Consider the following 230,686-nt stretch of genomic DNA (forward strand, 5'->3'; position numbering starts at 1 on the left):
GGCAATTCACCCTCCAGACTGGACACGGACAAGCGTGTAATGGCCCCAATAATGAGCACACCAGATAGCTGGGCATCCTGCTTGGGCAGTTCTCCGTGCTGAATCCCCTGCTCAATAAATTCGACTAATGCATCCAGTGGCTGCCGGACATTCGAGCTTTGGCTTGCCTCTACATACAGCTCATGATGCTGTGATAATAGAAGCAGACCATACTGATCTTCATCGTGCATCACAAGCACCTCGTCCACCAGTTGATGAAAACGGCTAATAAAGCTCCCGCTCTGCTTGCGATAGAAGTCAATCAACGTAGTGTAGCTGTTGCAATACTGCCCGAATACTTCCAAGGCCATCGCATCTTTGCTCTTAAAATGCTTATAAATCGCGGCATCCGTCACACCGGCAGCCTCCCCGATTTCTTTGACAGAAATGCCGTCGATGCCTTTGGTTGCAAATAAGCGCATAGCTGCTTGCATAATATCCTTCTTCTTGCTATCTACATGTGTTTTCTTGTTCATAAGCATATAGTAAGTGATAACTAACTAAATTGCAAATGATATTTATGCAAGGCGAAAAAGGAAAATGGGGCTTCCTTCATTCACCCTATTATTAGTAAAAAGGTTCATATGCCGTTTCAAAAAGAGGTTCAAAATCATTTGTTGATTATGAACCTGCAAATGGTTCAATCAAACAGAAAGAAGTTGAAAACCATGCCAATAGTAAAACCTGTTATAACAGCGGTTTCTACAGCTCCAGTCGCAAGCGGTGGTGTCATAACAACTACTATCGCTCCAAGCACGACCCGTTTCTTCGCCGCGGTTACAGCTGGGGATATCGGAGCAACAGTAACAACTATTCTTGCAGGAGAATTCACAGATGACTCTGGAGCTCCGATCGTTGCTTTTCCGGCAGTAGCGGCTGCTGAAACTCTTAATGTGTATATTAACGGCGTACTTCAGCAAAGTTCCTTATCCACCCTAACAACTGCAAGTCTGGTTCTTGACACAACCGACATATCAGTAGGTGTTCCAGTTACCGTCGAAATAGCAAGTTTCAGCTCTACCACATCCACTATCACAACTCAACCTACTATCTCTGCTCCTACCGTCACTATTACTACTTGAGGATAGCTATACACTCCCCTTATTGACTCTAAAAGGCCGAACACAGATATTCATATCTGCGTCGGCCTTTCCTTGTTTATGATTAAGGCAAAATAGCAAAAGAACGCACCGGAGTGGGGTAGATGAGGAAGCTGCCGAGGCGGTCATAGCGGGGACGAGTTATATTGAGAACGTTAACATTTTCAGCTAATCCATGCTCTCCTCCATTGGCCTAGTGTAAGACCTATTGCTAGTGTTGTGGTTACCATGCTTAATTTGAAATAATTACTAATTTGGATTATAGTGTGGAGCTTGTTGGTTTCCCATTAATATTCCATGGAAATCGAGAATTCCGAATACGGTAAATAATGATTTTCTGAGTAAAAAATACAAAAACAATTCCATATATTCATATATACAATTTCCATTCCATGTGATTGTTAACGTTTTCATTAGTCTAATTACAATATTAATGAAAAAAAGTAGGGGTATGTTGTATTATATAAAATTTTCGACAAATATTTTAGTATGTAACTTTTATTATATTAACAAATACTGGAACACGAAGTATGATAGAAAAGTAGAAACCACAGGAGCACCCGGGACTCCCTTCGTTCGTCTACTCCAATAACCCAATATACGGAGGTAACTTTATGAAAAAGAGATTTTCACTCGGCATTGCAGCAGCTCTGCTGTTCACTACCCTTGCTCCTCTTGGCACACCCGCTCATGCGGCAGGCGATATTGGTAAGGAGGTGCTCGGCAGCAAGAACGGATGGGCAGCCTTTTCTACAGGCACAACAGGCGGATCTGCAGCCACAGCTTCCAATATTTTCACCGTAACCAATCGCAAACAACTTGTGGATGCTTTGGGTAAAAGCAGTAATACAACTCCTAAAATCATTTATGTCAAAGGCAAGATCAATGCCAACGTGGATGACAATAACAAGCCGTTGGGATTAAACGATTACAAGGACCCTAAATATGATTTCGACGCATACCTCAAAGCGTATGACCCGTCCACCTGGGGTAAAAAAGTCCCTTCCGGTACATTGGAAGACGCGCGTAAAGCTTCACAGAAAAATCAGGCCAGTCGTGTCGTCATTGATATTCCGTCTAATACAACGATTGTTGGTCTTGGTAGCGATGCCGTGATTAACGGTGCAAACTTCCAACTGAAAAAAGGGACAGACAACGTCATTATCCGTAATATTGAATTTCAGGATGCCTACGATTATTTCCCTCAGTGGGACCCAACGGACGGTAGTACAGGCAACTGGAATTCGGAATATGACACCATTACAGTTAATGGCGCCACACATGTATGGGTAGACCACAATACCTTCAATGATGGAACTCGTCCCGATAGCCAAAACGGTACCTTTTACGGTCAAGAATATCAGCATCATGATGGACTTCTCGATGTGATTAACCAAGGCGATCTGGTTACTGTTTCTTACAATCACTTTTACGATCATGATAAAACATCAATTATTGGCAACAGCGACAGCAAAACAGCAGATGAAGGGGCTTTACGTGTAACCCTGCATCACAATTATTATGAAAACACGGTACAACGCACCCCACGCGTGCGGTATGGCCAAGTCCATCTGTACAACAATTACTATACAGGTGATGTAAAACGCTCCGAATATCCTTCGCTGTATATTTGGGGCGCAGGTAAATCCTCCAAAATTTTTGCTGAAAACAATGTCATCGACGTTGCAGGTTTGTCCGCAGCTAAAATCGTAACTGTCTTTGGAGGCACCGCCCTGTCCGACACAGGCACTCTCCTGAATGGACAAGCCGTAAATGCAGGCTCCAGCGCGGGCCTTAGCTCCTCTGTAGGCTGGAAACCATCGCTGAACGATAAGATTTCTCCATCCGCCAGCGTGAAGGCAGAAGTCACTTCCCAAGCCGGTTCCGGCAAGCTGTAAAAAAACTGCCCCGCCAGCTCCAATAGCCCCAGGCTCTCACACCCTGGGGCTTCACACCAAAAAGGCTGTTCCCACCGTAGATTCCTCCACGGAGAGAACAGCCCTTCTTTTATTTTAACTCGGTTTATTTACAAACTATATTACACATTAACCGCCGTATTGTTCTACCAAAACCGGCTTTTCAAATGCATTATCCAGCTTGCGAAGCTTGGCTTTTACCGCTTCTGGCGGCTCAACCGCAGGCGCATCCGGATGCAGCAGCCATGATTTCACAAAATGTGTGTCGGATAATTGAAAGAGCGGAGGCTCTTTCTCAAAGTCAATCTTCATCGCATAAGCACTGCGGGCTGCAAAAGCATCCCCTACAGGCGGATGAAGCAAATCAGGAGGGGTACCCGGAATCGCTGCCAGCTTCTGACCGTGGCTGTCCAAGCTTGGCATGGAAGCGAGAAGTCCCCATGTATATGGATGTTTCGGGTTATAGAAAACTTCATTAACTGTACCCGTTTCTACAATTTGTCCGGCATACATAACCGCAACCCGATCCGCCATTTTCGCTACAACACCGAGGTCATGGGTAATAAAGATAATGGAAGTGTCGATCTTCTTCTGAAGATCCTTCATCAATTCCAAAATTTGAGCTTGAATCGTTACATCCAGTGCAGTCGTCGGTTCATCGGCAATCAGGAGCTTGGGATTGGCGGCCAATGCCATCGCGATAACGACACGTTGACGCATACCACCACTGAACTCATGCGGATATTGGTTAAATCGTTGCTCTGGATGTGGAATACCTACCAGATTAAGCAGCTCAATACCACGTTTGTGAGCAGCGTCCTTGGATATTTTTTCATGCTTGAAAAGCACTTCCGTGATCTGCTTGCCGACTTTCATCGTCGGATTAAGCGAGGTCATCGGGTCCTGAGAAATCAGTCCGATTTCCTTACCACGAATTTTCTGCATCTGCTTTTCCGTTTTATGAATCAGCTCTTGTCCATCAAAAATAATTTGACCCTTCTGATAAATACCGGGAGGGGTCGGAATCAGCTTCATTACAGCCTGTGAGGTTACACTTTTGCCTGAGCCGGATTCGCCCACGATCGCCAGCGTCTCTCCTTTATTAACATGAAAGTTTACGCCACGAATGGCCTGCACTAGTCCCTGGCGGGTCTTGAAAGATATCGTTAAGTCCTTCACTTCCAAAAGGCGGTTCATCTCATCACTCTTTCATTCATTATTAACCACTATTATTGACCACTATCTAAAAAAACGACGTTCAAGAGTCAAGGTATATACGATTAATTTTACTCAGTTTAGTACCCGCCAGTCAAGCTATATCTGCAATAATACCTAAAACCTATCATATTATGTTATATATACGGGATGTTTATCCAAAAAAACAATCATTTTTAACCATTTTTTGCACTCATTTATAACATGCGTTGTATATAACTGAACCGTGCTCCACCCAATGGCGAGCGTGTGCAGATCAGTTCTCCGTTCAGCCGGGAGGCAATTTGGCGGCAAATAGCTAATCCCAGACCTGTAACACCGTTTGAGCCGGTATAGAATCGTCCAAACACCTCCGCCGCCTCTTCTTCAGTTAAACCTTCTCCATCGTCATCCACATGGATTACCCATACGACCTCCGGTGTCGTTCCCGCCTCCAAATGGATGACAACCTCCGTAGAGGTATGTCGAACCGCATTTTGCAACAAATTCAGCATTATACGGAATAATTGCTCGGCCGGAACAGCCACATGCAGGCCCTCCCCCTCCACGCGAAGCGAGATCGAGCGTTCGGCAGCCACCGGCATCAACAAATGGACAGCGTCCTCTGCCATGCTTCTAAGATCAATCAGAGAGACAGGCCATTCCTCGTTCAACGCCTCCAGCCTCGATAGCTGAAGCAGTTTTTCCACCATATCAATTAATCGTTGGGACTGCACTTTAATGATACTAAGCCCCTCATCCTGGGGCACCACCTGATCTTGAATGGCGTAAACGTATCCTTGAATGGACATTAACGGTGTCTTTAGCTCGTGAGACACATTTTGCAAAAATTCAATTTGACCGTTGTGATGCTGTTGTATACGGGTGGACATGGAATGAAAGGTACCGATCAGCTCGCCAATCTCGCTTTTGTCCGCTTGCGGAAAATCACTATCCTGTGGTTGATTCGGCTCGTAGTTGCCTACAGCCTCCTTCAATCTCTTGAGAGGGCGTACTAGTCGTGAAACGACCATCAGCCCAATGACGAGAATCACCAAAAAGCTTGCCACGATCGACAGTATGGTGGTTTTCATTAATGGGACATACAGCGCTCTTAAAGAAGACAAAGGCGAGTATACAAAAATACGAAAAGGTTGTCCCGGCAATTCTTCATTTGTAAACAGTATCTTTTTACCCTGAAGCACAGCAACGCCTTCATGTACAGCAGCCAGATCATGGGCAGACGGATGAACGGATGCAAAAAACCCCTGGCGGATTAAAAGCATACGCTCGATCTTCTTGCCATCCATTCCAGAGATGCTGGAGTCGATGATGCGGTTATCCGTGCTTAAAATAAAATAATCGGCAGACAAAAGCACACCTTTGATAACATAGTTCAATTCAGCTTTATCCAGTCGGTCAAAGCCTCCGTCGCTCATAATATGGACGGCTTTGCGTGCCTGTTCATGAAGCTTGGATTTAGCCTGATTTACAAGAAGATCGTCGATAAGTCTGATGAACAAAATCACCGTAATACAGACGGTAATGAGCATTGCGACGGATAGAGACAGCAGTATTTTAGCTCTCATCGTTCGCATGGCTATTGCTCCTGAACCGTTGCTTTATATCCGAAGCCCCAAACGGTATTAATAACGAGTGTAGAGTGGTATTCCGCCAGCTTTTTACGAATCCGTTTGACCAGATCGTCCACGACCCTCACATCACCTATAAAATCATAGCTCCATACCTGCTGAATCAAATGCTCCCTGCCAAAAGGTCTTTCCAAATGATTCGAAAGAAACAGCAGCAGATCAAATTCACGTGAGGTCAAATTCAGCTCTTGTCCATCCACCGTGACCTTACGAAAATCTGAAAAAATACACAGATTGCCCGCACGGCATACTTCTGCGCTTCCTGCGGGTCTCTTATCATCCGATGCAGACATTCCGACCTTGCTCAATCGCAGCATCGCTTTGACCCTCCCAACCAACTCCCGTGGATTAAAGGGCTTGGTTAGAAAATCACTGCAGCCCAGCTCCAGCCCGTGAATACGATCACTTTCTTCACCTCGCGCGGAGATCATAATAATCGGCATTTCCGTAAATTCCCGCAATTGAGTCAACAGGGATAGCCCATCAATTCCGGGCATCATGATATCGAGAACGAGACAATCCGGATGATCGGTACGAATATGCTCTACCAGGGTCTTGCCGCTGGAGAAGGAGGTTACCTCGTAGGATTCTTTTTTTAAATACTCCGATATTAATTGCAAAATGAACACGTCGTCATCCACCACTACTATTTTTGTCATGACCATAACCCCTTGCCGTTGTTCTGGATGTTTGCATCCTCTCTATAAGCTTAACAGAAGCCTGGCGAAATAGACAAAAGACGGGTATACCGTTCCCGGTCCCGTCTTTTCTTATCATGAATCGCTGCTGTATATGCCAGGCGAGCTGAAAACTAACTACGTTTCAACCTTATTTCTTGGTTGTTACTGTTTTTGCCGCTGCTTTCGGAGCTGTTTTTACTGCTGTTTTTGGAGCTGTTTTTACTACAGCTTTTGCAGGAGCTTTGTGGGTTACTTTTTTAGCTACAACATGACGTGCAGCGGTTTTGTGGGCAGTTGCTTTTGTTTTTACAGCATGATGTTTTTTCACATGATGTTTAACGGTACGATGCTTCGCTTTTACTGCTTTTGCTTTGTGGGCTACTTTTTTGGAAACTGCTTTTTTGGCAGAAGCTTTCTTTGCTTTAGCAGGAGCTTTCTTTGCTTTAGTTGTTGCTTTATGAACTGTTGCAGATTTTTTAACAGGTGCTTTCACCACAGGTGTTTTTGTCACAGGTGCTTTTACAGCAGGTGCTTTAGTTGCCGGGGTTGCGACCGCCGATGCTTTCGCTGCTGGTGCAGTTGATGTGGCTGGAGTTGCTGTAGCGGCGAATGCACTGCTTGCTCCTCCCAATACGCTTACTACGGTCAATACGGCTGCTACATTTTTAGTCCATTTTTTCATGATTGTATCACCTCTCCTTTAAAGTATCTTTAGCTTATCAGGAGAATTCGGGATAATTGTGGAGCAAATATGTGAAAAGTATATGAAAAAGCGTGCAGCTCTGTATCTTGAAAACACACGAGCTACACGCTATAACAATCACCTTCACTAACCGATGGCGATCCAGGAAACAATGCCGTAATTATGCGAGGTTTCGTTCCACTTGGTTACGACGATCACAGCTCCATCCGGCGTTTGCGATTTCAGCGTCGCATGAAAGAGAGGATGGTTCGTCATCGCTACCAGCGTATAGTCTGGATTCATAAAAGGCTCTGCGAATACAATGGTAACCTCCGTCTCTCCTTCACTGCCCTTCAAAAGAAACGGCGCTCTGCCAAACTGTTGCAATGCCGACTGATTGGCACAGGTACGGACCGGGTTGATGCTCAAATGCTCCGGCTTCACGGCATTCAGCTCCAGCTCACGTGATCCTATGGAGCCTTCCACCAGATGATGCCCTTCGACACTTTGCTCCGCCAAGTGATGGCTTTGTACCGCAGCGACCTGTAAATGCTCTGGTCCCACAGCTTCGGGGCTCAGTATCTCACTATCGACAGCCTGTGCTTTCAGATGACTGCGGGATACACTCTCCGCCTGGAGTCTGTCGCCACTGATGCCTTCCTCTGGCAAAAGCCCCGAGAGGTGAATATCTGTGGATAGCTGAGCCAGTGTCACCGCCCCTGGCTTCAGGTGGGACGTATCAATAACTTCCTCCCCAATGTGTTGGCCTTCAATGGACTCCTCAGCCATATGCCAGGACTGTACCGCTCCATTCGCGATCTTACTGGACGTAACGGATCCTTCCTGCAAGGCATCCTCCGACACCGCCTGCCAGCCTACATGCTGTTGCTGGATGGCCCCTGCTTGCAGATGCTCCGACTGGACGGAATCCAGTCCGATATGCTTTGACTGAACCGCGCCCTCTGCCAGCGCAGATTCTTGTACCGCCCCATCAGCCAGATGTAGGGGGTGTACCGCTTGTTCCGTCAGATGTACGGAGCTTACGCTGGCTTCTGCCAGATTCGAAGCACGCACCGCCCGAAGTGCAAGCTTCTCTGCAGTCACGCACCCCGCCTGGAGCGCGTGAACGGACACACTCCCCGGCGCGATATGCCGGGTCAGCACTGCCGAAGCCTGCAAATGGGCAGAGGTGACAGCTTCAGGGGCCAAATGGTCCGAATGGATGACTTCCTCTGCCAGATGGTTTCCTTGCACCGCTTCGTCCGTAATGTGCCACGGCTGGATCGAGTGAGCGGACAGCTTGGTGGACGTCACGCTCTCATCTGCCAGTTTGTCGGACGTAACAGACTCATCCTGTAAGGCATGGGTTGATATCGCCTGTGATGCGATATGCACGCCCTGAATGGTTTCAATTTGCAAATGGTGCGGCTGGATGGACTCCGGTGCGATGTGCACGGACTTCACCGCCCCCTCTGCCAGCGCTCTGTCCTGCACCGCTCCGTCTGCCAGATGCTGGGGGTGTACTGCCTGCGCAGACAGATGCAGAGGACCTACGCTACCTTCTGCGAGGTTCATTCCTTGCACCGAGCGCGCCGCCAGCTTTTCCGAGGTGATGCTTTCCGCTTGAAGCGCACGACCGGATACGCTATCCGGGGCCAGGTGTCTCGTAAGCACAGCCGAAGCCTGCAAATGGGCAGAGGTGACGGCTTCTGGGGCTAAATGGCTCGACTGGATAGCCTCTTCTGCCAGATGGTTTCCTTGCACAGCTTCGTCCGTAATGTGCCACGGCTGGACCGAGTGGGCGGACAGCTTGGCGGCCGTCACGCTCTGATCTGCCAGTTTGTCGGATGTAACCGACTCATCCTGCAAGACATCGGTCGATATCGCCTGTGATGCGATATGCACGCCCTGAATGGTTTCAATTTGCAAATGGTGCGGCTGGATGGACTCCGGTGCGATGTGCACGGACTTCACCGCCCCCTCTGCCAGCGCTCTATCCTGTACCGCTCCAGCTGCCAGATGCTGGGGGTGTACTGCCTGCGCAGACAGATGTAGAGGACCTACGCTACCTTCTGCGAGGTTCATTCCTTGCACCGAACGCGCCGCCAGCTTTTCAGAGGTGATGCTTTCCGCTTGAAGCGCACGACTAGATACGCTATCCGGGGCCATATGGCTCGTAAGCACCGCTGAAGCCTGCAAATGGGCAGAGGTGACGGCTTCTGGGGCTAAATGGCTCGACTGGATAGCCTCTTCTGCCAGATGGTTTCCTTGCACCGCTTCGTCCGTAATGTGCCACGGCTGGACCGAGTGGGCGGACAGCTTGGCGGCCGTCACGCTCTGATCTGCCAGTTTGTCGGATGTAACCGACTCATCCTGCAAGACATCGGTCGATATCGCCTGTGATGCGATATGCACGCCCTGAATAGTTCCGAGATGCAGATGATGTGGCTGGATGGACTCCGGTGCGATATGCACGGACTTCACCGCCCCCTCTGCCAGCGCTCTGTCCTGCACCGCTCCGTCTGCCAGATGCCGGGTGTGTACTGCCTGCGCAGACAGATGCAGAGGACCTACGCTACCTTCTGCGAGGTTCATTCCTTGCACCGAGCGCGCCGCCAGCTTTTCAGAGGTGATGCTTTCCGCTTGAAGCGCACGACCGGATACGCTATCCGGGGCCAAGTGTCTCGTAAGCACAGCCGAAGCCTGCAAATGGGCAGAGGTGACGGCTTCGGGGGCCAAATGGCTCGATTGAATCGCTTCTTCTGACAAATGGTTTCCTTGCACCGCTTTGTCCGTAATGTGCCACGGCTGGACCGAGTGGGCGGACAGCTTGGCGGCCGTCACGCTCTGATCTGCCAGTTTGTCGGATGTAACCGACTCATCCTGCAAGACATCGGTCGATATCGCCTGTGATGCGATATGCACGCCCTGAATGGTTTCAATTTGCAGATGATGCGGCTGGATGGACTCCGGTGCGATATGCACGGACTTCACCGCCCCCTCTGCCAGCGCTCTGTCCTGCACCGCTCCGTCTGCCAGATGCCGGGGGTGTACCGCCTGCGCAGACAGATGTGGAGGGCCGACGCTGTCTTCCGCCAGATTCATTGCCTGCACCGAGCGTGCTGCCAGCTTTTCAGAGGTGATGCTTTCCGCTTGAAGCGCACGACCGGATACGCTATCCGGGGCCAGATGTCTCGTAAGCACCGTAGAAGCTTGCAGATGAACCGAGGTGACCGCTCCGGCTGCCAAATGCGCAGAATCCACAGCCGCTACTGCCAAATGGCTCCTTTGCACCGCTTCATCTGTTATGTGCCCAGACTGCACCGAATGGGCAGACAGCTTGGTGGAAGTAACACTCCCCTCTGCCAGTTTGGCAGAAGTGACCGCCTCATCTTGTAAGGCCGGGGTCGTCACAGCCTGCAATGCGATATGCTCCCCCTGAACGACCCCGTTTTGCAAGTGATCGGATTGGATGGATTCCGACGCAAGATGCCCTGACTTTACGGCATTCTGAGCCAGTGCGGTTTCTTGTACCGCTCCGGCTGCCAAATGGTGAGTGTGTACCGCTTGCACAGCCAAATGTGCAGGGCCGACGCTGTTTTCCGCCAGGTTGGGTGCTTGCACGGACCCAGCCGCCAGCTTCTCCGAGGTGACGCTTTCCGCCTGAAGTATATGACCGGATACGCTATCCGGGGCGAGATGCTTGGTCAGGACCGATGCAGACTGCAAATGGTTGGAGGTGACGGATTCAGGAGCGAGATGATTCGCTTCCACCGCTTCAACAGCCAGATGATTGCTCTGTACAGCTTTATCCGTGATATGCCACGGCTGCACGGAACGTCCGGACAGCTTGGAGGAGGTTACGCTGCCCTCTGCCAATTTAGGAGCTGTAATCGCCAGATCATTAATTTTATCCGTTGCTACACTCTCTGGCGACAGTTTCAGCGAAGTTACCGCATGATCCTGCAAATGATGGGAGTACACCGCTCCATTCGCCAGATGCCCTGTTTGAACAGCGCCTGCACCCAATATGTCTGCGGTAACAGATTGCCCTTGCAAGGCCGAGGTTCCAACACTTCCGTTCCCGATATGCTCACTCAGCACAGAACCCACGGCCAAATGCGCCGAACGAACGGACTCAGCCTGTAATGCCTTACCACCCACACTTTTGTCCGCCAGATGTTTTTCACGAATAGCCCCGGACGCAATGTGTACATCTGCAATTTCTTGAGGCGCAATTTTATTTCTGGTTACCGCCCCTGCGGCAATTTTGCTTTCCGTAATCGCTTCGTCAGCAATTTTGTCAGGCTTAATAGCGTTCGAAGCAATGTGATTTTCCTTGACCGCCTGATTCGCCACATGGTGATCCAGAACTGCGCCCTTCCCTAATTTCTCGCTCGTGACAGCCCCGGACTGTATATGATGCTCCGTAACCGCACCCGTTACAATATGATTTTCCCGAATAATTTCGGATTGAAGATGTATTGAAGATACCGCCTCTGGAGCAAGCTGAGGCCCTTGTATAGCCGCTGTAGCAATATGTCTGGTAAGTACCGCCTCATCGGCGATTTTGTGTGGTAAAATGCTTTGATCCGATATTTTGGATGAAGTCACGGATTGATCGACAATTTGCAGCGAGCCTACAGACTGATCTGCCAACTTATTGGACTGGATGCTCCGGTCCGCCAAATGACGAGCTAACACTTCTCCCGTTCCAAGCTGCTCTTCCCCAATAGAGCCAGGACTCAGATGCTTTCTTTCAATCGCTCCTGCCTGAATATGCGCACCGGTGACCGCCCCGAGCTCCAGATGACGCCCGCTGACCCCCCCTTCCTCCAGTTGCTCCCTGCCCACAATTCCGTCAGAAAGCTGCTGGCGGTTAATCGAACCGGGTGCCAGATGCCGGGCAGTGATGGCATGCTCCGTTAAATGAAAACCTTCAATGCTGCCAGCCTGAATCTTAGAGCCATCCACAGCCCCATCCCGCAGTTTGGACGTGGTCACAGACTGGTCCCCAAGCTTGGAGCTGTCGACAGCCTCATTGGCCAAATTAGTAGATTGTATTGTGCCGCTGCGAATTTTATCGGCAGTGATCGCCTGATCCTGCAGCATTTCCGAAGACACAATCCATTGCTTAAAGTGTCGGCTTTCAATCGAGCCGTTCGCGATATGATCGCTGCTGATAATCTTATCGGCCAGCTTTTCCGGGGTGATGCTGCCATCGCGAAGCTTCTCACCGCCGATGGAACGATCCTGCAACTTGCTGCCTGCCACCGATGCGTCCGACAGATGCTCCACCGTAATGGAATCCGGGGCAATTTTCGAAGAAGTTACTGCACCGTCAGCTATTTTAATGGTATGAACAGCATAATCCGCCAGAGTTTCCGTTTGGATGCTCTCTTGCTTCATCTTGCTGGCATCTATGGACGCGGGAGCGATCTTCTCACCGGTTACAGCCAGATCACTCAAATCGTCTGTATAGATGAAAGCATTGTTTACATGCGGTGCCTTTTTATTATTCAAAATTTCTTCGACGTCAATCGCTTCAGACGGTGGCTCAGACAGGGGCTCAGGCTCTTCGGGCACATCCATCAATACTTGAGTTTCCTCTGCTTCACCTTCAGCTTCAGCTTCACCTTCACCTTCACCTTCACCTTCACCTATAGCCTCGTACTCAATTGGAATTTCAGGCTCTGCAATGATCTGTTGCTCCGGCTCCTCTATCGTTGGGGGAGGCGGAGAAGCAACCTGATGAAGTGTCGCTTCTGTTTCCCTCTCCGCAGGCTGTGGCTTCAAGCGCTGTATCATACTTAATTCATTCATATCCGGGTCAATTACACGATAGAGCGGCTTTTTGCTTCTGGTGGTTTTTCGGCTCTTGTTCTTCAAGCAGCTCTCTCCCTTCTCATATTTATCGTTACGGCATCATATGCAGCCTCTTAGGCACTTGCCACCCTGCATACGGGATTCACTTTTGCCCAAATAAGGGTCTATAAAATCCACGTTTGAAAAAAAATTGTTAAAAGTTAAAATAGTAAGGGTGAAGATTGCTATAAGAAGAGAGGAATTACAATAATATGATTATCAAACCAAGAACACGCGGCTTTATCTGCACCACTGCTCATCCGGTGGGGTGTGCCCAACATGTTCAAGAGCAAATTAACTATGTACAAGCCCGTCCAGCTATCGAGGGACCTCGCAATGTGCTTGTGATCGGGGCATCTGCCGGATATGGCCTGGCTTCCCGCATTACGGCTGCATTTGGAGCGCGGGCCAATACCATCGGCGTATACCGTCCCAGTAATGCTACTGCTACACGGACAGCATCGGCAGGCTGGTACAATTCCGCAGCATTCGAAAAGGCTGCTCAAGAAGCAGGGCTTAAATCCTTTAGCGTGACAGGGGATGCCTTCTCGGATGAAATCAAAGCCAAAACGGTGGAGGTCATTCGCAAAGAGCTGGGGCAAGTCGATTTGGTCGTTTACAGCGTCGCCTCCGGTCGTCGCACGAATCCCCGTACAGGCGAAACGTTTAATTCCGTGCTCAAACCTATCGGCAAGCCATACACAAATAAAACAGTCAACTTCCACACTGGCGAAGTGAGCAGCGTTACACTGGAACCTGCAACAGAAGAAGAAGTACAGGCGACTGTAGAGGTTATGGGCGGCGAGGACTGGCAGTTGTGGATCGAAGCCTTGCGTGAGGGCGGTGTGCTGGCTGATTCAGCGACCACCTTCTCCTTTTCGTATATCGGTTCAGATATTACCCAGGCCGTCTATAGAGAAGGCACGATCGGAAGTGCAAAGGATCATCTGGAAGCCACAGCACAACAGCTGAACGATCAGTTGAAAGCCACTGGCGGACGCGCCTTCGTCGCAGTCACCAAAGGACTGGTCACCCAATCCAGCTCTGCGATCCCGGTCGTACCTCTGTATATTTCCGCTTTGTACAAGGTAATGAAGGAAAAAGGATTACATGAAGGCTGCGTGGAGCAAAGCTACCGTCTGTTCTCCGAGCGTCTATATGCCCCAGAAACTGCTGTGGATGAGGAAGGACGCATTCGCATTGATGATTGGGAGCTACGTGAAGACGTGCAGGCTGAGGTAGCGAAAATATGGAACGAGCTGACAACAGACAATATCTACGAGTTGTCCGATCTTGAGGGATATCGTAGCGAATTTTTCAAACTTTTCGGTTTTGAGTTCGAGGGTGTGGACTATGAGGCCGACATTGATCCGATCGTGGATATTTCTGCCGTTCGCTAAGTCGTTTTAGTATCGTTGTTGTTATTTTGTAAGAAAAGCAAAAAGCTGTTCTCCGACAGATGAGTATTCTGCTCTGCGTGGAGGACAGCAAAATGAAGCAAACATTGCAATTTTAAGATTCATTTGATATTGTACAAATAGGCATGGCAAAATCCCTCTTCGTAATAAGAGGGTAATCACAATTGGACAAGTCCTACCTTGCCAAACTGTATTTATTTGCTTAGCCTGCACATTCAACTCAAAAGGAGATGAACAACATGGCAAAAGACGTTATGTGTGAAGTGAACTCATGTACACACTGGGCTCAAGAAAATAAATGTAGCGCAAGCTCCATTTATATCGTAAGCAACAGACCTACAGACACTCACACGTCCGAAGAAACGGACTGCAAAACCTTTGAAGCAAAATAAGACAGGTCATTTCTGCAAAAAAATATTGGTTACCCTAAAGGAGCCCCTGATCGGGTTCCTTTTTCTTTTTACAGTTTAGCAAGAATGATAATTATTATCAAGTCCTTTTTTAATAATGAAGGACAAATATATTATGGAAAATAAAAAAGAAGCGTCGCTCTGAACGATTCGCTTCTTGTGCTTGATTCTTTGTAATTGTTCCTGCTTGGTTGGCTTCATTCGCACATGCTGCGATATCTCGCCATAATGACCATTTGTTTTGCGGCTCTGTGCAGAGCAGTAGTTTCCGGCGCGCTTTGCCTTTCTTAGCGCTTTTTGTGTTTGAGTACGTGCCATATGACCTTCACTCTCCTTGATTGGACTCCATCCATCATAGCATCCGGGACCCCAATCGTGAAGAGCGCAAGTGTATGGTGCTCACTCATATCATTAAATGTCGGAAAAAGGATTGGTCTCGCCACTTGCGGCTGCTATAACAAAAACAACGATTATGAAAATAATGATCAGTGCATAGATCAGCGTTCCGATAATGCTGCATACTAATCCGGCAATGGCCATACCTTTGCCCTGTTCGCCATGACGGTTAATTTCCTTCAGCGAAAGACTGGACAAAATAATACCAATGATTCCGATAATGAACCCCAGATAGGGAATGACAACAGCTAAAATACCCAGTACCATCGAAGCTACAGCTTTATTATTTGTAGGCGGAAGCTGTGGAGGCGGGTTAAATGGGGCGTTATAACCATTCGTCTCCTGAAAAGGATCGGACGATTGGGGGTCTTTGTATAAATTACTCATTTGTCTGATTCAGCTCCAATATGTAAAATAGCAATATATACGTTCTAGGGTACCACAATCTTACAAATCAGGACAGTACTTATTTCAAAAAATGATGGTTATCTTTTAAAGCCATATGCAATTCTGATTAAGTTCACAATACATTTCACCGCAATACGTCTGTACTTAATTGTTGAGATCATTGGCTTTATACAAAGGTGTCTCACGCTTATACTGAATTGCCTTTGCATATGACCTCCAGCCGCTTCCCATTCCCAAAACGTAATGCTATCCAATAGCTGCAGTAGGTTCAATCGAGGAAATAGATCCGTTTACCTTTCGACGGGGCGATCTATTTCTTTTTGTTTTGGTTCAATGCAATAACAAGCGTGACGATTAATCCGATTAGCGTAACTAGCAACGTACCGAACAAATTTATAGTCTTCCAAATGACAATGAATACGAAAGCCGTATTAGCACTGCTTTTCTAAATATCGAACCTATATTAAAAACATATGGTTTAATTGAGTACTCAAGGGTGAAGGGATCAGAGACATATGTATATCGCCCGAGTGAAAAAGGAAAATACTTCCTAAAACTCTTAAAGCAAAATAATGTTAATACGAAAGAAAGAAGACCTTAGCAATTTGGGTCTTCTTTTTATTTTTAACATACTTTTAACTTTAGTTTGTATTATAGAGACTAACCTCACGTACATAAACACTTTTCGAGGTGATCGGGCATATAGTATTTTACCTATTACTGATAAAATGCGCTCCATGAGAGCATCCTGCTAAGGAGGTCGGAGCTATGGTATATCGTGCAACATCCCGCAGAAGGGGTTCGCCTCACAAACGCTTAAATGCTGATATGCTCAGGAAAATATCTGCTGCCATGCTGCCATTTTACAAGGCCATTGCCACCCGTCGTGCTTTTGCCGTCCAATGGTCACGTGCTGTGGTGCATGGCAATTTGGATCGGATGAAGGTCCTTCTCTGCTCGGTAGCGCCATTTGCTGCCAAGCAAGGACTAGGCACGAACGGTATCGGCTATTTTATCTCCTTCTTGGCCCATCCACCAATGCTGTATTATACGAACGGAACGACGATTCCACCCGGTACAGTGCAGTTTACATTTGAGCCGAGGGTTCACCGCGCCATCGCCAGAGCCGTTTTTCCGCTATATCTCGAATTGGTACGCAATCGATGCTTTGCTTCTGCTTTAACCAAAGCCATCAACCAGAAAGACCAGCGTGCGGTTACTCTGATGATCCGCAGCTTGATTCCATCCACTGCACTGAAATCCGTACAAATCGAGGATCACGGCTTTGCGTTGCTTTTTAAGTATCCTTACAGTAAATATCCATACCGAAATCTGCTCACTCAGGAGTTTTCTTAAAAAGGTCGCTACAGTCGTTACAGACGTTTTTGCTTGAGTTGATCGATCAGCTCTTTACCCAATTGTATAGCCATGTTCGTCAACAATCGGATCTCGTCCTTCGTTACATGGTCCATATGCGCCCCGCAGCAAATTGCAAAGTTACCCGCAAACTCTTTTCGCAAACGAACGGCAATTTCTTCGGTAATATAAAATTCCTTGTGGGCTTGCAATTGAACGGTTTGGATCGGCTCCAGTCTGGCTCCTGCTGTAATCGTTCCCAGATGGGGCTGATCGCCGCCAGAAATAAGTACGACTATGTCCTCTCCCATAAAATAGGCATCCAGCACAAGGCGGATACGCCCGCTTTCTTTTTGCAAATGAATCATACGATTCTCTCCCACCTTAAAAAAATAATATTGTGAATAGATTCACTTTATATGTTTCTATTCATTCTATCTCTTCCAGACCTGTTCCACAATTCAAAAATGACCCACAGCAGACCTCCGTAAATGGTGGCTTGCTGTGGGTCTTCTGTTGTTATTTTAAAAGAAACATTCCATGCACCTTATTAACGGATCGTGATGGTATGCGCAGCTTTACCGCTTGCGCCATTATTATCTGTCACCGTCAACTCCACGGTATACGTTCCGGCTGTGGTAAATTTATGCTTTACCTTGGAACCGGACGCTGTATCGCCATCGCCGAAGTTCCAGCTATAGCTGACGATTTCGCCGTCTACATCACGTGAAGCTTTTCCGTTAAACTGAACGTTCTTGTTCTTCTTGGCTGAATCATTCGCCTGAATGATCGCAACTGGTTTCTCGTTAGAGGTTGGTGGATTCGGATCAGGATCCTGCCCTCCACCCTTCGTTACATACAATCTTCCAGGTGCTTCCCCCTCCACTTCATTTCCTGCTGCATCCCTTACCCGGATCACAATCACTCCGCCTTCCAAACTCAGAGAAGAGGAAGTGAAGTAAGTTCCTTCATAATGACCTGACGAAGTTTCGTTTAGTGGAATTTCGTTTCGGGCCAAGGTGGTCAGATTGAAAGGCAATTCCACACGGAAGGATGCTTCCAATCCAGACGCACTGTCGAAGGATACCTGCACCGGTTGCCCTGGAGTGATACGCACATCCTCAGCAGGACTGATATTTTCCAGCTTCGGCAAAGCTGTATCGACATACACTGAACGGGTAACCGTCGTTACGTTCTCCGCAAGATCTTTCGCAGTCACCGTAATCTGATTTTCTCCTTCATTGATGAGTAGACGTTTGTTAAAGCTGCCGTCGCTTCCAAATTCGGCTGGCTCCCCGTTAATCGTCAAGTCGGTGAGGAACTCGTCGTACACCGTACCTGTTACACTGACGACACCCGCGTTTGTACGGGCTCCTTCATCTGGAGAAGTCAAGATCAGACCCGGTTTAGTCTGGTCAAGTATGACGACCACAGGCTCGGAACGATCTGTTACTTTGCCGTATACCGCCGCCTGAACACTCAGTGGATTGGCACCCGGCTGAAGATCGACCGCCAGACTGAACTGGCGATCCTTCACCTTGGTTGTGCCAGCCAGTTCCTTACCGTTAAAGAGCTGGATGTCCGCCCCGTCTGCCGGGGAAGTACCTGTAACGGTAATTGTCTCTTCCTTCGTATACGTTGCCTTGGTCGGTGTTGTAATCGTTGGCGCATTAACCGGATATCTGACGATCGCCCGGATCATGTAATTGCCCTCAGCCTCCGGTGATTGGCTCCATGCGCCGCTTACACCTTGCCAGCTACGAAGCGCATTGGGTCCACTCTCGTCTGTAGCAAGACCCGGAGACTGCGTGCCTGCGCTTGGCTGCGTATAGACGATATAAAAGTCGCCTTGAACCGTTACGGGTTCAGGGAATTGTACCGTCGTCCACTGTGTTTCATCCCGAACGGCTGTGCCGTCAAATGGACCAGCCAGCAGACGTCCCGGTGCCCCTGCCGCACCAGAGGCATCATAGACGGAGTATTGGAACGCCGTTCCTCCCGGATTCGGGAAGGCCGAGTTCCAGAACAGAAGTGATGCGCCTGTCACTTGAGCCACTTCCGACTCAGGTGTCATTCGGACTGCCCAAGAGTTGCCTGCCGCGTTAAAAGCTCTGGCATTTTCTCCGGTACCGTCATCATAAGCGATGCCCCCCTGGAAGCCGATGAAAGGCTTCAATGTGACGTTCGCTTCCACACTGCCGTTCGGAGGTGCTGTGACCGTGACACTGTCGCTGTAATAATTTTCTGCTGCAATGGATAATGTATATGTCCCTTCCAGCACATCCAGCGTAAATTCTCCAGCCTCATTGGTTTCTACCGGAGCAATGCGTGCATCCTCCAGCACAAGCACTTTCGCTTTTCGGATCGGTTCACCGGATTGCTTATCGGTAATGACTCCGTGAATCGTACCATGAGGTACCGCTTGGAGACTAAAGTTCGCTCTGATTACTTTATTATTCTCAATCGTGACCTGCTTCGTTTGAGGCTCATAGCCATAGGCTTCAGCCTTCAGCGTATAATTGCCAGCTATGTGAATAAAGCTGTATTTACCTGTGGTCGGATCGGTTTTCACCGAACGTCCGGTTTCCAGTACGGTAACTGTGGCGCTGGCAGGAAGACTTTCGAGACCGACATGTCCACTGTCCACCGTTGCTTCCGTCGGCTTCACTTTTTCCTGGAATTCACTCTTTTCGGTGCTTGTAATTTTGTACAGCGGGAATTGTTCTTCCGCTTTTTCCAGTTTGATATTCGACTCAGGTACTACATCCTTGGTCACTGTCGAAGCTGGAATGCCCAGCACACGGAAATCGTCAATGTACCAGCCGTTTTTGTTCACACTGTTATCCGATTTCAAGCGGAAGCGAATTTGAATCTCATTGCCGGTATAGCTATCCAGATTGTAGTAAACCGGAGTCCATTTTTTCCCATTGGTGTTATGAGAGAATTTGCCCAGCTCGGTCCAGGTGTCGCCATTATTTTTGGACACTTCCACATAACCGAAGTCATAGCCGGACTCAATTTCAAACCAGTGGTTGAAGGTAAGTGTTGCATTCCGCACACCATTCAAATTTATTTTTGGAGAAACCAGCGAAAAGTCAGCTCCGCTCTCATAGTTACTATCGAGATCGGTTGCCCATACGTTTGGTCTGGATACTGCACTTTCTGGTCCCACTTCTTTGGGGATGCCACGTTCCCATTCATCCTTGGTACCAGAATGAGTCCAGCCGTTATCCGAGCTGCCGTCAAATGAATCGCTATACAGCGTATCTGGCACTTCTACTCTCAGTGAAGCCTCATTCGACTTGGCTCCCTCGTTACCACTGTAATCCTCGGCCGCCACTGCATAATGATAGGTCGAGCCGCTGACCGTGATCGTATCGGTGAAGGTCAGTCCAGAGGTTGTACCCAAGGAAGTGTAATTTTTGCCCGATTGGGTGGAGCGATACACTTTGTACTGCTTCACATCTTCATCGGAGGAAGCATTCCAGGCCAGCGAGACGTTGCCGACTGTATCCGCTTCGGCAGTCAGATTGCTTGGCGCGGCAGGTGCAACGGTATCCGGTTCCTGAATCGACAGATCGTCGATATACCAGCCATCTTTTACAATCGTATTATCACTTGTAAAGTTGAACAGAAGGTATACCTTCTGACCTGCAAATGCTCGCAGATCGAGATATTGTGTTTTCCAGCCGTTGCTGGTGCCTGTAAATGATAATACCTGCTCAAATGCATTCTGATTGTTGGTGGTGGCTACATATACTTTGCCGAAATCAGAATTGTTTTCGATATCGTACCAATGCTTGAAGCTGAGCAATGCCCCTTTGGGACTGTTGGTCAGATCAATCGGAGGAGCGAGGAAATAGCTGTTAGAGTTGGACGCATATTTGCCTTCGAGATTGGTCGCAAGGACCTTCGTTCCCGAATGTGCGCTTCCGGGGCCACTTACCGGGGTTCCCCATTTCCAAACACTACCCTGTCCACCGACATTGATACCAGCAATATCCTTTTCAAAATCCTGTGTATAGCCAGGTTTGACGCCTTTGGAGACATTAACCTTGTACACTTCGGTTTCAAAACCGTTATTGCCGTAATCATTCACGCGAATATAGTATTCCAGACCGACGCTATCCACCAAGAAAGTCGGGATGGACGCTTGATATGTACCGTCTTTGCTGTCGCCGGAGGTCCGTTCCAACGGAATATATACATAGTTTGACGTACCCGCTGTTTTGGCAAAGGCCTCAACTGCTGTCACCCCGACATTATCCGTTACATGAGCAGTCAGAGGTATGTCAATGCCCTCGAATGCCGCAGCAGACGGTGTATGCTCCAGAACAGGCGCTTCCAGATCATCTCCACCTGTTACAACTTTACCGGATACGGAGCCCAAGCCCTGGACGACAGAGCCGACTGCATCCAATGCATTAATGACACCATGTCCGTAGCCATTGTTCGGAGAGGTAGGATATGTGCTATCCGTGCGTGGTGTAGCTGTATTTTCCAGAATTTCTTCCAGTTGATCCACAGTAAGCGAATGATTCGCTTGCAGCAACAGAGCCGCAAGTCCCGCGACATGAGGGCCCGCCATGGAAGTTCCATTATATCCTCCTTTATAAGCACCGCCAGCAACGGATGATCGAATATTTACACCCGGTGCAGAAACTTCGGGCTTCACTTCGCCATATGGCGACGGTCCCAGCAGTGAGAAGCTGGCCAGCTTGTCATTAAGATCGGTTGCTCCAGTGGCAAAGGATTCCGGATAGTTAGCCGGATTCGCTACCGATCCAGGACCGCCCGGATTGGAAAGGGAAGTATTACCTGCGGAGAATTCAGGGAATATCTGTGCATCCCGCCATGCTTGAACCACAGGTCGGAACCATTCATCGAGGCCAGGTCCGCCGCCCCACGAATTGTTCACCACGTCCGGTGCAAGCTCGGGATGAAGATTGCCTTGGGCATCCCTTGGCGCAAGCAGCCATTGGCCGCCGTCGAGTATAATTGCATCCGTCGTTTCCGGATTAAAAATCCGAACGGCAATCCACTTCGCGCCAGGCGCAACGCCGACCCGGTTCGTTCCATTTTCCTCGGAGCCGACCATCGTTCCCATCGTATGCGTACCGTGGGAATCCGCTTCCTGATCGACCGGCAACGTCGCATGACTATGCGGATCGTACCAGCTCAGCTCGGGATTCACGACATTGCCTGCCGCGTCCAGACCGCGCCATTTGCGATGCAGGGCCGGATGAGTATAGTCTACGCCTGTATCGAGATTGGCCACAACGATTCCGGTTCCGTCGATTCCTTGTTCCCATACTTGGGGTGCATTAATATGTGATATATTCCATTCCACGGTAGATGGGTCTACAGCGTTCTTACCTGCATTGCCGGGCTTCGCCGATGTTTTACTATCGTCCTTTTCCAGCTCTACAGCTTTCTCTGCGGTTGCAGATTTTGCCGTGTCTACTGTCGCTGTTTCAGCAGTTTTGGCGGCTGTCCCCTCTGCCTGCTTGTCAACCGTCACCTTTTGCAGATAACGTGTTTCATTCGGCAAAATTTTGTCTACCTCAGGCAACTGCGAAATATGGTCCAGCACCTCTTTGGTACTTGTGACCGCCAGGGCATTGACAATAAAGTAACTTTTATATTCCTTCACTCCACCGCTCTCCGATTGCTTATCCAAATAATTTTCAAGCCCATATTGGGTTCTTGAAGCGGTTTCACGCAGAGAGCTGATCACATTGCTGCGGACAGCCATTTTGGCGGCAGAGGGTGTTATTTTCTCAAGCGAGGCCTTTTGGAGAGCATTTTTGGAAACCTTGTTTGTGTCTACCTGTTCTTTTAATTTGACCAGATAAGTTACATAGCTGTTCTCCTCAAACTGTTTGGTCAGTTTAGGGGATACCTTCGCGGTCGTTACCTTGTGGGAGCCTGATTTTAGCTCCAGCTTGGAGCCATCCGGTGTGTTATTCGCCAAAGCAGGTTGAACAAAAGAAAAGGCCATAAGCAAAGATAGTCCAATAGATAGTGGTTTTTTGAATCGTTTAGATTTAATCAATTACTTCTCCACTCCTTTTACTAGGTTTAATATTTCTGGTATAACCTGTACAAGAGTAAGACCTCATGCCTTGCACATCAAACCTACGGGCTGCACAGCATGATAGGGTTGGCAACCACCTCCTTCATAGAGTATAGAGGTCAGCATTTTACATCATTCGATCCCTAACGCTCGAAAGTACAATTTGAAATCGCTCTTGGGATTGTTGCAAAATGCTCATGTATAAAACGATTTGGATTTTCTTAGGTGAGTTTATTTCATAGGTGAGTTTGCGAATCCAAAAATAGCAAGCGGTGAAATTCAGCAGATACCAAGAAGAATAAGCAGGAGAATGTCGAAGAGAGAACATGTTATATCATTACATTTTATATTAAAAATTGATATAAAAACATATATTATGGATAGTATAAAGTTATCAAAACAGATATACAAGTGATTTTTTTGCAATTTCCTTGAAATTTATAATTTTTGTATTTTCTATGTACAAAAACCCCTTTGTAGCGGCTGCGTTAATGTTGCATTACACGGTTAGCAGGTGTATACAATCTCTGGATGAGCCGCTCAAAGGGATTTCCGAAGTCTTTCTAAAGCACAATCAGATCATTCTAGTTAAGTACCGAATTGACCGCAGCCAACGCGTCGATCAGGCCATATCCATAGCCGTTATTCGGTGAAGTTTTATATTGGCTGTCTGTCAGCGGCGTTGCTGTTTTCGAAATAACATCCTCCAGTTGATCCACTGTCAAGGATGGCTTGGCCTGGAGCAGCAATGCCGCTAATCCGGCTGTATGCGGGCCTGCCATGGATGTACCGTTCCAGCCCCCCTCATATACTCCGCCAGGAACAGAGGAACGGATGTTTACGCCAGGAGCCGATATTTCAGGCTTCACTTCGCCATATGGAGAAGGACCACGCAACGAGAAGCTCGCCAGCTTGTTGTTAACATCAGTCGCTCCTGTGGCATAGGCTTCCGGCAGATTCGCCGGATTAGCTACAGACCCAGGTCCGCCCGGATTTGATAGTGTCGTGTTGCCTGCGGAGAACTCAGGGAAAATCTGAGCCGCTCTCCACGCCTTGGTGACTGGACGATACCATTCATCCAGACCAGGTCCGCCGCCCCAAGAGTTATTCACCACATCCGGCGCAAGCTCAGGATGCTTCTTGCCATTTTTGTCTACTGGAGCCAGCAACCATTGGCCTCCGTCCAGCAGGATGGAGTCTGTCGTTGACGGGTTGAATACCCGTACGGCAATCCATTTAGCACCGGGAGCAACACCGATTTCATTCGTACCGTTACTGTCCGAGCCAACACTCGTCCCCATCGTATGTGTACCATGTCCATTTGAATCTGTTGGCAGTGATGCTCCGTTAACCGCATCATACCAGCTCAGCTCTGGATTAACGACTTGACCGGAAGCATCCAAACCGCGCCATTTTCTTTTCAGCGCCGGGTGAGTGTACTCTACGCCTGTATCGAGATTGGCAACGACAACCCCTTTGCCGTCAATGCCTTTGGCCCAAACCTGTGGTGCTTTGATTTTGGAAATATTCCATTCGGCTTTGCTCGGTGTTACAGCATCCTTATATACGGATTCCTCCACCGATTTTTGTACATTCTCTTCCGTTACAGTCGTGTCTACAGTAGCTTGTTCGGCTGTCACTTCCTCGACTGCTGGCTGGGCATCCTTATCTATTTCAACCTTTTGAAGCTCCCGCGTTTCATCCGGTAAAATTTTGTCTACCTCAGGAAGTGTGGCGAGATTATCCAATACGTCCTTGGTACTTGTTACCGCAAGCGCGTTCACGATAAAGTAGCTCTTGTACTTTTTGACGCCTCCGTTATTGACTTCCTTCTTTAAGTATTCTTCCACTGGCTGTTGAGATTTTTCAGCAGTATCTATGAGAGAGTTCACAACCGTTGTACGTACAGAAAGCTTAGCGGCAGCAGGGGATATCTGGTCTGCGGAAGCCTTTTGGAAAGCATGCTTGGCAACCGACTCTGTATCTACCTGATCTTTTAATTTAACCAGATAGGTGACGTACTCGCTGGCACTGAATTGCTGGTTCAGCTTGGCTGAAACCTTGGCGGAAATGGTCGAGGCTCCTGCCGCTGTAGTCGTACTCGCATCTCCGTACACCGGAGAAATCAGAGAAAAAGCAAGAATAGCAGTAAAACTAGCCGATAACGTCTTTTTGATATTTTTCGACTTAATCAATACTTTCCATCTCCCTTTACTTGGTTTTTTGATTCTCAAGAACAACCTGCCGACAGCCGCATGAAAAGCTCACAAAATAGCCCTTGGCCCTCACCTCCTTCAAAAAATATAGATTCTAGCATGGAATCCATAGGTCATGATTCTGTGGTGAACAACCAAAGGGGCAGGACCGAGAGAAACAGTACACTGTTTGGGACAAAGGTATCGCTGGCACTTGTACAGCACCATTCTACCTACTATGTCCGTCCCCATGTAAATTTTCAAAATTCAGCTTATATGGCTTTGGAAAAAGTAAGAGAAAACGTGAAGAAAAAAGTAGGATAGGAAGCCAGAAGTGATCGAGGAGTTTAAAATCTGCGCATTAAAATCCAAATTAAAACAAAAGAATGATACAAATGGTATCTTTTGAATCTAGTATAATGTCATAAAAACAGATATACAAGCATTTTTTTGAATTTTTTCCCTTTTTCTTTGAAAAAACAAAAAAACTCTTTCGTTTTTACGAGCAGGTGCTACTCTTGGGGGGTGCACTGCTAATCGTAAAAATAAAAGAGATTTTTCGGCAGTCGTTCTGCACTCCAATAGAAGAGTCCAGAGAGGGCTATCTGCCGCTGTTTACTGGTATGGGAACCGAAACGGCTCCATCCGAAATGGATGGCTTTGATAGTGCTTGCGATCTGCCGCATAGAGCAGCGCATTCCCGAAAAGCCATTTGGCTGCACCCGCGACATGTATCCCGATCCACCAGTGCAATGGCTGCTGTGAGGGCTTCTCCTGTATGCTCGAAAAAATGCTCGTGTCCGATCATGTCGTAGCATCCGGTTTTGTGAAGTAATGCCTGCGGCTGCGGCTGGAGGCCGGAAACAAGTACCGTTCCACCGGATTTACGATATTTCTGAATCAATTCGGTAAAGTTAGACTCTCCTGTCATATCCATAAAAGGAACCTTACCCATACGTAGCAGCAAAATTCCTTGCTGGCGGTTAGCCTGACCTCCCATCCCCGAATTTTCAAATGCCGAAGCGGCACCAAAAAATAGAGGGCCTTCCACACTATAGATCGCTACCTGCGGGCAATCATGCTGCTCTGTAACCATATGCGCGCGGACTTTTTCATGCTTGACAGAAGGATCGGGCAATACCTTATCCACTGAAAGTGCACTGCTCATACGCTTGACGAACAGCACAACGGCCAGAATCAGACCTACTTCAACAGCCGTGGTCAGCGTCGTAAATACCGTCAGCAAAAAGGTGACAACCAGTACGATAGAGTCTGCTGTCCGTGTCTTGAGAATGTGTGCAAAATGTTTGCGCTCGCTCATATTCCAGGCGACCACCATCAACACCGGAGCCATACTCGCCAACGGAATATTGGATGCATACGGAGCAAAAACCACCAGAATGAGCAGTACAACCAAGCCGTGTACAATACCCGACATGGGAGAAACGGCACCACTGCGGATATTTGTGGCTGTGCGCGCAATCGCCCCCGTCGCAGGAATGCCGCCAAACAGGGGTGTAAGCAAGTTGGCAACACCCTGTCCGACCAGCTCACGATTGCTGTTATGCCGGGCTCCTGTCATGCCGTCCGCAACCACCGCTGAAAGCAGGGATTCGATAGCTCCCAGCATTGCGATGACAAGTGCGGGCGGCAGCAGCTTCACAATCAGATCCCAGGTCACGCTTGGAACATGCAGCTCAGGCAGAGATGCCGGAATTGCCCCGTATGCGGAGCCGATCGTTGCCACCTGACCCGGAAAAAACCAGGCTGCCACCAGCGTGGATAAGAGCAGGCCAACGAGTGAACCGGGTACCTTGGGCCATTTTTTAGGCACCAGAATGAGGGCGGCAAGACAGATACCCGCCGTTAGAATACTGTACACATTCAGTGAAGGCAGGCGATGGATCAGCTCTGCCATAGAAGGCAGAAACGTTTCATGCCGCTCTACTCCGCGTAAGCCGAGAAAGTTAGCAATCTGGCCGCTGAAAATCGTCACGGCAATGCCCGCCGTAAAGCCAATCGTTACCGGCTTGGGGATGAACTTAATTAACGCGCCTAGCCTCAGCACGCCCATTAAGATGAGCATAATCCCCGCCATAAAACCGGCTATGAGCAAATTTTCATAACCGTACTGCATGACAATAGCCAGCAAAATAGGAATAAAAGCGCCCGTAGGTCCGCCAATCTGAAATTTGGACCCTCCTAACAGTGAAACCAAAACTCCTGCCACAATGGTCGTGTACAGCCCGTATTCCGGCTTTACTCCTGATGCAATGGCAAACGCCATGCCGAGCGGAATGGCCACAATTGCCACGATACTTCCGGAAATCAGGTCCTTTCGCAAAGCTCCTGCGTTATATCCCTCGAACCTTCCCATCCACTTCATCCTCTATAACCCTTCTTTTCTGTAGTAGCATTACTTCTCGTTCCGTATACCCTCCAGCAACGAGATCGCTTCGACCAGATGATTGTCAAAAATTTGCCGCGCCACCGCAAGCAGTTCCGTCAAGAGCGGGTCCCGCAACGAGTAAATGACCGTCGTGCCTTCCTTGATGCTGCTCACCAAATTTTTGGCGCGCAACACGGCCAACTGCTGCGATACGGCAGAGCCTTCGGAACCGAGCGCAGTCTGTAGCTCATTTACGTTCCGCTCCCCTTCACTCAACACCTCCAGAATGCGGATGCGCAGAGGGTGAGCCAATGCTTTAAAAAAGTCGGCCTTAAATTTCTGGAGATCGCCTTCCATGCTTGCTCCGTCCCCCTCACAAAAATTGTTCAGTAAACCATCAACAATCTCTGAATATTTGAATATTTAGACAGTAACAGGTTTGGGTCATTTGAACTATGATTTAACTCACACCTCACCATGATTAAAGTCACATCTTTCCATTCTCCCTCTTTTCAGGGTTGACAGCTTCCACAGGTTTCCATTAACATAGCAATTAACTTTAGGAAAAGGGGGCCGACAGACATGACTGAGCTTTACATGATGGTGACAGACAGGCAGCATGACAAAACCATATATATGAATTTTCGTCTCATCGGCCCCGTTCGGGCGACATGATGGGTGACATCGCGCTGTCTGACAGCGTGATTAACCAGGCTTTTTTCTGTATTTAATGCTATTGGAAGGACAGGTTATTTTACGTATGAATGATGTATAGATCATGGCGTGTAATGACACTTTCGGTGCAGGAAGCCGTAGACGACAAGTCTGCGGCTTTTTTTATTTTCTTTTTAAAGCTTAATTTGTATGTCATTTTTGATTTACATGAAGAAGGGAACTATCCAACGATATGAATATACAACACACAACAGACTCGTTCTTAGAAAAAGGACCTTACAGCCATCTTATGAAGCTTCCGGCTGGCGATTTGACCGTATATGCTTCTCAGCAGCTTTTCTCCTCACTGGATTACAAGGTGTTCGAGATGGCTAATAACAATTTACAAATTCCTGGTATCCGCTATATGGGCTATACTCCAGATGTACATGTAGGCATCGGAACCTGCATCGGTACGACTGCGGTATGGGGAATGGAGGACGGCTATGTATCTCCCTCCATCGTCGGCAGCGATATCGGCTGCGGCATGCGTGTACACCTGACGAATTTGCACAAGGATGCCTTGAAGGAAACCAAGCTGCGCCGCAAGCTGGTCAAGACCATTGATAAATATTTGCCAATGGAAGCCCACCAGCGGGGACATTATTCAGATATCCGGCTGGAGCATATTGTACGCAAGGGCCTGCATGGATTGCCCAATAAATATATTCCAGACAGCTACACGCCTAAAAAATCAACCTCACTCACCCATGTAGAGCACAGTAAATTCTCATTTGATGAAGAGGTACTTAATCTCGTCGAAGATCGCACGTGGCACCGGGCTCACCGACAGCTTGGCACGCTGGGTGGAGGCAATCATTTCGTTGAAATTCAGGCGATTGAGATTGCCGAGCACAACCGTGAAATAGCCGAAGCCTGGGGAATGTTCGACGGTCAGGTTGCCGTCATGGTCCACTCCGGATCACGTGCCTGGGGTGGAGCGGTCAGCCAAACCAGCTCGTCTGCCATTGCCAAAGCAATGGGTCGCCTTGGGCTTGGCACCTCTGATCCAAGGCTGGTATTTGCCCCTCTGGAGCATCCCGAAGCTGCGCATTACATCAATATGATGTACTCGGCGCTGAACTATGCGGTGGTAAACCGACATTTGATCGCTTTTTCCGTACGTGAAGCCTTCCGTGATGTCTTTGGCACAAAGTGCGAGTTGCGCACCTTGTACGATCTGATGCACAATTATGGTTGGGAGGAATCCCACCCGGATCACGGTAATGTGTTTGTGCATCGTAAAGGGGCTACCCGCGCTCTTCCAGCCGGACATCCCGACAATCCAAAACCTTACCGGGAAACAGGACATCCGGCCTTGATTCCCGGTTCTATGGGGACGTCCTCCTATATTATGGTCGGCCTGCCGGGCGGACAGGATAACTTCCACTCCATTTGCCATGGAGCGGGCCGTATCCGTTCACGCTCTGCGACCAAACGGCTCGTAAGTGTGGACGATTTTGCCGGAGCACTTGGTGTAGGGACAGACGACGAGATTGTGGTCAATCAGTCATCGCTGGAAAGCATTCTCGACGAATCTCCCCAAGCCTACAAAAATGTAGATGATATTATTGAAAGTGTCACCGGGGCAGGACTCGCAGCCGTTGTAGCCAAATGCAAGCCGCTGGCCGCCCTGAAAGGAGCCAAATAATTGAGTATAGACATCCCAGCTATTTACGAATTTGATGAACGTACGGATGGGCGTATTACCGGCTATGCCGCTTATGCCCGTCTGATCGACGGCATCAGTGAGGCCCTATATAACCGCTATGGCGTAAAATATGAGCTGTATGCCAGCGACGATCCCAATATTGAGTATTGGGACTTGCTGGAGGAGGACATTCGTTCAGGCAGCCCGGATCTGGAGCATGTGGCACGGGTCTTTGATCGCTTAGAGGAACGTACCATCCAATATGACGATGACGGGCCCACTCCAGAATACGGCGTGCACCTGTCGATGCGTAATAATGTATTCGCCTATCCCAAATGGGGCATCGCGCTGGCGCGGGTTCCCTTTTTCCGTGAGAATGGCGTATACAATGAAGATTACGTATTTGCGACAGGCGATCAGGAACTGCAAGGCTTCCTTGCAGGCGTACGCGGGCGTGAACGCAAGCAGAACATGAAACGGGTCACCGTCTTTACTGACACAAGCCGCGGATTATCCCGGCAGGCAGAGCCTATTACCCGTGCCATTACGCGGGATGACGTTATTTTGAAAGCGGAAATCAAGCGGGATATTTTCCGTTCACTCGATCAGTTTTTTGAAGCAGATCGTACCTTCTATCAGACTTATAATATTCCTTACAAACGCGGTATTCTGCTGTATGGCCATCCGGGCAACGGGAAAACAACGCTTGTTAAATCTATTGCGAGCAGCGTACCGGGTCCGGCCGCCTACTGGCAAATTACGGAGTATACAACCAGTGAATCGGTCAAAGAGGTATTCGAGGCGGCTACCCGTCTGGCTCCGATGGTGCTGGTCATTGAGGATATTGATTCCATGCCGCAGGAGGTTCGTTCCTTTTTCCTGAATACGCTTGATGGTGCTACTTCCAAGGAGGGTATCTTCCTGATCGGAACGACCAATTATCCCGAAAAAATTGATCCGGGTCTGATGAATCGGGCGGGTCGTTTCGATCGCGCCTATGAAATCAGTCTGCCGGACGAAGCACTGCGATTAGCGTATCTCAAGCTGCGTAACTTCCTTGTTTTTGCAGGAGAGACAGGTACACAGAAGGCGGCAGCGATGACTGACGGCTTCTCCCTGGCCCAGCTCGGAGAGCTGTATGTCAGCACTGCACTGGAATGGCATGAGAGTGGAAAAACAGATATTGAGCTGATTATTAAAGGTATGAGAGGCGAGCTAGATAAGAGCCGCAAGCAGGACTGGTTAAAAAATGTAGCCGAAGGACGCGTTGGATTCTTCTAAATCATCATAAAAACGAAAAACCTCTCATGCCCATAATGGCGCATTTAGAGGTTCTTCTTTTTTCCAGCTTCGTTTTTATTCTGTTTCCCCGCTCAACCGATTTAAAAACTGAATAGCTCGTGAACTGGTGGGCTGCTCCAGAACCTCATGTGGCGTCCCCTGTTCAACGATCACACCCTGATCCATCAAAATAACATGGTCAGCGACCTCGGCGGCAAACTTCATTTCATGGGTGACAATGACCATGGTCATGCCTTCGGCAGCCAGTTGCTTCATAACTTTAAGCACCTCGCCTACCAGCTCGGGATCAAGCGCAGAGGTCGGCTCGTCGAACAATAGCACCTCAGGCTCGACCGCCATTGCCCGGGCAATACCGACCCGCTGCTGCTGTCCGCCTGACAACTGATGTGGATAGGATTCCGCTTTGTCCGCCAGTCCCACCTTTTTAAGCAGCTCCAATCCGCGTTTGCGTGCCTCGTCCTTACTCTTCTTCTGAACGGTGACTTGGCCCTCCATTACATTTTGAACTGCTGTCATATGCGGGAACAGGTTGTAGGATTGAAACACCATACCCGTTCGCTTGCGCAGCGCCAAGACGCTTTCCTGCCGCAGCTTCGTTTCTTTGGCAAAATTCAGTGCAATATCCCCAACCTGAATCTCACCCTGATCGGGAACCTCCAGCAAATTCAGACAGCGCAAAAGCGTTGTTTTACCAGAGCCGGACGGGCCGATGATCACCAGCACCTTCCCTTTATCCAACGTCACATTAACACCCTTCAGCACCTCTAGCGAGCCGAACGATTTGTGTATATTCCGAATTTGGATCACCGGTACAATCTCCTTTATCTAACGGAAAAACGGCTCAGCCGCTTCTCCAGGTAATTTTGCAGCACGGTCAATACGGTGCTAAACAGCAGATAAATAACCCCCGCCTCGGTATACACCAATAACGGCTCATACGTGGTGGCTACAATCTGGTTAGCTGTTCTGAACATTTCCACATAGGTGATGGTCGCAGCTAGCGAAGTATCCTTGACCAAACTGATGAAAGAATTCGCTAACGGCGGTACGGACACACGGGCTGCTTGCGGAAGCACGATACGTCGCAGCACTTGCCAGCGTGTCATTCCCAAGGAATATCCCGCCTCCCACTGGCCTTCCTGAATGGATATAATTGCCGCACGCATAATTTCGGAGCCATAAGCCCCCACGCTGAGCGTAAAGCCGATCACTGAAGCTATAAATGGATCCAGCGTAATGCCAACTGAAGGCAAGCCGTAGAAAATAATATACAATTGCACCAGCAACGGTGTTCCACGAATCACCCACACATAGAAGCCGGAAATCAGCTTGAGTATTTTCCATTTGGACAGTCGAGCCAACGCCGTAACCAGCGCCAATATCAAGCCCAGAGCAAAAGAGATAAGTGTGAGCGGAATCGTAAAAGAAACCCCTGCTTTCAGCAGAGGCAGTAATGAATCGATAATAATTTGTATCTGGCGATCATCCATTGTGCAGACATCCTTTAAAAAGATAAATTTGCGAAAGTCCGGTTCGACATGGCGAGACTCCGGTTATTCGGGTGTTATTTGGATACGTCGGCTCCAAAATATTTCTCGGAAATTTTCAGGTACGTACCGTCAGCCTTCATGTCAGCCAGCGCTTTGTTAACTTCCTTGATCAAGTCTTCGCTACCTTTATTAAAAACAGCCGCGCTGTGTGAAGCATCTGGAGATTCATCTACCTTTTTGATGGGAGCGTCAGGCTTTTGCTTCTTCAAATCAAGATAGGACAAACCATCATTGACGGTCGCATCGACCCTTTTGGATGTCAGGAGACCAATCGCCTGATCGAATCCATCCGTTGCCACAATTTCCGCGCCATTGCTCTTCGCGATTTGAGTCAGGTTGCTGGTCAGGGATTGCCCGGCCTTTTTACCTTTCAGATCAGCAAACTTTTTGATGTCATTATTATCTTCGCTCACGATCAGCACTGCCTTGGAGACAATATATGGATCGGAGAAATCGTATTTTTGCTTGCGTTCATCTGTAATGGACACTTCATTGAACACCGTGTCAAACCGTTTGGAGTTCAATCCCGCGAATATACCATCCCATTGCGTTTCAATAAACTCCGGCTGTACGCCCAGACGCTTACTTACTTCAGTTGCAATATCAACGTCGAAGCCTGTCAGCTTACCAGCAGCATCATGGTAGGTAAATGGAGCATAGGTACCTTCCGTACCGATTCGCAGCTTGCCGCTCGCTTTTACAGATTCCAAAGTAGCTGTGGCGGTTGTATCTGCTTTTCCATTAGTAGACCCGGCTTCCCCGGTTGAAACATTATTTGAATTAGCACCTTTGTCGTTGTTGCCGCAGGCCGAAACCAGCAAAGCCATTACGATCAGTACGACTGGTAAAAATCTAAATTTTTTCATGTTAACCACACTCTTTTCCTTTTTCTTGATAACCCGGCACGTAGCTGGCTCATTGAATAGTACATCATTCATTTTTACACGTCAATGCTTTTATCCAATAATCCCTATGCAAAAGGTGAGCTATAAAATTTCTGGGCTCAAAGTTATCCTAGGTTGACTCATTCATAGACAGACTATTCATTTGATCTATCCTCACAGTAACTTTTTTCTGTACCTTTACGTCCAAGGTTTCGTATAATAGATTTCAATATGAAGATTAGTAATATTTACCTCGTCTTTGAATGAAAGGAAGGCATTATGGAAACCCAAAATTCAACCCTATCCTCTGCTTCACCCGAAGGAAGACGTTCAGCTTGGGCCACCTTCACTTCGCCTTTAAGGCAATCCAAAGCGTTCACTCTACTGTGGCTTGGACATTGGATCGCTATGCTGGGAACCTCGGTCACCACCGTCATTTTGCCACTGGTTATCTATTCCCTGACCGGCTCGACTACAATCATGGGTCTGGCGATGACTGTCTATATGCTGCCTAACGTGCTTATTCTGCCCTTTGCCGGGATGATCGTGGATCGGATTGACCGAATCCGTCTGCTTCTGTTCACCAACATTGCCCGCTTTGGGCTGATGTTCGCTGCGGCGGTGTTGATGTTTACCGACGGGATGAAACTGCCGTATCTGTTCGTTGGCCTTGCCTTATACGGATTGATGGACGGTATCTTTAATCCGGCTTATTCTGCCCTGCGCGCACAGGTATTTACGCCGGACATTCGCAATGCGGCTAACGCGCTCAGTCAGATTAGTATTCAAGCCGTCCGCCTTCTCGGCCCTCCACTGGGCGGCTTCATTGTATCCTTCACCTCACCAGGGGTCGGCTTTGGTCTGGATTCTGTCGCCTATCTGATATCTTTTGCCTGCTTCTGGATGCTGAGCAGTCATTTGGCCTCGATCATCGGTAAGCGCCAGGCAAATGCAGAACAACAGGATCAGGAAGGTCAGCATTTTCTCAAAGATTTTATTGCGGGCTTTACGATTCTTAAAAGTCATCCGTGGCTGTGGATTACGATTCTGGCTTTTTCCTTCATTAATATTTGTTACTCAGGCATTATTGCAGTACTCATTCCGTGGCTGTTCAAGGTTCATCATAGCTACAGTCCAGTCGTGTATGGCGTTGCGATGGCAAGCAGCGGCATCGGCGCTATGCTGGGTGCCTTTGTATACGGGTCGCGCAAGCACTGGAAGCATCGCGGCCTGCTCGCTTACCTTGGAGCTTTTATCAGCGGGCTTGCTTTATTATTGTTGTCTGTAGTCACCTGGATGCCGGGACTGATTATGAGCATGATGCTTGAAGGGTTCGGCATTATGATATTTGCAATCATTTGGGAAACAAGCCTTCAGGAAATGGTTCCCGCCGAATCCTTTGGCCGTGTAGCCAGTCTGGATCTAATGTTTTCCTTTGCCTTACTGCCTGTAGGCTATCTGGCTGTGGGTGCGATGGCGGACAAGCTTGGCGGCATTTTCACTATCGGTCTATTTTCAACCGTTGGCATGTGCATCGTGTTGGGTGTCTTATGTGTTCCACATATCAGACGGTTTCAATAAAAAAAGCTGCTCCTGCTGGTTCATTTGCGAACCTTGCGGGAAGCAGCTTCTTTTCATTTTGTAGCCTTATGCCCTATGAGGACTAGTGGAATCGATTATTTATGGTTTAGCCTCTGCTCCGTCCAACGGAACGGAAGATCAAGCTTACGATGACAACCAGTACAATCGCACCAATTAATGCAGGAACGATGTAGAACGATCCGATTACAGGACCCCAGTTTCCCAGAATCAAGCTTCCCAACCATCCACCGATAAAACCGGCGATGATATTGCCAATTACACCACCCGGAACATCACGACCTGCGATAATTCCTGCCACCCAACCAATAATACCTCCAACAATCAATGCCCATAACCAACTCATTTTACTTCACCTCGTTTAAGTTTTTTATCGTTGTGTTCTATTATTAACCACTCGAACTCCTTTTGAACATGTCGAGCACAAATGGTTAATATTACCTAATGAACAGAACAATGACTTAGGAGCTTGATACCATCCTACGTGCCTACCTGCCTATTTATAACCCTTGTGTGAAAAGAGTGTCTCAAATGGGGGTTATCCTTGTGTTCCTGCTTTCTTTGTGCCATTCTCACATTATGGCTTTGTTAAAGTCACTTCATGCATAATTCGCAAAAATAACTGATCTAAGGAGTGACCTCAACTGGAATGTCGTATCGGATGTGCCGCGTGTTGTATTGCTATTACAATTTCATCCCCTATTCCGGGCATGCCTGACGGAAAACCGGCTGGTGTCCCTTGCCCACAGCTCACTTTGGATAACCGTTGCCGATTGTTTGGCAAGCCTGAGCGTCCAGCCGTATGCAGTGGCTTTCATGCTGATGAAGATACGTGCGGAAGCACCAACGAAGAAGCATTTGAGCTGCTGAGAGAGCTGGAAAAGTCAACTCTACCGGGTAAAGCTTGAGTAGATACTCATTCTATATATGAAGGAGGATTTTTTCACTATGAATTTCATTGAAAAAAGAATTGCCGAATTGAAGCAGTATCAACCGGATCTGACCGCCCCGAAGGATATCGGGCAGTTCTGGGACAAAACACTGGAAGATGTACAGGCTAAACCCGTGCGTGCGTTCAAAACACCAGTGGTAACGCCGTATCCTCATATTCATGCCTCACGGGTTACCTTTGAAGGTGTAGATGATACGCCACTGCATGCTTGGTATATACGCCCCCAATTTGCCGGAAATCAAAAGCTGCCGTGTGTTGTCCTTTTCCATGGCTACACAGGTGGCAAGGGCTATCCTGAGGATTACTCGTCCTGGCTGATGCTTGGCTTTGCTGTATTTGCCGTAGATATACGCGGTCAGGGGGGTGAAACAGGAGACCGTCTGGATGAACCTCATGGTACGGTTAAAGGCTGGGTAACGAAAGGGATCCTTGATAAGGATACCTGCTACTACAAATCGATAACGACAGATGCCCTCAGAGCCGTAGATTGGTGGCAGAGCAGCCGGATGTGGATGCGAGCAAAATCGCAATCTCTGGGGCTAGCCAGGGCGGCGGACTTGCATTAATGGTAGCTGCGCTCAGCGATAAGCCTGCTATTACAGTGGCTGACATTCCTAATATGTGTCATATGGATTTTGGAATGATGAATTCTACCAGCTCGCTGACAGAAGCTGCCGAATTCGCAAACCGATTCCCGGAGCATTTGGAGCAGGTGCTACATACATTGAGTTATTTTGACGTCATGAATCTTGCTCATCGCATTCGTATTCCTGTCATGGTATCGGTAGGACTCAAGGATACCGTATGTATGCCAGAAACGATTTTTGCCGCATATAGTCGCATTGAATCGCCTAAAACAATTGAAGTTTATCCATTTACAGGACATTGGGTGGAAGGCTTTCAAAGACGCAAAACTGCTGAATTTTTGGTGAAATCTTTAACATTGAATTGAACTGGTTTCCGGTGCACAAAAAAAGAACACCACGCGTTAAACTGCGCAATGCTCTCTTCTCTTCTGCACCGGGGCTTAAGGAATAGCTCCTCAAATCTCACTCGACGTATACTAAAATATTACGATGCGGCTCGCTGCTCTGCTGCCGAATCCCCTGTCCATTTTCTCACCCAAACCCAATCCATAATGATCAGACCAAAAGGAATGAAGGACGCCAACATCATGAATAGAGGCCGCCGGAGGGACCAATTCAGTGCTGATTTGCCATAGATCAAAGCGACGAGGAGCAGCAAAAAGCTGATCCGGTATATGTTACCGATCACCATGACTGTCTGGGTCATGCCCGCAGCTTGCAGCGGCTGATGGGTGAATAGTATTGCCAAATACGCTATACCTTGAATCCAGAGCATGAGTCGGACACGCCCCAAAGGTGTTCTTAACACAAATTCGTTCCCCTTTCCCAAAGCCAGGATGTTTTTCATCCTACACTTCCTTCATTATAACGAAAAGGTTCCTAAACTCCAACCGATTCAACTTCAACTCTAAACCATCCAACTTCATGTTTTGACCAAATGAGTTGTGTCTGATACAGTTGTGTAAGAGGTGATTGCAAAATGCTTAAACTGGGAATACTGGACCAGTCTCATATTCCTGAAGGCGGTACTGCTCAGGATGCCTTGTCCCATACAACAGCGTTGGCGCGTGAAGCCGACAAGCTGGGGTATAGCCGTTATTGGGTGTCTGAGCATCATGCGTCGAAAATGCTTGCACACTCCAGTCCTGAGGTGCTGATCGCACATTTGGCTGCCAATACGTCACGTATTCGTGTCGGCTCAGGCGGTATTATGCTGCCACACTACAGCGCATATAAAGTCGCTGAGAATTTCCGGCTGCTAGAGGCGCTACATCCGGGCCGAATTGACCTGGGTCTGGGGCGTGCTCCCGGCGGTTTGCCGCTGGCAACACGTGCCTTGCAGGAAGGTAAGCACCAATCCGTCGAGCAATATCCACAACAGATTCTCGATTTAATTGATTATTTCCATGATTCTGTGCCTGCTGACCATCGGTTTGCCGGGCTTCATGCGGCACCGACGATTTCAACCATTCCTGAACTGTGGCTGCTCGGTTCCAGTGGAGAAAGCGCAAGATTAGCCGCGATGATGGGCGCATCCTATGCCTTTGCCCAATTTTTCGGCACACCAGGTGGGATAGAAGCTACCACACGTTACCACGATCAGTATCAGCCTTCCATCCTGGGCGATAAGCCCCGCTCCATGGCAGCAGTTACTGTGTCATGCGCCGAAACTACAGAAGAGGCCGAGCAGTTGGCTTCCAGCGCCAGCCTGTTTTTCCTGCTGCTTATGCAAGGCAAAGAATTGACTTCACTGCCATCGGTAAAAACAGCACTATCCTATCCGTACACGGAGTTTGATCGCGAGCGACTGCGTCAGTCAGCAGCATGGCGCGTTGTCGGTACACCCGATCAGTGTAAGGAGCAATTACTACGCTTGGCTGAGCAGTATCGTACCGATGAGCTGCTAGTTGTCTCATCCATTCATGACTTTGATAAGCGCGTTCAGTCCTATCGTCTGCTGGCCAAAGCTTTTGATTTGGCTTAAACACAGTTAACCTTTATTTTCGAATATTTATAAAACCCAAAACCCCCGCCTACCTGTAAGGGCAAAAAGCGGGGGTTCTTTGTTGAGGAATGATCCATTAGGACCAAACTCTATGTGCTATGGAAGTAGTTAAAGCACCACGAAAGTCGAATATCATATGGTACTTTAGTATTATGAATACCGGAACTAAAGTGCTGAATGTGTCCTCCTAAAGTTCCGATTCCCATATACCAAAGACGCATACTCTATAATCCAATATTGAAAAGTATGGACCCAAAAGTCCCATGTTCTTTACTCATTCCGGGCATGATCCCTGTTGTGCCTTAAGGCTCTATACCCCATGCCAGCTTGCCCTGTTGATAGACAGTTGCACGGTCCCAGTTTGCGAAGGCAGTTTGGCTGGCACTATACGAATAATCGTTGGTTTCATCAAAATGGCTCCAGTTCGCAGCATGGATACGGGGTTGGATTTCTCCGCTTTCCCCACCGGGCTGAATAGTACCCGTTCCATCAGCAAATGAAATTTCCACGTATTTATCAGCCTTGGCCTTCGGTTCTGGCAATGTTACAAAAGTTGCTTTTACCTTTTCATTTCCAACCTTGGCCCAGTCTACAAAAAATTGCTGACCCTGTTTGCTTTCATCTGTGTAATAGTAGCGAATTTTCAAATCACTCAGCTTGACCGCCGTTTTTCCTGTGTTTTTGATATTAAATTCAGGGCGGATTACGTTATCCTTGGCATTGGTGTCTCCGGAACGATATTGAAGCACAATCCCTTGATCGTCAGCACCTGGTGTATTTCCTCCGTTGCCATTATCACCGCCGTTATCTCCACCATTGTTTCCGCCTCCACCATTGGTACTGGAGCCTTCCAGAATTGCCTGCTTTACGAATTTGCCGGAAGCCGACAATTGAGAATCAGGCCATCCCCCTTTACGGTTTGCACCAGACAAGAGCGCAGCAGAGGTCTCATTTTTATCTGCCAGTGACCAGTTTGCCCAGCTAATTCCACGGCTGGCCAGAAAATCGGTCCACACCTTAGCTTCATTCAAGAACGGACCGCCATTACCCGAAGCATCGCTTGTTCCCCATTCGGTAGCAAATATGCCCACGCCCTTGTTCAGCGCGTAATCGACGCGATCCCGCAGGTATTGTCCGTGCGTACCGGCATAGAAATGCACGGTATACAGTGTATTTTTGTCTGGAAGCGGGTTATCTGCTGCATCGTGTACATCCTGGCTCCACGTGCCTGTACCCGCAATAATAATATTATCCGGGTCTTTGGCCCGAATGACCTGAGATACCTCCAACGCATAAGGACGGATTTGGTTGTTCCAGTTCACGTTTCCGTTCGGTTCGTTGGCAAGCTCATAGATCACGTTTGGTAAATGACCATACTGAGTTGCAAATTCATTAAAGAAAGCCTTGGCTTCATTTTTATGAATGTTCGGATCACCATCCGAGAGAATGTGCCAGTCAATAATAACGTATAATCCCAGCTTCTGTGCTGCCTCAATCGCTTCCTTCACTTTATTTTTTAATGAAGGATTGGCAATATAACCATCTTCCTCGGTGTATAGCGCAACCCGGAACACGGAAATGCCCCAGTCGTCCCGCAGCCATTTCATCGAGTCCTCATTCACCAGATCCCCAAACCATTGGACACCATGAGAGCTGATCCCTTTGAGCTGCACAGGCTTCCCGGTTTTATCCACCAGCCTACCATTCTTCACTGAAAGCTGTCCGTAACGCTCCACGGGAGTTGTCCCGGCAGCCTCTGCGGTCTGCGTATTCCAGTTAAATCCGTTCGTTAACGTCAACAGTAGCACCGCAGTTAACATCACCGCTACTCTTTTTGCGATCCTTGACAGGACCCATTGCCTATTCATCATTTACACATTCCTTCCTTTTTATAAAGTGGATAAGCTTATCAGTACGTTGTTCTCCGCCTTTTTGCTCCCCTCCTTTATACAGCAAGAGGATCAGGTCCAACATTAGGTGTCACTTACCTGTATATGGATGTTACTACTATTATAGTTAGTTCTATGTTACATTTCGACTTTATGGTGGAAAATGAACAGGAAGTCACGGTTTCGGGACAAAATACCCACCTGAAAATTTCGGAATTTGACAAATCTTCCCATTATTAAAGAAGATTCTAAAACTTCTATACAATATAAAAAAAGACTGCTACCCATGCCCTTCGGCCCGGTATAGCAGTCTTATACATGATCATGTATGTGAATCAAATAATGTCAAAAATATCGTATTAACGTATATTCTGCCTATTGCCCCTTAGCGGCTGCCTGAGATCCTGTAGTCGTCTGATCTTCCTTCATTTCGCCGCCATCCGTCAATTGACCTGTCAGTATAGTCTCAGATGAGTTGCCCATTACCTTGTCGATCAGTTGCAGCCAAGGCTCTTCACTTCCTCCACAGCTCTCAATATCACCAAGCAAGGAGTCCAACGTGGTTCCTTCTTCTGGCAAATCAATAACTAAACTGTCTTCGTCTACCTGGATGGTGCAGCAGGTTTTCATTGTAAATCCCTCGCTTAATTCTTATTTGAGCATGCACACGCAGGCTCAGATGGGATTAATTCCCATGGGTTCCAAGGATAAGCCCTTTGAATCCGTTTGATATTATAAACCTATTGTTTTGAAATTGCAATGAACAAATCTTGAACTTTTTTCAGAAATTAGCGAGGGACTACATAAAATTTTCAATAATGGCTAGATCCGAGTAACGATTTGATCCACCAAGCCATATGCTACTGCTTCCTCTGCCGTAAGGAAGTGATCTCTGTCGGTATCTTTTTCCACACGCTCCAGCGGTTGCCCGGTATGATCTGCCAAAATACGGTTCAACTGTTTCCTGCTCTTAATCAGACGCTCGGCATAAATCAACACATCTGAAGCTTGGCCCTTGGCTCCGCCCAACGGCTGGTGAATCATAATCTCACTGTTGGGCAACGCCATCCGCTTGCCCTTCGTGCCTCCGGTCAGCAAAATCGTACCAAAGCTCGCTGCCATGCCTGTGCATATAGTAGATATATCATTTTTCACAAATTGCATTGTATCATAAATAGCAAACCCTGCTGAAATGGACCCGCCCGGACTGTTAATATACATCTGTATGTCCTTCTCGGAGTCCTCGGCGGTAAGATGCAGCAGTTGCGCTACAATGACATTTGCCATATGATCCTCAATCTCGCCCGACACCATAATGATACGATCCTTTAATAGCCGGGAATAAATATCATAGCTTCGCTCTCCGCGACTTGTGTGCTCAATTACATAAGGAATGGTGCTCATTTGCCAAAACTCCCCTCTTGTTAAGCGGCCATCCTAGCCTGCATGTCATGGGAAGGATTAGAGTTCATTTGAGCGCCGGAAGAATAAAAGCTCTGATACAGCACAGATCCGGCAATCGCTATTGGCTCAGCCATATCGTTCAAGCCAAGCGCAATCCAGCGTTGTGCGTCTCCTGCACGAAAGGCCGCCAAATAAGCCTTAAACCATTCCCGCTCCACTTCATGCTCAGGTAGGGTTACAGACTCCAGCCCATTCCCCTCTTTGTACTTCTGGGCAAGCAAAGCGCGGGCACGGCTTAGAGCCGCTTTTACCGCGCCCTCCGTCGTATCCAACAGTTCTGCCGTTTCCGACGCCGTATAGCCCCATACATCCCGCAGCACCAAGATGGTCCGCTGCCATGGTGATACATGTGTCATTAAATATTGAAGCGCGAGTTCCAAATCTGGTGTGTAATTTTCTTCATAACACAGTGAAGGCTCATCATACTTTCGGGTATAATTTCCTTCGCTAGGCACAGATAGGCGCTTTTGAGCATTTTGCCTGCGAATATCATCAATCCACCGATTCCGCGCGGAACGGATTAAATAAGCCTCGCCATTTTCCAGGTCATGCAGTTTTTTCTCAGATTGCAGCATATGCAGAAAAGTCGCCTGCGCCAAATCCTCCGCATCCCATGTGGAGCCTGTCAACGAAAGACAGTAGCGATACAACGCAGGAAGTACTTTTTCATTCCCCTTAGCGTGGGAAGATTCATTATTCATCCGTTCGGATATCACAAAGGCCATATTTGGGGCCCCCCCTTTGTTCAGTCCATTTGAGTTTGAGTGTTTCATTGAGGTAGACGGAATTGTGTATCAAAAGGATACGGTCGTTTAATGGTTTTATTGTAACAAGTAAAATAAACAAAAAACAGCTGAAACCTCACATCTACCTCTGTCCAAATGAATGTCGATTTTTCGCAAATAAAGGAAGTTTCAATTCATCAAACGAGTGTCTATAGTCTCACTGACTTTATTCCTACTTCTGAACATATGTAAATTTTTATTTAAAAGAACAAATGGGGTTTACACACGATAATAATCCTAAACCCTACGAAAATAGCCCTCAGAGGTTAGAGTATCCTAGGTTCGGGATAATCCTGATGATGCCAAGTTAAAGCTTTTGGAGCTTTTCCTTCGCATTTAGACTAATCCACAATCATTCGTCCGGCTCCGCCACCTTGCCAACGCCCTGCTGTGCGTTTCCCCCGTCCAGCGCCTTCCATAATAAGAACTAACTGTCTGTGAAGCTGTACCTGGGAATAGTCTCTGTATTCCGCACCGCTTCGGTTTGCAATGTAATGCTGGATTGATTCTCTGTCCACGGCTTCCAGGTTCAGGCACATAAGCGCAAACATACAATCCATCGGATCGGTTGTGCCGCTTTTAAGCAGCTCCGATGCGAAGTAACGCATCGTCTCCGGACGCAATGTACTCTGCTTCACACCTGCAAAGGGAGCATGAATATCGCTCCATGTATTGAATTCGGTAGCCATGTCAGCAAAATCCTGATAGTCCGAGCGAAGCACGGCTCCATCTTTGAGCTTAAACCTGCCCAGCTCCAGCTCATCCAGACCCAGCTCTGGCTCATCCTCCAGCACAATATCCGCATGATGAACCGTGAAATCCGGTCGATCCGTTTGTTCCATAAATAGGAGCCTCAACACCGACAGCCGCCCCGTAGCCTTATATGGCACTTCCTGCTCTTGCTCCAGCAGGTACAGCCTGCCCTTGTGCTTTACAATGCCTCTGCCAATGGTCAGCGTGTGCTCCCCGACAGTGACGTTCATCCCGGTAATAATGCCATCCGAATAATCCTGATACCGGATATCCAGAAAACTGCGAGGATAATCTCGCAGATTTTCCAGCATCTCGGTTTTAAGAATACGGCCTTTCTCAAACTTCGGAACGATATGGGTTAACATGGTTGCCCTCCTTTCACAATTCTTCTTTATTCAGAGGAACAGACAGCCGATTCACACCGGGCGCAGGAGGCGGAACAGTAACTCCATCACCGGTGGGCTGAGCTTTACTTCCTCCGAGTAATCCAGTAAACAGACGAAAATTCTTTTCTAAAAATCTGCGTATATCCATCGTGCTCCCCCTGATTGAAAACTGTGATACATTAGAATTTTAAGATCTATTTATCTGCCTTACATCCCGGCTCCCCGCTCGGCCTGCTCACGCAGGATATGATTCAGCTCACGTTTGTCCACGACGTAGGTACGAGCGATCAGATCGTGAAGGGCTTGTTTTCTAGCTGTGAAGGCTGTCATGATAAAGCCGATGCACAGAATGATAGCGGATATAAACTTACTCCAATGGCGGGCACTGGCACGTCCAAAGCTGAGCCTCTGGTTAAACTCATCAACCACGATGATCCCGAGAGCCAGCTTGCCCACGGAGGCTTTGCATTTGGAAGATTCCATAATCGCATGATACAGCCACATTACACCCCAATTAAGCAAAGTCTGCCCAACCATCTTCATGGTGAAAATAGGGGGCGATCCGTCTGTGAGTAAAGAGGTTGCCGCCGAAGAAGACCCCCAGTCCCCAATGGCTTGAATCACAAACCAGATCAGACCCAGAATCATAAACACGAACCACATCAACAGATTGTCAATAATACTCGCCAAAACCCGTTTCCAAAAACCTGCGTATAACATATTACATCCTCCATATATTATATTTATATTCCACGATGTTTCATGGTATTTCGCACTTCATAGTGTCTTCGTATCGCGCTGTGTGCTGTCTCTGTTGGCCTGTCCTACTTCGTGCCGTCAAAAAAATCCAGCTCGGAGAGATCGTTTTCGAAGGCAAAAAAGCGTTTGGGCCCCAGATGCAGCAATTCATCCCGGCGGGTAATCGGCACCACGTAAAAGCCCCAACGGCTGTCACCTGCAAAAACAAAATATTTCGTCTCGCCGTTGCGAATAGAGTCGGTATCATCCTGCGGAATATCCCGGCCGTACAGCACGGCAATTTCCTCATACGGCATCGGCTCAAAGGCTTCTGGCCGACTGCGGTACACATGGCGCTGACGCAGCTTGCCACCATTCGCCGTCAGAAAAAATTCTACCTCAGCGGCATGGGACGGCCTGGAAATAGAGCCTCGCACGCGGTTGCTTTCCAAGCTCGCAATCAGCTCCTTCTCGCGCCCCGTATGCGTCCATGCGCTGACGGTATACGGAATGGCTGGAATATGATTGGTAATGACAGGCTCAATCGTGCCCATTTTTTTGGCGTTCAGATAACGGATAGCGCCGCGCAGACAGGCCATTTTCAGCTCAGGCACCCGACTCAGGTCCTCCGCCTTCTGACGGAACTCAATACTGCGCCCCGGCACAAATTCCTTGAGCGCCTCACGAAACACATCAATTCGGCAGGACTGCCCAGTCAGCTTGATAATCGAATAATCCTGCAAGCGCCCCTCCTGATAAAAATCATCCAGAAACTTGCGCACAATATTATAGATATCTGCCTTGAGAAGCTGCTGTATTTCACGGATATTGAACACTACATCAGGCAATCCATATTCATCACGAAAACGTCCATTTTCGATGACTGAAACCAGCCAACGATCCATCACGGCAATGTTCAGATCACTTTCAGATGAAAATACCTGCTCGGATTCAAAGCGGCTGCGCAGGATGCCTGTGCGTAAGAAAAATTCCTTTTTCATATTTTCCGCCGCGCTCCACAGCAGATGAAAATTGCTTAGCACCCGCTGATATTCATCCCGTGTGGCATGCTCGTACTGCTTGAATGCCGTAGGCAGGATGGCCTCTGCCTCTCGATAACGTTCCTCCAGTCCCGCATACACGGCATCTACGCCAAACTCATCCACATGGCGGTACAAATCCCCGGAAGGAATGCCAATCAAGGCATCAATATCGGTGTCAGGCAACCGCGTTTCCGCAGCATAATAGCCTGCAAACACAATTTTCATGAACTGCATAATCCGATACGTCAGATTGTTTCCACCAAAATTGGTATCCCCATTTTCATACGTGGTGTGAATATCCAGCTTATAGGCAATGCGTCCATCCTCAATGCGGAATCGGCAGGATGATAAATCCGTTGTACCTCCACCGCAATCAATGACAAGGGCCTGATATTCCTCTCCGTCCGCAAACGTTCCTCGTTCCATCTGGTCTGCCAGTGTATTGTATAGCACAGCCAGCCCTTCATCCAGCGCATCCTCTGCTTCAATCCGGTAATCCGGTAAAATATCGCTAAACATCTCGATAAACTGCGGCTGTAGCTTGACGGGTGCCGAAAAATGCAGGTTACGAAACCGGCACTTAAATTGCTGCTCGGCTGTCGCAATCACATAGCGGATAAAAGCCGCTAAAATTTCGCTGCGGGAAGCGGTCGCCGTATTTCCCTCGGAATCCATTAATTCCTCAGTTCGCTTATAGTCATTTACCCAGCGCTTGATGCCCCGCAGTACCGTCGCCCGGCTGCCCGCTACATCCGTTCCACGCAGTGCTTCCTCTCCGAATACGTATACAATATGCTCCGGGTTAGAGCAGTCCGCGACACGAATGGCGGTCGGCAGCACTTCGATCCAATCCCCCTCTGCTCCCTCCGGGCCGGGGAAGGACACATAGTTGATCGCGTTCAGCCGTACCGTGCTGCTCATGCCCGCATCCGGGGCAGTAACATAGGAACTATCCAGATATGCGCCTGCCGTGGTGTTCGAGGTGCCAAAATCAACCGCCAATACTGCATCTGTCGTTTCAGTACCGCGAATGATCAGCTCAGCCACCGGAATACGTTGACCTTGAAGCTTCAATGGCAGCATCGGCTTATCTCCATAGTAGAGGTTATAAAAATATTCCGATTCCTGTCTTCGCAAAAACAGCAGACTGTAATTATGGTTGGCCGTCTCCCGCAGTTCAGCGTCGAGATGGCGGGAAAGGTAATATACGCCTGTCCGTCCCTCGTCCTTCACCAAATTCAAAACACCGCATAGTTCGCCTACCGCATTCACTAGAAGCACATTAGACGCGTTCAGCCAAGGCAGGTCGGATTCAATCCGATAATTGTCCATACGACCTGTCCGCACACCCTGATACAGCGTGATTTTGGCGGGAACCCGGATACCGCCGCTCTCCTGCCGACGGTCATTCCAATTTCGCCGCAATGCCGATTCGATGCGCTCGAAGCCGCCGGGGTTGGGCCGGGTAATGAGCAGATGCTCCTCTGCACTCCGAAACCGCAAAATGACGCGAATCAACTCCTCACGTGCCAGACGATTAGCAAAGCCCTCGACCAGCCGCTCCTTATCGCATATCCCGCGTAGCTGAAAGGTCGTCATTTGCTCTAGCTCCGCCCGCGTGTATTTCGCCGTGAAGCGAATGCCTTTTCGATCGGTGAGCGGGTCAAGCAGCCTGTATGTATAGGATCCGTTCATCGTTCACATGTCCTTTCTCTGCCATTTGGCCTTAATAGAGGGCAATAGCGTCTATTTTCATCGTCGGGTCTGCCTCCAAAATACCGAAATGACGTGTCCAATACAGCTCAATCGTAAAACGCGCCGGAAGAAACAGGTCCAGAATTAAATCCGCTTTAATCCGTGACAACTGCGTTTCCTTCTGACCGATATAGATAAGCAATTCGTCCTTTTCCTCACAATTGGTGTAAATGATCGAGCGGTGGAAAACGCGGCGCATCGTTTCTTTTAGCAAATGTACAGCTTCCCCCGTCTCATACAGCCGCAGCAACCCTTCGGCAATCGCATCCTGCTCCTCACGGTTTAACTGCGCAAAGCTTTCCTTCACCTTCGGGCCAAAGATGCCATTTTCGATGTCACGCTGAACAAACTGAATATGGTACTCCCGCCGATTCATCCCTTGATACAGATCCGTTTCGGCCAGAAAATGCATCATAATATCGAACAGCGACTCTCTCAGCTCTAGGTACTCTTCAGCATCCGGCGGAAACAGGTCCCGAAAAATAGAATAAAAGCGGTAGTACGGATTGATTTCCACCACCTGCTCCAGCTCAGATGTATTCAGCTCGGTCAGACTCAGCTCCATATACGGGGAGTAGCTGACAGCGGGTACAAACCGGAAGCTGTTCACATCTAACTCCTGTTCCCTCGCGCGCATGAGCAAATCCCAGACGTAATTCACAGCCATTCTCCTTTACACTTGTACTCCGGGAAATACATCTGCACTTCCGACACCAGAAAGCTCAGTAAGTCAGATAAAATGTAGGCAGGAAATGTGGACGAAGCATCCGCAGAACCGTGTCTAAACGCCAATCGCATGATCTGCTTGCCTTCCTCCGTCCGTACGTTGTCACTGACAAACGGATTTAATGGATACGTCCGGGTTTTGGATAAAAGCTTGCTCACATCATTTCGGCCTGTGCCTCCCCAAATGTCCACACGCTCCAATTCCAATCCCTGTGCAGCTTCAAAAGAGTGTACAATGCGTGTAATTTCGGCTTTGGCCCTGACAATCACGGCCTGTTTCCCAGCATACCGTCCCAAAAAGCTGTCCTGCCGCCGATTGGACAACACTGGATAGGTCTGACGACTGAGCCTCGTTGAGACGGGCTTGGTAACCTTCAATACATTCCATTCGCCGGACTTATCACGTGGCGTGACAATCGTCAGTTCCTCTTCCGTACGCTTGATATACCGGATATCGCCTTCCACTCCGTCAATCAGGTAGCCGTGCTCAGGTCCTGTTTTACGTAGAGGAAGCACATGCTCATAATTCACATGATCTATAGCCGGTATGGGGAAACCACTGTTTTTCAAAGACAGTCGTTCAATGTTCCAAAGTGGAAAAACATCCACCTTCTTAAAACTGTCGAATTCCTCCAATGAGATCGTAATTTCGTGAATTTCCTCATCGGCGGAAGGCTGACCTTCTCCTCCAACCAGCACGCAATCGACAAATTTATAAGCGTACGGGTGATTAATCGTTTTCCATGGCATTCCATTTTGCATGAACATCAGATACAGCTTCTCAATCTCCAAAATATAAGAACGGTTGTGCTCCAGACGAAACCGAATCGGATAGCTTCCGGTTTCCGTTACAAGCGTTCCCTCGAAAACCCGTTTGCTGCGGACAAGCGCGGTGATCTGATCGGTCTCCATCTCCAGAAAAAGAGTAAAGAGCGGCAACGCCCCGCCTTCCCGAACGACCTCTGCCACGCGGCTGATGTCCATCACCTTGTCCTTGGTATCTGACGGCAACACCGGATATAAAAATTCATGAATCGGATCATAGTCCTCACGTGATGTCAATGACACGTACACGTCAAACTTCTCTTCCGTATTCTCAATTTCCTCAAATACCCGCCGTTCCAGCTGGCGGGTCATTTCTTCCTGATATTCGACGAGGTTCATAAACACCCCCGCCATCATATTTTTCAGCAAACGTCTCTGCTCCAGATCGTCCATCTTGCTCAAACGGTCCTGCACCAGCTCTTTCACGACGTCTCACTCCTTCCCGGCTCCAGCATTCATTGAACATGAAAACCTTAACTTCCGTTCGCAGTCGCCTGATTCTGACTGCCTGAATCAGATGCACCCTCTGCCTTGGAAGCAGAATCAGCAGTTCCTTGCTCCTTACTGGCGGGTGCCTTCGTCGAAGAGGCATTCCCATCACTCGTACTACCACTCTTCGTAGCTGAAGAAGCTTCCTTCTTCGCGGCTGCTGAGTCCGCTGATTTCATTGTTGCAGCGTTACCCGTAGCTGTTGCAGCCTTGGTTTGCGATGCTGTAGCAGGGGGCGCAGCAGCCGAAGCCGCGGCTTCGTCCGTTATGTCCCCCTCGCCCGTATCGTTCAGCGCTCCGTCAGATCCTGCCGCTCCAGCAGCAAGCTGACCATTTTTCTGCTGGTCCGCGCTCTGTTTCTCCTCTGCCTTCGCAATACTCCGCTCCAGTGCCAGCACACTTTCCAGCTTGCCGATTTCCTGATAAATCTCCTGTGCCCCGCTATAAGCGTCAATGGCTCCTTCATAATCCAGGTCCTTCATCAGCCGATCCCCTCTGGCTTGGAGCTTGCCAGCCTGAATTTCCTTGAGCTGCTGCTGGATGACCGTCATTTTATCATTAGTCTCGGTAATCTTTTTCTCCAGCTCTTTTTGCGCAGATGTATAACCGGATTCCATCGCAGCCTTATTCGCCTTCGTATACAGCTTGAGCGCACTCGCGTAATCTCCGCCCTGAAATTTCAAATCTCCGTCCTTCATCCAGCTTGCCGTCTCGGCATAAGTATCGAGTTGATCGATTTTTTTCTCAATATCCTTCACATTAAATGGCGGGTACAGACCGGCACTTTTCCGCGCTTTATCATAGCTGGCTTCGGCTTTGGCAAAGTCTGCTTTTTCCACATATCCGTCTCCGTCAACCATAAGTTGAGATACTTTCTGCTCTGCCGTATACAGTCGCTTGTGAATCTTATCGTTAATTTTAACTGCCGCGTTTTTCGCTTCACTGTAGGACTTGAGCGCCTTCGCATAATCTCCTGCCCTGGCATAATCATCCGCGGCCTGAGCCGATTCGACCATCGTTTCCAGCGCAGCGGCCTTGTTCGCAGCCATACGGGCCAGGGTAATCCACGCCCCTGTGCCTGTAATCGCGAGAACAAGCAACGTAATCAAAATCCGTTTGATCAGCTTGCGGCGATTCTTAGGCTTTTCCTGAAAAATTTTGTTCACATAGATGGCGGCAGCCGTATAATTGTTCACCGCCCGGCGCTGCTTGCTCAGCAGAACCTCTTCCAGCGTATCCGTCAGCATGACCGGGTCCTTTGCTTCCTCCAGCGCACCCAGCATTTCCGCCAGTTCAACATCTTCCCACATCCCGGATGTGGCGAGCAGCATGACATCTCCATCTGCAAGCTGCGTCTTTTTGGCATAATGAGCATGAACCCCATTCGGATTTCCCAGATACTCCAGCAGATTTCCTCGTTCCTCATGCGTGCTGGTCGCTTCGTCGGGAATACGTCCGTCATCCGCCAATGACTGAGCCAAGCTATGATCCTTACTGCGAAAATTAAGCCGTCCATTGCGAAAATGATACAGCCGCACATTTCCGCACGAAACGTATACCATTTTGTTGTAGTTGGTCACCACCATGAGCAGACTGGCCTTGAGCCGTACACGACGGCTTTCGAATTGCAGCCATTCCTGCGCTTCATGCAGGTCTCTCATCAGGCGCCGCCTGGACATGGAGGGCTTCTCCATGAAGTTTTCCAGTACCGTTTTGACAACCATTTCCGCGCTGCGCAGCTCCTGATCCGAATCCAGACCGTCTGCGAGAACATAACAGGCCATGTCGTCCGTCTCCATGAATGCAAAATAGTCCCGGTTGTCTATGTAAGAGCCCGCTTCCGACACAAAGGCGGTACTAAAATCGCTGTTGTCCTTGCGCATCGCTACCCCCGTCTTTCTGGTTTCATCCTATCGCCAGCATAACCACTGTCGCATTATCCTGACTTTTAAAGCCTTTATCATTAATCATATCAATCATTGCTTCCGCCATTTCCTGCGGTGCTCCACCCTTGCGCAGGATCTCTTCCAGCTCAATCTCCGTCAGTGCCTCCTGAATGCCATCGCTGCACAACAGCACATGATCGCCTGCGTACAGGCGAATCGGCGCAGCACCAAGCTCCATGCTCTCAAAGCCCTCATATCCCAAATAATTGACCAATTGATTGCGAACCGGGCTCGTTTTGGCCTCTTCCGAGGTCATCTGTCCAGCAAGCACCCGTTCCTCCAGCAAGGTTTCCGCCGTATGCTTGGAATTGACGCTCTGAAAATGACCATTACGATAAATTGTAATCAGGCTATCTCCCACCGCTCCGTAATACAACTGATAGCCGCAAATGATGACCGCCGCCAGCGTGGTTCCTCCGCCCTGCCCATTCAAATTTTGCAAAATACCGCGATTGCTCTGAGTTGCGGCTTCTGCAAAATAGCCGTTCAGGTTCGACGCGTCCTCCAGCTTGGCAAACGCCTTCGTAAAGGTCGTCACCGCCAAGGTACTGGACATGCGCCCATTAGCCAGTCCGCTGATCCCGTCTGCGACAACCGCCAGCGTACCGACAGGTGTCGTCATACTTGCAAAATAATCATCCTGCTCGCTTCGGCTCCCGATCGTTTGACCATTTCCAATCTCAATTCCACTCATGGTACGGCTGCCGGAGCTTCGTGTCAGCCGCATGCGGATCATGAGAAGAACAGCGAATAGCACCGCAGCTCCACATACAACAAAATAAGGCTGCATTTCGTTACCTCCCTGCACCATACCCACTTCCGTCCTAGTTTTCGTTGTCCCACTCAAAATGGGCGCCGCACAGCGGAATAAAGATAAACTTGCTGTGTCCCAGTTGAATCACGTCATAAGCAGCCAGTTCCGCTGGTGAATATACCGCCTCATTATTGTGATACGCCAAGCCTGACGAATCCCCTGGCAGCAAGTAGAAATTACGCTTCTTCGGATCATATACAATGACTGCATGATTTCTACGGGAAATCGTGTTGTCCCCAACAATACGGACATGCATTTCCTCGGCGCGTCCAATAAAGTTTTTCTCGGCCATAATGCGGTAGTCCTGGCCCACCTGTGCTCCTTCGATGCATACCAGCCATCCGGTTACCGGGTGGATTCCCACCGTCTCACCTAAATATGGCATCGTTTTGTCATCGTCTCCCGCACCGTTGGTTTTTGCCGTTGGTTCAACATTTTTGGGTGCGGCTACATTTACCACCGTATTACAATAAGGACACGTATTTCCGTGCTTTCGTGTACTGAACATGTGTCCGTTCGGGCATCTTGTCAAACTCATAATCGGTTCCTTCCCCCATTGTCATGATTGTCTTTTTCAGCTATTTAACGAGCAGTCTCGTATTGGCGATATATAATAAATCACCTGTGTAAATACGGTAGGGCTCACCGCTTTCCAGCTTCTTGGTTACACTTTCGTTTGCAGGTCGTAGTCCGGTACCGTTACCGGAATCCACATCCTCCACAAACCAGTCGCTGTTCACCCGGTTGAGCACCGCATGCTCTACGCTTACAAGAGATGCATAATCTGTACCTGCCAAATCAATATCCGCCTCAGAGCGAGCCGTTGTTTTGCCGATCAGGAGCGACGTTTCACCTTCGATATACCATTCTTTAATGGATTCGCCCTCTTCATCCATCAGTATCAGCTTGGCAATCCGTTTGCGCTGTGTCTGTGTCTGTGGCTTCGCCACACGTTCAACTGACACCAGATTACGCAGTATGTATACAAGCACGCCGATTCCGATACCTACCACGACCACGGTTTTCAAACCGCTGTAGCCTGTACGACTAAACATATAAAAGGCGATCGCCAGCATCAGCCCGAACATGGCAACATCTATGATGAAAACCCATCTGTTCTGCGCCGTTTTCACTGCTTGCTTCCCCCGTTTCTATCCTGAAATCATCACTTTTTACGAATACCGAAAAACTGGTTAAACATGGCTGAGGTATCCGTCGGATCACCGGATTTTTTCGTTTTTTTCCCTGGTGAGCCTTCCTTCGTTTTCGGATGAAAACCGAAAAATTGCTCAAAATCCGTTCCTATATCAGCCGGATTAAATCCTTTGGCTGCGGGGCGCGCACCGCCAGATGCCGCCCCTCTTCCTCTCTCTGGCTGCGGTCCGCCAGCTCCCTCTGTTTTCCGGATGAGCTCGGCATCGTATGCCTGCCGCAATGCTTCGTCACGCAAGGTATTATAAGCCTCGTGAATAAGCTTGAACTTGCGCGTTGCTTCCTCGCTTCCCTGGTTGGTATCAGGATGATACTTTTTGGCCAGTTTGCGGTAAGCCTGCTTAACCTCTGTTTCCGAAGCATCCCGGCTGACACCGAGTAGCTCATAATAATTGGTCATTGTGTGCTGATCCCCTCTCCGAAAAAAACAAATATTAAGAGACCCGAGGGCCTCTTAATATTGATCCACCCTACGCTTGCGCGTGGAGTGAGTGTGTGTTCAAGCTGCGCTTAACGTCAGGACGTCAAGCTTAAACCGGATATCCGCCGTCGATGGTAGCCAGCTCGGTTTTGTCTTTCTTTTGTTTAATGTAGAGTGTAAATGCACCTACACCTTCTGTGTCACCGAAGTGCTCGTTGTAATCTACAACGAATGCGTTCGGGAAGTGGATTTTACGCACAACTTGGTCAGCTGCGATAACTTCCAGTGTTACTTTACGGTAGCTGTCTGCTTTTTCAGCAGGAACCAAGGACCACAAAGCCAGTTTCAGCGTGTCGTCCGCGCTGTCGCCGTCTACGGCTGTGATAATTTTACCGCTGATGCGCAGTGTAGAGCCTACATCAGTGGAGCGTGCATTGGAGTCGTCCGGTGTATCGGTGTCATAAATAACCGTTTGGATATTATCCAAGCCCAGCTCGATTGTTTCTTGTCCTTCAACTTTCAGTCTGAATCCCATGTGTGTTGCCTCCTTGAAATTAGGTATTATGATGGCTGGAGAAGCAGGGCTTCTCCGCAATTTATGTATAAAGGCGGTTCTGGATAGAAACGCCTCTAACATCTTTCGTAGCGCTCGGATCATGATTTGACCGAGCTGGTTCCTTTAGTAATCATGACTTCCAGGTTCTTCACATTGCCGTTGAAGACCAGATCGATATGGCACATATTGCTTTTCTCATCAATAATGAAACTCATATCGTCTCCGTCCTGAATGATCGAGTTCACAGATCCTCTGCTGCCCAGCCACTTGCTCTTTTGGCTGCTCGGATTGTTACTGAAGAAACGGACGATATTTTCGTGCTTGAAGTCCCCTGTCTGGTAGCGCAAAATACGTTCAATGTACGTGCTGACTAGCGTCTTGTAGATGGAGTCAAAGCCGTCCTCGGACATCGCCATGCTTCTCGCCTTGTAGACGGTAATCCGGCGGATATCCTTATCCTGAATCTGAGCATTCTCGGACGAGAATACAAAGCCGAAGTTTTTACGGTTGATGGCATCCTTGATCGTGTTGGTGAACCCCGTGATTTCCTTGGCCATCGTCGTCACTGTGCGCAGACTGTTGTCTCCCGCTTCAATGTCGAAGCGTACGCCAGGGAAGTTTTTGTTGACCGTTTTGAACGTCTCACGCAGGTATTCAGGACACTGATAAGATGCGACCAAACCAGCAGCAACGTAGGCTGCACCCACATAAACGCCTTCGATCCACAGCTTGAGGATATCCTCTTTCTCCTTGGAGAGCTGCACACCGCTTTCGGTCTGTAGCATTTTGCTGTCGATAATGACACCCGATTTGTCCTTCGGAATAATCGTGAAGTTCGGTACGCAAGGAATCGCAAATTCGCTGTATTCTCTGCGAACGAGACTGGCGCATTTGTCGACATATTTGTCGATACCTGCTGTCGCCATACTGTTGAAAGTCGTTTCTTCACCGGATTCAAAATTAAAGAACATTTGAATTTTGTAATCCTTCACAACTTGCAACAGCATCGAGAGCGATTCCATCGAATTTCCGCCCTGCTTAACGACCTTCTCGTTGCCCTTAAAGCGTTCACGTGAAACCTTCACCTTACCGGCTGCTTCCAGCTCGACGGATGGAACGATACCGAACCAGATCGTGTCGCTGAATTCATTTTTGGCATTCACGGTGTTCAGGTATGTTTCCAGACGCGGGATATTGCTGCTTTTCACCAGCATGTCCAGCTTGTTATTGGCCACCAGCATGGTCGGCAACATACCTTTGCTCTTCGTTGCATATTGATCGAAGAACATTTTGACACCGAGGATTTTTTCCACAAGCGGCTTAACCGCCTTTACGAAATCATCCTTGGCATTTTTATAGAACTCCAGATATGTGTTGTAGTTCTGAACTTCAACTGCTGTATCAACCTTGGTCTGAACAGCCGGCAGCGGCACAAATGTGCGAACCACCAAATCCTTCACATAGTCGGAAGGCGTATCGGTAATCGAGTTGTAATCTTCCTCGAATACCTGTGACAAATCGCCCGTGCTGTTCTCGTCCAGCAGCATCAGCTCGGTGCTGTCACTCTTCGGTGCTTCAATAATTTTCAGCTCGCCGCTTTCCCCAATAGAAAGCATACCCACCTGGATCAGCTCACCGGAGTTTTCCTCCTGGGCGCCACCGAGCAAAAGGCGGGTTTTGATATCCTCAATCGCCAATGGCAGCATCGCCATAACGTTGTTATAGTTCTGGCTTGCTTCCTCGAACATTCCATTCAGCTTGTCGCCCATGTCGAGTTTCTTCGGATCGCCATCATCCAGCTTGTCATATTCACCATACATATAGTGAATTTCTTTGCGGACTTGGCGAATATCGTCCATAACCTTTTTCGGAGAAATCATATCCAGCAGATTTTCAAATTTGAAATCCACGTTTGTGATTCCTTGACTGCGCTTGGTGTCAATGAGCGTAAACAACATTTTCAAAAAATCATTACTTTGATTCACACGAATTTCAGAAATGCTGTCCTCATCAATCCCTTCCGGCTTTTTGAGGGTATAGACCACTTTTTGATTAGCCGCGTTAAAAAACGAATACACCGTCGGCGAAAATTTATCCAAAAATTCGTCGAAGCTACGCACCAGAAGGTGCTCGTTAATTTCCTTGATTTTCTCATCACTCAAGCTGTCAATACCCTTCACATCACCTACAATTGTGATCAGGTCCAGCTTTTCCGGGTTGATTTCTTCAAAAAGCATTGTTCGGTTTGTTTGATAAATGATTTCCATCACTGTCGGCAAACGAATTAAAGTATGAATATACGTCGAAAGCCCCATACACGGACACAGGATGTCCAATTTAGAGCAATCGGGTTTCCACGCTTAGTTCTTTTGCCTCCTCCCCCCTACATAACATTCAAATTGGCCAAAGGATTCGGCTCATACTGCTGTACGCAGTACGGGCATGTAACCTCGAAAATCAGTCCGAAGCGTTCATTTAACTTTTAATGGCAAAATTAAAACGGAGATATATCGTTCAGGTAACAAGGAAAGTTATGATTCTGTATATTCCGTGATCCTACTGTTATCCCAGTTTTTGCCGTTGATACGAGAGCTATCATACAAAGTACCCGTTAGTTTTGTCAATTTCTGTAGCCCCAGATTGAAATAGGGCAATTCGACTCATTTTATGCGTAAATACGTAATTTTTATGATATGTTAGACCTGTTTATTCAGGGAATTATTCACAAATGGAACTCAATTGCCGATAGAAATCCATTGGATATTTCTGTTAAGCGTAAAAGTATCAAATTCATGGCTAATGTGAGGGTTAACAGTCTGTTTTGATCCTTTATCCCTTATATACCAAGGATTAGGAGAGTGGGCGCGCCCGCATTGGCCTCGTCGATGGAGGAGCTTATGTTCAGAATGAGGAAATTGGGAATCATTGCTTTTATGACTTTTGTACTATTTTTTCAAATTGGCTCAAACGGGGTCATTTGGACTGTAAATCAGGCCAATGCCGCATCTTTGGGAACTGTTCCGGTCGAGGGTTATGATGCCGTTTTTGTATTGGATACCAGCTATTCCATGAGGGATACCGATCCCGAGGGCATTGCGGCCGAAGTTATCAATATGTTTATGGATTTGAGTGATGCAGACCGTACACGCGTCGGATTCGTCGCTTACAACCATCATGTAGTCGCCTCGAAGTCGCTGACTTCTATTGCAGTAGCAGCGCAAAAATCACAAATTCAGCAGGAAATCAGAACGCTGAACCGTTCCGGTTATACAGATTTGGGACTTGGATTGCGTAAAGGCTCGGAACTGCTTGCCGCAGGGACTTCCAAAGGACGTCAGCCTTTTATGATCCTGTTATCCGATGGAGAGACTGATTTTGGAGCCTCATCCGGTTCCCGATCCAAAGGGGACTCAAGTAATGATGTGTCCTCCGTCATTAAGTCTGCACAGACCAAAGGATACCCTGTGTATACGATTGGTCTGAATCATGACGGCACGGTGAACCGACAAGAACTGGAGCGAATCGCTTCGCAAACGGGAGGAGCTTCTTTTATAACGAGCAGCGCCGAGGATCTGCCAGAAATATTAAACCGTATTTTTGCCAGTCAGATTCGTTCCAAGCTCGTTCCAGTCGCCGCGATTACGACCACCGGCGAAATGCAAGAATTAACAGTAGATATACCGGACTCTAGTATGGAAGAAGCCAATCTGGTGCTTTTGTCGGAGCATCCTCTTCAGGAAACACAGCTCTATTCCAATTCAGAAAATGTCCGCAGGTACAAATCGAGTCGATATGCGATTTTAAAAATTGAGCATCCACAGGCAGGCAAAGTCAAGCTGAAACTGAGGGGCATACGCGGAGATTTGGTCAAAATCAATTTGCTTGGCAGCTATCGACTGGAAGCTGAGGCTACCATGACGGGAAATAAGGAAACACAAGCCAGTGGAAACAAACTCGTGCAGCTACTTAAAGGACAAGCCATACCGTTCAAGGCCCAGTTGTTGCTGCCGGACGGTCAAAAGCTTACAGACGAAGCCGTATACAAATCGCTTCAAGCCAATATCATCGTTACACCCGTAAAGGGCGGTACAAGTAAAAAGGTACCTATGACCTACAAGTCGGGATTTTTCCAGGCCGAATATGCGTTCCCTCTAACGGCGGATTATACCTGGCAGCTATCTTTGGACAGCCCGCAATGGTATCGCAAGGGAGCGGTCCATACCATCCATGCGGCGAATGCAGCACCGCAGGCTTTAAAGGACCTGACGATTCGTCTGGTGAAAGAAGACGGGGATGCCCGTCGGAGTTTAAGCGAATTTTTTACTGATCCGAATCATGATAAACTGACCTATAAGCTGGATTCAGGAGCCTCCGGGGATGCGGCAAATGCTGAGATTAACGGTACAGATTTGCTGTTATCCGGGCTTCACACGGGCGACTCCGAGCTGAAAATTACCGCTACCGATTCGGAAGGAGCATCCAGCAGCGCTACGCTGACTGTTTCTGTACAATCCCGATATACGGCCATCAAATGGACGGTAGCTATCAGTGTCGTAGTGGCGGCACTTCTGTACTGGTTCTTGCGGCCAAAGCCGCAGTTTGCGGGGAGAATCGAAGGATATTTCCTTGCGACAGCAAGTGGACAGGAGATTCCGGTAAAATCTTGGCCGCTCACCTCCTTTCCGGGCCGGAAGGTCAGCTTGCAGGCGTTGTTTCGTACGCTTGACGTTCACGAATCACTGCCAGAAGCGGAGCGGATTGTCTTTTCCGCAGGTAAAAAAGGAACACTTGTGGTCAAGCATGATACACGCTGCGCCTTGCAGCACGGGAAGGTCAGAATTGGCCGCAATAAAAAGGCCGTGCTGGAGTACAGCGACAAGCTGTACATTACGTTCGAGGACGGTGTAACTGAAATCGAGCTGCGGTACAAGGCGATCAAGCCCAATACCTCCGTGTACACCGATCATATTCAAGCTCCGACAGGATAATGGATAACATACGTCGGACACAAAAAAGGGAAACACCGTCTCTTACGATTAACGAACCGTAAGAGTGGGGCGCTTCCCTTTTTTTATCCAATATTCCGCACGCAGTGCGGCTTTAAACCATCGGAGCGAGCGACAACGCTTGTTGGCCTGTACCTCCAGGCCACGCCGAATTACATACGGCAGTAGAGAAAGACCTGCATTTTCGATCTGAATCCGGTCGGTCTGATCTGCAAACAGTCTGCCTGGCACATCCGGTGGAGGTGATCCTTTTCGGCAATAATACAGCGTGGCGGCCAGACTGTAGATATCTGACACAGGCCCCTGCTGTGACCGATTAGAGTAGAACTCCAGCGGAGAGTAGCCCGCTGTGGTGAAGATCGGATGCTCCTTGCCTTCAAAATGTACAGCCGATCCGAAATCAAGCAGCTTGACATTGCCATTCTCACCGATCATAATGTTGCCTGGCTTAATATCCCGATGAATAATGCCTTTGTCATGAATGTATTCCATGGCATCAATTAAAGGCAGCAGTGCATGGTACAAAAAAGCAGGATCGGACGTTGGCGCATCCTCTTCCTTCATCACCCTGTCCAGCGTCTTGCCGGCACAATATTCCATGACCAGATAAGCGGTTCCATTTTCTTCAAAGTGATCTATATAACCGACAATACCTGGATGGGTTAATTCCTTGAGCATTTGCCCTTCACGCAAAAAATAATGCATAAACTCCACATATTTGAATTGCATAGATGCACTGCAGGTCACCGTTTTTCGATCCGATCCCCGCAAAGCGAGCGCATTCGGAAAAAACTCCTTAACAATGACCTTTTCACGATTATCCAACAGCCTTGCCGTATACACGATGGCCAGCTCACTGCGGGACAAGGCGCTTCGAATTTGATATGTATTTCGCAGCTTCGTATTGCGGGCAAGCAGATTCCCGCTTGTATCCACGATCATGACTCGTCCTCCTGTCAGGTTCTTAGCTTATGTCTTTTGTATATATCGGCTTATCACATATCTTTTTATTATACCGTATAATCGAATAATGGAAAAACAAATAACCTGCCATAATCTCCCTCAGAGAAATGATGACAGGTCTTTTGGCATTCATCTGGTACTTTGTTCTCAATCCCTTTTAACCCAGCTTCGTTTCAGGCTTCATGCTGCGCATGCTGTTGGTATTTTTCTTCCGTTGGCTGCGCAAATTGCCTTGATCCGGGGTACGGATGGTGAGTGCAATCAAGAACGATACGACACACAGCACAGCAATCGTGGTAAAGGTCGGGATGAATCCGCCGAGCAAGGCTGCGATAAAGGATCCCGCCAGCGCACCGAGGCCAAAGCCCTGATACACGATACCGTAGTTTTTGCTTTGATTTTTTAGACCGAAGAAATCAGCTACGATGGCAGGAAAGACTGTAATGTTACCACCGAAGCAGAATGCAATCCCTGCTACACAGGCAAAGAACAAACCGTAATTCAGCGGCACCAGACTCAGCACTGCAACTGCGACCGCTGTTGTTAGCAGCGCACCTGCTACTACTTTCAGACGACCGACTTTATCCGACAGCGCACCTAATATGATCCGACCCGCCGTGTTGAAAATAGCGACCATAGCAACCGCATTAGCGGCTGTAGCTACATCCAGCCCCGCCATCCGTACGCCGATATCCTTTACAACTCCAATCAGATACAAGCCACTCATACAAGCTGTGAAGAACATAACGAATAACAGATAAGCCTGCTTGGTGCGCAGCATTTCTTTTACAGTGTAATCACGCTGCACAATTCCATTTTGTACCGAAGGCTTGTTCACGACTGCTGCTTCCCGTACCAGGAAGGAACCGCCCACAATCATGATCAGCACGATCATGCCCCAATACAGAAATGCCTGCGATACGCCAACGGACTGAATTAACGAACCATTGATATACTTAAATATAAGACTGCCTGTTCCGTATGCCCCAACCGAGATACCTGAAATGAGTCCTTTTCTCTCGGGGAACCATTTGATCAGATTCGACAGTGATGTAATATAAGCCGTACCATCCGCAAAACCTACGACAATACCCGCCAAAATGTACAACAGGGACAGAGAAGTTACCTGTGAGCTGAGCATAAGTCCTGCGCCCAACAAAACGCCAGCGCACAAAATCAGACGACGTAGTCCCCATTTATCCTGTAGCTTGCCTGCGAATAACGTAGCAAACGCCAGCGCAAAGCTGGTAATCGAAAATGTAATGGCGACCGAGCTGAGATTCCAGCCAAAGCGATCCACCAGCGGTTGATTAAATAAACTCCATGTGTAAATCGTTCCTAAACCCATTTGGACAATAATCGTTCCAAGCACGACCAGCCAACGGTTTCCGCTGTTTGTTTTCATATAAATCTCCTCTTTTCATTCCGGCTCTACCGCTTCAATTCGTTATCATGATAACCGGGAATCCAGTACGCTTTGCGTCTTGGGAGAAGCAAGTCTGTAAGGATTCTCTCTACATGGATCATTATAACGCTGCATCTTAGCCAGAAATCGTTTGAGGAATGAAATGCACCTATAGCGGAATGAAATGCCTTTATAGCCGCATAATTTGCCGAAATTCCTTGGCCTTGCTGCGGCTTACCGGAATCTCCGCGTCCAAACCGCGCAAGCGCAGGAGGTACGTATGATTGAACCAAGGTACAATTTCACGGATCTGCGACAGATTAACCGTGTAGGATCGGTGACAGCGAAAAAAGTCCTGCTGCGGCAGTCGGGCATGAAATTCCGAGATGCTCATCGGCATCGTATATTCCTCATGTCTAGTAAAGACAAGGGTGACCTTTTCCTGTGCGCACGCATAATAAATATCGTTGGCATCCGTTACGATGATTTTGTCGTTTTTCAGCAGATTGATACGGCCCGGGGCGCTAACGATGCTAGTTTCAGCAGGTCGGGGCTGCGCAGGCTGGGCAGTCTCCTGTACCTGAACGTCCCGCTGCTCGTATGCATTTTCCAGCTTGCGCAGCATGGCGGCGATCCGCTTTTCATCATACGGCTTGAGGATGTAATCAAATGCCTCCAGTTCGAAAGCCTGCGCCGCATGCTCTTTGTAGGCGGTCGTAAAAATAATATAAGGCTTTTTGGCAAATTTGCTAATGTTCTGCGCCAGCAGCATCCCGTCCAGAGAAGGAATGTTAATATCCAGAAAAATAGCGTCCGTCTCATGGTCCTGCAAAAAACGGAACACGTCCAGCCCGTCCTCAAAGCTGTCCGTCACTTCAATATGGCTGTGGGTCTGAATAAGATACTCCAGCTCTTCACGCGCCGGAATTTCATCTTCTACAATGATGGCCTTCATGACTGCTCCTTTGGTATGTCAAAATAAACTTCGGTGCCTTGCTCATGCTTGAGAATAATAACCCCTTCTCCATACATGAGCTTGAGTCGTCTATGCACATTATACAAGCCAATTTGTTTGGCCGGAACCCGATCATGATACAGGTTATCCACGACATCATCCCGTATGCCTACTCCTGTATCTGCCACAGAAATCCGCACCTTTTCTCCTCGATCCTTTACGGAAATGGTCACTGTACCCGGTCCCTTTTTCTTGAGAATTCCATGATTAATCGCATTCTCAACCAGCGGCTGAATGATAAGGCTTGGAATGCGCACGGACACCTCGTCCATCACATACTCCACCTGAAGCCGGTTCCCGAAGCGGGCTTTTTCAATTTCCACGTAATCAGACACCTGCTGAAGCTCCTTATGAATTTCGATCACATCATCATTCAGCTCCAAATTATAACGCAGATATCCCGACAAATTAATAATCAGCTCTCGTGCCTTATCCGGCTTGGTGCGCGTCGTAGAGGCAATGGCGTTCAGCGCGTTGAACAGAAAATGCGGATTGATTTTAGTCTGGAGCGCCTTCAACTCGGCTTTATTCGCCGCTTCCTTAATTTGCTCCACACGCGATACTTCCATTAACGTGGATATAATTTGGGACAAGCCAATCGCCATTGTTTGCAACGGGTACGTGATTTTATAAGCTTTGCGGTAGTAAATTTTCAGGGTTCCGGTAACCTCTCCCCGTTCCTCCAACGGGATAATGAGCAGAGACTGGATTTGGGGTGTTTTATCGTCGGCAATATGGTTGCGAATCGTGATTTTACCGCTGCGGATCGTCGATTTGGTCACATCGCTAATGATCTCGTCGCCGATATGATAACGTTCCTCTCCAAAACCAACGTAGGCCAATACATCCCTGGTATCCGTAATCGCCACCGCGTCCGCCTTGATATCCTCCTTAATGATCGAACAAATGGTATGCAGCGATTCGGCATTAATGGAGCGAAAATAAGGCAGCGTCTTGTTGGCAATATCTAGAGCCAGCTTGGCCTGTCTGGCCGCGATATTTTCCTTTTCCCCCTCGACACTCTGAATCAGCAGAACGATCAGACCGACGCTGACTTCCCCGATAATCATGGGCAGGCCAATTTTCGAAACGATATCCAAACCAAGCTCGTAGGGTTCTGCCATCATCAGAATGAGCAGCATCGTCAACGCTTCGCAGATCATCCCTGCGGCGATACCGACCAGCCATCTCTTGGAACGGTCAACCCGGCGGCCAATGTACCCCGACACCACACCTGCCAGAATACTCGTAATCAGACACGGAATTGAGGTCACTCCCCCGATATCAATCAGATAACGGTGGATACCCGATACAATACCTGTAATAATCCCGACCCACGGCCCAAACAAAATGCCACCCGCCATAATCGCAATAATCCGAACATTGACGAGCGACCCTTCGACTTCGATCCCGGTATAGGTGCCGAACAGCGCAAACATACAAAAAATCATCGTCAATAGCGTCAGCTCTGCCGGGGAATGGCTGTTCTTTTGCAAGGTTTCCTTAAACCGGGGAATACGGGTAATAAAAAATAGACAAATCAGCAACAACGCTGCGCGTTCAAATAGCTGCATCAGCATTTCCAAAAAGCCGTTCACATGCGTTCCTCCCAAATATAAACCCATCATCAAGCCTTCTCTACCCCACTCACTATTCACATATTTCAAGATCAATCATGCCATTCCGGGCACGAATACTCGCCTTCCCGCCAATCGGATATGTAAATTGCGGTGTGGTGTGTCCGAAATCCGCATCTGCGATCACCGGAATCGAGGCCAGTTCCTTTTTCGAGCTAATGATTTGCCGCAGCAATTTTCCCGTCATATGAGAAGCCTGCTGAAAACGCCCGATGATGATTCCTCTCACCTGATCGAAGCCCGGCTGGTGCAGCAGGGATTGCAAATCCCGATCAAACGTAGCAGGAGAGCTTTCATAATCATCCTCAACCAATAGAATCGTTCCTTCCAGACTCGGCATATACGGTGTTCCCTGCAACAAATTCAGGCTACACAGGTTTCCACCCACAATCGTACCCTGTGCTTCTCCTTCACGAATCGCATAAGGACCCGCATTGCGGTGAAAGATTCGTTGATCCTGATCCAGATACCAGGTATCGTCACTCCACTCAGGCGAGGACTGAATTTGGATACTCCCCTCCTCCAACATCATTTTCTGAAAATACGCTAATGTATATTCATTTCCTTGCAACATGCCGAACGTCAAAAAATGAGGTCCTGCATACGTGATAAGCCCTGTTTTTGCATATATGGCATGACTTAAAGCAGTAATATCCGAATAACCACATAACCGTTTAGGATGAGCGCCAATCAGTTCATAGTCAAGGTGGGCAAGGAGCTGATTAGCATTATACCCGCCAATGGCAGTCAAAATGCCCTTCACCTTCGGATCAGCAAAAGCTTCGTGCAAATCTGCTACTCTGGATTCTATTGAGGAAGATGTAAAATCATCACTTTCCAGCACATGCTGCGAAAAGCTTACCACAAATCCGAGCTGCTCCAGCTTTTGCTGGGCGATCAGGCGATTTTTCTCGGAAACGATAGACAAACTTCTGGACGGCGAAAGAATGCGTATCTCGTCTCCAGCCTTTAGTTTGGGCGCTTGCTTTCCGATGATCATGGTCATTTCCCCCTATATACGAAGCATTTAAAACTGCCACAAATTATACCATCAACTTCCATCAAATTATACCTTTTAGAAATACGCTCTCCATTAGCCCGATGATAAGCTATCAATATTCAAAATCGGCATAACCGCTGCGACAACAAAACCTACTCCATTAGACACACACATCGAGGGATTAGATAATGCCGGGACATATGTAAACGCAAAAAATCGCCCCCTGATCAGGGAGCGATTTTACATTTATCTTTGAATAGCCGTCTTTAGCAGGAAGGCACTCATCTATTCGATGACCTACAGCATCAGGCTTCCTTGTTTTCGGAAGCCTTTTCTGTACCTTCTGTTGCAGCTGCATCGCCTGCCACAGCAGCATTTTCCACCTCAACCGAACGCGGAACGATAATGGAAGCAAGCAGCTCTTCCTCAGGAACGTGCAACGTTACTCCTTTAGGAAGTTTCAGGTCGCTTGCGCTCAGCTTGTCACCAACATCCAGTGCGGATACATCCACCTCAAGGGTAGATGGCAGGTCAGCAGGAAGACCCTCAACTTCGACCTCGGTTTCCTGGATTTGCAGAATACCGCCCGTTTTTGTACCTACAGGTGTACCCTGATAATCAATAGAAACCCGTACGCGAAGGGGCTTATTTTTGGAAATTTTCAGAAAATCGGCATGCAACCAATGGTTGTCACGCTGCTGATAATCCTTAATGATGACCGGAATGGTTTCTCCCCCCTCTACTGTGAGGTTGAACACCTCGGAACGTCCGGTTCTGACTACTTTATTAAATTCTTTGGCATCAACATGTACAGGGGTTCCTTCAAGCTCAGAGCCGTAAACCACAGCTGGAATCCGTCCTTTTAACCTCAATCCACGAAGTGCCGAACCCTTCTTCTCTGTTCTCGGCTGGGCGGTCAGTTGAATACTTCCTCCATTAGAACTCATGATATACAACCTCCTTCAGGTTACCTTACAAATGATTATTCCTTAAGAATCTTGCCTGTTCACCAGTCGCACTACAAGGTATAAGCCAGCAAGCTGGCAAAACCAAACAAGTCCATAATTCTATATTACCCCTTTTTTCTGAAACTGACACACGTTTGCATAAAAAAATAGCATTTCTCGAAATCCTCGAAAAATGCTATTCAATGTACGAAAGACAACCACCCCTATAAAGCTATCCTGCCCGGTTGTCGTTGACCAGCAGCAAATATTCTTCTCTGCCACTATGAATCAATACCTGCATCACAGATCGGTTCAGGTCTACATCAATATACCGATCGGCCTCAATATCCTTGGCATCCCACTGATTGAGGCGGACGATGTAGCCGATACGCCGCACATGAGGAGCCACTTGAATACGCGCTACTGCGCGACCGTCATCCAATTCACTCAATTCTACATGTCCGTCCCGGCATCCGGTGCCCCATACCCACACATTCCAACCGGAATATTGTCGATCCGCACGCTCGTAAATCAACTCAATGGTGCGATACAATGCCGCTTCTTCGTAGTGACCTGCGATTTCTTGGTCTGTTCCCTCATCCGAACCTTCCAATCCGTTCTCCCCTAGCTCGGTCGTCTGATCCTGTAAAGTCAAAAGGGATGGCTGAGCGGGTTCCTCCTGATCATACAGTACCATCATCGACCAGCGCGAAACGGTCACACGATGGCCTGCTACTCCATACCGTATCTCATTTCCAGCCCCGTGAGCATCCACAACGACATGCCAGCGATCCGATTCCGCAGGCAGCAGTATTGTCTGCTCCGTATCCGAGCCGTTATAAATCACCACAATTTGATTCCAGGCATCGCCGTTAGCATGGTGCCTCAATGCAAAAGCTACCACATGCCCGCTGCTGTGCAGCACTTCCATATGCTGCTCCACCAACTCCCGGTGATCCATCCGGAATGCCGGATGACTGCGCCGTAAAGCGATTAACCCCTGATAGTAATCAAATACGGGACGAAATCTCGCCTTGTTCTCCCAGCGAATAGCATTCACCACATCCACACTACGGTAGCTATTATGGTCTCCATATTTGGAGCGCAACAGTTCATCACCTGCATGGATAAAGGGAATGCCCTGGGAGGTTAGCACCATGCCGTTTGCCAGTAAGGATTTGCGTACGGTTTCATTCTCCAGCAAGTCATGCTCATTCACTTCCCGGTAGGGGTCTGCATCCGTCACGGCTTGTTCGGCCGCCCTTCCATCCTGCGGCTGACCCTGCTCCCATTGAGGAAAACCGCAGCGTTCCCGCAAATGCTGTACCGTCAAAATTTTATCCCACAGATTGAGATTATCGTGAGCCGTGACATAATTGACCGTTTCCGAAGGTTGAGCCGTAAAATCATGAATAGCTCCAAAAACACCTTTAAGCACCAGTTCCTCCTGATCCCATGCCCCCGTGGCAAAGCCACTTGTGGTACCATCACTGTCACCCTTAATAGCAGAACGATAGTTGTCATTGAAGACGGCAAAGCCTTTGTCCCGTTGTGTTCCTTTTAACGTCAGCAGAGGCTGCGGGGATTCTCCCCCCGTCCAAGGCTCTCCATAGATAAGCAGATCGGGACGAACCTCAGAGCGAAGCTCCTGTGTAAGCTGCTCCACCGTCGGGGTATCTATCAGTCCCATCAGATCAAAACGGAAGCCATCTATATGATATTCCTCTGCCCAATAGCGCAGTGAATCCTTGATATACTTGCGAACCATCGGGCGTTCGCTTGCCACCTCATTACCCACACCCGAGCCGTTGGAGAGCTGCCCATGCTCATCCGTACGGTAATAGTAACCCGGTACAACGGGCTCAAACGGTCCTTTTTCCACCGAGAAGGTATGGTTGTATACGACGTCCATAATGACACCGATGCCAGCAGTATGCAGGGATTGCACCAGCAGCTTCAACTCCCGTATTCGTGCCTCCGGGTCAGCCGGATTCGAGGAATAAGATCCCTCAGGCACATTATAGTGCTGCGGATCATAGCCCCAGTTATATTCCGTGCCCTGCTCCGCAAAATCATTCACCGTATAGAAGTCAGCCACCGGAAGCAGATGAACATGTGTAATGCCCAGCTCCAGCAAATGATCCAGTCCGATGCTGTTGCCTGCCGTATCTTTTAGTCCCGTATACGTAAAGGCGGCAAACCGTCCTTGTGCGGCAGATAAGCCTTTTTCTCCAGTATTAAAATGTGTATCCATTGAAAAATCACGCACATGAAGCTCATATATAATGGCATCCGTAGCCCGAACAAGTGTGGGACCGGCATCCTCTTTCCATCCATCCGGATGGGTTTGAGCCAAATCAACAATGGCCGTACGCTGTCCATTGGCTGATACCGCTGTCGCATAAGGGTCGGCTGCATAATAAAGTGTGTCGTCTGCCCATTTCAGCCTGTACATGTAATAATACTTGTTCCAGTCGCCTTCCAGCTCTACGGACCATACACCACGCTCATCACGGCTCATCGGAAATTCCCGGCCGCCACTATGGTCCTGAACATTCCCCTCCTGGTCGTACAATCCAGCGTTGTCATACAGCGCTACATGGACCTGCTTCGCAGTCGGTGCCCATATTTTAAACATGCTTCCCGCAGGCGTATAAGTAAGACCCAAATCATGGCCTTCATATGTGGGATACGTTGTGTGCTCAAGCTCCTTGAGTTGATTGAAATCAGACATTCCTGTTCACCACCCATTTCTGTACATCGGCTTTCAGCCTCTGTTCATCCATCATTTATGATGTTTATGACTTGTCAATATACCTCAGGATTTTGCAAAATCCTCAACTACTAGGCTATCAAAATAAGACAAGCTTGAAAAGTCGGATGATTTCAAATACGGATGCTGCTTTCATTTCACACGCACACTCCATTTTATGACAAAACCATGAACAGGCTACAGCAGCAGCCCTCCAAGCACCATAAATAACTCCCTTTATCCCTTCACACACATATGTAAAAAAAAATCAGGACAGCCTGCGGTTATCCATCTGAAACATATCGTCCGCAATCCGCATGGTGGAGCTTCGGTGGGAAGCAAGGACAATCGTTTTATCCTGCTGCTGTTCCTTTAACGATTTTAAAATGATCGCTTCGTTCAGGCTGTCCAAATTGCTGGTAGGCTCATCGAGCAGCAGGAGCGGAGCATCATGAACAAAGGCTCTGGCCAGCCCCAGCCGCTGACGTTCACCACCGGACAGCCTGTCCCCCAATTCTCCGACACGGCTGTCATATCCTTGAGGCAAGGTCATAATAAAATCATGCACCGACGCCCTGCGGGCTGCTTCCACAACCTGCTCATGCGTAGCATCAGGTTTTCCAATTTTAATATTGGCCGCAATCGTATCATCAAACAGGAACGTATCCTGATCCACATAGCTTTGCAGACCTCTCAAATGCTTCGTTCCGATTTCTTTCAAATCATGTCCAGAGAACAATATCCCGCCCTGCTGTGGGTCCCTGAATCGCATCAACAGCTTGAGCAAAGTGGACTTGCCAGAGCCGCTTTTACCCTGAATACCTGTAATCCGCTTGTGCGGTATCGTAAGACTTACATCATCCAACACCGTCTGGCCCTCATATGCAAAAGTTACCTTGTCTACCTTCGCCCCGGAAAAGGCAACGCTCATTCCCCCGATATTTTCCTCGACCTCCGGGGTTTCCTCCAGCAGACTCAGTACGCGTTCCCCGCTCGCCAGCGTTTGCAGCAGATTGTTGGACAAATTGCTAAGCGCAACTACCGGGCCAAACGAGCTAAACAGGGCAATGACGGAAATAAGCATACCTGTAAAGCTGACTTGCCCCTTGGACATACCATACAATCCAGCCAGCAGCATCAGAAATGAAAATCCCACGACCGCCGCATCCGTTATCGCCCTTGTAATGCCTTCATGATGCTTCAAGCTCTTCTGCTTGGCATCCAATTGATCCGTGCGACGGTTAATCTCAGCCAGTCGCTGTTCTCCGCGCCCGTATTGCACAATTTCCTTCATACCACGCAGACTGTCCAGAAAATAACTGCTCAGCTTGCCGAAGCTGCTCCGGTATTCCATGCCCTGACGTCTGCCCATACGCGACGTTAGCAGAGGAATAAACAGGCCGACTGTGATGTAAGCAAGCGCAGCGAGCCAACCTAATACAGGTTCATAGGAGCCGATAAAAAATACCATCAACAGGGACGTGATGATTCCGATCATAACAGGCGCTATCGTATGCGCATAAAACACTTCCAGCAGCTCAATGTCACTCGTAATCAGCGAGATCAGATTCCCTTTGTCCTTGCCTTCAAGCTTGGCTGGCGCCAGTCTGCGCAGGGCTTGAAGCACCTTGTCACGCAGTACAGCCAGCAGCTTGAAGGCGAGGTAATGACCACTCATTTGCTCGCCATAACGGAACACGCCGCGCAGCACAGCACAAGCCACGATGAGCGTGAGCAGGAACGTCATGCTGTAGCCTGTCGTGATGCCCGTTGCTGTAAGCAGGGCAAGGGCTCCATAGACAATAATGCCAATCGCACAAGCAAATCCGAGCACTCCAGTCACGATTGTTATGAGCAGAACGGGTAAAAGAGGCCCCGCCAGCGCCATTAATCGGGCCATAATCCGTAATCCGTGTCTACGCATATACAGCACCTCCTTTTACAAACTGCTCTACCCGGTGTTGACTGAGATACATCTCCGCATAATGTCCCTGCTGGCTCAACAGCTCATGATGCGTTCCTGATTCTGCCACCAAGCCGTTTTGCAGCACATAAATACGGTCGGATTGGACAACATTTTTCAGTCTATGCGAGATGAGAATAATGGTTTTTCGGCCTGCCAACGCATGTATAACCTCCATAATACCTTCCTCGCTCTCACTGTCTATGTTAGAGGTAGCCTCGTCAAAAATGTACACGCTACTATCATGCAGCAGCGCTCTTGCCAGCGCTAGCCGTTGGCGTTGTCCCCCTGACAGGTTGGTTCCCTGCTCCTCCAGCTCTACTTCCAGCCCTCCCTGTGAGAGAACAAAGTCATACAGCTTCACCTGCCGCAACGCTTCCAGCATTTGTTCCTCATTCGCGTGCTCATTGCCCATTTTCAAATTAGCTCCGACCGTGCCCTTAAAAATATAGCTGTTGAAGCCGATCCAGGTCATATGCCGCATACGGCTTTCTTCTGAAATGGCGGCAAGCTCGGTTCCTCCAACGGTCAGACTTCCTTGATAACCCTCATGATGACCAACGATTAATCCGGCTACCGTGCTTTTACCAGAGCCTGATTCCCCGACAATGGAAATGAAGCTGCCTTGAGGAATATCCATAGATATATTTCGCAGGGTGTCCCTTTCGTCGTAGGCAAAATTCACCTGATCCAGTCGAATATCGGTAGTCTCGATGCTTTCTTTTCCTTGTATCAGTTCCTCTGTACTCAGAATTTGAAATATTTTGTCACTCGCTGCCATCCCGTTCATGGCGATATGAAAGTAAGAGCCCAGCAGGCGCAGCGGAATGAAGAACTCCGCCGACAGCAGCACAATGATCAGCGCTCCCGCCAAGCCGATATGACCAGCGGTATATTCGCTCACTGCGACCAGAACACCCGCAGCGGCACCGCCAAATGCAATAAGGTCCATGACTGCCACCGAATTAAGCTGCATGGTCAGTACTTTCATGGTCATTTTGCGAAAATCCTCGGCCGCCGTGTTCATTTCCTGGTGCTTCTGCTGGTCTGTTCCATATATTTTAAGCGTGGTCAGACCCTGTACATTTTCCAAAAAGCTGTGACCCAGATTGACATAGCTGCCCCAATATTTGCGAAACAGCTTTTTAGCCATCCTCATAATGACTATAATCGACACCGGAATCAGCGGAACGCAGATCAACAGAATAATGGCAGCCTTGAAGCTGACAAAGGATAGTGTGATGAACAACGTTACGGGTGCAAGCAGACTGTAAAATAGCTGGGGCATGTATCTGCCAAAATAGGTTTCAAGCTGCTCCACTCCTTCTACAGCAACCTGAATAACCCCCGACGTGGAGGTATGATCCGTATACGCCGGCCCCAGCTTTAGCAGCTTGCCGTAAATTTGCGAGCGCAGCGTTTTTTTGGCATTCACGGAGGCCCGATAGGACAGCATACTGGCTGCATAATTGCACAAGCATCGGACTGCAATCGCAGCAACGACAATGGCCGTCACAGATAGAATCAGCTTACGGGTAACTTGTCCCGTCCATGCCTGCTGCAAAACAAAGGACATGGACAAAATAGCGGCTATACTGCCTAAAAGACCGATCCACTGCACAAGCACACCCAGAACGATATACTTTCGGGAATGCTCCACCAGACCAAGCAGACGGCTATCGACCATTTTAGACCTTTTCTTCGTGGTATCAGCAAGTGCAGCTACAGATGGAGTTGGGGATGGAGTTTCCCCTGTAGTGCCTCTCACCGTTCCGACCCGGAATATAAAGTAATAATATTTGAAGAGGATGACCAACGCGATAATCACTTTGGCCCACACTGGGGGGGTTAAAATAAAGCCGGTAATGAGCATGGCTGACGCCAATCCCAGAGTCATTACTTTTGTGGACAGCTTCAACGATCTTGTTTGGACAAAGCTTTCCAGATGCTTATGGTACAAAGAGGTATTCGAAAACCAATGATGAAGCCGTTCAGACCCCCGCATAAAGAAAAAGGCTGCCAGCAGCAAAAACGGCGTAGTCGGCAGCAACGGTACCACCACGCCAATGACTCCAAGCGCCAAAAATAGAAACCCTAAGGTAACATAGATCGGTTTCACTGTAATCCTCCCTAAAAAGATATGATGATGACTCATTTGATGGATAATGATAATCATTATCAATATAAACAATTTAGACAGATTGTTATGTGATGTAAATCACGCATAAAAAATCCTCTTGAAGCACATCTCTACAGAACACGCTTTTGCGGGTGTTGGTGTAGATGTATTGACTTCAAGAGAATTATCGAAAATAACGCGCGATATTACGTTGTTTTATGAATTTATAATATCATATTGCTCCAATACCTGCCGATGTAGCGGGTGGTCTGCGGGTATGGATGTATAGCGTGTCAGCGCCACACCCAGTCCTTCGCTGCGGATCACCTGCTGAAGCTCGACTGCCTCAGGGTCCTCCGCAATATCAAATTTACAGGCAGCAGCCATTCCTAGCGCCAGATGATCCGTCAAGATGTCATACTCCTCCGCTTGCAGTGCCGGACGTACAAGACGGTCATTGGGAGACAGCTTCCGCAATGGTGAACGTCCAACCCGAGTGACCTCGTCTGTCAGATTAGGGTTGCGGAAGCGATCTAAAATTTTGGAGATGTACTTCTGATGCTCTCCCTGATCCAAACCGAAGCGCTTCACAAGCACCGCCCCTGTTTCCTCCAGTGCCCCTTGGATCGAATCCACCACCTTGTCATCCTTCATCGCTTCCTGAATGGTGGCATAACCCGTAGCATAACCAAGGTAGGCCGCCACGCAATGTCCCGTATTCACCGTGAACAGCTTGCGTTCAATGTAAGGCTCCAGATTCTGCACGTATAGGATACCTTCAATCTCTTCATGGTCAGGAGCCATTTGCGATCGATCCACTACCCACTCGTAAAAGGGCTCTACCTGCACATGCAACGGGTCCTCATGATGCTGGATCGGTACAATCCGGTCTACAGCAGCATTCGGAAAATACACCGCAGTCTCCGCCTTGGCACGAGTCGCCTCATCCAGTAGCGCAAAAACATGCTCCTTCAGTTGGGCGCTGCCTCCGATTGCATTTTCGCAGGCAATCACATGCAGCGGCGCTGCCCCGCGCTCTACCCGCCGCTTAATTCCCTCGGCAATGCCTGCTGCAATATGCTTGAGGATGCTGACACCCACTGCGGTCGTTACCAAATCAGCTTGGTCTACCGCATCTGCTACAGCCCCTGCATCTTTGCCGTCAATCGCGGTTACATTCGTGACCGTTTCTGTATCCTTGGTATCATTCGCCAACTCTACAGTGTATTGCTTGCGGCGGCGTAACTCGGATACAAGAGTGTCGTTAACATCCGAAAAAACAACCTCATAGCCTGCACGCGACAGAATCAACCCGATAAAGCCACGACCGATATTTCCTGCTCCAAAGTGGACGGCTCTCATAGCTCCATCTCACTTTCGAACAGATCGATAATTTCCTGAGGGGTTACCGCGTTGCGAAGTTTGTCCATGTTTTCTTCCTCGGCGCACACCACAGCGATACTCGTCAAAATCTCCATATGATCGCCGCCTTGTGCTGCGATGCCGATCACCATATATGCTTTTTCTTCCCCAAAATCTACACCTTGCGGGAACTGAATGATCGAGATACCTGTCGATTGAATGAACGTCTTGGATTCCTTCGTGCCGTGTGGAATAGCCAGCCCGTTCCCGATATAGGTGGACACGATCTCCTCGCGTTCCAGCATCTTGTCAATGTACTCACCTGTAATATGTCCCGCATCCAGCAGGATTTGTCCAGCCATACGAATCGCCTCATATTTATCTTTGGCGGTTGCGTTCATTTTTACTTTGTCTATCGTCATAATGCTCACGGTAGGTTCCTCCCTGTCCCTAATTTACTGTGAAAAAATTCAGCCAGTTCACTCGATATATAATTGGAGATATGCTCACGGCTACCGTGTTTCAGTAGCGTAACCATGTCTTCCCGAAGTAGTAATGCACTAATCTCGCTCAATACCTCCAGACTTTCTCTCGGCAGTTCACGAGGTCCCAGCATAAGCAGCACGCAATCTACCTGTTCGCCTGCATCCGCCAGCAGCGGCTCTGCCAGCTTATACAGGGTAAGCGAAGGCTGGCGAATATAGTGGCTACGCGTATGAAACAAAGCAATGGAGGTATCAAGGATCACCTGACTACCCTGGCGCTCTCTTTCCATAAGTTGTGCAGCAATGACAGAAGGCTCTGTAATATTCCCCCGCCCCGCCTCCAGCATGCAGATAGCCTGTACGGTAGCCTGCATATCCATCCCCTGATTTTCTAGCGTATATACTTGGAATTGCTGTACAATGTGTACAATTTCCTCAATACTTCTTCGCAGCCCAGTGAGCCATTCCATCCCCTGACCGGGCTGAACGGACTGTTCCTGCTGCTGATCATTGGGGTGCTTGAGTGTAATATGCTGGATAAAATGACGCAGGCGATCACTTTCCTCCTGCGTCAGCAGCGGGCTGATCTTGAGATAACGATCCGGTTCAAGCGGTAGCTCCACCGTCGAAATGATCAGATCATAATCCTCTTTCGGAATCCGCGCTGCCTCATACCATGAGGCCCTATCCACGATTTTGATCTGTGGCAGCTCCTTGGCGAGCCTTGTTGCCAGCAGCCTGGAGGATCCAATGCCGCTCGTACAGACGACGATGGCCCGCACCTCCCGCCGCAATTGTCGCAGCCGCTCCAGCGAAGCTCCGAAATGCATGACGAGAAATCCGATCTCTTCATCCGGCACTTCCATTTCTGTCATGTCCGCCGCAGCCTTCTTCACCGAGTCGAACAAGTTGCCGTAATCCTTGCGGATTTGCTGGAGCAGAGGATTGCGGATGGATCTGCCTTCCTTCAAACGTTTGAGTACAGGAGCCATATGGGCAATCAGTCCTTCACGCAGAACGCGATCCTCTGCCAATGGCGTATCTGTCTCTTCCTCCACACGACGAATCAACTCATGAACCGACTCCAGCAGTACGAGATCATCCAGCGGCAGCAGCCGGGTGGAATGATCCTCGGCATCACGGAACAACAATCTGAAATAAGATCGTTCCGGCTCCGGAAAATCAATATCCAGCGCCTCTGACAATTCAGTGCATATGCGTTCCACCATAGCTGTGCGCAGCATGATATTCTCATCCCAATCTGATTTGGAATACGAGGGACGGTGATCCACAACGTATCCAAGTCGCAGACGTGCCAGCGAAACGCAAATTTGGATCAACAGCTCCATATACTTGCTTTCCACCATGCTTTTCAGCCATTTCTCATGGGGCTGCCAGAGGGCATTTTCCACGGTCAGCAGGTTCTCTCTGCCAATCATCTCCAGCAACTTATCAGCGACACGTGTCACAGGACGAAGCTCCTCACGGCTGGAAAACAGATCCGATTCATCCAAATACTCTAGAGCCAGCTCGGAAATCGCCCGTCTTTTGTCCATCTCCCGGCCTGTAATCTCGACGCCGTACCCACGTCTGCGCACAAGCACAAGTCCCCGTTCCCCAATCCAGTCTTGCAATTCGTCCAGATCATGACTGACAGTAGTTACCGTGACCTTCAAATCAGCAGCCAGCGCCAGCAGCTTGATCGGATCCTGTGAATCCAGCAGCATACAGAGGACTACAATCTTTCTCTCCTCAGCCGAATATTCGTCCGACTTCGTATGCATCAATTGCTCCCGCAGACATACAAGCTGAGCCGGGTCGGCATCCACATAGATACCAATCCCTGATTTTTTCTCCAGCTTTACCTCATGAGCCGCTAGCCAATGCTCGACTGCGCTGAGTTCCCGGTGAACCGTCCTTGTGCTGACATTAATCTTCGTGGCAATTTCCCCAGCCGTTACCTCTTGGGACTGCTCCAGAAGGTATTCCACGATGTCACGTTGTCGTTTCGTAATATTCATAAGCGATACCGTTCCTTCCCAAGCTCATCCCTTCCGCAGAACACACGAACTGCATACAAGGCGGCCTGAATACTCCAGGGGATTAAGAATCGGATTTCAGACGTTCCACCAGCGCTTCGTATGCAGGACTCTTCAGGAAATTATCAATAGAAATATGCTCGGCATTTGGAGCCACCGTTTTAGCCCGGTCCGTCAACGTTTTTTGCGTAATAACAATATCCGCATCCTGCGGAATCTCACTGATTGCCGTGTTCGTTACCGTAACATCCACACCCGCCTGCTTCATTTTTTTGCGTAAAATCGAGGCGCCCATAGCGCTTGAGCCCATACCTGCATCACAGGAAAAGACGATCTTGTTCACATCTGATTTATCCTTGAGCGTTTGAACTTCGACAATCCCCGCAGCCCGATCAGCTTCGCGGTTATCTTCCGTTACAGTGGCATTTTCGCCTGCAGCCTTACTTTGAGTTTGAGTTTTCATATCCTTCATGCGGGAGGCCGCTTCCTCAAGACCCTCTTCTTTTTGCTTACCTGTCTTGAGTAACACAGCAGCAACAGCAAATGATACGACCGCAGCAGCAATCACACCGCTCAGCATTGGCAAATATCCGCCTTTTGGTGTCATCAGGAAATAAGCGATGATACTGCCCGGTGAAGGTGCTGCAACTAGTCCGGCACCTGTCAGCATGAAACAGAAGGTTCCCACCACGCCTCCTGCTATAGCAGCAAGAATCAGAATCGGCTTCATCAAAATATAAGGGAAATAAATTTCATGAATCCCGCCGAAAAAGTGAATGATGACCGCGCCGGGAGCCGACGACTTCGCAGAGCCTTTACCAAACAGGCAGTAGGCCAGCAAAATACCGAGCCCCGGTCCAGGGTTGGATTCAAGCATGAACAAAACGGATTTGCCTGTTCTTGAAGCTTCCTCCAGCGCAATCGGACTTAATACTCCGTGGTTCAATGCGTTGTTTAAAAATAATACTTTTCCGGGCTCAATAATGAGGTTGACGAGCGGCAAAAGCCCTGCGTTTACGAGGAACTGTACCCCTGCTGACAACACTTGACTGATAATTTGTACAAACGGTCCGATTGCCACATGGGCAAGCAGCGCTAAAATCGCCCCGATAATCCCTGCCGAGAAATTATTGACCAGCATTTCAAAGCCTGATTTAACTTTGCCGTCAATCGCCTTGTCGAACTTCTTCAATATCCATGCAGCCAACGGACCCGCTACCATCGCGCCGAGGAACATCGGAATGTCCGCCCCGACAATGACACCCATCGTCATAATGGCCCCGATCACACCTCCGCGCTGTCCGTGAATCATGGTGCCACCCGTATAACCGATCAGCAGCGGCAGCAAATAATTTTTCATCGGATCAACCAGTTGTGCAAAACCCTCATTTGGGAACCATCCGGTCGGAATAAAAAGTGCCGTGATCAATCCCCACGCGATAAAAGCTCCCATATTGGGCATAACCATACCACTGAGAAAACGACCAAAACGCTGTACGGCAACGCGTGCGCCTCCGTTTGAATTGGACTTTGCGTCCACTGTGCTCATATTCATATCCTCCTTATAGGTAAAAAGCATCACTACCTTTTCTTAAAATTCATACTAAATGACAACGCTATCTTCATCAACGAAATGAAAACGTACTTTCGTCATGAACGTTGATGACAACATTTAAATTTAAGATAAACAGGCGCGAAATCATTAGGCATAATTCCTCTTAATATGGCCTGTAACGTTAGAATTTAATCGAGAAACCATGCGTCATCTATACCATTTCTGTACAAGGAATAACCTCTAAGTAAGGAAAAAACACGTAATTACGCTTGCCAAAAAAGACAGCAAAAAATAGCCGCTATGCCCAATCATCGCGACTATTTTTATACAAAACCGAGCGGACAAACGCCACTCTTATTCAGTTATCCAACCTAATTTGCCCCATTATTACTCATTGGCAGTCAACTGCTCGTACTGATCCGCAGACAGCAGCTTGCTTAGTGCTTCCTCTACATCTTCTCCAATCTCCACTTCGATCATCCAGCCTTTTTCATAGGGAGACTCGTTTACCAGTTCAGGCGTGGTTTCCAGTTCTTCATTCACCTTCAACACCGTTCCCGTCACCGGAGCGAACAGGTCGGATACTGTCTTTACCGATTCAATAGTACCAATCTCTGCCCCCTGCTCAATCGTTGCTCCCTCCCCAGGCAGCTCCACGAAAACGATATCCCCCAGCTGATGCTGTGCAAAGTCCGTGATACCGATTCGTACCGTTCCATCCTCTGTGCGCTGAACCCACTCGTGTTCCTCCGTGTACCACAATTGCTGCTTCACTTCACTCATCCTGCTCCGCCTCGCTTCCATATGGATTACATTGTTTCGCCTACCCATCTATGACAGGTTAAGATTATGACAAGAAGAACTATTATGTCAATAATACTAACAAAAATATTTCATATCCCTCCATATGTTGTTTTAATTAAAAATACGACAGGATATAACAAACGCTTACATATCCTTATTTATGAATAAAATGTTTTTAATAATATTTTTCATGACATTTTTGTTGACATTTCGAATAAATTTGCGTATTAATGGGTTATAACAAGTGCTTTTGGAAATACCCGATAACTGTAAACGCGGATGAACGTGGAGGGAGAGACTGCCAAAAACTCGCATAGCTGCTGCCACTTGTGAAAACAAGGTAGCAAGCGAGTGGAATCAAGCTGTTACCGGCAGGACCGGATGGCATATAGCTGATCCAAGGGCAGCGCCGAAGGAGTAAACCTGCATCGCAGGTGAATCTCTCAGGCAAAAGGACCTCTGCCGGACGCATCTCTGGAGAGCATTCGCCATACAGGCGGATCACCCAAGGGGAAACCTGGTACGCACCGGGGTAACTCTCAGGTATCAAGGACAGAGCTGAAAAAAAGTGTGTGGACTGCCGTTCATACGTTTTTTTCGGCCTGTCTTTTTTGTTTAGCTGATCACACCGGATAGGAGTGGAAAAATGACTAACTTGCGAAAAACGCCGCTGTATTCGTCCTACGGCACGCTGCCGGGGGTTCGTTGCATTGATTTTGGCGGCTGGGAGCTGCCTGTACAGTTCAGTGGCATTCAAAAGGAGCATGAGGCCGTCCGACAACGTGCGGGATTGTTCGATGTATCGCATATGGGTGAATTCTTGGTCGAAGGCCAGGAAGCCGAAGCATTTCTGCAACAGGTAACGACGAACGATGTCAGTCAGTTGGAGCCAGGTCAGGCCCAATACTCGCTCCTGTGTTACCCGGATGGAGGTGTAGTAGACGACCTGCTTGTTTACTGTAAAGGGTCGGAGCGTTACATGCTCGTTGTGAATGCCTCCAATATCGACAAGGATTGGGATTGGCTGCTTCGCCATGCTCCTGCATCCGTTCATCTGGAAAACGTATCAGATGCGGTAGCACTGCTGGCATTGCAAGGACCTGAAGCTGCTCGTATTGCCGTAGCCGTGACAGACACGGACATTACGAAGCTGGCATCCTTCCGATTCAATGAGGATGTGCAGTTGTTCGGGGCAAAAGCGCTCGTCTCCCGCACCGGATACACGGGGGAAGACGGCTTTGAATTTTATGTGCCTGCGGTGGATGCACCGGCAGTGTGGGACGGATTGCTTCGCATCGGTGAACCGTATGGTCTGGTTCCCGCCGGACTTGGAGCCAGGGATACGCTGCGCTTCGAAGCGCGGCTACCGCTGTACGGGCAGGAGTTGTCCGCTACCATTTCCCCACTGGAAGCTGGTTTAGGCTTCTTCGTCAAGCTGAATAAGGGAGATTTTATCGGCAGAGAGGCCCTGCAACGTCAGAAAGAACAAGGTATTCCGCGCAAGCTGATCGGACTGGAAATGCTCGACCGCGGCATACCGCGTGCCCATTATCCCGTTTTTGCGGAAGGACAGCACATTGGCGAGGTCACAACGGGAACCCAGTCGCCCACCTTAAAGCGTAATCTGGGTTTGGCTCTGGTGGACTGCCGTTTCAGTTCCCTATCCACACCGCTGGGGGTCGAGATTCGTGGCAAGCGCCTGCGTGCCGAGGTGGTAGCAGCGCCCTTTTATAAACGTCCACGCTAATTTAAATGCTCGGCTTACTATAACTATCGTGATCCGTTACTAACGCTACCCCGTTCGCAATCGTTTATTAATCATTTGTTAATCGTTCTACGTTTTTACGATTTGTTGGTTGAAAGGAGCCAGACCCAATGAAACAACATCGTTACCTTCCCATGACTGAACAGGATCAAGCGGAAATGCTACGCGCGGTCGGCGCATCGTCTATCGACGATCTATTCAGCGATATTCCTGAGGCGATCCGGTATGAGGGGGAGCTTCCCCTGTCTTCTGGGCTAGACGAAAGAGCCTTAACCCGCCACTTATCCGGACTGGCCGGGCAAAATGCCAATACAGACACGCACGCCAGCTTTCTCGGCGCAGGGATTTACGATCATCATATTCCATCCGTCATCCAGCATATCACTTCGCGCTCGGAATTTTATACGGCCTACACTCCTTACCAGCCGGAGGTAAGCCAGGGCGAGCTGCAAGCCATCTTCGAATTCCAATCGTATATATGCGAATTAACAGGCATGGCTGTAGCCAATGCCAGTATGTATGATGGAGCGACTGCGCTGGCAGAAGCAGGCTCATTGGCCGCCGCTGCCACCCGCCGCAAGCAGCTTATCGTATCGCGGACCGTCCATCCAGAGGCACGCCAGGTGCTGGCTACTTATGCGCGCGGGCTGGATTTAGATATCGTGGAAATCGGCTGTGCAGACGGTGTAACCGACGTGAAAGCATTAGCGGTAGCCATATCGGAACAGACGGCGGCTGTTTTGGTCCAAAGCCCTAATTTTTTCGGGGCCGTGGAAAATCTGAAGCCGATGGCTGACCTGGTCCATGCCCACAAGGGCCTTATGGTCGTAAGCGCCAATCCGCTGGCGTTAGGCCTGCTGGAAGCACCCGGCAAGCAGGGTGCGGATATTGTCGTAGGAGACGCGCAGCCGCTTGGCATCTCCTCCTCCCTCGGCGGCCCGACCTGCGGCTACTTTGCCGTTTCACAGGCGCATATGCGCCGCATCCCTGGCCGTATTGTGGGCCAGACCACAGACCGCAACGGCAAACGCGGCTTCGTGCTGACCTTGCAGGCACGGGAGCAGCATATCCGCCGGGAGAAGGCCACCTCTAACATATGCTCCAATCAGGCGTTGCTCGCTTTATCTGCCTCTGTGTATTTGTCCGTCATGGGTAGACAGGGCATCGCGGAAGTAGCCGAGCTAAACCTGCACAAAAGCCGCTACGCACTGGAGCAATTACTCGGCTTGAAGGGCGTAACCGCCTCCTTTACCGCACCCACCTTTAACGAGTTTGCCCTTCGGTTGCCTGAGGGTACGGATATGAATAAACTGCAAGCCGGATTGCTTGCTGCTGGCTTTATCGGCGGCTACGATTTGGGCCGGAATTATGAGGAATATGCAGGTCACATCCTGATTGCCGTGACAGAGCAACGGACAAAGGAAGAGATCGATCAATTCGTACACATCTTGGGGGGATTGCTATGACGCATACTACAGGACAGGATCAGGGAACACCGAATCCAGAAGTCGAATCCAGTCAAAATCAGAAGAAAAAACATGAGCAGGCGCTCATTTTTGAATTGAGCAGACCGGGCCGTATCGCCTATTCCCTGCCTGAATGCGATGTTCCCCGTCGTCCAGTAGCAGAGCTTTTGCCGGATTATGCGCAGCGCAACGAGCCTGCGGCATTGCCCGAGGTATACGAAGTAGACGTTATTCGACATTATACCGCACTGTCACGGCGTAATTTTGGCGTGGACAACGGATTTTATCCACTCGGCTCCTGTACGATGAAATACAACCCCAAGGTGAACGAGGATGTCGCCCGTTATGCAGGCTTCGCCAAAATCCATCCGTACCAGCCGGAGGACAGCATCCAGGGCGCCATGGCGCTGCTCCATACGCTTCAAAACGATCTGGCCGCGTTAACTGGCATGGATGCCGTCACCCTTCAGCCCGCCGCGGGCGCCCATGGCGAATGGACCGGGCTGATGATGATTCGCTCCTACCACGAAGCGCGTGGTGAGCGGCGTACCAAGGTGCTCGTGCCGGATTCCTCGCATGGAACGAACCCCGCCAGCGCCACTGTGGCAGGCTTCGAAACGATAACCCTCCCCTCCACACCACAGGGGCTGGTGGATCTGGACGCGCTGCGTCAAGCCGTAGGCAACGACACCGCTGCGCTTATGCTGACCAACCCGAACACGCTCGGGCTGTTCGAAAAGCAAATCGCTGACATTGCCGCGATTGTGCATGAAGCGGGTGGCCTGCTCTACTATGACGGCGCGAACTCCAACGCCATTATGGGGATCACCCGCCCTGGGGATATGGGCTTTGACGTGGTGCATCTCAATTTGCACAAAACGATGAGTACCCCACATGGCGGAGGCGGGCCCGGCGCGGGACCTGTGGGGGTAAAGCAGCGGCTCATTCCGTATTTGCCCAAGCCGCTTGTCGTGCGTGATCCACAGGGCACGTACCGTTGGGACCGAGAACAGGGAGATTCTATCGGACGGGTCAAAGCCTTTTATGGCAACTTCGGTATTCTTGTCCGTGCCTATGCCTATATCCGCAGCTACGGTCCTGATGGCTTGAAGCGGGTATCCGAATGTGCCGTACTCAATGCCAATTATATGATGCACCGATTGGCTCCGCATTTTGACATCCCTTATCCGGGGTATTGCAAGCACGAATTTGTGATGTCTGGGCGCGGCTTAAAGAAATTCGGAGTGCGTACGCTTGATGTTGCCAAGCGATTGCTCGATTTCGGCTACCATCCACCTACAATATATTTCCCGCTGAATGTAGAGGAATGTATCATGATCGAGCCGACCGAAACGGAAAGCAAGGAGACGCTTGATGCCTTCATCGACACGATGATCCAAATTGCGCGGGAAGCGGAGGAAACGCCTGAATTGGTGCTGAATGCTCCGTATACCACTCCAGTCACGCGACTGGACGAAGCAACTGCAGCTCGCAAGCCTATATTGAATTGCTCATGCAGCTAAAAGCAAACTTAAATTTTGGGCATACAAAAAAGCCGGTATCTATTAGATACCGGCCGCTGTATGTAGACAGCACTTTTTGTTGGAAAAAGATATAACCTTTGAAAATGTGATACCCTTCCTTAGCCTTCAATGCTTTGAACCAATTCAACAACCTGCTCGGCTGTTTGCATGTCCAAAGCTTTTGCAGCCAGTTTCTCCATATCCGCGCGGGACAATTTCGAAATTTGACTGCGTGCTGGCAGAATGGAAGTGGCACTCATGCTGAACTCATCGAGTCCCAGACCCAGCAGCAATGGAATTGCTGTTGTATCCCCTGCCATTTCGCCGCACATACCAACCCAACGTCCTTCACGGTGAGCGGCATCAATAACCATTTTCACCAGACGCAGAATGGATGGGTTATATGGTTGATACAGGTAAGAAACCCGCTCGTTCATGCGATCCGCTGCCATTGTGTATTGAATCAGATCGTTCGTACCGATACTGAAGAAATCAACTTCTTTTGCGAATTGGTCAGCCAATACCGCTGTAGAAGGAATTTCTACCATGATGCCCAACTGAATTTCTTCAGATACAGCTACACCCGCTGCTACCAACTTTTCCTTTTCCTCCAGCAACACAGCTTTGGATTCACGGAATTCGTTCAGTGTAGCAATCATTGGGAACATGATCCGCAGGTTACCGTGTACACTTGCCCGCAGCAAAGCACGCAATTGAGTACGGAAAATGTCCTGACGGTCCAGACACAGACGAATAGCACGGAATCCGAGGAACGGATTCATTTCCTTCGGTAGATCCAAATAAGGAAGCTCTTTGTCGCCACCAATGTCCAACGTACGGACTACAACTGGTTTGCCTTCCATTCTTTCCAGAACGGTTTTGTATGCTGTGTACTGTACTTCTTCGGATGGAAGCTTGTCGCGTCCCATGTACAAGAATTCAGTACGATACAGGCCGACGCCTTCGCCACCGTTATCCAGTACACCAGCTACATCGTTAGGCGTACCGATATTGGCTGCCAGTTCGACGTGCACACCATCGACGGAAACCGTAGCTTCGCCGCGCAGCTTGCGCCACTCTTCGCGTTGCTTGTCGTATGCCACTTGTTTAGCCTTGTACTCCGCAACGATCTCTTCGGAAGGGTTCACGAATACGTGACCATCCAGACCGTCGACGATAATCAAATCGCCGCTTTTAGCTTGGGACAGTATATTTTTAGTTCCAACAACCGCAGGAATTTCAAGAGAACGAGCCATAATAGCCGAGTGCGAAGTACGTCCACCGATATTGGTTGCAAAGCCTTTAACAAATTCGCGATTCAGCTGAGCTGTGTCGGAAGGTGTCAAATCTTCTGCAAGTACAATCGTTTCTTCGGCAATTTCTGCAGGACTGACAAAATGAACACCAAGCAGGTGATTCAGGATCCGCTTGGTTACATCCCGCATGTCCGATGCGCGTTCTTGCAAATAAGCACTTTTCATGTTTTCGAACATGGAAATAAACTGTGTAGCTACCTCGTTCAGAGCATAGTCAGCATTAAGCTGCTCATCTCTGATTTTGGCTTTAACTGGATCGATCAATTCAGGATCATTCAGGATCAACAGGTGAGAAGCAAAAATCTCTGCTTTTTTCTCGCCAAGCTCCTGTAAAGTTTTCTCCTTAATCGCTTCCAATTCGGTTTGAGATTCTGCCAAAGCCGCATCCAATCTTGCAATTTCAGCTTCAACATCACCAACCGCGCGTCTCTCTACAGCGTAATTCGGATGCTCCAAGATAAACGCCCGGGCAATGGCGATGCCTGCCGAAGCGGCAATCCCGGAAATTTTAAGCATGAATTTCGCCCAGCCCTTCGTTAACGATTACATTTTCAAGAGCTTTCAGAGCGTCAGCAGCTTCAGCACCTTCACAGATGATGTTGATTGTATCGCCTTGTTCCAAACCGAGAGACAATACACCCAGAATGGATTTCAAAGTTACTTTTTTACCGTTAGCTTCGGCGAAAGACTCAGCACCGCTGAATTTGTTAGCTGTATTTACCAGCGCAGTTGCAGGACGTGCATGGATACCGTCTTCATCTGTAATTCTAAAAGTTGTTTGCATAATTGTTCCTCCCACTTTCCTAATGGATAATATTTGTTTACACGCAATATACGTGTAGTGAAACCGGGTCATTGATGAGGCGGCCTAGGCCGCCTCATCACGAATCCGAAACACATAGAGTTTATTTTATCGTAATTATACCATCTTCGCCAGCCTTCAATACTCCAGTTTTGTTTAAAGTTACCGAAGAACCTTCTGGAAGGTTGGTAAAAATGACTGGTGAGATGATGGATTTTGCGTTTGCCTTCACGTATTCCAGGTCTACTTTCATAATCGGCTGACCGGCTGACACAAGATCGCCTTCGTTCACCAAAACGTCAAATCCTTGGCCTTTAAGCTTTACTGTGTTCACCCCGATATGAACAAGCACTTCTTTACCGCCATCAGATTGGATACCAATGGCATGCTTGCTTGGGAATACATTGAATACTTTACCATATACAGGTGACACAATCGTTCCATCATTTGGCACGACAGCAAAACCGTCTCCTGTCATACGCTCTGCAAATACCGGATCGGGAACAGTCGAAATATCAACCAATTCTCCGTTAACAGGCATCACGATATCTTCAACGATGATGGTCTGTTTTTCTTCACCAGCTTCCTTCTCTTCTTGCGGAGCAGGTTGAGCCGGGGCCGGAGCAGGTGTGCGTCCCGCCATAATATCAGCCATTTGCGTTTTAATCGTGTCGGAACGTGTACCGAAAATGGCCTGTACGTTGTTGCCGACTTCAAGTACGCCCGATGCGCCAAGCTGTTTCAGACGAGCCTTGTCAACATTGGACTTTTCGTTAACTTCAATACGAAGACGTGTGATACAAGCATCCAAATGCTTGATATTGGGCGCCCCGCCGAAAGCTGCCAAAATATTGCCTGGAAGCTCGTCTGTGGTACCGACTGCGGCTCCTTCAACATTTTCTGTGGCTTCTTCACGACCTGGTGTTTTCAGGTTAAACTTCCGTATGATGAATCGGAATCCGAAGTAGTAAATAACCGCCAAAATCAAACCGACGATGATGACGTACCACCAAGGCGTACGATTCGGAATAATCCCGAAAATCAGGAAGTCGATAAATCCGCCAGAGAAGGTCATACCGATTTTAACATTCAATATTTGCATCGTCATAAACGACAACCCTGCAAACACAGCATGCACTGCGAACAGCAGTGGAGCTACGAACAGGAAGGAAAATTCCAGTGGCTCCGTAATCCCTGTCAGGAAAGAAGTCAAAGCTGCTGAACCCATAATACCTGCTACATATTTCTTGTGTTCCGGTCTTGCTTCATGATACATCGCAAGCGCTGCGGCTGGCAAACCGAACATCATGAACGGGAATTTACCCACTTGGAACGTACTTGCTGTCAATGTAACTCCATCACGAAGCTGGTTAAAGAAGATTTGCTGGTCACCATGAATCGTTTGACCTGCCTTGTTCACATACTCGCCGAACTCAAACCAGAACGGGGAATACCAAATGTGATGCAATCCGAAAGGAATGAGTGAGCGTTCAATGACCCCAAAAATGAAAGCGGCCAGTGTCGGGTTGGAATCAACCATGAAGTGAGACACGACGTTCAGTCCTTGCTGTACGGGAGGCCACACAATGACTAGCAATAGTCCGATTAGCAATGAAGATACTGCTGTTACAATCGGAACGAAGCGCTTACCCGCGAAAAAGCCCAGATACGAAGGAAGCTCGATTTTGAAAAAGCGATTGTACATGGCCGCGGCCAATATACCGATGATAATCCCGCCGAACACCCCGGTTTGCAGCGTTGGAATCCCCAACACGTTCGCATAGCCCGGGATTTTTTGAGCAATCAGACCCGGTGTAACACCTACGGCAGTACCCAATGTAATATTCATAACGAGATAACCGATGATCGCAGCCAAACCTGCTACACCTTCACCGCCTGCCAGACCGACGGCTACGCCGACTGCAAACAACAGTGCCAGATTATCAAAAACAATTTGTCCGGCATTCATCATGATCGTCGCTACCGATTGAACCCAGCCCGCATTTAATGCCGGAATGTACTGGAGAAAATCGGGATTGACCAGCATGTTGCCGATTCCCAATAATAGTCCCGCAGCCGGCAAAATGGCTACAGGAAGCATTAAAGCTTTGCCGACACGCTGTAAAACGCCGAAAAGCTTTTTAAACATATTTTCCACTTCCTTCTCTGAAAATTAGAATACAGAGGCAAAACAACAAAAAAGGCATGAGCCGATTTAAGTATGTTTGAACACAACCTTGGGATATAGCTTACCCCAGTAGGCTGTAAACAATCATAACTTAAAACAACTCATGCCTGATCGAATCAGTAACACGTTAGATATTCATTTGTTGTCTTGCTCATTACGAAGTTTATTATAGCATTCTGCCAAAAGTGAGGCAATACTTTTTTTCGATTCTAGCTGTTCTAACGTTGCTCTCCCTGCTCTTTGCGTTGGGACAACCGCTGTAAATGCATCGTCAAATAGCTAACCTCAGCCGGATAAACGGATTTGCGTAGCCTTTTCTCCATAATCTTCGTGAGTTTCCAGGCTAGCATATACATTTCTGGATACTCTTCATTCAAAAGCTTGTCCAATCGGTAAATCTCCTGCACAATCTCTCCCCGACGTACACGTTCAATCGCAAACCTCAGATGGGTCAGCAGACGCGAGTAATCCAGGGATTGGAGAGGAATGCGATAATCCAGCGTAGTCTCTACTACCTGTACCATATCAGCAATCAATTGAGAATCCTTCCTGACCTCGGAAATATGCTGGTTCGTCATAGCACTGTAAATATGCAAGGCCACGAATCCGATTTCATCTTCTCCCAGATCCATACCCATTTTGTCCTTGATCAAAGAGACTGCCTGTTCAGCCATCTTGTATTCCTGAGGATAAATTTCTCTCGTTTCATACAAAAACGGATTATGGATCGTAATGCCCTGCTTCTGACGATTAATGGAAAAGGCGATGTGATCGGTTAAAGCAATCAATATGTGCTCATTCAGAGGCTTCTTCGCTTGAAGCTGAACATGGTGAAGCACCTCACCGATGACCTCAATGAGCTTTTCATCCAGTTCAGGAAGCAATCGCTTGTATTGCTCCTGCTCCTCATGGCTTTTCAATATAAATAATTTTTCAACTGAATCCAACGGTATAAGATCGCCGTTTTTGCGATTGAAGCCGATTCCTTTTCCAATCACAACAACCTCATCATGCTCGGGATGCATCCCGATAATCACATTGTTATTCAGCGCTTTCGCCACTTGTAGGCTGCTCACATCCGCACCTCTTTTTATCTGAACCTTGTTCCTAATAATTAGAGCATGAAGCTCAGAGGAATCCACGTTAAAGTACCAAATATTCCGCTAAAGGTCAATAAAAAGAAAACGCTTTTCATCACAATAACCGGGAAAACCTGTGATGAAAAGCGTTCTTTCTGTTAAGGGATATCTGCTCCTGAAAGCCCTGCGGCTATTCTTTATCCCGCGGCGCAACCTCAACCGGGGCATGAATATGCAGCTTATCCGTTTCACCGAAGGACGGTGCGGAATGAAGGCCCTTTTTCCCCGTGGTCAGCCCCTTAATTAACTGCTCCACGTCAATACCTGACACACTCTTAAGCATCTCGGGAGCCGTAGCCATTAGCTCTGTGACATAATTGCTGACACGTGCCGCACCCTCTCCCTTGCCTGTATCCACAACTGTTAATTTATCAATGGATGCAATCGGCTCGGCAATCCGCCCGGCCAGCTCAGGCAGCATGTTCACGATAATATCGAGTACGGCTGCCTCGCCAAATTTCTGGAACGCCTCGGCCAGCTTTTCCTTGGCCTCGGCTTCCGCAAGACCACGTAAACGGATGACGTCAGCATCCGCCGTACCTTTGGCTCGTTCGGCATCCGCTTCTGCTTGCCCATTTAGCCGTTTTTGTTCAGCTGACGCTTTAGCCTGTGTCTCAATCGAGTATTGCAGCGATTCCGCCTCACGCATTTTACGCGATTTGTCCGCCTCCGCGGCTTGCTCTACCGCATACCGATCCGCTTCCGCTTTCTTCTTCACTTCCGCATCGTATTGTTTTTCACGCACCTGAATTTCCTTGGTTTGAAGATCAATTTCCCGCTCCTTGCGCACCAGTTCGACCTTCATCTGCTCTTCGACGGCAGTCTGCTTGGCACGAGCCTCCTGAATGTGATAAGCCTGATCGGCTTCCGCCTTGGCTGTATCCTGCTCCTTTTTAAACGAAGCCACTTTCAGTTCCTTCTCCTTGGCTGCCTCGGCAATGTTTGTATCACGCAAAAGTTCAGCCTTCTGCCCCTCCTGTTCCGCACGCGCCTTTTGAATCCGCGCATCCCTTACCGCCTCAGCTTCGGCAATTTCTGCATCCCGTTTCACAGCGGCAATTCTCGGCTTACCAAGCGCATCCAGATATCCGTGCTTATCACGCACATCTTTAATCGTGAACGAGACAATTTGCAGCCCCATCTTTTTCAGATCGCGAGCCGCCACACCCTGTACTTCCTGCGCAAACCGATCCCGATTACGGTATACTTCCTCCACCGTCATGGTGCCGAGGATCGCACGCAAATGGCCCTCCAGCACTTCCTGGGCCTCTCCCCTAAGGGCCTCCAGCGGCTTCCCGATGAACTGCTCCGCTGCTGTTGCAATATCCTCAATGGAGCTGCCTACCTTGATGATTGCCACACCGTCCGCTATCACGGGAACTCCTTGCTCGGTATACACTTCCGGTGTTGTTACATCCAGCTTGTGGGACAATAAAGAAATAAATTCGGACTGCTGAAAAATAGGCCATATAAAGGCGCCACCGCCGCGTACAATTTTGATTTTGCGACCGGAATCATCCTCGGAAATATTTTTATTTCCCAAAAATGAGCCCGTCACGATCATCCCTTCATCCGGTCCTACCGTTTTGTAACGGGCCCAAAAAGCGATCCCTAATATGACGATAACGATGACGACAATCCCCGGAACCAACACAATATCCTGCAAACTTGACACTCCCGTTCACGCTCCCTTCAAGTTAAGCGAATGCGCCGTCTATGTGTCCAGATACGCTACGCGGACGACACCCTCTGCGACCTCAACCACGACGATACGGGTTCCCGCAGCCAGCGGTTTGTGATCAAAACTCGATGCTGTATGTATGGTGTTGCCTGCACCCAAGCGGATCATAACCTCCCCGTAACCAACCTCAGGTACCGGAACGGTGACCTCACCGATTCTGCCAGTCAGCTCACGCATCGAGAAGCCGCTGGATACCTCAGAGTTCGCCATTGGATTGATAAACGCAAAAAACACAAGCACTCCGATCACAAACGCAATCGCAAGGGCAAGCAGAACAACCCAGTTCATGCTCAACCCGGTATATTTCGTCAGCAACACACCCGCCCCGCCAAAAGCGGTCATCGCTCCAAGTAAAACGACGGGTCTGAACCAATCGAGGCCGGGAAGCTCCAATCCATCCAGCCAACCACCGAGTACATCCCCGATCAGCACACTGACCACGGTAAAGATAGCGCCCCCTGCCAATAACCACCAAAATATAGTTTCCATGCGGCTCCTCCTTCCATGTCCCTTTTCAGTCTGGTTTCCAGCCTATAACTATGTTTACGTATTCAACCTTAAAAAGTTTCAAAATTTTCCTCTAAAATTCCAAATCAAACCCAAAAAAGCACGTCCATACGTCTAATGACGTACAAACGTGCTTGCAATTATCCAATGACTGAATGACTGGATTACAAAGATGCTTTGTAAATTTCCACTACATCTTCACGATTCAGCTTGTTAAATCCGCCAAAAGATCCGAATTTCACAGCTTTATCAGCCATAACGTCGATTTTTGAATCATCAATATCGTAATCAGCCAGACGGTTTGGCGCACCAATCGAGTTCCAGAAATCACGCAACGCCTGAATACCTTCCAGCGCTACTTCTTCATCACTCTTGCCTTCCGGGTTCACATGGAACACATTCACAGCCAGTTGCTTGAAGCGTTCAGGCTTCACATGCAGGTTGTGCTTCATCCAGTTCGGGAACAAAATCGCCAGTCCTCCGCCATGTGGAATATCATAAACAGCAGACACCGCATGCTCGATATTGTGAGTCGCCCAGTCACCTGTCAGCCCCATGTTCAGGAAGCCGTTCAGCGCCATCGTACCACAGTACATCATCGTTTCACGCAGCTCGTAGTTCTCCAGATCGTTGACCAGGCCCGGAGCCGCATCCATAACTGTACGCAAAATCGTTTCACACCAGCCAAGCTGAACCGGAGTGTTAGATTCCAAATGGAAGTAATGCTCCAGCGTATGTGACATCATATCCACGATTCCGTACACCGTTTGATTTTGTGGCAGAGAATACGTGTTCACGGGATCAAGAATGGAAAACGCAGGGAATGCAAATACGCTGCCCCAGCCCAATTTTTCCTGTGTTTCTTCGTTCGTAATGACAGAACCTGCGTTCATTTCGGAACCGGTAGCTGCCATCGTCAGAACTGTACCTAAAGGCAATGCTGCCTGTGGAGCCGCTTTACGCTCTGCAAAATCCCACATATCCCCATCATATTTCGCCCCGACAGCAATCGCTTTGGAGCAATCCAGCACACTACCGCCGCCAACAGCCAGTACGAGGTCGATTTGATGCGTTTTACACAATTCCACGCCTTTATGTACTGTGGACAAGCGAGGATTTGGTTCTACACCAGCCAGTTCCGTTACCTCTGCTCCAATTTCTTGAAGCAGACTGATTACATTATCATACAAGCCGCTGCGCTTAATACTGCCGCCGCCATATACAAGCAGTACACGTTTACCGTATTTAGGAACTTCACGCTTGAGAGCCTCTAATTGCCCTTTACCGAAGATCAATTGAGTAGGATTATAAAATTCGAATGCTTTCATCGCAAACGTTCGCCTCCAATATTTTTTGAAATTTAATGTTAAGAAACTACTCTATTATAACCTTCTCAGTTACAGGAAACAAATTTGCTTCTTTTTCAGAAAAAAAACCATGTTCCTAAAGGAGCATGGTTCCATGTCATATCTTGGGAGGGTTCTCGCACAGTATTATGCGCTGCCTGCAATTATTCTATTCCCCTGTTGTATAACCCAGTTGCTTTATAAAACGTCCAAACGCTTGCTGACCTTCCGAATCACGCTTGTACACTCCTGCATGCTCCAAAATTTCACTGAACTTCAGTCCAACTTCATTTTGTACCGTGCGAACAGCCGTCTCCTTGTCAGGCAAGCGACCGAATCGGGTGTTTAACTGGTGAATCCAGTCCGCGTGCTTGAATAGCGGATGCCCTTCCTGCTGCATAGCTACAGCCAACTCGTCGTTACCGCATAAAATATCTGCAATACCATCCAGTTCATCCTTAAGCCGCCCCGGCAAAATCGCAAGTCCCATAACCTCGATCAGACCGATATTTTCCTTCTTGATGTGATGCATCTCGCGATGAGGATGAAAAATACCTTCCGGGTACTCATCACTCGTTCGGTTGTTTCGAAGCACCAGATCCATCTGGTACTTTCCTTCCGCATCCCGGCGTACAATCGGTGTCACTGTATTATGCGGCACCGTTTCTCCGTCCTGCTCCGTATGAGAGAAGACATCGGCTGCGGGATCGCTGTAAGCCTTCCAGGCTTCAAATGCGGCATTCCCCGCCTCCAGCAACGATTCGGCATCCGTTGAAGTAAAGCGGATCACTGACATCGGCCAGTTCACAATCCCTGCTGTGACCTGCGGGAAGGCTTCATTGCGATACACAACGTCCACACCCGCTTTTTCAATCGGGAACGTATGACGTCCACCTTGAAAGTGATCGTGAGTCAGAATAGATCCTCCGACAATCGGCAGATCGGCATTGGAACCGATAAAATAGTGCGGGAACGCTTTCGTAAATGCCAGCAACCGCCGCAGTGTATCCTTCGTGAGCTTCATCGGTACATGATCGTGATGGAACACAATACAATGCTCGTTGTAGTAAACGTAAGGAGAATATTGAAAAAACCACGGTTCCTCGTTCAATTCCAACGGAATGATGCGCAGGTTTTGGCGGGACGGATGATTCACCCTTCCGGCATACCCAACGTTTTCACGGCATAATTGACATTTTGGATAAACTGGCGGCGGAAGAAGCTTCGCCATTGCGATTTCCTTTGGACTTTTCTCCGGCTTGGACAGATTAATTGTGATTTCCATATCTCCGTAAGGTGTCGGCTGATTCCAGTACACATTGCTGGCAACGCGGTCCATTCGGATGTAATTCGAGTCGATGGACAGTTGATAAAAAGCATCTGTCGCTGCCTCTATGCCACGTTCGGCCTCCGTTTGGCGAAAGTCACGGACGACCTCAGAAGGTCTCGCCATCAGCAGTCCCATGATTTTGGAATCCAGCAAATCACGGTACGTATCTGTGTTTTCCGATATGAGTCCAATCGCATACCCATAATCAATCAATACATTAAGCACAGGCTGGAGAACCTCGGGGGCTGTGATGCCCCCTGCCTCCTCGCCGGAATAAGGCTCCGAAAACCCGAACTGCTCCAGCAGCAGATTACGGCTGTAATCTGTATCTTGCAGACCGATTAATCCCCGGTTTTGTGCGAATGCAACCAGTTGCTCAATCGCATACAGAGCGGCTTGTTGTAGAATTTCATCGATGTCATGGGCCGTATGTCGGGAATGCTCCCGGCCTTGACCTCTATCTGCGGATTGACTCTTGCTCATCATGTCATCGTCTCCCGTCTATTCGTCGCCGTAGCCCTGAGGATGTGACTGATGCCAGCCCCAAGCTCCGCTAATAATGTCCTCCAGTTGGGTACGCGCCGGACTCCAGCCCAGCACCGAACGTGCCTTTTCAGAAGAGGCAACCAATACTGCCGGATCACCCGAGCGCCGTGGCTCTGTAACGACCGGAATGTCGAGTCCAGTGACCTTGCGTGCCGTCTCGATCACTTCCTTCACCGAGAAGCCCTGCCCGTTGCCCAGATTAAACACGTTGCTGTCATGGCCTTCGCGCAAATAATTCACCGCACGCACATGGGCATCCGCCAGATCGCTCACATGAATATAATCTCGGATGCACGTTCCATCCGGCGTAGCATAATCCTCACCAAACACCGCGATGTGCGGGCGCTGTTTCAGTGCTGTCTGGAGTACCAGCGGAATCAGATGGCTTTCCGGACGATGATCCTCACCGATTTTGCCGCTCTCATGCGCACCAGCCGCATTAAAGTACCGCAAGGACACATATTTGATGCCCAGTACTTTATCAAACCACGACATCATACGCTCCATCATCAGCTTTGTTTCACCATATACATTCGTTGGCTCCGTACGGTCGCCCTCTTCAATCGGCACCTTTTCCGGTTCACCATAGGTAGCCGCAGTGGAGGAAAATACGATCCTGCGTACACCGGCATCCTTCATGGCCTCCAGTAAGCTCAACGTGCCGAATACGTTGTTGTCATAATATTTACCCGGATTTTGCATACTTTCCCCGACCAGCGAGTTGGCTGCAAAATGAATAACTGCGTCGATACTATTTTCGGAAAACAGTCTGGAAAGCAGTTCTTTATCTCTCAGGTCACCTTCATACAGCTTGCCTCCGAGCAGTGCTGCCTTGTGCCCGGTTTGCAAATTGTCCAGCACCACAACTTCTTCTCCCCGATCCAACAGCTCTGCTACCGTATGTGAACCAATATATCCAGCTCCGCCTGTTACTAAAATGGCCATGTTATTCGTCCTCCTTCTGTTCTTTAACTCCGTCTCCCGCCTTACATACATAAAAGCTGGCTTCCAGCCCTGTACGGGTCTGATAAGCTTCGCCGATTTCCTTCACAAACCGTTCCACATCGTCCTCATGGACAAGTGAAACCGTACAGCCCCCAAATCCGGCTCCCGTCATACGCGCACCGAGCGTGCCAGGAATGCGCCGTGCTTCCTCGACCATCACATCCAGCTCCGTGCAGCTAACCTCATACAAATCGCGCAATGAATCATGCGAAGCGTTCATCAATTGCCCAAAAGCTTCGAGATCATTCGCAGCAAGAGCATCGACAGAGGCCAGCACGCGAGCGTTTTCCTCTACCACATGCTGTGCCCGGCGTCGTACCGTTTCATCCGCAATATAATGCTGGAGCTCACCAAAACGGGTCTCATCCAGCTGAGCAAGGTATTCCAGCGTAGGCTCCTGCTGCTGCAAAATGGACAGAGCTTCGGCACATTGGCTGCGGCGCTCGTTATAGGCTGAATCCACCAGCCCGCGGCGCTTATTCGTGTTGCCGATCACTAGCTTATAGGCACCGGTACGGAATGGGACCTTACGGTATTCCAGCGTATCGCACATCAGCAGAATCGCATGGTCAGCCGCACCGTTTGCGACAGCGAACTGATCCATAATACCGCAATTGACACCTACGTAATTGTTTTCTGCCCGCTGGGACAATAAAGCAATTTCGACTGTGTTCGTTTCCTGTTTTTCGGTAGTGAGGAACGCGTATCCCGTTACAACCTCAATGGAGGCAGAGGAGGATAATCCGGCACCATTCGGTATTTCTCCATGATAGAGCAGGTCGTATCCACTAGACGGATAAACTCCCTTTGCAGCCAGCTCCACCAGAACGCCGACAGGATAGTCCACCCACTCATCCGTTTTACTTTTACCTATTTCTCCGCGTGGGATAGATACTTCATACGAAAGGTTTGTCGAAGTAAAATGAATTTCATCATCATTACGCGCACGAAGAATCAGCGTGGTACCGAATTCCAGTGCAGCCGGAAGTACATAACCACCGTTGTAGTCGATATGCTCCCCAATCAGGTTAACACGCCCAGGAGCATGAAATATTCGCAGCTCATGGCTGCTTTCACCATATTTGTCGATAAAACGTTTCTTTATTTCAGTAGTGTTCATATCCACATCCACCTCATCACGGTTAGTAAAGTCCCCCCTGACTTCCTTGTAACAAACTTAATCAGGCTGGCGCTTCTTATGATTTCAGTATAAATGAAAGCGTTAAATAATGTAATGCATCCATGTGTTAAAGCTATGGATAAATGTGACTTGGATATGTACAATGTAAGTATACCGTATCTAATAAACCATTCACAAATCTAGGAAGGATGACCCTATTTGCAAGCGCATTCATATAGTTATGCTGTGGCCTCCAATCCAGTGTTTTATGAAAATAGCCCGCTGCACGTGCTTTTTGCCGGCGAGAGCCAAACCAAATCCGGTCATGCCGTCGGGCCGAAGCTATATGATTACTATCTGCTTCATTTTGTAGAATCTGGAAAAGGCATCTACCGAACAGAGCAGCACTCATATCAGCTTGAAAAAAACGATTTTTTCCTGATCCATCCCGGTCAGCTTGTAAGCTACACCTCCGATGAAGAGGAACCGTGGCGGTATCGCTGGTCTGCATTTACAGGACAGCATACCGAACAGATAGTGCAGGAGGCAGGGCTACACGTGCATCAGGCTGTCTTCCACGCTTCCAGTGAGAGCCTGATCCCCAGCTATTTGGAGCAGATGCAGTTAGCCTTTTACAGCCGAAAATCCAGCTCGCATCTTGCAGCCCTCGGCTACCTGTATCTGATCATGGGGGAGGCGGGTAATCATTTAAGCGACTGGTCTGACCCAACCGGCGCAGATTCGCAAATTCGGCGGACGGTCAAGCAGATGGTCCAATATATGTCCACTCAATATGCGCATCCTGTTTCTATCGAACAAATGTCCGAAGGACTTGGTTATAACCGTGCGTATTTGTCACGTATATTCAAGAAGGAAACGGGCGTCTCTCCGGTCACCTATCTGCTCAAACTGCGAATTGACAAGTCTCGTCAGCTGCTACGCGAGCGTCCCGAGCTTTCGGTGGAGCAGGTGGCCGCTTCGGTGGGATTGACAGACGCTTTGTATTTCTCGCGTCAATTCAAGCGCTTCTGCGGTCAGTCGCCAACCCAGTACCGAAGCAAGGTTCAGCAATATCCGCATCCTTAGCAGGCTTTAACCGTTCACATATCCTGCCTGCTTCGTCTGATGATTGATCCTCTGTTCCGGCATGGGCAACGACCAATCTGATACGGTTCGGAAAATAGCAAACAGCCCGCATCCTTTAACGATGTGGGCTGTTGTGTGTATATTGGGCATGAAAAAATGCACGTTATGCCAATGATGATGGAATAGCTTTTGGGCTTTAGGCTGTGCCGCCGTCCTGTAAGTTCCCAGCATTCAGAATCGAATCAATCCGATCCAGCTCTTCCTGCGAAAAGTCCAGATTGGACAGGGCGGCAACATTTTCTTCAATTTGGCTCACACGGCTGGCCCCAATCAGGACGGAGGTCAGACGTTCACCACGCAGAGCCCAGGCTAACGAGAATTGAGCCAAGCTTTGTCCGCGCGCAGCCGCCATCTGATTAAGAGCACGCACCTTGCGAAGTGTCTCGGGTGTCACATTGTTCTCATTCAAGAAGACAGATGCACTTGCCGCGCGTGAATCCTCGGGAATTCCGTTCAAATATTTATTCGTTAGCAATCCCTGAGCCAAGGGGCAAAAGGCAATGCTGCCGATCCCGTTTTCGTCCAGTACATCCTGCAACCCGTTTTCAATCCAGCGGTCGAGCAGAGAATATTTGGGCTGATGAATCAGCAGCGGTGTTCCCAGCTCCTTTAGAATACGAGCCGCTTCTGCCGTTTGCTCCGCGCTATAATTAGACACGCCCACATACAGCGCTTTTCCGGAACGAACGATATGATCCAGAGCCTGCATTGTTTCTTCCAACGGCGTATCAGGATCAAAGCGGTGGGAGTAAAATATGTCGACATAATCCAGACCCAACCGCTTCAAGCTCTGATCCAGACTGGATATCAGATATTTGCGCGAGCCCCAATCACCATAAGGTCCTGGCCACATAGTGTAGCCCGCCTTGGTCGAAATGATCATCTCATCCCGGTACGGCTTCAAATCACTCGCCAGCACTTGTCCGAAAAATTCCTCTGCTGAGCCCGCTGGAGGACCATAGTTATTAGCTAGATCAAAATGCGTAATCCCCAGATCAAAAGAACGAGTAACCATGCTACGACCGTTCTCCGCATTGTTGATCCCGCCAAAATTGTGCCACAAGCCCAGTGAAATGGCAGGCAGCTTAAGGCCTGATCTCCCTGTGCGGTTATATTTCATACTTTCATAGCGTTCATCGCCAGCCAAATAAACCATGCTATCCCAGCCTCTCTCGAAACATTGTTATGTCCAGTACAACAACATCATAGCGCCTTTATCCGGCCGTTGACAAGAAAACGATTACAAACTCAATTGATTGCCGAGTTCTCCCAGAACCCTGCCGATGGGATCCATAATCAGGAGATCAGCCTTGTGATCATATGAAGTGGGATCTGTATTAAGCAGTACCGTATGTTTACCGTGAAAATAAGTAATCAGTCCCGCCGCAGGATGCACCGTCAGTGAGGTTCCTCCAATTAATAGCAGATCGGCCTGCGAGATAGCCTGAATGGATCGGACAAGCGTATCCTGATCCAGCTCTTCCTCGTATAAAACGACATCCGGTTTGATCATTCCCCCGTCTACTGGACATTTGGGCACCACCTCGGAGCTGTCCATCACTTCGTTCAGACTGTAAAAACGCCCGCATTCCATACAATGGTTGCGATGTACCGAGCCGTGAAGCTCCAGCACATTCACACTGCCTGCGACCTGATGCAATCCGTCAATGTTTTGCGTCACGACCGCTTTGAGTCGCCCATGCTGTTCCAGTGATGCGAGGAAACGATGGCAGCCGTTAGGCTCCGCATCGGGATGCAGCATTTTGCTGCGATAGAAGCCAAAGAACACTTCAGGATGCTTTACAAAAAAAGAACGGCTAAGCATAACCTCCGGGGGATAAGGCAGCTTTTCCTCACTCTGATACAGACCAGCCGCCGAACGAAAGTCCGGGATACCGCTCTCCGTCGACGTACCCGCTCCGCCGAAAAAAACAATATTTTGCGATTGCTGTATCCAATCAGCCAACATTTTTACTTTGTCCATGTTTCACGCACCTCCAGCTCTTCATATCCGCGGACGATGATGTCCGCATCCAGCAAATGACCGGAACGTTCCTGCTCTGGCGCAAATCCGATGGCCAGCCGCACCCCGGCACGCTTGCCCATCTGCATATCCCCGTTGCTGTCTCCAATGACAACTACATCCGCTGGCGACAGTCCCAGCAAATCGCAGGCTTTTTCAGCCATTTCCGGGTCTGGTTTGCCGTATGTAACCCTGTCGTGACCGATGACCTCATCAAAATAGGATGTCAGCCCCATCCACTCCAGATGCTCCTGCGCGGCCTCTGTACTGTCAGAGGTGACGACCGCCAGCTTCAATCCGGCACGGCGGCTTTGCTCCAATAACGTGCGTAAACCCGGAAACGCCTTCGCGGCCCGATGTCGCCGAATATCAGCCATCGCCATTTTGTTAAAGTCCCGAACAAGCCTCACCGCTTCATTCCACGGTACACCGGCAGTATAAAGCTGCCAAGCCAGCACGCCCGTGCTCTCATCCACTGTCCCCATCGCCAGCGGGCCAGAAGGATCATAGCCGATCACGCGCCCCTCAGGGTCGTGGATGGTGCCCAGAATGCTGCCTTTTTCCGCCGTAAACTCAGTACCTGCCACGGCAAGCTGCTGTTCCAGCATATCCAGTATAGAACGGGCCCAGGGCCCCCACAACTGAATAAAATCCAGCAGCGTTCCATCCTTGTCCAATAAAATGCCACGGCATGGAAACCGCTGTCCCCGCACGACTAGCTCAGACATGCAGCCGCCTCCTTTTTACTGATTTTTTGGAGCTGAATCTACACTCTCTTTCATCCAGTCCTGCAAAGCTGAAACGGTTTGATTCCATTGCTCGGCCGGGCTAATTTTCCCAGGGTTATCGCCCTTTTGGGCTCCGTAGCTGCCGAATTGGGCATGATTTCCTCCCTCAACTGTAAAATACAACGTATTGGCTGGTAGATAAGCTCTTCCACTCTGAACACTATCCATTTTAATCACTCCATCATCACTTCCAAGCAGGGAAATGACCGGCAGATTTTTATCCTTCAAATTCCCCTTACTGTCCGGGTAGGAAGCAAGGAAAAATACGCCCTTGACCTGATCGGGATGTGCAGCGGCATAGCGGGCAGCCATAACACCGCCTAACGAATGGCCTCCGATCACAAACGCTTCTTTCGGATATGCCTTCAGTACCTCACCCGCCAAATTCGGGGAAGTCAATGCAAGATTCAGCGGCATTTTTGCTATGATCACATGATGACCCTTTTCCGCCAAACGGCGGGCCAATGGAGCGTAGCTTTCGGGCTTTACCAACGCACCCGGGTACAAAATAACTCCGGCACCATTTCTTTTTGCAGGCTCAAAACCAATCCAATGCTCCTGTTCGTTCACCTTCACAGCATCGGCTGCTTCTGCTAATGCGGCAGTGGCCGTGTTGTCAGGCTGATAGGGTGTGAATACCTTCCATGCTCCCCAAGCTGCAATAAGCACAATGACCATCAGGATACCCAATATAATTTTCCATATCTTCCTATTAGCGCCTGTCCCATATGAGCTGTATGATCTTCTCGTTCTTCTTCTCATTTTAAAGGTTCCTTTCGTAATTCGTACCTTATGATTCATGATTGGTATATGAAATTTTTGCTGCGTAAATCAGCTTATCTATAACCTTGTTAGGGTACCATCGTGCGCGCACAGGGTCAAATAAGAAGACATTTCCAGACATTTGCCTGGTCTTTGTCCCCTGTTCAAGCTTCCGCCACATAATAAGGACATGATAGCGCTTACCATTGTGAATAAAATCACAATTGTAAGACTCAGAGTATCGTACCTTGTTCCTTGTAAGGATTATTTTGCACAGAGTTTACTCGGCTTAGTGCCGTTCGGAGGGAATTACATGACGACATGCCATGACATACAAGGAGAAAGCTTTTTTCTCAATTTGCGCTTTATGCTGATCGTATGCGTATTTGCAGGCAATGCTCTGGAGCCCTTGGTTGGCTCGCTTCACATCGCCCAACAATGGTTTAGCTGGATATTCATGTTTCATATGCCGTTGTTCGTGCTCGTTACAGGCTACTTTGCCAAATCATCATTAGGGGGGCCCACAGGCCGGAAGGTTTTGCTTCAGATCGGTATGCAATATCTTATTTTTCAAACCCTCTATTCGATATTGGATGCTGCACTCTTCCATGTCCCTCATATTCATCATTCTTTTTTTGCACCTTATTTGCTGCTCTGGTTCCTTGCCAGTCATATTTGCTGGAGACTGCTGATGCTTGCTTTCCAGGGAATGCCGCCTGTTGTCCAATTAGGTATATCCGTGCTGCTGGGTATCCTTGTCGGATATCTCCCGGTGGATGGCGTCTGGCTCAGCGTGTGCAGAACCTTTGTTTATTTGCCTTTTTTTGTAGCAGGGTATCATTTGAATTATACAGATGTTCGACGCTTCTTCACGACTCCAGTCCGTGTGATCGCAGGCATAGTGTCCCTTCTGCTTATGGTACTGGCGGGAACGTCGTACTACGGCATTCCGACAGGCTGGCTGTATGGCAGCATGACTTATGGTGAGCTGGGTCATGCCGAATGGTATGCGGGGATTTACCGCATTGGCATTTACGGAGTGCAATTCATAGCAGCTATCGCGTTTTTGAGCTTTGTTCCAGCCGTCACTGGACGTATGACTGAAATGGGGCGGCGGACATTATACGTCTTTTTGCTCCATGGTCTGATTGTCCGTACCGCTGCTGCCAAGGGGATTTACGATTATATAGACACTCCGCTGGAAGTGATGCTGATCGTAGCGTGTGCTGCGGGTCTGTGCTGTCTACTGACTCTGCCTTGGGTGCGAAATGCAACACATCCTTTAATCGAGCCACGGGTTGACTGGATGCTTAAGCCGTCTCCTTATCTTTTTAAACGATCGGCATAACTTTTTATGTCCATCCTATAACAAGCGTCAGTACGCGACAAACGGCTATCAGACGAAGAACTAGGCGGACCCGGATCCTCTTTACTTAGCAAGAGGCCTGTTTCATCAAGGCATGATGTGGTAAGTAAAGGATGCGCGCAACAAAAAACAACTTTTCATAAAGGAGTGTTTTGTAATGGCACGTAATCAGGATCAAGGTAAAATGAGCCGCGAAGAGGCAGGTCGTATGGGTGGGGAAGCTACATCCAAGAAGCACAACAAGGAATTTTATCAGGAGATTGGTAAAAAAGGCGGGCAAGCTACCGCTAACTCCCACGATAAAGAATTTTATCAGGAAATTGGTAAACGTGGCGGCGATGCTACCGCTGAGTCTCATGACAAAGATTACTACAGGGATATTGGACGCAAAGGCGGCAAAAATTGAATCAAGTACCACATAAAACACCTTTTGTAACTATAAAAAGCAAGCTCAAGCCCATCCTGCTTTATTGCGGAGTGGGCCTTTTCATATTTTGCGACATCACAAATATCCAAACGATTACTTTTTATCATCAGCATTTTACACAAAATTCAATTCCAGCTGCTCCAAGGTGCAATATATAGACGAACCAAATCATTTCGATCTATATATTGTCGATTACAGGTCGCTCTTGAATTTTCACAAAATCCTCATATATGTAGAAATATGCGCACATGTATGATAGACTCTTTAGAAAACATCTGCGCTAATTCGGCGTCTTCGGACGCCATAAAATTTTTTAACTTTGGGGGGAAACCAGCATCATGACAGCAAAGACGAAAATGCGTTCCGATATGATTAAAAAAGGCTTTGACCGCGCTCCTCACCGCAGCTTGTTGCGCGCAGCGGGCGTTAAAGAAGAAGATTTTGACAAACCATTTATCGCGGTGTGTAACTCGTATATCGACATCGTACCGGGCCACGTCCATTTGCAGGAATTCGGCAAAATTGTCAAGCAAGCCATTCGTGAGGCAGGCGGCGTACCTTTTGAGTTTAACACCATTGGTGTAGATGACGGCATTGCCATGGGACACATCGGTATGCGTTATTCTCTACCAAGCCGCGAAATTATTGCCGACTCGCTGGAAACTGTCGTTTCCGCTCACTGGTTTGACGGCATGGTCTGCATTCCAAACTGTGATAAAATCACACCCGGCATGATGATGGGCGCATTACGTGTGAACATCCCGACTATTTTCGTCAGCGGCGGCCCCATGAAAGCTGGTAAAGACAAGAACGGGCGCTCCATCTCCCTGACCTCCGTCTTCGAAGGCGTAGGTGCATATCAGGCTGGTAAAATCGACGATCAAAGCCTGCTGGAATTAGAACAATACGGCTGTCCAACTTGCGGCTCTTGCTCAGGTATGTTCACAGCGAACTCCATGAACTGTCTCGCTGAAGCAATGGGTCTGGCTATGCCTGGTAACGGCACCATTCTCGCAGTAGCGGAAGAACGTAAAGAATTCGTTAAACAATCTGCACGTCAATTGATGGAATTGATCAAGCTGGACCTGAAACCACGTGATATCGTGACTAAAGAAGCTATTGATAACGCATTTGCGCTGGATATGGCCATGGGTGGTTCCACCAATACGGTATTGCACACATTGGCACTGGCTCATGAAGCTGAAGTAGACTACCCTATCGAACGGATCAATGAAGTGGCGAACCGCGTACCTCATTTGTCCAAATTGGCACCTGCTTCCGACTATCATATCGAGGATGTTCATAATGCAGGCGGCGTAAGCGCAGTGCTGAATGAATTGTTGAAGAAGCCGGGCGCACTGCATGGTGACTGTATTACAGTAACCGGAAAAACGATCCGCGAAAACGTAGAGGGGCAGGAAATTCTGGATACCAATGTTATCCACAAGCTGGACAACCCTTATTCCGAACGCGGCGGTTTGGCTGTATTATTCGGTAATCTGGCACCGCAAGGCTCCATCATTAAAGTCGGTGCAGTTGATCCGTCTGTTGGGGGCTATCACAAAGGCCCTGCCATCTGCTTTGATTCACAGGAAGATGCGCTGGCTGGTATTGCCAATGGCAAAATCGCAGAAGGCCACGTTGTTGTTATCCGTTATGAAGGTCCTAAGGGTGGACCGGGTATGCCTGAAATGCTCGCTCCAACTTCGCAAATCGTCGGTATGGGACTTGGTGCCAAGGTCGGCCTGATAACAGATGGACGCTTCTCAGGCGCATCCCGTGGTATCTCTATCGGTCACATTTCCCCCGAAGCAGCAGAGGGCGGCCCTATCGCTTTTGTTGAGGACGGCGATATTATCGAGCTGGATCTGAACAATCGTACAATTGAGCTGCAAATTAGTGACGAAGAATTTGAACGTCGTCGTGCAAACTGGAAAGGCTTCGAACCGAAGGTTAAAACAGGATACCTGGCACGCTACTCCAAGCTGGTGACCAATGCAAGCAACGGCGGTATTATGAAAATCTAATCCTTATCATGATGGTTTTAAAAACGAATAAACAAAAGCCTCCCGAACGCCCTGATCACAGGGGTTGGGAGGCTTTTTTAGCGTTAATTCAACTACTTGATCTCGTATCTGCTGCTTGCGAGGCTCTAACTGTTTCCTGAACAGGATCTGTTTTGCTTTGACCTTGATCCGTAGGGTATGAATCCCTCAGCCAGAAGCGGTCAAACAGAGTATCAATCGGCATCACAATCATCTTCGGCACCATCTCATCCCTTTTTTCATTCAACCGCTCTGGGCCGGAAGGATGGATAACACTAAATAACAGCTTTAAATATAAGGTTGATGCTATCCTGAACAGTCCCTTGGGAAGCTCTCGTATCTGAAAACCCAGCTTCTCCGGTCCCCGATTAATCATACTCACTGCATAGACGGCCTTAATACCGTTCATTTTGGGGTCATCCGCAATTCGATAGGCGAGATCAGGAAGTTGTCGTTTTACAATCCGAATCAGTTGAATGGCCAAATGTACCATAGACTTGGCGGTTGTGCCTAACTGAAACAGCATTTTATTATCAAAATGCAGCTCAACCACGGCGTCCCCTTTTTCCAGCCACCTACCGTTCTCCATGTTCACATTTGGCCCGTGATAGGTACTACGCTTGAAATAAAAGATCGTGTCCTCCTTACGCACTGGACGTAGACGGAACAGAACGTGAAATATCCGCTCATACAGCAACCATCCGAATACTAACGTTCTTTTAAACCAACTCGTATTGGATGTTTCGGTAGTAGCAGGTCTGCTGGCGGACTCACGACAAAATAAGGTATCGACACGTACGCTGCGCAGCTTCCGTTCTTGGGCAACCACCAACAGCTTCTCCAGCGCAATCAGCATGTTTTGCGGAGCGCCTGCGTCTGCCCCCAGTGTTGTACCGCAGTCATGGAGCAGCATCACCTCGCCACCCCTCAGCTTTTTGAGCATCCGCTCAGCCAACTGTTTTGCTCCGATGCTTGCCTTCCAATCCCCAAACATAGAGGACCATAATACGATTCGGCGACCATTCGAGTTGGAAATATCAAAGAAATTCACAATTCCCCATGGTGGGCGGTAAAAGGTCGTTCCTTCCCCGGTTACCCGGCGAATAACAGCCTCTGTCCGGGCAATTTGTCTTCTGACCGTGACGGGCCGCATAAGCCAATTCGATTTGTGCACATAATTATGAATACCGATCAAGTGACCTTCGTCATGCATGCGTTTCAAAAGCTCCGGGTGTTTTTCCGCATGTATGCCTACAACAAAAAAAGTAGCCTTGGCATCAAAACGCTTCAGCAAATCAAGCAACTGCGGCGTATACACTGGATCAGGACCATCATCGAAGGTGAGCGCATACTCTTGCTCACTTTTGCCCCGCCGAAACACTCGGAATCCAAACATTCGACTGACCAGCGCCGGAATAAACGCATAAAAAGTTGAAATGTAAAACATCCATAACAGTAAAGTCTGCACGTTTTATCCCCACTTTTCTATTTCTGGACTACCAAGCAGGCTTCCTGAGGAAAACTCACTTACTTATATGTTATCACAAAGACGTAAGCGTGCCGAGATTTTGCTGCATTCTTTTCTTGAGCATAACGATCAACTACCGGGCTAACCCGTTGCTGCTTTAGGCGGTTATACTGTCGGTTTTGATTCTGTATTTTAGGACTGTATAAGCAGCATAGAGATCCAATTTAGTGTACAATAGGTTAAAATCTTAAAGGAGTCGTTGTATACACATGCTTCCATTGTACAAAAAATATTGGCGAACCGTTTTTGATATCGGCCTGATTGTATTAACCGTGTATTTAATTATGTTCGTATCCAGTAAGCTGTATCAGCTCGCGGCCCCTGTGTTCCTGTCGTTCGTTGTGTTTTGGTGCATTGAACCTGTGGCCCGTTATTTCCACCGGAAAGGTATGAAGAAGCCCTTCGCTTCCGCACTCTCTGTTTTGCTGTTTATCATCCTTTTACTCGCTATTTTTTTTGGATTAGGTCTGATTCTGGTTACACAATTTACGAAAGTGGCGCAAAATCTCCCACAGTATACCCAGATTATCCAAACGGAATTCACACGGTATCTTCATCTTTCCCAAGATAAAATTGCCGCTTTGCCGCCGGGGATTACCGAACGTGTTAACGATTATTTTGAAACTGCGACTGCTATTGCCACCAAATGGGCGCAGCTGGGGCTCTCCTTTTTCATACAGTTTCTCAGCTCCTTCACAGTCTTTATGGGCAACTTTGCAGTTGCCATTATTTTAGCTTTCTTTTTAAGTATGGAGATTAATCTTTGGAAAGGCATTGCCCGTAGTAAAACACCCAAGACGCTTAAAACCGCTTATCTTTTTCTTAAAAATCATGTACTCAAAGCAATTTCGGCCTTTTTAAAGGCACAAGCCATGCTGGTAAGCATCACCTTTGTTCTCGTATTTATAGGTTTACTCATTTTGCAGGTGGATAATGCTCTGTCGTTGGCTCTTGTGGCGGCATTGTTCGATATTTTACCCTTACTGGGTGTACCTGTTATTTTTATTCCGTGGGCAGTCTATTTGTTCATCACAGGCAACACCAGCCTGGCTATAGGGCTGCTCATTGTCATGGCTGTTACGGTAATCGTTCGCCAACTGGCAGAGCCTAAAATCACAGGTCATTCCATCGGTGTTTCATCCGCTTATCTAATGCTTTCCTTTGCCATCATATCACTGTCGATCTTCGGATTGGCCGGGCTGATCCTGTCTCCAATCCTGATCATTTTACTGAAGGAATTATGGCAGCAAGGCTATTTACAGCAATGGATTCGATTTCCGACAGAAGAATTCGAGGAGCCTCCCTTTATCGTCAAAATTCAGGAGGAAGATCGTGTAGCTCCTCGTGGAACCGAGGAAAATTGAGCCAACAGGTCCATTACTTGACCGAACAGTGTTGTTGCCTGATTTGCAGAATGCTGTGGCGCATTTTGTACCAAGACGGCAACGGCATAACGAGGATGCTCCACCGGGCCATAACCGATAAACCATTGGTGATTCACGGGTTGCCCGTCCTTTAGAGCTTGGGCTGTGCCCGATTTTCCAGCCAGATGCCAAGACTTGCCACGCAAGGATGTACCTGTGCCGTGGGCTACAACCTTCTCCATCGCTTCACGAAGCGCGCGGGCTGTTGAAGCGTGAACTGGACGGCTTCCTTCGGGTGATGGAGAAGCATGGGCTGGCAAATCCAGCAACGTGCCTCCGTCTGCGTAGCCAATGTGCTTCACTAGCCGTGGAGCATGTACCTGACCATCATGCAGCAATGTCACGATAAGATTGGCGGCTTGGAGGGGCGTGACCAGTACGTCTCTCTGACCGATAGCTGTCTGGACACGTACACCCGGATTAGCCGCATCTGTATGGGAGCCGAAAACGGCTCCCTTTTCTTCGTGATCCAACGGACTAAACTGCGCTATGCCCGCAATATTCTGCTCCTGCCAGCCGACGGTCCGGCTCAATCCGAGCGCAGAGGCTGTCGCCTGAATTTGGGCGGGACTAAGCCGTTCACCCAGATGAGCGAACACAATATTACAGGATACGGCCAGCCCCTCCTCCAGGTTCAGAGTACCGTGGCCTTCTTTTTTCCAGCAAGCCAAACCATACTTCCCATAGGTCCCATGACAATGGAATTGCTCCTTCGGTTGGACTACCCCCGATTCAAGCGCAGCAGCCGCCGTAACAAGCTTAAAAATGGAGCCAGGCGTCACCGCCTTGAGGGCACGATTAGACCAACCTGTTGTCTGGTGTGGATCGACGCGACCAGGGTTATAAAAAGGACGAGACACCATCGCCAGCACATCGGCGTTCCCCGCATCCAGCACAACCACCGCCCCTTCTGTTAGATGATTGGTTTCCGTCAGCTTTTCAAGCTGCTGCTGTAATGGAAGATCAATGGTCGTCTGGACCTGTAGAGGATAGTGGCCATTGGAAGGGGCACTGACACGCAACGGCAAATGAGCCAGCGGACGGCGCTGTGCATCCACAAATCGGGAAACGAAGGTTTCACCCACACCACTCAGGAGTGGCTCCAGCGTTCTTTCCAGCCCGGCTGCCCCGATTGGCAATTGCCCCGGTCGATCTGGTCGTTCGTACAGAAATCCAAGCCACTGCTTGCCATTGGGTACATTGTTGTAGCGTGTCGAATACGGTACAAGCTCTACCAGAGAAGGTGCGAGGCTAAGCAGTTGATCCGCTTCATCCGGCTTGATATGCAGGGGTTGTCCGTGTCCGTCTCGCCATAACAGCGGGGATTGCAGCTCCTTCCATTGAGCCAGTAGCTCCTTCTTATTTGTCCGCAGCAGCTTGGCAAGCTGTTCTCCATGCCCGGCTGTTTTACCGTCTACATCAGGAAAAAGCACTGGCGTCCATACCACGCCCCCAGTTAACGGTCGTCCGTACCGATCCGTAAATTGTCCCCGCCCCGAGTCGATTGCAATGCCCTCCTGCCGCTGGCGCACAGACATTTCCTTGAGCGAATGCCCCCCGTAAGCAGACATTTGGATACCCGCCGTCCCCTGTATCCAGGCCAGCCGCAACAGCAAAATGAGTAGCAAAGCCGTAATGCCCACAGCCGTATATGCAATTCGACGTTTACGAATGAAACTACTGCCACGCCTCGGCACATGCATCCTTCTTTCATCTTTTTTCCAGTAGTATGTCCTGTAAATGTTTTTTCCAATCGGTATGCTGTATAGCATGTCATTTGTTGAAAAAAGAAAACCACCCAGCTTGAAAAGCTGGGTGGTACTGAAACATTCCTTCACGATTCTTTACAAATTAAACCCAACAGGCTTTAGTGATGATAACCAACAGAATAAAGAGTACCAAAATTGCACCTGTAGAAGTCCACACGCCGCAACCACCTTCAAATCCACCCATGGCTTGATCCCCCCTTCGATGAAAGTACACTTCAATATATGTAGAAGATTACTCAAGGGCAGGGCATTCAGGCAAACAAATAAGGCTCTACCCATACAACGCGGTAGAGCCTCCAATGTTATAAGAGAAACGTTTTCAAGATGATCACTAGCAAAATAAACAGTGTCAGGATAGCAGCTATTGATGTCCACACTCCTCCGAAGCCTCTTTCCATTCCCCCCACAAGAACGCCTCCTTTGTTTTAGCGTACTGTATAGGCTATGCAAGGTCTTGATGAAGGAAAGGGCTTCTGGGTAAACAATAAATTCATATAGCACGATAATCCTCAAACGTCAGCAGGCTCCTACAATTTATGAAGACGCACGCCCTTACACTGTAAACCGTGAAAGCTGCTCCTTCAAATTGACCGATACCCCTTCCAGCTTATCAGACAATCCTACCAGCTGATTGCCGATATTCGCCTGCTCGGTACTGAGAGAAGCGACTTCCTGCGAAGTGGCGGAGGACTGCTCGGCTACCGCACTCACATTGGTCATCGCCTCCGACAAAATCGCCTGCGATTCACTCAACTCCTGAATGGATGAGGTAACCGTACCTAATCGAAGCGCAAATTCTCCCATTTGCTGCTGTACCGATTGGAAAATGTCCGTCGTCTCCTGCACCGCTCCCATCTGCTGGCGGAACAGTGGGTACACCTCCGATAACGCCTGAACCGTCTCATTCATCTCGCCGACGATGTTATTAATAATTCCCGTCGCGGTGCGAATGGCTTGACGTGATTGTTCAGCCAGTTGCCGAACCTCATTGGCCACCACCATAAATCCACGCCCTGCCGTTCCAGCCCTAGCCGCTTCAATCGTAGCATTCAGCGATAAAATATTCGTTTGCTTCGCAATATCCTGTAGCACGTCCAGCACCTTAAAGACATCGGAGGTTGTTTCCTTCAGCTTGTCTACTTTGCTCACAAGCGCATGTGTCGTTTCTTCGGTAACCTTGGTCTTACCCAGAAGATTTTTCAATTGAACCGTTCCTTGTTCACTGGATTGCTCAACCTCGTGTGCAACCTTGCTCATTTCATGGTTGGAGGCTATAACCGTATCCATTTGCTGTGAAATGTTTCCGGTCAGTCCGTTGCCACGTTCAGCCTCTGTGGCCAAGCTGGCGGAGCCGTGAGCAATCTCCTCCGTTGCTGCTGCAATTTCCTTGGCTGAGATGGCCGTTTTCTTTGACGCATCACTCAGTTCCGTCGCTGTATTCAACACCTCTTGGGCTGAAACGTTCGTCTGTTCTACCAGCAAAGTAATCTGCTCCATCATCGTATCAAAGCTTTCAGACAATTGCCCGATTTCATCCTTAGCGTTGTAGTGGGTACGAACCTGCAGATTGCCCTTGGCTCCTTCCAGCATCAGATCTTTTAAATGCGTTAAAGGGAGCGCCACAAGTCGCACCATCCACAAACCGATGAACAACGCGATCAGTGCAGCCACTACAGCAAAAATCCAGGTCGTCGTTAAAATTCCTTCAGCATCTTTAACTAGCACTGATACAGGTATGACACCCAGGAGAATCCACTTGGAGGTGCCCAGCGTATTATGCACGGCCAGCACATTTTGCACTTTTCCATTAGCTGACTGCTCCAAAATCTGATTTCCTTCAATACCCTGGAGTTTCGAAACGTAATCCAGCTTTTGTTTTCCTCCTGCCAGCGCCTCAATGTTCGAGCCTATAAAAGCACCATCCTGTGTAATCAGGCTAATCATGCTGCCCGCACCCAGATCTATACTTTTCAACTGATCATCCACGGCACTGGACTTCAAATCCATAACCAAAACATAAGTCCCACCCAAGCCGGACATGCTGTTCATAGAACGAGCCAGACGAAACGTCTTGCTACCGTTTTCATTTACCTGTGTAGGCAACCAGACGATCCCTTTATTTTTTAAAATACCCTTGAACCATGCTTCCTGCCGCACATCTTTTTGTGTTCCTGTGCCCATAGCAGCCTGATCCGTTTGTTCCGGATACAGATAAAGCGAATCAATTTCCTTGTTCGTAAATGCAATATTCGTTAACTTTTTGTTTACTTCACCCATAGCAACAAAGGATTCAAACGAGTTTTTCTCCTGCTTTGCCGCCCTTTGTAGCTGATCACTTAATTCACTATCGAAGAACACCTGTGTCGAGGTATCCTGAAAGCGTTCTAAAATGATATCCAGCTTCTCTGCTGTTTGTTGAACCGTTTGCTGATAAGCCGTAGCCGCATTTTGCTCAATTGTATTTTTGGCTTTGAAGTATGAAATCATTCCCAAACTGATCACAAACAACATAATCGCTGTAAAAAAAATCAAAAACAGCTTCATGCCAACTGAACGAATCGGATTATAATTTTTAACCAAATGCATAAAATCTTTACTGTATTTTTCCGGCTTGAGTAAGCGCTTTAAATTGTATGCGCCTACACGAGTAGCCTTAGACAACCAGGAAGCGTCCTTCAAAGACCCCCCAACTGTTTTGTCTCCTTTAGCCGTTGTCGTCTTGCTGCCCTTTAATCCTTTAACTAGAGCTGTTTTCTTTGGCTGCTTCTTCGTTGTATTCCCCTTTTTTTTCCAAAAAATCATTTCTCTCACCTACCACCCTATAATTAGTTTCCTGATCCACGTATCCTTTATGTATCTATTAATTATCTATATCATATCTATCGGATTTATTCGACAAGGAATGTAGCTTTCCTTTCAACAACCACTAAATTTTGTGAAACTTTTTTCCTAGAAAAGTATTCAAAAAAAAGCCCCTCCAACCGATAGGAGAGGCTTTGGAATCTTTTTTTCCACGACTTAAGACTTAATTACTTCTTTTTACGCATCATGTCAAAATAGGATACAGGCTGATCTACCTTCATTTTGATCCGTTGAAGCGGGTGACGGGCAGCATCCAGTTCGTTGCCTTCCTCATCCCAGATCGTTCCAACCGTTTGTTTAAAGAACGTTCCGTTCGGACCAAAAAATTCAATTTCATGCCCCGGTTTAAAATGGTTACGCTGTTGAATGGTAGCTATACCACTCGCCGCATCGTAGTCCATAACCAGTCCGGCAAAATCATAAGGCGCAGCCTTTTCTTCCGGCTCATAAATATGATCTTCGTGATCCGGTGTATCGTAGAAAAAGCCAGTGTTCAGCGGACGATTAGCCGCCTTGTTTATTTCATCTATCCATTCCGGTTTGAGCACATAATTTTCAGGATCAGCCATATACGAGTCAATCGCTTGACGATAGACATTTACAACCGTAGCCACATAGTGAATGGACTTCATACGTCCCTCTACTTTGAAGCTGTCCACACCGACGTCAATCAGATCAGGGACATTTTCAATCATGCACAGATCCTTAGAACCCATAGAAAAGGCATTATCACTTTCTTCAAACAATGGCATCTGATTAACACCAAGCTGGAACTGCTTCAGAACATTGCTATCCTGCGCCTCTTCCTCTGATATCCACACCTCGTCTTGACGGGCATCCTCAAACAAATCGTATTTCCAGCGGCAGGACTGACAGCAGCCCCCACGGTTGGAATCCCGGTCCGTAAAGTGATTGGACAGTACGCAGCGACCAGAAAATGAAGAGCACATTGCACCATGGACAAAGGCTTCGATTTCGATGTCCACATGCTTTTTAATTTCTTCAATTTCCTCCAAGCTGGTCTCACGCCCCAGTACCACACGCGGCAGTCCTTCATTCTTCCAGAACTTTACCGCCTGCCAGTTCAGCGTCGATTGCTGGGTGCTCAAATGTACTTCCAGCTCCGGCACCGTACGCAATGCCACAGATACAATCGCCGGATCAGCGACAATGACAGCATGAATACCCGCCTTGTACAAATTACGCAGGTATTCTTCAATCCCCGCAATATCCTCATTGTGCGCATAAATATTGGTAGCAACAATAACTTTGGCGCCATATTTTTTCGCAAACTCTACGCCTTCCCGCATTTCCTCAAAGCTGAAATTATCGGCATTGGAGCGCAGACCGTATTTTTGTCCACCAATATACACGGCATCCGCACCATAGTGAATAGCAAACTTCAGCTTTTCCAGATTTCCGGCAGGAGCCAGCAGCTCTGGCTTATCCAGACGATTCCGCTTGCCCGTATATTTTCTCGTTTTGGTCATCGTTCCCATGACGTTCCCCCCTCTGTGCACTCATTTTTAAAATTAATAAACCTGTTCTTTATAGAAAAATCCGAAGGACAGTTCCCGTTCAGGATCTTGAAGACGGCGAACCTCATCCAGCCAGCTTTCATCATAAACATAAGCTTCAGGATCGGCTGTAAAGGTATCCATCGCTTTGCGATAAGCACGAACGACCGCCGCGTTATAAGCCGTAGGCTTCAACAAGCCCTCAATCTTAAAGCTGTGCACGCCTGCCTCCATCAAAATATGCAGGTCCTCCATAATACAAAAATCATCCGAACTCATAATATGCGTTCCGTTGATATCCTCATAAATCGGAAACTTCTCTTCCTGTCGCTCTGCTTCGATCAGAAACAAGCCGCGATCTCTGCCCAGATCACCTTCCACCGGGCGACCCTGATGCAACATATAACTTTGTACAAGCTTGCGCTTGGAATGATAAATATTAGTCATGCCATGCACCTGAACCTGCGCCTCCATGTTCAGCTTTGGCACCATTTCCGTAATTTCGTCCATACTCAGCTCACGGGCCAAAATGACGCGAGAGGCACCCTTCTCTCCCCAATAGTTGGCGGTTGCGAAGTTGGTGGAAATCATCTCACCGTTCCAGAACAACTTCACATGAGGGGCATATTCCTTTACCGCCATCAATACGGCCGGATCATTAAACTCAATGGCATCTACGCCGCATCCGGCAAGCGTCTGCACGTATTCGGGAAGGAACGGCAGTAGCTCATTCGTCATTAAGTTGGTCATGGATACATATACCTGGGCCGTATGCTTTCGAGCTTCTTCCACAACCTCACGGATTTGGTCCGGTGTAAAATGTCCCGGGAGCCGCATCCCAAAGCGGTCATCTCCAATAAGTAATGCGCTCGCGCCAGCCTCCAGCATTTGACAGGCATCCTCCGGAGAGCTGGCAGTTACCAATAGTTCGGGTTTGTAAGCCACAGGCTCACCTCCTAATTTGTCTTACGGTTGCTTACCTGAATATTATGCAAATGTTCTTTATATGTCTTGGCAAACAAATGTCCGTGCGTTCCATCTTTTTTGGTCACATAAAATAAATAATCCGTAGCATCTGGCTGTAAAGCCGCCACCACTGATTTCAGGCTGGGGCTTGCAATCGGCCCCGGTGGAAGTCCCTGATGCAAATACGTATTATATGGGCTTTCTACAGCCAAATCCTTGTAGTACAGCCGTTCCTTTTGCTTGTCCAGCATATATTGAACGGTAGCGTCAATTTCCAACTTCTTATCCTGCTTGAGCCGGTTATAAATGACACTAGCTACGACAGGCCGTTCATTATCCACAACCACCTCGCGCTCTACTAGAGAGGCAACCGTCAGCAGTTGATGCAGTGTTTCGCCCCGCTGTTTCAGCTTGGCGTCCAAATCGGGAACGGTCTCCAGACGTTTTTGCGTCTGTTCCAGCATCGCCTGTATAATATCTTTGGTCGTACTGCCCTTTTTCAGCTCATAGGTTTCCGGGAAAAGATAGCCCTCCAGCGCATAGCGAAGCCCCGCCTGCTTTGGAATATCCCGCACCAGCGCGACGTCAAAAGCGGACGGATCGTTGGCCAGCTGCAAAAATTGCTTCTGGTCCGCCAGTCCTTCCTTTTGCAGCTTATCAGCCATCTGTCTGATCGTAAATCCTTCCGGTATCGTAAAACGGATCATTTCCTCTTTCACAACGTCCCCTGCCGAGAGCTTAGCAATCAGCTGATCGAAGGTAGCACCGGGCTGAGCCTCATATTTTCCAGCCATAAACGCGCTGCCTTGCTGTTTGAATTTAAGGTAAGCCTTAAATACGAGCGCATTACGTATGAGTCCCTTTTGCTCCAGTGTATCTGCTATAGCGGACGTGCCCGTTCCCTTCACTATTGTAAATGCAACCGGCTGCGTTTTTGCCTGAACAGGCTGCATGGCATTCCAAATATAGAGAGTTGCTACGCCTGCTATGGTCACAATCAACAGAAGCAACGTAACCAACGTCGTCCTTCGCTTCACTTCCACCCAACTCCTTCACAGCCAAAAAGGGCGGACTGGTCCGCCCTTTCAGGTTTGATCTCCTCGTTATCCAGACCTTACAGCTCTTCCGGCAGCGTGCATTCATCATACAGCTCGGAAATATCTTCCCACTCATCGTCATCCTCAATCGTGGTGATGGAAATATCGCCTTCCGGGGATGGGCTCACATGATACAACTCATGCTCGCCTTCAGCAGCTCCAGGTTTGCGCAATACGGCGTACCGTTGCTCTCCTACCTTGAACTCTGCTTCCAGTTCCATGCGTACCGCATGACCCTGTTCATCCTGTAGCTCTACATCGCCGCCGAACGCTTCCTTCAAATCAGAAGTCCAGCTCAGGTCTTCACGTGAATAGTTCGTCATTTCCCGTCTTCCTCGTCCTCTTCTTCCACAAATGTATTAAAGGTCTCTTCAACGATTTCCCACTCGGCATCGTCTTGGATCACAAACAATTTAATATCATCGCCTTCTTCCTCGTAACGGAAGGCGTACACATCGGACTCGTCGGCTTCAGGGTCCACTGGCGCAACCATCATGTACTTCGCTTCGGAACCGTCTACCTCAAACTTCATAATGACCTCGAACTCTTCCTCGTTGCCCTCGTCATCGGCAATGTAAATAATTTCCGGCTCTTCTTCCATACCCACTTGATTTTCAGCCATTACGAAATCCCCCTCACCTTGTACTGTGTGCGTCCAAATAGTTTTGCAAGATCAGGCTTGCGGCCAGTTTGTCTACCACCTGCTTGCGTTTTTTTCGGCTGACGTCGGCCTCCAGTAGCGTGCGCTCTGCCGAACGCGTCGTCAGCCGTTCATCCCAAAGGTGAACGGGTAAACCCAGTAACTCCTTGAGCCGGTTCGCAAACTCAATGCAAATCTCACCGCGTGGACCCACGGTACCGTTCATGTTTTTCGGCAAGCCTACTACAACCTCGCCGACCTCATTGTCACGGACCAGATTTGCAATTTTACCGAACTCGCTGTCGTCACCGCGTCGTTCTATGACTTCCAATCCTTGGGCGGTCCAGCCGAAGGCATCACTTACGGCGACCCCGATTCGGCGGTCCCCGTAATCCAATCCCATTACTTTCATGCCTGTCTCCTAACGGTGCTTGGCCAGATAGAAACGAACCAGCTCTTCAATCAATTCATCGCGTTCTTTTTTGCGTACCAGGCTTCTGGCATTATTATGCCGTGGCACATAAGCCGGATCACCTGACAACAAATACCCGACAATCTGATTGATCGGATTGTATTCTTTTTCTACCAGAGCATCATATACGGTCAACAAAATCTCCTGAGCAGAAGCTTCCTTCTCATCCGCCTTGACATTGAATTTGACCGTTTTGTCCATGGAATCCACTGTTGACACCTCGCTTCCACAAAACATGTGTACATGTTTATGCCAGCTTATTCTTATACATCATACCATAAGCAGAGCCCTTCAAGGAAATGTCTAAGTTCGGTTTTTTCCAAAATTCCGCAAAAATTATCGAACTTTATTCTTGAGTGGCCGCCACTACCAATTCACGGGCGCGCACAAGTGCTTCGTCCAGCTTGCTGGCATCCTTGCCTCCGGCTTGCGCCATATCTGGACGGCCGCCGCCGCCGCCGCCGCATACAGCAGCAATTTCCTTCACAAGCTTGCCTGCATGAAGCCCAGCCTTGGTATGCTCTGCCGGTACAGCTACGACAAAATTGACTTTGTCATCCATTGCAGCCCCAAGTACCAGCACAGCAGCTGGAAGCTTGCCTTTCAGCTCATCCGCAATCGCACGCAGCGCATCCATACTGGAAGCCTGTACACGTGCAGCCAACAGCTGTACTCCGCCAGCTTGCACGACCTGATCGGTCAACTGGCCCGCTTCAATAACACTCAGCTTGCTTTGCAGCGATTCATTTTCACGACTGAGGTCCTTAATTTGCTGCTGCAAGGATTCGATGCGTTTGGGCACCTCGGACAGCTTGGATTTCACCAGACCTGCCGATACTTTTAACAGTTCCAACTGCCCTTCCATATATTCAAAGCCAAAGCGTCCGGTCACCGCTTCAATACGGCGAACACCCGATCCGATACCGCTCTCGCTGACAAGCTTGAACAATCCGATTTGTGAGGTGTTGCTCACATGACAGCCGCCGCAAAGCTCAATGCTGTAATCGCCTACCTTGACGACACGTACGATATCTCCATATTTTTCACCGAACAGCGCCATCGCTCCGAGAGCCTTGGCTTCATCAATCGGTTTCAGTTCAATATTTACATCCAACTGGCTCCAAATGGCGCGATTTACACGCAGCTCAATATCCGCCAGTTCTTCCGGCGTAATGCTACCAAAATGGGAAAAGTCAAAACGCAGACGCCCAGGCTCCACCAGGGAACCTGCCTGATTGACATGGTCGCCCAGCACTTCTTTAAGCGCTTTGTGAAGCAAATGCGTAGCCGTATGATTTTTTTCGATTTCACCGCGGGATGCTTGATCTACTTCCGCTTTCACCGTATCGCCAACGTTAAGCTCACCGGCTTCCACGACGACCTGATGTACATGCTGGCCTTGAGGCGCCTTGAACAGTCCTTCGACCTTCGCCGTTACCTTGCCCCCGCGCAGCAAGCCGTGATCACTTACCTGTCCGCCGCTTTCAGCATAAAAAGGAGTCACGTCCAGCACAACCTGACAAGTCTGTCCTTCACTAACACTGTCCACCAGCACATCTTCATATACAATAGCCACAATTTTAGACTCGGTTACGAGGTCATTATATCCAACAAAATCGCTTTTAACCGCCAGGTCAGACAGGGCTCCACCCTGAATCTTCATGCTGGCATTGTCCTGATGAGCGTCACGCGCACGTTGCCGTTGTCCCTGCATCGCTTCATCAAAGCCCTCACGGTCTACTTTCAAGCCCTGCTCGTCCGCATAATCCTCTGTGAGGTCAAATGGGAAGCCGTACGTGTCATACAGCTTGAATGCGTCCGCTCCACTGATGACATCGCGGCCTTCCGCTTTCGCCTGAGCACTGATATCAGCCAAAATAGCCAATCCGTCTGTCAGTGTCTCGTGGAAGCGCTCCTCTTCTGTTTTAATCACCTTGATGATGAAATCACGCTTGTCCACCACCTCAGGGTAGTACACGCCCATGACATCCCCCACCGTTTCCACCAGTTCAAACATAAATGGACGGTTCATGCCCAGCATTTTTCCGTAACGCACAGCACGGCGCAGCAAACGACGGATCACGTAACCACGACCTTCGTTGGAAGGCAGCACACCGTCACCAATCGCAAAAGCTACGGTACGAACATGGTCAGCAATCACTTTGAGCGCTACATCACTATCCACATTTTCGTTATATTTAACCCCTGCCATAGCGGCTGTTTTCTGAATAATAGGTTGGAAAATATCCGTATCGAAGTTGGAATCCACATTTTGCAAAATGGATGCAAAACGCTCCAATCCGGCGCCTGTATCAATATTTTTGTTCGGAAGCGGCGTATAGCTGCCATCCTTGTTATGGTTGAATTGTGAGAATACGAGGTTCCACACTTCCAGATAACGCTCGTTTTCCCCGCCTGGATACATTTCAGGGTCTGTCATGTCGCTGCCGTAAGCTTCACCGCGATCATAAAAAATTTCCGTACAAGGTCCACAAGGGCCTTCGCCGATATCCCAGAAGTTATCTTCCAGTTTGATGATACGTTCAGCAGGAAGTCCTACCTTTTCATTCCACAGCTTGTACGCTTCTTCATCCTCAGGGTACACGGTTACAGCCAGACGCTCCGGATCAAAGCCGATCCACTTCGGATCAGTCAGAAATTCCCACGCCCACACAATAACTTCTTCCTTAAAATAGTCACCAATCGAAAAATTACCGAGCATTTCGAAAAAGGTGTGGTGGCGGCGTGTTTTGCCGACATTTTCAATGTCATTCGTGCGAATACATTTTTGCGAATTGGCGATACGCGGATTTTCAGGCTTCACACGTCCGTCAAAATAAGGCTTAAGCGGTGCCATCCCCGCATTAATCCACAGCAGGGAAGGATCTTTATGTGGAACAAGCGGTGCGCTTGGTTCAATCACATGTCCCTTGCTTTCAAAAAACTCCAGCCATTTGGAGCGGATTTCACTAGCTTTCATATAAGTAGCCTCCTAGTTATGGTGTCACTTGTTCTTGGCACAGGCCATAAAAACAGAAAAACGCCCCTGAACGGATCAGGGACGATTGTATCGCGGTACCACCCTGGTTATCGCCGTCCCCTCTGTACGAAATGCTACATGTGCAAGCTGCACACCCAACATCTGCTTAACGGACGAGCGATCGCCTTGTTTTCACTGGTAACGGGAGCATCCCGGCGGGTTCAGCCCGCACTCCGAAATGAGCTTTCCCTACTGGATAAACACATTTAAACACACTCAATTCAGTATATCCGTGTCATTTAGCCGTGTCAACGCGATTTCAGACGGGGATATGGACGAAATTAGATCGTTTTGCGCTTCACGTAATAAGCAAAAAAATGCTGAAGCGCCACCTTCAAGACCGCCATCACCGGAACCGCTAAAATTAACCCCGTTATTCCCGCTATTTCCCCGCCCACCAGCAGGGCGAAAATGATGGAAATGGGATGCAAATGCAAGGTTCGTCCAACCACCTGGGGAGAAATGACGTTACTTTCCAGCACTTGAATACAGGTGTTGACGACTACGACCATAAGTACCATTTTAAAGGAAACCGTAGAAGCCATAACGACCGCCGGAGCAGCTCCCAAAAACGGGCCTAAATACGGCACGATATTAAATACAGCCACCACTCCTGCCAGCAGCAGCGCATAAGGCATCCCAATCAGCATATAACCGATATAGGACATCACCCCGATAATGACGCACACCAACAGCTGTCCGCGTACATAGTTACCGAGCGCCTGATCAATTTCCTTGAGCACCGTTACAATGGCCTTGCGGCGGGATCGCGGGAGATAAGACACAATAGCCCGTTCGAACACATCGAAATCCTTTAAAATATAAAAAATGAGAAACGGCACAATGAATACATTGAACAACATATTGATCATCCCGCCGATGTTGTCCATAAAAGCAGCAATGCCTGTAGCCATCCGATTTTCGAGTTGGAAAAACCACTGATTCATTCCTGTGCGTACCCCTTGGGGTAAAATACTCCCGTCCATATTGGTCATTAATCCCTGTGCATGCATGGTCAGCTCAGGCAGATGCTCATTCAGTTCATCCAGTTGATCAATAAACATCGGAATCAGGTGCATCAGAATAACGACGAGGCTGCCCAAAAATACAGCATAAATGAGCAGGACGGCTACACTTCGAGGTACTTTGCGTCCGCCCAGCATATTGACCACAGGATTAAGCACATAGGAAATAATCATCGCCACCGCAAAGGGCGCAATAATTGTTTTCAGAAAATCATACAGATGCAAAAACAAAGGCCGCAGCAGCCAGATAAAATATAGAATGACAAGTCCCAGCAGCGTCCATATTCCGTATCGGAACAGCCTGCTTTTCGTTAATTGCTCCATACCGTGCCCCCTTGCCGGACTAGCCTCTATTCAGTATATGCCTGTACCTTTACTTTAATCCTTCCTATAACTGTGGAGGCGCCTTAAATAATGACTATGAAGAAAGAATGAAAACAATTGAAAATGATTAACAAAGTCATTCTATCTGACGATATAAGTACAAAGAACTATTTGAGCTTTCACATTTCTGAATCATTGGGGGTCGTTACATGAACTTAAAAATGAAGCTTATTCTCCTTTTCACCTGTATTGTTATCGTTGCAACTGGGCCTTTGTCCGTCATTAGCATGACAAGCATTAAAAATCAGGCCAACCGTGACATACAAGAGCTTATGAACAGTAAAGCCACCGAAACCGTCAATAAGCTCGACGGATGGACAAGCGGCAATGCCAAAATTATCGAGACATTAGCTGCAGGTTTGGAATCAGGCAATATTCCACCAGATGCCAAAATAGCTTCTCTAAAGGCGGCCTTTCAAAACTATAAGGATCAAAGTATTGCTAACATTTATGCAGGATTTGAGGATGGAACCTACTGGGATGGCTCCGGCTGGTCTGATGCGGGCTACGATCCTCGCACACGTCCGTGGTACAAGGATGCCAAAACCAAGGGGGAATTGTATTATTCCTCACCGTACGTTGATGCAGGAAGCCAGGACTTCACCATTTCCATTGCGAGGCCTCTTAAGAACTCCAATGGCTCTATCACTGGGGTGATCAGTGAGGATATTATGTTAAACGACATGACAAAAATGATTAAAAACATGAACCTGAACGGATTAGGCTATGCATTTTTGATTGACCAGAATGGAATCGTGGTCGCGCATCCGGACAGCAAGCTGGCTGGTAAAAATCTCAAGGATACGCCCGAGTTGGGTTCATCAACGGCGGCCCTGCTCAGCGCCCCTTCGGGCAAAGCCGACTACAATTACAGTGGCAGTGATCGGCAGCTTTATTTTAAGAAAATGCCCAGCACGGGCTGGATTGTAGGCTTGTCTATTTCAAAGGATATTGCTTTTCAGGAGTATTACTCCATTCGTAATTATTTACTCATTATCGTTGCTATCATCTTTGTCGTTGCTATGGTACTGGCGATCTGGGCGGCGAACAGCTTTATCAAGCCGATTCGGAGGCTTCAAGCGAACGTCAAGCGGGTGGCTGAAGGGGATATGACAGCACGTGTGGATGTTAAGGGCAAAGATGAAATTGCCAGCTTGGGTACGGATTTTAATATCATGTCAGAACATCTCTCTCACTTGTTGCGCAAAGTGGCAGATACGGCTGGCGAGGTCAGCTCAGCTTCTCATGACATGCACCAGCATGCCAAGGATACCGGGACCATTGCATCACAAATCTCCAGTGCCGTTCAGGAGCTTGCCCAAGGAGCAAGTGATCAGGCCGAAGCTGTATATTCCGGCTCTGAAAAGCTGTCGCATATGACAGGCTCCATCAACCAGATCGGTGAAAGCGTCAAGCGAACCCAAACCGCCGTGCTAGAAACGGACTCTGCCGTGCTGGCCGGGTACGAAACAGCAGAGCGTCAAGCGAAGCTTGCAGCCGAGTCCAGACAAACCACAACCGCTGTAGGTAAAGCTGTAGAATCGCTCACGTTGAAAACACAGGATATTGAGCGGCTGGCCGGAGCCATTCATGATATCGCAGCCCAAACCAATCTGCTCGCGCTGAATGCTTCCATTGAAGCAGCCCGCGCTGGGGAACACGGACGAGGCTTTGCCGTCGTTGCCGGGGAAGTACGCAAGCTGGCTGAGCAAGCAGCAAGCTCCAGTGACAGCATTATGCACAAACTGGAGGAAATCAAGGTTGCGGGATTGCGGAGCGCAGAGGAAATGAAGAAGGCTCTGTCTGTAACAGTAGAACAGGAGCATGCGGCTACCGCTACGAGAGAGGCGTTCGAGTCCATACGGGGAGCTTCTCAGCATATGCTTACTCAGATTGAGGACGTATCCGCTGCGGCTGATCATCTCCGTACCAACGCCGGACATATTTCAGATGTAATCTCCAGCGTTGTCGCAGTTTCCGAGCAAAGCGCAGCATCTACTGAGGAAGTGGCTTCATCCGTACAAGAACAAGGGCATTCCATGAACAATATTGCCGAGCTTTCCGCCAAACTGGACTCTCACGCAGACATGCTGCTGGAAGAGGTTAGACGCTTTAAGCTATAAAGCATATCTGCTAAAAAATAAGTAAGTAGCATTCCATCCATCTGGACAGGGATCTATATGAAAAAGAGGGTGACTCCCAGGCTATTATAGCCATCGGGAATCACCCTCTTCGTTACTCATCAAGCATGGTCCAATCAATTGACCGTTCAACTGCTGAACGATATAGTCACATCCCATATAGATTTACAGCCTGTCCTCGATTCAAGTTTAAGCTTAGGAAGAAGCGTGGATCTGCGGCAGGTCCTGCTGTACTATGTCATCTCCAAAGAACAGGTCGTCCAGTGAACTGAGCGTACCGTCCTCTTCCACTTGGTAGACGGACATTTTTTCACCATTCACTTGAAGTTCGATGAAGCATCCCCAACAATAAAATTGATGGGAGCCAATTTTGCCGATATCTTTGGAATTACAATTCGGACATCTCAATAAACTCACCCTATCCATTAACAGAATATATGGCTTTTTCCAAACGCTGCTCGCTTAACGGGGGCACCATAATGGCATTCTCCCCGATGGACATTTCTTCGGTGCAGGGCAGCCATTTCCGCCCTTCTATAATATCCGATACAAAACCATCGCTGATTTCCAAGCCTATTATGTTATTGCCCATTTCCTGGTCAAAATAAACATCCGAAATGTGTCCGAGCATAAGCCCTTCCTCTGTAAGCACGGATAAATCCTTCAGTTTACCGGGTCCAAGCAAATACGTATGTTGAATATCGTTGGCCTCCGTTTTACGGACAGCTTGCTGATTGCGAATCATAATCGCATCTTCGCCATAAGCGACGATGTCATCCCAAGCCACCATTTTTACTTGAGATGAAAAAAGGCCTTTGCCCTCCAACTCGATCCCTGTAATTTTCCAATCAGCCGTCACCATAAAATCTTGTATTTTACCAATCTGCTTCCCGTCCTCTACGTCGAAAACGGCAAGTCCGATCATATCCTGAAGCTTCATAATAGGGTACCTCCTCATTCTGCAATCCGAACGGAGGTGCGGTCCTTTCCTTCATGCGTGTCAGACCTTGGTTCCGTTCATGCAATGAAATGGAAAACCGCCCCTCCCTTCTTATTAAAGTGCGGAGAAAACCCTAGTACCTAGTACGTAGCCGCTTCCATATGGTTTCAATTTTCTTGGCTGTGTATTCCATTTCCTCCGTAGTATTACCCAAACCGAAGCTAAAACGAATCGCTGAATTCAAAACATCTTCAGAAAGATCCATCGCCTGCAACACATGCGACAATTCCAAAGACCCGGAAGTACAAGCTGAACCGCTGGCCGCTGCAATTCCTTCCATATCCAGATTCATCAGCATAGTCTCCGTACCGATATCCAGGAAGCTAATATTTAGCATATTCGGTAAAAAATGCTCAGGGTCGCCGTTGATTACAAAAGCGTCTGTACCCAAAGCGTTTTCCAGCTCTTTCAGCAGAGTTTGCCGAAGAGTCATATCGTGCGCCCAACGTTCCTCTATAGAGGTGCTGGCCAGAGTTGCTGCTTTAGCCAAACCTGCAATCCCGGCAATGTTTTCCGTACCGGCACGGCGTTTCTTCTCCTGAAGCCCCCCGTGCATCAAAGGTTGGATACGTATACCCTGACGGATATACAAAGCTCCAATACCTTGTGGGCCGTTAATCTTATGACCGGATACACTGAGTAAATCAACTGGAAGGCTCTGGCAGTCTATCTGTGTATGACCGTAAGCTTGTACCGCATCTACATGGAATACGATGCCATGTTCTCTCGCAAGCTGCCCCACCTCATGGATCGGCTGAATTACTCCTACCTCATTGTTGACATACATCATACTGATCAAAAAAGTATCCGGCCGGATCGCAGCCGCTATATCCGCTGGATTGATGCGCCCAAAGGAGTTGACTGGCACAAAGGTCACTTCGTATCCCGCATTTTCGAGTTCAGCGCAAGCATGAAGCACTGCATGATGCTCAATAGCTGTCGTAATGATATGACCGGAAGTGCGGCCATCTGCTGTAGCCGTCCCGAACAGAGCCAGATTATCGCTTTCTGTCCCTCCGCTTGTAAATATGATTTCTTCGGGCTTGCAGCCCAAAGAGGCCGCAACGGCATCCCGCGCAGCGCTGACGGTGCGCTTGGCATCCCGACCAAAGCCATGAACGCTTGAAGCGTTGCCGAATTGGCCGGTCATGATGTCCATCATAGTCTGCGCAACCTCAGGATGCATAGGAGTCGATGCGGCATGATCCAGATAAATTCTGTTCATGTCGTTTCACCTCAATATAAAACATCTTGTTTTTAGTATTGCCGAAGTTCAATTATATACTTCTTTCTTAACATAATGCACTTTAAAAGTTTTTGTAAGAGGATTTCAAACGCAAGTATTCGCGGGTATTCGCCGGAATTGTGATTTTTTATGTGATTTTTTGTGATTCAAAAAAAACGAAATACTCACACATAAACCGTTCTCATCAACAATTTCCTTCTATTGTATATTGAGGTATACGAAGTAGCAATGATATTTCTGAAATTTTAATATTCTCTAAAATACCTTTTATCGTCTCCTGTTGGTGCGACCACCTTTTGATCACGATCCCAGCCCTCTATTATGACGATATCCCGCAAATTAGACTTATCAGCCCATTGTACTTACTTGGATTTTTAACTCAACTTTCGCAGCTCAAATCTCCAAATAAACCCTTGTTATAGCTGGGTAAACTAGAGATCCATTCCTGCAGTTGACAAAGAACAGCTGTTTTGTTCTTCTTATTTTTGGCCTCTGACATTTCGAGAAATAAAATCATGAGTTGCTGAAGCGCCAACTGGAAGTCCAGATCGCGAACCTCATCTGCAAAGAGAAAAAAAGAGTCCTCCCAGTGTCAACATCATCACTCGATTGACGCCGTTCGTATTCCATCGCCAAATATCGGCTGAATACAATCGTGGTGTGGCTAATCACTTGGTCGAAGGAACGGCCTTGAAATTCAGTTCCCAGTTTCAAATAGCTTTTGGTGACTTTGAAAAAGGTCTCTATACTCCAGTGCATAGCATAGATTCGTACAATTTCAGCTGCCTCCAGCGTGACATCTGTACTTAAAATCGCCAGCCATTCACGTTTTTTATTCCGGTTACGCACAAAAACAAGCTTTACGGGCAGACCGCAGGTCGTGTGTACAGTAACAGAGCCTTTAATGTCTTTGGCATTCGATGGGGGAAGACTTTGAAACACTTCGCGCAGCGTCATTCGCTTGCCTTGAACCAGATAGCGCTGCTTCATTTACTTGACCATGCCAATCACAGAACCCTTTGGCGGTGAGCTCACGAAGCAGTGGAGCCTGCATAAACCAGCTATCCATAAGCACGTAGTCGGCGGTGAAGCCTGAACGAAAAGCCCGTTCCAGCAAGGCAACAACCGTATCTGGCTTCCGAGAAAAGGCCTCCATTCAACGTTTGTACCCGCTGCTGCGTTTGGAAAGATTCGAAGCCATTTCACACAACCGATTGGCAATTTTGGTGGAAGACAACATGACAAAGTCAAGCGGAGCAAAGCTAAAACCGTCCAACCAGCCTAGTGTTAGCATGGTGTAGCCTTTGGTGAATTTGCCTGTGGAGTGGTCAAATACACGTGCTAAAAGCTCAGCTTTTTTGCTGCGGTTTCGGCTCAAAGCAGAATCGTCGATAATGAACACTCGTACACGCGTCGATGAAATAAGCGACGCCCCAGTTCTTCCCTTCGAAGACCAGAGGATTTAGAAATGCCTGCCTGCCGTAAGGCTTTCCCGATGTGGAAAGTGGCAAAAAGTTTGGAAAAGCGAGACTGTTCAGACAGGGAATGTTGTTGTAACGTAGAGTTACGCACCGTTCTTGTTGGCATGGTTGCTCGACACTTCCATGATACCAAACAAGCGAGGTGTTTTTTGTCAATATGAGTAAATGTTTTGAATTCTTACATCCTCAAGGGTTTAGGCCAATTTTCCAGATTCGAAAGTTGAGTTAATAAACCATAATGTAAGATATATTTAGATAGCTTTAGCTGTTCCCGCTCTAGATGTTATGAAAACAAAGACTGCCAGCATACTCGGCAGCCTTTGTCCTAGGACTTTCTATCTCCACATCAATTCTTCTTTATTACTAACATACTGTTAGCACCTTGTTGAAACTGATATGGAACTGTTTTTTCTTCAGTCACATAACCTTGAGTTTGAATAAAATCAACTAAATCATCTAAATGTTCATATCTATTGCAGGATAGGTCTATTAATGGGAATATGCGAACTTCTTGACTAGAAACACGTAGTAACTCTTGTACTGTTTGCTTGTGAAATTCATAATCAAGCCTGTCAGCGTACATGAACAAGAAATGTGCAGACAGTGTTAATTCGAATTCATCATCTTTAAATGGAAGTACAGGTAACACGGCAGGAATGTATCGACTAGAAAATTCTTTCATATCATTTGAACAATCGGTCAATGCTTGTATTCTTTGTTGCTTTAACCCTGCTACTGAACCAAAAAAATCATCCCATATATAATTACTTTGTACCTTTTCCATATTTATTATAGCATGCTCAAGATCATCGAATCCTTTTTTTGCAAGTTGTTCGAAGGGATGATAGTAAGCAATATCAGTTGCAGTAACAACTGCCCCTTTCTTGTTTGCAATTGCTGTAAAAGAACAAGCACCTGCGGGACAGTCAAGAATCTTTCGACCAATTAATTCATCTTCTGATAAATTGAACATTAACATATACTCGTAAAATGTTCTTCCGATAAAAACTACACGACTCAGATCTAATTTCATCTCAGCTCTACTCATCTCAGCTCACCTTTTCTCAACTATTCTATTTTAATGCTTGAGGGTAATATTACCAGATCTCTTAATAATGTACAATGGTTTTTTTGTTTCTAACTCAACTTTCGCAGCTGGAAAACGGCAAGTAAGCCTTGATGTAGTTGGGCAGAGCGGAAATCCAATGCTGGAGTTGACTTTTAATCATAGCGGATAGTTTCTTACCGACTTGATTGGCGATTTCGTTCATCAATTCCACCAGTTGTTGTAAAGCAACGGCCCAATCCAACGTGCCAACTTCATCACAAAGCAAATAAAACAGTCCGCCGAGCGTCCGTTGATCGGTGCTTTGCCGATGCTGCCAGGCCAGCAGAATATAGCGGGAAAAGACAATCGTGGTATGGCTAACAGCGAATCGTAGGAGCGGCCTTGAAACTCTTTTTGTAGACGCAGCAAGGACTTGGTGCATTTAAAAAAGACTTCAATGTGGGGTCAACTCGATTTTGACTCTGCGAAAGTTGAGTTTTTAAAATTAAAAAATATCAATATTTCTTTTATTACACTTAGGGTTTGTTGAACAATTACTAAGGTAAATTAATTCTAAAAGTGTGTCTAAACATAAACTTGCTGATCTATAAATATAATCTAAATATTTGCATATTTATTTTTTATTAGGCATGAAAGAAGGGCTCATACTGATCAAATACCAGTCGAGCCTTCTTGACATCTACTCTAAATTCAAATTGATTACGGAAGAAATACGATCCGTTTATCTTAATCGACTCCGGTGTAATCTTCTCCACTACTCCGCAATATCTATCAAATCCTCTCCCAATTGCTGAACGACATATACCCTTACCTGGCTTAATGCAGTTGCAAACAGTTCGGTATCCGACTTTAACACTTTATATGTATGGTTCATGATGGGACTATATACACATACATTACACATGTATAACATTAAATACAAATACTAGAAAGGTGGTAACAATTAATGAAAAAATTATCTCTATTAGCATCAGCAGTGCTTATCTCATCTGTAGCTTTCGCAGCACCTTCTTTTGCGGATCAGGTCACAAGTGACACTAATAGTTCAAACTCTAATAGAAGTATAGAGTCAGTTACGCCATTTGCTAATGTTGAATACGTTGTTACTGTAAATACAGCCAATCTTAAAGATGCTGGAACAGACTCAAATATCTCTATAACTTTGTATGGTTCTAATGGAGATTATGCTACTGCTACACTCAATGGAAGTTTTGAACAAGGAGATTCTGATACAATAAGAATCAGCACTAGCAACCTTGGTGACATCAGAAAAGTTACTATTAGGACTGATGGAGCTGGACATAAACCAGGTTGGAAAATCGCTAATATTAAAATAACTGGAAACGGGAAAACTTTCTCCTTTGATGGCCCTAACCGTTGGCTTGGTGACGGCGGTTCTGCAGATTCCGAAACACTTTTCCCCTCCTAAAAACCAATACTTATAACTATTCATACAAAAGACTCTGTCGATATTGATGGAGTCTTTTGTATTTCGATTGATTCATTACGTTTCAACGTATCCCCTAAACGTAAAAACTCCCCACTAGCTTAGCCAGTAGGGTGTCACCGATGCTTCAGAATATGTTGTTATCAGTACGCAAGATGAACGGTTGTATCGAAAAACCCCTTGAAGTTCTCGACTTTGGGTGTCCATTCTATTGACAGTAGTCTAGGTTCTGTTGATGCAGTTATACCAAAGGAGAAAAAAGACAAGTCCTCCCCAAATTTCTTAAGAAGGACGAACTGAAAAAAATTTCTACAATTATCCAGATTCATGCTTGATTTTGAAGCCCGAACAATTGATGTAAACAAACAGATTTACGGTACAAGCGTTCTCAAATATTCCTTTATCCCTCCAAAGAATGAACAGAACGAACGTGTCGTAAGCTTTGGAGATAACGTAGCCAAGGCTCTCAGACTATTGTAGGAGTGGGCGACTATATGCGGAAGGTTCTTGCGAAAGCTGAACTACCGATCAATCTTACTGCACACAGTTTACGCCATACCCATGTATCATTACTCGCTTCTAATCCGCGAGTTGGACTGCCAGAGATTCAGGCACGAATCGGGCACAAGAGCAATTCTAAAGCTACAGAACTGATCTATCTCCACGTCACGGAGAATAGGCAATTTGAGATTGCTGATGATTTCGAATGGGCAATCAACAGTTAAAAGAGTGTGGGTAATTTGCGGGTAACTCGCTCGAATCCATAACCTCGAAAACCCTTGCCAGATAAGGCAATTTGGCTATATAACTAGCTCTTGGCTAAATATAAAACATGTAGTTATCCAATTCATCATGTTCCTGGTATGTGATCAAGTCCTTGAGCGTAGTGGAATCCAGTACTTCTGCAATACTGTCACGAATCCGTAGCCATAGCTGACGCTTCGCCGGATCGTCTTCTTCAGTGAAATCCACCGGAGAAATCGGACCTTCCAATACACGGATAATGTCTCCAGCCGTTACCCCTGCCGGTTCACCCGCCAGAATATAACCGCCGTAAGCACCACGGATACTTTTTACCAAACCTGCATTGCGCAAAGGCGCAATAAGCTGCTCCAGATAATGCTCGGAGAGCTGATTTTTCTCGGCTATACTTTTCAAAGACGTCGGACCTTCGCCAAACCTGGCTGCAAGTTCCATCATAATCGTCAGGCCGTAGCGGCCTTTTGTTGATATTTTCAATTGTGCCACCTCACTTATAGTAACAATTCCGTTAAACACGCGGAATAACTGGTGCTATAAACCTCTCTATTCCGATCTTAACCCTCAGCTTATGTTAACATATTAGGGCAGGTAAAGGGAAATATTACGGTAACAATCTTAAAAAAAGTTGTTTTCAGGCGATTTGGAACGGCTTTGGCCCATTTTATAGAACTTTCTCCCATCGTTCTCCGTGTCGTTGGATCGTCCAGCCATCGTAACTTGTTATCGTTTATGTTACAATAGGAGGGTTCTACAACAATATTGAAAGAATTGGGTGATGACCATGGCTAAAGCCAATCATGAAACCCGTGTCGTCGTCGGTATGTCCGGGGGCGTCGACTCATCCGTTACCGCGCTGCTGCTGAAGGAGCAGGGCTATGACGTAATCGGCATCTTCATGAAAAACTGGGATGACACGGATGAATTTGGCCGTTGTACGGCTGAGGAGGATGCGGAGGATGTACGCCGTGTCTGTGAGCAGATCGACATTCCTTACTATACCGTCAATTTTGAAAAAGAATACTTCGATAAAGTATTCTCGTATTTTCTTGATGAATATAAGGCTGGACGTACTCCAAACCCGGATGTCATGTGCAACCGCGAAATTAAATTCGGGGAATTTCTCAATAAAGCGCTGGATTTGGGCGCGGATTATGTTGCTACAGGACATTACGCCCGGGTTGTGGAGGAAGACGGTCGTTTCACCTTGCTTCGCGGTGTGGACAGCAACAAGGATCAGACCTATTTCCTGAATGCATTGAGCCAAAAACAATTGTCTCGGGCAATGTTCCCTATTGGTCATTTGCCGAAACCGGAAGTCCGCAAAATTGCGGAAGCCGCAGGATTGTATACGGCCAAGAAGAAAGACAGCACTGGCGTATGCTTCATCGGCGAGCGTAATTTCAAGGAGTTTTTGAGCGGGTATCTGCCTGCTAAAGGCGGAGACATGGTCGATATCGCTACAGGTGAAGTCAAAGGGCGCCACGATGGTCTGATGTACTATACACTCGGCCAACGGCAAGGCTTGGGTATTGGCGGCTCCGGTTCAGGCGAACCATGGTTCGTAGCCGACAAGGATCTGGAGCGGAACATTTTGTATGTGGTACAGGGTGACCGTCACCATAGCTTGTATTCCACCAGCCTGATCGCAACCGATGTGAACTGGATAGCAGGCACGGAAACACGTCCTTTCGGCGAATTCCGTTGTACAGCCAAATTCCGTTATCGCCAGCCTGATCAGCAAGTGACTTTACAATGGCTTGGGGATGGAACCGTACATGTCGTATTCGACGTACATCAAAAGGCCATTACCCCAGGACAAGCTGTCGTATTTTACGATGGTGAACGTTGCCTGGGTGGCGGAACCATTGACAAGGTTAAAAAGCTCCAGCCTGAAACGGTTTAAAGTAATCCCCGTTTGATGTTGGTATAAATGCTTAAACAGGAGGCGTCTCTTCTATCTATGGGGAGACGCTTTTTTTATGAAAAGATGCTCTTTTCTCCAACAAGCTTCTCATCTAGTCATATCGAATCACCATTAGCTGAAGGTATCCATAATAAGGTGTATGCAAATCTCATCCCTCTTTATTCAGATAGGCTAACTATGTAAAAAAAGCCCACTCCCGTTTTTATTGTTAAGGAGTAAGCTTAAATTGTACTTTTCAAATCTCTATACTATCCCACAACTCTAAAATAGTCTTATCATCAATCTTCCCATTAACAAACAACTCTCTTGCTGATTCAAACGATTGCGAAAAACTGTCTCTTTCACGAGTAAGAAAGTACTCTTCTTCATTCTGGCTAATCCAATAGCTATCGTTTTTATAGTAGAACTGAAACTCTTCCCCCATTCCAAAACGTTCCACCAATTCATTGTATTCCAAAACAATCCCTCCTACTTCTTGTTAACTCTTTTAAATGTCCCATCTTCTTTCCATTCAAAAACATGTTCATGAGGCCACTCTGGATGCTGCTTTGAATTTCCATGATTCGTATAGTCTACATCGCGTGTAGCTCTTCCATTTTCATCATAATATCTTCTTGTTTTTATCTCACCTGTATTTTTATCCAGAATATCAATAGATGAGTTAGGTTCACCTTTAGCCGGATGTGGATTCGTTGTCGTACTTGTATGATTAGATGAAGGAGTAACATCTATCGACGTTCCCTTGTTGGAAGTAAGTGTTTGTTTAGATGAACCCCCACCTTCTCCTTTTGTCATCTGCCACAATTCCGCTGAGCTTTTTCCGATCCCACTAGCTCCTTTGAATGCGGTTGTACCTCCATGTGCCGCTAAAGCTGCTGATCCAATCAATCCCGGTACGCCAACGATGCTCCCTACGCCTGAAGCTGAAACAACGGCTGATAATGTTTCTCCACCTGCTCCAACCACCACCTCAGCAACACCCTGTAATGTAGTAGCTACATGACCTAGAATTTCACCTGCTTTAGCTGCCATGGGATGGTCATAGCCACGATCTTTATCGGGCAACATTCCCAAGGTTAAATCCTCCTGAATCGCACCTTTTGCTCCCTGAGCAGTATCCCATAAAATTTCACCTTGCAACTTGCTAGCTTCCATCTGAGCTTCAGCCTTGGTGATCTCAGCCTGTCCGATCTGTTCAAAAATTTTATGTAGCCAACCTTCACTGCTGGATGCCGTTTTAATAGGTACACCATTTCCCGGCACATCCAGTACGACTTCCTCACCATCTACCTGTGTGAAACTTTTTGAAATAAAAATGAGTTCCTGCGCTACCGTCGATAATCGTTCAAGCGTCACACTCATGGATTGTTGTGATCTTTGAAAGTCTTGGAAGAATCGCTGACTTGTCAAGCCTTCCCATCCACCTTGGACGAACATCATTTGCCGATTCAGTTGATCACACATGTGTCCCATTTGCTGTTTGCCTTGCAAAAATTGGTCAGCCACTTGCATCAGTTTGTCAGGTGGAACCAATATTCTACCCATTTGATCACGTCCATTTTAATTTAGATGGAAATAATCTTATCAGAAGGAGATGTTTAGGGACATCCAACTATCATCCTGAAATTCCCTTTTAAATTATATGACAAATGGACTGATATAAATAGATTTACTATGTCTAAAGTAGTGTTCATCGCTGTTAGATGATGCTTAAGTTAGGATATAGCAGTCGTCGCTTTCAAATCTTGTTCTTCAAGCATATGCTGTAATTCAGGAATGAGTGTTAGGGGTTTTTTATAGTTTCTAAGTTGCTGAGTATTAATATTTAACTTTTGGGCAATACTGCTACTGCTAATATGGGTCACGTAGACATGACTAAGAAACCTAGACAGGATTTATTTAGGCTGCATACATATACATGTGCATTATTTTATCCTACTTGTTTCTGCTGTTCTCATTCTTTAACTCTACGATAGAATGTCCTGTTTTTCATGACTAGTTTCTCCATTGCCTCCACAGCCTTGATTACTCCAGATTTCCATTTGTCATATACCATAGCAAAGTCAGGCGTGATCTACTGCATAGGACGATCAAATTTCACCCCTGCTGCTTTGACTACCTCTATTCCTTCAGCGACTATCAAACAAAGTTTCATTATCCAAAATCACCCTCACGAATCATTAACCGCATTGCCTGATAGCGAGGTAAGTCAAAATTCTTTCCACTTAACTTGATATTTCATGAACAAAACACACTATTATCTATTTTTATACATTAAAACAAAATTATTCTTTAAACTGAAACATTTCACCAATTCGGATCGTCTATAGAGTAAATTTCAGAAAGGGGATTTGTTCTATTATGCGGAAGAATGGAATTTTGTTTTTGATGATCGTGTTGTTGTTAATAACAGCTTGTAGCTCTAACGCTGAAAAAATAGTTATTTCTCAAAGTGGGAAGGGGCAGGAGAAAATAATAGTCTACAAACTACAGAAGGACGCCACACTGCTGCAACAACAAACAAAAAAAGATGTAATTGCTACATTTAATGATACTTCGGACACTATGATATTTATCAATGCAATTAAGGAATCAGAAAAGATATTAGGTATAGCTAATACGGATTCTCCAAATTACGAAGTTACATTCCAAAAAGATGGAACAAAAGATTCTTATTATTTATGGATTAACAATAACGATCCAACCAGCAATGCTATGTATGTGAATAAGGACGATACTCATACTGCGTATAAGATATCAGTCAACTCCACAAATTCGATAAATAAATTACTTGAGAGAATTAAAGATTAACTAAAAAGGTCTGTTCTTTTGTTTAAATAAAGAACAGACCTTTTTTGATTTTATTTCAAATCATATTTTTCCAATACTGATTCTCGGAATTGTTCTTTTGAATCTTGTTTTTCCCCCGAAATACTAGGGGATTGAGAAGAAGGTGCAATAGCAAACTTTCCGAGATCCATATTGATTACGCTATACTGTCCTTGTGTATTTTTCTTGAGAAAAATAATACTTTTTTCATTTTGCTTCAATTCAGTATAATCCTCATAAGCTATTTTTTTCTTGCCTTCGGCATCATCAATATAAGAAATCGGCTCCACGATAGACAATGGCTCTTCTACGTTTAATGCTGCCCCTTCGGGTGATTTAATCACTTTATCAATTTTTATATTCGTAAGTGTATAAAAGTCTTGTATCGTACCATCATCAAAGCTTGTAACGATATGTTGTCGATCATCAAACTCCTGCAAAGGAGTCCCTATCACAATAAGCTCTGCATTGGAGTCCAATTCGCTTACAGTTTTATAATCAATATAAGAAGCTTCTAACGAAATTTTTGGAGTATTTAATTCTGAAAATTTTGGAGAAGCATTTGTGGATGTAAAAAAAAGACTCCCTGAAGCAATCAGTCCCCCTACCGCTAATACAGAAATACCCAACTTTATTTTTTTATTAAAAGTCATAATAGTGCCCCTTCCTTAAATTAGTTATTATGCTAATTAGTTTCCCCACTTAGCAATTAAGGATTGCTTGTCATATGCTTGAACACCGATAGACTGAATACCTTGTTTCATAACAGAGCTACTAGAAGTTGATGGATGCGCTTGAGATAACGTATGGCCAACCTCATGGGTTGCGTTGGAGGTTTTTTGTGCGGAATTCATACCGAAAGCCTGCATCTGATTATGATAAATCACCACCGTGGCATATGCCCAGCTATCACTTACACCTGCTACACCACCAGATGTTTTATACGGAGTTGTCAATCCCAATAAACCAGATGTAGCTGTAGAACCGACATAATATCTGTCTGGAGTCCCACTCGTCGATGTCGTTTTACCAATGTTTACTGATCCAGACGCAGCGCTCCAATCAGAACGTGCGGTATCATAGGCACTGGTATAGCCATTCGTAGAAACAGAGGAATCATAATATGCATTAAAATTGGCTGAGCTTCTCCCTCCGGTAAAGCTAGTTGCAAAAGAAGTGGAACTAATAGAAATCACGGCAATAGATAATATTCCGACCATGGAAAAAAGTTTTTTCTTGGAAGCTAATAGTTTTTTCAAGGTTAGCACCCCTTTTAGGAAATTTGGAAATCTTATTATCATTCCTGACGTAACAGAAAGCCACTACAACTAGAATCATTGAGATGTTATTTTGTTTTCAACTCAATCCTCCCTTTTTATTTGGACATTTCCACTATTAATATACAGTCTACCTTTACAACAATCTACCATTTAAACAAAATATTTCATAATTCGACATCAATTTGATTCTTTTTTCCTACTTGAAATGTAAGTTTATAGCTCTGCTTCAGGCTCAATATACTGGATCGGCTACACTCTTCTAGACAGAAAAATTGTGGTCTAATATAGAAAGAAAGTCCAATAGACATTACATCGTCTATTTCTTGGCAATACACACAGGGATGAGACAAGGGAGGAATGTTGACTACAGGAATAAATGCATAATGGTTACTCGAAATGGATGTAGATAATGATTTAGTCTGTTGCATAAATATTGGAAAGCAAGTTTTCCCAAACACAATTACAAGGCTGATGAAAAGAAAAGTTGTTTCCGAAAGATTGGGACATCGTAGTGTAACTATAACTTTGGATACTTATTCACATTTATTGAAAAAAATGCAGTCAGATGCAGCAGTAAGATTGAGTAATTTACTGAGTAAAAAAGAAGGATCTGGTCCACTAGAAATTGAAGAAAAATTCTGTGACCAAAAGCGTGACCAGAATGTCGAAAATGTAGCCGTTTAAACCAAGAAAAGCAAGATACATAAGGAAATTTTGATAACACCCCCATTTGGGTATATGATGTAGACAAGATATCTTACTTCAATTGAAAAGGAGCGTGCCTTTATGTCTGATTCATTAGGAATGCTGACACCGGGTAAAAAAGTTTCTTTAAAAGAGTGGAACCCCAAGGATACTCAGGATATTAAAAATAAAGAAGAAATTCAGCAGGAAACCGATCAATTGAAGGAACGCTTCGCGGAATTACAAAGCAAATTATTTACGGAGAAAAAACAAGCCGTTTTGTTTGTATTTCAAGGTATGGATTGCAGCGGAAAAGATGGCGTCATCAAGCAGGTATTTTCCAACCTCAATCCGGCGGGGGTGACTGTCCACAGTTTTAAATCGCCTACAGCCGAAGAATTAAGTCACGATTTCCTGTGGCGTGCCCACAGCGTAACCCCGGCACGTGGATATATCGCGGCATTCAATCGCTCTTATTATGAGGATGTACTGATTACACGTGTTCATGGTCAGGTATCCGACAAGCAGGCCAAACGAAATATTAAACACATCAAACATTTTGAACAACTGCTGCTGGATAGCAGTGTAAAGGTCGTCAAAATCTTTTTACATATTTCAAAGCAATTCCAGTTGGAGAAGCTGATCGACCGGATTGAAAAGCCGCATAAAAACTGGAAACTTGATCCGAGTGATTTACAGGAACGTAAATATTGGAAGCAATATACTCAATACTATGAGGACGTGCTGGAGCTAAGCGCAACCAAGCAGGCTCCGTGGTATGTCGTTCCTGCGGATAACCGATGGTACAGGGATTATACTGTACTGCGCATTGCCGTCCAAACGCTGGAGGATATGAAGCTGTCCGATCCTGAACCAAGACCGGAACTGGAATCCCTTTTGCCTGAGCTGTATAAAGAACGGGATAAAAAATAGCTTCGCAGGCGCAAGTACTCTATCATGTGTTTGTTAACACACCCAATAAAAAAAGCTTTCAAAGCCTTACTCATGGCTGAAAATGCCACGCGAGGGATTTGGAGGCTTTATTGCGTCAACTAACCCCAAATCCAACAGCAGTCGCTGCTGCTCCTACCACCACGGAAGACAGCACATACACAGCCATACACCGATATTCCTTGCGCTCCATCAATTGGAGAGATTCATACCCGAATGTTGAAAAGGTGGTATAGCCACCACAAAAGCCTGTTCCTAACAGCATCCAAAGTGCAAGAGACAGATTATGCTGCGTAAATTCGCCGTACAGCCAGCCGAGTAGAAAGGAACCGCTGATGTTAATGATCCATGTTCCCCAAGGAAATGCGATGCCGAACCTTTTTCCGGCCCACATGCCAAGCCCGTATCTCGCCAATGTACCGACCATTCCACCTGCCGCCGCCCACCAGATCATAAGCTATCCTCCTTGGGGGCAGCTTGCGTCATTTTCGTGCCCAGACGAATACCTGTCCATGTCAAAAACAGACCTCCACATACACTGAACAACAGATACAACACAGCCGTAAGCGCACGATCATGAACCGTCAGGCGCACAGCATCCACTGCAAAGGTGGAAAAAGTGGTAAAGCCTCCTGTAAAGCCTGTTCCGATGGCAAGTCGCCAGCGAGGCTTGATTCGCCACGACCGTAAGGTTACGGTGAAAAACCAGCCGAGAAACAGACAGCCGATCCAATTGATTAACAGCACACCAAGTGGAAAATCAGCCCCTGCCGCAGGCAGCAATGTTTGCACGCCGTAACGGGCAGAGGTTCCGAGCGCTCCTCCCGCCCCGACGAATAGCACGTCCTTCATCTTTATGTCCCCTTCTTCACTTTTGCAATATTCATGGTGCAACCATAACGGTGGCTATACCTCTGATCTTATTCACTACATATATCCGTCTGCTACATATATTCTACGACTGTGAATCCCGCCATTGCTGGTTTTGTCTGATTTTCGACTCATTCCCCTGCTCTGTAGCTTGATAAAAGGTTCGGTCTGCTATCGAATCGGGCAAATATTGCTGTTTCACATAATGATTCGGATAATTATGCGGATACTGATAGCCAACATGCCCCAGCTTCTCCGAGCCTTTGTAATGTGCATCACGCAAATGCAGCGGAACCTCAGCGGATGTGATGTCGTCCATAGCCGACATGGCCCGTGAAATCGCCGTATATACAGCATTCGATTTTGGGCTCTCCACGGCGAACAAAATAGCCTGCGCGATGTTCAGCTTGGCCTCCGGCCAGCCGTTATTGCGATAAGCTTCAAGCGCACTCACTGCCTGCACCATCGCCTGCGGATTTGCCAGGCCAATATCCTCGCTGCTCGCCGCGATGAGGCGGCGGAGAAAGGTCATCGGGTCCATGCCGAGCTTCTCTACGGCGTAGAGAAACCAGAACAGCGCCGCGTCGCTGGAGCCGCGAATGCTTTTGTGAAAGGCGGACAGCACGTCATACTGTGTGGACTCGTCTGCCTTGACAATCGGGCGGCGAATGGATTCCTCCGCAACTTCCAGCGTCACGTGAATCGTGCCGTCTGCCAGCGGAGGCGTCGTGAGCGCCGCCAGTTCCAGCGCGTTCAGGGCGCGACGGATATCGCCGTTCGCCATGGACGCGATGTGATCCAGCGCAGCTTCGTCCACCTGAAGCTGCATATAACCGAGCCCCTTGTCCGCATCACCCAAGGCGCGGCGCATGGCTGCCAGCGAATGCTCCTGCGTCAACGATTGGAGCTGAAACAACGTAGAGCGGCTTAGCAAGGCGCCGTTTACGTAGTGAAAGGGGTTTTCGGTTGTGGCGCCGATAAACACGATCGTACCCTTTTCCACCGCTGGCAGCAATGCATCTTGACGCGAGCTGTTGAAACGATGTACCTCATCGAGAAACAGGATGGTTTTTTTGCCGTACATCGATTTATTCGTTTGTGCGCGGTCAATCACTTCCCTCACGTCCTTCACAGACGCTTCTACTGCATTCAGGCGGACAAATTCGCCTTGCGTGTGTTGTGAAATGATATGCGCCAGCGTCGTCTTGCCACATCCCGGTGGCCCGTACAGGAGGATGGAAGAAACCTGATCTGCCTCTATAGCTCTTCGCAGCAGCTTGCCCGGACCGACGACATGCTCCTGTCCAATATATTCGTCCAGCGAAGTCGGACGCAGCCGATCAGCAAGCAACCGATTGTTTGGCATCGACTCTTGGGAATATGAAAATAAGTCCATTTCATTCACTTCCTTATGGTGATATGAGGGAACACTCCCCCCTACGGGGTCCATATACATCGCGTTCGCTCATGCGATTGAAACCTTGAAATTTCTATCCTAAAAACGGTATGAACCGCCTTTTATTCTACCATACCCGCAGACAAGTTGCAGATAGCACGGTCACGGTATGACTATATATTTACATGTCTGTAATCCTGTAAGCAAAAGAAAGAACAGCCGAACGAAAGAGAATTTCGTGGCTGTTCTTATTGCTGATATGACTCCCATGATGTTCACCATTATGGTAGCTTAAGCAGTTACTTAAACATCAACTCAGGCGCTAATTTAAAATACCCTTTCCTTACTTCGCCTGCTCCTGTACATAATTCGGAAGCGCACCCTCATGTAACAGCCACAACTCATGCAGCGCACGGGTACAGCCCACATACAGCAGCTTGGCATCCCATGCCAGCTCTCCATAATGTTTTTGGTCGGCATCCGCCACAATGACTGCGTCGAACTCCAGCCCTTTGGACAGGTACACAGGCAGAACGGACAATCCGCCCTCGTATTGCTTTTTACCGCCGTCAATCAGATTCACATTTAACCCTGCATTCGTAAAAGCCTCATACAGCTCCACAGCTTCCTTCAAGGTACGCGTCAGCACAGATACAGTGCGATATTCCTTGGAAGAAAGCTCTTGCAGAGCGGTCAGCAAACTCTGTTCACGCCCCGATGTACCATATGGCAGAGTACGCACCGGATCGCCGCTACGGAATACCGGAACTGCCGTAATGCCGCCGCGAACCCCCTGCTCCAAAATCGTATTTGCAAATTCTATAATTTCCAGCGTTGATCTGTAGCTTCGGGTAAGTGCAAAATATCCCGTATGTTCCGGCGCAAAAAGAGAACTCATTTCCTCCCACGCATGTACGCCACGGTATTCGTGAATACCCTGCGACAGATCACCCAATATCGTGAAGGAATGCCCTTTAACGAACAAATCCAGCAATGCGATATGAAAAGGTGAAAAATCCTGCGCTTCATCAATGACCACATGGTCAAAACGTTGAGACGATTCTACCTCATGAATCAGTACATGAAGATATACCAAGGCAGTAAGATCCTCTTCGCGGATAACCTGTTTACGCAGGTCCGACTGTGTGGTCTTAAAAATAGCAGCAGGCAAAGAAGCCTTCAGCTCCGCAGCCGTGTCTGCGGGTAATCCTTTAGCTGCCTGAAAAAGCTGCTTGTAAAGCGTCAGCGCGTCGTATTGGGGCCATTTTTTAGCATATGCCTTTTCCCGGGGTCCCGCTTTTTTCTTGCGTTCCTTGAGCGCAGCCGCCGAGGGCGACTTTTTCAGCTCCATTTCAATCCAGCGATGGACTCTTGCAAGCACGCGTTCTTTTCGCTTCGCAAGCGGATAGGGCTTGTATTCCTCATTGAACCAGTTCAAAATCTCGGCTCGCGGGAGCGCCGCCCCATCCCATGGTGAAAAATCTCCCTCCGGGACCGAGACAGGCTCCAGCCGTTCCACAAAGGCTTGAAGCAGCTTCATGAAGCGAATCGAACCTTTGAATCGCCCTGGCGCCTCATCCATAGATTCCGTTCTGAGGCTGCCGCTCTCAAACCAATAAGCTAACGTTTCAGCAGGATCAGCTATAGGTAAATCCAGACTCAACAGGTTAAGTGCCCAGTCCGCAAATGTACTTTGCTGAATATTTCCGACTCCCAGCTCTGGAAGTACATCTGAAATATAATCGAGAAACATATGGTTTGGTGCAAAAATAACCATCTTGTCCGCCGATACTTGCTCCTTGTATTGATACAGCAAAAATGCGAGACGATGCAGCGCTACCGTTGTCTTGCCACTACCCGCTACCCCCTGAATGACAAGGGCTGTATTTTTAGCCGCACGGATGATCTGATCCTGCTCGGCCTGAATCGTAGATACGATATCCCGCAATCGGTTATCCTTGTTCTCTCCCAGACGATAGACGAGAAATTCATCGGAAACCGCAGGCTCGTCGCTTTCACGGTTGTACGTATCGGCTACCCGTTCCAGTATTCTCTTACGAATGACAACGTTGCGCTTTAAATACACCAAGCCCTCAATCGTTCCCTCAGGAGCTTCGTAGGACGCGGTTTCTTCACCGCCTGTAAAAGAATAAAACAAGCTGGCAATCGGCGCGCGCCAATCAATCACAAGCGGATACGCAGACGCTTCCTCGCGCTCCACTCCGATTTTGCCGATGTAGAGCGGCTTACGCTGTCCCCTGCCACGTTCGTCAAAATCCATGCGTCCAAAATAAGGCTCCTGCGCACTTTTTGCCAAAGCCTGACGTTTCTCCTCCCGCCCGGATTCCAGCACCTGCTCCGTAAAATCATGTCCCGTGTACACCGGCGTATTGCGAAGCCGTTCCAATCTGCGATCAATTTCCTCCATAGCAAGCGACAGCCTGTGCTGTTCTTCTTGATAGGCACTTTGAAACCCGTTCTCCATTTCAGTTACCTCCTAAGAATATCAAGTCTCGATTTCTGCATCCCATTCACTTGCTCCGACACAAAAAAAGAAAAGTAAGCGTAACACATTAACCCCAAAAAATCCAATCTTATTTCCTAGTACGCCCATTTCCATATACGAAAGACCTCTTATTAAACACGCAAATTAATGGATTACACTAATCCTCTAAAAAACCAAGGCTCGCTTCTACACAGCTTCATTCACAATTATTTCTTTTCATAAAAAATCCCCTTACAGCAGTAGGTTTTACGAATTAACCTGTCTGTTGTAAGGGGAACATATCACTTTGGGGACAGCCCTTTTTCATTAAAATGGATCGGCTATGAACCGCATTGCCCTATCGTGTCTACCAACGACATTCGTATCTTCGTTGACAACCATCAGTTGTAACAGAGTTTGAACACAGATATCATTCACATGGTATCGTTGCGATGACTTCAACTCACGATAGACGGGCAGAGCATGCTCTCGCACGGTTGGAAAGCCTGCTTCCACCTCACCACGTATACCCGTCATGCCCCACTCTTTGTACAACCGTTCGCCGACCGTTAAGTCTGTTGATTTTTCCAGGAATACAAGTTCACTCTCACATAAACCTTTGGTCATCTGAGCAATGGTCTCACAAATGATTTGTTCATCCAGCCTGCTAGCAGTTGCTCGTGTCGTACAACAATACGCAGCAGCAGCACAAATAATTCCTAGCGAAAAAATAAGGCCTTTATGTGTGTTCACCCCGCCTGTTGCGGCAAACATCAAGACACAGATTTAGATGATATGTTTCAATCTTTTTGCTTGACACTCTTAATTGTAAACCATATTATTATTTATCGGTTTACAATTTTTTTTGATATTATGCATTCTAGCATAAAGAACTAAGAGGAAGAGGCATTAAGAAAATGAATAATGAAAAAGATGGTGTTATGTATGCTATATTTTCGTATATACTATGGGGATTAACTCCTCTATATTGGAAACTAGTTCAACATATATCCTCTGGTGAAATTTTAGCTCAACGTGTGATCTGGTCTTATATTTTTGTTCTTTTTCTAATCATAGTCACAAAAAAATGGAGAGATTACATCACTTTCACAAAAGGGCTCCTAAAAAACTTAAAGTTACTCTCATTACTTGTTATCGCTTCTTTACTTATCAGCTCTAATTGGGGAATATTTATGTGGGCTGTAATTAATGGGAGGATTGTAGAAGCAAGTCTCGGGCAATATATTAATCCTTTAACAAGTATGATCATTGGGGTCTTAGCTTTAAAGGAAAGGTTAACTGTTTTTCAAACTCTTTCTTTTATACTAGCAGATCTAGGCGTTCTTTCACTTAGTTTGGCATATGGAGTTTTCCCTTGGATTTCCTTGTGCTTGGCATTGACTTTTGGATTTTATGGCCTTTTGAAAAAGAAAATTAATACAGACTCTACCGTTAGTTTAGCCCTTGAGACTATGGTAATTACTCCGATCGCTTTGAGCTATCTAATATATTTAATCATTGAAAACAGACTACAATTTATTGAATCGGTTCCGAATAGCTTACTATTGATTGGTACTGGTGTCGTCACTGCGTTGCCTCTGCTTCTATTTACAAAGAGTGCTCAAAAAGTAACGTTATCTTTACTAGGTATCCTTCAATATATTTCCCCTACGATCGCATTAATTACTGGTATTTTTCTCTATCACGAAACGTTAACTAATGCACATATCATTGCATTTAGTTTCATATGGCTGGGACTTGCAGTCTACTCTTCTTCATCTTTCGTTAAAAATCGTAAAAAAACTAACTTTTAATGATGTAGTCCAAAAAAATTAAGGTTAAGTTGACAATCGCTATTTCGCGCAGTCAACTTAACCTTATTATTTTAATTAAAATCGTTAGCCAAATATTCAAAGAAATCAAAGTCCGCATAGTGCTGATGCTTTACCCGATCTGCGCAGGTTATACCTACAAAACATCCTGTAAATTCCCCGTAATTGCTGTATTCATCAGAAAATTTTGTGGTATCGAATTTATCACCGATCGCTTCGAACACTTCTCCGTCATAGCTCCATTCAAACCATGTTTCCCTGCCCACAATGTTCAGTCGCAGATATACGGGTACATCTTTAACTGGAACACGGGTGCTCAACAGCTCAGTCTTCTCGCCATTATCCAGATGAATAATAGACAACGCACTTTGTCCCAACGTTTCACTAGAATACTTTCTTAGATTAATGTAGTTCATGTTGTCGTAATACAAAATCACCCCTGCACTATGCTGGGGAACCTCAGGCAGAAATTCCATTTTGGTTGTCACCGTTGCATAAAAGGAAGTCAATTTTCTCGCCAATATGCTGACCCTGTTCAGGGACGTTCTCGACTCCTGTCCACGGATTCTGGCATGACCTGGACGTGTCTTCAAATCGGTAAAAGATTGTGGCATCATTCTGGGGGCATAATACTGGATTCCCAATTCCGGTGAATCAAAGTCATCATAACCTGGAATCTCCATTACCGGATGCTCGGTCAACTGACTTTCTGGCACATATTCCTTGGCGAGATTCGTTCCGTCCTCCATGCGAAGCCAGCCGTCATCGGTCCAGTTCATCTTTTGGATAGCCGTTTCCCGCCCTAGCGTACAGCGAAGTTCAGGAACAAATGGACGTGCACACAGATGTACAAGATAGACTTCTCCAAGTGACGTCTCTACATAGCTGCCGTGACCTGATTTCTGCAGAACTGACTCTGGATTGAAATATTTGGGCTTCAGATGGTCGGGGTCATGCCTCTCGTAGAAATCACCTGGGACGGAAGTAACGATTGGATTCATTGGGTCACCCTCGTAAGGCCCCCAAACGTTCTTAGCACGTCCCATCGTTACACTGTGTCCATAACCCGTTCCACCTTCGGCACACATGATGTAATAATACTCCCCACGTTTGGTGAGATGCGGTGCTTCGATACACCCTCGATCTGTGCCCCCTGACCAGATTCGTTTCGGATAACCGACGATCTCCCTTTTCTCTGGTGAATACTCCACCAGACAGATGGCACCTGGTTTCTCGTACCCTTCTCTCGTTTCCCATTCAAGCGCCACCACCCATTTTCGTCCATCGTCATCATGCAGGATGGAGGCATCAAAACCTGACGAATGCAGGTATACCGGCTCGCTCCAAGGACCCTGAATATCCCGTGCAGTGATAAGATAGTTATCTATATCAAAGTATCTGGCATTCATCGAATTCATTGCACCATATACCACATAAAAGAGATCCTCTTTTTCACTATAAGTCAATGAAGGTGCCCATACACCTTTGGCTGAAGGCAACTTTTTCAAATCCACCTGTACATCATCAGTAAGTACATGCGTGTACAGCTCCCAGTTCTTCATATCCTTGGAGTGATACACGGGAATTCCCGGAAACCATTCAAAGCTTGATACAGCTACGTAGTAATCCTCTCCCTTTCGGCAAATGCAAGGGTCCGGGTTAAATCCGGGAAATATCGGATTCCTGATCATAATATTTGCTTCCTCTCTGATTGAGAATAATCCAATTTATTGATTTAGTTTTGTGTTGTAACCGGATACCACCTAAGGCTTACCGATTTCCCCAGATCCCAACTATCCCAGCCAATCCAGCCTGCATCATTAACGGTATCCAGTAACAGTTTGTAATTCCAGTAAAAGTGACCACTCATCTTGCTCCATGCTTCAAGCTGTGCATTAGCGACTGTACTGTACAGTTGCTTTCGCCCTTCGACATCCAGCTTGTCCTCATGTGCTTCAACACCATTGACAGGTGAAAGTCCACCTGAAGTATCAATTCCGGTTCCATACGAATTGAACAAACTCCACTCACCACAGATTAACGGGAAATATTTCTGCATTTCTACAATCTCTTTGGTCAGGTACTCTTCAACAAATTTGACGTATCCCTCTACCGTTTGCTCACAACCATACATCTCTGCTGACATGAGGTATTGATGGGTGTCGAGCACAACATTTTTATATTGTTCTTCCTGCATGAAATCCTTCCATGCTGTCAGTTCGAATCCATCATGTATTACGATGACCTTGTCCTCCGGAAGATAGCGACGAATCCGGTGATACGCATCTACATAGAAAGTCCGCAAAAATTCCATAGAGATGGGAGCACTCCCGGCTGCAAGCTCCGGATCAGCTGGTTTATACCGATTCTGAACGTCCATAGATTTCCATGTCCGCTCAGTAATGGGTTCATTCAGTACGCCGATGCCCCATAGATTTGGATGTGCAGCATAACGGTTGGACAATTTTTCCAGCAATTGAAGTGCAAACTCGACACTCTCCGGTTGTTGTGCCCATTTACATACACCGGAGATACCACCGTTATCGAACCCGTTCTGTCCTCCAGGCACCGTGTGAAGATCGATCAACACCTGAAGATCATACTTCTTCGCCCATGCAAATGCTTTATCCAGTTCTTCAATGCAACCAATATATGGCGGACAATCTCCCATAATAAAATAGGGAACCGGGATACGTACGGCATTCATTCCATATGAACGTATCGTTGCAAAGTCACGCTCCGTAATATATTCATGGCGATGCAATCGAATTCTTGCTTCATAGACCTCCGGACTCAGTTGAGTTGGCAAATAATATTCGTCGTCAGCCGTTGTACCTTCAAACATTCCGGGATTCATCCATTTCTCCAGAACAAGCCAATTCCCCAGGTTTACACCATTGATATAGTTGGTTTCCAATTAAACCGCCTCCCGATCATGATCTATTCTTGTGCTTGATTGAATTGTATGAATTAATGGCGTAATCTTATATCATGAATTCATGTTATTTATCACAAAATTTAGATTGATTCAAAAAACTTTGTGACCCAAACGGAGGCTCTATGAATATTCCCTATCTCATGAGATACCTTTCAACCCAGTTACAGACTAACGTAATTCAATACAGTTTGGCCGGAGATATCCTCAATACAGAGATTTCGGGATCCCAAGAGGGGGCAGTAGATTCAGCCCGATCAGAATGGCCTGTAATCTTCAAGACTGCACATCCTAAATCCTTGCCTGTCATTATAGAAAATCGTTCTTGTCAGGTCTATGTCATCATGATTGTGTCGAATTACTGTTTTCAGATCGGCCCGGTGCGAATCCTGGAACAAGTCCCCTTTCAGCACGTCATGCCGGACTGGGGGATCATTGAGAACACTGAACACGTTGTATTCTGTGACTTTGATCTATTGCTGCAACATACACTTTTGATGCGTAATTTGCTTTCGAATGATCCGATAGACCGAAAAGAGTTGCTGGAGTTCAACCTGGATACCCGTGCAGAACAAAACGTAAAAAAACATTTCTCCGATATTCTTTTTCAAAATCAGGAGTCAGGCAAAATGCACAATCCGTATGATCAAGAGGTTCGGGAGATCAGCAGCATCCGTAACGGAGATTTCAAACAATTAGAACGCAGTCTAAGCGAAAAAAGTAGCGGACACTATGGCGTTCTTGCTCACGACCCGCTTCGATCCCTAAAAAACATATGCATTGTCGTAATTACGCTGGCAAGTCGCGCAGCTATTGAAGGAGGGGTCTCTCCCGAGATTGCCTACTCCTTAAGTGACAGCTACATTTACAAAATGGAAGAATTAAATGATCGCCACACCATTCATCAGTTATGCCGTAACGCCGAGTATGAATATACCCGTTTAGTATACGATATCAAGCAAATGAGACATAAGCAGCCTGCCGCGATGCATTCCAACCCCAAAATTACTCGATGTAAGGATTATATTTTTGAACATTTGCATGACAAGATCACACTTGGCGGGATTGCCAAGGAACTGAACGTCAATGCAAATTACCTTGCAGATCTGTTCAGTAGAACGGAAGGAGTGACGATCCGTGACTTCATCATGCAGGAAAAGATGAATCTTGCCCGTAATTTACTGATCTATTCCGAGTATACCTACAGCGAGATTGCAACAAGCCTGGGCTTTTGCTCCCAAAGCCATTTTGGTAAAATTTTTAAAGAGGTGGCTGGAACCACACCCAAACAGTACAGGGATACCTACGGCCTGAAACCATCTAGAGAGCTCATAGAGTAGTGTGGTTTAGTCTATGCTACGAAAGCCAAAGCCCAAGCATCCTTCGCTTGGGCTTTGCTCTTTTCTTTCTGCAATACTACGTCAATTTAGTGAATCAATTGAATCTGATCTACACGGATATCCTTATCTTTGAAAACAAGGTACACATTCTGTTTGCCCTTCACTTTGTGGGTTATTTCAGCGATCACATCCGAATATTTCATTTCATTCAGCGTTGCTCCGGTTCCATTCAAGCTTGGAATCTCATATGAAGACATTCCTGTTGGGCCAAATTTCAAAGTCGCCAGTTTGGCTCCGTCAGGTGATCCTGCTCTCACCTCAATGATTGAACTGTTATTATGTGAACTGACTCGTAATTTGAGCTTATTCACCCCGTCCAGACTCACATTTGGCAATGCCACCCAAGAGTTCCTCTTCGTTGACATCACAGCGTAATATTGTCCAGCTAATGTAATACTTCGTTCCTTGCTGACCAGGTTAATGTGCTCACCATGACTGCCGCAAGCAAGGATAGTGAAAACTTCTTCCCCTGTCGAATAAACTTCGCAACCAATTTGTAATCGATCACCAAAATATGTATCCCCTTCAGAATTTCAGGGTATAATATCGCTTTCTTATTTTAGCAACCGATCTTCTACTGAATCAGTAGAGAGAAATAGTGGAAAGTTTGTAATTGCCGAATACTGAAAATATATGTCAACCAGCCACAGCAACGGAATCTTTTGAAAAAAAGGAACGATCTCCGCCTTGACAGAAATCGTTCCTTGAATCTGGGTTGTGCATCAGCCTTTCACTGCACCAGTTGTGACACCCTTGGTAATTTTCTCGTTGAAAATGGCATAAATGATGATCGCTGGAATAGAGGTTAATACCATTACCGCAAACTGTGAACCATAGTCAGATGAATATTGTCCCGCAAAATTCATAACGGAGAAAGGCAATGTCTTCAACGCATCCTGACTAAAATTTAACAATTTCCTCCACGAATATCTTCCAGGCCTCTCAGCTCCAAGGAGACATCTTTAAAATGAATCAATGCTCCCTCTCCAATCGGAGACTGAGCTTCGAGTCCTACCTTGATTCTCTTTTGCATCGGAAGATTACAAAGACGAGCCATTATATATCTTTCTCCATCCAATGAATAGTGTGTAGCAAAAATATCATCTTTGCGAGCTAATTGGAGCCATACTTCTTGCCCCTCAACATTATATCCATTGGCATCATCCGATAGCCCATTGGTCATAACGGTTACTACGGAATGCGTATCGAAATCCGTTCTTTCGAAACAAGCTTTTGCCCATAGATTATCATGATCTACTGCAAGAAGAACGCCAGCATCAAACGTGCTGACAAAAGCCAGACTTACTCTCGCTCGCAACACGAAATCCCCTTCAACCCACTGATAAAAAAAAGGTGCGCTTGTATTTACATCCCCATTCCCGGGATGAACAAAATATTCCGAGCCTTTTGGAGCAAATATTTCTATGCCATCTTCCGTTACATTATGTTGGGCTCCGTTCACCCACTGAAAATCTTTAAAGTCCACTTTTTTTGCCTCCAATGCGTAATGTTGATATCCATCCTCTAGTTGCTTGTTGAAGAGAAGTGATAACACAGTATTCTTGTCTCATTTGACAATGTACCAAAATTACGATATATGATGTTACATAATACTAAGATAATTTTAAAATACTAATATGGATTTTCACCTTGATATTATGAGCACACTTTTATGGATGAAGGGTAGGACACCATGCTAAAATATTATGACTTTTTGTTCAGGCTTCGCTCCAGCGAATTTGAACATCATACACCCGAGAGGAACGTGGAGCTTCTCTTTAACCTTTTTAACCGTCCCCATAGTTCCGGAGTTGCTTCACAATTTTGCAATAATCTGGACGGTGATATGGGCATTCTTTCGGATAACGAGATTAAAAATTTACAGCTGACGATCACAGGTACGGTATTTCTACTAACCTCGTATTTGATCGATAACCATGTTAATTCGGAACATGCATACAGCACGGGTGATTTCTTTATTCACAAGGCGGATACAATTAAAACAACAGAAGAATCATCAGCACTCTTTGATGAAATGGCTATGCGGTACAAAGATCTGCTGCAAAGTCGACGAAAAGTCTCATACGGGTATCCCATTGATAAATGCATTCATTATATTGAACAAAAGCTGCATTCCCCGCTAACTCTGGATGATATTGCCGGATACATGGGAATGACTCCGGAATATTTGACGACGCTGTTTAAACAAACGACTGGAATTTCAGCCTATCAATATGTCACCCAGAGAAAGATCGAGGAAGCCAAAGACATGCTGCAGTACACCAGTATACCCATGCATATCGTTGCGAGTTCCCTCGGCTTTAATAGTAATCCGCATTTCTCCAATGCCTTCAAGAAAAATGTTGGGCTTACCCCTTTCCAGTTTAGAAAGGAACATAGTAAGACTTCTCTATTTTAGAAGTTATCCTTACTGTGAATCTATAGCTCTCATGATAGCGCTTACGTTGTGATTTTCGCACGACATTAACCATAACAGATCCGCAGCTTTGAATAGAAGTCTTCCATCGTCATCCTCACATCTATATAATCGTAGACTCGTATTTGCTTGCCCTCCGTTCTCATCTCATAGGTCATATCCTCTCCAATGATCGGCGCATATTCCATATGGTATGTGCACCGATCTTTACCATATAGCAACACAGTTATTGTCGGCTGATCCCCCAAACACCAGGTCTCCCCATGCGGCCATCTCCAGTCCGGATACTTTAATCCCATATCCGTGTTGAAATCAACTAATTGTTCAAACAGATATCGACCGATGGGTCCACATGCGTGTACCTTATCCTGAATTTCTGCTAAAGATGCCTCTACCTGTCTATATGTACTCATGGGAATCTGCCAAATCGGAATGGATGAGTCAAACACAATCTGTGCTGCCCGAACATCCTGATACATATTAAATTCATTGCCTCCTAGCGGATAATCTCCGCCCCCGATCCAGATTGCAGTCAAACGGTTGGAAATTTGAGGATTTTTCCGATATGCCAGCGCCAGATCTGTAAGACATCCTTGAAGAGCCACAAACAGGGGTCGCTCATCGTCTTTCATCGCCTCTTCAACAATAAAGTCAGCGCCCTCACTCACTTGCAAGTTATCATCCAGATCTATTGGACCTGTGGCACCCTTCTGAACAGGAATGTCATTCATACCCATCAGGTGAAGAAGCTTATCAATCTCTGTGTAGCTCTCTGACATGCTGCATACAGGTTGTTCTTCATTCTGAGACATTCTAAATTTTATTCCATAATGACCGGCAATAATTCCGGCAATCTCAAACGAGGGAGTAAGTAAATGATGGACAATAGCGAATTGGTCATCTGCCTCGTTTTTGGCATCTGCGTGAACAATGACTCTTACCTTTTTCGAATCCGGCACATTGAATTTAAATTTTGAGTCAAGGATTTCCTGTCTCTTCATCATTTTCCTCTCACCTTCCAGCTATATATTAAGCGCTTTCTTAAATGATAACACAAATGTCAACAAGTGCACTCGTCGGGTATGCGCTTTTATAATCCGTAAGATGCGTGCGGGTGAGGGAAGAAAAATGCTTTTCGACAATCCCACGATACAGCGTGCTTGCGAAAATGCCCAGCTCTCTCGCCACTTGGGCGACAGCTTTCCCTTCCTCCTATTCTCGCTTCTCGATGTCCACTTTTTAATCTAGCATCATTTTAGACAACTCTATATGTTGTATGTCATACAGCTTCAAAAAACTCCCTGATTCCTTGTTAAATATCTTTATAAAACCTTTTCGTCAATATTTTGGAAAAACCAACTCCGCCCACTTTGCTGTTGTGAGTGTAACTTCTCTAGTGCAGTGAAGTGCACTCATGGTGTTGATCTCATGTTTTTGAACTTTGCCCTTGACCTTCCCGGCCCTTTCACAAAAGTATGGACCCTTGCGGCACCAGCGAAGCGGGTGATTTGAATCCGAAGAAGCGGAGCGTTGACCTTTGCCTCTGAATTCCAACCTTCTGTCTTATTACAATTAGAGGAATTCAGAAGTAACAGCGATCGGAGGATCAAATCACACGCGAAGCGGCCTCAAACGCGCTCCATACTCCGCTCCTCACACTTCCACAAACTGCTTCTGAGCCAGCTCGCGGTATACCTGATGGGACTCTATTAACTCGGCATGAGTTCCTGCACCGGTTACCTTACCCTTGTCCAACACAATAATTTGATCGGAATGAACCACAGTAGACAAACGGTGAGCGATAACAATCGTCGTACGACCTTCCATCAGATTCGCCAGTGCTTTCTGCACCTCATGCTCGGAAGAGCTGTCCAGACTGGATGTAGCCTCGTCCAGCATAAGAATGTCCGGGCTGCGAAGAAGCGCACGCGCAATAGCAATCCGTTGACGCTGTCCGCCGGAGAGCTTCATCCCCCGCTCACCCACCTCAGTCTCATAGCCCTGCGGTAAATCCATAATAAATGTATCCGCATATGCCATCGTGGCTGCCTGTCTCACTTCCTCCAGATCAGCTTCCCGTCCCAAGCCATACGTGATGTTATCTCTGACCGTTCCGGTCATCATCGAGCTTTCCTGGGACACATAGCCGATTTTAGAGCGCCAGGAGGATAATGTATACAATGATATCGGCTCGTCTCCATAACGAATCTCTCCTGTATCTGGTACATAAAAACGCTCTAGCAACGAAAACAGAGTGGACTTGCCGCTCCCGCTCGGTCCGACAAATGCAGTTGTCCGGTTAGCCGGAATGACCAAGCTGGCATGATGAAGAACCTCTTCACCTTCAGTATAGGAAAAGACAACATCACGCAGCACGATATCTCTGCTCTCTTTTGTCGCTTCCTGCTTCAATTCCAGCGGCTCCTCTTCATGATCCAAAATCGTCTGGATTCGTTCCGTTGCTCCTACCACCTTTTGCAGACGCGAATATAAAGTTGTGAACTGGGCCATCGGTGTAATGACCTGAAACAGCAGTAAAATAAAAGCTACCAAATCCCCGGCAGTCAGCACGCCCGATGCGACGCGAACACCACCAACACCCAAAATAATAACCAGCACGGCGGTCAGCAAGAAAGTAGAGATAGGACCAACAAGGGCCAAAATACGGGATTCCTGCAAGCCAAAGCGGAACATCCGGTAAATACGATCCTCCCCGGCCTGTGCTTCCCTGCTTTCTGTCCCGTACGCCTTTACCAACCTGATTTCTCCGATTACCTGACTCAGTACCGAGGTCAGATCAGCCATCTCATCCTGCTGCTTTTTGGATATACGGTACATTTTCCTGCCCACCGGAAATAAAATCAGCGCTGTTAACGGCACAATAGCCATGATAATAAGTGTCATAACCCAATCCAGATAAAACAACAAAGCGATACCGCCAATAATGGCAATCACGTTAGAAATCAGATTCACAAGATACTCCGTAATCAGGTTCATAATCAGACTTGTATCATTGGTGACACGACTCATCGTATCCCCGGAACGATTCCGATCAAAATACGGAATGGGAAGAGACAAAATTTTATGCCATAAGCGTTTGCGCAAATTAGCGACAATTTTGTGTCCGGCATAGTTCAACATATAAATGGAAACCGCTGAAGCCACTGCCTGAAGCACAAAGGCCCCCAGCAGGCCAAAAATGACTATACGGTTCAATGAAGAAAAGGTTAAACCGTCGATCAGTCCTTTGGTCATCAGCGGTACAATTAAACCGGCAATCGTCTGGATCAAGGTCAGAATCAGGGCGATCACGAGAATGGCCTTGGGAGGATGTGCGCTTGCAATCAATTTGACAAATCGGCCCATGCCAGCCTTATCGGGTTTTTTATCCGGCTTTTCCTTCATTAGGTCCTGCTGTTCATCCCGCTGTAGATGATGTTCCTTTTCCATAAACCATGTACCTCGCTTCCTGTCTAACCATTCTTGTCCAAACAACAACACCCGCGCTGAGCGCGGGTATGAACAGTACAGCCTAAATTTGAGTTTACTACACCAGAGAATGAAGCACAAAGTTAGCCACAAACAATACTGAAATGATATACAATGCGACAGGCACTTCCTTGCCACGCCCTGCTGCCAGTTTGGCTACGGGGTAAGCAATAAAGCCAAATGCCATTCCGTCTACAATGCTATACGTAAAGGGCATCATCACCATGACCAGAAATGCAGGAAACGCCTCGGTAAAATCACTAAAATCCATCTCACGGACATTTTGTACCATCAGACCGCCAATGATGATGAGCACGGGCGCAATGGCACTATCCGGAATGTAAGCTAGTAACGGAATGAAAAAGAAGGTTGCCCCGAATAAAATGGCAGTGACCAGCGGCGTCGCTCCTGAGCGGCCTCCTGCTGCAATACCCGCCGTGGATTCCGCCGCCGCTACCGCCGGACTGCTCCCTAAAATACCGGCGAAAATATTGGTTACCGCCAACACTCGCAAGCTGTTCTTGAACGTATCCGGTCTTCCGATCATGTTGGTCTGTGCAGCAATCATCCCAATGTTTTCGAACAGAACAATGAGCAGTAGCAGAAAAACGGCGATCCAGAAGGCTACTGAAACGATGCCTGAAAAGGATAGCTCGCCAAACAATTGCCCATACTGCCGCACTGTTTCAGAGGTTCGTACCCCGCTTGTTGGTTCTACAGCTCCCAGCACGTAAGCAAGCCCTGTTCCTGCCAAAATACTAATCAGCAGTCCTCCCTGAACGTTGCGCACAAACAGCACAATAGCGAGCAGCAATGTTACACAAGCCGTGATTACCTTTGGATCATTAAAATGGCCGATCGCGACAAAAGTCGTTTGGTGAGCAATCACGATGCCGCTTTTTTGCAATCCAATAAAGGTCAAAAACAAACCAATTCCTACCGTAATTCCGTGCTGTAAATTATGAGGAATCGCCTGACTAATCAGCTTGTACAAGGACGTAAATGCAACAACGGCGAATATAATACCTGTAATGGTGACCACCATCAATGCTTCCTGCCAGCTCAGCTTCATAGAGTGTACGAGCGTATAAGTGAAAAAAGCATTAATCCCCATCCCTGGTACAACAACCATTGGGGACTTTCCGCCAAAGGCCATAAGCAAGCAGCCAATAATCGACGTGAGCAGTGTACCCAGCATAGCTCCTTGTAATGGAATCCCGGCATCTGCCAAAATGGTCGCATTGACCATGACAATATATATAACGGAAAAATAGGAAATGGCGCCAGCAGCCACTTCCTTTTTCCAATGATGCTCGGGTTTGAAACCGAGACTTCTGGACCATAGTCCACCCTTCATACCAAAACCCTCCAGCTAGTTGTTCGATCTGTACCTACTATTTTCGGACTTACACGCCAGCGTTGTTTAACAAATCCTTGACAGCCACACTAACCATGATCAATCCTGCCACGGGAGGTACAAAAGCATTGCTCGCAGGCGGCTGCTTCGCCTTCCGGATTTCGGGTGCATTCGCAGGTACGATTTTTTTCGTAATCTCTTCACGCGGCTTCATCGGTTCCTCATCCGAAAATACGACCTTGACGCCTTTTGTAATGCCTTCCTTACGCAACTTGGTGCGGATTACACGGGCAATCGGATCCATTTTCGTTTGGGAGATATCCGCCACCTGAAAACGGCTTGGGTCCATTTTATTGGCCGCGCCCATACTGGAGATCATCGGAATGCCCCGCTTCAAACATTCCTTGATCAAATGAATTTTGTAAATAATCGTATCCGAGGCATCCAGCACATAATCCAGATCGTACTTGAACAGTTCCTCATACGTTTCTTCCGTATAAAACATGTTCAGGGCAATCGCTTCACATTCTGGATTAATCAGCTTCACGCGCTCTACCATCAGATCAGCCTTTTTTTGGCCTACCGTTGTCGTCAGCGCATGAATTTGGCGGTTAATATTTGTAATATCTACGACGTCTTTATCAATCAAAATGATTCGACCGACACCAGTCCGCGCCAGCGCTTCTACAGCAATGGAGCCGACACCGCCGATACCCAGCACGGCTACCGTGCTATTTTTCATAACCTCCAGACCCTCAGTTCCGATGGCCAGCTCTGTTCGTGAAAATTGATGCAGCATATGGTACATGTCCTCCCTCACTGATTTTAACTCTATGCTTCAACTTTATGCATACAAACCACGAACCCATTATCCATAAGAGGATAACGGGTTCATGGCATTTTTCTTAGCTATTCACAGGCCCCTATAAGGTACTTGTAAAATCAAACATTCATCTTACGCTTTAGGAGCAACCGGCTTCGGAGCAAGACGGATATGAAGCTGCTCCAATTGAGCTTGATCCACTTCGGACGGTGCATCCATCAACAGGTCAGTCGCATTGGCTGTTTTCGGGAATGCAATCGTTTCACGCAGGTTTGTACGACCCGCAAGCAGCATCACCAGACGGTCAAAGCCGAAGGCAATACCGCCATGTGGAGGCGTACCATATTCGAATGCATCCAACAGGTAGCCAAATTTTTCTTTAGCTACTTCTGGCGATAGGCCGAGAGCATTGAACATTTTCTCCTGAACATCGCGTTTGTAAATCCGCATCGAGCCGCCGCCCACTTCGTAGCCATTCAGCACGATATCGTATGCTTGGGCACGAACTTGACCCGGGTCTGTGTCCAAGACGGCAAGGTCTTCGTCCTTCGGACGAGTGAACGGATGGTGCTCTGCTACATAACGTTTTTGTTCTTCATCGTAGCCGAGCAGCGGGAAGTCTACAACCCATGCAAATTTGTATACGTTGTCGTCGATCAGACCCAGTTGACGGCCAATTTTCAGACGAAGCGCGCCCAATACATCAGCGACTACTTTTTTGTTATCCGCAGAGAAGAGCAGCAAGTCGCCTTCTTCGGCTCCCGTACGCTCTCTCAAAGCTTCGATTTCTTCCGGTGTAAAGAATTTAACGATAGGCCCCTTGAATTCGCCTTCTTTTACTTGAATCCAAGCCAGACCTTTGGCACCATAACGTGCAGCATAAGGACCCAGATCGTCAATTTCCTTGCGGCTCCATGTGCCACAGCCCTTAGCATTGAGAACTTTAACCTCGCCGCCTTTTTCAATTACAGAAGCAAATACCTTCACGCCGCTGCTTGCCACGATATCATTGACATGAATCAGCTCAAGGCCAAAACGCAGATCCGGCTTGTCCGAGCCGTATTTGTCCATCGCATCGGCATGAGTAATCCGTTGGAACGGCGTTTCCAGTTCTACTCCAACCGTCTCTCTGAACAGCTTCACCATCAGTTGCTCCATCATTGGCAGCAAGTCATCCTGTTGCATAAAGGAGGTCTCAATATCGACCTGTGTAAATTCAGGCTGGCGGTCAGCACGCAAATCTTCATCACGGAAACAACGTGCAATTTGGTAGTAGCGTTCTACCCCACCCACCATCAGCAATTGCTTGTAAAGCTGTGGCGATTGCGGCAAGGCGAAAAACTCACCATCATGCACACGGCTTGGCACCAGATAGTCACGTGCACCCTCTGGAGAGCTTTTCGTCAAAATCGGTGTTTCCACCTCGATGAAATCTTCACCGTCCAGGAAGTCACGGAATACTTTTGCTGCTTTGGAACGCAATTTCAAAGTCTGGTGCATTTCCGGACGACGCAGGTCCAGATAGCGGTATTTCAAACGCAGCGACTCATCCACTTCCACGCCATCTTCAATGAAGAATGGAGGTGTTTTAGCTGCATTCAATACTTCGATTTCCGTAATACGTACTTCAATTTCACCTGTAGGCAGGTTCGCGTTAATGGTTTCTGCATCACGCTTGACCACTGTACCCGTAACCTCCAGAACGTATTCACTACGAACACGGTCCGCAATTTGCAGCGCGTCACCAGAATATGCCGGGTTAAACACGATTTGTACAATCCCGCTGCGATCACGCAGGTCGATAAAAAGTACGCCTCCCAGGTCACGACGGGTTTGTACCCAACCATTCAATGTAACTGTTTCTCCGATATGTGCATGGGTTAATGCCCCACATTGATGACTCCTTTTCATAATACACACTCCTGTTTATATTTTAGTGGTTGATGATATCTGATCAGCCGAAGGAAGTTCCACCCGACTGAATGTTGCTCGAACTTCGATACATATCTGTTCTGTTTGTTTCGTGCTACTGCATCACAGGTGATAATTAAAGATGATCTGAGTTTTAACCCAGCTCTTCCACCAGTTGATTCAGCTTGACGGTACGCTGCTCGCCAGTTTCCATATTTTTCAGTGCAATTTCACCACGTACCAGCTCATCCTCGCCCAAAATCGCAGTGTACCGCGCTTTAAAACGATCTGCTGATTTCATCTGTGCCTTCATTTTGCGACCCAGATAATCTCGCTCAGCGGAAAATCCGGCTTGGCGCAGCTTGAACAACTGTCTGGTTACTTCCGTTTCTGCCGCTTCACCCAACGCCACCATATATACATCCAGCGGCTTGGCTTCGTTCAGTTGGACACCCTGATGCTCCAGGATTAGCTGAATCCGCTCCAGTCCGATACCGAAGCCAATACCCGGCTGATCCGGTCCGCCCAGATCGCCAACCAATCCGTTGTAGCGTCCGCCTCCTCCGATGGTGTCAATAGCTCCAATCCCTTCGGCTTTGAATTCAAACGCGGTCAGCGTATAGTAATCCAGCCCCCGTACCAAGCGCGGGTTGACTGTATATTCCACACCCATAGCGTCCAAATTTTGCTTCACCTTCTCAAAATGGGTGCTTGATTCCTCGTCCAAGCTATCCAAAATGGAAGGCGCACCGCCAAATTTGTCCTGGTCATCCTTGCTATCCAGCACGCGCAACGGGTTACGCTCAATACGCGCTTGGCTCTCTTTGGTCAATGTATCCTTGATCGGCAACAGGAAATCCACCAGATGCTGACGGTAAGCTGCACGACTAGCTGCATTGCCGACTGAGTTAATTTCTACCTTTACCCCTTTCAAGCCCAGCTCACGGCAGAACTGATACCCGAAAGCGATAACCTCTGCGTCCAGTGCAGGATCTACTGCGCCTAAAGCTTCGATACCAAATTGGTGGAACTGGCGCTGACGTCCAGCCTGTGGACGCTCATAGCGGAACATTGGACCGATATAATACAGCTTCGTTACATCCGGCTCCCCGTACAGCTTATTCTCCACATAGGAGCGAACCACACCTGCTGTCCCTTCCGGACGTAAAGTCATACTACGTTTTCCTTTATCCTCAAAGGTGTACATTTCCTTTTCCACCACATCCGTCGTTTCACCCACACCCCGAACAAACAAATTCGTTTGCTCGAACATTGGTGTACGGATTTCACGATAATTAAAGCGGCGGCTAATTTCACGGGCTTTTTCCTCGACAACTTGCCATCTTTCTACATTGCCCGGCAGCAAATCCTGCGTTCCCGTTGGTTTTTGAAAGGCCATTAACATATCCCCCCGTCTGTGTATTTCTTGTTTCAATATAAAACAAAAAATCCCTCGCCCTGTTAAATTAACAGGGACGAGAGATTGTCGTTTACGAATCACCCGTGGTACCACCCACATTCCGGAGTTTGCCTGGACAACCAGCGTAAAAAACGCTCAGTGCCCGTCAGCATTGCGCTGACTCCGCTCATACGTATAACGCCCGTAACGCGCAGTACGGCTATTATGCAGGATCATCGGCTATTTGGTACAATTACCATGTACTCTAAGCGTATATTCCTCAATTGTTCGCCGTCTGTTCTCGGGGAAGTCATTCGTCCGCTCATCAAGGGAATTTTTACAGCCTGGAAATTCCTCTCTGCGCTTGTGGGTTCGGAGTACTTGGTCCCGTCATCAAATCATTTTTCATTATTTTATGATTTTAAAGAACCGCTTCGACAAAGTCAAGACATTCCCTTCACAATAAGACAAATAAGTCCTATAAAAAGAAAATAACCTGCGGAAACGGTCCGCAGGTTCAAAAGATATATCAAAAGGGGGTCATGCTGTTATTATAAACAACGAATATTAAGGAATGATGTTTCGAATGTTACATTTGTATTACAGCCGTTTCTATAACAACTGAATTCCTCATTTTGTCGACAAACCTGTGACGATTTTTTCAGCTTTAATCCAGCCGTGCTACATAACCGCGATTTGAACGAAGCTTATAAATGACCTCATCGTAATCTGCATCATTCACCTTCGCGGACAATACATACCGCAACTCATCCTGATCACCGTTAATGTAGACGTCTGTCGCATGAAGTAGGCCTGTGTCGTGATCCGTCGTTCCGCTGCGGTCTTCGTTCAAATCCCTGCGTGCAGTGTCACGGTCAGCCTCGCCATTCTCCGCCTCTGGAATAATGTTCTCACCATAAGCCCCAGCGACAGGTATCGCCGTGCCAGCAGTGCCAGTGTTGTTATAGGGTAACATTGGGATTAATACCCGCGTGTCCCTGCCGAGCGCATCATCCAGCGCACCTACCTCCAAATGCTCCGTTCTATAGGCTTGCAGCGAGGCTCTGGCGCCCTCAGCTTCGTCCTCCGTGCGAAAATAAGCCTGAATTTGCTTTTCCATACCAAATCCTCCTCAAAATGGGATTGTACAGGCATGAATTCCAGTGGAATTTACAGTACCTTCAACAGCTCACGCACAAAAGCAGGCTCATCTTTAGGTGTACGAGACGTAATAAAGTTTCCGTCCACAACCGCCTCGCGATCCTCAAAATGCGCACCCGCATTAATCAAGTCATCCTTCAAAGGAGGATAAGCTGTAATCGTCCGTCCCTGTAACAAATCAGCGCTCGCCAAAATTTGCGGACCGTGGCAAATCGCGCCGATCGTTTTCTTTGCTTCATTAATTTCAGTCACAAATTTTAGAACATACGCATCCAGGCGCAGATTTTCCGGGGATGATCCGCCGGGAATAACGACAGCATCATAGTCACTTGACTCCACATCCGCAATGGCCTTTTCGATAGTGTAGCTTGCTTTTCCCTGCTTGCCGTTTACCTTTTCGCCTTGTTTTAGCCCGATAATATCCGCCTCATGTCCGGCTTTCTTTAATTCATCGTAGGGCACTTGCATTTCGGAATCCTCAAATTGGTCGGCCAACAAAAACGCAATTTTACTCATAATCGTTCAGATCTCCTTTCCGATTATCCTCAAGATGAGTTGTAAGTTAAGTTTGTAACAATTTTCATTTGTCTACCACGCTTTGTTATTACCCGCTTGATCTATTTTTATAACAATTCGAAGCAGTGAAAAAGAAAAAGGAGCCTCTCGGCTCCTTCCCTACCTGCGTGGCAAAGCGCCACGTCCCGGCTTGTCCATAGCTGATGCAACATGCTGCAATAACGTATCACTCTCACGAGCGAGGCTGGTTGCCTCCTGAATGCTACCGGGAAAAAAAAGTGCAGCAGTTCGATAACCGTTCATTTTGGGGGTTTGACGCATAGTTTCGTCTCTCCTGTCACCCTTAAAGCTATCCATCTGGCTAAACACCAGCGGAGATGACATTATCCTCCCCTTGAACGGTCATTTTATACTGCTCCAGGTTACGAACGTTCGCTATCCAGAATCAGCGTTACCGGACCCCAGTTGGTCAATGACACATCCATCATGGCCCCGAAAATTCCCGTCTCGACCTCCAAGCCTTTTGCTCTTAGCTGACTGTTGAAAAAATCATACAGCTTCTCTGCTTCCTCAGGCTTGGCCGCCCCCATGAAGTTCGGTCTTCTGCCCTTACGGCAGTCACCATACAGCGTAAACTGAGAGACGGACAAAATAGCTCCGCCAACATCCAGCACACTGTCGTTCATTTTGCCTTCAGTATCCTCAAATATACGTAATCCCGCTGTTTTGTCCGCTAAATAAACGGCATCGGCCGCCGTATCTCCCTGACCAATACCAACCAGCAGCATCAATCCGGTTCCGATCTTGCCGACCACCTTTTGATTAACCGCTACCTGAGCGTCTTTACAGCGTTGAATAATAATCTTCATCGCCTGTCCGATGTCTCCTTTATCCTTGCCCTTTAAAAGCCTCCTACAGGCACGCCACGTCTCTTTTAGCAACATAACGTGTCTCTATACCAAAATGCGTTACAAAGGCTGTAAACCTATTTTCACACCCACATGGTCTATTGCATAATCCGGTGAACAGTGTACACATCTTTCACCCGTTTGATTCGTTCAACAACAGAGTGCAAATGATCCGTATTGCGGATGAGAATCGTAATGTGAATCATCGCCATTTTATTTTTGTCTGTACGGCCTGTAACGGCTGAGAAGCTGGTTTTATTTTCTGAAATAGCCTGAAGCACCTCGTTCAACAAGCCGTTACGATCATGTCCCGTAATCTCAATATCGACGCTGTAATTCACTTCTGCGGCTTCTTCCCACTCAACCTCGATCACACGCGCCTGATCTTCGCCTGTACCCGAAGGAATATTAGGACAATCCGTGCGGTGAACAGATACCCCGCGTCCACGTGTTACATAACCGATGATGTCGTCTCCAGGCACGGGATTACAACATCGTGCAAAACGTACGAGCAAATTGTCGACGCCTCTGACACTGACACCATTGGTCGGTGTTTTTTTCCGTTCGCCCTGCGGCTTATATTCCTTGACCTCAGACGTCAACTCAATCAGTCGTGCCTCTTCTTGCTCCCGGCGCAGCTTCTCGGTTAGACGTGTACAGACCTGCGCTGCTGTAATCCCGCCAAAACCGATGGCAGACAGCATATCCTCGATATCGTTAAAAGAAAACTTTTGCGCAACTTCCTGAAGCTTGTCGTCGCTCATCCACACCGAAGGCTCTATATCGCGTTTTCTCAGCTCGCGTTCCAGATTCTCACGGCCTTTTTCGACATTCTCCTCACGCTTTTCCTTCTTGAACCACTGCTTGATTTTACTGCGCGCGTGAGAGGACTGAGCAATTTTGAGCCAGTCCTGACTAGGTCCATAGGAATGCTTGGACGTCATAATTTCGACGATATCGCCGGTTTTAAGCCGATAGTCCAGCGGCACAATTCTTCCGTTTACCTTGGAGCCAATTGTGCGGTTCCCGACTTCGGTATGGATCCGGAAAGCAAAGTCCAGCGGAACCGATCCGGCTGGCAGCTCAATAACCTCTCCTTTTGGCGTAAATACAAAAACAAGGTCGGAGAAAAAGTCCATTTTGAGCGATTCCACAAATTCCGACGCGTCCTTCGCCTCATTTTGCAACTCCAGAATTTCGCGAAAAAAGGTGATTTTATCCTCAAAATTGGTGTTATTCGATCCATTTCCTTCTTTGTAGGCCCAGTGAGCCGCGATACCGAACTCAGCAGTACGGTGCATATCCACCGTGCGAATCTGTACCTCGGTTGGTTCGCCATTCGGACCTACTACTGTCGTATGAAGGGACTGATACATGTTGGCCTTAGGCATGGCAATATAATCTTTAAACCGCCCCGGCATCGGCTTCCACAATGTATGGATAATGCCCAGTGTGGCATAGCAGTCCTTAATGTTATCCACAATGATCCGAATCGCCAGCAAATCATATATTTCATTGAATTGCTTGTTTTTCGTCGTCATTTTTTTAAACACACTGTAAATATGCTTAGGACGCCCGGATAGATCGGCCTGAATGCCCATCTCTTCCAGCTTCTCAGCGATGCGTTCTATAACGTTATCAATAAACTGCTCTCGCTCTGCCCGCTTCTTATGCATCAAATTGGCGATGCGATAATATTGCTGAGGATTCAGATAGCGCAAAGCAATATCTTCCATTTCCCATTTAATCGCTGAAATACCCAGTCGGTTCGCAACCGGACAGAAAATTTCCAACGTTTCATAAGCGATCCGGCGCTGGCTTTCCTCAGACTGGTATTTCAAGGTGCGCATGTTATGCAGACGATCCGCCAACTTGATGACAATGACGCGAATGTCCTGTGCCATGGCAATAAACATTTTTCGATAATTTTCGTTCTGTTGTTCTTCCTTGGAACGGAACTGGATACGCTCCAGCTTCGTCAGACCATCGACAAGCATCGCACATGTATCGCCAAAATGCTCGCGAATCTGCGCCAAAGACACCGTCGTATCCTCCACAACGTCATGTAAAAGAGCGGCGATAATGGAGATGGTATCCATCTGCATATTAACGACGATATCAGCAACCGCAAGCGGATGCAGAATATAAGGTTCACCGGACTTGCGAGTCTGGCCTGAATGGGCCTGCTCGGCAAAATCGTAGGCTTCCCTGATGCGGATAAGATCTGCTTCTCTGGTATAGGCCCCGGCCTTTTTAAGTAATTGCTCTATCCCCATTCTGCTCTATTCCGTGTCCTTTCTATGCAAAATGGAACCCGCCGATCAATGTCGCGCAAAGGTTCCCTTTTAAAAGTGATTTCCTACAATTATGACGGTTACCACGTCACACGTCAACTGTTACAGGTTTGGTATTGTCGTGTCATTCCGACACATATAGGTCAATGAAATCAGGATTGTTGGCGAAATGAAACGAATTATATTGAAAAAAATACGAAAAGTAATTAATGTATATAAGAATAATTGAAAGAACTAAGGAGTGAACTGCGTTGCAACGCGAAATTCAAGTTAATGAAAAGCTTCCGGCAGGACCCGGGTTCCTGCTCAGCGTACAGCATTTGTTTGCCATGTTTGGCAGTACCGTGCTGGTACCGAATATCTTCGGTGTCGATCCCGGCATGATTTTGCTAATGAACGGAATTGGCACATTGCTGTACATCTGGATCTGCCGTGGCAAAATTCCCGCCTATCTCGGCTCCAGCTTCGCTTTTATCGCTCCAGTTAGTCTCGTGCTTAAAAATAACCCTGGTGGCAATGGTTATGCCATGGCCCTCGGCGCTTTCATTGTTACAGGTATTATTTTCTGCCTTGTTGCGCTGGTGATCAAATATGCCGGAACCCGGTGGCTGGACGTTGTATTCCCACCGGCTGTCATGGGCTCCATCGTAGCCCTGATTGGTCTGGAGCTGGTTCCGGTTGCAGCAGGTATGGCAGGCATTATCAATGCCGATCCCACCAAAGCCTGGACCCCGGATCCCAAAACCATTATCCTTTCCCTTGTTACACTCGGGGTCACTGTTCTGGGAGCCGTACTGTTTCGCGGTTTTGCCAAAATCATTCATATTCTGATCGGTATCGTGGTGGGGTATGTGCTCGCTTACTTTATGGGCATGGTAAATACGCAAGCAATTGCGGACGCTCCTTTTTTCGGACACCCTGCAATTACTACTCCAGTATTTAACACCTCGGCTATGCTGACAATTCTTCCAGTCGCTCTGGTGGTTATCGTGGAGCATATCGGGCATTTGCTTGTGACCAGCAACATTGTCGGACGCGAGCTGTCCAAAGATCCCGGACTGCATCGTTCACTGCTGGGTAACGGTATCTCCACTATCTTTTCTGGCTTCGTCGGCTCGACACCCAATACAACCTATGGTGAAAATATCGGGGTTATGGCTTTAACGAAAGTGTACTCTGTATGGGTCATTGGAGGGGCCGCTGTCATTGCCATCCTATTGTCCTTCTCAGGCACCTTCTCGGCGATTGTTTCCAATATCCCGGCTCCGGTCATGGGCGGCGTATCCTTGCTGTTGTTCGGTGTCATCGCTGCTTCCGGTCTAAGAATCTTCGTGGAGCAAAAAGTTGATTTTGCCAAGCCGACTAACATGCTGCTTGCTACGGTCGTACTGGTCGTCGGAATCAGTGGTGCTACACTCACTTGGGGCGCTGTTACCCTCAAAGGTATGGCGTTGGCTACAATCATCGGGATTCTCCTTAGCTTGTTCTTCAAGCTGATTGACGTACTCGGCTGGTCCAATGATAAAACTCAGGAACCCTTGACAGAAAAAACACCGGATTGATGACTGTCCCATCACATTAAAAATCGCCGACTCCATGGGCTGCGAATGAACACCACCTGCCAAAACGGCAAAGCGTGTTGAGCCACAGCCCATGGAGAACGGCGATTTTTTTATTGCAGCGCCTGTATTTTTAAACAACATCACACACGAAAATGGGATACCACCTGATTGAGCGTGTCAGAAACACCTGTAAGCGACTTCGCTGAGCTATCCAGACTTTCCAACGCTTCCAGTTGCCGTTCAGATCGTTCGGAGGCTTGCCCAGCACGTTCAGCAGAAGCTTTTGCAATATCGGCAAGGTAACTAATAGATGCCGCAACCTCCTCTGAGCCTGCTGACATTTGCTCCGAAGCCGATGAAACCTCCTGCACTTCAATCGCCACCTGCTGGATATCCTGATTCATTGCAGCAAAGCGCTGTTCCACCTCCTGCAAAATTGCTACCCCTTCATCCATCTCTAGAGTGCCCTGCTGCATCCCTTCCATTGCTAATTTCGTTTCTTCCTGCATGGATCGAATTCGACTCGTAATTTGCTCCGCAGACTGACTGACATTTACAGCAAGCTTGCCAATTTCTGAAGCCACAACAGCGAACCCTCGGCCATGCTCACCCGCACGTGCTGCCTCAATAGAGGCATTCAGCGACAGCAGCTTGGTCTGCCCACTAATTTCCTGAATGATTCCGATAATGCTGCCGATCTGGGCCGACCGTTCATTCAACGAACCTACTACCTTGCCTGCTTCATCCATAGATACCTTCGCTTTGTGCATTCCTCGGGTGACCTCGGTCAAACGTTCATTTCCTTGATGAGCCTTATGTTCAATGCCTGTGGTAGCTTCAGATACCTGCTGTATGGATTCGGCAATACGTTGAACGCCAACAGCCATTTCCTCCATCGCAGTCGCACTCTCTGCCGCAGCAGCCAACTGTAGTTCTGCACCTTCTTTTACCTGAGCCAGCTCGTCAGCATTGTGCTTCGCATCCTCAGCTGCGCCAGAAATATCCCCCGAAATAGCTGAGGATACCGTCGTAATCACGCCGGATTCTTTGCTCAAGCGACTTGCCATCCCCCTTGTAGCAGCAATCACCTCATTGATTCCCTCTGCCATTTGACCAAACTCATCTTTACGATGATGAGATACTTCAACTGTATAATCTCCAACGGCCATGCGATTCGTCATCTGCATTATTTTTTTAATCTCTCTGACCATCCCCAAATTGCTAACCAGCAAGGCCCCCATGATCAGCAGGATTCCGATAGCACTAACAATAAGGAGCAGCTTAAGCATTTCGTTCGCAGGACGATTCAACTCCGAATCCGGCAGCAGCACCCCAATTTTCCAACCAGTTTGCGGTATTGTATCGTACAATATCCGATAATCCTCATTCCCGATGGACGCGGATATCTGTCCGGAAGCACCGTTTTGGATAGCTTGTGCCGCCTCCGCAGTCAACACCTTTGTTAGCGGCTCACCTGCTTTGATCGATTGTAGCCCCGATGACAGGATCGCTCCATTCTTGTCCATCAAAACCGCTCTTCCTTGAGCACCGAATTTCATTCGTTCAATATAGGCTTGAATACTCGCCATACTTAAGTCACCCGTAATGACACCCATCAGCTTACCTGTTCGGTCATAAAATGCTTTTCCGGCAGTAATCATATTTACTTTCAGTTTGGAATCGTAAAATGGCTCCGTAAAGTTTATATCTTTACCTCGCTCAACAGCCCCTGTGTACCACAACTTTGCTAAATAGTTATATTGGGGATCATCATATTCAGTCGTTTGCTTCATCTGTTTACCATTTCTATACACATAATTGGATCGATATGTCGTATCAGGCTCATACGCATCCTTGGCGAAAAAAACACCCAGACCATAGGTCATATCATTCAATGCCAACTCTTGTTCATATAAATGTCCATAATCTTCAATTTTCGTTCCTGTCCCCAGCTGTTCTGCACTCTTGGCCAGCATGGAGACAAGTAAAGCATGCCGATCCACATTAGCTGCAATATCTGCTTTAACTCCCGACAGAGAGTGGGTAGCATTCTGGCTAATTTCCGCGTCCAACTTTTGCTTAGCGAAAAAGTAAGACAAAAAACTGATTAAAATCAAAGTCAGAAGCACAAGGGGAACCAAGGTAGAGAATGTTCGTGCTTGTAAGCTTTTAAATTGAAATGTACGCAATATGACCACCCCTGCCCCTTTTTATTGTTTATCGACAATTCGTTCAATTTTTTTATAACGATTTTCGTAAATGAATTGAAAGTTTATGTTTATTACATTTCTAACCAAAAACATACATAATAAAAACATATCTAAACAAAAATAGCCCGATGGAGCAACTCTTTAAGAAAAGAGATGTTCCATCGAGCTATTTAGGTTATTCATGCTCAAATATTTCCCGGGAAACCCCAGGCTTTAGACGCTTAGTACGTAATCAGCGTAAATACATCTACGTCAGGCAATTTCGCTCGTCCATTCAGATCAGACAGCTCAATAAGAAAAGCAGTCCCTACCACATTTCCACCAAGCTGACGTACCAAATTCACTGATGTAGCGATGGTTCCGCCTGTAGCAAGCAGATCATCCGCAATCAAAACATTTTGTCCAGGCTCAATTGCATCCTTATGCATAGCCAGCATGTCCTTGCCGTATTCCAAACCGTATGCTTCCTCGATAGTCTCACCAGGTAGCTTGCCACTTTTACGGATGGGAATAAAACCAACACCAAGCGCATAAGCCAAAGGCGCACCTACAACGAATCCCCGTGCTTCGGGACCTGCAATCAGATCAATTTTCAAATCCGATACCAGTTCCTTCATATCATTGATTGCCTTGCGATACAGTTCTCCATTTTTCATCAGGGTCGTAATATCCTTAAAACTAATCCCTGGTTGTGGAAAATCGGGAATCACCCGAATATATTCTTTGTAGTCCAACTTAGTTCCTCCTACTGTAAACTTCTAATTAGTATGTCCAGCCTACAACATTGACTTTGAGGATACGCCTCAAGACGCGCCCTTCATAAGCGACATAATCCAGCTTGTCATCTGGGTTGTATCCGCATCCAGCAAATAACGCTCCATTTCAGCCATATCATGCAATTCCTGATAACGTGGAGAAGCCGTTAAATCTCGCTTGGGTGGATTGGAAACAAAACAGAATCGCCCTTTTGTACGGGTTATAAACTCAAGCTCCTCGAAAATATCCAGCACTTTAGATAGCATTCGTACTGAACAGGAGCATTGACGGCTAAGAGCAGGCAGCATTGCTTTTTCATCCACAGGCTGCGTCCCTATTTGGGAAAGCACAACGTAAATACGCTTGAACAGCTCCCTGTCCGGGCTGACGAGTCGACCGCCTCGTTCACTGATCGAATGAAGAAGAAACACATTCTTCACATCTTCAAACGTAGACCACAATGCCTGCAACTGCTCTGGCGTATCCGGTGGCTCCAACACGAACAGTGACTTTACAGAGTGTTGCGTATCCCTTCGATCATCACCGGGAGTAACGCCGCCCTCCTTATCATATACCCATATGGATTCGGCGTTCACTGGACGAGACGGACGAAGCCTGGACGATGGATGCATCACAACAGCAACGTCATTTTTCCGTTCTTCTATACGAGGATGAAAAATCTTAAGCCCCCGCTCCAGCTCAGCAAAAGGGTCCGATACACCCCGATAATCAAAAATTTGCGGAGCCTGTACACGGATATCCTGCATCATCAGTTGGAGGGAGCGTTTGCCGTTCCATTCGTTAATAGATAGCTCGCCCAGCAGATCAAGCTCTGTTTGCTGCTGCAAAAAATCAGCCAGATCACCACGCCGGAAGGCAATCGCATCCAGCGATAATCCGTTTTGCTCCAGCAACAGCTTTACATGATTTTTCTCACGCCCCATTTTACGGGCCTCACGCAATTGAAGCCCCTGTAACACGAAACGTGGAGAAGGGTTCCCCATACCAAAGGGCTGGAGTAACTCCAGTTCTTCAACCACCTGTATAGATACCTCGTCCAGACGACAGACCATATCTGCCTCGGCTACAGGAACGAGATTGTCTGGCGTCAAAATGGAAGCGGCATAGTGATTTAACCGTTCCTCAAATGATGCCAGATTGTCCCGAGACAGCGTCATACCCGCAGCCGAAGGATGACCACCAAAGTGCTCCATCAGGTCATGACTGTCTGTCAGAGCACTATAAATATCCAGGGCCGGAATAGAACGGGCAGACCCTTTGCACATTCCTGTCTCTGCATCTATGCCCAGAATAATGGTTGGACGATAATAGCGATCCAGCAACTTGGATGCCACAATCCCCACGACACCCACGTTCCAGCCTTCACCAGCCAATACGATTACAGACGGCAGCGTGCCTCCATTCAGCTTGGCTGCCAGCTGCTGCTCGGCTTGCTCCACAATACGTTCAACTACTTGCTGACGCTCCCGATTGAGCAGATCCAGCGCATGCGCGAGCTGATCAGCTTCTTCCTCCTGCTCTGTCGTCAAAAGGGAGACCGCCCGTCCTGCATGATCCAGACGTCCACTAGCATTAATCCGGGGAGCCAAGGCAAATGCAATGTTGACAGAGGTCACTGTAGACATATCCACACCCGCTACACCAAGCAACGCCCGAATACCCGGAAACGCAGAGCTTCTCATAGACTGAATCCCTCTGCGTACCATCGTCCGGTTCTCACCATGTAACGGCATCAGATCAGCTACCGTACCGATAGCAGCAATTTCAAACCATTCCTCGGGTACTTCATCCAGCAGCGCCTGTGCCAGCTTTAGAGCGACACCTACACCAGCAAGACCCTTGAATGGATAGGGACAGCCAGGTAGCTTAGGATTGATCAGAGCATACGCTTCAGGAAGCACAGCAGGAGGCTCGTGATGGTCTGTAACAATAACATCTATACCCAAGGTTGCCGCATAAGCGATTTGCTCTACTGCACTAATTCCCGTATCCACTGTAATGACGAGCGTAACCCCCTGCTGGTTAGCCCAATCAAGGGCATGATTGTGCAGTCCATATCCCTCATTGGAGCGGTGCGGAATATAAATATCATACGAAGCTTTCAGGAAGCGCATAAGCTGAATCATCAACGACGTACTGGATACCCCGTCCGCATCATAATCACCATAAATTAATATGTGTTCGCCACGTTCTAGCGCCTGACGGATCCTCGGAACTGCCTCTTTCATGCCCATGAGCAGAAAAGGGTTGTGTATGTCGTCTGCACTCCCGTATAAAAAACGGTTTGCTTCCCCGGCCGTAGTGACACCCCGATTCACTAAAAGCCGGGACAACAATGGTGAAATCCCCAGCTCTTCCGTCAACGGCTGAGCCGCTTCCAGGCTAACCTCCGGGGTCTTCCATCGGTACTGCGAATGAAGCAATCCTATTCACCTTTCTTTCATAGTCGCCCTGCTATTATTGCAGCAAGGACGACACATCATTATCCGGTAGTTCATGATTAGACTTGTAAGGATACCCGGCTTGATAAGAAACGAACTGCATCTGTACATGGGTCACCTGCGGAAAACGTGCCAGTAGCAGATTTTTTGCCCGATCAGCAATTTCCTGCGCTTCTTGCACAGTAATCCGTGGGTTCACGCTAATGGTTACATCCACAGTTATAAAATGACCTGCTTCCTGTGCATGCAGATGCTCAACTGTTACGATACCATGCACCCGCTGTATCGTCTCCATAAAGCGTTGTGAGTCTTCCTCACGCAGAGGTTGCGCAGGAGCCGGATAGGCGGTATTCAGTACCATCAGATATCCTTTACGCAATACCAGACAGGCTACCAGCAACGCAGCAGTCGGGTCAAGATATAATAATGCAGGCCACTCCATCGCTTCGCCTGTCATTGCCCCAATCATGCCGATCAAAGCAATCAGCGATGCATAAAGCGAATACCGTTCATGATTAGCGTACAAATCTGCTTCAGCCTTATGGCCGTGTTTAATGGAGTAACGGTATTGAAACTGAAACAGCGACTCTCTCAGTACCAAAGCAGTGAAAGCGGTAATTAGTGCATACAGACCTGGAGCCTGCGGATCTGGACTGCTTAAAGTACGAACAGCCGATATGCCCAACTGAAGACCACTCATTAGCACCAATATAGCCAGCACTACCGATATGACAGTCCGGACTTTTTCACCGTTTCGCAACCGTGCCAGTATACCATGCTCTGCTGCACCTTTGGAAAACAAAAGCTCTTGCAAACGGGAAGCACTATCCGTAGTCGTATGCAGCGCATCACCCATCAACGCCTTACTGTTTGCCGCATAACCGACGGTTCCCTTTAGAACAGCCAGTGCAAGATTACCCACAATCCCGCTCCACGCCGCAGTTTCCAATGATCGGCTGCGTTCGCTATTCACAACGTCTCCCCCTCAATCCTGAACTGACAATTTCCCGGTAATGCTCCATTTCAAATTCTCCAAACCTTAGAAAACCGCGCCCATGCAGACGCGGCTTTTTCTTTCATTCATACTGCTGATGTTAAACATAATTTAAGACTTTGCAGTCTTGGCGGCACCACCGCCTGCTGCCGGAGACTTTTGTTTTCCTTTCAAAGCTACCCACAACGGGCTGGCAATGAAGATAGAAGAATAAGCACCGAACAACAAACCAATAACCATTGCAAGCGAGAACATCCGAATCGACTCGCCGCCAAAAATGAACAAGCACAAGGAGGCAATAAACACAGTAAACACCGTTGCAAGTGAACGAGTCATCGTCTGTGCAATACTGTGATCGACCACCTGTTCCAAGTCGTCCCTGGACTTCTTCTTTGCAAATCGTAAATTTTCCCGAATACGGTCAAAAATAACGACGGTGTCATTGATGGAGAAGCCGACAATCGTCAGAATTGCCGTAATAAAGGTCAAATTTACTTCAAGACGGAAAATGGAAAAAATACTGATAACGAGAAATGCATCATGCAACAGCGAAACAATGGCTGCGATGGCAAACCGCCATTCAAACCGGATCGAGATATAAGCAGCAATGGCTACACAGGCTAACAAAATCGCCCATATTGCATTTCGCTCCAGCTCTTGCGCCATTTCCGTATCTACCGTATTAACCTCAAAGGAAGCCTTCGGATCAAGCTCTTTATTGAAAGATGTTTTAAAATCATTCACTTGCTGATCCGTCAATACCTGCGAAAAGCGAATACCAAAGCGCTCTTTACCCGGCGTATAATCCACCTCTTTGCCGATACCCTTCTTGTCCAGCAAAGTTTGAATCTGTTCCTGTGTAACTGCTTTGGTCAAATTGACATCCACATTGGAACCGGAACGGAAATCAACACCGTAATTCAAACCGAAAATCGACAAGCTCAAAATACCAAGCAGCGTGATAATAATCGAGAACGTGTAAAACCACTTGCTCATCTTGATATATTTAAAGTCCCAATTAAAGCGCACTGATATCACTCTCCTTCACACCAAAATACTTGGGCTTCTTCACAGCATCCGCTTTAACCAGCAGATTGAGCAAGAAACGGGAGAAGAAGATATTCGTCAAAATACTGGTGACAATATCAACGATGAGCACCAGAGCGAAACCTCTAACCGAGCCTGTTCCCAGACCGAACATAACAGCAGCCGCTATAATTGTCGTAATATTGGCATCCATTACGGTACGGAACGAGGCCTTACTACCTGCGATAACAGAAGAACGAATCGTTTTCCCTGTCTTGATTTCTTCTTTAATCCGCTCATACGTAATGATATTGGCATCGACCGCCATCCCGATCCCCAGCACGAACGCTGCGATACCCGGAAGCGTGAGTACAAACCCGCCTAAGTAGAAGATGGCAAGCACCAGCCAGGTATGAACGATGAGACAGAAGCTGGCAACCAGTCCCGGTACACGGAACATAAAAATCATAAATACCAGAATAATGATCGAACCGATCAAACCGGCATGGATCGTTTGATTGAGTGACAATTGGCCCAGTGTAGCGCCTACACTCTGAGAATATTTTTCCGTCAGTTTGAGCGGAAGCGCACCTAGGTTAATCGTATCGGCCAGCTTGTTCGCTTCATCACGAGTGTAGTTTCCTGTGATCGACGCACTGCCATCCGTCAGTTCTCCACGTACCGTAGGTGCAGAAAGTAATTCCTGATCCAGGAAAATAGCCAACTCTTTGTTCAGAAGTCGCTTTGTAATTTCAGCAAACTTGGCTTTGTCTTTCACTTTGATACTAATTTCAGGTTGGTTCAGTTGGTCAAAGCCGACAACAGCGCCGTTCTCCACAAAATCATTCCCGCGAAGCTCAACTTTGCTGTATTGGCCCGGCTTTTTAGCATCCGCTGCCGTTGCACTGCGGAACGTCAGCTCGGCAGGCTTTTTCAGCATGGAGCGGACTTCTGCCTCATTGGATACACCAGCAAGCCGCACACGAATACGGTTGGTGCCCTCCGTTGTTACTTCCGGCTCAGTCGTACCGAGCGCATTAATCCGTCTCTCCAGACTTTGAGCTGTTTGTATGAGAGACTGTCTGGTTACACTCTGCCCGGCTTCCAAAGGCTGGGCTTCATATAAAATTTCAAAGCCTCCCTTTAAATCGAGGCCTAGTTTTAAACTGTTCAGCAGGCCCGGGCTTGTCCCGACCATAACACCAGTGGTTATGAGCACGACCACGATGAAACTTAGAATTCTCTTCATTCCGTCCCATGTTCCCCTTTCATTCTCAATATTCCTATTATAGCTACCCCTCAAAAAGCAGTCAATTTGAACGCAAAAAAAAGACCCCCTTCTATTCGAAAGTGGAGCCCCGTAATGCGGACATTGTCAAATAGTTCATAAAGCTCGTCGCTTTAAGGGAAAGTATATCGTTAACGAGCTTGTGCAGCGGAGGAATACCCTCCTTTTCATATTTATGGCTGACACAATTCCAGACGTCCTTGCTTGTGACATGCTCATAGCCTACGAGAATCAACTCGTCCGCCTTGCTTTGACACAGCATCTCAATTGCGTCATCCCAATCCTGCTCATCCAGCTCTTCCATACCCACGATGGCCGTTCCTCCTCCCAGCGACTCCGGTTCCGCAGATCAGCAATTAGCGGGGTTATTGACTGCTTTATAGAACATTTCTGCCCTGATCCTGGAAAACCCTTCTTTTTCGTCGAAAATAGCCGTAAACCAACAATATATGCATTCATTTCGATCGTCAATAGCAGAATTCACCACTCCTTCTCTTGTTGTCCTGATCCCTCTGCTTTCAGTCGGAAAAGCTTGTCATGAACATGGACAGGTCCAGCATATCTTTTACAGTAACACATAAACGCGGAATTCATTTTTGGGGAAGAGGGAGTTGCGATTGAAAAAGCAGACATTCATCCATGGAGCAATTATTTTATTAGCGGCTGGAATTATCAATCGGCTGCTGGGTTTTATTCCGCGAATCGCGCTCCCGCGTATTATCGGTCCCGAAGGAGTCGGCTTGTACCAACAGGGTTATCCCTTTTTTATCGTGCTGGTAACCCTTATTACCGGGGGCATACCGCTTGCCGTAGCCAAGCTAGTAGCCGAGTCTGAAACTGCGGGTCAACCGGAAATGTCACGGCGTATTTTGCACACCAGCCTGCGCTTCACTGTTACACTTAGCCTGCTGGCCATGGTGCTCTGTCTTCTCTTTGCCCCCTGGATTACAAGCCACCTGCTGACAGACAGCCGTGTTTATTATACATTTGTCAGTATGAGTCCGATGATTGTCATTGTTGCTGTTTCCTCTGCCTACAGAGGCTATTTTCAGGGAAAACAAAATATGATTCCGTCCGCAAGCTCCTCCATTGTCGAGACTATCATGCGCATTTTTTGCGTCATCTGGTTTGCTTACCTGCTCCTTCCACATGGCGTGGCCTACGCTGCTGCAGGGGCGATGCTCGGCGCGCTGGCGGGTGAACTCATTGGCATGATTGTTCTTCTATGGCAATACAAATGGAACCAGCAAAAAGGTCACATACCCCTACAACCGGAAGTTCCTCCATCTTCAGGTGCTCATTCCGAACAACCGTCTGTGTTGTCACGACTTCTATCTATATCGGTTCCCGTAACAGCCGGAAGACTTGTGGGATCGTTGTCCTATTTGCTCGAATCTATTCTATGTATGCGTAGCCTGGCCGTAGCAGGTATTGCCACCGGAGTGGCAACCGCCCAATACGGGGCCATGCAGGGTATGGTCATTCCAGTGTTATTACTGCCCGGTGTTCTCACCAGTTCACTGGCTGTTTCCCTTGTACCTTCTTTATCCGAAGCTGCTGCCAAGGGACAAATGACAGCCATTCATAAGCGATTGCATCAATCCCTTCGGCTTGCTTTAGTTGCAGGAGCCCCATTTGCTGTCATTATGTACGTATTGGCAGAGCCTCTGTGCCTGCTGCTCTACAACAATGGCGACATTGCGGGCATGCTTAAGCTCATGGCTCCTTTTGCTCTTTTTATGTACATTCAGGCCCCGCTTCAGGCAACACTTCAGGCTCTGGATCGTCCCGGAAGCGCCTTATTCAATACCTTTGTCGGAGCCGTTATCAAAATCGCGCTTATTGTCTGGCTTGCTTCCCAGCCTCAATACGGTATCTATGGAGCAGTCATTGCCATTTGTATCAACAGCGCCATAGTCACCCTTCTGCATGGCTTCAGTGTAAGCAGACTGCTTCGGTTTCGTGTGCGGCTGCTTGATTTCTGGAAAACCGGAGTCGGCATGATTATCATGGCGGCTGCCGTCTTATATGCTTACAGACATCTAACGGTTTTCAGTCAAATGTGGCTGCAATTTCTTTTCGCCGCAGGCTTGGGCATTATTCTGTACCTTTTTCTGATGACTCTGACCAAAATGATTGACTGGGACAATCTCAACCGTATCCCCATCCTGAGAAGATGGTTTAAGGCATAGCAGGCTTAATCCGAGGATTCCCCAAAGGCAGGCGGCGTAATATATACATCGCCTTTATGGTTAACCGAGCACAAGAAAACATCCTTAAAATCTTTATGTCCTTGAGCTTGAATCTGATTTTTAAGCCAAAAACGGTTCATATCCATACGCTCCAAATTCCGATCCAGCACTTTGCCATCCATAATCAACGGAATGGGAAGGCCTTCATATCTAAACTTCCCGCCGATTTGAGGCGAAGGATGGACTTTATCCTCCTGTTGATCGTTGTTTATCAAATTCGTTTGTTCTAAATTTGGTTTCTGCTTTTCAGATTCACTATCTCCAACGTCATCATCTTTACTTATGACCGTGAGCTTGCCTGTCGTTTCCAAAATAACATATTCTACATCGTCCAAGCCTTCGATATTTTGTTCCCGAAGTTGTAACAGCAGATCATCTAAATTGTAGCGTTGCTTCAGCATTTCTTCCCTGTTTATTTGTCCATTGGAGAACAATACACTGGGCTTACCATCGAACAGCAGCCGCAGACGCCGACTTTTAAGACTGAAATACGAAATGCCGATCTGCAAAATCAGAAGCACGCCCAAAGGAATCAATCCTTCATACAACGGACGTTTTATATCTTCCAAACTGAATACAGCGATTTCCGCAATCATAATGGATATCACGAGGTCAAAAACAGATAATTTTCCGATCTCCCGTTTACCCATTAATCGCATAACCAGAAATACAATAAAATACATGAGCAATGTTCGAAATATATGTGCAAAAATATCGTGACCCAACATGTCCGCCTCCTCTCCTGTACTTGCAACAAGACATTCGCCGTTCATTGTACACGTATTCTGACCGTTTCTCATACCAACCATACAAAATACAAAAGGTTAAATTATTCAAATAAAGACAAAGACTGCTTACGACTTGGTACTAAGCCGGGAGGCTTGGCCATAGAATTATAATAGTTCAAACCTTGGTACAGGAGGAATTATCAATGGAGCTTATTCGCCGCTGGTGTTCGTTTCGTCTGGCCCATCCCATTCTATCCGGTTTGTTTTATGCTTTTGCATGGATGCTGTTTGGCGCATTTATCCTTTCGCTACTCTTGTGGCTGACACAGATGCAGGAACAGGATTTATCGTTGTATACGTACATCGTTCATGCATTCGCCATGGTATCTGGCGGCTTCGTCGCTGGTAAAAGATCCACGAACAAAGGCTGGTATCAAGGCGGCATTACAGGCATTTTGTATGGGCTAATCGTGCTGCTGGTCGGTTTTCTGGCACTGGATGCAGGCATGAACGCCAAAGATCTTTTGCATTTGGGAATTGCCTTTATCATTGGAGCCGGGGGCGGGATGTTTGGGATTAACCTGAACAGATAATCAAAGTGTATGTGGCGAAACAACACAAAAAACCGAGCCCTTCTCAAAGGCTCGGTTTTTGCATGATATGCTAATATTCTATGATTTGGAAACAACTTCCTCGGAAGCTGCATCTTTAGCAATCGCATTGCTGATCGCGCTGCGATCAAAGGTTAGCTTCGTAACATCATTCACACGCAAAACGACCACATCATCCGTAATCTCCATAATTGTACCGTGAAGACCTCCGATTGTAATCACTTTATCACCCTTTTTCAAGGCTTGAAGCATCGTTTGACGCTGCTTCTGTTTTTTCTGATTCGGACGAATCAGCAAGAAATAGAAGATTACAAACATCAGAGCCAGTGGCCAAATCATTTGAAAAAGCCCCCCAGCTCCACCGGGTGCAGCTGCAGCTGTAGCAAATTGGAACATATTAAATCCCCCTTTCGTATACTCTCCCCTAAAACTTAAAAACCTTTATCATTATCATGAAGACCGTACTGCTCAAAAAATTCATCGCGGAAATCAAGCAGTCTGTCATCCATAATCGCTTGTCTGACATTGCGCATCAATTGAATTAAGAAATGCAAATTATGATACGTTGTCAGTCGGAGCCCGAAGGTTTCATCGGCTTTAATCAAGTGTCGTAAGTAAGCACGTGAATAATTACGACAGGTATAGCAATCACAAGCCGGATCAAGCGGACCGAAATCTCTTGCATATTGGGCATTGCGAACGACAAGACGACCTTGGCTGGTCATCGTTGTCCCGTTGCGAGCAATTCGTGTTGGAAGTACGCAATCAAACATATCCACACCACGGATAGCGCCTTCAATCAAGGCATCCGGAGATCCTACGCCCATCAAATAGCGCGGCTTGTTAGTGGGAAGCAGAGGAAGCGTATAATCCAGCACTTCATACATCAAATGCTTCGGTTCGCCTACGCTCAGTCCACCAATAGCATACCCCGGGAAATCCATGGAAGTCAAATCCGCCGCGCTCTGCTTGCGCAGATCTTCATGCATCCCTCCCTGAACAATGGCAAACAACCCTTGATCATGAGGACGCGCATGCGCCTCCAGACAGCGCTCAGCCCAACGGCTGGTGCGTTCCAACGATTTTTTCACATACTCATATTCAGCCGGAAAAGGAGGACATTCATCAAAGGCCATCATAATATCCGAACCGAGCGAGTTTTGAATTTCCATGGCCACTTCAGGCGAAAGAAACTTTTTATCTCCATTCAAATGAGAACGGAAATGAACGCCCTCCTCCGTAATTTTACGCATTTCACTCAATGAAAACACTTGAAACCCGCCGCTGTCCGTTAAAATAGGACGATCCCAGTTCATAAAATTGTGTAGACCGCCTGCTTCACGAATAATATCGTGACCAGGACGAAGAAACAGATGGTACGTATTACTCAAAATAATCTGAGCATCCATTTCTTTCAGTTCCTCAGGACTCATCGTTTTAACTGTAGCTTGTGTCCCTACAGGCATAAAGGTTGGTGTCTCAATAACCCCGTGAGGTGTATGCACACGCCCGAGACGAGCTCCCGATTGTTTGCAGGTTTTAATATGTTCGTATCTTATTGCTGGTGCCATATTTTCTCTACCATCCTTAATTAATAAATGAACATTGCGTCCCCAAAGCTGAAAAACCGATATTCCCGGTCAATCGCCTCCTGGTAAGCATGCATAATATTCTCCCTGCCCGCCAATGCGCTGACCAGCATAACCAATGTGGATTTAGGCAAATGAAAATTCGTAATCATCGCATCTACCACACGGAATTCATAACCTGGATAAATAAAAATCTGCGTCCAGCCGCTGCTGGCCTGTAATAGCCCATCACCGAATGTATTGCCCACCGTCTCCAGCGTCCGGCAACTGGTTGTCCCCACCGCCACAACTCTTCCGCCACGCGCTTTGGTTTCATTCAGCACATCTGCCGTTTCCTGTGACAATGAGTAATATTCTTCATGCATCACATGCTCTTCAATCGTATCCACAGACATGGGTCTGAACGTTCCTAAACCGACGTGAAGGGTGACAAAGGCAATGGAAACACCCTTTTCTCTAATTCGGTCCAGCAATTCCTCTGTAAAATGCAGCCCTGCGGTTGGAGCCGCGGCTGAGCCTTCATGCCGGGCATAAACCGTCTGATAACGCTCACGGTCATCCAGTTGCTCCTTGATATAAGGTGGAAGCGGCATCAATCCAAGACGATCCAATATCTCTTGAAAAATACCTTCATATGAGAAAGAGAGTACTCTTCCGCCCATATCGCCTTCTTCCTCAATGACCGCCTTCAGCTCATCACCGAAAACGATAACCGCGCCCTTTTTCAACTTCTTGCCGGGTTTTACCAATGCTTCCCATCGGTCACCCTCCAGTTGCTTGAGCAATAACACCTCGGCCTTAGCTCCCGTGTCTTCCTTGATACCGAACAAGCGTGCAGGAATCACTCGCGTATCATTCAGCACCAGCGTATCGCCCGGTTGAAGATACTGCACAATATGTGAAAATGTATGATGACCCACTTCACCGCTCCCCTTGCTCAACGTCAGCAATCTGGAAGCACTTCGATCAAGCAAAGGCGTCTGTGCAATTAATGTTTCAGGTAATTCAAAATCGTAATCGTTTACGTTCATATATTGGTCAGTCCTTAACTATATCCACATTTTTGTAATAGTGTTGCAAAATTTTCTTGTAATCATACCCCTGATCAGCCAAACCGTTGGCTCCCCATTGTGACAAGCCCAAACCGTGACCATTCCCTTTGCCTGTAAAAATAAAGCTTTGCGTTTTGTCGATGACGCGCGCATGACGATCTTCATTCATGACGATCACCCCGTTACCACTGGAAGTGCTGCTCCCTGATGCTGACAGGATTGTAGTTCCCTGTGCACCATTTACATGAGTAGTAGCCCCATCAGCGCCTAATACAGTATAACTGCCGGTACTCACAATATCAAACAGCGTGCTCGGCAATCCACCCATTGCTGAACGATACATATCAGGATATTTCACCTTTAAAGGCGACCCGTTCGCTTCAACCTCCAGCACTCGCCCGGACGGACCACGTTTGGTGACATCGAGATGGTCGATAGAGGACGGTGCTGTGCCCGTTACTTTCCCTTGCAAGGATTTTACAAGCTGAGCGGCCGTAAAGGGCCCCCGTACCCATGCGTAGTCGCCGGATTGAGGTACCTTTTCCAATACAATCATCTCTTCACCGGGCTGTGCCTTGGCTACTGCTGCCACGTTTGATTGAATTTGAGGAATGGGACGCACATTGGTATTTTCAGCAGTCACGGTAACTTTGTCCAGCCCCGCCTCTGTGACTCCCTCCAACTCCTTAACATTATCTTCTCGGATATAGCCTGTCTTTCCGCTGGAGAGAAGCACGTGATACCACTCCTGTGCTCCTTTTTGCGCCGAAATATCTCCAGAGCTATCTACACTGGCAAACGATTCGCCGCCACTGTTCCACACCTCGGAAGCATCCGCTGTAACGCCACCCGCATTGGATGAAAATACAGCTTCAACCACCTTGCCGCCACTTTTAATCACTTCACCAGCGGTTGCATCAACAGCCTCGCTAACATTCGCATGCTCGGAGGCCTTGCCATTATATGCCTGGCTTAGCGTTCCATCCACCACGTTCCCGATCTGAAACCGATTTCCTTGGGCAAGCGCATAGCTGCGAGCCGCTACCGATTGAGCCTTTAGTGCTTCATCCGGCCATGAGGAATAGACTTCAGCTCCTACCACGGAATACAAATACTGCTCCAACGGCACTTCGTTTACAAGTGCTAGCTGTCCTGACGTCATGCCAATCTCCATGTCGCCACGATATGTACGCTGTGATCTCTCAACCACTTGGATTCCATCGTTGCCTCCGTTGACAGTAACCTTGCTATTATCAGAACCACTCAGCACGTAATGAGTCATCACCTGAGAGCCTGTCGTTACTCCTGCTTCCTGTCTCACAATCAGTCCAGTTTGAGTAGCGCTGACCTTAGAGAGCGTAAGTCGCGGTTGCTTGCTTTCCAGTTCTGTTTTCAAAGCTAAGAACTTGCTGTCATTACTCTCTTCACCGACCCACACAGCATATTGACCTCTCGATTGAATAACGGTAAAAGCATCAAAACCTGCGGCGGCAATCGTCGTTCGGACGAGATTGGCCTCTTGCTCACTGCCATAGTTCCCTGTAGACCAATGCTTGTTCCCTGTAACTTCGGCCTGTACCCCGGTTGCAGTAGAAATGCGCTGTACAGCAGCCTGTGCAGCCTGTTCACTCGCATATATACCCGCATACACCTGATAGACAGAGCCGCCGTTTTTCGAGCCAATAAAAACCGTCGGTTTATCATTGGTCTTCTGCAACACTTGAGCCGCTTTTATCGCAGCTGCTTCATTTCCTTCAAGTACCTTCACCCGATAGCTGTCTACACTAAAACGTGCTGTGCTGTCTGGAAGTCCCGTCCAGGCCTGAAAGCTGCCCCCACTGTTTTGTCCGACACTCAGCCCCCCTGATGATTTCAAGGTTACTGCGGGTACAGTCGCTTTATATTTGCTGCCCAGATCCGCAAAGATCACTACACGAATATCCTCTTGGGTAGCAGCGGCATGAACAGTCGGAGACCAAGGCAGGCAAACTACAGCTAATATTATAGCCGCTGTCGCCCGTTTGGCCCGACCCGCCCATGTGCCTAAAATAGTGTTTTGATTCAACGCCTTTTCACTCATTTCTGGCTCCCCCATTTCTGGCTGTCATAGCACGCATACTGCATGATTTGGCGGGAACTTGACTCATACCTGTCCCTTTAAATACATCGGCGAAATACGCCTAAACTTGAACCCGCTCAAATCTTAATTCACGCACTCTCTTTCTCCATACCATCCGTCCTGCAATGTCATATTTGTCAAAGCCGTGTAATCACGTTAAGAACTAATCACAGCTACATTTTTCTCCGTAATAGCCGCTACTGCCTGTTCTCAAGTGATAAAAATACACACTCCCTGCTCACCTTGAATCCGTTGGCATGGGAATTCCGAGGTGAGCATAAGCCGCTGGAGTGACCATCCGACCCCGCGGCGTTCTTTGCAGAAGGCCGATTTGCAACAAATATGGCTCATACACGTCCTCGATCGTCTGACTTTCTTCACCAATGGTCGCTGCAATTGTATCCAATCCCACAGGCCCGCCACGGAATGAATGAATCATCGCCTTAAGCATTTTATGATCAATTTCATCCAGTCCACGCGGATCAATTTGCAGTCTCTTTAACGCCTCTGCGGCCAACTCTGAATGAATAATACCGTCTCCGGCAACTTGGGCAAAATCACGCACCCTTTTTAACAGCCGATTCGCAATCCGTGGCGTCCCCCGTGAACGCAGTGCGATTTCTTCGGCTGCATCCCCGACAATTTCAATCTCCATAATATCCGCGTTCCTTGATACGATGTAGGCCAGCTCGTCTGTCGTATAGAACTCCAACCGACTAATGACACCAAATCGGTCACGCAACGGCGCAGAAAGCAGCCCCGCGCGCGTAGTAGCCCCGATAAGCGTAAAGGGCGGCAAATCCAGACGGACTGAACGCGCACTCGGGCCTTTACCAATCATAATGTCCAGCGCAAAATCCTCCATTGCCGGATACATGACTTCTTCCACCGTACGGTGCAGGCGATGTATCTCGTCAATGAACAAAACATCGCCCTCTTGAAGATTGGTCAGCAACGCTGCCAAATCTCCGGGTCTTTCAATTGCCGGGCCTGAGGTCGTGCGTAAATTAACGCCCAGCTCGTTGGCGATAATATTGGCGAGCGTCGTTTTGCCCAATCCAGGCGGACCGTACAGCAGCACATGATCCAGCGCCTCTTTACGCATCTTGGCCGCTTCAATATATATTTTCAAATTTTCTTTCACCTGATTTTGCCCGATATATTCGTTCAGATAACGGGGGCGAAGGCTTAGCTCCGCCGTCTGGTCTTCCATCATCAAATTGGCGGAAATAATCCGGTCATCCATATTCCATCGCTCCTCTTTTCACCAGACTTCTTTTAACGGACATCATCGTCCTATCCGGCAAACAACAGTTGCAAAGCCCGTTTCATCAAAATATCGGCAGATTCATCAGGTTTCGCGTCTTTCTTCATTCTGCTCCATACCTTATCCAGCTCCGCATCTGTGTAGCCCAGCGCCTTAAGTGCTTCTCGTGCCTCGCTCCAATAGGAACCCTCGCCTTCCTCCACGACAGGCTCCGCAAACAATCCGGTCGCGATCCCGACTGAGCCGATGCCGTCCAGCTTGTCCTTCAAATCCAGAATCATGCGTTGCGCCGTCTTTTTACCGATGCCCGGCAGCTTGGTGAGAAACGCGATGTTCTCTTGATAGATTGCCGTTACCACATGAGTGGGTGTACCGCCTCCCAAAATACCAAGCGCCACACGCGGCCCAATTCCGGATACATCAATCAGCTTACGGAACAACTGCTGTTCCTCACGAGTCGCAAACCCGAACAGTAAAGTAGCATCGTCCCTTACATGATGATGAATATAGATGACAATCGGCCCTTCTGTTTTAGCAAAGGCATAAGGGTTCGGACAAAATACCCGGTACCCAACCCCTTGTACATCCAATACGACATATTCATTTTCCAAGTGAGCCACAGAACCACGCAAGAAATCTATCATTTTCGCAATACCTCATTTAATTTTGAATTTAGTCCATATGAATGCGCATGGCAAATAGCCACTGCCAAAGCATCCGCCACATCATCCGGTTTGGGCACGACTTGAAGCTTCAGAAACATTCTTACCATTTCCTGTACTTGCTTCTTCTCAGCCTTTCCATACCCTACAATAGCCTGCTTCACCTGCATAGGCGTATATTCCCCTATAGGCAGACCACGTTGCTTCGCAGCCAGTACCAGCACACCGCGCGCCTGACTCACAGACATTGCGGTTGTTACGTTACGATTAAAAAAAAGCTTTTCCAGCGCTACCGCATCAGGCTTATATTTATCAATCAATTGCAGCATGCCTTCATACACATGAAGCAACCGCTCTTCTTCCGGTGTATGAGCCTCCGTCTGGATGCAGCCATATTGAACAGGAATCACCTTACTGCCAATCTTGTCCACAAATCCAAAGCCCACAATTGCAATGCCCGGATCAATTCCTAGAAAACGCAAAAAAATCTCTCCCCTATCGCCAAAATACGGCGTTAACTAGCCATTAACGATCAATATCAAAACCATAATCATTGCCAAATACTAAACAAAGCGAACATATGTGTCGTTCTTTCATTATAACAAAACTTTGCATCTAATAGAGTAAAAAGTTTAATCTTAAGTTCAGCACAAAAAAGAGACGTTATACGCCTCCCCCCCGGGCAAAGCCTACACGCCTCTTTCTTGCATGTAATCAATATTGCTGCTTCAATACCCGCTGTGTTCGCTCCACTGCAAAATCACTAAAAGTAGAGATCACACTGTTGTATTCGTTCATATCCTGCACACGGATTCCCTGCTGGAGCTGCTCATACACTCCTTCGGGCAGAGCCGTCTCCATTGATCCCACATCCAGCTGAAAGAAAGTCCGAATTACTTTTTCCTTTTTAGGCGGTCCTTCAAACAAAGTAAGCTGTCCATCCATACTCATACCCATGTAGGCGTGCTGCTTGCATAACTCCGACAAATCCTCCACTTTACGCTCCAGCCACACCTCGCCCCTGGAATTTAACCGTCCCTTCCAATCGGGATGCTGCTTCAGCAAGCTCTCTAACTGCTGCGAACTTAACGTTCCCAAAGAAAGTGTCTCTGTACCACACACATAGGTAGTTAACAAATGAGTCTTTCTGCTGATGCCAGAAGCACGAATACTTTGCAATACCTGCACCTGCGAGGAATGCACTTCAGCCGGACTCGTGTGTGAAGGCTCCTCCGTATCAACGTCCGCCATAACGGTAGTAGCAAGGGGCTGTGACAGCATAGTCTGCATATGACGTGAAAACAGGATACCTAAACCTGCCAGCAAACAAGCCGATCCAAAAATAGTACAGGCCCACACCGTTCTTCTCCACTGCTTCCAGCGTCGTTTAATTTGTTTTTTCCAGCTTAATCGCTTCACAGTAATCCCTTCCGTCCCACTTTTTGTGTTAGTGTGACCTGACGATTACTGATTTATACAAAAAAGACAACAAGTACAACAAAAAAGCCGCTTCTTCAAGCGACTTTCCTTTTAAATCGGGATGACACGATTTGAACATGCGACCCCCTGGTCCCAAACCAGGTGCTCTACCAAGCTGAGCTACATCCCGAAATACATGCCGGTGAGAGGACTCGAACCTCCACGGTTTCCCTCACGATTTTGAGTCGCGCGCGTCTGCCAATTCCGCCACACCGGCTTATGAAGTTAAATGGCGCGCCCTGAGAGATTCGAACTCCCGGCCTTTTGATTCGTAGTCAAACGCTCTATCCAGCTGAGCTAAGGGCGCAAATATGGAGCGGACGACGGGAATCGAACCCGCGACCCTCGCCTTGGCAAGGCGATGCTCTACCGCTGAGCCACGTCCGCAATACAATAATATCCATGACATATAAGTTCATGAATGGTGAGCCATGAAGGACTCGAACCTTCGACACCCTGATTAAAAGTCAGGTGCTCTACCAACTGAGCTAATGGCTCCCAACAGGGTAGTACAACTTTGTAAAAATGGCGGAACTGACGGGATTCGAACCCGCGATCTCCTGCGTGACAGGCAGGCATGTTAGGCCTCTACACCACAGTTCCAAAAGAATTTCCTTAGGGGAAATTAATTGCGGGGACAGGATTTGAACCTGTGACCTTCGGGTTATGAGCCCGACGAGCTACCGAACTGCTCCACCCCGCGATAATATTAGGGAATGCTATATAATAAATAAATGGTGGAGGCTGAGGGGCTCGAACCCCCGACCCTCTGCTTGTAAGGCAGATGCTCTCCCAGCTGAGCTAAGCCTCCATATTATGACCCGTAGGGGAATCGAACCCCTGTTACCTCCGTGAAAGGGAGGTGTCTTAACCGCTTGACCAACGGGCCTTAACAATAAATAATATCTGGCGGAGAGAGAGGGATTCGAACCCTCGAGACGCTTTTGGCGCCTACACGATTTCCAATCGTGCTCCTTCGGCCAACTCGGACACCTCTCCATATATGGCTCCCCGAACAGGACTCGAACCTGTGACAACTCGATTAACAGTCGAGTGCTCTACCAACTGAGCTATCAGGGAATAGTAATCATAAGGATTTGCTTGGCGACGTCCTACTCTCCCAGGACCCTGCGGTCCAAGTACCATCGGCGCTGGAGGGCTTAACGGTCGTGTTCGGGATGGGTACGTGTGGAACCCCTCCGCTATCGCCACCAAACATGAATTTACATCGTAAATTCTTCCGTGTAGATTTCTGGTACCACGCTACTGCGTGTATAGAAATCCAACGTATTCGTATGTATCTTCTACATACCTTCAAGGTGTTACACCCTGAAAACTGGATCCGAAACTCCATTGCGTTCTATCTTTAGGATAAGCCCTCGACCGATTAGTATTGGTCAGCTCCATGCATTACTGCACTTCCACCCCCAACCTATCTACCTCGTCGTCTTCAAGGGGTCTTACATACTGGGAAATCTCATCTTGAGGGGGGCTTCACGCTTAGATGCTTTCAGCGCTTATCCCTTCCGTACATAGCTACCCAGCGGTGCTCCTGGCGGAACAACTGGTACACCAGCGGTACGTCCATCCCGGTCCTCTCGTACTAAGGACAGCTCCTCTCAAATTTCCTACGCCCACGACAGATAGGGACCGAACTGTCTCACGACGTTCTGAACCCAGCTCGCGTACCGCTTTAATGGGCGAACAGCCCAACCCTTGGGACCTACTTCAGCCCCAGGATGCGATGAGCCGACATCGAGGTGCCAAACCTCCCCGTCGATGTGGACTCTTGGGGGAGATAAGCCTGTTATCCCCAGGGTAGCTTTTATCCGTTGAGCGATGGCCCTTCCATGCGGTACCACCGGATCACTAAGCCCGACTTTCGTCCCTGCTCGACTTGTAGGTCTCGCAGTCAAGCTCCCTTCTGCCTTTGCACTCTTCGAATGATTTCCAACCATTCTGAGGGAACCTTGGGGCGCCTCCGTTACTCTTTAGGAGGCGACCGCCCCAGTCAAACTGCCCACCTGACACTGTCCTCGCACCGGATCACGGTACCAAGTTAGAACCTAGATACGATCAGGGTGGTATCCCAAGGATGCCTCCTCTCAAGCTGGCGCTCAAGTCTCTCAGGCTCCCACCTATCCTGTACAGATCGTACCCAAATTCAATATCAAGCTGCAGTAAAGCTCCATGGGGTCTTTCCGTCTTGTCGCGGGTAACCTGCATCTTCACAGGTATTAAAATTTCACCGGATCTCTCGTTGAGACAGCGCCCAAGTCGTTACGCCATTCGTGCGGGTCAGAATTTACCTGACAAGGAATTTCGCTACCTTAGGACCGTTATAGTTACGGCCGCCGTTTACTGGGGCTTCGGTTCATAGCTTCGCCCTAAAAGGACTTACCACTCCCCTTAACCTTCCAGCACCGGGCAGGCGTCAGCCCGTATACTTCGCCTTGCGGCTTCGCACAGACCTGTGTTTTTGCTAAACAGTCGCTTGGGCCTTTTCACTGCGGCCCCCTCGGGCTATTCACCCTACCGAGGCACCCCTTCTCCCGAAGTTACGGGGTCATTTTGCCGAGTTCCTTAACGAGAGTTCTTCCGCGCGCCTTAGAATTCTCTTCTCGCCTACCTGTGTCGGTTTGCGGTACGGGCACCTTCTCCTGGCTAGAGGCTTTTCTTGGCAGTCTGAGATCATGACCTTCGCTACTACAATTTTCGCTCCCCATCACAGCCCAGCCTTACGATGTGCGGATTTGCCTACACACCAGCCTCACTGCTTAGACGGACATCCATCAGTCCGCGTCACTACCCTACTGCGTCACCCCATCGCTCATAACGGATTACGGTGGTACAGGAATTTCGACCTGTTGTCCTTCGACTACGCCTTTCGGCCTCGCCTTAGGTCCCGACTTACCCTGAGCGGACGAACCTTCCTCAGGAACCCTTAGGCTTTCGGCGGATCTGATTCTCACAGATCTTTTCGTTACTCATACCGGCATTCTCACTTGAATGCAGTCCAGCGCTCCTTACGGTACACCTTCAACCCGCATTCAACGCTCCCCTACCCCTGATACCTAAGTATCAAGCCATAGCTTCGGTGGCGTGTTTAGCCCCGTTACATTTTCGGCGCAGAGTCACTCGACCAGTGAGCTATTACGCACTCTTTCAATGGTGGCTGCTTCTAAGCCAACATCCTGGTTGTCTGTGCAACTCCACATCCTTTCCCACTTAACACACACTTGGGGACCTTAGCTGATGGTCTGGGCTGTTTCCCTTTCGACAATGGATCTTAGCACTCACTGTCTGACTCCCGGAACCAAGTCTATGGCATTCGGAGTTTGACTGAGCTTGGTAACCCTTGCGGGCCCCGCACCCAATCAGTGCTCTACCTCCACGACTCTTATTCCGAGGCTAGCCCTAAAGCTATTTCGGGGAGAACCAGCTATCTCCGGGTTCGATTGGAATTTCTCCGCTACCCCCACCTCATCCCCGCATTTTTCAACATGCGTGGGTTCGGGCCTCCAGTGCGTGTTACCGCACCTTCACCCTGGACAGGGGTAGATCACCCGGTTTCGGGTCTACGTCCACGTACTCAAGTCGCCCTATTCAGACTCGCTTTCGCTACGGCTACAGTTTTTCACCTTAACCTTGCACGGGAACGTAACTCGCCGGTTCATTCTACAAAAGGCACGCCATCACCCATAGATCGGGCTCTGACTTCTTGTAAGCACACGGTTTCAGGATCTATTTCACTCCCCTTCCGGGGTGCTTTTCACCTTTCCCTCACGGTACTGCTTCACTATCGGTCGCCAGGGAGTATTTAGCCTTGGCAGATGGTCCTGCCGGATTCATACGGGGTTTCACGTGCCCCGCACTACTCGGGATCCGTCTCGGAGGGAACAGGTTTTGAACTACAGGGCTTTTACCTTCTCTGGCGGGCCTTTCCAGACCTCTTCATCTAACCGGTTCCTTTGTAACTCCATGTGAGACGTCCCACAACCCCAAGGAGCAAGCTCCTTGGTTTGGGCTAATCCGCGTTCGCTCGCCGCTACTGACGGAATCACTATTGTTTTCTCTTCCTCAGGGTACTTAGATGTTTCAGTTCCCCTGGTATGCCTCTGTTCTGCCTATGTATTCAGCAGAAAGTGACTGTCGATGAAGACAGCCGGGTTTCCCCATTCGGACATCCCCGGATCAAAGCTTGCTTACAGCTCCCCGAGGCTTTATCGTTGTTCGCCACGTCCTTCGTCGGCTCCTGGCGCCTAGGCATCCTCCGTGTGCTCTTTGTAGCTTAACCTAGCATTTACTTCGTAAATGCGATTTGCTTTGAATTTCGGTTCCACACGAATGTGTGAATGAAATTCAAGGCAGCTACCTTTATTTCACTTGTTTACACAAGATCAGCGTAAAGGAATATTCTAAAACGCAATTTCGTTTCGGTATCCAGTTTTCAAGGTGCAATTCGCTTCAAAGAAGCGAAACCCGATGAATATTTCGGTTCCACACGGATGTGTGAATGAAACATTCGTCGAAGCTAGAGAGTTTGAGCTCTCAAAACTGAGCAACGAGTGAGTAAGTGTTTGAAGCTTACGCTTCATATTTGAATGTTTCCGTTGCAGGAAACGATTCTCCATAGAAAGGAGGTGATCCAGCCGCACCTTCCGATACGGCTACCTTGTTACGACTTCACCCCAATCATCTACCCCACCTTCGGCGGCTGGCTCCCTTGCGGGTTACCCCACCGACTTCGGGTGTTGTAAACTCTCGTGGTGTGACGGGCGGTGTGTACAAGACCCGGGAACGTATTCACCGCGGCATGCTGATCCGCGATTACTAGCAATTCCGACTTCATGCAGGCGAGTTGCAGCCTGCAATCCGAACTGAGACCGGCTTTTCTAGGATTCGCTCCAGATCGCTCTTTCGCTTCCCGTTGTACCGGCCATTGTAGTACGTGTGTAGCCCAGGTCATAAGGGGCATGATGATTTGACGTCATCCCCACCTTCCTCCGGTTTGTCACCGGCAGTCTGCTTAGAGTGCCCAGCTTGACCTGCTGGCAACTAAGCATAAGGGTTGCGCTCGTTGCGGGACTTAACCCAACATCTCACGACACGAGCTGACGACAACCATGCACCACCTGTCTCCCCTGTCCCGAAGGAAAGGTCTATCTCTAGACCGGTCAGGGGGATGTCAAGACCTGGTAAGGTTCTTCGCGTTGCTTCGAATTAAACCACATACTCCACTGCTTGTGCGGGTCCCCGTCAATTCCTTTGAGTTTCAGTCTTGCGACCGTACTCCCCAGGCGGAATGCTTAATGTGTTAACTTCGGCACCAAGGGTATCGAAACCCCTAACACCTAGCATTCATCGTTTACGGCGTGGACTACCAGGGTATCTAATCCTGTTTGCTCCCCACGCTTTCGCGCCTCAGCGTCAGTTACAGCCCAGAGAGTCGCCTTCGCCACTGGTGTTCCTCCACATATCTACGCATTTCACCGCTACACGTGGAATTCCACTCTCCTCTTCTGCACTCAAGCTCCCCAGTTTCCAGTGCGACCCGAAGTTGAGCCTCGGGATTAAACACCAGACTTAAAGAGCCGCCTGCGCGCGCTTTACGCCCAATAATTCCGGACAACGCTTGCCCCCTACGTATTACCGCGGCTGCTGGCACGTAGTTAGCCGGGGCTTTCTTCTCAGGTACCGTCACTCTTGTAGCAGTTACTCTACAAGACGTTCTTCCCTGGCAACAGAGCTTTACGATCCGAAAACCTTCATCACTCACGCGGCGTTGCTCCGTCAGGCTTTCGCCCATTGCGGAAGATTCCCTACTGCTGCCTCCCGTAGGAGTCTGGGCCGTGTCTCAGTCCCAGTGTGGCCGATCACCCTCTCAGGTCGGCTACGCATCGTCGCCTTGGTAGGCCATTACCCCACCAACTAGCTAATGCGCCGCAGGCCCATCCATCAGTGACAGATTACTCCGTCTTTCCTCCTCTCCCCATGCAGGGAAAGGATGTATCCGGTATTAGCTACCGTTTCCGGTAGTTATCCCAGTCTGAGGGGCAGGTTGCCTACGTGTTACTCACCCGTCCGCCGCTAGGTTGTTTGAGAAGCAAGCTTCTCAAACAACCCCGCTCGACTTGCATGTATTAGGCACGCCGCCAGCGTTCGTCCTGAGCCAGGATCAAACTCTCCATTAAAGACCAACCGAAGCTGGTTTATAGAAAGAGCGATTCGCTCATTTTGAAACTGACGAGATAAAATATCTCATTGTTCGCTTCCATTTTATACAGCCTGACGGCATGTACCAAAATCTCAGCGTTGGATTTTGCAAGCAAAATCCGTACTCACTCGTTGTTCAGTTTTCAAAGATCAAACCTAATCATATCTTGCTTTTGCCTTACTTCGTTTCACCACCGCATCTCAGCGGCGACTTAAATAATATATCACGTTTTCTAAGTCTTTGCAACACTTTTTTTAGGAGAATTTTTCGAGCATTTTCATTCTGCTTTGTGTTCTAACTGTCTCAGAAAAGACAGCTATAATAATATATCATATTCTCCTGTTACTTAGCAACATCTTTTTTAATTGGTTTCTACGCCCAAATTCACTCGCCTCTAATCGAAAAGAAAAGACTGTCATTCCATTTTCAAGGAATGAACTGCACCCCAATTGTTAGACACCATCTAACATTGGAGGTGCAGTTTTTGTAATGGCTAAAGTGACCACACAAGAAAAAATACAAGCGGTAAAAAGGTATCTTGAAGGGAAGGAAGGACAGAAAAGCATAGCGAGGAGTATAGGAGTATCGCATAGTATACTCCTAACATGGATTCGACAGTACGAACATCATGGAGAACAGGGTTTTGAAAATGGCTATACAACCTATTCCGTGGAAGATAAACTAAAGGTGCTTCATTATATAAACGAACATGGGACATCTATCCGCGAAGCAGCTGCGATCTTCAATATACCAACACATTCTCTGGTACTACGTTGGAAGAACCAACTAGAGACAGAAGGTGTAGATGCCCTCAAATCAAAGAAAAAGGGGCGTCCATCCATGAAAGAAGAATCCAAGAAACCTACTCCAGTTGAAGGCTCTATCGAGGCGTTACAAGCGGAAATAGAACGTTTGCGTATGGAGAATGCCTACTTAAAAAAGTTGAATGCCTTAGTTCAAAGCAAGGAAAAATCACAAAGCAAGACAAAGTGAAAGTCATTTTTGAACTAAGGCTGAAATACCCCGTTACGGCTCTGCTGCAACTGGCTCAGATACCACGTAGTACGTATTACTACTGGGTGAACACATTCGGAGAACCAGATAAAGATGCTGACTTAAAATCCCGTATTCAAGCCATTTATCAAGAGCATAAAGGCCGCTATGGATACCGCCGAATTCGAGATCAATTGCACAGTGAAAAGCTCCAAGTCAACCATAAAAAAGTACAACGAATCATGAGTGAACTTGGTTTGAAATGTACGGTACGAATGAAAAAGTACCGTTCATATAAAGGAACTGTTGGTAAAATCGCACCCAACATTTTAAATCGAGACTTCAACGCAACGAAGCCTAATGAAAAATGGGTGACGGATATTACGGAATTCAAGTTATTTGGTGAGAAGCTGTATTTATCCCCCCTATTGGACTTATTTAACGGTGAAATCATTACGTATACAGTGGAATCACGCCCCGTCTACTCTCTTGTTTCCAAGATGCTGGACAAGGCATTGGAACAAATAAATGAAGGAGATTCGCTCATGATTCATTCAGATCAGGGATGGCACTACCAAATGAGCCCATACCAACACACGTTAAAGGAACATGGAATAACACAAAGTATGTCGCGTAAAGGCAATTGCTATGACAATGCCGTGATCGAGAGCTTCTTTGGCATTCTAAAATCCGAATTTTTATACACACAAGAATTTGAAAGCATCGAACACTTCAAAGAGGAACTTGATCAATATATCACGTACTACAATAACGACCGTATAAAGACAAGATTAAAGGGCATGAGTCCCGCTCAATACCGGGCTCATACCCTCAAGATAGCTTAATTATATACCGTCTAACTTTTCGGGGTCACTTCAGAACGGACAGTCTTTCTATTTTATCATTCCACTCTTTTGGGTCAATCACAAGCTGAACTCGCCCTATGGAGTTTACCTCCACTTTTAAATTCCTTTTTGTCAGTCCTTAATCCAGGGATTTTTGCGAGAGCGGGAGCTACGTGCAGTGGAATGGGAAGCCATCGCTACCGTCTTACGGGACTTTTGATTTTTAGCAGTACCATTTTTACCCGAAACCTTGGCTTTGGATGTATCTTCTTTGGCTGCACTGTCTGAGGTATCTTTCCCCTTGCCTTTACGCACGTTGCTATCTTTATGTTTGGGAGAAGAGTTAACTTCGTTTTGGGGTCCATTATTCAGGCTTTCACTGTTTCCCTGCGTTCCAGGGAAAGCAGGTACTGATTCCACATTCCCCTCCCGGCAGCCGCAGTCAGGCAAAAACATATAGGGAGTGGTATACCCCTCTAATGGATATACAGGTGCATTCTCATGGGCGAACGGATGATGCGGGAGATTTGCGGACTGTTGCCCTTGTAACTGGCTATTGTCCGATACATACCCGCTCATAGGTAAGCCGTGATGGTGGAATCCCCATTCATGACTCCACTGACTGCCTTGGGCTGCACTCTCAGGATGCTGCGGGTAACCCTGATGTATAAATGGAGGATAGACAGGATAGGATGTATTCTCAGCCGCTTCATAGCTTGGATGATACCCCGGGCACATGCAGTCCGGATAGACAGGATAGGGTGTCGGTTGAACATTTATAGGCGCTGTTTGTACAGGTCCCCAACTCCATGGATGCTCACAGTCTTGCTGATATCCCTGGTTGGGGGCTACCGAAGGAGTCCATTGCTCTACAAAGGAAGTATTTACTGACGCATTTCCCCATGGCTGGGCAACCCCGATGCCTGGGTACCATGAGTTTGGACCCATATTTGCTGGTGAGTTGTAATCGTGCATTGGCTGCTGCATCGGCCATTGGGAATTTGTCGCTGCCTCCGAGTTCGTGCAACCGCAAAACTTCTCAGTTACAGGTTGAAGTTCAACATTTGCAGGCAGCTGTGGTTTGGGTTGAACTGGCTCGGAAGCTATAGGTTGAGGAGGGGCAGGGTTTACGGGCGTCGCTGGAATTTCGGGCATTTTCAATTCAGGCAGCTTGGGAACGTTCACTGTTTCCTTAGGCTGGGTCATCTGCTCTTTAGGGATAGGTGTGTTGTCTGGCTTGGGCTGAGTTAGCTCCGCTTTAGGTTGAGTCTGTTCAGCCTTGGTCTGGGGTAGGTTTTCGTTTTCATTATTTGCAGTTGGTGCTGGTGATTCTGCTTCAGGCTTTGTTGGCTCTTGCTTGACACCTGTGTTCTTCTTTTGATCCGAAGCAGGACTGTTCGCCTCGCCTTTGTATTGAGGAATATTGACGGTTTCCCCGACCAGTAGAGCATTCGGGTTTTTAAGTTGGGAATTGGCATCAATAATTAGCTTGAGCGGGACTCCCCATGCCTTGGACAACTTCCACAATGAATCCCCCTGCTTGACTTTGTGCTGATAAACCGTTGATGGCTGTTCTTGCATCGCAACAGGGTCTGCCGGAATTTTGATTTTCTCGCCGATACTTAACTGGTTTGGATCAGCCAACTGGGGATTGGCCGCAATCACTTTTTCCAGCGACACATTATATTTCTGGGCAAGCAAGTACAGTGTGTCGCCTTTCTTAACGATGTGTATTTTCACAGGTCACAAACCTCCTAGACATTCGTTCGGGCAGGATAGGATAAACGCCCGGCTTCTGTTATTACATCCTATGCACTTCCCAGGCGAATGACCCCATAGAAACAAAAAAATCCTCTCAACCGAATTCCCTTACGGGCATCCGGTCAAAAGGATTCACTATTTTTAGTCCTGCCACACTTTATAGCCGTCTTGATCCACGATCTTGCGGAACTCGGCCAATAGCTCCAAAGTCACGGGACCCGCGACACCAGAACCAATCGTACGACCATCTACTTCATAAGCAGCAATAACTTCTGCTGCAGTTCCTGTAAAGAACACCTCATCAGCGACATACACATCATGTAGCGTAAAAGGCTGCTCCTTGAGCGCATAACCGAGCTCGGCGCACAAGTCGATAATAGCATTACGCGTGATACCCTCAAGCGCTCCCAGATAGCAAGGCGGCGTATACAATACTCCGTTTTTGACGATAAAAATGTTGTCTGCGGAACCTTCCGTTACATATCCTTGGGAATTTAGCATAATAGCCTCGCCCACACCAGCATAGTTAGACTGGATTTTTACCAGGATGTTGTTGAGATAATTCAACGATTTGATTTTCGGATTCAGAGCATCTGGAATGTTACGACGCTGAGAGACGGAAATCGTCTTTAGCCCAGTCAGATAAGCTTCCTCGGGGTAGATGGCGAGTTGCTCCACGATAATGATAACACTTGCTTTCGGGCAGCGAAGAGGATCAAGCCCAAGATTCCCCGCACCACGCGATACAACCAAGCGAATGTATCCATTACGCATTTCGTTAAGACGAATCGTTTCCGCCATCGCTTCCAGCATTTCATCTGGAGACAACGGAATGTTTAACTGAATTGATTTTGCAGAATCGTACAGACGGTCCAAATGCTCTTTACATTTAAAAATATTACCGTTGTAAATTCGAATGCCTTCAAATATCCCGTCCCCATACAAAAAACCATGATCATATACGGAAACCTTTGCATTTTCCTTAGTTACATGCTGTCCATCTAGATAAATCCATTGCTCTGACATTAAGAACCGCACCTCCGATTATTGTTCTTCTAAAATAGGTTCCGCTACTTCAACATACTTGTAGCTTGGATAGGAACCAAGGATGCGCACGTGACATCCCAAAGCCTCAATCTCTGCAAATGCTGCGGGAAGCAGGACGGAATCCAGAGATTCCAAAATTTCAATGTAAAAATAGTAGTTTCCCAGTTGCTTTTTGGTCGGGCGCGATTCAATCCGTGACAGATTCAACCTGCGCCACGCAAATGCAGATAATATCTGATGCAACGCCCCCGGAAAATCCTGCGGTGGTGTCACCAGAATACTGGTCCGTTGACCTTCAGGTTTACGCGGGAGGCTGATAGGCTGATGGCCGATCAGGACAAAGCGGGTAAAGTTATTATCATGATCCGTCACCTTGCTGACCAAAATATCCAATCCGTGCTTGGAAGCCGCAAGCTTGGTTCCCAGAGCAGTCCAACCTTTGCCCGGATTATTTTTAACAATTTCGACGGCTTCTGCCGTACTTCCTGCACTCTCCAGCTCAGCCTGAGCAGCCGTAGTCTGTATGAACTCCTTACACTGCGGAAGCGCCACGGGATGAGACATAATTTTGACCACTTTGCTCAAATCCAGCTCGCCCCGGTCATTGGTAAATTCACTGCGATATCCAATGAGGTTTTGAATAGAAGGGTACACCCATTCCGCTTGCATCTGAATGTCCACTTCATGTACAAGCCAATCCATATGCAAACTTACAGAGCCATCAATTGTATTCTCAATCGGAATTACACTGTAGTCAGCCTTTCCCTTGTCCACAGCCTGAAATACATCTGCTATATACTTATAAAACTGCAATTCATAGGGCGTATCCCCTATCAAATACCGAATCGCTTCATGGGAAACGGTTCCCTCCGGAAGAAGTGCAATTCTTTTCATATCGTAACTTCCCCTTTAATCATGTCCATAAAAGGAATCTCTTTCTCATTAGTATATACTTTAACGCCTTCGCTCTCTGGGCGCAATTTTAAAACAGATGCAGTGATTCCTTTCTTGCCCATTGTTTCGGTTAAATACTGTTCCAGTTCCGTTCTCCGGTTCTCCCGGCGATCCGCCAATGCCAACAAGGTCGGTCCGGCTCCGCTAAGAGCCACACCCAAAGCACCATAATGATGTGCATCCTGCAAAATCTCCGTCATACCCGGCACAAGCGCCGCCCGATAAGGCTGGTGAAGCCGATCCTGCATCGCCTCGGCGATCAAATCGGTTCGGCCTGATGCCAATGCCGCTACGAGCATCGAAGCATGGCTCACATTGTATACAGCATCTTTCAAGGATACATGTGCGGGCAGAACCTCTCTGGCCTTGGAGGTAGACAATTGGAAATCTGGAATGACTACCAAGACCTCCAGATTCGCATCCGGCTCAAGCCGTAAATGTTTAGCATGTTTGCCATCCCACATCGCTGTAATGATGCCGCCAAACAAAGAGGCACCCACATTGTCAGGATGATTTTCAATAGCACTTGCCATGTCAAACAGCTTGGAATCTGGCAGAGGTGAGCCGATCAGCGTATTTGCAGCCACAAGCGCACCCACAATGGCTGAAGCACTACTGCCTAAACCACGGGTAAGTGGAATATCCGAATACATCGAAATATCCAACTCAGGAACTGTTACTCCAGCCTCCTGAAAAACCATTTGTGCTACTTTATAAATCAGATTCGTTTTATCCTGGGGAATGCCGTTCATTTCGTCCCCGTATAAATGGAAAGCCGTCTGTCCGGCTTCTTTCAATTCAACCCATGCATACAAGGACAACGCCATGCCCAGTGTATCAAAACCAGGGCCTAAATTGGCGGTACTTGCAGGCACACGCACTCTTGCGCTTTTCAAAACGGTCATACAAACAATCCCCCTGCTTTTTTGAACTATCCCTCTACCCGATACACACTCTTGATGCGCCGAATGACATCCAGAGATTCAAAATGCTCCAGAACCTTTTTCATACTCGCCTTACTGGCCAAATGGGTTACGATAATAATTTCAGCATCTGGATTGACCTCATTAGGCTGCTGCACCACAGATGCCAGACTGACGTTGAATTCAGCAAATACCTGCGTGATCTGCGCCAATACTCCGGCCTTATCATCTACATGCAAGAGTACGAAGTTTTTGAAATACACGTCCTCGTCACTGCTGATTTTTTTAGGGTTATAAGGTACGATGGCCTTAAGCCCATTCACGCCGAGCTTGAGGTTCTTCACTACAGCAACCAGATCAGCAACAACCGATGTAGCTGTCGGCATTTCTCCTGCGCCCGCACCATAGAACATGGTTTCACCCACGGCTTCTCCGTGTACATAAACCGCGTTGAATACCCCGTTCACTGAGGCCAAAGGATGCTGCTTGCGTACCATCGTCGGCTGAACATTGATCGTAAATTCATCACCCTGACGCTCCGCAATGCCAAGCAGTTTCATTTCATAGCCCAGTGTTTTGGCAAAAGCGATATCCTCACTGGATACCTTTGAAATACCAGTAACACTTACGTCCTTAAGCTCTACATCGGAACGGAAGCCGAGCGTACCAAGGATAGCCATTTTGCGGGCAGCATCCAGGCCCTCCACGTCTGAAGTCGGATCAGATTCTGCGTATCCAAGATTCTGCGCTTCCTTGAGAACTTCCTCGTAAGAAGCCCCCTCCTGACTCATTTTGGTTAAAATGAAATTGGTTGTACCGTTCACAATCCCCATAATACGAGTAATGCGATCTGAGGAGAAGCCTTCAATCAGCGTACGAATAATCGGAATACCGCCCGCTACACTAGCTTCATAAAAAATATCACACTGCTTTTCCTGCGCCTTCGCCAGCACTTCAGAGCCATGCAGAGCCATTAAGTCCTTGTTCGCTGTTACGATATGCTTTCCGCGCTCCAGCGCTTCAAGAATGTACTTCTTCGTCTGATCCACGCCACCCATGACTTCGATAATAACATCAATCTCGGGATCACGGATGACCTCCCACGGATCCTCTGTAAGCTTGGTGGGATCGACTTCAATGGAACGATATTTCTCTATATTTTTCACAGCTATTTTCTCAATAATGATCGGCGAACCGACTTGTCTGCTCAAATCTTCCTGATTTCCTTCCACAATTCGAACGACTCCCGTTCCTACCGTTCCTAACCCTAACAATCCTACTTTGACCGGTTTCATCCATTCCCCTCCTGCTAACTTATATCTGATGAGCTTTATAGCTCTTAACCTTGCCCAATCAGGCGAACACGCTTAACACCGGATATAGTCTCCAGTCCCTCCAGCAGAACCCCAAGCTCTTCACTGAGTCTGGACATTTCTACTGAAATGACAACGTTGGCTCTGCCTTGCAGCGGGATACTCTGCTGGATCGTTAGCACATTGCCTCCGTAATCTGCCACCTTGCCGAGAACTCTGGACAGCATGCCGGATTGATGCTCCAAATCAATGGAGATATTGACAATTCGCTCACGCTCCAACTGGTTGACCAAATGAATACCATCCTTATATTTATAAAAGGCGCTTCGACTTAGCCCGACTTGCTCCACGGCGTCATGCACGGTTTTAGCATCTCCCGAAGCAAGCAACAGCTTGACCTGGATCGTCTTAACGATAGCTTCAGGTAAAATATCTTCCCGTACCAAGTAATAGCGCTCTTTCACGAACGTCCTCTCCTCAAAGACTTATGTTTTTGTATAGAGGACATTATATCGAATCTCGTAACAATCGGCAAGCCAACGGTACAAAAAACGGCTACTGCCGTCTATAGGGTTTCCTATAGCGTAGTAACCGTCCATACTTCAGACAAGTATTTCATTTTTAATAATAGCTGCTGCCTTCCACGAATTCAAATTCGAAATCGGCAATGCGTACAGACGTCCCATCAACGGCACCACGCTTGCGCAGCTCAGCATCCACACCCATATGGCGCAATGTTCTTGCTAACTTTAAAATCGCATCGTGCGAATTCAGCTGCATACGCTTCATCATGCGCTCGATTTTGACACTGTGGACCACGAATGTATCATTGTCACGCACAATGGTGAAACTTTCATCCTCTGCCTTATCCAGCTTAAACACCTTACGTTCATTCACTTCTGCTACTTCCTCAACAATTGGCTCGTCCGGTATTTGATCCAACAGATCAGCAGCCCGATAGAGCAATTCCTTTACGCCTTGGCGCGTCAACGAGGAAATGGGCATAATTTCGAGATCTGGACGAACAGCAGCGATTTGCTCCTTGAATTGAGCCAGATTTTCTTCCGATTCCGGCATATCCATTTTATTCGCCGCCACAATTTGTGGACGCTCGGCTAATGCCGCGTTATATTGCTTTAATTCGTCGTTGATTTTAGTCCAATCCTCAAACGGATCACGCCCCTCAGAACCCGCCATATCCACGACGTGAATAATAATACGTGTCCGTTCAATGTGCCGCAGGAATTCATGTCCCAGTCCTATGCCTTCATGAGCTCCCTCAATCAATCCAGGCAGATCAGCCATAACAAAGTTGCGATGGTCGCCTACATCTACAACACCCAAATTAGGCGTAATCGTTGTAAAATGGTAGGCACCTATTTTCGGCTTTGCAGAAGATACTACCGACAGCAATGTGGACTTACCCACACTAGGGAAACCAACCAAGCCTACATCAGCCATTACTTTAAGCTCAAGGGTAATATAACGTTCCTGTCCCTCTCCGCCGTTCTCAGCCAGCTCAGGCGCTGGATTGTTTGGTGTGGCAAAACGGATATTTCCGCGCCCTCCACGTCCGCCTTTGGCCACGATGACCTGCTGACCATGACGTGTCATATCTGCCACTACTTCACCCGTATCATCATCCATGATAACTGTACCCGGAGGTATTCGTACGATCATATGATCCGCATTGGCTCCATGCTGGCTTTTGTTGCGGCCTTTTTCTCCTCGTTTAGCTTTAAAATGCCGCTGGTACCGAAAATCCATTAAGGTACGCAAACCTTCATCGACACGGAAAATCACGTCTCCACCGTTACCTCCATCACCGCCACCAGGGCCGCCTTCGGGAACGTATTTCTCACGGCGAAATGCAATCAACCCGTCTCCACCGTCGCCGCCCTTAACAAAAATCTTCGCTTTATCTACAAACATGGTTACACCTTCCTTATGTCTGACACTGCATCCGAATTTGAAGCATTTCTCCCGTAGGAAGCTTCTCTGTTCGAATGCGTTCACTTCCGTGTCCGGATCTGACCTGCTTTAACAAATTCAAATCAGCAGGCATGTCACTGCCTTCAAACCGGACGATAACATCATTCTGATCCATACCGAAATTAAGTGTCAATCTGCGCACTTCTCCCCAGGACGACCGGCCCCCGCCATATTGATACGCACGTACCGTTTCTATGACGGCCGAGGCAAGCGACTCGCCGTCTTCGGGAGACATGACAGCGTCCAACTTTAAATGCTCCTCAACCTGAACCATCAACTGTAAATTTCCGGCGTTCACGCGAAAAGATTGCAAATAAAACACCAGCGAGGGAATACCCAGCTTGGATATTTTACTGTCCTCCGCCACGCGCCCTTTTATTATTTCCACATAAGCAGCCGATTTATCATGCTTATTCATACGAATATAGCCATAAAGCACCTGCAAGTCATTCATCCAGTCATGCCGGTGATGATTAAGGGCTGCGATAGCTGTACGCTCCAAAGAACGCAAAGCAGCTTTCCGCTCAGCTTCAACCTGTCTCTGTATATACCGCATGCTAAAACAGGCGGCAATAACAGACCACGCGGCTAATATGATAATCGTTAGTGCTGCAGGATAGAGTAGTGAAAAAACCAAAGGAATCAGAATGGAACCCAACGCCAGATGAGGTGTTCTAATCCGCTGGAACATAGCTTCTCTCCGTTCTGCGATAATTAAAATGGATTAACGATGAACCTTAATCCAGTATAGCACAGACTGACTTTCCAGTTCATTACCATCATACAAAAAAGCCTCCGACAAAATTGCCGGAGGCTTTTCAGCGTGTCTAAGCCGCTATTAAGCTTCTACAGTAGCTGCTACTGGAGCAACGTCAATCGGGTAGATGCTCACCTTTTTGCGATCACGGCCCCAACGTTCGAACTTCACAACGCCGTCCACTTTCGCGAACAGAGTGTCGTCCTTACCGATGCCCACGTTCGTGCCCGGGTGAATTTTCGTTCCGCGTTGACGAACCAGAATGCTACCGCCGGTAACTGTTTGACCGTCAGCACGTTTCACGCCAAGACGTTTCGATTGACTGTCACGTCCGTTTTTCGTGGAACCTACACCTTTTTTCGATGCGAATAATTGAAGATCCAATGTCAATTTCAACATGATGTCTACCTCCTTCTTTGTTTATTTTCTATTTGAATATACTTACCGTATGATTCAGCAATACTTGTCAGCATAATCACCATAGATTCCAGCAGCAGTTGTACCTGCGCGTTCGCATCATGATGAACTTCGGGGGGAAGATACGCGCTCAAAAAGCCGTTTTCTATTTCCGATTCCATATCAACGTGTGTAAGAGCTTCAATCGAATTGACCGTCCCTACAGTTACCGCTGATACGCCAGCACATACGATATCCTCACCAGATTTGGCGTAATTCGCATGACCTTTAATGGAAAATCCCTGTATGCTGCCATCCTCCAGTCGTGTAATACGCACGATAATCACTTATCGCACCCTCTTACGCTTGGATTTTTCCAATCGTCACTTTCGTGTACGGTTGACGATGACCTTGCTTCACATGGTAGTTCTTTTTAGGTTTGTATTTGTATACAATGACCTTTTGGCCTTGACCATGTTTCTCAACTGTAGCTGTTACAGTAGCTCCGGAAAGAAGCGGTGTACCTGTAGTCAAGCCATTGTCGCTAGATACTGCCAGAACACGGTTGAACGTTACAGTTTCACCATCGGTAGCTTCCAACTTCTCGATGAACAATACATCGCCCTCTTGAACTTTGTATTGCTTACCACCTGTTTCAATAATTGCGTACATTTGCTTGCACCTCCTTATGTCTCAGACTCGCCTAATCGCAGGTGACAACTTCCCTGAGGATGCTGTACTTCAGCACCTGATTGGAGCGGTTACAGCATGTGCAGCCAATCTTACGCATGACACATACTAAAAGATTGTAGCATAAGCTTCGCCCACATTCAACCTCTAGTTTAAAATGATTTTGGAAACGCATTGCCTTATAAAATCGTCTTTTCCTCGCGTACCTTTTTTCGAGTCATCTCCAGAAGTCCTAGCCGTGTCCAGCCAACGACATATGATTTGGTTCGGTCTTTTTTCAGCCTAGACTCCAGCACAGAGGACACTTCACGTCGGTTCTCCTCTTGTTCCATGTCAATAAAATCAATAATGATAATGCCCCCGATATCACGTACACGCAGCAGCCGGGCAATCTCTTCGGCCGCCTCGATGTTAGTCCGGGTCACCGTCTCTTCCAGATTGCTACCCCCCGTAAATTTCCCAGTGTTCACATCAATGACGGTCAGTGCCTCTGTATGGTCGATGATGATATATCCACCGCCCTGAAGCCATACTTTTCGCGCAAAATCACGTTCCAGTTGCTCATGGATACCATAGGTTTTAAATATGGTCTCTTCTGCACCACGAAATATGCTCACATGAGCTTTCTCCGAACTGATTTGACGTAGTAATATTTCCGCTTCCCTCGCCTGTTCCTCACTGTCAATAATCAGCTCATCCTGCTCCGGTGTAAACACATCCCGTATCAAACGCTGGACGATGCTCAAATCCCGGTGCAGCTCACATGGAGCAGAGTGTTCGGTAGCTTTACGCTGAATGACTTCCCATTGCTGACGCAACTGGTTCAGGTCATTTTCAACCGCTTCTCTGCTCATTTCCTCCGAAACTGTACGAATAATGACTCCTTCCTCACCCGTTCGAAGATGCTCTCCCATCGCTTTCAGACGAGTCCGTTCTCCCTCACGCTCGATCTTTTTGGATACAGCCACATAATCGGCGCCAGGCATGTATACAATCCAGCGACCCGGAAGTGAAAAATGAGTGGTTACTCTAGCACCTTTGCTACCCACGGCCTCTTTCAACACCTGTACTACAATTTCTTGTCCAACTTTCAACAGCTCGGAAATGGACGGCTTCATCTCAGGTTGCTTGTCCAAATGGGCGTGAAGTACGTCATCCACATATAAAAAGGCATTCTTTCGCTGTCCAATATCAACAAAGGCAGCTTGCATTCCCGGCAGTACATTGACGACTCTGGCTTTGAAAAAGGAGCCAAGAATTCCCCGCTTTCGCGGCAATTCAGCTGCATATTCTACCAATCGTCCCTCTTCCAACAGTGCCATTTGGGTCATCTGCTGCTGGCATTGTACAATCATTTGCTTCATGGTTTTTCAACCTCTCTAGATACAGCCTCTTTCCTCAACTTATAAAAACGGCTAACTTTTCTATTTAGGTTTGGATTTTCCGCCATCCGGCGGACGCGCTGCAAAATAAGAGCGAATAAGGCGTTGCTCTGGTAATACGGCTACAATCCGTCCCTGCTCATTCATGACATAAACCATATGATATCGGTCCCTTTTGAAAAGACGCAAAACAGGCTCCAAATGTTTCATAGGCAAGGATACAATTGGCAAGGCAATACTTCCCTTGGCCGCCTCGCGGTAAAAGAGCTCGTCCCTTCCCAGCAAAAAACGTATAAAACGATAGGGGATATTACGATAATCCACAATATTAGAATAAAGCAAAAAAATCCCTACCGCCAGCAGATTTAAATGCACAGGTCCATTTTGCCATAATAACGGGGAAACACCATAGATACAAAATAGCAGGCTGGTCACGATGCTGGCTCGAAAAGTCCAAACTAGAGTACGGTGATACGGGATGATTAAGCTCAGCAGCGCCTGCATTATTTTCCCGCCATCCAGTGGTAAAATCGGGAGCAGATTGAACAGTGCAATGACAGCATTTCCCTGAATCATATAATTTATATATTCATGCCCCACTCCGCTCACATTTCTTAGCAATAGAAGGATGACAATCATAATTCCGTTTTGCAAAGGACCAGCCAGCGCAATGATAATCTCCTTCCACGCGTTGAGCTTTCCCTGATCGTCAATGACAGCCACCCCTCCAAAGGGTAGCATCTGTATAGTCAGTACTCGCGCCCCCAACAACGCGGCAGCTGTCGCATGTCCCAGCTCATGAATGAACACCAGCGTAAACAAAGTCATAATCTCGATAAAATGCCCTGTCAACACAGAGGTCAGCATCACCAGCACGAACAGTGGATGCAGAGACAAATTCACACCCCGGACATTAATCAAGGGCTACCACTTCCGCCGGATCGATATACTGATTTCCTCTCTGCACCGCAAAAAACAGAGTCGCCGCCTCACTGCCACTATGGCCTGCTGGCAGCACACCGACCTCGTCCCCCTCCTGGACCCAATCGTTCACCTTTAAGGTAGAGCGAGATAGACGTCCGTACGTTACGGTAATGCCGCCCGTGTGGCGAATTGTAATTGTAATTCCACTTTCCGGGTGATTGAATATGTCCAGCACACGTCCCGCATCTATACTTTTGACAGCGATTGCCCCAATACCAGCAGCATTGGGTACAATTTCCACTCCTTTGAGACTTAGTGCAAATGGCTGTGTTATATTCCCTTGAATTGGAGGAGAGCCTTTGCGGACTGCGTTCACCTTGTATGTTTCAGGCTTCTCTCCAAAGATTGGTAAAAAGGACGGGGTCCCATCAAAATAAGTTTCATACCATTGTCCAGCGGCTGCAAAATCCATATCCTTATTTAAGGCATCGGCGATAAACATTCTCAAATTGACGGCATAGGGAACATCCCAGCGAAATAATCCCCACACCAATCCAAACAACACTGTAGCGAATACAGACCTGCGCCAAAAAGAAAGCCAAAAAGAAGGACGCCGGTTCTCCCCAAAAGATTGCTGCCAGCGTTGTCGTTCATTTTTCCATTCGGTTTCCGGGTCTCTGGGCCTGTTGGTACTGACTGCTGGCATCGGCTTCATTTCCCTGTTCCTGTGCCTGTCCTGATTCATGCCTAAGGAATACTCTTCCGCTTTGTTTCTCGCGATCAGCTGCTGTATGCGTTCTTCTCTGCGCTGCTTGATTCCGGAGTTTTTATTCATCCTGTTCCAGCCCCCCAGCGAGGTATGTTTGGTACATCTTATGAGGACGGGCTCCAACTTATGTTGTCCGGTTCGGGATTACGTATCTGAAAATGAAAAAATCCGGCGCAAGCGCACCGGATGGTCTGTATATAGCGGTTATGTAGTGAGTCTGAAATTAAGATTCAGGATTTATAGAAGTCTAAAAGGGCAAGCCAAAAACACTTAAATAAGTACATTACTTATTTAAGTGTTCGTAAGATCAAATCACACGCGGAGACGGCTCCCAGCCATAACTCACTGTTTTCTTCATCCACCCATACCAAAAAATTTCTTAAACCGAGTCATTACGCTTTTCTTCTGATCCAATTGCATGAGCGGAACTGTGTCACCCAAAATCCGTCTAGCAATGTTACGGTATGCAATCGCTGCCTGTGAATCGGGATTCATGACGGTAGGCTCTCCTGTATTGGCTGCCTTGATTACCATTTCATCATCTGGCACAATCCCAATGAGGTCTATGCTGAGCACTTGTAAGATGCCATCAATATCCAGCATATCCCCGGATTTGACCATACTGTTACGGATACGGTTAACCACCAGTTTTGGCGAGATCACATGCGAGCTTTCCAGTAATCCGATAACCCGGTCAGCATCACGCACAGCAGCGTTTTCCGGTGTCGTTATGACAATGGCCTGATCCGCTCCGGCAATAGCATTTTTGAATCCCTGCTCAATACCCGCAGGACAGTCAATCAATATATATTCAAAATCCTTTTTAAGCTCCAAAATAATATCCTTAACCTGCTCTGGCGTTACGGCACTTTTGTCCTTGGTCTGAGCAGCAGGCAGCATATACAGCTCCTCAAAGCGCTTATCCTTGACCAAAGCCTGATTTAAACGGCAACGACCTTCCACTACATCGACCAGATCATAAATAATCCGATTTTCCAGACCCATAACAACATCCAGATTACGCAAGCCGATATCCGTATCCACCAAGCACACCTTTTTGCCGAGCAGTGCCAGCGCTGTTCCTATATTGGCTGACGTCGTCGTTTTGCCGACGCCGCCTTTTCCTGAAGTGACGACGATAGCCTCTCCCATGTGCTACACCCCTTTGAACACGTTAAAATCGCGGCCCAGACGCACAATATTACTCATTTTATCTATTTGCATGGCGCCGTCCTTGAGATACGCAAATTCCATTCCAGATTCACGCGTCTCCCATTCATCGGGTGGACGACTGATCATTTCGGAAATTCGCAGCTGTGTTGGTGCAAAATAGGAGGCTGCGATAATTGCCTCGCCATTTCCCTCCATCCCTGCATGTGCCATACCTCGAAGGGCACCGAGGACATAGATATCACCAGTACACGTTATAATTCCACCGGGGTTCACATCTCCCAAAAAGAGCAAATTCCCGTTATGATGAAGCACCTGGCCGGAACGGATAATCCCTGTCACGGTGTGAATGGGAGCTTCCCCCTGCACTTCTGAAGGCAGTCCGGGCGATTCAACGGACCGTATGAGCAAATTCCCCTTCTGTCTCAAAATCTCCAGAATGCTTTCCTTCTGTTCCTCCGTCACTTCCCGGCTTCCCAGCTTAATGTCTACATGAATAATCGGGCCGGTTAAAATATTTTGATGACTGTGCTCCAGCTTGAAACGCAGCTCACCCAGCAAATCCTCAAACTCGCATTGATCGTCCAGAAGGAAAACCAGGCCGTCTTTGATGCCTTTAATCGTGACATGATTCGATTTAACCGCCATTAGCCTGTCCCTCCTATCTCAATCATTTCGTCCCCGGAACGTGAAATCCCTGCTAACCCGGACAAAATGTGTGTAAAAAGACCTAGACATTCTCTTCCTTTTTCACACGGATACCCAAACGCTGCAATTGCTTGCGAACTGGGACGTAAATGATGAGGGCGAACAGAAAATGGATAAATAAATCAGGAATCATATATTGGGCCAGCGCCCAATCAAAATTCTGATGGTTCAGCTGAAACAAATGATCAATAGCAAAAAGCATGGAATCCAGCAGAAAACTGCCGAGCAGCACAGCTCCCATCATAATAGGCATCGGCGCACGGCGAGCTGTAAATACCAGCCCCAGCAAATAAGCCGACAATCCCATTGCAAAAGAGTAAGGTCCGATAATAAACCCGTAATACACAACATCGTGAATAAGTCCAAAAACAATACCCAGTACCAATGCTGTATGGCGACTATAATATACGGATACGAACAGAATGACGACAAACACTAAATTCGGAACCATTCTCGGATGCCAACTATCCGGAAGAAGCCACGGAAGAATCGTTCCTTCAGCTATAAACAGTGCAAACAGCAGCAGTATTAAAACCTGACCGCGTATCTTCATTATTCCGGTACCTCAGGAGTGTAAAGAACGAGCAATTCTTTCCAATCCACAAAGCTGGCTGCAGGTTTGATAATCGCTGTACGTGTTTGTCCAAACTCGCCAACCTGGATTTTTTCTACTGTACCGATCAACAGATTTTTACGGAACTTCCCGCCTGCTCCGGACGTAATGATCTGATCACCTTTTGCGATGGTGTCACCTTCCGCAATCCTCGTCATTTGGAATGTATTCGTAGCCGGATCATAGCTTTCAATCATACCGAACGAAGTATTTTCCTTGCCCAGTGCTGTCGCTGCGATAGCATAAGAATTTGGATTTTTAGGGTCCAATGTAGTCAATAGCGTAACTGTTGAAGTGAAGTTCGCTGTACGGCTAATAACCCCTACAAATCCTTCAAGTGATCTGACTTCCTGACCAACCTTGGCTCCGTCCTTTTCACCAATGTCAATGACAAGTGTTTTGGAATCATTGCTGACGCTATTGACCTGTGCAATACGATAATCATATTGATTTTTGGACTTTTGCGTTTGGGTGAATTTCAGTTCTTGCTCAAGTCTGGCGTTAGTCTCTTTTAAGTTAGAAGTCTGAATCTGCTCGGCGGTTAACTGAGCTACAGCAATTTTCAACCGTTCATTTTCACTAAAAATGCTTCGCATATTCCCGATATCTTCAAAGAAGCCCGCTATTGCTGAAGCGGGCTTGTAGAAGATACCTTGCACAAAGCCAATTGAATCTCTGGCGAACTTTTCCGGCCAGGTTAAGGAATTTCTCTGTCCAAGTGTAATCCCCATAAGGGCAATAAACAGAACGATTCCAATCAATAGAATAAATAGTCTTTTATTGCCAAACAGCTTAAACAGTTCCTACACCCCCGATTCAACGTTTGGAACGGACGGCGGAACTGCTGCGCGATTTGAACAAATGAATATTTTCCAGCGCTCTGCCTGTACCGATTGCCACGCAATCCAGAGGATTTTCCGCTACGATAACCGGCATACCAGTTTCAGCCGCCAACAACTTGTCCAAGTTACGCAAAAGTGCTCCGCCACCAGTCAATACGATACCTCGGTCCATAATGTCCGCCGCCAGCTCGGGAGGGCATTTTTCCAGTGTCACTTTGACTGCTTCCACAATTGCATTCACTGTATCGGACAACGCTTCACTGATTTCATCCGACGTAATCGTAATCGTCTTCGGCAAACCTGTTACCAGATCACGTCCACGAATTTCTGACGTCTCCACTTGTTCCAGCGGCATTGCGGAACCGACTTCCATTTTCAACTGTTCTGAAGTCCGCTCACCAATCATCAGATTGTATTGACGCTTCACGTATTGAATGATGGAGTCGTCCATTTCATCACCAGCCACACGCACGGAACGGCTCGTCACAATCCCGCCCAGAGAAATAACCGCTACCTCGGTTGTACCTCCGCCGATATCGACAACCATACTACCCGTTGGCTCCCATACGGGAAGATCAGCGCCGATTGCAGCCGCAAACGGCTCCTCAATCGTGTACGCTTCTCGCGCGCCCGCTTGCTTCGTCGCATCTTCAACAGCACGTTGCTCCACCGCAGTAATACCTGAAGGTACACAAACCATCACGTTCGGATGACGTGGAAACAAAGAACGTTGGGCTTGCGCCTGACGAATAAAATATTTAATCATCGTTGCAGTCGTGTCAAAATCCGCAATAACGCCATCCTTCATCGGACGGATCGCACGGATATTCCCCGGTGTACGACCAATCATTTTTTTTGCAGATTCACCAACTGCTTCAATGGTTTTTGTGTCTGTACGTATTGCGACAACAGAAGGTTCACGAACCACAATCCCTTTTCCTCTTACGTATACCAGCGTGTTTGCCGTCCCCAAGTCAATTCCTAAATCTTTTGTAAAGCCACCCAGCATGATGTTAATCTCCTTTTCTCTTCCCTGAAATCTGTTATCCATGTATAAACGGTTTATTCAGGCCGGCCTAGCCGGTCGGATTTAAATGTTTGATTTAAATAGTATATTATATCAGACCTTGTTCCTTCAAACTTACGAAGGTTCCGTCCCCGATCACGATATGATCGAGCACGTCGATGCCCACGATGTTGCCCGCTTCCATCAGGCGACGGGTCAACTGGACATCCTCCGGGCTTGGCTTCGGATCACCGCTCGGATGGTTATGAGCGCAAATAATCGAAGCACTGCTGCATTTGATCGCTGCCCGAAATACTTCACGAGGATGTACGATGGCGGCATTCAGGCTGCCCATGGATAGCGTTTCCTGGGCAATGACATGATTTTTAGTATTCAGGAACAGGCATACAAAATGCTCCTTCTGCAAATAACGAAGCTGCTCAAACAACAAATCTGCCACGTCCCGTGGGCAACTGATCACCGGGGTCTCCAAATGGCGTGACAATGCCAACCGTCGCCCCAGCTCGATACTCGCTTTGAGCTGTACCGCCTTGGCATTGCCAATGCCTTTAATCTGGGTCAATTCGGTCATACTCATATCCACCAGTTGGCGCAAATTCCCCGCCTGCTGCAAAATACGCTGGGCTAAATGCACCGATGACTCATTTTGTGTTCCCGTACGCAGCAATATTGCCAGCAACTCCGCGTTGCTTAAAGCTTCCGCCCCATATGTCATCATGCGCTCTCTTGGTCGTTCTTCATGAGGAAGGTCGCGAAGCATCAGTGTTGGCGACTCTAACATATGTTTATCCCCTTTAAGGTTGCAACACGCTCACTCCGAATTCGGACAACATGTCCGACAGCAGGGATAGCGGCAATCCTACGACGTTAAAATAACAACCCTGAATAGATTCCACCAGCATAGCACCCAAACCCTGAATGCCGTACGCTCCCGCTTTGTCAGACGGTTCGCCTGTATTCACATATGCCACAATTTGCTCATGGCTCAAAGACTTCATCGTTACCTCCGTTTGGCGGTGTCTGACAAGCGTTTTGCCGGTTAAGGTATGTATGCAGGCCACCCCAGTGAATACAAGGTGGGTTCTTCCCTGCAATGCTGTCAGCATGCGAACCGCATCCGCATGGTCGGCAGGCTTACCCAGTACCAAACCATCCAGCACGACTATGGTATCACTGCCAATTACTAATCCATCTTCTTCGGATTGGCTGGCAATGTTCACGACCACTTCAGCTTTGCGTACCGCAAGGGTCTCCACAATTTGCTGAGGCGTCCAGCTCTCAGGCGTGCTTTCATCCGCATGACTCGGCATCACGTCAAAGGGCAGTCTAAGAAATGAAAGCAACTCCTTCCTTCTCGGTGAAGTCGATGCCAGAATAATGCGGGGCGTAATTTTCCCGTCCATAAGGGAAGCTCCTTTTCATCAGTTAGAGCCTGCGGTACAGCCAAAACGCGGCGATGATGCCGATCAGACTAAGCAGGCTCAATTCAAAATTTATCGTTATGTTGTAGCTGATAATATCCAGATCCGCTCTCGGCGACCAGGATATCGTAGTGGGGTGGGTCAGAAAGGAAAGGAATTTGAACGATTGAAGGGCTTTGGCAATCCATGCACCCAAAAGCCAACCGAGCAACAAAAACAGCATAAGCATCCCTACATTTTTTTCATCCTGATCTTCCCTCGCCATTTTTTGACACCTTCATTATTATACGGTGATTTCAACTGCAATACAAACAGAAATCCGGCATGGGGAACTATTTCCAGTTCCTTGCCGGAAAACATTGAAAATCTATTGTTTTATGAATTGTATAAATTCCTTCTCATGCAAAACATATTCCATCATCGAAGACTGAATTTCCCAAATGTGCTCCTTGGCTGTATTCTTGTTATATTCTCCAAGTGCCGAGACTGCGCTGTTCATCGCCTTTTCCATCGTGGATGCGGAAGCAGCCGCTTCCTTCGGCAGGCCGGAGGGAAGCGCAGCGATAATTTGTGTCCACTGCTGATGCAGATCGTTCAGTTCCTTCATTTCGGTGGTACTTGCCTTACCTGATCCGCCTGCTTCAAGCAAGGATGAGGAAAGTCCGCTCAGCTTGCCGACCAAAGTGCTGCTTAGCTGAAAAAAAGTAGTGAGCTTTTCACCATCGCCCCCATAAGCTGCTTTTTCGAATCCTGGCAGTTGAAGCTCACGGACATACAGCTCAACTCCTTGTGTTTTCAGTTGATTGCTGAGCAGCTTAGCCTGTTCCCTGTCTGGCGATATTCCTGCATAGACTCGGTTCAGATCCTCGGTGTCCCCACCGGCGGCAATGCCTGCCTTCAACAGCTCTTCCTTTGCTTGCAAGGCCCGTTTAGGGGTGCTGAATACTCCGTATTGCAGCAGGTAATAGGTTTGTGGGGGAACCTGAGCCGATACAACTGTAACTGGAGCGGAATTCCCTTTTACAGATGGTGTATCTATACTAATAGATTCTTTAAAGACCGGTATAGCCTCCTCTGTTGACGGATCTGATCCAGGAACAGTCCCACCTCCGTTAAAAAGCAGCAACATGATATATCCAAACATCCCCCCGGTCATCAAAGCACTGGCTACTGAGCCAATCAGCTTCCATCTGGAGGGATGGGGCGGACGCTTTCGGTACTCTTGACTGGAACGATGAGTTTCTTCTTCATCCTCTTCCGTACGATCTGGCAGAAAATCCGTATCTGACCAGGAAGCTGCTGATCGCCCAAACGGATCATCCCATCCTTCCTTCACGATGGGGGTGGGAGCAAAATGCCGCCTCGTACCAAGTCTATTCGCGCCCGGAGGCTCGTTAATTTCGGAAATACCTTCAGTCCGGCTGTTTACACCCATGCCACTAATTCTTTCATGCTGATTAGGGGCTTGATGCTGTTTCTCGCTTTCATACCGTTCCGCTTCTTTATTTGTCTCACTCTGCTGGCCGGCTTTGTATGGAAGCACCTGTAGCTTTTCCTCGCAGCTTGTCTCCGGCGACTGTTGGTCGAACCGGAATGTCATCTTTGCCTTGTTCACGGATGCACTCCCTCCTTGTCCCATACTTCTTCATAGTCTGTTGTATGAGTCAGGAAGAGAAAATATGCATGGGCATTACAAAAAAAGGGTATCCCAAAGACACGTTTCGTGTTCGGAATACCCTTGATGTTTGTATTTCATAGGCGTAACACTTAATGCATGCTTGTTACACCTGCTGTTCACGCAGATGACGTGCTAGCGCGTCGCCTGCTTTCCAGATATCTCCCGCACCCATGGTGAGCACAAGATCGCCCGGCTGAAGACGATCCTTCAACTCGTCGATAACAGCTTCCTTGGTTGGCAGATAGATAGCATTCGCGTTGCTGTTCTGGACGATTAAATCCACGAGCTTCGAAGAATGTACACCTTCAATTTGTTTTTCTCCCGCTGGAGAATAAATATCGGTAATAATGACTTCATTCGCCTCACTGAACGCACGACTGAACGCATCAAGCAGGAAAAAAGTACGGCTGTAGCGTTGCGGCTGGAACACAGCAATAATACGCTTGCCAGTCACTTTAGCTGCACTAATCGTAGCCTCAATCTCTGTTGGATGATGAGCATAGTCATCAATAACAAGAATGTCGTTGCTTTCGCCAAGCACCTGAAAACGACGCTTTGCTCCATGAAACTCCACAATAGCCGTAGCAATTTGCTCAAATGGAATGCCGGCCTCCAAGCAAGAAATCACACTAGCCATAGCATTGTATAGATTATGCATACCCGGTACTGACAATTCGATGGTTCCAAGCAGCGCCTCTTTACGGTTCATGGTAAAGCTCAATCGGCGGTCGCCCAACTGGATATCCGTTGCCATATAATCTGCTTCATGCTCGACTCCATAGGTAATGACTCGATTCTGAATCTGAGGCAGCATTTCCCGTACATTCTGATCATCAGCGCATACGATAGCCGCGCCATCTGGCCGGATTTGACTCAAGAACTGTACATAGGCACTTTTCAGACGATTAAAGTCGCCATCGTAATTTTCCAAATGGTCGGCTTCAATGTTGGTCACGATACCTTGCCAAGGATGGTATTGCAGAAAAGAGCCATCGCTCTCATCCGCCTCAGCAACGACAAACTCGCTTTTGCCTGCTTTGGCATTCGTTCCCAAATTCGTGATTTCGCCGCCAATAATGTATGTTGGATCGACATTACATCTCTCCATAACCAGAGCGATCATCGAGGAGGTTGTCGTTTTGCCATGTGCTCCTGCAACAGCTACTCCTTTACGCTCGTTAAGCAACCGTGCGAGCATCTGGGAACGATGCAGAGTCGGAATATTCAGTTCCTCTGCTGCCACCCGCTCCACATTATCACGGGACAGTGCCGTCGAATAAACGACGATGTCCGCCCCTGTAACGTGCTCAGGCGTGTGCCCGAGGTATATTTTTGCGCCTTTTGCCGCCAGTTTTTCTGTCAGCTCCTGTGATGCCACATCTGAGCCTGTCACGGTATATCCCATCTCCAGCATGACCCGAGCAATCGCGCTCATCCCGTACCCGCCGATACCGATAAAATGAACATGTTCCGAAGTAATCAACAAATTTCACCAACCTTTTTCCGAATCGGTTTGATACATAAGGGTAGCCCGTACATCCGCAATGAGATACAGTGTTCCGGACACCACCCCCAGATCTTCCGCTTCCGTATGTGACTGAAGCAAGCGAAGAGCCTTTTTCCAGTCACCTTCTACAATAATTTTCAAATCCGTTTTGGCATAGGACGGCCGCAGCTTCTCCACGAGATGAGCCAGTTCAGCGGCATTCATTTTGCGGCGGAAATCGGGCTCGGTCAGGATAAGAGTATCCACTAGTGGCAGTATATGCTGCAAGTATGCTTCATGATGCTTGTTTGACAGCATACCCATCATTAAAACCATTTTTCGGTACGAATACAGTTGGGGAAGACTCTTTGCCAGCGTCTGCGCCCCTTCTGGATTATGAGCACCGTCAATAACAATTCGCGGCGAACTGCTGACCTGTTCCAGACGACCTGCCCAGGCTGCTTCTCTAAAGCCCTCCAGCAGTTCAGCGTCATCCAGCACAAAAGCCATATACTGACGAAGCACCTCAAGTGTCATCAAAGCTCCTGCCGCATTAGCACATTGATGCTCTCCTAACAGCGTGATGCCGATTTCCATGTGTCGGAAGGGTCCCTCAAACGAAAAAGTCTGTCCCGTTTCGTCCCCATTCAGCCGTTCATACATAAACTGTTCTCCTGCCAGATACAGGGTAGCTCCCTGCTTTGCCGCCGTTTCCCGTATAACCTGAACAGCCTCTGGCTGAGATACACAGCTAACAACAGGTACGCCTGGCTTGATAATTCCAGCCTTTTCGCCTGCAATCTGCTCAAGTGTATCCCCTAAAATATCTGTATGGTCATAGCCTACGTTCGTAATGACCGAGACGATAGGAATCACGATATTAGTTACATCCATCCTTCCCCCGAGGCCCGTCTCCCATACCACAACATCTGGAAAAGTCACCGTTGCATAATATAAAATAGCCAACGCTGTCGATACCTCAAACATCGTGGGCGATCCCAAATCACTGGCCGCGATTTCCTTGACCAACGGATACAAACGATTGGCAAGTAAGACCAGTGTATCATCGGGAATATCCGTCCCGTTGAATTGGAATCGGTTCGTAAACCGGGTGATATACGGAGACGTAAAGGTTCCCACATCATAACCGCATTTCAGCAGAACAGAGGTTAAGAAAGCACAGGTCGAGCCCTTGCCATTGGTTCCCGCAATATGCACAAATTTAAGATGCCGTTGCGGATCACCCAACATGCTCATTAACTTCTCAATCCGTTCCAGTCCGGGTCTGATTCCAAACGGAATCAAACCGTTAATCCATTCCACTGCTTCCTCATAGCTTTGTAAAGGAGCCGCTCCCCCGCCCCTGATTGTATCTGACATCCTCTTCACCTTCAGGTCATTTTATAGTTAGTGGAATTATCCCTTGAGTTCTTCAATCCGTGCGATAACTTTGGCGCGCTTATCCGAATAATCGGCTTGCTTGGCCTTCTCTTCCTCGATGACTTTGGCTGGTGCCTTCGCCACGAAGCCTTGGTTGGACAGCTTTTTCTCCACGCGCTCCACTTCACTGTTCAAATGCTGAAGCTCTTTTTCCAGTCTGCTAATTTCCTGGGCAATATCAAGCAGCCCGGCTAACGGCAGGTATAGCTCTGCTCCGCTGACTACGGAAGTCATGGCTTTATCTGGAACAGATAGCTCCAATCCCGCATCAAATTCAGATGTATTACAGAATCGACGTACATATTCTCCATTGCGGCTAATGATATCGAGAACGGCTTGATCGCCAGGTTTTACGAGCAATTCGATCTTTTTACTCATCGGCACGTTCACTTCAGAGCGGATATTCCGCACAGCGCGAATCACGTCGATCAGGAAATTCATTTCAGCTACCGCATCCTTGTCCTCGAAAGCCGAATCGTAAACAGGCCAAGCGGCCAGTGTAATCGTTTCGCCTTCATGCGGGAGATGCTGCCATATTTCCTCGGAGATAAACGGCATGAACGGATGAATCATACGCAGTGTCCGATCCAACACATACGCCAGTACGGACTGTGTTTTCTTTTTCGCCTCTGCGTTCTCGCCATACAGGGAAAGCTTCGCAAACTCGATGTACCAGTCGCACAAGTCATCCCAAATAAAGTTGTACAGAAGGCGGCCTGTCTCGCCAAATTCATAAGCATCTATTAGACGCGTGATATCGCGTGAAGTTTCGTTCAAACGGTGTAGGATCCAGCGGTCCGCTGTGCTCAAATCACCGGTAATGTCGATATCCGCCGCAGTGACCCCTTCCAGATTCATCAGCGCAAAGCGTGACGCATTCCAGATTTTATTGGCAAAGTTACGTGCCTGCTCTACCCGTTCCCAACGGAAGCGAAGGTCCTGTCCAGGCGTACTACCTGTAGAAACCATGTAACGCATGGCATCCGTACCGTATTTGTCGATTACGTCGAGCGGATCAACACCATTGCCAAGGGATTTGGACATTTTCTTTCCATCCGCATCACGAACCAGTCCGTGCATAAGCACGTCCTTGAACGGAATCTCTTCCGTAAACTCCAGTGCGGTAAAGATCATCCGCGACACCCAGAAATAAATAATGTCATACCCTGTAACCAGAACATTGGTTGGGTAGTAGCGTTGGAGATCCTCAGTCTGCTCAGGCCAGCCCAGTGTCGAAAACGGCCACAAGGCAGAGCTGAACCATGTATCCAGTACATCCTCATCCTGTTTCAGCTTTCTGCCAGCATATTCAGGCAAGGTTGTAGGATCCTCTGCCGATACAATAACTTCTCCGGTTTCTTCATCGTACCAGGCCGGAATACGGTGTCCCCACCACAATTGACGTGAAATACACCAGTCACGTACATTTTCAATCCAGTGCAAATAAGTACGCTCAAAGCGATCCGGAACAAAGTTTACACCATTGCCAGCCTTCTGCACTTCAATCGCTTTGGCTGCCAGAGGCTTCATTTCCACGAACCATTGTGTAGACAGATAAGGTTCTACAACCGCACCTGTACGCTCGCTGTGGCCTACCTGGTGCACATGCTCTTCAATACGGATGAGTACGCCCTGCTCTTTCAGATCAGCGACGATTTGCTTGCGGCAATCGCTGCGATCAAGACCCTGATATTTGCCTGCTTCGGCATTCATCGTACCTGTTTCGTCCATTACCGTAATTTGTGGCAACTGGTGACGTTGTCCCATTTCAAAGTCATTCGGATCATGAGCTGGTGTAATTTTAACCGCGCCGCTACCGAAATCTTTTTCTACATAATCATCCGCAATGACCGGAATTTCCCGACCGATAATCGGAAGCACGAGTGTTTTGCCGATCATATGCTTGTACCGTTCATCCTCAGGATGTACGGCTACCGCTGTATCGCCCAGCATGGTTTCAGGTCGCGTGGTGGCTACAGTGATAAACCCGCTGCCATCTTGAAGCGGATATTGCAAGTGATACAAATTTCCGTTTACCTCTTTGTATTCCACTTCAATATCTGACAGAGCCGTACGTGCAGCGGGGTCCCAGTTAATGATGCGTTTGCCGCGATAAATCAGGCCCTTCTTGTACAGCTTGACGAATACTTCACGAACGGCTTGAGACAGCCCATCATCCAGCGTAAAACGCTCACGCGAATAATCGAGGGAAAAACCCATTTTTTCCCATTGATTATGGATATTGTCCAGGTAGAGATCCTTCCATTCCCAAACCTTCTCCAAAAATTTCTCGCGTCCCAGATCGTAGCGCGTCAAACCTCCCTCACGCAGCTTCTGCTCTACCTTCGTCTGGGTGGCAATGCCCGCATGGTCTGCCCCTGGCAACCACAATGCGTCATAGCCCTGCATCCGCTTGGTGCGGATAATGATGTCCTGCAAAGTAAAATCAAGAGCATGTCCAATGTGTAGCATGCCTGTAACATTCGGTGGCGGAATAACGATTGTAAAAGGCTCTGCCTCTGGAAGTCGCCCAGCGCGGAAATACCCCTTCTCCATCCACGTTTTGTACCATTTTTTTTCGGCTGATTTTGGATCGTACGTTGTCGGCATTTCCAAGGTTGTCTTGTTGTCTTGTTCTGACATATCAGGATACCTCCATGATTTTTCAATTGGCAAATAAAAAAAGCCCTTCATCCTCAAAGGACGAAAGGCTGTTCTCTCGCGGTACCACCTTTGTTTCACCCCTAGTGTATGTATCCACTGATCCATTACACATGGTGTGACACTTATGCAGATAACGGCTGCGGACCGTCCTTATTCTACCGTGAACCTCGTACCTTCCGTTGGGATTAAATGAGGGACCGTTCGAACAGGCGACTCCCGGGTGACTTCGGCCAGTAGCTTCCTGCGGAACCTCACAGCGCTGCAATTCCACTCTCTGAAGGGCTTGCTGCCTACTCTTCCCGATCTCAGTCTTTCAATAGCTATACCACATCATACATTTCCCATTGGCTATAGTCAACACCCGCTGCTCATTTTCCAATGACCGAATTAAGGGATGTACAATACCTGCCCTTCTTCCACATGATGCTCTGCCAGCCTGTTGTACAGTTGAAGCTCCCGTGTGCTGAGTTGATAGCGGTCAGCGATCGTTTCCAGTGTATCTTCACGCTGCACGATGCATAATCGAACTTTGCGGAAAGGCGTTTCATCCTGTGTATGAAAAAAAAGGTTTTTCCACTTGGCATTCTCACGCTCATCTTCGGCTTGCTGTGCCTGACCCTGCGGTTCTTGCTCCAACTGCTGCTGGTATTCTGCTTCCTTCACCGAACGACTGGACTGGAGCAATGATGAGTAGACCACCGGATCCGGCTCGTCTGCTTTTTCGTCCTTTTTGCTGTTCAGCGCCACGCGCATTTCCGGCTTATCATCGGCAGTAGTGTCATGAAACACAGCGTCCATCTGCTCTAGCGTCTCACGTCTAAAATCATCTACCTGACCTGCTGCCAACTGTGGCTCCAGATAAAGCTCCGACTCCGTAGCGTGATGCGGTTCAGTCAGTAAAGGATCATAGACCACATCCGGAGCTGTGGAGGATATTTTCGGCTCACTTCCCGTCCATGCCTCCTCTTGCTGAACCCCCCATACTTCAGGAGTATTATGCTCAGGCTTTACCTCGGAAGTGCTGTCTTCAACAGCTTTGCCCGTCCAAGGCTCATAGATCCGGTTCGAGTCTACAACAGGCTCGTAACTTTGCTGTTCCGATGATAACTTCTGCTCCCTAGGATCCTGTGACGGCTGTTCCCAGGAAGCATACTCCTGCTGAACTGGCAGCCTGTATAAAGATCCAGACTCCGTCGTATACTCAGCTACAGAATCCTTAGTAGAATAAGCCTCTTCCTGACGATGCTCTCCATTGGACGAAAAAGGTTGCGCCCGATGTTCAGGTGCGTGTACCACCGTAAATTCCTCATCCAGCCAAACTGCTGTCTCCTCCGCATGGGAGCTTTCCACCCCGTGCAGGGAGAGAACGCCTGTAATATTAAGACTACGTAGTGATAGCAGGTCCACATCAAAATTTTCAATCTCAACAGAGATGTCTTCCAATCTTCCTACCCGATTCAGTGGAATCGTAATTTCTACCGGGATCAAATGATGGAGCTCGTTCGTTACCTGTTCAGGTGTGCGGTATACGCCCTCCAGCAGCAAATGCCCTCGCAAAGCGGCATGGTCGCCGTGGGTTACAACCTGAATACGTGGCAGAAGCTCAATTTCCTCCAACTCAGCAATCCCGGCAGCTTCCTCCGTCAAATGAATGCGTTCATAAATATCAAAACGCAAGCCTTGCGGCTGATCATTCTGTTGTTTGTTCAAGGATGGCATCCTCCTTCGGGCAGTCTCCGCACATCCTCTGACTCTTGTCAGGCGCACGGAAACTCCATATTGCAAACCGTTTCTAGGTTCAAGTATATGCGCCAAAATAGAAGGCATGCCATCTTTTATAGCTGTTGATGCAGCTTTTGAAAATCATCCGGCCAAGCATCTTCCACAGTAATCGTTTCACCGCTCAGCGGATGACGGAAGGTAAGACGCTCTCCGTGCAGCGCCTGCCTGTTAAAATCAACAGCCCGTCCCCCGTATAATACATCTCCCAATAACGGATAACCAGCATGACTAAGATGAACGCGAATCTGGTGCGTTCGGCCTGTTTCCAGTGTTAAATATACGAGGCTTACCGCCTTTTGACCGCTCCCCCATACTTCACCAAGTTCCACATGGGTAACCGCGCTCTGACCGGTCGGAGAAACACGGCGACGCTGCTTGTGATGCCTGTCCTTGCCAATCGGCCAATCCAGCGTTCGCAGTGATGAAGGGACTTCCCCCCGTACCAAAGCCACATAACGGCGACCGATATCCTTAGCTCTCATCTGCTCGTCCAGCTTGAGCAACGCAAATTCATTTTTGGCATACAGCACCGGGCCTGTTGTATCCGTATCCAGACGATGCACATGCCGTACTGCCGTATGGATGCCATTCATCTCATAATACGATGCGACCGCATGATCCAACGTCAGTGGGCCATCTTTTACAGCTCCGTCCGGATGTACCGCCATACCCGCCGGTTTGTGTGCGACCAGGCAAAAATCATCCTCATACAGCACCTTCAAATCGTACCAGCGAGGAATCACGCCAAGATTTGTAACGGGAAAAAGGGCCAGCCGCAGCCGGTCCCCCGCAAGTTCAATCTGCTTTTCGTGTCGCAGTCTGCGCCACAGCTTGTCCGGTAGCTCCAAACGGTTCAGCAGCCAATGATCTACTGCATCGGTGCGATATTCACCCTCTGTTATTTCACGTCCCGGTGTAACTTCCAGCCATGGTCCCCGTCTTTTCCAGCCTCCCTGCCAACTCATAGACGTTTGAGCGCACGATAGTTGGCTTCAATGGTAGCATCAATATCTTCCACCGTATGCACTCCCGACACAAACATGCCCTCAAATTGGGATGGCGCCACACTGACTCCCTCGTTCACCAATTCGGTAAAGTAACGGCGGAAGTGGTCCTGATTACTTGTTTTGGCTGTATCAAAATTGACAACCTTCTCTTCCGTGAAAAATGGACAAACCATGGAACCCACACGGTTGATCGTGACAGGTATACCCAGCTCACGTGCATTACGCTCGAATCCGGCCTGAAGCCGTGCTGCCCGTTCTTCCAGCCGCTCATATACTTCTGGCGTCAGCAATTTAAGGGTCGAATAGCCTGCTGCCATAGCCAGCGGATTTCCGCTAAGCGTACCCGCCTGATAGATCGGACCGGAAGGTGCAATCTGTTCCAGAATATCACGACGTCCACCATATGCACCTACAGGCAGACCTCCGCCAATGACTTTACCCAGGCATGTGAGATCCGGGGTCACACCAAAACGACCTTGAGCTGAATGAAGTCCTACCCGGAATCCGGTCATGACTTCATCAAAAATCAGCAGGCTTCCATACTGCCGGGTTACTTCGCGCAGTCCTTCCAAAAATCCGGGTTGTGGCGGTACGACTCCCATATTTCCGGCTATTGGCTCGACAATAATGGCGGCAATTTCCTCACCGAATTTTTCAAAGGCCAGTTTCACCGAAGCCAAATCATTGTAAGGAACGGTGATCGTATGCGTTGCCACGACCTCGGGTACACCGGGGCTATCAGGCAGACCCAGTGTTGCTACACCAGAGCCTGCTTTAATCAGCAAGCTGTCCGCATGACCATGATAAGAGCCTTCAAATTTAAGAATTTTGCTGCGGCTCGTGAATCCGCGTGCGAGTCGAATCGCGCTCATCGTCGCCTCGGTTCCCGAGTTGACCATACGAACGATATCCATGGAAGGAACACGCTCACACACGAGCTTCGCCATTTCGGTTTCCGCCAACGTCGGCGCTCCGAAGCTGGTTCCTTTGACAACTGCGGCCTGTAGAGCCTTAACAACCTCAGGATGCGCATGTCCCATAATGAGCGGTCCCCATGAACATACATAGTCAATATAGGATTGACCGTCGATATCATACACCCGCGATCCTTCTCCACGGTCGATATAAACAGGCGTAATGCCAACGGATTTAAAAGCCCTTACCGGACTGTTTACGCCACCCGGAATATATTGCTTTGCCTCGTCAAAGGCTGCCTTGGAGCGCGCATCCTTGCGCACTGTTCGTTGTTCGTTGATCATTCTGATCACTCCTGTCATCTGAAAAATACACTTATTGCTTTAACCATCTTGCCGCATCCTTGGCGGAATAGGTAATAATCATGTCCGCACCCGCACGCTTCATGCTTGTCAAAATCTCCAGCACCATCGCTTTTTCATCAATCCAGCCTTGAAGGGCTGCCGCCTTGACCATCGCGTATTCACCGCTGACGTTGTAAGCCACCATTGGCAGATCAAATTGATCCTTAATCGTGCGCATTACGTCCAGGTACGAAAGGGACGGCTTCACCATCAGCATGTCCGCACCTTCCAGCACGTCGGATTCTGCTTCTCGCAATGCTTCACGTGCATTAGCAGGGTCCATCTGATAGGACTTGCGGTCCCCGAATTGCGGTGCAGAATTTGCCGCTTCCCGGAAAGGACCATAAAAAGCAGACGCATATTTGACGGAATACGACATAATCGGAATATGTGAGAAGCCTTCCTGATCCAGTCCTTGTCGAATCGCCTGCACAAAGCCGTCCATCATATTGGATGGTGCGATAATATCAGCGCCCGCTCTGGCTTGGGAAACGGCTGTACGTACCAGCACCTCCAGCGATTCGTCATTCAGCACTTCACCACATACCTCACCATCATGCTCATGCATGTGGACCATGCCGCAGTGCCCATGATCCGTAAACTCGCACAAACAAGTATCAGCCACAACCAGCAGCTCGGGATAACGCGACTTGATCAGGCGTGTAGCTTCCTGAACAATACCATCGTCCACAAAAGCCGAAGTGCCCAGGCTATCCTTCGTCTCCGGAATGCCAAACAGGAGCACGGCAGGAATGCCAAGCTCACTAATTTCTTTCAATTCTTCTTCCAGTTGATCCAGAGAAAATCGGTACACACCGGGCATGGAGCTAATTTCCTGCTTCACTCCTGTACCGAATGTTACATAGATCGGCTGGATAAAATCAGCGGGATTCAATACCGTCTCACGCACCATACTGCGGATAGCAGCGGATTGGCGCAAACGGCGATGACGGGTAAAAGGAACACTCATGATTGCAAACCTCCAGTTTTTATACATTCATTTGGAAAAATAAAGTTATGATGTCACAGCATTCGATTGTTTCCAGTCACATAGCGATTGGATCAAGCTTTCAATGGTTGCCTTTTCTGCCATGAAGCTGACGGTCAGGCCCGCTTGGGTCGCTGTTTCTCCGGTGAGAGGGCCAATCACAGCGATCGTCACTCCCTCCAACAGCGACAGCGGATCTTCGACTCCCATCTGCCTGAGTGCTTCCAGAAAAAAGGTGACTGTTGAGGAACTGGTAAAAGTAATCGCATGGATGGCACGTTCCTCAAGCAGCTTGAGCAGCTCATCATCCTGTGCGTTTGCCGCCAGCACGGTTTGATACAAATCAGCCTCTGTCACCTCAAGTCCCAGCTCTCTCAGCTTCTCTGGCAGCCATGACCGGGCAAGATCCCCTCTTGGCAGAAATACACTCTGCCCTGCCTGCAAATCCTGCTCAAACGCTTCGAGCAAGCCCTCTGCCTGAAAAGGACCTTCGATCTGCTCCGCTTCAATTCCGTGCGTGCGAAGTGCCGCCGCTGTAGCCGGTCCGACTGCGGCAATACGCGCCTTAAATAGCGAACGAACATCCTTGCCTTGTTCCTTCAGATGAGTGAAAAAGTATTCCACTCCGTTAACGCTGGTAAAAAACACCCAGTCGTATTCAGGCAATCGTGCAAACGCCTCAGCAATTTGCCGTTTCGTTGGCTCATCCGAAGGGACAACCGTCTGGATGACGGGAAATTCATAAGGCTCTCCGCCAAGCTCCTCAATCCGATGAACCAGACTGCTGGCCTGTGCGCGCGCACGTGTAACCAAAATCCGCTTGCCGAACAACGGCATTTCCTCAGCCCATTTTAACTGTTCACGCTGATTAACCACTTCTCCGACGACAATGACGGCAGGAGGCTGAAAATTCGCGGCTTTCACCTTGGCCTCAATATCTGCCAGCGTACCCACCAGTGTATCCTGCTCCGCACGCGTTCCCCAACGGATCAACGCAACGGGAGTACTAGGCGGCTTGCCATGCTTCATCAGTTGTTCACTAATATAGCCGATCTTCGCCACACCCATCATAAAGATCAGTGTGCCCGTTGCATTCGTTACTTTATCCCAATGAATACTCTTGTCGAGCTTGTCCGGACTTTCATGCCCCGTAATGATAGACAGCGATGAGGCCATATCCCGGTGTGTGACCGAAATGCCCGCATAGGCAGGTACACTGATCGCTGATGTAATGCCGGGTACGATCTCATAGGAAATACCATGCTTGCGCAGCAGTCCGGCTTCTTCACCGACCCGTCCAAAAATGGTGGGATCTCCGCCTTTGAGCCGGACGACCGTTTTTCCTTCCAAAGCCAGATCCACCAGTAGCTGATTGATTTCCTCTTGCTTCATGGTATGACGATCCGGTAGCTTGCCGACGTATATTTTCTGAGCACCTGGCTTCATCAAGCCCAAAAGACGAGGGCTTGCCAGTCTGTCATAGACAATAACATCACCCAACTGAATACATTCCCAGCCCTTGACCGTAATCAGTCTTGCGTCTCCGGGTCCTGCGCCTACTAAATATACCTTTCCTGCCATTTCATTATCCCCTCACCTGCGCCAGAATTTGTTCCGCTCCTTTGGCGATCAAGCTCGCCGCCACTGCTTCTCCCAGCTTTTGAGGATCATTTCCCTGGAGCGTTTCCTTCAAAATAACCCCGCCATCCGGCGAGCCTACCATGCCCGTGAGGCGGATTTCCTGGTCAGCCCAGATTGCGTGAGCCCCGATTGGCACCTGGCATCCCCCATTCAGCACTCCAAGGAAGGTACGTTCTGCCGCCACCGTAGCGGAGGTATCCCGGTCGTTATACAGGCGCAGCAATGCCAGCAGCTCTTCATCGTCTGCGCGGCACTCAATGCCGAGCGCTCCTTGACCTACTGCTGGCAAGCAGGCTTCCTCCGGTATATAGGACGTGATCCGGTCTTTCCAGCCCATCCGGTGCAAACCTGCCGCAGCTAAAATAATGGCATCAAAGCCTTCAGTCTCCAGTTTTTTCAGGCGGGAATCAATATTACCTCGCACAGGCTCCAATTGAAGATCTGGTCGTAAGGACTTGATTTGGCTGGCTCTGCGCAGGCTGCTTGTGCCGACCTTTGCCCCTTGTGGCAGGTCCTCCAGGCTCTTGGATCCCAGGGTAACGAGACAATCCCGCGGGTCCTCCCGACGCGGCACCGCGCCGTTCACTAGCCCTTCAGGCAATTCTGACGGCATATCCTTCATGCTATGTACTGCCATATCAATTTCACCAGCGAGCATGGCCTGTTCAATTTCTTTGACAAACAGCCCTTTGCCACCCACCTTGGACAACGTTACATCCAAAATCCGGTCGCCCTTGGTCAATATTTTTTTTACGACAAACTGCATATCCAGCCCATGCTCCGCGCACAATGCGTTCAAATCCTCTATGACATGCCCGGTCTGAGTTAGCGCAAGCGCGCTCTGTCTGCTACCTACCACAATTGTTCGCATGCTATTCCTCCTGATTTTGCGCAATCCATATGT

The 230,686-nt window shown here is 47.8% G+C and carries 188 protein-coding genes, 11 tRNA genes, 3 rRNA genes, 5 pseudogenes, 1 riboswitch and 1 other annotated feature (2 of these 209 running past the window's edge); of the genes and pseudogenes, 33 read left to right on the plus strand and 174 right to left on the minus strand.

Annotated features, from left to right (window positions below; translation table 11 throughout):
• Nucleotides 1–515, minus strand: the 5' portion of a protein-coding gene (locus NST83_RS17480; RefSeq protein WP_342415090.1) for a TetR/AcrR family transcriptional regulator. Its footprint begins 70 nt before the window's first position; 515 of the gene's 585 nt are visible here — the first part of the coding sequence; its start codon is at nt 513–515; the stop codon falls past the left edge of the window.
• A gap of 192 nt (nt 516–707) precedes the next feature.
• Between NST83_RS17480 and NST83_RS17485 the strand changes: the two genes are divergently transcribed.
• Together NST83_RS17485 and NST83_RS17490 are read left to right on the plus strand one after the other, a co-directional pair.
• The gene (locus tag NST83_RS17485; protein WP_342417986.1) at nt 708–1,121 is read left to right on the plus strand and encodes a DUF4183 domain-containing protein; all 414 of its coding nucleotides are present in this window, start codon (nt 708–710) and stop codon (nt 1,119–1,121) included.
• Between the two features lie 632 nt (nt 1,122–1,753).
• A complete protein-coding gene (locus NST83_RS17490) occupies nt 1,754–3,037 on the plus strand; it encodes a pectate lyase (RefSeq protein ID WP_342415091.1) in 1,284 nt (427 codons plus the stop codon).
• A gap of 147 nt (nt 3,038–3,184) precedes the next feature.
• Here NST83_RS17490 and NST83_RS17495 read toward each other — a convergent pair whose 3' ends face one another.
• From NST83_RS17495 to NST83_RS17515, 5 genes are all read right to left on the minus strand, one after another.
• On the minus strand, nt 3,185–4,252 hold the full coding sequence (locus NST83_RS17495) for an ABC transporter ATP-binding protein (RefSeq protein ID WP_137063931.1): 1,068 nt from the start codon (nt 4,250–4,252) through the stop codon (nt 3,185–3,187).
• A gap of 215 nt (nt 4,253–4,467) precedes the next feature.
• Complete coding sequence (locus tag NST83_RS17500) at nt 4,468–5,847, minus strand: HAMP domain-containing sensor histidine kinase (RefSeq protein ID WP_137063932.1); 1,380 nt, start codon at nt 5,845–5,847, stop codon at nt 4,468–4,470.
• 2 nt (nt 5,848–5,849) lie between these two features.
• Entirely contained in the window at nt 5,850–6,560 is a 711-nt protein-coding gene (locus NST83_RS17505; protein WP_137063933.1) for a response regulator transcription factor, read from the minus strand.
• Between the two features lie 169 nt (nt 6,561–6,729).
• Nucleotides 6,730–7,263, minus strand: a complete 534-nt coding sequence (locus tag NST83_RS17510; protein WP_342415092.1) for a hypothetical protein — start codon at nt 7,261–7,263, stop codon at nt 6,730–6,732.
• Between the two features lie 147 nt (nt 7,264–7,410).
• On the minus strand, nt 7,411–13,152 hold the full coding sequence (locus NST83_RS17515) for a WIAG-tail domain (protein WP_342415093.1): 5,742 nt from the start codon (nt 13,150–13,152) through the stop codon (nt 7,411–7,413).
• Between the two features lie 188 nt (nt 13,153–13,340).
• On the opposite strand from NST83_RS17515, the gene fabV reads away from it, so the two are divergent.
• Together fabV and NST83_RS17525 are read left to right on the plus strand one after the other, a co-directional pair.
• Nucleotides 13,341–14,528, plus strand: a complete 1,188-nt coding sequence (gene fabV, locus NST83_RS17520) for an enoyl-ACP reductase FabV (RefSeq protein ID WP_342415094.1) — start codon at nt 13,341–13,343, stop codon at nt 14,526–14,528.
• Nucleotides 14,529–14,785: 257 nt separating this feature from the next.
• Nucleotides 14,786–14,938, plus strand: coding sequence for a DUF1540 domain-containing protein (locus NST83_RS17525; RefSeq protein ID WP_137063936.1), 153 nt, complete (start codon nt 14,786–14,788; stop codon nt 14,936–14,938).
• A 75-nt stretch (nt 14,939–15,013) separates the two neighbouring features.
• Here NST83_RS17525 and NST83_RS17530 read toward each other — a convergent pair whose 3' ends face one another.
• The 3 genes and pseudogenes from NST83_RS17530 to NST83_RS17540 all read right to left on the minus strand — a co-directional run.
• Entirely contained in the window at nt 15,014–15,274 is a 261-nt protein-coding gene (locus NST83_RS17530) for a hypothetical protein (protein ID WP_342415095.1), read from the minus strand.
• Nucleotides 15,275–15,367: 93 nt separating this feature from the next.
• Nucleotides 15,368–15,739, minus strand: coding sequence for a DUF4190 domain-containing protein (locus tag NST83_RS17535; protein ID WP_342415096.1), 372 nt, complete (start codon nt 15,737–15,739; stop codon nt 15,368–15,370).
• A 331-nt stretch (nt 15,740–16,070) separates the two neighbouring features.
• Nucleotides 16,071–16,148, minus strand: a pseudogene (locus tag NST83_RS17540) (putative holin-like toxin); the annotation flags it as partial.
• Nucleotides 16,149–16,528: 380 nt separating this feature from the next.
• Here NST83_RS17540 and NST83_RS17545 point away from each other — a divergent pair.
• Nucleotides 16,529–17,116 carry a hypothetical protein gene (locus NST83_RS17545; protein ID WP_342415097.1) on the plus strand — a complete coding sequence of 196 codons (588 nt, stop codon included), beginning with the start codon at nt 16,529–16,531 and terminating at the stop codon, nt 17,114–17,116.
• A 17-nt stretch (nt 17,117–17,133) separates the two neighbouring features.
• Here the strand turns inward: NST83_RS17545 and NST83_RS17550 are convergent, their stop codons facing one another.
• The 5 genes from NST83_RS17550 to NST83_RS17570 all read right to left on the minus strand — a co-directional run bounded on the left by NST83_RS17550 (nt 17,134) and on the right by NST83_RS17570 (nt 28,133).
• Nucleotides 17,134–17,484 carry a hypothetical protein gene (locus NST83_RS17550; protein WP_137063943.1) on the minus strand — a complete coding sequence of 117 codons (351 nt, stop codon included), beginning with the start codon at nt 17,482–17,484 and terminating at the stop codon, nt 17,134–17,136.
• A gap of 182 nt (nt 17,485–17,666) precedes the next feature.
• Complete coding sequence (locus NST83_RS17555) at nt 17,667–23,171, minus strand: S8 family serine peptidase (protein WP_342415098.1); 5,505 nt, start codon at nt 23,169–23,171, stop codon at nt 17,667–17,669.
• Nucleotides 23,172–23,776: 605 nt separating this feature from the next.
• Nucleotides 23,777–25,387 (minus strand): S8 family serine peptidase, encoded by a 1,611-nt coding sequence (locus NST83_RS17560; protein ID WP_342415099.1) that lies wholly within the window; start codon nt 25,385–25,387, stop codon nt 23,777–23,779.
• A 601-nt stretch (nt 25,388–25,988) separates the two neighbouring features.
• Complete coding sequence (sulP, locus tag NST83_RS17565; RefSeq protein ID WP_342415100.1) at nt 25,989–27,773, minus strand: sulfate permease; 1,785 nt, start codon at nt 27,771–27,773, stop codon at nt 25,989–25,991.
• Between the two features lie 30 nt (nt 27,774–27,803).
• Complete coding sequence (locus tag NST83_RS17570; protein ID WP_342415101.1) at nt 27,804–28,133, minus strand: metalloregulator ArsR/SmtB family transcription factor; 330 nt, start codon at nt 28,131–28,133, stop codon at nt 27,804–27,806.
• A gap of 550 nt (nt 28,134–28,683) precedes the next feature.
• Here NST83_RS17570 and NST83_RS17575 point away from each other — a divergent pair.
• Complete coding sequence (locus NST83_RS17575; RefSeq protein ID WP_342415102.1) at nt 28,684–30,141, plus strand: RtcB family protein; 1,458 nt, start codon at nt 28,684–28,686, stop codon at nt 30,139–30,141.
• On the plus strand, nt 30,142–31,422 hold the full coding sequence (locus NST83_RS17580) for an ATP-binding protein (protein ID WP_342415103.1): 1,281 nt from the start codon (nt 30,142–30,144) through the stop codon (nt 31,420–31,422).
• 75 nt (nt 31,423–31,497) lie between these two features.
• On the opposite strand, the gene NST83_RS17585 is transcribed toward NST83_RS17580, so the two are convergent.
• The 3 genes from NST83_RS17585 to NST83_RS17595 all read right to left on the minus strand — a co-directional run bounded on the left by NST83_RS17585 (nt 31,498) and on the right by NST83_RS17595 (nt 33,859).
• Nucleotides 31,498–32,250, minus strand: coding sequence for an amino acid ABC transporter ATP-binding protein (locus NST83_RS17585; RefSeq protein WP_342415104.1), 753 nt, complete (start codon nt 32,248–32,250; stop codon nt 31,498–31,500).
• A 14-nt stretch (nt 32,251–32,264) separates the two neighbouring features.
• The gene (locus tag NST83_RS17590) at nt 32,265–32,933 is read right to left on the minus strand and encodes an amino acid ABC transporter permease (RefSeq protein ID WP_044647250.1); all 669 of its coding nucleotides are present in this window, start codon (nt 32,931–32,933) and stop codon (nt 32,265–32,267) included.
• A gap of 74 nt (nt 32,934–33,007) precedes the next feature.
• A complete protein-coding gene (locus NST83_RS17595) occupies nt 33,008–33,859 on the minus strand; it encodes an amino acid ABC transporter substrate-binding protein (RefSeq protein ID WP_342415105.1) in 852 nt (283 codons plus the stop codon).
• A gap of 297 nt (nt 33,860–34,156) precedes the next feature.
• On the opposite strand from NST83_RS17595, the gene NST83_RS17600 reads away from it, so the two are divergent.
• Nucleotides 34,157–35,458 carry an MFS transporter gene (locus NST83_RS17600; RefSeq protein ID WP_342415106.1) on the plus strand — a complete coding sequence of 434 codons (1,302 nt, stop codon included), beginning with the start codon at nt 34,157–34,159 and terminating at the stop codon, nt 35,456–35,458.
• 106 nt (nt 35,459–35,564) lie between these two features.
• On the opposite strand, the gene NST83_RS17605 is transcribed toward NST83_RS17600, so the two are convergent.
• The gene (locus tag NST83_RS17605) at nt 35,565–35,822 is read right to left on the minus strand and encodes a GlsB/YeaQ/YmgE family stress response membrane protein (RefSeq protein WP_342415107.1); all 258 of its coding nucleotides are present in this window, start codon (nt 35,820–35,822) and stop codon (nt 35,565–35,567) included.
• Between the two features lie 298 nt (nt 35,823–36,120).
• Here NST83_RS17605 and NST83_RS17610 point away from each other — a divergent pair, with 298 nt between their 5' ends.
• A complete protein-coding gene (locus tag NST83_RS17610; protein ID WP_342417987.1) occupies nt 36,121–36,384 on the plus strand; it encodes a YkgJ family cysteine cluster protein in 264 nt (87 codons plus the stop codon).
• 40 nt (nt 36,385–36,424) lie between these two features.
• A pseudogene (locus tag NST83_RS17615) lies at nt 36,425–37,380 on the plus strand (acetylxylan esterase).
• A 119-nt stretch (nt 37,381–37,499) separates the two neighbouring features.
• Here NST83_RS17615 and NST83_RS17620 read toward each other — a convergent pair.
• On the minus strand, nt 37,500–37,823 hold the full coding sequence (locus tag NST83_RS17620) for a DUF3817 domain-containing protein (protein WP_137063954.1): 324 nt from the start codon (nt 37,821–37,823) through the stop codon (nt 37,500–37,502).
• 171 nt (nt 37,824–37,994) lie between these two features.
• On the opposite strand from NST83_RS17620, the gene NST83_RS17625 reads away from it, so the two are divergent.
• Nucleotides 37,995–38,999, plus strand: a complete 1,005-nt coding sequence (locus NST83_RS17625) for an LLM class flavin-dependent oxidoreductase (protein ID WP_342415108.1) — start codon at nt 37,995–37,997, stop codon at nt 38,997–38,999.
• A gap of 323 nt (nt 39,000–39,322) precedes the next feature.
• Here the strand turns inward: NST83_RS17625 and NST83_RS17630 are convergent, their stop codons facing one another.
• The 17 genes from NST83_RS17630 to NST83_RS17710 all read right to left on the minus strand — a co-directional run bounded on the left by NST83_RS17630 (nt 39,323) and on the right by NST83_RS17710 (nt 57,089).
• Complete coding sequence (locus NST83_RS17630) at nt 39,323–40,891, minus strand: cellulase family glycosylhydrolase (protein ID WP_342415109.1); 1,569 nt, start codon at nt 40,889–40,891, stop codon at nt 39,323–39,325.
• A gap of 393 nt (nt 40,892–41,284) precedes the next feature.
• Nucleotides 41,285–41,539 carry a hypothetical protein gene (locus NST83_RS17635; RefSeq protein ID WP_342415110.1) on the minus strand — a complete coding sequence of 85 codons (255 nt, stop codon included), beginning with the start codon at nt 41,537–41,539 and terminating at the stop codon, nt 41,285–41,287.
• A gap of 192 nt (nt 41,540–41,731) precedes the next feature.
• Entirely contained in the window at nt 41,732–42,313 is a 582-nt protein-coding gene (gene clpP / locus NST83_RS17640) for an ATP-dependent Clp endopeptidase proteolytic subunit ClpP (RefSeq protein ID WP_342415111.1), read from the minus strand.
• A gap of 20 nt (nt 42,314–42,333) precedes the next feature.
• Nucleotides 42,334–43,098, minus strand: a complete 765-nt coding sequence (locus NST83_RS17645) for an RNA polymerase sigma factor (RefSeq protein ID WP_342415112.1) — start codon at nt 43,096–43,098, stop codon at nt 42,334–42,336.
• 401 nt (nt 43,099–43,499) lie between these two features.
• On the minus strand, nt 43,500–44,276 hold the full coding sequence (locus tag NST83_RS17650) for a DNA and RNA helicase (protein ID WP_342415113.1): 777 nt from the start codon (nt 44,274–44,276) through the stop codon (nt 43,500–43,502).
• A gap of 13 nt (nt 44,277–44,289) precedes the next feature.
• Complete coding sequence (locus tag NST83_RS17655; RefSeq protein WP_342415114.1) at nt 44,290–44,445, minus strand: hypothetical protein; 156 nt, start codon at nt 44,443–44,445, stop codon at nt 44,290–44,292.
• Nucleotides 44,446–44,504: 59 nt separating this feature from the next.
• Nucleotides 44,505–45,017, minus strand: a complete 513-nt coding sequence (locus tag NST83_RS17660) for an RDD family protein (RefSeq protein WP_342415115.1) — start codon at nt 45,015–45,017, stop codon at nt 44,505–44,507.
• A gap of 104 nt (nt 45,018–45,121) precedes the next feature.
• The gene (locus NST83_RS17665) at nt 45,122–47,773 is read right to left on the minus strand and encodes a molecular chaperone (RefSeq protein ID WP_342415116.1); all 2,652 of its coding nucleotides are present in this window, start codon (nt 47,771–47,773) and stop codon (nt 45,122–45,124) included.
• Between the two features lie 31 nt (nt 47,774–47,804).
• Entirely contained in the window at nt 47,805–48,494 is a 690-nt protein-coding gene (locus NST83_RS17670) for an iron-dependent peroxidase (protein ID WP_137063962.1), read from the minus strand.
• The gene (locus NST83_RS17675; RefSeq protein WP_342415117.1) at nt 48,491–49,810 is read right to left on the minus strand and encodes a normocyte-binding protein; all 1,320 of its coding nucleotides are present in this window, start codon (nt 49,808–49,810) and stop codon (nt 48,491–48,493) included. The genes NST83_RS17670 and NST83_RS17675 overlap by 4 nt, the downstream gene beginning before the upstream one ends.
• A gap of 47 nt (nt 49,811–49,857) precedes the next feature.
• Entirely contained in the window at nt 49,858–51,756 is a 1,899-nt protein-coding gene (locus NST83_RS17680) for a serine/threonine protein phosphatase (protein WP_342415118.1), read from the minus strand.
• Between the two features lie 22 nt (nt 51,757–51,778).
• Nucleotides 51,779–52,609 carry a protein phosphatase 2C domain-containing protein gene (locus tag NST83_RS17685; RefSeq protein WP_137063965.1) on the minus strand — a complete coding sequence of 277 codons (831 nt, stop codon included), beginning with the start codon at nt 52,607–52,609 and terminating at the stop codon, nt 51,779–51,781.
• Between the two features lie 34 nt (nt 52,610–52,643).
• Nucleotides 52,644–53,171, minus strand: a complete 528-nt coding sequence (locus NST83_RS17690; RefSeq protein WP_137063966.1) for an FHA domain-containing protein — start codon at nt 53,169–53,171, stop codon at nt 52,644–52,646.
• Nucleotides 53,172–53,211: 40 nt separating this feature from the next.
• Complete coding sequence (locus tag NST83_RS17695) at nt 53,212–53,766, minus strand: FHA domain-containing protein (RefSeq protein WP_342415119.1); 555 nt, start codon at nt 53,764–53,766, stop codon at nt 53,212–53,214.
• Between the two features lie 32 nt (nt 53,767–53,798).
• The gene (locus NST83_RS17700; protein ID WP_342415120.1) at nt 53,799–54,245 is read right to left on the minus strand and encodes a DnaJ domain-containing protein; all 447 of its coding nucleotides are present in this window, start codon (nt 54,243–54,245) and stop codon (nt 53,799–53,801) included.
• Between the two features lie 130 nt (nt 54,246–54,375).
• Nucleotides 54,376–54,801, minus strand: a complete 426-nt coding sequence (locus tag NST83_RS17705) for a hypothetical protein (protein ID WP_013311475.1) — start codon at nt 54,799–54,801, stop codon at nt 54,376–54,378.
• A 119-nt stretch (nt 54,802–54,920) separates the two neighbouring features.
• Entirely contained in the window at nt 54,921–57,089 is a 2,169-nt protein-coding gene (locus NST83_RS17710; RefSeq protein WP_137064059.1) for a transcriptional regulator, read from the minus strand.
• A gap of 630 nt (nt 57,090–57,719) precedes the next feature.
• Here NST83_RS17710 and NST83_RS17715 point away from each other — a divergent pair.
• Nucleotides 57,720–59,810 (plus strand): VWA domain-containing protein, encoded by a 2,091-nt coding sequence (locus NST83_RS17715; RefSeq protein ID WP_342415121.1) that lies wholly within the window; start codon nt 57,720–57,722, stop codon nt 59,808–59,810.
• Between the two features lie 48 nt (nt 59,811–59,858).
• Here the strand turns inward: NST83_RS17715 and NST83_RS17720 are convergent, their stop codons facing one another.
• From NST83_RS17720 to gcvH, 14 genes are all read right to left on the minus strand, one after another.
• Nucleotides 59,859–60,770, minus strand: a complete 912-nt coding sequence (locus NST83_RS17720) for a serine/threonine-protein kinase (protein ID WP_137063970.1) — start codon at nt 60,768–60,770, stop codon at nt 59,859–59,861.
• 178 nt (nt 60,771–60,948) lie between these two features.
• Nucleotides 60,949–62,196: an OFA family MFS transporter gene (locus NST83_RS17725; protein WP_342415122.1), complete on the minus strand. Its 1,248-nt coding sequence runs from the start codon at nt 62,194–62,196 to the stop codon at nt 60,949–60,951.
• Between the two features lie 190 nt (nt 62,197–62,386).
• Nucleotides 62,387–63,151 carry a LytTR family DNA-binding domain-containing protein gene (locus NST83_RS17730; protein ID WP_342415123.1) on the minus strand — a complete coding sequence of 255 codons (765 nt, stop codon included), beginning with the start codon at nt 63,149–63,151 and terminating at the stop codon, nt 62,387–62,389.
• On the minus strand, nt 63,148–64,809 hold the full coding sequence (locus NST83_RS17735) for a sensor histidine kinase (RefSeq protein WP_342415124.1): 1,662 nt from the start codon (nt 64,807–64,809) through the stop codon (nt 63,148–63,150). The genes NST83_RS17730 and NST83_RS17735 overlap by 4 nt, the downstream gene beginning before the upstream one ends.
• Nucleotides 64,810–64,861: 52 nt before the next feature.
• On the minus strand, nt 64,862–65,848 hold the full coding sequence (locus NST83_RS17740; RefSeq protein WP_342415125.1) for a S66 peptidase family protein: 987 nt from the start codon (nt 65,846–65,848) through the stop codon (nt 64,862–64,864).
• A gap of 305 nt (nt 65,849–66,153) precedes the next feature.
• A complete protein-coding gene (locus NST83_RS17745; protein WP_342415126.1) occupies nt 66,154–66,795 on the minus strand; it encodes a 50S ribosomal protein L25 in 642 nt (213 codons plus the stop codon).
• A 232-nt stretch (nt 66,796–67,027) separates the two neighbouring features.
• Nucleotides 67,028–69,529 (minus strand): type I pullulanase, encoded by a 2,502-nt coding sequence (gene pulA / locus NST83_RS17750; protein WP_342415127.1) that lies wholly within the window; start codon nt 69,527–69,529, stop codon nt 67,028–67,030.
• A 286-nt stretch (nt 69,530–69,815) separates the two neighbouring features.
• Nucleotides 69,816–71,471 (minus strand): ABC transporter ATP-binding protein, encoded by a 1,656-nt coding sequence (locus NST83_RS17755; RefSeq protein WP_342415128.1) that lies wholly within the window; start codon nt 71,469–71,471, stop codon nt 69,816–69,818.
• Nucleotides 71,464–73,629: a DUF454 family protein gene (locus NST83_RS17760; protein WP_342415129.1), complete on the minus strand. Its 2,166-nt coding sequence runs from the start codon at nt 73,627–73,629 to the stop codon at nt 71,464–71,466. The genes NST83_RS17755 and NST83_RS17760 overlap by 8 nt, the downstream gene beginning before the upstream one ends.
• Before the next feature lie 216 nt (nt 73,630–73,845).
• Entirely contained in the window at nt 73,846–74,991 is a 1,146-nt protein-coding gene (locus NST83_RS17765) for a mannitol-1-phosphate 5-dehydrogenase (RefSeq protein WP_342415130.1), read from the minus strand.
• The gene (locus tag NST83_RS17770) at nt 74,988–75,422 is read right to left on the minus strand and encodes a PTS sugar transporter subunit IIA (protein WP_014282897.1); all 435 of its coding nucleotides are present in this window, start codon (nt 75,420–75,422) and stop codon (nt 74,988–74,990) included. The genes NST83_RS17765 and NST83_RS17770 overlap by 4 nt, the downstream gene beginning before the upstream one ends.
• The gene (locus NST83_RS17775; RefSeq protein WP_342415131.1) at nt 75,419–77,497 is read right to left on the minus strand and encodes a BglG family transcription antiterminator; all 2,079 of its coding nucleotides are present in this window, start codon (nt 77,495–77,497) and stop codon (nt 75,419–75,421) included. The genes NST83_RS17770 and NST83_RS17775 overlap by 4 nt, the downstream gene beginning before the upstream one ends.
• Before the next feature lie 82 nt (nt 77,498–77,579).
• A complete protein-coding gene (locus tag NST83_RS17780; RefSeq protein WP_137063981.1) occupies nt 77,580–79,064 on the minus strand; it encodes a PTS mannitol transporter subunit IICB in 1,485 nt (494 codons plus the stop codon).
• 393 nt (nt 79,065–79,457) lie between these two features.
• Complete coding sequence (gene gcvH, locus NST83_RS17785; RefSeq protein WP_342415132.1) at nt 79,458–79,853, minus strand: glycine cleavage system protein GcvH; 396 nt, start codon at nt 79,851–79,853, stop codon at nt 79,458–79,460.
• 300 nt (nt 79,854–80,153) lie between these two features.
• A riboswitch (glycine riboswitch) is annotated at nt 80,154–80,343 on the plus strand.
• A 177-nt stretch (nt 80,344–80,520) separates the two neighbouring features.
• Here gcvH and gcvT point away from each other — a divergent pair.
• The 3 genes from gcvT (at nt 80,521) to gcvPB (ending at nt 84,628) form a co-directional block, all read left to right on the plus strand.
• Entirely contained in the window at nt 80,521–81,621 is a 1,101-nt protein-coding gene (gene gcvT / locus NST83_RS17790; protein ID WP_342415133.1) for a glycine cleavage system aminomethyltransferase GcvT, read from the plus strand.
• Nucleotides 81,622–81,749: 128 nt separating this feature from the next.
• Entirely contained in the window at nt 81,750–83,105 is a 1,356-nt protein-coding gene (gcvPA, locus tag NST83_RS17795; protein ID WP_342415134.1) for an aminomethyl-transferring glycine dehydrogenase subunit GcvPA, read from the plus strand.
• A complete protein-coding gene (gcvPB, locus tag NST83_RS17800; protein ID WP_342415135.1) occupies nt 83,102–84,628 on the plus strand; it encodes an aminomethyl-transferring glycine dehydrogenase subunit GcvPB in 1,527 nt (508 codons plus the stop codon). The genes gcvPA and gcvPB overlap by 4 nt, the downstream gene beginning before the upstream one ends.
• 119 nt (nt 84,629–84,747) lie before the next feature.
• Here the strand turns inward: gcvPB and ptsP are convergent, their stop codons facing one another.
• The 10 genes from ptsP to NST83_RS17850 all read right to left on the minus strand — a co-directional run bounded on the left by ptsP (nt 84,748) and on the right by NST83_RS17850 (nt 97,668).
• The gene (ptsP, locus tag NST83_RS17805; RefSeq protein ID WP_342415136.1) at nt 84,748–86,460 is read right to left on the minus strand and encodes a phosphoenolpyruvate--protein phosphotransferase; all 1,713 of its coding nucleotides are present in this window, start codon (nt 86,458–86,460) and stop codon (nt 84,748–84,750) included.
• Nucleotides 86,453–86,728 (minus strand): HPr family phosphocarrier protein, encoded by a 276-nt coding sequence (locus NST83_RS17810; RefSeq protein WP_014282905.1) that lies wholly within the window; start codon nt 86,726–86,728, stop codon nt 86,453–86,455. Before NST83_RS17810 ends, ptsP begins: the two co-directional genes overlap by 8 nt.
• A 121-nt stretch (nt 86,729–86,849) precedes the next feature.
• On the minus strand, nt 86,850–88,895 hold the full coding sequence (ptsG, locus tag NST83_RS17815; RefSeq protein WP_342415137.1) for a glucose-specific PTS transporter subunit IIBC: 2,046 nt from the start codon (nt 88,893–88,895) through the stop codon (nt 86,850–86,852).
• A gap of 257 nt (nt 88,896–89,152) precedes the next feature.
• Nucleotides 89,153–90,010, minus strand: coding sequence for a PRD domain-containing protein (locus tag NST83_RS17820; RefSeq protein ID WP_342415138.1), 858 nt, complete (start codon nt 90,008–90,010; stop codon nt 89,153–89,155).
• A gap of 193 nt (nt 90,011–90,203) precedes the next feature.
• The gene (locus tag NST83_RS17825) at nt 90,204–91,739 is read right to left on the minus strand and encodes a flotillin family protein (RefSeq protein WP_342417988.1); all 1,536 of its coding nucleotides are present in this window, start codon (nt 91,737–91,739) and stop codon (nt 90,204–90,206) included.
• A 48-nt stretch (nt 91,740–91,787) separates the two neighbouring features.
• The gene (locus tag NST83_RS17830; RefSeq protein WP_342415139.1) at nt 91,788–92,303 is read right to left on the minus strand and encodes a protease; all 516 of its coding nucleotides are present in this window, start codon (nt 92,301–92,303) and stop codon (nt 91,788–91,790) included.
• A gap of 182 nt (nt 92,304–92,485) precedes the next feature.
• Nucleotides 92,486–93,649 carry an iron-containing alcohol dehydrogenase gene (locus tag NST83_RS17835; RefSeq protein ID WP_342415140.1) on the minus strand — a complete coding sequence of 388 codons (1,164 nt, stop codon included), beginning with the start codon at nt 93,647–93,649 and terminating at the stop codon, nt 92,486–92,488.
• 187 nt (nt 93,650–93,836) lie between these two features.
• Nucleotides 93,837–95,480 carry a UDP-glucose--hexose-1-phosphate uridylyltransferase gene (locus NST83_RS17840; protein WP_342417989.1) on the minus strand — a complete coding sequence of 548 codons (1,644 nt, stop codon included), beginning with the start codon at nt 95,478–95,480 and terminating at the stop codon, nt 93,837–93,839.
• 18 nt (nt 95,481–95,498) lie between these two features.
• The gene (galE, locus tag NST83_RS17845; RefSeq protein ID WP_137063992.1) at nt 95,499–96,488 is read right to left on the minus strand and encodes a UDP-glucose 4-epimerase GalE; all 990 of its coding nucleotides are present in this window, start codon (nt 96,486–96,488) and stop codon (nt 95,499–95,501) included.
• A gap of 1 nt (nt 96,489) precedes the next feature.
• On the minus strand, nt 96,490–97,668 hold the full coding sequence (locus tag NST83_RS17850; RefSeq protein WP_342415141.1) for a galactokinase: 1,179 nt from the start codon (nt 97,666–97,668) through the stop codon (nt 96,490–96,492).
• Nucleotides 97,669–97,887: 219 nt separating this feature from the next.
• On the opposite strand from NST83_RS17850, the gene NST83_RS17855 reads away from it, so the two are divergent.
• Nucleotides 97,888–98,754 carry an AraC family transcriptional regulator gene (locus tag NST83_RS17855; RefSeq protein ID WP_342415142.1) on the plus strand — a complete coding sequence of 289 codons (867 nt, stop codon included), beginning with the start codon at nt 97,888–97,890 and terminating at the stop codon, nt 98,752–98,754.
• A 196-nt stretch (nt 98,755–98,950) separates the two neighbouring features.
• Here NST83_RS17855 and mgrA read toward each other — a convergent pair whose 3' ends face one another.
• The 4 genes from mgrA to NST83_RS17875 all read right to left on the minus strand — a co-directional run bounded on the left by mgrA (nt 98,951) and on the right by NST83_RS17875 (nt 102,387).
• Nucleotides 98,951–99,970, minus strand: coding sequence for an L-glyceraldehyde 3-phosphate reductase (mgrA, locus tag NST83_RS17860; RefSeq protein WP_137063995.1), 1,020 nt, complete (start codon nt 99,968–99,970; stop codon nt 98,951–98,953).
• Nucleotides 99,971–100,054: 84 nt separating this feature from the next.
• Nucleotides 100,055–100,798, minus strand: a complete 744-nt coding sequence (locus NST83_RS17865) for an NAD-dependent protein deacylase (RefSeq protein ID WP_342415143.1) — start codon at nt 100,796–100,798, stop codon at nt 100,055–100,057.
• Nucleotides 100,786–101,565 carry an HAD family hydrolase gene (locus NST83_RS17870; protein ID WP_342415144.1) on the minus strand — a complete coding sequence of 260 codons (780 nt, stop codon included), beginning with the start codon at nt 101,563–101,565 and terminating at the stop codon, nt 100,786–100,788. The genes NST83_RS17865 and NST83_RS17870 overlap by 13 nt, the downstream gene beginning before the upstream one ends.
• A gap of 15 nt (nt 101,566–101,580) precedes the next feature.
• Entirely contained in the window at nt 101,581–102,387 is an 807-nt protein-coding gene (locus tag NST83_RS17875; protein ID WP_137064061.1) for an alpha/beta fold hydrolase, read from the minus strand.
• Between the two features lie 313 nt (nt 102,388–102,700).
• On the opposite strand from NST83_RS17875, the gene NST83_RS17880 reads away from it, so the two are divergent.
• The 3 genes from NST83_RS17880 to ilvD all read left to right on the plus strand — a co-directional run bounded on the left by NST83_RS17880 (nt 102,701) and on the right by ilvD (nt 106,207).
• Nucleotides 102,701–103,735, plus strand: coding sequence for an acyltransferase family protein (locus NST83_RS17880; RefSeq protein WP_342415145.1), 1,035 nt, complete (start codon nt 102,701–102,703; stop codon nt 103,733–103,735).
• 175 nt (nt 103,736–103,910) lie between these two features.
• Nucleotides 103,911–104,159 carry a general stress protein gene (locus NST83_RS17885; RefSeq protein WP_137063999.1) on the plus strand — a complete coding sequence of 83 codons (249 nt, stop codon included), beginning with the start codon at nt 103,911–103,913 and terminating at the stop codon, nt 104,157–104,159.
• Nucleotides 104,160–104,518: 359 nt separating this feature from the next.
• Complete coding sequence (ilvD, locus tag NST83_RS17890) at nt 104,519–106,207, plus strand: dihydroxy-acid dehydratase (protein ID WP_044648168.1); 1,689 nt, start codon at nt 104,519–104,521, stop codon at nt 106,205–106,207.
• 88 nt (nt 106,208–106,295) lie between these two features.
• On the opposite strand, the gene NST83_RS17895 is transcribed toward ilvD, so the two are convergent.
• Nucleotides 106,296–107,693, minus strand: a complete 1,398-nt coding sequence (locus NST83_RS17895) for a polysaccharide deacetylase family protein (protein WP_342415146.1) — start codon at nt 107,691–107,693, stop codon at nt 106,296–106,298.
• Between the two features lie 269 nt (nt 107,694–107,962).
• On the opposite strand from NST83_RS17895, the gene NST83_RS17900 reads away from it, so the two are divergent.
• Entirely contained in the window at nt 107,963–109,117 is a 1,155-nt protein-coding gene (locus tag NST83_RS17900) for an AI-2E family transporter (RefSeq protein WP_342415147.1), read from the plus strand.
• On the opposite strand, the gene NST83_RS17905 is transcribed toward NST83_RS17900, so the two are convergent.
• The 13 genes from NST83_RS17905 to NST83_RS17965 form a co-directional block, all read right to left on the minus strand.
• Nucleotides 109,072–110,880: a penicillin-binding transpeptidase domain-containing protein gene (locus tag NST83_RS17905; RefSeq protein WP_342415148.1), complete on the minus strand. Its 1,809-nt coding sequence runs from the start codon at nt 110,878–110,880 to the stop codon at nt 109,072–109,074. The two genes, NST83_RS17900 and NST83_RS17905, sit on opposite strands and share 46 nt — an antisense overlap.
• Before the next feature lie 148 nt (nt 110,881–111,028).
• Entirely contained in the window at nt 111,029–111,130 is a 102-nt protein-coding gene (locus NST83_RS17910; protein ID WP_137064002.1) for a sporulation protein YjcZ, read from the minus strand.
• Between the two features lie 118 nt (nt 111,131–111,248).
• Nucleotides 111,249–111,353 (minus strand): YjcZ family sporulation protein, encoded by a 105-nt coding sequence (locus tag NST83_RS17915; protein ID WP_252361862.1) that lies wholly within the window; start codon nt 111,351–111,353, stop codon nt 111,249–111,251.
• 145 nt (nt 111,354–111,498) lie between these two features.
• Nucleotides 111,499–113,748: a methyl-accepting chemotaxis protein gene (locus NST83_RS17920; protein WP_342415149.1), complete on the minus strand. Its 2,250-nt coding sequence runs from the start codon at nt 113,746–113,748 to the stop codon at nt 111,499–111,501.
• 227 nt (nt 113,749–113,975) lie between these two features.
• Nucleotides 113,976–115,307: a U32 family peptidase gene (locus NST83_RS17925; RefSeq protein WP_342415150.1), complete on the minus strand. Its 1,332-nt coding sequence runs from the start codon at nt 115,305–115,307 to the stop codon at nt 113,976–113,978.
• Between the two features lie 33 nt (nt 115,308–115,340).
• Nucleotides 115,341–116,270 carry a peptidase U32 family protein gene (locus NST83_RS17930; RefSeq protein ID WP_342415151.1) on the minus strand — a complete coding sequence of 310 codons (930 nt, stop codon included), beginning with the start codon at nt 116,268–116,270 and terminating at the stop codon, nt 115,341–115,343.
• Nucleotides 116,271–116,281: 11 nt separating this feature from the next.
• Nucleotides 116,282–117,310, minus strand: a complete 1,029-nt coding sequence (gene mltG / locus NST83_RS17935) for an endolytic transglycosylase MltG (protein ID WP_342417990.1) — start codon at nt 117,308–117,310, stop codon at nt 116,282–116,284.
• A gap of 95 nt (nt 117,311–117,405) precedes the next feature.
• Complete coding sequence (locus tag NST83_RS17940; protein WP_342415152.1) at nt 117,406–117,711, minus strand: DUF1292 domain-containing protein; 306 nt, start codon at nt 117,709–117,711, stop codon at nt 117,406–117,408.
• Complete coding sequence (locus NST83_RS17945; RefSeq protein WP_025682191.1) at nt 117,708–118,010, minus strand: DUF1292 domain-containing protein; 303 nt, start codon at nt 118,008–118,010, stop codon at nt 117,708–117,710. The genes NST83_RS17940 and NST83_RS17945 overlap by 4 nt, the downstream gene beginning before the upstream one ends.
• A gap of 13 nt (nt 118,011–118,023) precedes the next feature.
• Nucleotides 118,024–118,440 (minus strand): Holliday junction resolvase RuvX, encoded by a 417-nt coding sequence (ruvX, locus tag NST83_RS17950; RefSeq protein WP_014282932.1) that lies wholly within the window; start codon nt 118,438–118,440, stop codon nt 118,024–118,026.
• A gap of 9 nt (nt 118,441–118,449) precedes the next feature.
• Nucleotides 118,450–118,710: an IreB family regulatory phosphoprotein gene (locus NST83_RS17955; protein WP_007431624.1), complete on the minus strand. Its 261-nt coding sequence runs from the start codon at nt 118,708–118,710 to the stop codon at nt 118,450–118,452.
• Between the two features lie 136 nt (nt 118,711–118,846).
• A complete protein-coding gene (gene alaS / locus NST83_RS17960; RefSeq protein WP_342415153.1) occupies nt 118,847–121,480 on the minus strand; it encodes an alanine--tRNA ligase in 2,634 nt (877 codons plus the stop codon).
• Between the two features lie 341 nt (nt 121,481–121,821).
• Nucleotides 121,822–122,889, minus strand: coding sequence for an AI-2E family transporter (locus tag NST83_RS17965; protein ID WP_137064007.1), 1,068 nt, complete (start codon nt 122,887–122,889; stop codon nt 121,822–121,824).
• A 209-nt stretch (nt 122,890–123,098) separates the two neighbouring features.
• Here NST83_RS17965 and NST83_RS17970 point away from each other — a divergent pair, with 209 nt between their 5' ends.
• Entirely contained in the window at nt 123,099–125,072 is a 1,974-nt protein-coding gene (locus tag NST83_RS17970; RefSeq protein WP_342415154.1) for a methyl-accepting chemotaxis protein, read from the plus strand.
• 213 nt (nt 125,073–125,285) lie between these two features.
• Here NST83_RS17970 and NST83_RS17975 read toward each other — a convergent pair whose 3' ends face one another.
• The 7 genes and pseudogenes from NST83_RS17975 to NST83_RS18005 form a co-directional block, all read right to left on the minus strand.
• Nucleotides 125,286–125,498, minus strand: coding sequence for a hypothetical protein (locus NST83_RS17975; protein WP_170970892.1), 213 nt, complete (start codon nt 125,496–125,498; stop codon nt 125,286–125,288).
• Between the two features lie 10 nt (nt 125,499–125,508).
• A complete protein-coding gene (locus tag NST83_RS17980; protein WP_342415155.1) occupies nt 125,509–126,030 on the minus strand; it encodes a PRC-barrel domain-containing protein in 522 nt (173 codons plus the stop codon).
• 133 nt (nt 126,031–126,163) lie between these two features.
• On the minus strand, nt 126,164–127,315 hold the full coding sequence (locus tag NST83_RS17985; protein WP_342415156.1) for a cysteine desulfurase family protein: 1,152 nt from the start codon (nt 127,313–127,315) through the stop codon (nt 126,164–126,166).
• A gap of 400 nt (nt 127,316–127,715) precedes the next feature.
• Nucleotides 127,716–128,762: pseudogene (locus NST83_RS17990) on the minus strand (transposase); the annotation flags it as partial.
• 401 nt (nt 128,763–129,163) lie between these two features.
• The gene (locus tag NST83_RS17995) at nt 129,164–129,865 is read right to left on the minus strand and encodes an SAM-dependent methyltransferase (protein ID WP_342415157.1); all 702 of its coding nucleotides are present in this window, start codon (nt 129,863–129,865) and stop codon (nt 129,164–129,166) included.
• A 94-nt stretch (nt 129,866–129,959) separates the two neighbouring features.
• A pseudogene (locus NST83_RS18000) lies at nt 129,960–130,324 on the minus strand (transposase); the annotation flags it as partial.
• A 185-nt stretch (nt 130,325–130,509) separates the two neighbouring features.
• A pseudogene (locus NST83_RS18005) lies at nt 130,510–130,760 on the minus strand (hypothetical protein).
• 72 nt (nt 130,761–130,832) lie between these two features.
• On the opposite strand from NST83_RS18005, the gene NST83_RS18010 reads away from it, so the two are divergent.
• Nucleotides 130,833–131,315 (plus strand): PLAT/LH2 domain-containing protein, encoded by a 483-nt coding sequence (locus NST83_RS18010; RefSeq protein ID WP_342415158.1) that lies wholly within the window; start codon nt 130,833–130,835, stop codon nt 131,313–131,315.
• A gap of 837 nt (nt 131,316–132,152) precedes the next feature.
• Here NST83_RS18010 and NST83_RS18015 read toward each other — a convergent pair.
• The gene (locus tag NST83_RS18015) at nt 132,153–132,572 is read right to left on the minus strand and encodes an Rrf2 family transcriptional regulator (RefSeq protein WP_014282941.1); all 420 of its coding nucleotides are present in this window, start codon (nt 132,570–132,572) and stop codon (nt 132,153–132,155) included.
• A gap of 304 nt (nt 132,573–132,876) precedes the next feature.
• On the opposite strand from NST83_RS18015, the gene mnmA reads away from it, so the two are divergent.
• The gene (gene mnmA, locus NST83_RS18020; RefSeq protein ID WP_342415159.1) at nt 132,877–133,998 is read left to right on the plus strand and encodes a tRNA 2-thiouridine(34) synthase MnmA; all 1,122 of its coding nucleotides are present in this window, start codon (nt 132,877–132,879) and stop codon (nt 133,996–133,998) included.
• Nucleotides 133,999–134,254: 256 nt separating this feature from the next.
• Here mnmA and NST83_RS18025 read toward each other — a convergent pair whose 3' ends face one another.
• Together NST83_RS18025 and NST83_RS18030 are read right to left on the minus strand one after the other, a co-directional pair.
• On the minus strand, nt 134,255–134,476 hold the full coding sequence (locus NST83_RS18025) for a hypothetical protein (RefSeq protein ID WP_342415160.1): 222 nt from the start codon (nt 134,474–134,476) through the stop codon (nt 134,255–134,257).
• An 11-nt stretch (nt 134,477–134,487) separates the two neighbouring features.
• Nucleotides 134,488–135,564: a WXG100 family type VII secretion target gene (locus NST83_RS18030; protein WP_342415161.1), complete on the minus strand. Its 1,077-nt coding sequence runs from the start codon at nt 135,562–135,564 to the stop codon at nt 134,488–134,490.
• An 816-nt stretch (nt 135,565–136,380) separates the two neighbouring features.
• On the opposite strand from NST83_RS18030, the gene NST83_RS18035 reads away from it, so the two are divergent.
• A complete protein-coding gene (locus NST83_RS18035; RefSeq protein WP_342415162.1) occupies nt 136,381–136,830 on the plus strand; it encodes a hypothetical protein in 450 nt (149 codons plus the stop codon).
• A gap of 50 nt (nt 136,831–136,880) precedes the next feature.
• Here the strand turns inward: NST83_RS18035 and NST83_RS18040 are convergent, their stop codons facing one another.
• Together NST83_RS18040 and NST83_RS18045 are read right to left on the minus strand one after the other, a co-directional pair.
• A complete protein-coding gene (locus tag NST83_RS18040; protein WP_342415163.1) occupies nt 136,881–137,501 on the minus strand; it encodes a hypothetical protein in 621 nt (206 codons plus the stop codon).
• A 36-nt stretch (nt 137,502–137,537) separates the two neighbouring features.
• On the minus strand, nt 137,538–138,107 hold the full coding sequence (locus NST83_RS18045; protein WP_137064018.1) for a hypothetical protein: 570 nt from the start codon (nt 138,105–138,107) through the stop codon (nt 137,538–137,540).
• 417 nt (nt 138,108–138,524) lie between these two features.
• Here NST83_RS18045 and NST83_RS18050 point away from each other — a divergent pair, with 417 nt between their 5' ends.
• Together NST83_RS18050 and NST83_RS18055 are read left to right on the plus strand one after the other, a co-directional pair.
• Nucleotides 138,525–138,812 carry a hypothetical protein gene (locus tag NST83_RS18050; protein ID WP_342415164.1) on the plus strand — a complete coding sequence of 96 codons (288 nt, stop codon included), beginning with the start codon at nt 138,525–138,527 and terminating at the stop codon, nt 138,810–138,812.
• A 102-nt stretch (nt 138,813–138,914) separates the two neighbouring features.
• On the plus strand, nt 138,915–139,745 hold the full coding sequence (locus tag NST83_RS18055; RefSeq protein WP_342415165.1) for a PPK2 family polyphosphate kinase: 831 nt from the start codon (nt 138,915–138,917) through the stop codon (nt 139,743–139,745).
• Nucleotides 139,746–139,860: 115 nt separating this feature from the next.
• Here NST83_RS18055 and crcB (NST83_RS18060) read toward each other — a convergent pair whose 3' ends face one another.
• The 5 genes from crcB (NST83_RS18060) to NST83_RS18080 form a co-directional block, all read right to left on the minus strand.
• Nucleotides 139,861–140,217 (minus strand): fluoride efflux transporter CrcB, encoded by a 357-nt coding sequence (gene crcB / locus NST83_RS18060; RefSeq protein WP_342415166.1) that lies wholly within the window; start codon nt 140,215–140,217, stop codon nt 139,861–139,863.
• On the minus strand, nt 140,214–140,615 hold the full coding sequence (gene crcB / locus NST83_RS18065; RefSeq protein WP_137064021.1) for a fluoride efflux transporter CrcB: 402 nt from the start codon (nt 140,613–140,615) through the stop codon (nt 140,214–140,216). Before crcB (NST83_RS18065) ends, crcB (NST83_RS18060) begins: the two co-directional genes overlap by 4 nt.
• Before the next feature lie 103 nt (nt 140,616–140,718).
• A complete protein-coding gene (locus NST83_RS18070) occupies nt 140,719–142,029 on the minus strand; it encodes a replication-associated recombination protein A (RefSeq protein WP_342415167.1) in 1,311 nt (436 codons plus the stop codon).
• Between the two features lie 343 nt (nt 142,030–142,372).
• Nucleotides 142,373–144,514 carry a UvrD-helicase domain-containing protein gene (locus NST83_RS18075; RefSeq protein ID WP_342415168.1) on the minus strand — a complete coding sequence of 714 codons (2,142 nt, stop codon included), beginning with the start codon at nt 144,512–144,514 and terminating at the stop codon, nt 142,373–142,375.
• 327 nt (nt 144,515–144,841) lie between these two features.
• On the minus strand, nt 144,842–145,288 hold the full coding sequence (locus tag NST83_RS18080) for a triphosphoribosyl-dephospho-CoA synthase (RefSeq protein ID WP_342415169.1): 447 nt from the start codon (nt 145,286–145,288) through the stop codon (nt 144,842–144,844).
• 143 nt (nt 145,289–145,431) lie between these two features.
• Between NST83_RS18080 and rarD the strand changes: the two genes are divergently transcribed.
• A complete protein-coding gene (gene rarD, locus NST83_RS18085) occupies nt 145,432–146,328 on the plus strand; it encodes an EamA family transporter RarD (RefSeq protein WP_342415170.1) in 897 nt (298 codons plus the stop codon).
• A gap of 71 nt (nt 146,329–146,399) precedes the next feature.
• Here rarD and NST83_RS18090 read toward each other — a convergent pair whose 3' ends face one another.
• Both NST83_RS18090 and NST83_RS18095 read right to left on the minus strand, forming a co-directional pair.
• Nucleotides 146,400–148,037: a glycoside hydrolase family 43 protein gene (locus tag NST83_RS18090; protein ID WP_342415171.1), complete on the minus strand. Its 1,638-nt coding sequence runs from the start codon at nt 148,035–148,037 to the stop codon at nt 146,400–146,402.
• A 44-nt stretch (nt 148,038–148,081) separates the two neighbouring features.
• Nucleotides 148,082–149,263 carry a cellulase family glycosylhydrolase gene (locus NST83_RS18095; protein ID WP_342415172.1) on the minus strand — a complete coding sequence of 394 codons (1,182 nt, stop codon included), beginning with the start codon at nt 149,261–149,263 and terminating at the stop codon, nt 148,082–148,084.
• A 143-nt stretch (nt 149,264–149,406) separates the two neighbouring features.
• On the opposite strand from NST83_RS18095, the gene NST83_RS18100 reads away from it, so the two are divergent.
• Nucleotides 149,407–150,621, plus strand: a complete 1,215-nt coding sequence (locus NST83_RS18100) for a helix-turn-helix domain-containing protein (RefSeq protein WP_342415173.1) — start codon at nt 149,407–149,409, stop codon at nt 150,619–150,621.
• An 86-nt stretch (nt 150,622–150,707) separates the two neighbouring features.
• On the opposite strand, the gene NST83_RS18105 is transcribed toward NST83_RS18100, so the two are convergent.
• From NST83_RS18105 to NST83_RS18115, 3 genes are all read right to left on the minus strand, one after another.
• Nucleotides 150,708–151,175: a carbohydrate-binding protein gene (locus tag NST83_RS18105; protein ID WP_342417991.1), complete on the minus strand. Its 468-nt coding sequence runs from the start codon at nt 151,173–151,175 to the stop codon at nt 150,708–150,710.
• Nucleotides 151,176–151,403: 228 nt separating this feature from the next.
• The gene (locus tag NST83_RS18110; RefSeq protein WP_342415174.1) at nt 151,404–151,595 is read right to left on the minus strand and encodes a hypothetical protein; all 192 of its coding nucleotides are present in this window, start codon (nt 151,593–151,595) and stop codon (nt 151,404–151,406) included.
• Nucleotides 151,589–152,167: a DUF1349 domain-containing protein gene (locus NST83_RS18115; protein WP_342415175.1), complete on the minus strand. Its 579-nt coding sequence runs from the start codon at nt 152,165–152,167 to the stop codon at nt 151,589–151,591. The genes NST83_RS18110 and NST83_RS18115 overlap by 7 nt, the downstream gene beginning before the upstream one ends.
• Before the next feature lie 207 nt (nt 152,168–152,374).
• Here NST83_RS18115 and NST83_RS18120 point away from each other — a divergent pair, with 207 nt between their 5' ends.
• Nucleotides 152,375–153,100, plus strand: a complete 726-nt coding sequence (locus tag NST83_RS18120) for an AraC family transcriptional regulator (protein ID WP_342415176.1) — start codon at nt 152,375–152,377, stop codon at nt 153,098–153,100.
• Between the two features lie 65 nt (nt 153,101–153,165).
• On the opposite strand, the gene NST83_RS18125 is transcribed toward NST83_RS18120, so the two are convergent.
• From NST83_RS18125 to NST83_RS18175, 11 genes are all read right to left on the minus strand, one after another.
• Entirely contained in the window at nt 153,166–154,122 is a 957-nt protein-coding gene (locus NST83_RS18125; protein WP_342415177.1) for a nucleoside hydrolase, read from the minus strand.
• Nucleotides 154,123–154,771: 649 nt separating this feature from the next.
• Nucleotides 154,772–156,523, minus strand: a complete 1,752-nt coding sequence (locus NST83_RS18130; RefSeq protein ID WP_170970896.1) for an ABC transporter ATP-binding protein — start codon at nt 156,521–156,523, stop codon at nt 154,772–154,774.
• A gap of 142 nt (nt 156,524–156,665) precedes the next feature.
• Nucleotides 156,666–157,964, minus strand: a complete 1,299-nt coding sequence (locus tag NST83_RS18135) for an NCS2 family permease (RefSeq protein WP_342415178.1) — start codon at nt 157,962–157,964, stop codon at nt 156,666–156,668.
• Nucleotides 157,965–158,013: 49 nt separating this feature from the next.
• A complete protein-coding gene (locus tag NST83_RS18140; protein WP_014282962.1) occupies nt 158,014–158,763 on the minus strand; it encodes a tRNA threonylcarbamoyladenosine dehydratase in 750 nt (249 codons plus the stop codon).
• Nucleotides 158,764–158,919: 156 nt separating this feature from the next.
• Nucleotides 158,920–160,698, minus strand: a complete 1,779-nt coding sequence (aspS, locus tag NST83_RS18145; RefSeq protein ID WP_137064035.1) for an aspartate--tRNA ligase — start codon at nt 160,696–160,698, stop codon at nt 158,920–158,922.
• Nucleotides 160,699–160,852: 154 nt separating this feature from the next.
• A complete protein-coding gene (hisS, locus tag NST83_RS18150) occupies nt 160,853–162,097 on the minus strand; it encodes a histidine--tRNA ligase (protein WP_342415179.1) in 1,245 nt (414 codons plus the stop codon).
• A 667-nt stretch (nt 162,098–162,764) separates the two neighbouring features.
• Nucleotides 162,765–163,217 carry a hypothetical protein gene (locus tag NST83_RS18155; RefSeq protein ID WP_342415180.1) on the minus strand — a complete coding sequence of 151 codons (453 nt, stop codon included), beginning with the start codon at nt 163,215–163,217 and terminating at the stop codon, nt 162,765–162,767.
• A 50-nt stretch (nt 163,218–163,267) separates the two neighbouring features.
• The gene (locus NST83_RS18160; RefSeq protein WP_137064038.1) at nt 163,268–163,774 is read right to left on the minus strand and encodes a type 1 glutamine amidotransferase domain-containing protein; all 507 of its coding nucleotides are present in this window, start codon (nt 163,772–163,774) and stop codon (nt 163,268–163,270) included.
• Nucleotides 163,775–163,933: 159 nt separating this feature from the next.
• Nucleotides 163,934–164,095: a hypothetical protein gene (locus NST83_RS18165; protein ID WP_342415181.1), complete on the minus strand. Its 162-nt coding sequence runs from the start codon at nt 164,093–164,095 to the stop codon at nt 163,934–163,936.
• A gap of 101 nt (nt 164,096–164,196) precedes the next feature.
• Nucleotides 164,197–164,643 carry a D-aminoacyl-tRNA deacylase gene (gene dtd / locus NST83_RS18170; protein WP_137064039.1) on the minus strand — a complete coding sequence of 149 codons (447 nt, stop codon included), beginning with the start codon at nt 164,641–164,643 and terminating at the stop codon, nt 164,197–164,199.
• 137 nt (nt 164,644–164,780) lie between these two features.
• Complete coding sequence (locus NST83_RS18175) at nt 164,781–166,958, minus strand: bifunctional (p)ppGpp synthetase/guanosine-3',5'-bis(diphosphate) 3'-pyrophosphohydrolase (RefSeq protein ID WP_134913061.1); 2,178 nt, start codon at nt 166,956–166,958, stop codon at nt 164,781–164,783.
• A 269-nt stretch (nt 166,959–167,227) separates the two neighbouring features.
• Here NST83_RS18175 and uraA point away from each other — a divergent pair, with 269 nt between their 5' ends.
• Entirely contained in the window at nt 167,228–168,538 is a 1,311-nt protein-coding gene (gene uraA / locus NST83_RS18180) for a uracil permease (protein ID WP_342415182.1), read from the plus strand.
• Nucleotides 168,539–168,678: 140 nt separating this feature from the next.
• On the opposite strand, the gene NST83_RS18185 is transcribed toward uraA, so the two are convergent.
• The 7 genes from NST83_RS18185 to NST83_RS18215 form a co-directional block, all read right to left on the minus strand.
• Nucleotides 168,679–170,736 carry a methyl-accepting chemotaxis protein gene (locus NST83_RS18185; protein WP_342415183.1) on the minus strand — a complete coding sequence of 686 codons (2,058 nt, stop codon included), beginning with the start codon at nt 170,734–170,736 and terminating at the stop codon, nt 168,679–168,681.
• A gap of 233 nt (nt 170,737–170,969) precedes the next feature.
• A complete protein-coding gene (locus NST83_RS18190) occupies nt 170,970–171,482 on the minus strand; it encodes an adenine phosphoribosyltransferase (protein ID WP_137064042.1) in 513 nt (170 codons plus the stop codon).
• Between the two features lie 69 nt (nt 171,483–171,551).
• A complete protein-coding gene (gene recJ, locus NST83_RS18195) occupies nt 171,552–173,948 on the minus strand; it encodes a single-stranded-DNA-specific exonuclease RecJ (RefSeq protein ID WP_342415184.1) in 2,397 nt (798 codons plus the stop codon).
• 34 nt (nt 173,949–173,982) lie between these two features.
• A complete protein-coding gene (locus tag NST83_RS18200; RefSeq protein ID WP_342415185.1) occupies nt 173,983–174,939 on the minus strand; it encodes a cation diffusion facilitator family transporter in 957 nt (318 codons plus the stop codon).
• Between the two features lie 132 nt (nt 174,940–175,071).
• Nucleotides 175,072–175,989, minus strand: coding sequence for a protein translocase subunit SecF (secF, locus tag NST83_RS18205; protein WP_342415186.1), 918 nt, complete (start codon nt 175,987–175,989; stop codon nt 175,072–175,074).
• On the minus strand, nt 175,979–177,235 hold the full coding sequence (gene secD, locus NST83_RS18210) for a protein translocase subunit SecD (RefSeq protein WP_137064046.1): 1,257 nt from the start codon (nt 177,233–177,235) through the stop codon (nt 175,979–175,981). The genes secF and secD overlap by 11 nt, the downstream gene beginning before the upstream one ends.
• A 91-nt stretch (nt 177,236–177,326) precedes the next feature.
• On the minus strand, nt 177,327–177,584 hold the full coding sequence (locus NST83_RS18215) for a post-transcriptional regulator (RefSeq protein WP_013311570.1): 258 nt from the start codon (nt 177,582–177,584) through the stop codon (nt 177,327–177,329).
• A 307-nt stretch (nt 177,585–177,891) separates the two neighbouring features.
• Here NST83_RS18215 and spoVB point away from each other — a divergent pair, with 307 nt between their 5' ends.
• Nucleotides 177,892–179,466 carry a stage V sporulation protein B gene (spoVB, locus tag NST83_RS18220; RefSeq protein WP_342415187.1) on the plus strand — a complete coding sequence of 525 codons (1,575 nt, stop codon included), beginning with the start codon at nt 177,892–177,894 and terminating at the stop codon, nt 179,464–179,466.
• Nucleotides 179,467–179,471: 5 nt separating this feature from the next.
• Here spoVB and NST83_RS18225 read toward each other — a convergent pair whose 3' ends face one another.
• Nucleotides 179,472–180,251, minus strand: a complete 780-nt coding sequence (locus NST83_RS18225) for a DUF421 domain-containing protein (protein ID WP_342417992.1) — start codon at nt 180,249–180,251, stop codon at nt 179,472–179,474.
• 206 nt (nt 180,252–180,457) lie between these two features.
• On the opposite strand from NST83_RS18225, the gene NST83_RS18230 reads away from it, so the two are divergent.
• Nucleotides 180,458–180,847, plus strand: a complete 390-nt coding sequence (locus NST83_RS18230; protein ID WP_137064048.1) for a TIGR04086 family membrane protein — start codon at nt 180,458–180,460, stop codon at nt 180,845–180,847.
• Nucleotides 180,848–180,925: 78 nt separating this feature from the next.
• Here the strand turns inward: NST83_RS18230 and yajC are convergent, their stop codons facing one another.
• The 22 genes from yajC to NST83_RS18340 all read right to left on the minus strand — a co-directional run bounded on the left by yajC (nt 180,926) and on the right by NST83_RS18340 (nt 195,227).
• Nucleotides 180,926–181,261, minus strand: a complete 336-nt coding sequence (gene yajC / locus NST83_RS18235; RefSeq protein ID WP_137064049.1) for a preprotein translocase subunit YajC — start codon at nt 181,259–181,261, stop codon at nt 180,926–180,928.
• Nucleotides 181,262–181,296: 35 nt separating this feature from the next.
• On the minus strand, nt 181,297–182,436 hold the full coding sequence (gene tgt, locus NST83_RS18240) for a tRNA guanosine(34) transglycosylase Tgt (RefSeq protein ID WP_342415188.1): 1,140 nt from the start codon (nt 182,434–182,436) through the stop codon (nt 181,297–181,299).
• A gap of 20 nt (nt 182,437–182,456) precedes the next feature.
• Nucleotides 182,457–183,485, minus strand: coding sequence for a tRNA preQ1(34) S-adenosylmethionine ribosyltransferase-isomerase QueA (queA, locus tag NST83_RS18245; protein ID WP_342415189.1), 1,029 nt, complete (start codon nt 183,483–183,485; stop codon nt 182,457–182,459).
• A gap of 7 nt (nt 183,486–183,492) precedes the next feature.
• Nucleotides 183,493–185,586 carry a SpoIID/LytB domain-containing protein gene (locus NST83_RS18250; protein WP_342415190.1) on the minus strand — a complete coding sequence of 698 codons (2,094 nt, stop codon included), beginning with the start codon at nt 185,584–185,586 and terminating at the stop codon, nt 183,493–183,495.
• Nucleotides 185,587–185,863: 277 nt separating this feature from the next.
• The gene (ruvB, locus tag NST83_RS18255; protein ID WP_025681892.1) at nt 185,864–186,871 is read right to left on the minus strand and encodes a Holliday junction branch migration DNA helicase RuvB; all 1,008 of its coding nucleotides are present in this window, start codon (nt 186,869–186,871) and stop codon (nt 185,864–185,866) included.
• A gap of 50 nt (nt 186,872–186,921) precedes the next feature.
• Nucleotides 186,922–187,536 carry a Holliday junction branch migration protein RuvA gene (gene ruvA, locus NST83_RS18260; RefSeq protein ID WP_025681891.1) on the minus strand — a complete coding sequence of 205 codons (615 nt, stop codon included), beginning with the start codon at nt 187,534–187,536 and terminating at the stop codon, nt 186,922–186,924.
• On the minus strand, nt 187,533–188,036 hold the full coding sequence (gene ruvC, locus NST83_RS18265; RefSeq protein WP_137064054.1) for a crossover junction endodeoxyribonuclease RuvC: 504 nt from the start codon (nt 188,034–188,036) through the stop codon (nt 187,533–187,535). The genes ruvA and ruvC overlap by 4 nt, the downstream gene beginning before the upstream one ends.
• A gap of 232 nt (nt 188,037–188,268) precedes the next feature.
• Entirely contained in the window at nt 188,269–188,973 is a 705-nt protein-coding gene (locus NST83_RS18270; protein WP_342415191.1) for a BofC C-terminal domain-containing protein, read from the minus strand.
• 116 nt (nt 188,974–189,089) lie between these two features.
• A tRNA-Pro gene (locus tag NST83_RS18275) sits at nt 189,090–189,163 on the minus strand.
• 7 nt (nt 189,164–189,170) lie between these two features.
• Nucleotides 189,171–189,250: transfer RNA gene (locus NST83_RS18280), tRNA-Leu, on the minus strand.
• A 13-nt stretch (nt 189,251–189,263) separates the two neighbouring features.
• Nucleotides 189,264–189,340: transfer RNA gene (locus NST83_RS18285), tRNA-Arg, on the minus strand.
• A 5-nt stretch (nt 189,341–189,345) separates the two neighbouring features.
• Nucleotides 189,346–189,420 (minus strand) — tRNA-Gly (locus NST83_RS18290).
• A 35-nt stretch (nt 189,421–189,455) separates the two neighbouring features.
• Nucleotides 189,456–189,531 (minus strand) — tRNA-Lys (locus NST83_RS18295).
• Between the two features lie 28 nt (nt 189,532–189,559).
• Nucleotides 189,560–189,636 (minus strand) — tRNA-Asp (locus tag NST83_RS18300).
• 26 nt (nt 189,637–189,662) lie between these two features.
• Nucleotides 189,663–189,736: transfer RNA gene (locus NST83_RS18305), tRNA-Met, on the minus strand.
• Nucleotides 189,737–189,768: 32 nt separating this feature from the next.
• A tRNA-Val gene (locus NST83_RS18310) sits at nt 189,769–189,844 on the minus strand.
• Nucleotides 189,845–189,850: 6 nt separating this feature from the next.
• A tRNA-Glu gene (locus NST83_RS18315) sits at nt 189,851–189,922 on the minus strand.
• A gap of 18 nt (nt 189,923–189,940) precedes the next feature.
• A tRNA-Ser gene (locus tag NST83_RS18320) sits at nt 189,941–190,032 on the minus strand.
• Between the two features lie 5 nt (nt 190,033–190,037).
• A tRNA-Asn gene (locus NST83_RS18325) sits at nt 190,038–190,113 on the minus strand.
• A gap of 19 nt (nt 190,114–190,132) precedes the next feature.
• Nucleotides 190,133–190,249, minus strand: a 5S ribosomal RNA gene (rrf, locus tag NST83_RS18330).
• A gap of 151 nt (nt 190,250–190,400) precedes the next feature.
• A 23S ribosomal RNA gene (locus NST83_RS18335) occupies nt 190,401–193,330 on the minus strand.
• Between the two features lie 339 nt (nt 193,331–193,669).
• A 16S ribosomal RNA gene (locus NST83_RS18340) occupies nt 193,670–195,227 on the minus strand.
• The 16S, 23S and 5S rRNA genes sit together here with 11 tRNA genes alongside, the layout of an rRNA operon.
• A 512-nt stretch (nt 195,228–195,739) precedes the next feature.
• Here NST83_RS18340 and NST83_RS18345 point away from each other — a divergent pair.
• A protein-coding gene (locus NST83_RS18345) for an IS3 family transposase (protein ID WP_342415192.1) occupies nt 195,740–197,088 on the plus strand; the annotation gives its coding sequence in 2 pieces (ribosomal slippage) (nt 195,740–196,184 and nt 196,184–197,088; 1,350 coding nt in all).
• 132 nt (nt 197,089–197,220) lie between these two features.
• Here NST83_RS18345 and NST83_RS18350 read toward each other — a convergent pair.
• From NST83_RS18350 to NST83_RS18510, 33 genes are all read right to left on the minus strand, one after another.
• On the minus strand, nt 197,221–198,828 hold the full coding sequence (locus tag NST83_RS18350; RefSeq protein WP_342415193.1) for a LysM peptidoglycan-binding domain-containing protein: 1,608 nt from the start codon (nt 198,826–198,828) through the stop codon (nt 197,221–197,223).
• Between the two features lie 162 nt (nt 198,829–198,990).
• Nucleotides 198,991–199,875: a branched-chain-amino-acid transaminase gene (gene ilvE / locus NST83_RS18355; RefSeq protein ID WP_342415194.1), complete on the minus strand. Its 885-nt coding sequence runs from the start codon at nt 199,873–199,875 to the stop codon at nt 198,991–198,993.
• Nucleotides 199,876–199,893: 18 nt separating this feature from the next.
• A complete protein-coding gene (gene pheA, locus NST83_RS18360) occupies nt 199,894–200,790 on the minus strand; it encodes a prephenate dehydratase (protein ID WP_342415195.1) in 897 nt (298 codons plus the stop codon).
• Nucleotides 200,787–201,755 (minus strand): homoserine kinase, encoded by a 969-nt coding sequence (thrB, locus tag NST83_RS18365; protein WP_342415196.1) that lies wholly within the window; start codon nt 201,753–201,755, stop codon nt 200,787–200,789. Before thrB ends, pheA begins: the two co-directional genes overlap by 4 nt.
• A 26-nt stretch (nt 201,756–201,781) precedes the next feature.
• Complete coding sequence (locus NST83_RS18370) at nt 201,782–203,068, minus strand: homoserine dehydrogenase (RefSeq protein ID WP_342415197.1); 1,287 nt, start codon at nt 203,066–203,068, stop codon at nt 201,782–201,784.
• Nucleotides 203,069–203,112: 44 nt separating this feature from the next.
• Nucleotides 203,113–203,550: an ACT domain-containing protein gene (locus NST83_RS18375; protein ID WP_342415198.1), complete on the minus strand. Its 438-nt coding sequence runs from the start codon at nt 203,548–203,550 to the stop codon at nt 203,113–203,115.
• Between the two features lie 157 nt (nt 203,551–203,707).
• Nucleotides 203,708–205,018 (minus strand): GTPase ObgE, encoded by a 1,311-nt coding sequence (gene obgE / locus NST83_RS18380; protein ID WP_342415199.1) that lies wholly within the window; start codon nt 205,016–205,018, stop codon nt 203,708–203,710.
• 13 nt (nt 205,019–205,031) lie between these two features.
• The gene (locus NST83_RS18385; protein WP_137059939.1) at nt 205,032–205,769 is read right to left on the minus strand and encodes a Spo0B domain-containing protein; all 738 of its coding nucleotides are present in this window, start codon (nt 205,767–205,769) and stop codon (nt 205,032–205,034) included.
• Between the two features lie 147 nt (nt 205,770–205,916).
• Complete coding sequence (gene rpmA / locus NST83_RS18390) at nt 205,917–206,234, minus strand: 50S ribosomal protein L27 (RefSeq protein ID WP_137059940.1); 318 nt, start codon at nt 206,232–206,234, stop codon at nt 205,917–205,919.
• A 5-nt stretch (nt 206,235–206,239) separates the two neighbouring features.
• Complete coding sequence (locus tag NST83_RS18395; RefSeq protein WP_342415200.1) at nt 206,240–206,578, minus strand: ribosomal-processing cysteine protease Prp; 339 nt, start codon at nt 206,576–206,578, stop codon at nt 206,240–206,242.
• Nucleotides 206,579–206,591: 13 nt separating this feature from the next.
• Nucleotides 206,592–206,903, minus strand: a complete 312-nt coding sequence (gene rplU, locus NST83_RS18400; RefSeq protein WP_014277583.1) for a 50S ribosomal protein L21 — start codon at nt 206,901–206,903, stop codon at nt 206,592–206,594.
• A gap of 13 nt (nt 206,904–206,916) precedes the next feature.
• Nucleotides 206,917–207,004: a sequence feature (ribosomal protein L21 leader region), on the minus strand.
• Between the two features lie 96 nt (nt 207,005–207,100).
• The gene (locus tag NST83_RS18405) at nt 207,101–208,285 is read right to left on the minus strand and encodes an Rne/Rng family ribonuclease (RefSeq protein WP_342415201.1); all 1,185 of its coding nucleotides are present in this window, start codon (nt 208,283–208,285) and stop codon (nt 207,101–207,103) included.
• A gap of 60 nt (nt 208,286–208,345) precedes the next feature.
• A complete protein-coding gene (locus NST83_RS18410) occupies nt 208,346–209,224 on the minus strand; it encodes a M50 family metallopeptidase (protein WP_342415202.1) in 879 nt (292 codons plus the stop codon).
• Nucleotides 209,217–210,062: a peptidoglycan DD-metalloendopeptidase family protein gene (locus NST83_RS18415; protein ID WP_342415203.1), complete on the minus strand. Its 846-nt coding sequence runs from the start codon at nt 210,060–210,062 to the stop codon at nt 209,217–209,219. Before NST83_RS18415 ends, NST83_RS18410 begins: the two co-directional genes overlap by 8 nt.
• Nucleotides 210,063–210,350: 288 nt before the next feature.
• Nucleotides 210,351–211,148 carry a septum site-determining protein MinD gene (minD, locus tag NST83_RS18420; RefSeq protein WP_137059945.1) on the minus strand — a complete coding sequence of 266 codons (798 nt, stop codon included), beginning with the start codon at nt 211,146–211,148 and terminating at the stop codon, nt 210,351–210,353.
• A gap of 3 nt (nt 211,149–211,151) precedes the next feature.
• A complete protein-coding gene (minC, locus tag NST83_RS18425) occupies nt 211,152–211,814 on the minus strand; it encodes a septum site-determining protein MinC (RefSeq protein ID WP_137059946.1) in 663 nt (220 codons plus the stop codon).
• An 82-nt stretch (nt 211,815–211,896) separates the two neighbouring features.
• Nucleotides 211,897–212,427, minus strand: a complete 531-nt coding sequence (gene mreD / locus NST83_RS18430; protein ID WP_137059947.1) for a rod shape-determining protein MreD — start codon at nt 212,425–212,427, stop codon at nt 211,897–211,899.
• A complete protein-coding gene (gene mreC, locus NST83_RS18435; RefSeq protein WP_342417993.1) occupies nt 212,427–213,254 on the minus strand; it encodes a rod shape-determining protein MreC in 828 nt (275 codons plus the stop codon). The genes mreD and mreC overlap by 1 nt, the downstream gene beginning before the upstream one ends.
• Before the next feature lie 49 nt (nt 213,255–213,303).
• Nucleotides 213,304–214,338 (minus strand): rod shape-determining protein, encoded by a 1,035-nt coding sequence (locus NST83_RS18440; RefSeq protein ID WP_137060209.1) that lies wholly within the window; start codon nt 214,336–214,338, stop codon nt 213,304–213,306.
• Between the two features lie 106 nt (nt 214,339–214,444).
• A complete protein-coding gene (gene radC / locus NST83_RS18445) occupies nt 214,445–215,137 on the minus strand; it encodes a DNA repair protein RadC (RefSeq protein WP_342415204.1) in 693 nt (230 codons plus the stop codon).
• Nucleotides 215,138–215,150: 13 nt separating this feature from the next.
• A complete protein-coding gene (locus NST83_RS18450; protein ID WP_342415205.1) occupies nt 215,151–215,759 on the minus strand; it encodes a Maf family protein in 609 nt (202 codons plus the stop codon).
• A gap of 22 nt (nt 215,760–215,781) precedes the next feature.
• The gene (locus tag NST83_RS18455) at nt 215,782–216,042 is read right to left on the minus strand and encodes a DUF4321 domain-containing protein (protein ID WP_342415206.1); all 261 of its coding nucleotides are present in this window, start codon (nt 216,040–216,042) and stop codon (nt 215,782–215,784) included.
• Between the two features lie 102 nt (nt 216,043–216,144).
• Nucleotides 216,145–217,392: an SPOR domain-containing protein gene (locus tag NST83_RS18460; RefSeq protein WP_342415207.1), complete on the minus strand. Its 1,248-nt coding sequence runs from the start codon at nt 217,390–217,392 to the stop codon at nt 216,145–216,147.
• 166 nt (nt 217,393–217,558) lie between these two features.
• On the minus strand, nt 217,559–218,938 hold the full coding sequence (murC, locus tag NST83_RS18465) for a UDP-N-acetylmuramate--L-alanine ligase (RefSeq protein ID WP_342417994.1): 1,380 nt from the start codon (nt 218,936–218,938) through the stop codon (nt 217,559–217,561).
• A 6-nt stretch (nt 218,939–218,944) separates the two neighbouring features.
• A complete protein-coding gene (locus NST83_RS18470; protein ID WP_342415208.1) occupies nt 218,945–220,321 on the minus strand; it encodes a folylpolyglutamate synthase/dihydrofolate synthase family protein in 1,377 nt (458 codons plus the stop codon).
• A 36-nt stretch (nt 220,322–220,357) separates the two neighbouring features.
• Nucleotides 220,358–223,024, minus strand: coding sequence for a valine--tRNA ligase (locus NST83_RS18475; protein WP_342415209.1), 2,667 nt, complete (start codon nt 223,022–223,024; stop codon nt 220,358–220,360).
• 408 nt (nt 223,025–223,432) lie between these two features.
• A complete protein-coding gene (locus NST83_RS18480) occupies nt 223,433–224,755 on the minus strand; it encodes a LysM peptidoglycan-binding domain-containing protein (RefSeq protein WP_342415210.1) in 1,323 nt (440 codons plus the stop codon).
• A 125-nt stretch (nt 224,756–224,880) separates the two neighbouring features.
• Entirely contained in the window at nt 224,881–225,792 is a 912-nt protein-coding gene (locus tag NST83_RS18485; RefSeq protein ID WP_342415211.1) for an RluA family pseudouridine synthase, read from the minus strand.
• The gene (hemL, locus tag NST83_RS18490) at nt 225,789–227,093 is read right to left on the minus strand and encodes a glutamate-1-semialdehyde 2,1-aminomutase (RefSeq protein WP_137059958.1); all 1,305 of its coding nucleotides are present in this window, start codon (nt 227,091–227,093) and stop codon (nt 225,789–225,791) included. The genes NST83_RS18485 and hemL overlap by 4 nt, the downstream gene beginning before the upstream one ends.
• Nucleotides 227,094–227,124: 31 nt before the next feature.
• Nucleotides 227,125–228,123: a porphobilinogen synthase gene (gene hemB, locus NST83_RS18495; protein WP_137059959.1), complete on the minus strand. Its 999-nt coding sequence runs from the start codon at nt 228,121–228,123 to the stop codon at nt 227,125–227,127.
• A 45-nt stretch (nt 228,124–228,168) separates the two neighbouring features.
• Complete coding sequence (cobA, locus tag NST83_RS18500) at nt 228,169–229,722, minus strand: uroporphyrinogen-III C-methyltransferase (protein WP_342415212.1); 1,554 nt, start codon at nt 229,720–229,722, stop codon at nt 228,169–228,171.
• Nucleotides 229,723–229,726: 4 nt separating this feature from the next.
• Nucleotides 229,727–230,653 (minus strand): hydroxymethylbilane synthase, encoded by a 927-nt coding sequence (gene hemC, locus NST83_RS18505; protein WP_137059961.1) that lies wholly within the window; start codon nt 230,651–230,653, stop codon nt 229,727–229,729.
• A gap of 1 nt (nt 230,654) precedes the next feature.
• Nucleotides 230,655–230,686: the 3' end of an NAD(P)-dependent oxidoreductase gene (locus NST83_RS18510; RefSeq protein ID WP_342417995.1), read on the minus strand. Its footprint extends 616 nt past the window's final position; only the last 32 of its 648 coding nucleotides appear in the window; its start codon lies beyond the right edge, outside the window; it ends in the stop codon at nt 230,655–230,657.

It is taken from the genome of Paenibacillus sp. FSL R10-2782 (genome assembly GCF_038592985.1).
Lineage (GTDB): Bacteria > Bacillota > Bacilli > Paenibacillales > Paenibacillaceae > Paenibacillus > Paenibacillus terrae_C.

Bases quoted from the DNA above. Each gene is read 5' to 3' on its own strand.
- NST83_RS17485 (WP_342417986.1), top strand. From the start codon at position 708: ATGCCAATAGTAAAACCTGTTATAACAGCGGTTTCTACAGCTCCAGTC.
- NST83_RS17490 (WP_342415091.1), top strand. From the start codon at position 1,754: ATGAAAAAGAGATTTTCACTCGGCATTGCAGCAGCTCTGCTGTTCACT.
- NST83_RS17495 (WP_137063931.1), bottom strand. From the start codon at position 4,252: ATGAACCGCCTTTTGGAAGTGAAGGACTTAACGATATCTTTCAAGACC.
- NST83_RS17500 (WP_137063932.1), bottom strand. From the start codon at position 5,847: ATGCGAACGATGAGAGCTAAAATACTGCTGTCTCTATCCGTCGCAATG.
- NST83_RS17505 (WP_137063933.1), bottom strand. From the start codon at position 6,560: ATGACAAAAATAGTAGTGGTGGATGACGACGTGTTCATTTTGCAATTA.
- NST83_RS17510 (WP_342415092.1), bottom strand. From the start codon at position 7,263: ATGAAAAAATGGACTAAAAATGTAGCAGCCGTATTGACCGTAGTAAGC.
- fabV (WP_342415094.1), top strand. From the start codon at position 13,341: ATGATTATCAAACCAAGAACACGCGGCTTTATCTGCACCACTGCTCAT.
- NST83_RS17525 (WP_137063936.1), top strand. From the start codon at position 14,786: ATGGCAAAAGACGTTATGTGTGAAGTGAACTCATGTACACACTGGGCT.
- NST83_RS17530 (WP_342415095.1), bottom strand. From the start codon at position 15,274: ATGGCACGTACTCAAACACAAAAAGCGCTAAGAAAGGCAAAGCGCGCC.
- NST83_RS17535 (WP_342415096.1), bottom strand. From the start codon at position 15,739: ATGAGTAATTTATACAAAGACCCCCAATCGTCCGATCCTTTTCAGGAG.
- NST83_RS17545 (WP_342415097.1), top strand. From the start codon at position 16,529: ATGGTATATCGTGCAACATCCCGCAGAAGGGGTTCGCCTCACAAACGC.
- NST83_RS17550 (WP_137063943.1), bottom strand. From the start codon at position 17,484: ATGATTCATTTGCAAAAAGAAAGCGGGCGTATCCGCCTTGTGCTGGAT.
- sulP (WP_342415100.1), bottom strand. From the start codon at position 27,773: ATGAAGTGGATGGGAAGGTTCGAGGGATATAACGCAGGAGCTTTGCGA.
- NST83_RS17570 (WP_342415101.1), bottom strand. From the start codon at position 28,133: ATGGAAGGCGATCTCCAGAAATTTAAGGCCGACTTTTTTAAAGCATTG.
- NST83_RS17575 (WP_342415102.1), top strand. From the start codon at position 28,684: ATGAATATACAACACACAACAGACTCGTTCTTAGAAAAAGGACCTTAC.
- NST83_RS17590 (WP_044647250.1), bottom strand. From the start codon at position 32,933: ATGGATGATCGCCAGATACAAATTATTATCGATTCATTACTGCCTCTG.
- NST83_RS17595 (WP_342415105.1), bottom strand. From the start codon at position 33,859: ATGAAAAAATTTAGATTTTTACCAGTCGTACTGATCGTAATGGCTTTG.
- NST83_RS17600 (WP_342415106.1), top strand. From the start codon at position 34,157: ATGGAAACCCAAAATTCAACCCTATCCTCTGCTTCACCCGAAGGAAGA.
- NST83_RS17605 (WP_342415107.1), bottom strand. From the start codon at position 35,822: ATGAGTTGGTTATGGGCATTGATTGTTGGAGGTATTATTGGTTGGGTG.
- NST83_RS17625 (WP_342415108.1), top strand. From the start codon at position 37,995: ATGCTTAAACTGGGAATACTGGACCAGTCTCATATTCCTGAAGGCGGT.
- NST83_RS17630 (WP_342415109.1), bottom strand. From the start codon at position 40,891: ATGATGAATAGGCAATGGGTCCTGTCAAGGATCGCAAAAAGAGTAGCG.
- NST83_RS17635 (WP_342415110.1), bottom strand. From the start codon at position 41,539: ATGAAAACCTGCTGCACCATCCAGGTAGACGAAGACAGTTTAGTTATT.
- clpP (WP_342415111.1), bottom strand. From the start codon at position 42,313: ATGAGCACCATTCCTTATGTAATTGAGCACACAAGTCGCGGAGAGCGA.
- NST83_RS17645 (WP_342415112.1), bottom strand. From the start codon at position 43,098: ATGGCCTTTGTGATATCCGAACGGATGAATAATGAATCTTCCCACGCT.
- NST83_RS17650 (WP_342415113.1), bottom strand. From the start codon at position 44,276: ATGTTAACCCATATCGTTCCGAAGTTTGAGAAAGGCCGTATTCTTAAA.
- NST83_RS17655 (WP_342415114.1), bottom strand. From the start codon at position 44,445: ATGGATATACGCAGATTTTTAGAAAAGAATTTTCGTCTGTTTACTGGA.
- NST83_RS17660 (WP_342415115.1), bottom strand. From the start codon at position 45,017: ATGTTATACGCAGGTTTTTGGAAACGGGTTTTGGCGAGTATTATTGAC.
- NST83_RS17665 (WP_342415116.1), bottom strand. From the start codon at position 47,773: ATGAACGGATCCTATACATACAGGCTGCTTGACCCGCTCACCGATCGA.
- NST83_RS17680 (WP_342415118.1), bottom strand. From the start codon at position 51,756: ATGCGCAAGGACAACAGCGATTTTAGTACCGCCTTTGTGTCGGAAGCG.
- NST83_RS17685 (WP_137063965.1), bottom strand. From the start codon at position 52,609: ATGCAGCCTTATTTTGTTGTATGTGGAGCTGCGGTGCTATTCGCTGTT.
- NST83_RS17690 (WP_137063966.1), bottom strand. From the start codon at position 53,171: ATGAGTTTGACAAGATGCCCGAACGGACACATGTTCAGTACACGAAAG.
- NST83_RS17700 (WP_342415120.1), bottom strand. From the start codon at position 54,245: ATGACCAATTATTATGAGCTACTCGGTGTCAGCCGGGATGCTTCGGAA.
- NST83_RS17705 (WP_013311475.1), bottom strand. From the start codon at position 54,801: ATGGGATTCAGACTGAAAGTTGAAGGACAAGAAACAATCGAGCTGGGC.
- NST83_RS17710 (WP_137064059.1), bottom strand. From the start codon at position 57,089: ATGGAAATCATTTATCAAACAAACCGAACAATGCTTTTTGAAGAAATC.
- NST83_RS17715 (WP_342415121.1), top strand. From the start codon at position 57,720: ATGTTCAGAATGAGGAAATTGGGAATCATTGCTTTTATGACTTTTGTA.
- NST83_RS17720 (WP_137063970.1), bottom strand. From the start codon at position 60,770: ATGATCGTGGATACAAGCGGGAATCTGCTTGCCCGCAATACGAAGCTG.
- NST83_RS17725 (WP_342415122.1), bottom strand. From the start codon at position 62,196: ATGAAAACAAACAGCGGAAACCGTTGGCTGGTCGTGCTTGGAACGATT.
- NST83_RS17730 (WP_342415123.1), bottom strand. From the start codon at position 63,151: ATGAAGGCCATCATTGTAGAAGATGAAATTCCGGCGCGTGAAGAGCTG.
- NST83_RS17740 (WP_342415125.1), bottom strand. From the start codon at position 65,848: ATGATCATCGGAAAGCAAGCGCCCAAACTAAAGGCTGGAGACGAGATA.
- NST83_RS17745 (WP_342415126.1), bottom strand. From the start codon at position 66,795: ATGAGTTCTAATGGAGGAAGTATTCAACTGACCGCCCAGCCGAGAACA.
- pulA (WP_342415127.1), bottom strand. From the start codon at position 69,529: ATGTCTGATTTCAATCAACTCAAGGAGCTTGAGCACACAACGTATCCC.
- NST83_RS17755 (WP_342415128.1), bottom strand. From the start codon at position 71,471: ATGCGTAGACACGGATTACGGATTATGGCCCGATTAATGGCGCTGGCG.
- NST83_RS17765 (WP_342415130.1), bottom strand. From the start codon at position 74,991: ATGAGAGCCGTCCACTTTGGAGCAGGAAATATCGGTCGTGGCTTTATC.
- NST83_RS17775 (WP_342415131.1), bottom strand. From the start codon at position 77,497: ATGAATATTACGAAACGACAACGTGACATCGTGGAATACCTTCTGGAG.
- NST83_RS17780 (WP_137063981.1), bottom strand. From the start codon at position 79,064: ATGAGCACAGTGGACGCAAAGTCCAATTCAAACGGAGGCGCACGCGTT.
- gcvH (WP_342415132.1), bottom strand. From the start codon at position 79,853: ATGAGTGAAGTGAAGCAGCAATTGTGGTACACGGAGGAACACGAGTGG.
- gcvT (WP_342415133.1), top strand. From the start codon at position 80,521: ATGACTAACTTGCGAAAAACGCCGCTGTATTCGTCCTACGGCACGCTG.
- gcvPA (WP_342415134.1), top strand. From the start codon at position 81,750: ATGAAACAACATCGTTACCTTCCCATGACTGAACAGGATCAAGCGGAA.
- gcvPB (WP_342415135.1), top strand. From the start codon at position 83,102: ATGACGCATACTACAGGACAGGATCAGGGAACACCGAATCCAGAAGTC.
- ptsP (WP_342415136.1), bottom strand. From the start codon at position 86,460: ATGCTTAAAATTTCCGGGATTGCCGCTTCGGCAGGCATCGCCATTGCC.
- NST83_RS17810 (WP_014282905.1), bottom strand. From the start codon at position 86,728: ATGCAAACAACTTTTAGAATTACAGATGAAGACGGTATCCATGCACGT.
- ptsG (WP_342415137.1), bottom strand. From the start codon at position 88,895: ATGTTTAAAAAGCTTTTCGGCGTTTTACAGCGTGTCGGCAAAGCTTTA.
- NST83_RS17830 (WP_342415139.1), bottom strand. From the start codon at position 92,303: ATGGAAACTATATTTTGGTGGTTATTGGCAGGGGGCGCTATCTTTACC.
- NST83_RS17835 (WP_342415140.1), bottom strand. From the start codon at position 93,649: ATGAAAGCATTCGAATTTTATAATCCTACTCAATTGATCTTCGGTAAA.
- NST83_RS17840 (WP_342417989.1), bottom strand. From the start codon at position 95,480: ATGAGCAAGAGTCAATCCGCAGATAGAGGTCAAGGCCGGGAGCATTCC.
- galE (WP_137063992.1), bottom strand. From the start codon at position 96,488: ATGGCCATTTTAGTAACAGGCGGAGCTGGATATATTGGTTCACATACG.
- NST83_RS17850 (WP_342415141.1), bottom strand. From the start codon at position 97,668: ATGAACACTACTGAAATAAAGAAACGTTTTATCGACAAATATGGTGAA.
- mgrA (WP_137063995.1), bottom strand. From the start codon at position 99,970: ATGGTTTATTTGGCTGGCGATGAACGCTATGAAAGTATGAAATATAAC.
- NST83_RS17865 (WP_342415143.1), bottom strand. From the start codon at position 100,798: ATGGACAAAGTAAAAATGTTGGCTGATTGGATACAGCAATCGCAAAAT.
- NST83_RS17870 (WP_342415144.1), bottom strand. From the start codon at position 101,565: ATGTCTGAGCTAGTCGTGCGGGGACAGCGGTTTCCATGCCGTGGCATT.
- NST83_RS17875 (WP_137064061.1), bottom strand. From the start codon at position 102,387: ATGAGAAGAAGAACGAGAAGATCATACAGCTCATATGGGACAGGCGCT.
- NST83_RS17880 (WP_342415145.1), top strand. From the start codon at position 102,701: ATGACGACATGCCATGACATACAAGGAGAAAGCTTTTTTCTCAATTTG.
- NST83_RS17885 (WP_137063999.1), top strand. From the start codon at position 103,911: ATGGCACGTAATCAGGATCAAGGTAAAATGAGCCGCGAAGAGGCAGGT.
- ilvD (WP_044648168.1), top strand. From the start codon at position 104,519: ATGACAGCAAAGACGAAAATGCGTTCCGATATGATTAAAAAAGGCTTT.
- NST83_RS17900 (WP_342415147.1), top strand. From the start codon at position 107,963: ATGCTTCCATTGTACAAAAAATATTGGCGAACCGTTTTTGATATCGGC.
- NST83_RS17905 (WP_342415148.1), bottom strand. From the start codon at position 110,880: ATGCATGTGCCGAGGCGTGGCAGTAGTTTCATTCGTAAACGTCGAATT.
- NST83_RS17910 (WP_137064002.1), bottom strand. From the start codon at position 111,130: ATGGGTGGATTTGAAGGTGGTTGCGGCGTGTGGACTTCTACAGGTGCA.
- NST83_RS17920 (WP_342415149.1), bottom strand. From the start codon at position 113,748: ATGATTTTTTGGAAAAAAAAGGGGAATACAACGAAGAAGCAGCCAAAG.
- NST83_RS17925 (WP_342415150.1), bottom strand. From the start codon at position 115,307: ATGGGAACGATGACCAAAACGAGAAAATATACGGGCAAGCGGAATCGT.
- NST83_RS17940 (WP_342415152.1), bottom strand. From the start codon at position 117,711: ATGACGAACTATTCACGTGAAGACCTGAGCTGGACTTCTGATTTGAAG.
- NST83_RS17945 (WP_025682191.1), bottom strand. From the start codon at position 118,010: ATGGCTGAAAATCAAGTGGGTATGGAAGAAGAGCCGGAAATTATTTAC.
- ruvX (WP_014282932.1), bottom strand. From the start codon at position 118,440: ATGAAAGTAATGGGATTGGATTACGGGGACCGCCGAATCGGGGTCGCC.
- alaS (WP_342415153.1), bottom strand. From the start codon at position 121,480: ATGAAAGCTAGTGAAATCCGCTCCAAATGGCTGGAGTTTTTTGAAAGC.
- NST83_RS17965 (WP_137064007.1), bottom strand. From the start codon at position 122,889: ATGGAGCAATTAACGAAAAGCAGGCTGTTCCGATACGGAATATGGACG.
- NST83_RS17970 (WP_342415154.1), top strand. From the start codon at position 123,099: ATGAACTTAAAAATGAAGCTTATTCTCCTTTTCACCTGTATTGTTATC.
- NST83_RS17980 (WP_342415155.1), bottom strand. From the start codon at position 126,030: ATGAAGCTTCAGGATATGATCGGACTTGCCGTTTTCGACGTAGAGGAC.
- NST83_RS17985 (WP_342415156.1), bottom strand. From the start codon at position 127,315: ATGAACAGAATTTATCTGGATCATGCCGCATCGACTCCTATGCATCCT.
- NST83_RS17995 (WP_342415157.1), bottom strand. From the start codon at position 129,865: ATGAGTAGAGCTGAGATGAAATTAGATCTGAGTCGTGTAGTTTTTATC.
- NST83_RS18010 (WP_342415158.1), top strand. From the start codon at position 130,833: ATGAAAAAATTATCTCTATTAGCATCAGCAGTGCTTATCTCATCTGTA.
- mnmA (WP_342415159.1), top strand. From the start codon at position 132,877: ATGGCTAAAGCCAATCATGAAACCCGTGTCGTCGTCGGTATGTCCGGG.
- NST83_RS18030 (WP_342415161.1), bottom strand. From the start codon at position 135,564: ATGGGTAGAATATTGGTTCCACCTGACAAACTGATGCAAGTGGCTGAC.
- NST83_RS18035 (WP_342415162.1), top strand. From the start codon at position 136,381: ATGCGGAAGAATGGAATTTTGTTTTTGATGATCGTGTTGTTGTTAATA.
- NST83_RS18040 (WP_342415163.1), bottom strand. From the start codon at position 137,501: ATGACTTTTAATAAAAAAATAAAGTTGGGTATTTCTGTATTAGCGGTA.
- NST83_RS18050 (WP_342415164.1), top strand. From the start codon at position 138,525: ATGGATGTAGATAATGATTTAGTCTGTTGCATAAATATTGGAAAGCAA.
- NST83_RS18055 (WP_342415165.1), top strand. From the start codon at position 138,915: ATGTCTGATTCATTAGGAATGCTGACACCGGGTAAAAAAGTTTCTTTA.
- crcB (WP_342415166.1), bottom strand. From the start codon at position 140,217: ATGATCTGGTGGGCGGCGGCAGGTGGAATGGTCGGTACATTGGCGAGA.
- crcB (WP_137064021.1), bottom strand. From the start codon at position 140,615: ATGAAGGACGTGCTATTCGTCGGGGCGGGAGGAGCGCTCGGAACCTCT.
- NST83_RS18070 (WP_342415167.1), bottom strand. From the start codon at position 142,029: ATGGACTTATTTTCATATTCCCAAGAGTCGATGCCAAACAATCGGTTG.
- NST83_RS18075 (WP_342415168.1), bottom strand. From the start codon at position 144,514: ATGGAGAACGGGTTTCAAAGTGCCTATCAAGAAGAACAGCACAGGCTG.
- NST83_RS18080 (WP_342415169.1), bottom strand. From the start codon at position 145,288: ATGTTTGCCGCAACAGGCGGGGTGAACACACATAAAGGCCTTATTTTT.
- rarD (WP_342415170.1), top strand. From the start codon at position 145,432: ATGAATAATGAAAAAGATGGTGTTATGTATGCTATATTTTCGTATATA.
- NST83_RS18090 (WP_342415171.1), bottom strand. From the start codon at position 148,037: ATGATCAGGAATCCGATATTTCCCGGATTTAACCCGGACCCTTGCATT.
- NST83_RS18100 (WP_342415173.1), top strand. From the start codon at position 149,407: ATGAATATTCCCTATCTCATGAGATACCTTTCAACCCAGTTACAGACT.
- NST83_RS18120 (WP_342415176.1), top strand. From the start codon at position 152,375: ATGCTAAAATATTATGACTTTTTGTTCAGGCTTCGCTCCAGCGAATTT.
- NST83_RS18125 (WP_342415177.1), bottom strand. From the start codon at position 154,122: ATGATGAAGAGACAGGAAATCCTTGACTCAAAATTTAAATTCAATGTG.
- NST83_RS18130 (WP_170970896.1), bottom strand. From the start codon at position 156,523: ATGAAGGAAAAGCCGGATAAAAAACCCGATAAGGCTGGCATGGGCCGA.
- NST83_RS18135 (WP_342415178.1), bottom strand. From the start codon at position 157,964: ATGAAGGGTGGACTATGGTCCAGAAGTCTCGGTTTCAAACCCGAGCAT.
- NST83_RS18140 (WP_014282962.1), bottom strand. From the start codon at position 158,763: ATGCTGCATCAATTTTCACGAACAGAGCTGGCCATCGGAACTGAGGGT.
- aspS (WP_137064035.1), bottom strand. From the start codon at position 160,698: ATGAAAAGGAGTCATCAATGTGGGGCATTAACCCATGCACATATCGGA.
- hisS (WP_342415179.1), bottom strand. From the start codon at position 162,097: ATGGCCTTTCAAAAACCAACGGGAACGCAGGATTTGCTGCCGGGCAAT.
- NST83_RS18155 (WP_342415180.1), bottom strand. From the start codon at position 163,217: ATGGAAAAGCAAATTCAGGCTTATTTTCGCACGGAGGACGAAGCTGAG.
- NST83_RS18160 (WP_137064038.1), bottom strand. From the start codon at position 163,774: ATGAGTAAAATTGCGTTTTTGTTGGCCGACCAATTTGAGGATTCCGAA.
- NST83_RS18165 (WP_342415181.1), bottom strand. From the start codon at position 164,095: ATGCGTCAAACCCCCAAAATGAACGGTTATCGAACTGCTGCACTTTTT.
- dtd (WP_137064039.1), bottom strand. From the start codon at position 164,643: ATGAAGATTATTATTCAACGCTGTAAAGACGCTCAGGTAGCGGTTAAT.
- NST83_RS18175 (WP_134913061.1), bottom strand. From the start codon at position 166,958: ATGGGGATAGAGCAATTACTTAAAAAGGCCGGGGCCTATACCAGAGAA.
- secD (WP_137064046.1), bottom strand. From the start codon at position 177,235: ATGAAGAGAATTCTAAGTTTCATCGTGGTCGTGCTCATAACCACTGGT.
- NST83_RS18230 (WP_137064048.1), top strand. From the start codon at position 180,458: ATGGAGCTTATTCGCCGCTGGTGTTCGTTTCGTCTGGCCCATCCCATT.
- yajC (WP_137064049.1), bottom strand. From the start codon at position 181,261: ATGTTCCAATTTGCTACAGCTGCAGCTGCACCCGGTGGAGCTGGGGGG.
- tgt (WP_342415188.1), bottom strand. From the start codon at position 182,436: ATGGCACCAGCAATAAGATACGAACATATTAAAACCTGCAAACAATCG.
- queA (WP_342415189.1), bottom strand. From the start codon at position 183,485: ATGAACGTAAACGATTACGATTTTGAATTACCTGAAACATTAATTGCA.
- NST83_RS18250 (WP_342415190.1), bottom strand. From the start codon at position 185,586: ATGAGTGAAAAGGCGTTGAATCAAAACACTATTTTAGGCACATGGGCG.
- ruvB (WP_025681892.1), bottom strand. From the start codon at position 186,871: ATGGATGACCGGATTATTTCCGCCAATTTGATGATGGAAGACCAGACG.
- ruvA (WP_025681891.1), bottom strand. From the start codon at position 187,536: ATGATAGATTTCTTGCGTGGTTCTGTGGCTCACTTGGAAAATGAATAT.
- ilvE (WP_342415194.1), bottom strand. From the start codon at position 199,875: ATGTCAGAGCAATGGATTTATCTAGATGGACAGCATGTAACTAAGGAA.
- pheA (WP_342415195.1), bottom strand. From the start codon at position 200,790: ATGAAAAGAATTGCACTTCTTCCGGAGGGAACCGTTTCCCATGAAGCG.
- thrB (WP_342415196.1), bottom strand. From the start codon at position 201,755: ATGACCGTTTTGAAAAGCGCAAGAGTGCGTGTGCCTGCAAGTACCGCC.
- NST83_RS18370 (WP_342415197.1), bottom strand. From the start codon at position 203,068: ATGAAACCGGTCAAAGTAGGATTGTTAGGGTTAGGAACGGTAGGAACG.
- obgE (WP_342415199.1), bottom strand. From the start codon at position 205,018: ATGTTTGTAGATAAAGCGAAGATTTTTGTTAAGGGCGGCGACGGTGGA.
- NST83_RS18385 (WP_137059939.1), bottom strand. From the start codon at position 205,769: ATGTTCCAGCGGATTAGAACACCTCATCTGGCGTTGGGTTCCATTCTG.
- rpmA (WP_137059940.1), bottom strand. From the start codon at position 206,234: ATGTTGAAATTGACATTGGATCTTCAATTATTCGCATCGAAAAAAGGT.
- rplU (WP_014277583.1), bottom strand. From the start codon at position 206,903: ATGTACGCAATTATTGAAACAGGTGGTAAGCAATACAAAGTTCAAGAG.
- NST83_RS18405 (WP_342415201.1), bottom strand. From the start codon at position 208,285: ATGAAGCAAATGATTGTACAATGCCAGCAGCAGATGACCCAAATGGCA.
- NST83_RS18415 (WP_342415203.1), bottom strand. From the start codon at position 210,062: ATGAATAAAAACTCCGGAATCAAGCAGCGCAGAGAAGAACGCATACAG.
- minD (WP_137059945.1), bottom strand. From the start codon at position 211,148: ATGGGAGAGGCTATCGTCGTCACTTCAGGAAAAGGCGGCGTCGGCAAA.
- minC (WP_137059946.1), bottom strand. From the start codon at position 211,814: ATGGCGGTTAAATCGAATCATGTCACGATTAAAGGCATCAAAGACGGC.
- mreD (WP_137059947.1), bottom strand. From the start codon at position 212,427: ATGAAGATACGCGGTCAGGTTTTAATACTGCTGCTGTTTGCACTGTTT.
- NST83_RS18440 (WP_137060209.1), bottom strand. From the start codon at position 214,338: ATGCTGGGTGGCTTTACAAAAGATTTAGGAATTGACTTGGGGACGGCA.
- radC (WP_342415204.1), bottom strand. From the start codon at position 215,137: ATGTTAGAGTCGCCAACACTGATGCTTCGCGACCTTCCTCATGAAGAA.
- NST83_RS18450 (WP_342415205.1), bottom strand. From the start codon at position 215,759: ATGGACGGGAAAATTACGCCCCGCATTATTCTGGCATCGACTTCACCG.
- NST83_RS18455 (WP_342415206.1), bottom strand. From the start codon at position 216,042: ATGGCGAGGGAAGATCAGGATGAAAAAAATGTAGGGATGCTTATGCTG.
- NST83_RS18470 (WP_342415208.1), bottom strand. From the start codon at position 220,321: ATGTCAGATACAATCAGGGGCGGGGGAGCGGCTCCTTTACAAAGCTAT.
- NST83_RS18475 (WP_342415209.1), bottom strand. From the start codon at position 223,024: ATGTCAGAACAAGACAACAAGACAACCTTGGAAATGCCGACAACGTAC.
- NST83_RS18485 (WP_342415211.1), bottom strand. From the start codon at position 225,792: ATGAGTTGGCAGGGAGGCTGGAAAAGACGGGGACCATGGCTGGAAGTT.
- hemL (WP_137059958.1), bottom strand. From the start codon at position 227,093: ATGATCAACGAACAACGAACAGTGCGCAAGGATGCGCGCTCCAAGGCA.
- hemB (WP_137059959.1), bottom strand. From the start codon at position 228,123: ATGAGTGTTCCTTTTACCCGTCATCGCCGTTTGCGCCAATCCGCTGCT.
- cobA (WP_342415212.1), bottom strand. From the start codon at position 229,722: ATGGCAGGAAAGGTATATTTAGTAGGCGCAGGACCCGGAGACGCAAGA.
- hemC (WP_137059961.1), bottom strand. From the start codon at position 230,653: ATGCGAACAATTGTGGTAGGTAGCAGACAGAGCGCGCTTGCGCTAACT.